Below are 230,686 nucleotides of genomic sequence, written 5' to 3' on the forward strand. Positions count from 1 at the left end.
GAGTAGGACGTTGCCAGGCACGAAAAGGGACAGCTAACGAACGAGCTGTTCTTTTTTGTTTTTAAGAGCGAATAAGGAATTACCAAAGAGCATCCCGTTTCGGAATGCTCTTATTTTAGTTAAGCGTTTTCCGAGTTTATTGAATAATTCTTAGATTATTTTCCACGGAGTTTTAATCACTAAAGGCCGAAAAGTAAATCCATTCGGCCTTTTACTATTTTTCTTCAGTGCTTGATAGCGGAATAAATTGATGGAAAACCCCAATGGATTTAACTTTTCCCATTCCTACGTCGGTAAAATCGGTTTCGTAGATCGAGAAGATAAAATAATCAGATTTTGTGGTACCTGCATCGAATATCGATTTCCCAGCAACTGAGAGAATCCCTTTTTGAAGGAGGTTCGAGGACTTGTCCATCGTTTTGTGATTGATCCAGTCAATATATTCTGCGCGGTCTGGATTGGTGGAATTCAGCACAAAAATCACCACAACTAAAAGAATGATTGAGACAAACCGGTTCATTTTTTAAAGACCCCTATTCGTAATAAAATGTTAAATATAGTGTAAAATGGTAGAAATGCTTTGAAAAATAAACTCTAACTGCTTGTACATTCATATGTTAGTTGGGGTGGAAAAATCACTAAGAAATATGGAATCCTATAGAGCAAAAACCGACATTTAAAATAGATACAATATTTTGGTGATTATTGCCTATCAGTATGATAAATTAAAACTATTATAATCTTGTGAAAATAAAGTTAGTAAATCCAAAACGGTTAGGGGTTCATGCCATGACAAGAAAATGGAAGTGGGTCATTGCCTGTTGTTTATTCCTGCTGTTTTTAAACGGATTTGGAATTTTGGCAGCGAATATTCTTGGGAAATGAGCGGGAAATTTTTTATCAAATAACAAGGAAAGGAGTAACGCTAATGACAACGAATTTAACGAAACCGATTTCAAAAAAGTTACTTTTCGCGATACTTATTGTAACTATTGGCGCCGAAGTCCTTCTTTATATATCTCGATACAGCTATTTTGCTAGTACCCTTTATGATGCGGTTATGGTGTCCTCCTTTTTTATTGGATGGAAGCTTTACCGGCGCCTTGGCCAAGAAGGAAGCATTACGAAGACAAGCCGGCAACGGATCCTGCAATTTACGGGTGCCTTTCTTATTTTCTATTTAGGCAGTACCGTCATCAATCTTTATGCTAGTATGGCCTTTACAGATTTCAACGATAACTATGATCAATATATTCAAAACTATACAGATTCGCAGGTCTTCGCCGCTGAGGAAGATGAGAAGATTGCAGCGGGTGGTCCGGTTTTGGCCTTTTTTGATAAAGTGGATACGATTGGCTCTGATTTATATACCGATGCTCTTGCCGGTTTGGAAGAGGTTTGGCGACTTGCCTACATCATTTTGCTGCTAATGATTTTTAAAAAAATGTTCCGGCGAAGGTGGGAAGGCGGATCAAGAGACCTATTCCTGATGATGGCCTTGTTCTTGACCTCCATTTTATTCGGTATTGACCATACGCTTGATACAGAGGAGCCTTGGTCTGTTAAACTGGGGGCAATCGTCACGTACAGTAATATGGGTTTATTGTTAGGTCTTATCCTCTTATGGACACGGAGTCTATGGCTAGTGGTCATCATCCACTCTATTTATGATATTACAGCCACCCTGTCGTGGTATTATATCGATTTTGCTCTTGAATATTTTGCGCTAGGAGTGCTGGTTGTACATGTGGTTCTTTTTGCAATAGAAAAAATTAATCAGAAACGATTTAAGCATCAGATGGAGACGCTTGTACTGGAAAAATAATCAAAGTAATGATATGGGACAGAGAATATGAAAGGAGATTGCTGCGGCAGTCTCCTTTTTAAATGCAAGTGCGTCTGGAAAATGGAGTCCAATTGCTACCACAGCTGTTGTACTACTCCCTAGCTCGTTTGCAATATTTCTTGAAACAGCGAATCGATTAATTCCATCAATTCTTCTTATATTTAAGCTAATATTTCTGATTTCATTCTCGACTGTTTCACTGACACTGCCTTGACCGCCTATAATAATCGCATCCTTTGCCCTTTAGCGATTAATCTCCTGTTTTCTAATCAGTAAGGTATTTTTCAAACCTAAAAAATGGAATATAGTAGTCTATTAATTCTTTCTATTATAGAGTATTATTAGTATTGGTTTAATAGATAAAAAAGGGGTGTCATCTCAATATGAAAAAGAGTGCTAAATTATATTCTTCATTATTTGCCGCAATTGTGTTAACAGCTGGGTCCTTTGTTCCATCTGCTAAAGCTGAAACTCTTGAAATGAAACAAATTATTTCACAGCTGCAGCAGCAATCAGAATCACAACCACTTACCAGCAAAGCATTCACTGCACAAACAGCTGTTACAGAAGTAACTTATAAGCGTCAAATTCAAGGTAATCAATTGCATAAATATGTTTTCAAAACAAATGGCGGAAGTTTCGAAGTTAATGCCCTTCACTCTGATAATGATGGGTTGGACTGCTTCGTTTACAACTTTGACACTGCTGAAACGATTGACCCTTCGTCGACGGGGGCCTTGGACCTTCCTCCTGGAACCTACGTCCTCGTGGTGATAAACAACACGAACGGCGCACTCGATTACGAATACAAGGTGAATGGGCCATTTTCAGAACAGCCTGATTTAACAATGCCTTCGCTGCAAGTAACCAGTCCAACTGCAAATGATGTCCGATTGGCTAAAGGCTCATCCAAGGTATTCCTTTTTTCTGGAAAATCTGATTCCAATAACCTTTCTATAGGAAGCATTACTGATGAAATCAATATTACTTCTCCAGGCGTATTTCAACAAAATGTCCCATTACGGAATGGATTTAATCAATTTACTTTAACAGCATCCGTAAATAGCGGGAATGCCGTGATGGCTTTTTACTCTATCAATTTGCCTGGTATTTCGCGTTTACAAGGAAAGGACCGATATGAGGTTTCAAGTAATATCAGCAAGGAATTGCGTTTAATTGGAGGAAACAACAGCGGTACGGTTATTATCGCCAAAGGGGATGTATTTTCTGATGCGTTATCTGGCGGCCCGCTTGCCTATTCTGAGGATGCTCCAATATTGTTAACTGCTTCTCAAGGACTTCCAGAGTCGGTTATTGAACAAATTAAACAATTAAAGCCAGAAAGAGCGATTATTCTTGGCGGTACAGGCTCAGTTTCCACGAATGTGGAAGCACAATTAAAATCATTGGGTGTTGCTGGGATTGAACGAATCGGCGGGAAAGACCGATTTGCTGTAGCTGCTAGTGTAGGTGAAAGGGTATCCGATACAATGGAGTCAGACACAGCGATTATTGCCAGTGGAGAAGTATTCCCAGACGCGCTATCCGCTTCCTCTATCGCCGGCCCTATAGGAATGCCTGTTTTGCTCGTGAATTCTGGTGTGGTGCCGGATGCCATTCAAACCTTTATCAAAAATCATCCGAATATCGAGAACTTTATTGTCGTAGGCGGCCCTGCAACCGTTAAGGACTCCGTCATCACCCAAATCAAAAGTCTGCATGCCGGAGCTTATGTGGGAAGAATTAGCGGAAAAGACCGATATGAGGTTTCTATCAATGTTGCCAAGTATGGAATTGAAAACTTTGGAATGGATTTAAGTACTGCAGCTTTTGCGAGAGGGGACTTATTCCCAGATGCGTTATCAGGAGCTGCGATTGCTAACTATTTCATGGCGCCGATTCTGCTTACTACCACCAACAGCCTTGAACCACAGGTAGGCTCTTTCCTTACAGAGCATAGTAGTGAAATTAATAACTTCTATATCTTTGGCGGCACTGGTTCTGTTTCGCAAAATACGGAGAATCAGTTAAACAATCTTATTAAATAATGAAAAATGGAAAATAGGCGTCCCGTAATTGTACACTGGGCGTCTATTTTATTTTGTTTTCATTACATTTGTGATGTAACATAAAGTTTAGAAAGTAATTACCGATTTTTGTCAATAATAGTAGTTACATTATATTGTTGAAACTAAATGTACGAATGTAGGAAGGTATTTATTAATGTTTCTTTTAACAGCTCAATTTTGGAAATTTGTCATTGTAGGCTTGATTAATACTTTTAACTATTATGTTTTATATTTGTTTTTCCACAATTTAGCGCATTTTAATTATATGCCAGCACATATTATTTCCTTTTTACTAAGCATGGTAGGCTCGTTTTATCTAAATTCTTATTTTACATACAAAACAAAGCCAACCTTAAAAAAATTTATTCAGTTTCCACTCACTTACGTCGTGAATATATCCGTTTCATCAGCTGCTATTTTTGTAATGGTTGATTTAATGAAGTTGGATGAAGATATTTCCCCACTGGTAGCATCGGTTATGACCATTCCTTTTACTTTTGTAATATCTAAAATAATTTTAACAAGAGAATCACACTGAGATTGAAATTTATAGCTGAATGAAATAGTCTTATTAATAGAACAAAAGTGCGCCCTTGTTTATTTTCATTGCTTTTAAAGACATTTATTTGATATCATTAATTTGGGATATATAGTCTTATTTCCCTATTTTTTGTTATCTTGTTAGGGAAGCATTGGAAATGCTATACATAGATTTGGTCTTTTCGCATTTTTAATTCCTTTTTTAAAAGATTTTTTATTATTTTGTATTAGATGAAATATAGGAGGTATTGTCCATGGCTATTCTCGTTACAGGGGGAGCAGGCTATATTGGCAGCCATACATCTGTAGAATTATTAAATGCTGGCTATGAAATTATTATTGTTGATAATTTAGCCAATAGTAAACCAGAATCGTTAAACAGGGTAAAAGAGTTAACGAATAAGAACTTTATGTTTTATCAATTGGATTTGCTAGATAAGCAAGAACTAGAGGATGTCTTTTCCAATCATCAAATCGAAGCAGTCATTCATTTTGCGGGCTTAAAAGCGGTTGGTGAGTCCGTATCGATTCCATTGCACTATTATCATAATAACATTACGGGTACACTCATTCTTTGTGAAGTCATGAATAAATATGGCGTGAAAAATTTGGTATTTAGTTCATCCGCTACTGTTTACGGAATGCCTGAGGAAGTACCAATTTCTGAGGATTTTGCGCTGGCTGCTACCAATCCATATGGCCGGACAAAATTAATGATTGAAGAAATTTTACGGGATTTGGTTGTGGCAGATGATAACTGGAGCATCGCATTACTGCGATACTTTAATCCAATTGGCGCCCATGAAAGCGGCCGAATCGGAGAGGATCCAAATGGAATCCCCAATAATTTAATGCCTTTTATTACGCAAGTCGCTATCGGCAAATTGAAGGAGCTGCAGGTATTCGGGAATGACTATGATACCATTGATGGAACGGGTGTCCGGGACTACATTCATGTCGTTGATCTTGCCCATGGTCATTTAAAAGCACTTGAAAAGGTCATGAAATCTAATGGTGTTGAGGCCTATAACTTAGGGACTGGAAAAGGTTACAGTGTATTGGAGATTGTAACAGCCTTTGAAGAGGCATCTGGCAAGAGAATTCCATATAAAATTGTGGATAGAAGGCCAGGGGATGTTGCGGAATGCTATGCTAATCCACAAAAAGCAAAATCTGAACTAGGTTGGGTTGCAGAAAAGGGTATTAAGGAAATGTGTCAGGATTCTTGGAGATGGCAAAGTACAAATCCAGTTGGTTATAACTGATCATTGTATGAATGCTTAGGCATCCCTTAAATGATCGGGGTGCTTATTTTAATGATATTTCGTAAATTAAAATATTAGAAAAGAGCAACACTATGGATAATATAATCAAGCTAATCGTTATGATTGTTAATTTGCTTCATGATTTTATCATGAGTTTAACGGATTCCTTAGGATACAACCTAACTGATAAGGATCTTCACTTTTGGGTGATTGGGTTTATAGGTATTTTTATTTTTATGATCACACAAATTGCTTTTAAAGTCATTTCCAACTGGAGTATTACCGCGATTTCATTTATTTATACTTTTACAGTATTAGTCGTCATTGTATTTGCTATTGAAATAGAGCAAAAAATAACAGGAAGCGGACATATGGAATTTGCAGATATTGCAGTCGGCTTGTATGGATTTTTTATGCTATTTTTTGTCTATTTATTGATTAAGTTAATCATCAATTTTATTAAAAAATCTATCTTTAAAAAAAATAATAGTAAATAATTGGAAGGGTGAATCTTATGCAAAGAGTAAGAAAAGCTATAATTCCGGCTGCTGGACTTGGAACCCGTTTTTTACCTGCGACTAAAGCAATGCCAAAAGAAATGCTGCCGATTGTTGATAAGCCAACCATTCAGTATATTGTCGAAGAGGCGATTGAGTCGGGTATAGAGGATATAATAATTGTAACAGGAAAAGGAAAAAGGGCAATAGAAGATCATTTTGACAACGCCTATGAACTGGAGCAAACCTTATTCAACAAAGAAAAGTTTGAGTTATTACATAAGGTTCAAGAGCCTTCTAAAATGGCTGATATTCATTATATTAGGCAAAAAGAGCCAAAGGGCCTTGGGCATGCAGTATGGTGCGCACGTAATTTTATCGGGAATGAGCCATTTGCTGTTTTATTAGGGGATGACATTGTTAAAGCGGAAACTCCTTGCTTAAAACAATTAATAAATGAGCACAATCGAACACATTCATCAGTTATTGGAGTAAAGAGAGTGCCTGATAACGAAACAAATAGGTATGGAATCGTAGATCCAATTGATCAGAAAGGGCGGTCTTATCAAGTTAATAATTTCGTTGAGAAGCCAGAGCTAGGAACTGCTCCTTCAAATTTGGCGATTATCGGAAGATATATTTTTACCCCTGAGATTTTTATGTTTTTAGATAAACAAGAAATAGGCGCTGGCGGTGAAATCCAGCTCACAGATGCAATTCAAAAATTAAATCAGATTCAACGGGTATTTGCCTATGAGTTTGAAGGAAAAAGATATGATGTCGGTGAAAAATTAGGATTTATTGAAACCACCATTGAATTCGCTTTAGAGAATAAAGAATTAAGAGACGATTTAATGAAATTTATGGCATCCAAATTAGAGATAAACCATTAAAAAACTGGACGTGAGTATGTCCAGTTTTTATCTGTGGACCTAATCTAATGATGTTATGATTTAATAAAAGGCATTTATTTTTAAATTCACTATAATGATTCATTTTTTCATTAATATATTAAGAGGTTATGTTAAGATTAATATTGATTTAGCTATAAAAAAGATATTTTAGAAGTTTAAATTTTTTTGATGTTATATGTAAAATTTTTTCCAAAAGAGAATTTCTGTTTCTTTTTTGTAATCTATTTGTTATATTATTTCTTGTGGTAAAAAAACCTCAGAAAAATGGAAATTACTACAAATATCGACACTGTATGCTATAATAGATAAATATAATATTTATTACTTTATTCATATATGATTATATTAATCTTTTTTTCGATTAATATTGTTTGAGTGAAATTTTCTACAATTCTTGCAGAGAATTTAATTTAGATTAATTGGTAAGTAGACAATAATTAATTTGGGGAGTGGACATTAAAGTGGAAACAAAACAAACTTTTGAGTTTATTCAACAACAGATTCATACTCCGAAAAATGTTGATAGATATAGCTTCGATGAGAAAAAGAAGATATATTTTGCCTTTAAAAGGCTCTTTGATTTATTGTTTTCGATTTTTGGTCTTATTATTACAATGCCAGTAATATTGGTATTTGGTCTTTTTATTAAACTAGAAACCCCCGGACCGGTATTCTTTATACAAGAAAGAGTTGGTCAAAATGGGAGAAATTTCAATGTATTAAAACTTAGGTCTATGGGTGTAGATGCAGAAAAAAATGGCGCGCAATGGGCAGAAAAAAATGACCCGCGTGTAACAAAAATTGGGGCATTTATTCGAAAGACGAGAATAGATGAAATTCCTCAATTTATTAATGTTATTAAAGGTGATATGAGTTTAGTAGGTCCAAGACCGGAAAGGCCACTTTTTACTGAACAATTTAATAAAGAAATACCAGGTTTCATTGATAGGTTAGCTGTTAAACCAGGAATTACAGGATGGGCTCAGGTAAATGGTGGTTACGACATTTCACCCCAAGAAAAATTAATTCATGATCGTTATTATATAAATAATCTTAACTTTGTACTTGATATTAATATTATTATTAAGACGATAAAGGTATGTTTTACTGGAAGTGGAGCAAGATAGAAATAAGTTGATATTATTCTACAACGAAGGTGAGACATATTGGTGTTAAAAAGAATTATTATTACTGAAAACAAAAATGAGTTTAGTCAAGTACTAAATCTTAATAAAAACTGTTCCGAAAATATAGCAATAATAGTACCAAACTTATCCATTACGAATGATTTCATAATAGACAACAATAAAATTCAAGTTATTGAATTGAGCATTAATAGAAAAATAAAAGAGCATTTAGAATTCCTTTCATTTAAATATATGAAGGAATTAGCAATCAAGGATAATACAATTGATAATTTTATTTCTGACTATAAATTTTTTTATCCCTACTTTAAAAATGAGTACATTATAAAGACTTTAAAAGAAGAACATAATGTTTTGAGTTTCCAAGTTCAGGATAATTTCATTAATCGTCTATTAAAGGAGAGCCTTCTAGAAGAAGGAATTAATATAGAAGTACTTTCTATAAAGACCCCATTTGGACAAAAATTTGATCCCTCTAATATTCCTTTTAAAAAAATTATTGATTTGAATTTGCGGAAAATGCAACATAAGACCAATATTTATCCTTCAATTATCTTAAACAAAGATTTTTATAAGAAAAAAAGCTATTCCTTTGTTAATAACAAAGAAAAAAATGTTTTAATAAATGCAAGTTTTCATATTAATTTTGCAAGGGCATTACTTCCATTCGAAAAAACGTTACTTGAAAAAGGATTTAAAATATATTACCTTGCCAAGACAAGAAGAGTTGCAAATTTCTTAATAAATAACAGCAATCAAGAAATAATAAGCATTCAAGAATTGATGAATTGGAATGATATTGGAAATAAAAGTTTTAATATATTGAATGTTTTAAGTGAAAATAAATCAGTACAGCTTTATTTTAAAAAAAATAAATTTAAACTGTATGAATTTGAAATATATTACAATGTAATAAAAAAGATATTTGAAAATAATAAATTTGATTTGGTTATGCTGGCAGATGATGTTGAGCCTTTTGGGCGATATCTTGTGAAGCAAGCAAAAATAAACCTTGTAAAAACAATTAATGTTCAACATGGATATATTGCAGACAAATTTAATTATAGTTCGACTATCTCTGATATAATGTTGACCTGGGATGAGAAATCTTCTGACATAATCAAATCTTATAAAACATCTGATACCCAAATAATTACTGTAGGCCCTCCTCATTTAAACAACATTAATCAAATCAGTGTCAAAGACCCCGGTAAGATAATAATCTCATGGTTCCCAAGTCCTGACACGCATATAGGTGATCCAGAAAAACTAAAAAAATTATTTAGTGACATCATTCAAACTTTACAAAATAGTTGGGAGAGCGAAAGAGTTTCCTTAATTATTAAGTTGCATCCATTTGATTCATTAAAAAGATATATGAGTATAAATAAGCAGCTATTAGATAATAAAAATGTAGAGATTGAAATTTATCAAAATGAAATAAATCCGATTGAAGTAATAATGAAAAGTGATTTTGTAATTGCAATGAACACATCTGTTGTTTACGAAGCGCATCTGATTGGTAAACCTATTTTTGCTTATAATCCTCATAGCGAAGAGTTAAATCCAACGCTAGAGCCATATTATGAGGAAATCTTCACAAATAAAGAAGATTTTGCTAATTTTATATGTGGGAATATTAAACCGATACTTAAAATGCCCCCATTGAAAACTGAAGCGAAGGATTTGGATAATAAATTGATTGAGGAATTATTAGAGCTGTAATCATTACAAATTTCTCAATTGATTATTATTTTTTTATGGCGATGAGTATTGCAAAATCATATTTAAAGGAAGATGTTTGTGAAAAAGGAAGTAATATTTTGGATTCATTTTTTTTTGTTTTTCTTGACAAATCTTAATATTCACTATGTGGACTATATCAGATTAACGATATTATTGGTTTATATTTCCTCATTAGTTTATGTATACATTAATAGATCGAAATTTCATTTTTCTTTTAATCGTGTATATCTCTTGTTTATTTTGTATATAATAATATATTTGGCTTTCAACCATAAAATAAATATCCACATTATTTATTGGATTGTAACCTTTATTATAATAAAACAAATGAATTTTGATAAGATTCAAATAATATCCATTTTTAACAAAACAGCAATTCTCTATTTGATTTTATCGATTATTTTTATTTATACACCGTTAAATATATATTCTGCGTATGAAATACGACATCTGGAAAATAAGTTTTTTCCTTCTATAGATAGATTTATCGGATTTGAAGGAAGTCCAGCAGGGCCCGATTTGCTATTCAGTATTTTGTTGATAAGCCATATATTTTTGAATAAAAATAAAAGTAAATATGTTTTTATTATTATTAGTGCAATTATGTTGATATGGACTTCAAGTTTTGCTCCTTTAGTATCCATTTTAGGGGCTTTGGTGATAATCCCATTTAGAGATAATAGGATGATTAAAACTTGTTATATAGCTTTAATCTTAACATACCAATTTGTGGTGATTTTCCTATACACATTTAGTGGAGCATCAATCAGATACATTTTAGATGTATTTAGTACTTGGAGAGCACGTGTGTGGTTTAGAGTGTTTACACAATTAAAGGAACAATCATCATTAACGGATTGGCTGATTGGAAGAAAAGATTTAGTTGAATTTCCTCATATAAGAGATGTTATTGCTAACAATCCACATAATTTTAATATTTTTATCCTGGAGTTTTGTGGAATATTTGTCTATTTGATTTTGGTTCTTTATATTATTTATTTGTTTAGAGATGTTAAAGACATGTTCCAATTGTTTATCATCTCTATGTTAATAATGTATAGCTCAACAAATACATTTATTTTTACCATAAGAGGTAATCCTGTTTTTTTATTTATAATCATCGCTTTCTTAATGGCAGGAAACCAAATTCCTGGGAACAAAATTAATTGGAAAAAACCATTTATATTATTTAAAGAAACTCTGTTAAAGAAGGGATAATTTGAAAATAGCATATATGATTCAAGCCCATACAGGGGAAAAACAATTAATAAAATTAGTTAATGTTTTATTAAGTGATGAAAATGATATATTTATCCACGTAGATAAAAGTAATGATGGTCTTTTTTCAAAAATGAAGAATGCATTTAAAAACACGACAAATGTATTTATTTTGGATGAAAGAATAAATGTAAACTGGTCTGGATTAAGTCAAGTAAATGCAGCTTTAAGTTTAATGAGATCAATTAGAGACACCAGTAAAAAATATAATTATATCCATTATATTAGTGGGCAAGATTTTCCTATTAAATCTCAGTCTGAAATGAATACTTTTTTAACTGATCATTATGGGAAAGAATTTATTGAATATCAAGACATTTCTGACCTGTATTGGAGGATTGAATGCTTTAATTTCTTTAGAGAAAATAAAAACAACCGTAAACTTTATTTGAGAATGATTGATAATATGATTAGATATCCTCAAAAATTTGTTGTAAGAAGAAATAATTTTAAAGGTATGAAGTTATATTATGGGTCACAGTGGTTTACTATTACCTATGATTGTATGTTATATATTCTAAATTATTTGGACGAAGACCCAGATTATTTAAAAAAGTTTCATTATACTGCATGCCCAGATGAGCATTTTTTTCAAATAATAATTTTGAATTCTCCTTTTAAAGAGAATGTAATTAATAACAATTTAAGATTTATTGATTGGTCACTGGGGAAAAATAGCCCTGCAATTTTAACGATTAAAGATTATTCTCGATTAAAATCATCCCAGAAACTTTTTGCAAGAAAGTTTAATTTGGCCGTAGATGATAAGATAATTGAGGGGCTTGAGAATGATATGTTATCTAATGATAAAACCTTACAGAAATAAGTAATAATTTTACTTTATTTAGAAAGGAACTAATGATTATGAGTTTTTCGGTTTTACTTTCAGTTTACAATAAGGAAAATCCAATATATTTTGAGGAATCTCTGAAAAGTATAATCAATCAGTCACTTGTTCCTTCTGAAATTGTACTTGTAAAAGATGGCCCTTTAAATGCAGCTTTAGATAAAATAGTAAATCAATTTCAAGTTTTATATCCTAATCTGTTTCAAGTTATAAGTTTGAAAAATAATGTTGGACTTGGTGAAGCGCTTAGAATTGGTGTTGAACATTGTTCTAATGAAATTGTTGCCAGGATGGACACAGATGATATTTCTTTGCCATTCAGATTTGAAAGGCAAATAAATATAATGGAAAGTGATCCGACGATATCTGTATTAGGTTCCTGGATAGCTGAATTCGATGACGAACCTAGTGAAATAAAAACAATTAGAAAAGTTCCTTTAAATTACGAAGAAATTAAGAAAAAAGCAAGGTATAGAAATCCATTAAATCATATGTCTGTTGTTTTTAGAAAAAGTGCAGTTATTGAAGCCGGAAATTATAAGCCATTTCTTTGGAATGAAGATTATTATTTATGGGTCAGAATGTTAATAAAAGGCTTTAAAATTGTTAATCTTGGTGAAATTTTACTTTATGTGAGAGCCGGTGAAGCTATGTTCAACCGCCGTGGTGGCCTCAAATATCTTCTAAATGAAGTAAAGCTTCAAAAGGAATTTTTAGATTTAAAATTTACTTCTACAAATGACTATGTAAGAAACATCGTTATAAGGGGCAGCGTCAGGGTACTTCCTAATAAAATAAGAGGAATTATATACAAAAGTTTGTTAAGAAGCTCACATTAAAAATTATGTAGTCATTGAGCGTCATAAAAAATATGTCATTGGAATGTTTAGCCATGATTAATAACTTAAAAAACAATACTATGCTTAATAACATTTTTTCTTTGGGGTCAGCGACACTGATTAACGCAATCCTAACATTTTTAGTTGGAATTTTAACAAGGAATGTATTAGGACCTGAATTATATGGTTATTGGCTCACAATATCACTTATTTTTACTTTTACTCCAATCTTACAATTGGGCACACTGAATGCAATGAATAGAGAAGTACCGTTTTATTTAGCTAGGAATGACATAAAAATAGTATATGATATTAGATCTTCTGTATTTTCATTTATGTTTACAATTCCTCTTTTTTCAGTTTTGCTATTATTAGTACTAAGTGGGATTCTTTTTTTTACGGATATTAGATTTGAGTATAAAATCGGTCTAATGATAGCCTCATTAATTGCAGGTTTTACTTATATTTCTAGCTATGTGGAAATGTACTATAAATCAGAACAAAACTTTAGAAAAGCTTCCAAAATTATTTCTATTAAAAGTATTTCACAATCCATTTTAACTGTATTATTTGTGTATATTTTTGGTTATACAGGTCTATATTTTGGAATGCTTTTTTCTTTAATTATCGAAGTTGCCCTTGCAAAAGAGACATTTCCAAAATTGGGGGCAAAGCATACCTATAAGGAATATATGGACCTTATTCGTGTAGGTTTCCCAATATTACTTGTAGGGATAATTTGGAGTATAATGATTGCAACTGACAGAATCATTATCTCAATATATATGACTCCGGAAGACTTAGGTAACTATGGAGTTGGTATGCTTGTTTTTAGTACAATGATGCTTATTCCTCAGGTTATTAGCCAAGTTTTCTATCCTAAAATTGTGGAATTAGTAAGTAAACGTAATTTTATTGAAATTAAACGTTTTTATTGGAAAATTAACAAAATTTTGGCCCTTATAATGTTTTTTATTGTGATAATTGGATATTTATTGCTTCCGTATTTTATCACTTGGTTTATGCCTGAGTACATTAACGGTATAAAAGCAGCCCAAATATTATTAATAGGGATTTACCCCTTGACTTTAGTAGGAGTGTCAGCAAATTATTTCAATGCCACTAATAACCAAAAAGTATATATTTTTATTCAGATAATTGGAATTCTTCTAAATGTTATTATAGGGGTTTTATTGCTTAAAATAAATAATTTTATAACATCTATTTCATATGCTACTTCCATTTCTTTTGCTATTTACTGCATACTAATGAATACTTTCTTTATTATAAAAATTAAGGAAACCATAAAAAAAGAGCCTGCGGCAAGTAATTAAAAGGATATAGGGAAATAATAAAGTGTATATATGACTACCCTACATAGTTTTTTTGAAATAATTCCCTGAAAATTTTCTTTGTTTTTTTAATTCATATGTAAAAAACAAGTTAAAAAGAAAATAAAATGAATAGAAGGATGAAAACATGGATAATTCTAGTTTAAGAACTGTTGCGGTTATTCCTGCTAGAGGCGGCTCAAAAGGAATTCCAAGAAAAAATATTCGACATTTAAATGGAAAGCCCTTAATTTCATATACAATAGAGGCAGCATTACATTCAAAATATATAGACAAGGTAATTGTATCCACTGAAGATGAGGAAATTGCTTCAATATCAAAAAAATATGGAGCGGAAGTTATGTTTCGACCAGATAATTTAGCTTCAGACGAAGTTCCGCTTGATCCTGTTATATATGACGTTGTTCAAAAGATTGAAAGCGTAGGGGACTCGTATAATATAGTCATAACCATTCAACCAACTTCCCCTTTACTAACATCAAATACCTTGGATAAGGTTATTGAAGAATTAATTTCTGGTAATAACGATACTGTGCTGACAGCAGTTGATGATCGCCATTTGTCTTGGACAAAGGATGGTGGAAAATTTTATCCAAAATATAAAGAAAGAAAGAATAGGCAATATTTGCCGCTAGAATACCGTGAAACGGGAGCTGTATTAGCGGCTAGACGCAGTGCCATAACTCCAAATAGTCGTATAGGGGAAATTGTCAGCCTTTTTGAAGTAAATAAATACGAAAGTATTGATATTGATTCGCAAATGGATTGGTGGATTTGTGAAAAATTATTAAAAAGAAAAAAAGTTGTTTTGAGAGTGGATGGATATAAAGAAATAGGATTGGGTCATATTTTCCGTGCCCTTACACTAGCCAATAGTATTATGGATCATGAGCTGGTTTTTTTAATGGATAGTCAATACAACTTAGGTATAGATGTGGTAAAATCTCAGAATTTTAAGATTGAATTATTTCAGGGAAATCCGATCACAAAGATAGCCTCATTAAAACCTGATATTGTTATAAATGATATATTAGATACTTCTGAGGAGTATATTTTGTCTTTAAAAGAAATGGGTATTAAAGTATTTAATTTTGAAGACCTCGGAAGTGGTGCAGAGTATGCAGATGGTGTATTTAATGCGCTTTATCCTGGTTCAGTACCAAGTGGGAACTTTTATACTGGAGAAAAGTATTATTGTGCAAGAAATGAATTTCTTAATATTACACCTAAAATTATAGAGAATGAAGTAAAGAATGTTTTAATTACTTATGGGGGGACCGACCCCAATAATTTAACATTAAAAACTCTTAATGCTATTACCAAATCACTGCATGACTTTAATATTAGTATTATTATGGGTCCAGGCTATACTCAAGAAGAATTATTATACAAATCAATATCTGGCTTAGATAGAGAAGTAAAGGTATTCAGTTCCGTGAAAAATATGGCGGATTATATGCAACATGCAGATATTATTTTTTCTTCTGCAGGAAGAACAATGTATGAAATTGCCATGGTAGGTACACCAGCAATAATCATCTCGCAGAATTACAGAGAATTGACACATTTATTTGGACATAATTATAATGGTTTTTTAAATCTGGGAATACATCTGGAAAATGATGAAAAAAAGATTTTAAATACTCTAGATCGTCTTATCAGTGATGTGGAATTAAGGAAAAGAATGAATAAAAGAATGATGGACCATGATTTATCCAGGGGTATTAACCGCGTATTGGATATTATTTTTGATTCGGAATAATGAAGGGAGCTTATTAAATGATAAGTACAATTATGGAAAGGTCTATAAACGGGAAGTTTGTTTTAATAGCTGAAATTGGAGTTAATTATTATGATATTGCTAAAAAACACCAAATACCTGTAATGGAAGCGGCTAAACTTATGGTGAGAGAAGCCAAAGATGCAGGCATTCATGCGGTGAAATTTCAAACATATAAAGCCGAAACATTAGCGGCCAAAGAGTCCCCATCATATTGGGATACAACTGAGGAAGCAACTACTTCACAATTTGAACTTTTTAAAAAGTTTGATAGTTTTGGTTACGAAGAATATAAGGAACTCGCCCAATATTGCGACAATTTAGGTATTGAGTTCTTATCGACTGCATTTGATATAGAATCAGCTGATTATTTATATGAGCTCATGAATGTTTATAAAATTTCATCTTCCGATTTAAACAATTTACCTTTTGTTGAATATCAAGCTAAAAAAGGGAAACCAATTATATTATCTATTGGGGCATCTAATTCAGAAGAAATTAATAAAACGGTTCAAACGATTAGAAGACATAATAACCAACCAATTATTTTAATGCATTGTGTACTCGAGTATCCGACACCTTATAATCATGCTAATTTGAATAAAATCGTAACTCTTAAGGAATTGTATCAAGATTTAATCATTGGCTATTCTGATCATACAAAACCTGATGCAGATGCGGATGTTATTAAAACTGCATATAACTTAGGGGCCATAGCAGTAGAAAAGCATTTTACATTAGATAAAAATTTACCTGGTAATGATCATTATCACGCAATGGACCCAGAGGATGCTAAAAAAATTATTAAAGGTATAGATTTTATTAATGAAATAAGAGGCTCATATGAGTTAAAATGCCTCGATACAGAAATGGCTGCTAGACAGAATGCGAGACGCTCCTTGGTTGCTGCTTGTGATATTAAAGAGGGTGAGGTCATTACAGAAGCAATGCTTACTTTTAAAAGACCGGGAACAGGTATTTCACCTTCTGAAATGAATACTATAATTGGTAAAATAGCTTCGGTAGATATTTCTGAAGACACAATTCTTCAGAAGAGCATGATTAAATAATTTTATCAAAAGTACAAATTATTTATTCTGTTAAATCCCAAGAAATGAATGTTTCTTGGGATTTTTTGTCCTTAGAATGTTTTAAATCCTGATACATTGGAAAATGTATTCTTACATTGTGAAACACGAAAAGTAGATAAATGAGGTTATATCAGTTCTTTGGATCAAAATATGAAGTTGTCTTGTGCTTTTGGCCGACAAGTAGACGTTGTGTATGATCCTTCGGATCTGGAAGAATTGGCCATTGAATATTAGGGCTATTCCACATAGAAAGCTCGAAGGCTTTTAATTGGAGAACGAGCAGGTAAACGACCGGAATTGCCTTCACGTCTTCAAACAAAAGAGACCACTTGTTCTAGACTACTAAAACTGGCCGGACAAAAATACCAGGGGTGCCAGATCCAGATGATGCAAAGAAAAAGGGAACAGCTAAGTCGGCAAATGATATATACCAATCCTAGGTAGTAAAACTTTGCATGCTAGACCCTACGATGTAAATAGCACTATGCATTGATACAATTGATATAGCGAATGCAATTTTTAGATAATCTAATTAATAAATTCTTTTGTCCATATCGGTCATTCCCTCCATTAATATACCGAGGTTCATTATAGCAGAATGTTGTTCTGCCTTAAATGTAAAAATCAGTACTCATCTTTTTGAAAATGTTTGCCGATATTTATAATATTAGACATGATGATGTAAATAAGATAGTAGTTATTCAGATATAGTGTATTTGGCAAGCAAAAAATGTATAAAACGGCAATCAAAAATGTTACTTGCCAACATTTGTAAGTGCTAGACTAAATTGAACAGTTTACGACAATTAAATTTGAACACTTATTTACTAAGATTGTTCTCCACCTTATGATAGATTTTTATACTTCTATGATTAGGCGGAGGAATTGAAAAGGTGGATAAGTTTGAAATGTATGTTGAAATTAGAGGAATGCTCAATCAGAAATACAGTATTTCTACTATCGCTAGGAAACTAAATATATCAAGAAATACGGTTTACAAGTATATTCGTAAATCACCAGAGGAAATGGCAGAGTGGACGGCATCGACAATGACTAGAAGTAAGAAGTTAGACATTCATAAGGAATTAATCCTTCATTGGTTAAGAGAATTTCCAGATTTAACTGCAGCTCAAGTGCAAGACTGGCTTAAAGAGAAATATCCTGAATTCAAAGTTGGGGAAAGTACGGTAAGAAGCTATGTAAGGTGTCTTCGAGAGGATTTTCAAATTCCAAAAGAATCAAGTACTAGGGATTATCAAGCAGTTCCTGATCCTCCAATGGGTGAACAAATCCAAGCAGACTTTGGATTTAAAACGGTAAAGAACCGATTTGGTAAACCAGTTAAGTTAGTTTTTATTGTATTTGTCTTAGCACATTCCAGATACAAATACGTCGAATATCAAAATCGCCCTTTCACGACAAAGGATGTAATTTCAGCTCATAGGAATGCATTTAAGGAATTTGGGGGTGTTTCAAAAGAGATCTTGTATGACCAGGATCGACTAATTGTTGTATCTGAGAACGAGGGGGATATTTTACTCACCGAAGAGTTTCAACAATTTGTAAATGAAATTAAATTTGAAGTTAAACTCTGTAGAAAAGCTGATCCAGAAAGTAAAGGGAAAGTAGAAAATGCGGTTAAGTTTATCAAGAATAACTTCATTAATAATAGAATTTTTCATAACATTGATTCCTGGAACGAGCAGTCTCAGAAATGGTTAAAAAGAACAGGTAATGGCAAAATTCATAACGGCACAAAAAGAAGACCCGCCGATGTGTTTCTCCTCGAAAAGCAACACATGCGACAGGTCAACTCGCTAAATCATATTCACAAAACTAGTATAACAAGAAGTGTTCGAAAGGACAATACAATCCTATATCTCTCGAACAGATACTCTGTTCCGTTAGGAACATTTCAAAAGTATCCAGAAGTCCTTTATTATGTGACCGATGATAATAAGCTAGTAATCTATGTCCAGGAGTCAGGGGAAATATTGGCAACACATTGCATTAGCCCTGATAAAGGAAAACTCATTCAAAATAGATCCCATCAACGGGATAGATCGAAGGGAATAAAAGAGCTTATTGAAGTTGTTAGTGAACATTTTACAAATAAATCACAAGCTACTAAGTACCTGAATGAGTTACGAAATAGGTATCCTCGTTATATACGAGACCAGTTAAGCTTAATAAAAAAATGCATCGAATTAGGCTCATTAGAAGTAATAGATGAGGCACTAGCCCTCTGTATGGAGAGGCAACTCTTTAGTGCGAATGACTTTCAAGATGTTGTATCCCTCTTTAAACGACAACGCCAAGTGAACAGTACAAACGCCAGCGATCAACAGATTGATACAGATTATAACGACATCGCTGAGTTAACACTAACAGATACTGAGGCAAACCAGCGTCCATTGGAAGATTATTACACTATCATGGAGAGTACAAAATGAAGCAGATAAAATATCTTCAAGATTCCCTCATTTCACTTCGACTGGTGGAAACATCAAAAAAGCTCCCATCTCTTCTCGAAGAAGCTGAAAAGGAGCAGCTTAGTTATATTGCTTTCCTGAACAATGTAGTGGAGTACGAGCGAAAAATGAGAGACGAGAAAAACATGGAAAAACGATTGAAACTCGCAGCATTCCCATGTATTACTCCGTTGGAGCAATTTAATTTAGATGAACAAGAATCCCTAAGCTTAAAACAGTTTAATCAATTAAAAGAATTAGCTTGGATTGAGCAGTTATTTAATCTTATTCTATTGGGACCGCCAGGTGTGGGGAAAACGCATATGGCGGTTGGCTTAGGATTAGAAGCGATTAAACGAGGTTACAGGGTCTCCTTTATAGCAATGGGAGACTTGGTTCATACCTTGAAAACTATGGACATTACGAGAAAATCCCAAACAAGGATTAAGAGAATTAAAGAATCACAATTAGTCATTATTGATGATTTGATGTACGCAGCAATGGATCCAAGGGAAGCTAATTTGTTTTTCCAATTGGTTAATGACCTGTATAACAATTCATCGATAATCCTTACTTCCAATCGCTCTCCAAAAGAGTGGACCGAACTACTGGGGGATGTAGGAGTAGCGACAGCTATATTGGATCGGCTCATCCATCGGGCAGAAATCGTTCATTTTAACGATTCAAGTTATAGGATGAAACATCGCGAGACAATTTTTAAAGAAGAAAGTGTTCAAAATTAATAAGCAAAATTGTTCAAATGTACTTGACGCTTACAACATTCCATTAATTCCTTAATTTTGTAATAAAGATTCCTTCATTCGATTACTTTGTCCCTTAAATACTACTAAATGTGAATGATGGATTAAGCGGTCTATAACAGCTTCTGTCAAGATAGGATCTCCAAATACATGGTTCCACTGACCAAACTGAAGATTTGTTGTTATAATGATGCTTTTCCTTTCATAACACATTGAAATAACTTGAAAAAGTAATTCTGCCCCTTGTTTATGCAAAGGAATGTAGCCTAATTCGTCAAGAATTAAAAGATCAAGCTTTTCAATCTTTTTAAATAGCTTATTCAGATTGCCTTTTTCATTGGCTTCTAATAACTGATTGACTAATGATGCCACGGTATAAAATTTAATAGGCTTGCCATACTTATGTATGGCATTTAGCCCAATGAGCGTTGCTAAAAATGTCTTTCCGGTACCAACTCCACCATAAAAAATTAGATTCTCTTTCTGTTCCAGAAAGGTGGCGTTTAGTAAGTATTCTTTATTTAATCCTTTAGTGAGAACGATATCTTTCCAATTAAAAGGGTTATCACTGACTTTAGGTAAACATGCTTGAGTAAGCATTGAATTTATCTTTCTTTCCTCACGTTGCTGGATTTCCCTTTCGAAAAGCTGAAGTAGATAATCCTCATGTGATTCTGCTTTTATCTCACCATAATGTTCTCTTACCCAACTTAACTTCAAGCGTTTGGCATACTCTTGGATTTGCATACTCAATTTAACTCAGCTCCTTTCAGAAGCTGGTCATATTGCTCTAATCCTCTTGCTGCTTCCGGCATTCTCGGCAATGATTGTTTAGGGAGTATGTCAGGACGTATCCCTCGGCCATTAATAAGCTGGTAAAATACCTGATTAATTGATTCGACTGAAGGATGACCATGCTCTGATGCGATGGTTAAAGCTTCTGTGATTCTATTAAAATCATGGTCCTTCAATACCTTTGCTAGGAATCTCAATGCCTCTGATTTTTCAGAAGCCGTACATGCATTCAAATATGACTGCCATTCATCTGGGAGCTGTTCATAAAAACTCGTATATTTGAGTGCCGTAGGCGTTTGGCCATCAAATTTAAGTATGGCTGCCATTTTATTGACTTCCTATATTGTCCATATAATCTTGGATGGCTTACTACTAATTCGTGTTCCTCCGTTAAGATTTCTATGGTATTGAATGAGATTCTTATTAAGACCTTATTTAATGCATACCTTGGTGAAGTTGAGTAAAAGTTCTTCTCCACCTTTATGTATCCATACTTATCTGCCTTCACCGTTTCGTATCTTACACATTGGTATTCCTTACTTGGCAATACCAAACATGCATTCAGATCCTCTTTATATAAGTCTGAGATTAATTCTTCCTTTTCATAGTGTTTTCGTTCTCGATCTTTCTCAGCTTTCACCCATAAAGTCTGATTTAGTTCATCTAAATCCAAGACGTGTAGACCTGGAAGTAAGTAGTTATTTCTGACGTATTTCACCATTGCTTCTACGTGGCCCTTTTCATTACCGCTATTTGGATTACAGAATTCACACTCAAATCCGTAATGAAGAACGAAGTTCTGGAACTCCTCCGTTAATTGACGTTCCCCATTCGGCAATACTTTCTTTACGGCAGCTGAAAGGTTATCAAATCTAATCCTTTTTGGAACTCCTCCCATATGATGAAAAATACGCTTCATACCTTCTAGAAAGCACTCTTTGTTTTGAGAAGGGAATACTTGAAAATAAAAGGCGTTGCTATTGGGGTAAGACATAACTAAATAAGGTAAAATAATTTGTTCCCCTTGATATTTAAATGGCGCTTCACCGAAATCTACTTGTGCTGATCCTGATTTGGTTTCTAATGGTAAAGCCGCTTTATCCGATTCATTTAACAATTCATTTTTACGTTGTGATACATAGTTTCGTACCGTCCGATCAGAACCTGTAAAACTGAACTCTTCCTTTAATTGTTCCCATATTCTTTTTGCTGTTCTACGAAACTTCTTTTTCTGTTTAAAATCCTCTAATAACCATTCATCCACAATGTGTTTTACTGAATCCATTACTGGAGATGGTCTACATTGTTTTGGTTTACCTTCTGGACTAAAATCCTCCTGTTCGGCATACTTTTTAACTGTTCTATAATCTCTATTTAATCTTTTTCCGATCTCTGAATAACTATCACCTTTGCTGTTTGCTTCATGTCTGATATAATTAATTTCGGCCACTGCCAACATCTCCTTAATACCTCCTGCACTGCTTTGTCCCAACAGGAAGTGTATGTGTATTTTGGAATGTTGACAAGTGGTTTTTTTAATTTGTGCAGTGCCTACGGCACTGCACAAATTAAATGCCATAACCTACATTTTTATGATGCCATAAACAAGATATAGCAAAAAGAATTATAGAATGGTACAAATCTATTGTGGCCCATTAGATAATTATTTCAACTTATCAACAATATTATTTAATCGAGCAATGTAATAAAACAATACCATCAAGCGCTACGGGAACGTAGCATTACACTAAGTATGTTCTGCGTAGGGAAAAGTTACATCAACGCTGTAATGGAAATTTTCTTTGCTATTATGAAATGAGAATTACTTTTTCTAAAAGAATTTGGGTGTGGAACACTTTTTGGAAAAACAAGAAAAATATATAAAAGACTAATTATCATAGACGAATTACGGCAAAATTAAAAGGCATGAGCCCGGTACAATACCAAGCTCATGCCCAAAAAAAGAACAGTCTAAATTTAAGGGTCACTTAAGTTCAAGCTGATTTTTCAATATATTTTGCACTCTCGCTTTTTCTTCATCCGAAACCAATTGATAAGATATTCCACTAACCATTGTACCTTGTGCTTTCAATTGAATCTGTTCGATTGAGTTGCGGGCATCTTTATATTTACTCTGAATGGTGACCATTTCATCGAAGGTTAAATTCGTTTTTACGTTATTTCCTAACGCTGCAAAAATATCGCCAAAATTCGTAAGGGAGCTTACGCTTGCCCCTTTGTTAATAACAGCTTGAATAATTTGGCGCTGACGCATCTGCCTTCCGAAGTCACCGCGTGGATCTTCATGGCGCATACGGGCATATTTTAAAGCTCTATCACCATTTAACTTTAGTGTTCCCTTAGAGAAATGGGCGCCATCAGAGGTAAAGTCTAGATCGTTTTCCACTGTGACTCCTCCAACTGAATCCACGATATCTTTAAAGCCTTCCATATTAATCTCTACATAATAGTCAATTGGAATATCTAAAAAGTTTTCTATCGTGTCAAGTGACATTTTAACACCGCCAAAGGCATAGGCATGATTAATTTTATCTACAGTTCCTTTCCCGATAATTTTAGTTCTTGTATCACGAGGGATACTTACCATCTTAACTGAATTTGTATTCGGATTAACTGCCATTACAATAATGGAGTCTGAACGGCCACGGTCACCAGGTCTTTGGTCAACACCCAGTAAAGCAACCGAAAATGCCTCTGCTTTTTTCAGCGAAACCTCTTCTGTTCGCTTTTCTGATTTCGCACGATCAAGTGGGGTGTGCATTGTTTCAACGGCCGATGTTAGTGAATGATAAACAGAGTACGCATATGCACCAACACCAATAATTAAAATTCCGATGATTGACCAAAGCACTCGCACCCATTTGCGTTTTTTCTTTTTATTTTCTTGTCTAGTACCCATAATAATTGATTCCTCCTCAGTTGAACAAAAATTATATATAAAAGAATTTGTTGTTGATCTCCAAATTGTTTAGACGAAGATTCGACAAAAAATATTTCCACGAAAAACTTCTCTTTTACTACTATGCAACTCGTCCATAATAACATGATTAAAGAAATTACTTAAGAAGTATTTTATTCCACAATATAATAACCAAAGGATATCATAGCAGAAAATTCCTATTTTTTATACATATATTTCAAAAAACTATGATATTTCGATTTGTTTTTGTCGAAAGTTAGGCAAATTGGTGCGTTAAGGTTGGAGAATTCGATAAAAGGAAGGGCAATCATATTTATTTTTGTATATTATTAACCATTTTACTACTTGTAAATGTTTTGGTAAATTATAATAGAATCATAGACTAGTATTTTGTCGAAGAATGACTACCTATGAAAAAACAAAAGGGAGAGAGAGATGAAAAAGTATTTAGTTGCAGTAAGTTTAGTTTTTACCTTATTATTTATGTCCCAGCCAGCTTTAGTCGGACATGCTGAAGTGACTTCCAAACGATTGGATGGGGCAGACCGTTTTGCCGTAGCTGTAAACGTGTCAAAGGAAGGCTGGCCGAATGGAAGTAACACCGTTATCCTGGCCAATTATTTGGCTTTTGCGGATGCATTAGCAGCCTCGCCGCTTGCGTTTAAGGAAAATGCACCTATTTTGTTGACGGGGGCAACTAGCCTTAACCAAAATACAATGGATGAAATTACGAGATTGCACGCTATCCGTGTCATTCTTGTTGGGGGTCCCGGAAGTATTTCTGATAGTATTATAGAAAAGTTAAAACAAATGGGGATCCAAACAATTGAAAGAATTGGGGGAGCGGACCGTTTTGAGGTTTCCTTCCATATCGCTGAACAGTTGGATCGGAAAGACACTGCTATCATGGCCAACGGGTTAAAATTCCCTGATGCCTTGGCCATTGCACCGTATGCTGCGATGAATGGATATCCTATTCTTCTTTCACAAGATAATTCTCTTCCAGCAAAAACACAGGAAGCTATCCAAAAGCTTGGTTTTTCTAAAACGATCATTGTCGGCGGCGAGGGAAGCGTCTCTGCCAATGTTGCATCCAAGCTTCCAAATCCATTAAGAATTGGTGGAGCAGATCGTTTTGAAGTTTCGAGTAACATCGTCAAGCAATTAAACATGAATACGAGTAAGGCCTTTTTAGCAACTGGGATGACTTTTGCCGATGCTTTGACAGGTTCGGTGCTTGCAGCAAAGCAAAATGCTCCATTGTTGCTCATGCATCCGACAACTGTTCCTCCTTCCATCCAGGAACTTGTCAAATCAAAAAATATCCAAGACTTTGTCATTCTCGGTGGTCAAGCTTCCGTACCGGATAAGGTATTTTTAATCATGACTGGTCAAGCACCGGCACTTCCGCTTGAAGGAAAGATAATTGTCGTTGACCCAGGTCATGGTGGATCTGATCCTGGAGCCGCACAAAATGGATATGTAGAGAAAAACTTGAACAGTCAGTTTGCTGCCAAATTCGCAACGAAACTCCAGCAACTTGGGGCTAAAGTGGTTTTCACGAGACAGCCAAGTTCAGATACCTATGTTTCTTTGCCAGATCGAGCAACCATTGCGAACAACACGCACCCTGATTTATTTATAAGCATCCATCATGATTCCAATGCCTCATCAACTCCAAAAGGATTTAGCATACATTACAGCTCTTACCGTCCGGCTATTGAAGTAAACGATGTCTATGTTTTAGCCAGCAATGGTGTGAAATATCCTTTTATTAGAGAAGAAACAGAACTAAAACGATTCATTGTTAGAAATGGATCAAGTGAATTGGCTCTGAGTTATAATGATAATAATGTTGCATATGACCCAACGCCGTCTCCGGCAGTTGTAACAAGCAGGGCTTTAGCCAATGTGTTTGCAAAGTCACTTGTATACCCAGGTATAAATCCGACAACGACCTATTCTTCAAATGGAATTCGCGATGGCAATCTCTACGTAACAAGATGGACAAACATGCCGTCTATTCTTATTGAATTAGGTTTCATCTCCAATCCAAATGAAGTGAAATTATTGGCGAATGCTTCTGTTCAAGATAGCAGAGCTCAAGCCTTAGCCAACAGTATTAAAGATTATTTCAATCAATAATATAGGAAGGATTATTTCGATCAATAAATCGGAATAGTCCTTTTTTCTTTCACTAATTGGATGAATTAAACAAACTAAAATGACAGATAGTTGTAAACCATAATAAGACAAACATGTATCAAATGTTACACTTTCTTCATCTTAGGTACATTAAAATGATTTATGCTATAATAACATCTGTATTAAATGAGAAAGTATGTATTTAAAATTTTGTTTTTATTTTTAAAGGCAACAAGGAGGTATTTCTATGCAATACAGGGCAAGGATGATTACACTTGTCTGTATCGATTCGGCAGTTGTTTTACTCTCAATATATATGTCCTATTTTTTAATAAACCCATTTTCGGGATATATCTTAACACTGCCAATTTTAAAAACCATGATCTTAACAACCTCCATCACCCTGTTATTAACCCATCATATATTTTCGTATATTTTTGGGTTGTATAGACGTGTATGGCGATACGCAAGTATGGAAGAACTGGTTGGGTTGTTCTATGTGGTAACTTCTTCAATCATCATTACAGCGCTTGTACAAAAAATTCTTTTTCAAAATATTTATTTGCAAGGCCTTTCTGTTACCTTTATGCTACATATTCTCCTGTTGGGGGGAGTTCGTTTTTGGTGGCGGTTTGCCAAGACAGTTTCCTTTGAAATCCGTACAAAAAGCATTCGTCCTGTAAAAGCAAAACGTACCTTGATTATCGGTGCTGGCTCAACCGGCCGCATGCTTCATCAGCAGCTAAAGGATCACCCGACGACAGAATTACTGCCAGTTGCATTTTTGGATGATAATAAAAATGTGCAGCAGCTTAATGTGGCGGGTCTGCCTGTTGCAGGAACCATTAGTGATTTAACGAAAGTGGTAAAAAGGTTTAATATCGAGCATGTGGTTATTGCGATTCCGTCCCTAACTAAACAACGACTAGATGAAATCGTAACAGAGGCAAAAAAGGTTTGCAAGGACGTCCAAATACTTCCTATGATTGGTGATTTAGCTTCTGGTAAAGTTTCTATCAGTGAAATTAGGGATGTCTCGATTGAAGACCTTTTAGGCAGGGATCCTGTCGAATTAGACATAAAGGGAATTGCGGAAAATATTGAAAATAGAACGGTTCTCATTACTGGAGCAGGCGGATCTATTGGTTCGGAGCTTTGCCGCCAATTAAGTCTCTTTAATCCGGAACGAATGATTTTGTTAGGCCATGGTGAAAACAGTATTTATTCCATTGAAATGGAATTGAAAAAGAAATATGGTCATAAAATTGAAATTTTAACGGAAATTGCCGATGTCCAAGACAGGGATAAAATATTTGAAGTCTTTTTCAAATATAAGCCGTATTTTGTATTCCATGCGGCTGCCCATAAACATGTTCCACTTATGGAACGAAACCCCGAAGCTGCGGTTAAAAACAATGTATTTGGCACGAAAAATTGTGCTGAAGCAGCTGATTCAGCCGGGGTAAATACGTTTGTATTAATTTCCACAGACAAAGCTGTTAATCCAACCAGTGTTATGGGATCAACGAAGCGTGTCGCTGAAATTGTCATTCAAAATTTGGCTCGTATCAGTCAAACTAGGTTTGTTGCCGTGCGATTTGGAAATGTATTAGGAAGCAGGGGCAGCGTTGTGCCTTTATTTAAAAAGCAAATTGCTGAAGGAGGTCCTGTTACGGTCACGCATCCAGAAATGACTCGATACTTTATGACCATTCCGGAAGCAGCCCGATTAGTAATTCAGGCTGGCACGCTTGCGCGCGGGGGCGAAATTTTTGTACTCGATATGGGTGAACCAGTTAGAATTGTTGATTTAGCTAAAAATCTTATTAAATTATCCGGTTTTTCAGAAGATGAAATTAAGATTGAATATACCGGTATGCGCCCTGGGGAAAAACTATATGAAGAAATTTTAAACAAAGATGAAATTCACCCTGAAAAAGTGTATCCTAAAATTTACATCGGTAAAGCCACTGAGGAAAATGCAGTAGAAATACTTGAAGAGATTACAAATCAATTAGATGATAAAGCGAAGCTTAGGGATACATTATTAGAAATTGCCAATCGTAAACGGGTAAAGAAAAAAAAAATCTTGTCTGTCACTTGAGAAAACGTAAGGGTTTAATGCCCTTACGTTTTAAAAAGACTTAATCAATACATAAAAGGAAGCGAAATAAATGAATAATTATAGTAAAGGCTTAAATGTTATCATTGGCGAAAATGTTACCATTGGTGATAATGTCAGTATTGGAAATAATGTCATTATTTATGATGGAGTGCAAATTGGTAACAATACGATGGTACAAGACAATGTAGTGATTGGAAAACAGCCGGCAAGGGCAAAGAACTCCATCCTGCCTGAAGTGAAAAAATTGCCGCCAACTGTTATTGGAAATGGCGTAACAATTGGAACTTCTTCAATTATTTATGCGAATGCCCAGATTGCAGATGACGTTTTTGTTGCTGACCTGGCAACCGTTCGTGAGCGAGTAACCATCGGTGAGAAAACCATTGTTGGCAGAGGGGTTGCGGTTGAAAACGACTGTACTGTCGGAAGCTATTGTAAGCTAGAGACGAATTGTTACATTACTGCCTATTCTACCATTGAAGACTATGTGTTTATTGCTCCCTGTGTCGTAACAACAAATGATAATTTTATGGCAAGATCAAAAGAGAGATATGAGCATTTTAAAGGTGTGACCATTAAAACAGGCGGCCGAGTAGGTGCCAATGCCACCATTTTGCCAGGAAAAACAATTCATGAAGATGGTGCCGTCGCAGCAGGCAGTGTTGTAACGAAGAATGTAGAGAAAGAAGCAATTGTCGTTGGTGTACCTGCCAGAGAATTACGAAAGGTACCGGAAACACAGTTGTTAAAAAATCAATAATTTGCGAGTGACTTCAATGAAAATATTACTGATAAATCATTATGCGGGTTCGAATATCCATGGGATGGAGTATCGTCCTTATTACTTAGCGAAAGAATGGGTGAAAAATGGTCATGAGGTGACGATTATTGGAGCGTCATACTCCCATATCCGCACGGTCCAGCCTGAAATGGCGGAGAGCTGGAAAGAAGAGTTTTTAGATGGCATCCGTTATATTTGGATTCAAACGCCTCCGTATGAAGGCAATGGAGTTAAAAGAATCATCAATATGATGGTATTCCTTAAGGTTTTACAAGCTAAGTCCAGTTATATAGCCAAAACCTATCAGCCTGATGTAGTGATTGCTTCTTCCACATATCCTTTAGATATATATCCAGCTCGAAAAATAGCCAAAAAATCAGGTGCTAGATTAATTTTTGAGGTTCATGATTTATGGCCGTTGTCACCTATGGAGCTAGGCAATATGTCCCCGAGGCATCCCTTTATTATGGTCATGCAAAAAGGGGAAAACGACGCCTATCGTTATTCGGATACAGTTGTATCCCTATTGCCTAAGGCTGATCAACATATGATTGAACATGGTTTAGCACCAGGCAAGTTCCGCTATCTTCCAAATGGCATTGATGTGGAGCAGTGGAACCAGTCAACAGAGAAGATTCCCAATGAGCATACTGAGCTTATTCAACAATTAAAAGCGGAAGGAAAGTTTTTGGTTGGATATGCCGGGACTCACGGGATTGCCAACGCCCTGGAATATTTAATCGACGCAGCTGAACTCATTATAGATGAGCCCATTGCTTTTGTACTTGTTGGTAAGGGTCCTGAACGTGATCAATTGATCAAGATGGCACAAGAAAAAAATCTAACCAATATTCATTTTTTACCAGTCATTAATAAAAAGGCAATCCCTGATTTTTTATCTCATATGGATGCTTTATATATTGGCTGGAGAAGAAGCCCGCTTTATCGATTTGGGGTTAGTCCAAATAAGCTTTTAGATTATTTGATGGCTGGAAGACCTATTATTCATGGAATCGAAGCTGGGAATGATTTAGTGGCAGAAGCAGGTGCTGGAGTTTCTATTGAGCCTGAAAATCCTCGGAAAATTGCCGATGCCGTTATAGCAATGAAACTTTATCCTTCAGAGGAATTGAATCAAATGGGTAGGAATGGAAAAGAATTTGTGATTCAAACCCATGATTATCGGGTACTTTCCCAAAAATTTATTGACATTATGAAAGAAAACTAATTATTAAAAGGTGTGAAATAAAATGGAATTTATTCCTTATGCCCTACCATTAATTGAGGACGAAGAAATCAAAGCGGTAATTGATACCCTCCATTCTAATTGGTTAAGTAAAGGTCCTAAAACCGTGGAGTTTGAAAAACAATTTAAAGAATATGTGCAGTCGGAACATGCACTTGGACTTAATTCATGTACTGCAGGACTTCATATCGCTCAATTAGCAGCAGGAATCGGTCAGGGAGATGAGGTCATTACCACCCCGTATACGTTTGTAGCATCTGCTAATACGATTATCCATACTGGTGCAACTCCTGTATTTGTAGATATTGACCCTGTCACCATGAATATTGACCCGAAAAAAATCGAAGAGAAAATAACTGAAAAAACAAAAGCGATTATTCCTGTCCACTTTGCAGGGTATCCTTGTGATATGGATCCTATCATGGAATTGGCTAAAAAGCACAATTTGATTGTCATCGAGGATGCTGCCCATGCTGTTTATACAAAATATAAAGGGAAGATGATCGGCAGTATCGGTGACTTTACTTGTTTTAGTTTTTATGCGACGAAAAACCTTGTAACTGGAGAAGGCGGAATGGTTACAACCCATAATGAAGAGTGGGCCGACAAGATGCGTGTGATGAGCTTGCATGGAATGAGTAAAGCCGCTTGGAATCGTTATAGTGACAAAGGAACCTGGTATTATGAAGTTGAATATCCTGGTTTCAAATACAATATGACCGATATGCAGGCTGCTTTAGGTCTAGTTCAGTTGAGCAAACTGGAATCGATGCAAAAAAGACGAGAAGAAATCGCCCAGAAATACAATGAAGCATTTTCCCAAATTGATGGATTGACGATTCCTTTTAGCAATGAGGAAAATGTACACGCATGGCATTTATATGTGCTTCGACTTAAAGAAAATGGATTCACGATTGATAGAGCACAATTTATTGAAGAACTGAAAGAGAAGAAGGTCGGAACAAGCGTTCATTTTATTCCGGTACCAATGCAGCCTTACTATAAGCAACTTGGTTATAAAGTGGAAGATTATCCTAATGCATTAGCTGCTTTTAATGGAGCAATCTCACTTCCTTTATATCCTAAAATGACAGACGAACAAGTGAACCATGTCATCGCAGCTGTTTCAGAGCTAGCCCAAACCTTTAAAAAATAGGTGATGAAAATGGAAGGTAAAGCAGTCTCTCAATACAAAACCCAAGGTGTCAACCTGAGTGATATCGTAAAAAGAGCGTTCGATTTGATGATGTCCTTCTTTGGTTTGATTATTCTTTCGCCATTCTTTATAATCATCAGCTTGTTAATAAAGCTGGATTCGCTGGGGCCGGTTTTATTTAAGCAGGTTCGTGTCGGCAGATATGAAAAAAGCTTTAAAATTTTAAAGTTTAGAACGATGGTAACAGACGCTGAGAAAAGAGGGGCGCAAATAACCGTTGGTAGAGACAGCCGGATTACAAGAGTCGGACACTTTTTACGGAAATCTAAGCTGGACGAATTGCCGCAATTAATCAATGTTTTTAAAGGCGATATGAGTTTTGTTGGTCCTCGTCCGGAAGTTCCTAAATATACTCAATATTATACGAAAAATCAGAAGAGGATTTTTGAAATACGCCCTGGCATTACTGATTATGCATCCATTAAGTACAGGGATGAAAATGAAATTCTTGCGTTAAGTTCTAATCCAGAAAAAACGTATATCGATGAGATTATGGTGGATAAGTTAAAACTAAACTTGGAGTACTTAGAAAAGAAATCGCTCTTCACGGATGTAAAAATAATTTTGAACACCTTATATAGAATCGTTAAATGAAAAAGGGAGATTATACATAATCTTTCTTTTTTTTTTTACTGTAAATATCTGTATGGAAGGAGTATAATGATTTTTGTAGTTTTCAAAAGGGGAATGGATAAAATGAATAATCGAATCAAAGTTTTGTTATTTGTTGTAATGTTTTTTGTGGTATGCCATCCGAATCATTCCTACGCAGGAAGCATAGCGGATTTGCCTGACCGAATTGATGGATCTGACCGCTTTATGGTTGCGACCAATATCTCCAACAAATGGGGGAAGGCAGATACCGTTGTAATTGCAAATTACTTAGCTTTTGCGGACGCTTTAACGGCAACTCCGCTCGCCTACAAATTAAATGCTCCTATATTACTTACTCATGCCGACCACTTAACAGATGAAACGAAAAAACAAATGCAGTCACTGGAAGTCAAAAATGTGGTAATTGTTGGGGGAGAAGGAAGTATTTCCGAAAAGGTAGTTTCCGATATTAGCAGTCTTGGAATTTCAAATATTACAAGGATTTCAGGAAAAGACCGTTTTGAAGTTTCTAAGAATATCGCTGCGCAAATTGGGATTAATGAAACAGCCGTATTTGCGAATGGCCTTGTTTTCGCCGATGCCCTTGCGATTGCGCCATACGCCTCAACTAATTCCTATCCTATTTTATTAACAAAAAATAATGAACTTCCGGTGGAAATTACGGATTTATTAAACACTTCAACGATTAAAAAGTCTCTTGTTATTGGTGGAGAAGGAAGTGTGAGTCCGAGTGTTTTCAGTCAATTACCTGAACCAACGCGAATTGGCGGCAGGGATCGTTATGAAGTTGCAGCAAATGTAGCCAATGCTTTTGGCCAAAATAGAAGCAAAAATTATTTGGCCACAGGCTTAACTTTTGCGGATGCACTAACTGGCTCCGTACTAGCTGCGAAAGAGAATGCTGTGATTCTATTAACAAATAGCGATCGGCTTCCTGACTCTACTTTATCAGTGATTAAGTCAAAGGATGTTCCAGTGACGATTCTTGGAGGAGTCGGCTCAGTAAAAGACAACATTGTTCAAACGCTTACGACAATTAAACCATCCAGCAGACCAATCCTCTATATTGTACCCCATCAGGATGATGAGATTCTTACGTTTGGAGTGGATATTCGCAATGAATTGTCCCGGGGCAGACAAGTACATCTTATTTTGCTGACTCGTGGAGAAGATTCTGGTGCTAGAAACATCTTAAACGGGGAAGTTTATTGTTGGATTCACGACAAGTTCCATGACCCTGTTAAAGAAGGCTATAAAGCAGGAACCCTGACTCCAGATGAATTTGCCGATGCGCGCACGGATGAGTATTTAAGGGCATCAAAGGCATTAGGTGTTCCTGAGAGTAATATTCATATGCAATTTATACCGAACGGTCAATTTTACAGCTCGGCAATTAGAAAAGTCATTGATCAATATTTGGCTGCCTATCCAAATGCAGATGTTCGCACGATGTCTTGGTTTGATGAGCATAGTGCCCATGCCTTAATTGGAAGAACAGTTCAAGATATGCAGGCGGAGGGTGTACTGCAGCGCTATCAGGCCAAGTATTTAGTTTCCATCAATACCGATCGATTTTATAAGACGCCAAAGCCGATGGTGACCATCATGAACCGGCTTGGAAATTCAAATGATGTCCAGTATTTACGAAATGCGATAAATGAATATAAACGATTCGATCCTAAAAATGGATACTATGCTGTAGGATATCATTCTGTCCAAGTACAATTTGATTCGTTATGGAATGATCCATATGTTAATAGTCATTATTAATAAGATTAGTAAAGTAAATATGTAATAGTTTGGAAGGTTGAGCATTCTTTTTTCGATTACTCAACTTTTTTCCATGTAAGGGAGATGTAAACATTGCCACGCATCATTGCTTTTAGTTTTTTCATTGGGTTTATCCTTACTTTCTTACAAACAGCTCCAGCACATGCTGCGGGGATAGAAGGAATACCTGAAAGAATCGATGGGAAGGATCGTTTTGAAGTTGCGGTGAACATTTCAAAAAAATGGGACCATGCTGATTATGCAGTAGTAACCAATTATATTGCCTTTGCCGATGCTTTAACAGCTGCACCATTTGCTGCTAAATATAATGCACCGATTCTATTATCACGCCCTACGGCCTTAACAGCCGTAACTCAGGAAGAAATTAAGCGGCTTGGGGTGAAAAAGGTATTCGTGATTGGCGGTGCAGGAAGTATTTCAGATCAAGTTGTAGAAGCTTTAAAAGCAAATGGAACAAGAGAGGTCGAGAGAATTGGCGGGCGGGACCGCTTTGAAGTAGCAGTTAATATTGCCAAAAAGCTTGATGTAAAGGATAAAGTCATGCTGGCAAATGGGTTTGTGTTTCCCGATGCGTTAGCTATTGCCCCTTATGCTTCTGCTAATGGTATACCTATTTTACTGACTCATAACACGACACTTCCTGAAAACATCCATCAATTTATCCATCAATATTCGATTGCCAAAACATGGGTGATTGGGGGGGAAGGCAGTGTCAGTCAAGAGATTTTGGCCCAAATGCCGTCACCATCAAGGATTGGAGGAAAGGACCGATATGAAGTTGCGGCTAATGTAGTGAAGACCTTTGGTCAAAATAGCAGCAAATTCTTTCTTTCAACCGGAATGTCCTTTGCTGATGCCTTAACAGGGTCCATTCTTGCGGCAAAGGAAAATGGCTATATCCTTTTGACAAATAAGCAAGAACTGCCTGAACCGACGCAGCAATTATTAAAGCTATATAATCGTCAAGTGACGATTCTGGGTGGAACAGGTTCAGTCGGAGAGAAAATTGTAAGCACCATTATGGATATGCATCCATCTGAGCGGCCAATCATTTATTTTGTACCACACCAGGATGATGAAATCCTAAGTATGGGGATTGATATCCGAAATGAATTATCGCACGGCCGAAATGTCCAAGTGGTATTAATGACAGATGGTGAAAATTCTGGAGCGAGAGATATCTTAAATGGGGGATATGACTTGGAATCTTCATTTCCATCGTTAACAGGGGAAAAAATTTGGTGCAACTGGCATCAAACTTACCATGACCCGGCTTCAGAGCATTACAGGCATGATCATCTTTCCTTTGATGAATTTGCTAATTTACGGACCGATGAGTTTTATCGGGCGTTACATTCTCTTGGGGTGACAAATGATCATATTCACATCGAATCACTACATGAAGGAAGTATCAATATTGATCATGTGGAACAGCTCGTTCAAAAATATTTAACTATGTATCCTAACGCTGATGTGCGAAGCCTGTCTTGGTTTGATGGCCATCCCACTCATTCGTTGATTGGACAAACTATTGAATCCATGCAGGAGGAAGGACTGCTTCAGCGTTATCAAGCGAAATTTTTAGTTTCCGTGTATACAGACCGCTTTTATAATGAGGAAACACCAATTGAAACACAAGTTGAAGTATTGAATAAAGAAACGGATTTACCAATTTTATTGGCTGCCGCAAACGAATATATCCGGTTTGAACCAGAAAAAGGCTTCTATGGAATCGGATATCATTCTGTTAGTGATCAATTTGATGCCATGATGAGTGAAACTTATTCGAAATTTCATTACTAATTCGATTTAACGGGAATTTTTTTGGGGGTATTTACACTGGTAATCTTTGAAAATATACCTTATTTACCATTTACTCCTCTATTATTCTTTGCTAAAGTAGAAATAAAGGGAAATTTGTAAAATAAAGGAGGAACTTGTAAGTTGGATTTAAAGCGATTGTCAACTAAGGTTATTACAGGACTTTTATTGTCTACTTCATTATTGATGCCTATTGGAGTAGCTAAAGCTTCAACTATATCTATTAAACTTGTAAACTATGTCGGAAATCAAAACTCAATCGATTTTGATACCCAAGGCTACTATCAAATTGGCACACGTTTTAGCGGACTGGATCGGTTCGAAGTGGCGGGAAACATCGCGTCAAGTGGATGGACTTCTGCTGATACTGTTTTTATCGTCAATTATTTAGCCTTTGCTGATGCATTATCATCGGCACCATTGGCGAAAAAATTTGATGCACCCATTCTTTTAACAAAACCTGATGCCCTTCCAGACACTACTAAAGCAAAAATTGCCTCACTAAAACCAAAGAATATCGTGATAATCGGCGGCGCAGGCAGTGTCTCAACTAATGTGGAAAACCAATTGCGCGGACTTGCTGGGAATGTCGAAAGAATCGGTGGTACGGACCGCTTTGAGGTAGCGAAGTTAGTTGCTGAAAAAATGGGCTCCACTTCACAGGCGATTGTGACAAATGGATTAGTCTTTTCGGATGCCCTTGCGATTGCGCCCTATGCTGCGGATAAGCAAATTCCAATTCTATTAACGTATAATAATAATCTTCCAGAAAGTACTAAGGCAGCATTACAAGGGAAAACGTCGACATTAATTATCGGTGGTACAGGCAGTGTTAATAGTGCTGTGGAGAGCCAGTTAACAGCGCCAAGTCGAATTGGCGGGGCAGACCGTTACGAAGTTTCAGCTAATATTGTTCGACAATTGGGATTAAACGCGGAAACTGTGTTCCTATCAAATGGTATGACGTTTGCCGATGCTTTAACTGGCTCTGTATTAGCAGCAAAGCAAGGCGCCCCATTATTATTGGTAAAACCACAGGAATTACCGGCACCAATCGTCAGCATTATGCGTGAAAAACAATCAACGTTTATCAATATTCTTGGTGGTCCTGCTTCTGTCTCTGAATCTGTGGCTGGTAATCTTCCTAATGAATCTTCGATACTATCAGGTGTAAGATATAGTGTTAAATCTGAAAATGGAAGATTAGCCCTATATAAAGGAACGCAGAAAGTAAAGGATTTCGGTACGAATTCCTTTACAGTAGGAACTACTTATTCAAATCAAAATAGAATTAATATTTATGGCTCACCATCGCGTACTTATACAGGAAACATGGAGTTTGTGCTTGAAAATGGAAATGTTCGTCCAATCAATAGAAATCTTCCGGTTGAAGATTATTTAAAGGGTGTTGTCCCGATTGAAATGTCGCCAAAATGGAATACTGAGGCATTAAAAGCACAGGCTGTTGCAGCGAGAACATTCGTGAAGCGCTATGATGGCGGTACGATTAATGATACTCAAAGCTACCAGGTGTATGGCGGTTATTATGGCGGGTATACATCGTATGCTTCAACGCTTGATAGTGTTGTAGATGGAACAAAAGATATGGTGTTACGATACAATGGTAATTTAATTACCGCTTTGTTCTCATCTAGCAATGGCGGGAAAATTCTTTCAAATAGAAATGCCTATGGGGATAAAGTAGATGTGGTACCGTATTTTCAATTAAAAGATGATCCATATGATCTTAATTCAGCAAGTCCATATAAGGAATGGTCAGTTACCCTATTTAAAAATCAAATTGATTTAACGGGTATAGATATGTTTCACCCGTATCAATGGTGGAGCTCATTGTCTGAAAAAGCTGATAACTCAACCATTATGACTAATTTGAAAAATGGTTTGGTTAACTTTGGCTATATAGATCCAAAGTATGATATTAAAATTGTAGGTATACCTGAGCTTTCATTTACCACTTCATTTACAAATGGAGATGCAATTAATGGTCATTTGAAACTGCAATACCTATTGAGAGATTCAACTAATAATAGCTATGTTACTGACGATTCTGGAGCCGTAAAAGTAAATGAGCTAAATGTAGATCGCAGAGCCTATGACATTCGTACAATGCTTGGTTCAACGATTATGAGGAGTCCATATATTAAAGCAGTGCAAAACAACAGCGATAATTGGACATTCATCGGCGGCGGCTGGGGCCACGGCATTGGCATGAGCCAATTCGGGGCAAATGAAATGGCAAGACAGGGAAAGAGCTATAATGAAATCCTGCAATTCTACTACCCAAGCACTACATTAGGAAATTAGAGATTCAATGAATTGTAGAATCGATATTGGTTCTACAATTTTTTTTATAATTTTATTTTCATCGGAGGTATTCAACTTGAAAAGGAGCTTAGCATCCTTCTTAGTCGTTTTCATTTTCTTGATTTCAAGTGCAGTCCAAGCACTGGCGGCAGAAGGAACAAATGAACGGATCCAAGGTGCAGACCGGTTTGAGGTAGCAGTAAATATTTCAAATAAAGGCTGGCCAAATGGTTCTGATACTGTATTATTAGTGAATTATAATGCTTATGCCGATGCATTATCTGCTACTCCCCTGGCATATAATCTTAAGGCTCCGATTTTATTGACTCATTCGGCTAACCTGACAGATGCTACGAAAGCAGAGCTGCAAAGATTGCACCCACAAAATGTAATAATTGTGGGCGGCGAAGGCAGTGTAACATCCAATGTTTTAAATGCTGTAACAGCATTAGGAATTCCAAATGTAAAAAGAATTAGCGGTTCAGACAGATATGAAGTTGCCTATCAAGTGGCAAAAGAAATGCCTCCATCCGATAAGGTTGTCGTTGCCTACGGGCTGAACTTTCCAGATGCCCTTTCCATAGCTCCTTATGCTGCCAGAAATGGATATCCAATTTTATTAACGAATAGCAGCAATATGCCAGCTAAAACCCAGGAGGCTTTGGCAATAAGAAATGCGAAAGAGAGTATCGTTGTTGGCGGTGAGGCGAGTGTTAGTCCTGCTGTGTTCAACCAATTACCTTCTCCAATGCGTATTGGAGGTGCTGATCGTTACGAGGTAGCAGCCAACATTATCAAAACACTTAATCTCAACACATCAACAGCATTTATTGCAACAGGTTTAACCTTTGCCGATGCCTTAACTGGCTCAGTATTAGCGGCCGGCATGGATGCACCGGTATTATTAACGGCTCCGAAATCTCTGCCTAATGCGACCAAGTCAATCATTGCGGAAAAGGGTATTACCAATTTTATGTTTTTAGGTGGTTTAGGCTCTGTATCACAGAATATCGTCAGTCAAATCGTTGGTTCTCTTGCAGGGCTAAAAATTGTTGTTGATGCCGGCCATGGTGGGGATGATCCAGGTGCCAGCGGATATGGGCTTGATGAAAAAGAGGTAGTTCTGGATGTTGCAAAACGAGTCCAGCTTAAACTTGAAGCTGCGGGGGCTACTATTGTTATGACGCGGGAATCGGACACATATCCCACACTAGAAGATCGTGTAAATTTGGCGAATGACCAAAAGGCTGATAGTTTTGTCAGCATTCATGCCAATTCTTCGCTTTCTCCAGCTGCATCCGGTTCAGAAACATATTGGAACAGTAAGTATTTTGGGAATGAAAGTAAAGCTCTTGCCCAAAGTATCCAAACCGAGCTCTACAAACAAATGGATACGAAAGATCGTGGTGTAAAAGAGGCTGATTTCTATGTAATCAAAAATACAAACATGCCGAGCGTCTTGGTGGAGCTTGCGTTTATCTCTAATGCTAGCGATGCCGCGAAGCTGGGCGACCCAAATTACCGAGAACAGGCAGCGGAAGCAATTTACCAAGGTTTTGTGAATTACTACAGCAAACGATAAACCAGTTTTTAAAACTGGTTTTTTACTAATTTAAGTAAAACAGTGGGGGACAATAATGAAAAAATTTAGCCTTATTCTCTCCTTTACATTTATCCTTTTCATCCTTCCAGCCATAACAGCACATGCAGAGGAAAACAGAATCGCTGGAAAAGATCGTTTTGAGGTAGCGGTAAATATCTCGAAACAAAACTGGCCGCAAGGCGCTAGTACCGTTTTTATCTCAAACTATTTAGCGTTTGCAGATGCTCTATCTGCGACGCCCTTGGCCTATCAAAGCAATGCTCCAATCTTACTTTCCCATCCGGGCTCGTTAACCGAATTAACAAAACAGGAACTGATTAGACTTAAACCGCAGCAAGTGGTTTTAGTCGGCGGTCCGGGAAGCTTATCTAATCAAATTGTTGAAGATCTTAAAGGGTTAAATATTCCAACGATTTCTCGGATTGATGGAAGGGACCGTTATGAAGTCTCAGCCAATGTAGCTGCTAAAATGGCTAATTCGTCGACGATCGTTGTGGCAAATGGGATGGTATTTGCAGATGCTCTTTCGATAGCCCCATATGCTGCTGCAAACGGCTTTCCAATCTTACTTACCGATAAAAATCAGCTGCCTTCTTCAATTGTTCAATATCTAAATGCAGAAAATATCAATCAATCTATCATCGTTGGCGGAGAAGGCAGTGTCAGTGATAGCATAAAAGTAAACTTAAAAAACCCGATTAGAATTGGCGGTGCCGATCGCTATGAGGTATCCGCTAATATTGCCAAAACGTATTTTCCTGCGCCTGCAAAGGGTTATTTAGCAACAGGTCTTACATTTGCCGATGCTTTGACAGGCTCAGTTGCTGCTGCCAAGCAAAAAGCCCCGATGTTGTTGACTAGGGCAGACCAAATTCCAGAGAATATCCAATCTTTTTTAATTACAAAGCACTTAACCGATGTGATTATCCTTGGAGGAACTGGATCTGTAAAAGACGGGATTTACTATCTTCCTGGTTCCTGGGCCATTAAAAAACCAGGCGGTGTACAATTGCAGGGCTATGCAGATAAGACCTCCTATGCTCCAGGTGAAATGGTCCAATTTTTCATTAATAGTCAGAAAAACTATAATGTAGAAATTTATCGTATGGGCTATTACGATGGGAACGGGGCACAATTTAAAATTGCTTATGGAAAATTTACCGGAATAAGTCAAACTTCCTCCATAAATCCAGAGACCCTTTCAGCCAATTGGACGAAATCCTTTCATTTTGGTATTCCTAGAGACTGGGAAAGTGGAATGTATATGGCCAAAATCATTGATTCCGATATACATGAAAGCTATATTCCATTTCTTATTAAAAATCCTAATCCGAACCCAAATGGCATGGGTGTGATTATAGCTATGGATACCTATCAGGCCTATAATAATTGGGGTGGAAAAAGTCTTTACGGTTATAACAGCAGCGGTGGGGCGGCATCCATAAAAGTATCCTTTAACCGGCCATACCTTGATGGGAATGGTGCTGGGCAATTTTTTCAATATGAATACAACATGATTCGCTGGCTGGAGAAAAAAGGCTATCAACTGTCTTACTTTACCAATCAAGATGTTGACCAAGGCTTGTTAAGTACCAGCCAGGTAAAAACCCTCTTAATACCAGGACACGATGAGTATTGGACAATGAAAACAAGAAACGAGATTGAAACGTTAAGTAAATCAAAAATGAATCTTGGCGTATTTAATGCGAATGTAGGATATTGGCAGGTCCGTTATGAAGATAACAATCGGACAATCGTAGCTTATAAAGAAAAAGCGGACCAGGATCCGTACCATAGCATCGACCCAGCACTGGTCACCACTCTATTCCGATTAAACCCTGTGAACAATCCAGAGGATCGAATGTATGGCATTATGTACAATGGAATTCCTGAAAAAACGGTACCGTTGGAGGTAACCAATGCATCCCATTGGTTATTTGAAGGAACAGGCTTACAAAATGGAGATAGAATTCCAGGGGTAATTGGCGGTGAAATAGACCGTTATTACGGATTGCTTCAGGGAGTTGAAATAATTGCCCATTCACCGGCTATATTATATGGAAAAGAAAGTTATGGTGATACTGTTTGGTATCAAAAGCCCGAGGGAGGTAAAGCCTTTGCAGCTGGAACCTTTTATTGGAACTGGTTTTTAGATCCATATGGTCATGAATCACAGGCCTCCTATAATCCTGCAATTGAACGTATCACAATCAATGCATTGAATAAATTAATGGAATAGATTGCAATCAAAAGGGGACATCGCCGTTAAGGTTTAAGTCCCCTTTTTATTTTAATTTTTTCTTCTAATCATATATAGTATATGGGTAAACCATTAATATTGAGGAGCTAGCAAATGAAGTCGCTCGTAATCTTAACTAACAGATTTCCTTATCCACCTGGTGAGGAATTTTTGAAAAATGAAATAGATGAATTATCCAAGTATTTTTCTTCTATTAAAATTCTGCCAACAAACAGTGAAATTTCTTCTAATAAGACAGAAAAAAAACAGGTTCCAAATAATGTCGAAGTTCTTCCACCTATTAAAGGAGCAAAGGGGAAGGTTTGGAGAACATTAAAATTACTCTTTGACTTTCAATCCTTCAACTGGATGTTAAAAGAGCTTCCTGCAGCTTCTAAATTTGGAATTAGGGGCATTTTAAAATTAATTAATTGGACAGCCATAACAAGCGAAATGAAACTTTACCTCAAAAAAAGTCGACAAATGTCCTTGGAAGGTGAAGTGATTTATTATTCTTATTGGCTAACTCCCTCAGCTGCCGCTCTCGCAATGCTCAAGGAAGAGAATCCTGACCTTTATGTTGTTTCGAGAGTGCATGGTGGAGATCTATATCTAGAAAGAAGTACACCGCCATATCTCCCATTCCAGGGGAAGGTCATACAAACCATAAATCAAACCTTCTCCATTTCGGAGAACGGGAGAGAGTATTTGAATAGGCACTATCCCGATGCAAAAGGGAAAATTAGTGTAAGCCGATTAGGAACAAAAAATGAATTTAACGCTCCGATGATGGAGGGTAAATCCAATTCATTAAAGCTAATAAGCTGTTCTTACCTAAAGTCTGTAAAACGAATTCACTTATTGGCAAAAGCTTTAAAGTATGTAAAGGTACCGATAGAGTGGACCCATATCGGTGATGGACCGGAAAGACCAACGATTGAAGCGATTATAAAAGAATTACCTGATCAAATTGACGTAAAGCTGGTTGGGAATTTAAGTAATGATGATGTCATTCGCCATTATCGTACCCATCATTATGATTGTTTTCTTAATGTAAGTGAAAGTGAAGGAATCCCTGTTACTATCATGGAAGCTTTTAGCTTTGGAATCCCTGTCATTGCCACTGATGTCGGAGGAACCTCTGAGCTTGTGAATAGTACGAATGGTTATTTACTGCCAAAGGATTTCGAACCTAAAAATTTGGCAGCGTTGCTGGATGAAATGTTTCATCTAACTGAGAAAGAATACCAAAAGAAGTCTGTTCATGCCTATGATACTTGGAACAACCACTATAATGCCACTAACAACTATAAAAAATTTGCTGAAACGTTAAAAGGGAGCTTCCAATCATGAAGACTCAAGAGAATTCTTTTCTTTCAAACAGTATTATTACATTGACCCGCCAAGTAGTTAGTATTGTTATTGGCCTATTAATCCTGTTTATTATGGCTAAAGGTCTTGGCCCAAGCGGACAAGGAAAATATACCTTGATTACTTATTTACCGCTGATGTTGATGACGTTTTTAAATTTCGGGTTTAATTCATCTACTGTGTTTTTTGTAAGTAGAAAAAAAGTCAGCCTCAATTCTGCATTCTCAACCAACATCATTATCGGTTTAGGCTTAGCCATTGTAAGTATGCTGATCGGTGTCTTCGTGATCTATCTTTTGTCTGAAACGAAATTTCATGAAATTGATACTAGCATCCTTTTTATAAGCCTGTTGGCACTGCCGGGAATGTTTTTAATGATTTTTTTGCAGACGATTTTCCAAGGGATTCAGGATTTCAAAGCGTTTAACTCGGCCCTAGTTGTTCAGCAGTTCACAACGCTATTCTTTTTAGTCCTATTCTTGTTTTTGGTTGATATTCATCTGTTAGGGGCAATCCTTTCATTTATTTTGGGGTATGTTTGTGCCGTATTATATATGATTTATTACCTAATCAAATATTCTCGGGCTTCCTTCTCATTTAAGAATTTTTCGAGTGAGCATATGAAAGAGATGCTAATCTACGGAATAAAAGCACATGTCAGCAACATCATGACCTTTTTAAACTACCGACTTGATGTACTGCTATTGGGTTATTTTTTGACGAATTCGGCCGTTGGGGTTTATACTGTTGCGGTGAACCTGGGCGAGAGATTATCAATTTTTTCGCAGTCCTTCTCACAGGTATTGCTCCCACGGATTGCATCCTCTGATATAGAGGAGGACAGGAATAAAATCACCTCGATGCTTAGCCGGTTTATACTAGTCTTGGTCATTGCGGTTAGTATTTTGATTATCCTATTCTCAGATTTTGTGATTCATCTCTTCTTGGATCAAGAGTATATGAAAAGCTCGTTATTGTTAAAATTATTACTTCCAGGTTTGACGGTATTAACTGTAGAAAAGATTCTATCGAATGATCTGGCAGGTCGGGGAATGCCAGAGTTGAACATGTACGTTTCCTTTGTTAATGTTGTCCTGAACGTTGTATTAAACCTAATTTTCATACCAGCAATAGGTGTTACCGGTGCGGCTATTTCTTCCTCAATCACCTATTTCGTCAGCTTTATTATCAAATCGTTTATTTACAAGTCCGTAACAAAGCAAAAATTTTCAGACTTCCTCTTGATCAAAAAAGAGGATATTGCCCTTTTACTGAAAATCTATCGCCGTTTCCGATACCGCTCGGTAGTAAATAAATAGGAAATTGGGCAATGTAAGAATAAAACGATAAAAACAATATTTACAGTTGAAGAATGTAATAAAATTGCAATGTTTTTATTATGTTTTTTCAACTCCTTTCGTGTATTATTATATAGGGTTAATTCTACAAAAACTGACAAAGCACTCAATCAGATAGAATTATGGAAGTTAGGAAAGGAAATGAAAAAAATGAATGAATATAATGCAACTGCACGTGAACTATTTAATAAAATTGAATCAAGAAATGCAACCATCGGCGTTGTGGGCCTTGGCTATGTAGGTCTTCCACTTGCGGTTGAAAAAGCAAAAGCAGGATTTAAAGTAATTGGCTTTGATGTTCAACAATCACGTGTTGATTTAGTTAACAGTGGTGTGAACTATATTGGCGATGTTGTCGATGAGGAGCTATCAGAAATCACGAAAAGTAAGCAGTTTGTTGCCACTACTGATTACTCTCTAATTAAAGAGGTTGATGCAGTGGCCATTTGTGTACCGACACCACTTGATCAGTACCAACAACCTGATACTTCGTATGTAGAAAGCTCTGGAGCTGAAATCGCTAAATATATGCATGAAGGTATGTTGATTGTGTTAGAAAGTACAACTTATCCAGGAACAACAGAAGAGGTATTAAAACCTATTCTTGATCAATCAGGTCTTGAAGTGGGACAAAGTTACTTCCTAGCTTACTCTCCTGAACGTGTTGACCCAGGTAACAAGCATTACAATACAAAAAATACACCAAAAGTAGTTGGTGGAATCACACCAGCGTGTACAGAAATTGCTTCCCTTCTTTATACAAGCGTACTTGAAGGCGATGTTCATAAAGTTTCCAGCCCAGCCGTTGCTGAAATGGAGAAAATCCTTGAAAATACGTTCCGTCATATCAATATTGCGTTAGCGAACGAAATGGCGGTTTTATGTAACCGTATGGGCATTGATGTATGGGAAGTAATTGATGCGGCAGCGACCAAGCCATACGGCTTTATGCCATTCTATCCAGGTCCTGGTTTAGGTGGACATTGTATTCCGATTGACCCATTCTATCTAACTTGGAAGGCAAGAGAATATAACTACCATACGAAGTTAATTGAATTAGCGGGTGAAATCAATAACGCTATGCCTGAATTTGTTATTGAGCGTTCGATGAAAATTTTGAACTCGGATAAGAAGGCTTTGAACGGTTCAAAGGTTGTCGTACTTGGTGTTGCCTATAAGAGAGATATCGATGATGTCCGCGAATCTCCAGCTCTTGAAATTATGGAGCTCCTTACAATTAATGGTGCTGATTGGGTTGCCGTTGATCCATATGTGAAGAATTTCAAGCTAGACGGCAAGATTTACGAAACGGTAGAAATCAATCAGCAATTAATTGAGGATGCTGACCTTGTTATCGTAACAACCGACCATAGTGATTTTGACTATGAAATGATCGCGAGAAATGCAAAATCTATTTTTGATACAAGAAATGCAATGAAAAAGCACAAAGACTTAGCTAAGAAATACCATCGCTTGTAATTATGGAAAACCAGACCTAAACTAGGTCTGGTTCCTTTTAGAGCGTACCAAAGTGAGTGAACTCAATGAAAATTTGTCATCTTACCTCAGTCCATCCTGCTGAGGATATCCGGATTTTTGTAAAAGAATGTCGCTTCCTTCAACAAGGCGGATTTGACACGTCCCTAATCGTGGCCAATAGTGAAACATACATAAAAGATGGTGTCAAAATTGTTGGAGTTAAGGTAAATGCCGGCAGCAGATATACGAGGATATTAAAAGGGCCAATCCAGGTTTACAAAAAAGCACTTGAAATTGATGCAGATGTTTATCATTTTCATGATCCGGAATTGCTTCCTGTGGGCTTATTGTTAAAAAGAAAAGGAAAAAAAGTCATTTATGATGTCCATGAGGATGTTCCGGAGCAAGTCCTATCCAAAGAGTGGATTCCGGCTTTTTTACGCAGGTCGATTTCATCTATCGTTAAAAGGATTGAACGATTTGCGTCAAAACGATTCGATGCCGTCGTGACAGCGACACCAACGATTAATAACCGGTTTATAACGTATAATAACAACAGCGTAACCATTCATAATTTTCCTATAACTAATGAATTGATTACAGAAGATATCCCATCCGAAGGTGATGAAAAGAAATCGGCCATCTATATTGGAGGAATCACCCGACTTCGAGGCATTGTGGAAATGGTTGACGCGATGGAAGTGGTCAATCAGGATGCTCCTGTAACCTTGACATTGGCAGGTAAGTTTTCACCCGAAAGCTTGGAAGAACAAGTTAAAAAACAAAGTGGCTGGAAATATGTTGATAATGCCGGCTGGTTAACCCGGGAAGAAGTAAAGTCGTATTTAGGACAAGCCTTTGTTGGTTTAGTTTTATTACATCCGGAACCAAGGTATATCGTCTCATACCCAATTAAATTATTTGAATACATGTCTGCGGGTATTCCAGTCATTGCCTCAAATTTTCCGCTTTGGAAGGAAATTGTCGAAGAAAGTCAATGTGGACTTTGTGTCGACCCGCTAAACATTCAGGAAATGGCTGAAGCAATCCTTTGGATGCACAATCATCCTGAGGAAGCAAAACAACTTGGGAAAAATGGACGTGAAGCAATTTTAAAGAAATATAGCTGGGAAAACGAGGCTGCTCGTTTAGTTGAACTATATAAAACTTTATAATTTTTAAAGGAGAAAATGAACGATGAAAGTACCTATGCTGGATTTAACGGAACAGTATCAAGGATTGAAAGCAGAAATTATTCCTGCTTTAGATGAGGTAATGTCAAAAGCCCATTTCATACTTGGTGAGAATGTTAAAAAGCTAGAAAACGACGTAGCGGTGTATAGTAATTCAAAGCACGGAATTGGTGTTGCAAACGGCAGTGATGCCATAAACATTGCTTTGTTGGGCTGTGGGGTTCAACCTGGTGATGAAGTCATCGTCCCTTCGTTTACTTTCTTTGCAACGGCTGGAGCGGTAGCAAGAATGGGTGCAACGCCAGTGTTTGTTGACATTGACCCTAAAACCTTCAATATTGATCCAATTGCGATTGAAAAAGCGATTACACCTAAAACAAAAGCGATTATTCCTGTTCATTTATATGGTCAAATGGCTGATATGGATCGGATTAAAGAGATTGCCGATAAACATAGTTTATATATTATTGAAGACGCGGCCCAAGCAATAGGTGCTCAATATAAAGGGAAAAATGTTGGGGAGCTTGGAACAGCTGCCACTTATAGTTTCTTCCCAACGAAAAATCTTGGCGCTTACGGGGATGCAGGAATGATCATCTCAAACGATGATGAGATTGCTGAAAGAATGCGCGTTTTGCGTGTTCACGGAAGCAAGCCAAAATATTACCACCATGTGCTAGGCTATAACAGCCGACTTGACGAGCTCCAAGCAGCGATCTTAAATGTGAAGTTCCCTCATTTAAATGATTGGAGCGAACAACGTCGCGAAAGAGCGGAAACGTATACGCAGCTCCTTCAAGAAATGGTAGGAGAGCATGTAGTTCCTCCGTTTGCAGCAGAACATAACCATCATGTCTTCCATCAATATACGATTCGGGTTCAAAAGAGAGACGAGCTTCAAGCTTTCTTAAAGGAACAAGGTATCGCAACCATGATTTATTATCCAAAACCACTTCACTTGCAGCCTGTGTTTGCTGAACTGGGCTATAAAGAAGGAGATTTACCCGAAACAGAAAAAGCTGCTCAAGAAGCGATTTCATTACCAATGTTCCCTGAATTAAAAATTGAACAACAAAAATATGTAGTTGAAAAAATACGTGAATTTTATCAAAAGAATTAATCATTCTCCGATGATACAGGGGTAACCTGTTATCGGTCTTTAGATAAAAAGGCTGTTGGTTTCAACAGCCTTTCCTTTTTATAGGAGGATCTTCATGATTACTTTACAATCTAAGATGCCGCAAATTATTTTAGGTGTTATTGCCTCGATTTTTCTTGGATGGCTTTCTTTTCAGTATCTAACCGGGGTTTCATTACGTTTGTTTATTGTTGCCTGTATTTGTTTTGCTGCAGGCTTGCTTATGTTTGCCCGATTTCGCCAATTTTTTTGGGAGAAACTAACCCTCCAACATTTTCTGTTAACCATGATGATTGCTACATCATTTCTAGGGTCTGCCTTTTTTGCTGTAAGTGCAGGACCCATACAGTTATTTCCCTATAGAATTTTGCTCATGTTTCTTGTAATCGTGCTGTTCATCAAATGCATCAATAAAGACATCACGTTACAAGGTCATTTTCAACTTCCTTATTTATATTTCTTCTTATTGGCTTGGATCACTTATAGCTTTTTAGCGATCAGCTGGTCAGTGGAGCTAACTTCAGCGATAAAAGAAGTAATCACATTAATAACAGGTATTCTCATCACCTTTTTGGTTACTTTTCTTTATAAAAAAGAAGAGAATTACCTCGAGTTTTTTACCGTTTGGGTCGTGATGGGATTATTGTTAATTGGGATTGGGTTTATTAATCACTTCCTGCAAATCCATTTACCTATCTCAAGAATCAATCATGTTTATGCCTATCAAAAGGGAATTCCTACCTCCGTTTTTGTGAATGAAAATGATTTTGCAAGCTTTCTGGCAATCACAATCTTTTTCTTTCTTTCGCTAATCAAAAACGGGAGACGGATGATTTACCAGTTAATTGGTTTATTTGGATTTTTAAGTTGTGTATATTTAATCTTAATCACAGAGTCCCGGGCTAATTATATCGGCGTATTTTTAGGCTGTGTTTTTTGGTTTATTTTTATCTTAAGGAAAACCGATAAAATGAAAATTGTAGCGACCGGGTTGCTGATTGCACCGATTATCATTATTGACCAGCTTCATAGAGTGAAAGCATTGTGGGAATTCGTCAAAACTCAAGTTGACAGTCTCTTTATTCCGAGCCAAGAACTTTCTCCCACTACATCAATTGATATTCGGGAAAATTTATTAAGAAATGCCCAAATCTTTATAGAAAATACTTTCGGTTTTGGGGTAGGACCAGGCAATGTTGAATTTTATATGAAAAATACGCCTGTTTACCCTACCCATCAGGCTTATAATGTTCATAATTGGTGGGCAGAAATATTTGTTCAATATGGGTTTTTAATTTTTACAGGATATATTATCATGTACTTGTTCTTATTTTTTACGCTTTTCCGGATTTGGCGGCTGCAAATTCGAAACGGGAACTCCTTAATTAGTGAAGCCTTATTATGTGGAATGGTTGCTTTCCTATTTGCCAGCATTAGTCCTAATTCCTTTATGGCTTTGAACTATAATTGGCTTTTCACTGCCTTCCTAATCGCCTATACCAATTATCATTACAAAGACCTATCTCATCCAGGAGGATTACAATGATTAGTATTCTAAATAATGTTGCTAAAAGGGCAAAAAAATGGATGATTTTACTTATCATCCTTCCGCTGTTAACAGGGGTTGTGTCTTATGTTATGGAGAAGAGGACGCCGCAGACATATACTGCACAGACCACCATTGAACTTGGGAATTTTGAAAATACAAGGCTTACTGATCCAAAATTTGTAGCGAGTTATTTAAAGTCAACAAATAATCTTAAAAAAATGCAAAAAGACTCTGGTATAAAATTTAATACTTCAAATGTTAAAAATCGAATTAATGCAACTCCTAGTGAATCAAGATATCTTCCTATCGTTTACACAGGAACTTCAAAGGAAGAGGCAGAAAAAACTTTAACGGCAGTTGTAGATGCTTTTATAAAAGAAAGTGATATTGGATATGATAGAAAAAATCAAAAAGCTAATGAGTTGTTTGATAAAGTAGCAAAAACTTCAACACAGTATGAAGCTGTTAATCAAAAAAAGGTATTATATGAATTATGGATTGATATATCCAATCTAGTACCAACAATTCCCTCAGAGCCGGTAACTGTTACAGGAAGTGCAATTAATCCAGTAAAAAAAGGCATTTTTGGCTTGATTCTCGGATTGATGTTAGATGTTGCAATATTGGTTATCCCAGAGCTATTTAGGGAGTACAGATAAATGAGAAGGGGTCCAAACCAATTAGGTTTGGACCCCTTTCTTATTCCATTATTGTGAGGAACTATCATTAGAATCAGAAGTGGAATTATTAGATGATTCGTTTTCGTCAGTAGTTGTTTTCGTTGTATCATCTGTGATATCCAGATGATGTTTCAATGACGCCTTGATTTCTTCAAGCTTTACTTCGTCCGGCCTAAAATAATAAGTGCCTCTAATCGTATCGTCATACCCTTTGATTTGAAGCTGTTCGATTCTGGAAGAATCAAAAGCAGAGTATTTTTTTCTAAACGCCAAAGCCTCTGATACGGTCATATTCGTTTCGATATTGTCCCCAATTACATCTGATATTTTATCAATTTTTAGAAGGGTTTTTGGTGATGAAAGCTTTTCAACCAAGGCAGCAACAATTTGTCTTTGCCGATCATTTCTTCCAAAGTCACCTCTTGGATCTTTCATTCGCATTCTTGCATAGACCAGGGCTTCTTCCCCATTCAATTTTTGCTTGCCCTTATGGAAATAAAACCTTTCCCATTTCTGATTAATGTCATCAAAATCAAATGGAACATCGACGGTTACCCCGCCTACTTCGTCAACAATATTCTTAAAACCATTGAAGTTTACGGTAACATAGTAATCAATGGGGATATCTAAAAATTGTTCAACTGTCTTAATTGCTAATTCCTTGCCACCAAACGAATAGGCAGCATTAATCTTATTCTTTCTCGTCCTTCCAGGAATACTAACAAGTGAATCGCGGGGAATACTTAACAACTTCATCGTTTGTGATTTTGGATTAAAGGTGGCGACCATTATCGTATCTGATCTGCCTCTTGCACCTTTATCTGCATAATTTTCAATTCCTAATAACAGAACCGAAAACGGATCACTGGAAACATAAACAGGTGCCTCCCGCTTTTCCGATTTATCTTCCCGGCCTTTTATTTTTACATATGATTTATCAACTGCTTTATAGGCATGGTAAGCAACATATCCTGCATACCCTGCACCAGCAAGGAATATTATTAGAAAGAATAAAAGAAAGGCTTTCTTTCGACCTTTTTTTGCTCTTTTCTGCCTTAATCTAGTCGAAGATAGTCTATTGTTGTCAACCATATTTCATCCTCTTTCAAATTGGAATAGCATTGCAAATATTAATTATAATATATTTACAAGTATTTATTAAGAGCAAAATATGAGAAAGTTCGACAAAATGCGCATCTTATTACTTAACTTAGATTGAGCATTTTTTTATTCTTTTATCCAATCAAGGAAGTTTCAATATTCTTTTTTCAACCTACGATAAATTTCCCAATTGTATTCCCTCTCAAGACCTATTATAATCTTCCTCAAGATAGACAGTTTCTCCTTGCACGATGGAGCACTGGCCGTTTGTGAGATCGACCATCCAGTCTTGAAAGGTATCAACATGGCTTTTCTCAACATAAGTATCAATAATGACGTTATCTAAGTAATGGATTTCTTTCATTTGATAAGACGATGCGCGAATTTCCTTTTCTAGTTTGCCGAGCCAGGTGTAATCAATTTTCACATGGATAACTTGCATAAGTTTTCTTTCGACAATTCCGACAGCATCAAGACCTTCTGAGGTTGCTTTACCATATGCACGGATGAGGCCTCCGGCACCTAATTTGATTCCGCCAAAATACCGGGTCACAACCACGGCACTATCCTTTAGTTTCCTTTTTTTCAAAACTTCTAGGATAGGAACTCCGGCAGTCCCACTTGGTTCACCGTCATCATTGGCTTTTTGAATCTGATCCTGCTCGCCAATCAGATAGGCAGAACAATTGTGGGTGGCGTCCCAATGCTTTTTCTTAATGACTTGAATAAATTCCTGGGCCTCCTGTTCCGTTTCTACTCTCTTAATATGAGCAATAAACCGGGATTTTTGAATGACAATTTCGTGTTCTCCTGTTTCTTTTACTGTAAAATAACTAGGTAGCATGATGTACTCCTTTCTTAATAAAAAAATATTGTTGTAATATACCTTTAATATGGTAGTAAAGTTCGAATGATATAATAATCATAGTTCAGTGATAATAAATGTGTTAATAGTATAAAAGTAGTAGAATAATATTAACATTATACTACCTTTTACTGAACTTTGAGGGTGTAGTCTTAAAATAGTGCCTTCAAAATAGCAAATAGATACATCTAAAGATAAAATATGTTAGAAGGCCTAAAGGGAAAAAACAAGGTCCCTGGAGGAATCAAAAATGAAAATTAAGCAAATTGATACCAAATCTATTGATGAAATTCGCGAAGAAATGATTGAGACGGTTACATGCAGTAAAACTGATATTTTCCGCATTAGTGAAAAATGCCGTCAAGATTACGACAACATGACGACGGAGTTAGACAATATCAAACAAATGATGGTCAAGCTCAATGATGAAGGTGATCAGCTTGAAAAACAAGTCCACCAAGCGCGGGTCATGCTGTCTGAAGTGAGTATGAATATTAAAAAATATTCAGAGGAAGAGGTCCGAAATGCTTACGAAAAAGCCCATCAGCTGCAAATGGATCTATCCATTAATTGGCAATATAAAAAGCAGCTCTTGGATAAACGCGATGATCTCGAACGAAGACTAATTGGGTTGGTTGACACGATTGATCGCGCTGACCAGCTTATTTCGCAAATTTCCGTTGTGATGAATTATTTGCAAAGTGATCTAAAACAGGTTGGCGAGGTTCTAGAGAATGCCAAAGCCAAACAGGACTTTGGATTGAAAATTATTGAGGCCCAGGAAGAAGAGCGAAAACGCTTATCACGAGAGATTCATGATGGTCCGGCGCAAATGCTGGCCAACGTTATTGTTCGTTCCGATTTAATCGAACGCGTCTATCGGGATAAAGGTGTGGAAGAAGCATTTTCAGAAATTGATAGCTTTAAAAAAATGGTTCGATCGGCTCTATATGAGGTCCGCCGAATTATTTACGACTTACGTCCTATGGCATTGGATGATTTAGGTCTCGTTCCTACCCTCAGAAAATATTTACGTACCATCGAAGAATATCATAACCACTCGAAAATTAATTTTGAGAATATCGGCCTAGAGCGAAGGCTGCCGACTAAGTATGAAGTCGCATTGTTTCGGATGATTCAGGAATCAGTGCAAAATGCGCTTAAGCACGCGAATGCCTGTGAAATTAGAGTCAGACTAGAAATAACCAATTCATCAATTTCCGTTTTGATTAAGGACAATGGCGTGGGCTTTGACATTAACCATAAGAAGCCAGAGTCTTTTGGAATGATTGGGATGAGAGAACGGGTCGACCTGCTTGATGGCGAAATTACATTTGATTCAAAAATTGGCAAGGGAACAGATGTATTGATCAGTGTTCCATTAATCAACTAAATGAGGGGGCGTAGCAAATGACTACTAAAATTGTCATTATTGACGATCACCAACTATTCAGAGAAGGCGTTAAAAGAATATTAGAATTTGAAAAATCATTCCAAGTCGTGGCTGAAGGCGACGACGGCACTGAAGCGTTAAACCTTGTGCAAGAATATCGTCCTGATGTTGTCATCATGGATATCAATATGCCGGAAAAGAACGGTGTCGAAGCGACACGTGAATTATGTGAGAAATTCCCAGAAACAAAGGTAATCATTTTATCGATTCATGATGACGAAAACTATGTAACCCACGCATTGCAAACAGGTGCATGCGGCTATCTTTTAAAAGAGATGGACGCTGATGCCCTAATTGAAGCAGTACGCGTTGTGGCCGATGGGGGCTCTTACTTGCATCCTAAGGTGACTCATAATCTGGTCAATGAATATCGTAAACTAGCTGCTGGTGTTGTTCGAGCTGGTTCTTATGTACAAACAGTCGAAATTCGTCGTCCATTGCACTTGCTGACACGCCGCGAATGCGAAGTGCTGCAAATGCTGGCGGATGGAAAAAGCAACCGCGGAATCGGTGAAGCCTTATTTATCAGTGAAAAAACCGTTAAAAACCATGTATCTAACATTTTGCAAAAAATGAACGTCAACGACCGTACACAAGCAGTCGTTGTTGCGATCAAAAATGGCTGGGTGGAAGTACGTTAATGTTTGTTACGGGGCATGCTCGAGTAGGGCATGCTCTTTTTATAATGCTTTTTTTAGGATTTTCATATAAAATAGTCATACTGTAGTTAATGGACAAGGATGGTAGACATATATGAAAACGGCAGTTGTCACGGATAGCACCGCATACATCTCGAAAGAATTGCGAGAAAAATGCAATATACATATGATCCCGTTAAATGTCATTTTCGGGAATGAAGTTTATCAGGAAGAAATAGATATTACGTGGAGTGAGTTTTTTGAAGAGGTCAAGGTTAAGGCGTTGCCAACAACCTCTCAACCGCCGATAGGGCAGTTTGTTGAACTGTTTGAGCGGCTGGCTTCTGAAGGTTACGAAGCAGTTTTGAGTATTCATTTGTCGAGTGGTATCAGCGGCACCTACCAAGGCGCCGTAACGGCTGGTACGATGGTTGAGGGCATCAAAGTTTATCCATTTGATTCGGAAATCAGTTGTATGGTTCAGGGTTTTTATGCTTTGGAAGCTGCGGGACTTGCTTCTGATGGTGAGGATGCTGAGGCGATTATGTTTCGGCTGGAGGAATTGAAAAAGTCTGCCCGCGCTTACTTCATGGTCGATGATCTGGCGCATTTACACCGCGGCGGTCGCCTCTCAAGTGCCCAAGCCTTTATCGGCAGCCTGTTGCAGGTTAAACCACTATTACATTTTGTGGACAAGGTCATTGTCCCGTTTGAAAAAATTCGCACCCGACGAAAAGCCATGAAACGAATTGTCGATTTGCTTGAAGAAGATGCTTTAAGCGGTGGTGATTGGCGGGCTGTCATCATACACGCCAATCGCGAACAGGAAGCTGAGGAATGGCGAGAGGAGCTGGCCAAGTTATATCCTAACGTCGAATTCTCAATAAGTTATTTCGGCGCAGTCATCGGTACCCACCTCGGCGAAGGAGCCATGGGCTTGGGGTGGATGAAAAAACTATAAGTTAGCTGCCATTCCGGCTATTTGGGCTGGAATGGTTTTTTATTTGTAGTTGGTGCATGAAAGTTAGTGTGGTGGTTAAATTACATGATTATGGGAAGTCATGTGAGGGGAGCGGCTTGCGAAATAAATTGAAATTTAAGCGAAATAGGTTAGTAAATCGGCGAAATAAACTCGTATATCTGCGAAATAAAATCGATAGTCTGCGAAATAATAACCCAAATCGGCGAAATCCCTCCGGAGTTGAACCAATTCTGAAATTTAGTAGAAACTATGGCTGGATCAGTCATAAAAAAGGTAACTTAAATGAGGGTTTTGAGAGGGTTTGCGAAATTAATTGAAAAGTAAGCGAAATAAGTTAGTAAATCGGCGAAATAAGCTCGTGAATCCGCGAAATAAATTCGAAAGTCCGCGAAATAAACTCTGTTTTCCGCGAAATCAGTTTCAACAAACAAAAGGAAAAAACCATAGCTCCCATCTTTTGACACAAAATATTCAAAGTAACCCTGTTTTTTCGACAAAAACAGGCAGGAAATTATAATGTAAGTAGAGAAATTTTCCAAAAAAGAAAAAGGAGTGACGATTCTATTGATAATGAAAGACCTTACCGTTCCATTAAGACTCATATTAACCGAAGTATTGAAAAGAAGGCTCAGAATTGACCATTTTAAACATCTGGAAATCCAAAAGGACCTCGCTAAAAGATGGGCTGGATATTGGGGCGAAGTTGCGTTAGCCAACTATATAAAAGAACTTCCTCAAGAAAAATACTACATTTTCCACGATCTTCAACTAAAGCATAACGATATTCACTTTCAAATTGACACACTTCTCATATCTCAATACTTTATCCTCATCATTGAAGCAAAAAATATTAATGGTACCTTGATCTTTGATAATGTATTCAAACAGCTTCTACGTATAAATGATGATGGAACGGAAGAATCATTTGAGGATCCTCGAGTTCAATGTAAAAGGCTTCAATCTCTTTTAGGAAGATGGCTTGCCAAAAATGGTTTTAATTTACTACCAATGGAATACCTCATATTTTTTAAGAGTGTAAAAACAATTTTGAAAGCAAATCCTGGTGATAAAGTCAATTTTTAGCAAAATATGTAAAGGAAGAGACATTTTTAATAAAATAGAAAGCCTAGAACACAGATATAATCAAGTAAGAGTAGATAATCAGACCATTAATAGACTAGTAGAATTACTTCTAAGTCAACATAGCCCAAAACAAATAAATATTTTAAAAGAGCACAATATTTCGGTGGATGACCTTCGGAGTGGTGTTCATTGCCCTAGTTGCTTCTATATACCGATGATTTACAAGAAGGGAAAATGGTGGTGTCAATTCTGTAAAACCACCTCGAAAGATGCACTATCCGAAGCCCTCAATGACTATTTCTATTTAATCAAACCCTTCATTTCTAGTTCCGAATTTCGAAGTTTTTTCCATATCTCCACCAAGGATATTGCCCAAAAACATCTTTATAATTTGCACCTACCAACCACCGGCACAACCAAAAACCGTCTATACCACTTCACCCCAAAGGAGATTCCCCATGCGCTTTATCATAAAAAACCAACAATTAGTCCCAGTAAAATTCCCACATGAAGAATCGGTCCGGATCTCGCAAATCCCAACACTCCCACAACCTCATCTGAATCCTAACTTCCATTACAACCCAGCCCTGCAAACACTTCTAGCCGGTAAGCAGCTCCTTCCTGAAGATATCCCATTTACCCTCAAAGAAATTCACTCACATTACGAAAATGGATATATTACATACCGCCCGGGAATCAAATACCATGGAAAAAAGCCCAGCTGTGCCCGTTGCGGAAACAAGGACCCTCAATGGTTTTCCACCTACCCGTGCCAAAGGTGTGGCGAAAACTGCCTTTATTGTCGCCATTGCATCATGATGGGGCGAATCAGCGAATGCACGCCCCTGCTTGGCTGGAACGGAACTGTGCCAGAAACCACACTTCCAACCGAAATCATGGCGTGGAGAGGGACACTATCAGAGGGGCAACATGTCGCATCCGAACAGGTTGTCCGGGCAATCAACCAAAATAAAGAGCATTTAGTTTGGGCGGTTTGCGGAGCAGGCAAAACAGAAGTACTGTTCCCTGGGATAGAATCGGCCTTAACCGACCAAAAAAGAATCTGCATCGCGACACCAAGAACGGACGTGGTTCTCGAACTCACACCGCGACTAAAATCGGCATTTCCCACCATCAATATCGCATCCTTATACGGCGGCAGCGAGGACCGACACCTTTTTGCGCCTCTCACGATTGCAACGACCCACCAGCTGCTCCGATTTTATCATGCTTTCGATGCGATTATCTTAGATGAAGTCGATGCTTTTCCTTATACCGTAGAGGAATCGCTTCAATATGCTGCGATTCAGGCGCGGAAACCAATCTCAGCGATGATTTATCTGACCGCCACGCCCTCTGATAAATGGCAGCGAGAATGCCGCACCGGAAAAAGGCCCTATACGACCATACCGGCCCGTTTTCACCGCCATCCACTCCCAGTACCGGAATTTAAATGGTGCGGCAATTGGCAAAAGCAGCTTCACAAAAATAAACTGCCGCCAAATGTTCACCGCTGGGTTAAAGAAAGAATCCAAGCAAACAAGCAAGCCTTACTCTTTTTTCCGCACATCCCGTTAATGGAAAAAGCACTTCCCATCCTACGACAGGATGCCCCGAAATTGGAAGCTGTCCATGCAGAGGATCCAGACCGAAAAGAAAAGGTTCAAAAAATGCGAGCAAAGGAAATTCCGCTTCTCCTCACTACAACCATACTGGAACGCGGCGTAACCTTTCCAAATATCGACGTTGCGGTCATCGGTGCCGAGGAAAATATTTTTACAGAGAGTGCGCTCGTGCAAATTGCCGGCAGAGCAGGGCGGAGCAAAGACCATCCAGACGGGGTGGTAACCTTTTTTCATTACGGAAAAACCGAAGAGATGCTAAAAGCAAGGAAACAAATCGTAGCGATGAATCGAGAAGGCGTAAAAAGGGGACTAATCGATCATCAAAAAGGATGAGAAGAATGGATTTATTCCTACAAAACAGGTGTTTAATATGCCACGAACCAATCCGTCCAAGCATGGGCTGGAGGGCTTTGATTTCAGCCGAAAGAGAGCAGTCTACTTGCACAACATGTGAAAGCAAGTTGGAGAAAATAGAAGGAGAAACCTGCGGAATGTGTAACAGGCCCTTTAAAATGCTAGATGAAAAATTTCGTCATGGCGATTTGTGCTATGATTGTAAGCGCTGGGAGGAGGACCCTGAGTGGCAAGGATTTCTTGAGAAAAACAACGCTCTTTTTCTCTATAATGACTTTTTAAAGGAAGTACTCGCGAAGTTTAAATTCCGCGGAGACTACGCATTAGCGAAGGTATTCGTAGGACTATTTAAAGAAGAGCTTGCAAAAATGAAACCGGATCTGATTGTTCCGATTCCGTTAAGTGAAGAGCGCCTATTTGAGCGCGGGTTTAATCAAGCAAAGGCGCTAATTATGGAATCTGGCTTAACTCCAGTAGACATCCTAAGCCGAATCCATTCAGAAAAACAATCTAAAAAATCGAGGCTAGAACGAATCCATCTACCTCAAGTATTTAAGATAAATCCTGACATGAATTTACAAGGCAAAAGTATTATTCTGATTGATGATATCTATACAACGGGTTCTACCTTGAGGCATGCAGCCAAACTTTTAAAAAGTGCGGGCGCAACAAGCATCCAGTCGCTCACAGTTGCAAGGTAGATATAAATTAAATGAGCATTCATCCAAAAAAATTATTATCTAATACATTCCCTATTTCTTGAGTGTTTTAGTGGAAACTCTACCCATAAACAATTAGAATAAAGTTGAATAACAATTCATTTTAGTGAATTTTCCCTATTAAAGTCAATGGCTGAGTTAAACGTTGTCACTATTTACCTGTTGTTTTTGTCAATAATTCGACAAAATTATTGTTCTGATTTAGCAGGATTATCATAGGGTAGAATAGAAATGTTATTACATAGCCTTAACTAAAGGAGGAGTCCACATGAAATATAACGTTCGTGGCGAAAACATTGAGGTTACTCCAGCAATTAGAGAGTATGTTGAAAAGAAGATTTCTAAATTGGAGCGCTATTTTACAGAAGCACCTGACGCAAAAGTAAATGTGAATCTTAGATTCAATCAGGATAAAACTTCTAAGGTAGAGGTTACCATTCCGCTGCCGCATCTAGTTTTACGTGCTGAAGAAACAAATGTAGATATGTACGCTGGAATTGATTTAATTTTAGACAAGCTTGAGCGCCAAATCCGCAAGCACAAAACAAAAGTTAACCGTAAATTCCGTGAAAAAGGTGATTTTCCAATTACCTTTGCAACTTCAGAAAATACCGAAGTTGTTGATTTTGATGAAGATGATCTAGAATTAGTTCGTACAAAACGATTTGATCTTAAACCGATGGATAGTGAAGAAGCCATCCTGCAGATGAATATGTTAGGACATAGCTTCTACGTATTCACTAACTCAGATACTAACCGTACAAACGTAGTTTACAAGCGTAAAGACGGCCGTTACGGCTTGATTGAAGCACATTAAAAATAATGGAAGAACGCTGCTCTTAATATTGGGGGCGGCGTTTTTTTGCCTTATTAAATATTCAATATAAAGAGATTGCAATTTTTCGTAATCTACTAAAATGGAAAAAATATTTTAGATAGCCACCACCATAAAGAGATTCCATCGGACGTATGTTTTAATAGAAAACCAATAATGGGGGCAAAAACAGACATGAAAACTAAAAAAATGACACATTTACTTACAAGCGGTATGGTAGCTTCGTCACTAATTTTTTCAATAGGTGCAGGCAGTGCATTCGCAAATGGAGATGGCTCCGATTCATCAACCGAATCTGCGGTAACAACCGACCAAGCTCAAAATGGAGCAGATCAAACAGTGGAAACATCCGATCAAGTCGAAAATAGTGGAGAACAAACAGAAACAACTGCTGAAGATACTACTATACAGGATGAAGTTGCTGGTGACACAGAAGAAGTGGAGCAAGCAGACACTGATGAAGTAGAAAAAACTGAAACAGAACAAGCAGATACTGATGCTGCTGTACAAACAGATAAAGTAGAAGCCCCTTCTTTAGTTCCTGGAGACTTCTTCTATTTTGTAAAAACAATGACTGAAAAAATTCGTCTTGCCTTCACGGTAGATGATTATAAAGAAGCAAAACTTTTAGCGGAATTTGCAGCTGAACGGATTGCTGAGGCCAATGTCTTATTTAAAGACGGAAAAACTGAAGAGGCTGCGTCACTTTTAAAAGAAGCAATCGCAACACAGGAGCAATCTAGTGAAAATTTACCTGCCACAGAAGATGTTTCTTCTGATGACACTCAAAGTGATGAAGTAGCAGTACAAAGCAAGCTTGCGCATAACATCGATGCTTTATGTGCAGCATTAGCACACGTGAAAAACCCAACTGCCCAGCAAGCCATCATGAAAAATATTCAAAAGTCATTTGCTAAGTTAGAAAAGAAGGCAGCCAAGCTTGAAGAGAAAGATGCGAAATTTGCCGAAAAAATGAGCAAAATCGAAGAAAAAGTGGCTAGTGGAGATATATCCGAGGACAAAGCGACTCATGCAAAAAATAAACTTGAAAAAAAGCAAAAGCAGAAGCACGAAGAAGCTGCAGCGGAAGTAGAGAAAGTGGAGCAGGAAACAACAACGCAGGCTGCGCAGGAACTAGCTAATGAACAGCAAGCAGTAGTAGAAACTACCAAAGTGGCAAATAATGCGGTAGAAAAGCAGAAGGATGCAGCACAAAGAGTGCAACAGAAGGCAACTAAAGCTCAATCAAAGCCACAAGCAGCCGCTAAAAAGGTTGAAGAAAAAAAGCAGAATAATGAAGAAAAGCAACATGGAGAAGGTAACGGTAACAGTAAACATTAATGAATTAGACAGGGGTGCTGCCTACTTGGGCGCACTTTTTGTTTTTATTTGCGGCAGGAAATCCCAATGAACTTCAAAAAAAGGATCTAAAAAATAAGAGAATTCCTCTATAAAAAGTTATCCCCATGTGGATAACCGCAATTCTTTATTGAATATCCACAAAATTCAGTTAGTTGTCTACAAATTCACATCACTTATCTACAAATCCACAAAAAGAGAGCCGGCGCATTAATCGCTGGCTCTTCATGTAGAATCTTATTATTTCCCCGCACCGTGACAGTTCTTATATTTTATACCACTTCCGCAGAAACATGGATCGTTACGACCGATGGTCATTTCGTTTACTTTCGGCTTTTTCTTAACTGCTTCGCCGTCTTCCTTTGGATTCACGGCTTGGCCTTTGGCTACTTCTTGGCGCTCAAGGTTGTTGCGAATCTCCGCCTTCATTATATACATTGCTGCTTCTTCTTCGATCGATTGAATCATCGTTTCAAACATTGCGAAGCCTTCATGCTGGTATTCTCGAAGCGGATCAATTTGACCGTATGCACGTAAGTGAATTCCTTGACGGAGTTGGTCCATTGCATCAATGTGATCAATCCATTTGGAATCTACTGCACGCAGTGTGACTACTTTTTCAAACTCGCGCATTTGCTCAGGGAAAAGAATTTGTTCTTTTTCATCGTAGCGCTCTTTCACTTTAGCATAAATAGCATCGACCATTTCGTCTGGGTCTTTTTCTTTTAAATCCTCTAATGTGATATCGCCTTCATGCAGCAGGTTGGCATGGACATAATCAACAATGCCTTGAAGATTCCATTCTTCTTCATCCTCATGAATAGATGCATGAGCATCGACCGAACGCTGAATCGTGCTTTGAATCATCTTATGAACAATGTCACGAAGGTTTTCAGATTCTAACACTTCGTCACGCTGAGTGTAAATAATTTCACGTTGCTGACGAAGAACATCGTCATATTGTAATAGCTGCTTACGGGCATCGAAGTTGTTGCCTTCGACACGTTTCTGGGCAGATTCTACGGCACGTGATACCATTTTACTTTGAATTGGCTGGGTATCGTCCATACCGAGACGTTCCATCATCGCCTTCATATTGTCAGAACCAAAGCGGCGCATCAATTCGTCTTCCATTGATAAGTAGAACTGCGTAATACCTGGATCTCCTTGACGGCCAGAACGTCCACGCAGCTGATTATCGATACGACGGCTTTCGTGACGCTCGGTACCAATAACGGCAAGTCCGCCAAGAGCAATAACCCCTTCGCCAAGTTTAATGTCTGTACCACGACCAGCCATGTTAGTGGCAATCGTAACCGCTCCACTATGACCGGCTTCCGCGATAATTTCAGCTTCACGCTCATGGTTTTTCGCGTTCAAAACATTGTGGCGAATGCCTTTTTTCAATAATAGCCTTGAAATCAGTTCAGAAGTTTCAATCGCAACCGTACCGACAAGAACAGGCTGTCCTTGTTTGTGGCGCTCGGCGATATCCTCGACAACGGCACGGAACTTGCCTTCCATGGAAGAATAAATTAAATCCGGACGGTCATCACGGGCAATTGGTTTATTAGTTGGGATGACGATAACGTTCATGTTATAAATGTTACGGAATTCTTCTTCTTCCGTTTTGGCCGTACCAGTCATACCAGCCAGTTTTTCATACATACGGAAGTAGTTTTGGAACGTAATTGTCGCCATTGTCATACTTTCGTTTTGGACTTCGAGACCTTCTTTTGCCTCAATTGCTTGGTGTAAACCTTCACTGTAACGACGGCCCTTCATTAAACGACCAGTGAACTGGTCAACGATAACAATTTCTCCATCCTGCACGACATAGTCCACATCAAGGTGCATACTCACATTTGCTTTTAGGGCCTGATTAATATGATGGTTTAAGGTAACGTGCGACATATCAAAGAGGTTTTCAATGCCGAATGCTTTTTCGGCTTTGCTGATTCCTTCTTCTGTCAGCATAACGCCCTTCGTTTTTTCATCATACGTAAAGTCTGTATCTTTAGTCAGCATGCGAACAAAGGCATTGGCTTGAATATATAGGACAGCTGATTTTTGCGCTGAGCCTGAGATAATTAATGGTGTACGAGCTTCGTCGATTAAAATCGAGTCAACCTCGTCAATGACGGCATAGAAAAGCGGCTTTTGAACCTTTTGCTCTTTATAAAGGACCATGTTGTCACGCAGGTAGTCGAATCCGAATTCGTTATTTGTACCATATGTGATATCACAAGCATAGGCAGCCTGTTTTTCATCTTTATCCATGCTGTTCAGGTTGAGACCCACTGTTAAGCCTAAAAATTGATAGAGCTGACCCATTTCGGACGCGTCACGGCTTGCCAAGTATTCATTGACCGTAACAACATGAACACCTTTACCTGAAAGTGCATTTAAATAAACTGGCATAGTCGCTGTTAATGTTTTACCTTCCCCGGTCTTCATCTCCGAAATGTTCCCTTCATGAAGGGAAATACCACCCATTAGCTGAACGTGGTATGGATATAGGCCAAGCACGCGGCGAGCACCTTCACGAACAACTGCAAAGGCTTCGACAAGCAGATCATCAAGGGATTCGCCGTTTTGATAACGGGCTTTGAATTCCTCTGTTTTTTCCCGAAGTTGATCATCGGTCAGCTTTTCTGTTTCAGCTGCTAGTGCGTCAATTTGCGTTGCGAGTTTATCCAAACGCTTGAGTTCGCGCTTGTTTAAATCAAAAACTTTATTTAAAATCCCCATCATGTGATGAACGCTCCTTTTTATCGAGACTCAAAAAACCATTTTTAAAGTAAATCATATCAAACTTTTTCGATAATTTCCCTTTTCATCTTACCATTTCCTCTATACAGTGACAACAATGTAGGTATAGAAGCAAATATTGTCAATCTACTATTATATACCTCGAAATTCAAGACTCCAAATTAGCCATTATAATTTGTTCGATTTTTCGTCATATATGGCAAACTGATGGCATTTTATGAGTGATTAAACGTTAACAATGTCAAAACATAAGAAAATAATAAAAAACATGTATAAACTAGATTCATTGTGTATTTTTATACGCAATAACACTATTTATATAGTGCTAAATATCCCTTTCAAAACAACATATTAACAGTGTTTTTAGAGATAAAAAGCAATTCGAACAGTATGAAAAAATATTCACAAATTGTACATTGGATTATACTTTCGCAATGTTAGATACTACCTTTAGAGAGGTTAATATGGAAAATAAATAGACAAATAATCCTAGATGGGAAGGGTGAGTAAAGTGGCCTTTTGGGGGAAAAAAAATAAAGAGACAGATCCCGAAACTAGAGAAGACAAAAAAAAGATTGGCCCTATACGCAAACTCTGGCAAAAGTTCAGAAGTATAGATTGGAAGAATCCGGTGAACAGGTGGAAATTATTATTCGTTTCACTGATCGGATGTATTGTTATTTTTGGAGGAGGATACGGTGTCCTATCCTTCACAAATTCACCTTCATTCTGTTCCAGCTGTCATGAAATGGCACCAGAGTATTCAACATTCACAGCCAGCGCACACAACCAGATTTCCTGTGTACAGTGCCATATAAAACCAGGATTCACCAATATGATCACGCACAAAATGAAATCAATGAAGGAAGTGTACTACCACGTAACGGGTGTACCGAAACAGATTGTACAACATGAAGAAGAAGCAGTTTCAAATGAAAACTGCTTACAATGTCACTCCAAGAACCGTCTAGTAACGGCATCAGGGGATTTAAAGGTTAACCATAAAGGTCATATTGAAAAAGATATTCCTTGTGTTACCTGTCACGCTGGTGTAGTACATGCCAAGATGGCAACTCGTGGCATCAACACCGAAGAAGTTCGCGGCAAGTGGAACAAAGCGAGTGCCGAAAAATTAATGGAAGAAAAATACTTAAGACCAAACATGGGAACCTGTATAGACTGCCATGACAAAGTTAACAACGGTGAAAAGCCTTGGAAAGAAACAGCTTACATCGTTCCGCCAAATCCAGAAGAAGTTGAGAAAAAGCTGGAAGAGCAACAAAAAGAAGCAACAAAAGGTACTTCAACCGAAGCGACAACAGAAGCAACAACCGAAACTACAGCTGAAGGCGGAAATACAGAAGCGGTTGTAGCGGACCATGAGAAAAAAACACAGGATATCATTTTACAAGCAATCGGCAAGCAACAAAAAGACGTGAAGATTTCAATGGAATGTGGAACCTGCCATAAGAAAGTCAAAGTTCCAAAAACACATAAAACAGCTGAATGGAATCAAAAACACGGAAGTACCGCCATTAACCAGTTAGATAAATGTGTGAACTGTCACCAGGATTCCAAATGGATCAGAGAAATTCCTAAAGAAGACATTATCTCACTACTTAAGATGAAAGAATCAAAAACCCAATATAAACCTAACATTACTGTCGTAAAGGACCAATCACGAATCAATAAATTCTGTAGCGCTTGTCACGGTAACCGTCCACCAGGACACCTGAAGAGCGACCAATGGCTGACTGCCCACGCTTCGAAAGCCCAAACAGCGGATCAAAAAGCAGAATGCTTCGTCTGTCACGATCGCACAAAGCCAATACCAGGCTCAACTACAACTAAAGCACCAACAGATGTATATTGTGAATACTGTCACAGAACTGGCTTTAAATCTGATGTAAAAGATTAATAATTTTATAGGAGGGACGCAAGTATGGAAGAAGAGCGAAATGAGCTGCCGCCCCCTCCCAAATTTCGCTTTAAGGGAAACAATATTCGTTATAAATTAATCAAAATAGCAACTCTAACAGTGTTGATTCTAGCCCTTTTCATCATAGTTGGTGGATTAGGCCTAAAAGCAACCTCAAGCTCCAAGGTTTGTGCATCCTGTCATGAGATGAAACCTGAGGTATATACGTGGAAAGCATCCACGCACAGCGAGGTGGATTGCACAAGCTGTCATACTGATGCAGTATATAAGGATTTAGCAAAAGATAAAGCTAAAGAGCTAGTTGAACAACTAAAAAAACAATCATCAGGCACTTCTGCTGCACCGATTCGAATGCCTAATGACGTTCCAGATAGTGCTTGTGAAAAATGCCATAACATGTCCACCCGTCAAGTAACACCATCAGGGGACATCATCATTCCCCATGATAAGCATATGACCAAGGGGGTTGAATGTGTCCAGTGCCACAGCGGTATCGCCCACGGCAAAGTGGCTGATAGGAAAATGACCTACTCTACTGATCTGGATAAATGGGATAGCAAGGTTGGTACAGCGGCAATGGCAGACATAAAATTCATCCGACCTGATATGGATACCTGTATAGAGTGTCACAAGGCAAGAAAAGTATCCACTGAATGTAAAACTTGCCATACAACCGGTATGGTACCAAAAAGTCATAAAAAAGCCGACTTTTCTACAAAAGCTCATGGGAAATTAGCAGCGAAAGATTTACAGAAGTGTAACCAGTGCCATAAAGATATGTCAGCTGTTCCAATAGAGGGATATGAAGATGTTCCAACTTTAACAAAATATCTTAATAAAGACAGCGAAACAAACCAAAAGAAAAAGAATCATTACGATTATGCCAAAGATAACACCTTCTGTAAGGATTGCCATAGCAAACGGCCAGCAAGCCACAGTAAGCGTTGGATGATGGACCATGGTAATCAAGCTAAAAAGGATAAACAAGAATGTTTTGCCTGTCATAATTATCAACAAGCCGGGGGAGTTAAAACAACAATGGTTGCATGTGGCTCCTGTCATCCTGCCATGCATAAGGGATTTGACAAGGAAAGGCATCCGGTACCATTATCAGCAAATCAAAAGGTTACCGATTTTTGTTATACCTGTCACGTAAAAAGAACATGTTCAGCCTGTCATATACAATAAGCAGACTGCTAGATTAGGAGGGTTCGTATGGAAGCTCAAGAACAACCACTCAACCAGGAAAAAGAGACACGTTCGAAACAAGAACCTGATAAAAAGAAGAAAAAGAAAAATGAAAAATTTAAATGGTGGCAAACACTTCTCCTTTTAGTGATGACATTGGTCATATCAGTAGGGGCTGGATATTATGTAAGCAGCAAGTACTTGTGGTCCAATTACGATAAGGATCAACTCAAACAGCAATTAGATGCTGCTCAAGCTGCGGTAGATAACAAGCCAAATGATCCAAAGTCCCATGTAAGTCTTGGTTATGCCTATTTTTTAAATGATGATAACGATAATGCAATTAAAGAATACAAAATAGCTCTAGATATAGATAAAAATTATTTCGATGCCTATTTTAACTTAGGCCTTGTTTATAACAAGGAAAACAGACTCAATGACTCTGTGAAAATGGCTCAAAAGGCAACAGAAATTTCTCCTAAGGATTACAAGGGATTCCTTTTAAAAGGAATGTCTTATCGTAAGCTTAAAATGTATAAAGAATCTATTGAATCACTAAATGAAGCAAACAAGTTAATGCCTGCAAATACTGATATTATTTATGAGATTGGTCGAGTTGCAGAAGACCAAGGTGACAAAAAGAATGCAGAACAAATTTACAAAGATGCACTAAATTATGACCCTATGTACAAACCAGCGTTAGAAGGACTCAAAAGAGTCGCCAAGAATAGCTAATAAGGGGTGAAAACCAATGAAGAAGAAAACTGTTTACATGTGGATGAGCGGAATTGTTATTTTAACCATTGCAGTGTTTACCGCCGTCTATTTCTTAAATATGGAATCTGTAGTGAAAAAGGCACCAAATATGGTTGATCCCAATTCTCCCCCAACCTTCAGCCAATTAATCTATGGTGACTTTGATAATTCATTAGATAAACCAATGGATGTCGCTAAAATTGGAGAGTTCTTATATGTCTCAGATACTAACAACAAACGAGTTCAAGTATTTGATACTTCTGGAACAGCAGTTTTTAAGTTTGGTAAAGAAGGCGAAGGAAAAGGTGAATTTAAATTCCCTTATGGGATTGCCGGCGATAAAGAAGGAAATGTCTATGTCGCAGACTTATACAATGGAAAAATCTCTATCCATGATCAAAAAGGAAAGTTTATTAAATACTTTGATGACAAAGCAAAATTGATAAAATCACCTGCAGGAATTCGTATCTTTGATGAAAAATTGTATGTCACTGATGTGCAGCAAAACAAGGTTTTTATCTATAAACTTTCTGGCGAAAAGGTACTAGAAATTAGCACTGGTGCAAACAAGGACGATAAATTCAAGGCTCCAAATGCGATAGCTTTTGATAAAAAGACTGGTGAACTCTTTATTTCAGATTCTGGTAATCAACGAATTTTAGCCTATGACTTAAAAGGAAAGTATATCAGGACTATTAACGGTTCAAAAGATGGAAAAGGGGCATCTGTTTTTGTTAACCCACGTGGAATTGGTGTTGATTCACGCGGCATTCTATACGTCGTAAATAATCTATCTCACACGATTTATGGATTCAATGAAAAAGGTGAACAAGTCTTTACTTTCGGTTCTATGGGTGATCAAAATGAACAGTTCTATCTTCCAAATGGTTTATACGTTGATGATAATGACCGGGTTTATATTACTGACACTTTAAACCAACGTGTTGCACTATACTATTAAACTATCATTCACTTTAAGGAGGTGATGCCTCAAATTAGCGCTAACGGATAATTTCATAGCTTCAAATTTTCAAAAACAAAAAGAGAGAGAAAAAGAGAGAAAAAGAGAGAAATTTTGGGAGGTTTTTGGAATGAGTAAGATTAAAGTAAGCTTTTCATTCCTGCTAACGTTGATGTTAGTAGCAATGTTTAGCATTGTAGCTTCTGCAGCAGGAAGTAATCCTGTAGTCACACCACCTGGCGATCCTGCAGATGTTAAAGCAGGAGTAGTTACAACTGATACTGCAAATGACAACAATTACAACACAGTTGACAAAAGCAACGCCAACAAAACTGGTACTGGTATAGGTACTAATGATGGTTCAACCTTCAACCAAGTTATCAAATCTGATGACATGGTGAAAAACCCTGACGGAACTCATGGAACACAACGTACACACGGTTCTTACATGAACAACACGAACTCTTGTGCTAGCTGTCACCAAACGCACACAGGCGCATCAAAGAACTTATTGTTCAAAGATGGCGAGTATGCTACATGTACATCTTGTCATGATGGTACATTAGGCTTCTATAACGTATTTTCTAGTAGTTCTACTACTACTACGTCAGGAGCAGGTACTTTTGGTGGAACACATGATGGAAACATGTCTGTCCACTTAGCAAACGGAACTGTTGATGTAAAAGCAGCTCCAGGTGGAAATAGCACTGGTACAGGTAACTGGGAAGCAGAATTCACTTGCGCAAGCTGTCACGCACCACACGGTTCTTACTCTGACCGATTATTACATCCAGACCCAAATGGTATGGGTAACCTAACTGCGGACAAAGGTGGTAAGAGATTAGAAAATCTTCCAGTTGTAACTGATATCTCTGCTAAAGTTCCTTCGGGAGACTATACTTATACAGATGCTACTGGAACAAAAACAATTAACTATGTCCTTTATAGATTTACATTAGATGCAACATCTCCTGCAAATCCTGACTATGCTGCTAAAAGTTTAGTTAATGGTGACACCGTACTTCAATTAATGAAATGGGATGGCACTAAGTATGTAATTGATACAGATCCATGGTTACATGGTTATGATTTTGATGCTGCTCACGTTAAACACTACTGGACAGCATTCCAAGATAGTACTGGAGCAGATAAATTCGATACTGACCAACTTAAAAAAGGTGAAATCTTAGGTAAAGGGTTCGCCGCAGTTCCTGCTGCAAAAACAACATTAGTTGCTACTGTTAATTCACTTGTAAAAGGTAATGTTGCTCGTGGTTATGTAGTAAAATTAGACGTTTCAGTTCCTAATGCAAACAACGTAACAACTACAACTGCATCTTCACTATGGGCAAGCAAATTAGCTAATGGGTCTGCTAACCCAGGTTATGTAGCAAACCGCGGCGTTGCAATGTCTACATTCTGTTCTGCTTGTCACACTGATTACCTTGCTAGTTCTGGTAAAGAAACTGGTACATTTGACCATGCATACCGTCACACTACAACATCTGATAGCTATACTTGTGTACGCTGTCACTATGCACATGGTACTGACGTAACTGTTATGCGGGATGCTCGTGGTTTAACTTATGATCAAATCAAGGCTGATACTACTAACTACTTCCCAACTGTAACAGATCCAACAGCACGTGAAGCATTAGTTAAAGATTATTTATTAGATAAGAACCCATCTTCTGCATTAAAACGTTACACTAACATGGCTGTATGTTGGGCTTGTCATACTTCTTCACACTCTGAAGGAACAAGAAACACTGACACTTATCAATATAACCCAACTCCTGGTATCGATACAGACCGTAACGGTGTTGAGTTCGACTATTAAAAAAAGCCATCAAATAGCCCTACTATTTGATAGCTCTGAACGGAATATGTAAGTTTAAGGATGACAGCTCACTTCGGTGGGCTGTTTTCTATTTTATTAAAACATTTGTTCACAAAATTGTCAATTTTTAGATTCACGAAATTGTCAATTTTTCTTCACAGTTCTGTTACCCTATTAATTTAACAATAAAAGTATAATAATAATGTAGATTATCAAAAAAATACATTTTAATAGTTAATAACATGAATATGAGTTCTATTGTCACCTTAGAATATTAATCATCACAAATACGTCAAAGCAAAAAGGAATGACCCATTATGATTTCGCAAATCAGAAAGCAGCAATTATATATTATATTATTGCTACTTATATTTGTCTTCTCCATCACCCATCCCTCAATAGTAGTTGCGGAGGAAACTGTGCCAGCTGCAGATCCATTACCGGCAGAAAATCCGATATCTGATCCAACATCAACATCGACAGAAAATCAAGCACCACAACCAGCGCAAACGGACAACCCGGTACCAGAACCTGTACCGGATACTAGTGCCCCTTCTATAACGGTAACGAGCATTGGTTTAGGCAGTAACGGTGTGTTAGTAAAGGGATTTGTTTCAGATAATCAGGCAATAGATCAGCCAGTTACAATGAAAGTAATTTATCCTGACGGGCGAGAGGATGCCCTGAATCCTGTTTCAGGGGCATGGTCATTTACAACAAGTGTTACAGAAAAACTAAACAAAGTAAAAATCCGTGCCACCGATGCTTCAAATAATACAGCGGAAATTTTGGCTCAGCGTCCGTATATTAAATCGATTACGATGAATGTTTATAAGTACAAACAAAAAGTTTATACGACGGATGGGACATTTACTGAAGAAGATAATACTGCCAATATTGATATCATGAGACTTGATGACATCACCAGAGTCTCCTTAAATCAAACTATTGTTATTGAACTAAGTGATTCAATTTCACATAACATCGTTAACCCATTTGTTGTATATGATACACAACAGAATCCAGCACCAATCAGTAACTTTAAGTTTGATTCTCCCGATAATAAAATTGAATTTACATTAAATAACCTAAGACCTGGGGAGACCTACTACTTAAAGTTTAACTCAAGTTTGATTTCAACAGGACTGCCAAATGAATCAACGCTTTTAGATGATAATGGAAAGAATTTTTATCCTATTATTAAAAAATTTACAACTGTAACGGATGTTGTTAAAACCAATCCAATAAATGGCTATACGATGGTGGGAATGGGGAATTTGAGAAATCAGCCGCATGGTTACTATAATAATAACGTTAATAACTGCAATATTTGTCATAATACCCATGTAGGTACAAATAATAAACTTGAAGCTAAGGATGTGGCAGATAAATATTGTATGGCCTGTCATGATGGTACATCAGCTAAAATGGAATTGTCTGACAGTGATATGAAGTCATCCCATGAACCAGAGTCGAATGCAGAACATCAAACAAAATCCGGGTCATGTACATCTTGCCATAATCCGCATTTATCTTGGAGCGAGGATAATCCAAACCTATTAAAAGATCACTATATGTATCAGCATAATACCGATGATCAATGGGAAGGGAATCCTGTAGGGGAGATTGACAGTAGCATCCAGCTTTGTGAAGCCTGTCATGGAAGGTATACGTATTCCTATAAGGAGAGGGCGGAACAAGCGGGAGCATATAAGACCCTTCACTATAGAAAAGTAAATAATGCAGTGGGGGAGATATCCTCTACTGAGAAAGAAATAGACGGAGTTAAAACACAAATATCAAAGGTTGAAGACTACAATTTATGTTTTAACTGCCATAATAGTGAAAAACAGCAACAAACCAATAACGTTACAAAAGATATTTTAAGTTACTATATAAATCCTAATTCCAAGCATTTTATCAGTGCTCTTGATGGAAACCCGTTAAATGGACAGATGCCTTGCTCCGAGTGTCATGATACTCATGGTTCAAAAAACATTTTATTATTGAAAGATAAACTTGGTCATGAAAATCAGCAGTCATTTACATTAACAAAAATTGAAGATTGGACCGACCAAAAGAAGCGGGAGTTCTGCTTAGCCTGCCACAATGGGGGGACATCGATTTACGGATTAAAAGGAAAAGCAATTTTTGATGAAAACGGCGATCCACTTAACATGACTGATCCAAGGGCAAAATCTGGTCATGCCCGTGCTAGTTCTGAAGCTTGCTCGGCCTGCCACAGTACAAACAATTCCTTTATCGAGGCAGCGCATTCGCCCACCACAATTAAAACACCGTAAAAAGCGAGAGGGACTCCCTCTCGTTTTTTAGTGCAAAAAAAGTATCCCAAAATCCAACCTGTGGGATACCCTGTAATATCTTAAATTATCTTATGGATTTTGGTTATTTACATACCTTTTACAATTCTAATGGAACCCTTAGTAATAGCATCCCATTCACTGCCCGTATCCGATTTTCCCCGTTGATTATCATAAACGTTCTTTCCTGTTGAATTGTCCGAGATGACGATCTTGGTTTACTATATGGATCGATACAATATACCTCAACACCATCCTTCTGTTCTAGTTGTCATGAAATGGCACCAGAACATGTTACTTTTAAGGCGAGTGCTCATAATCAAATAAAATGTATACAATGTCATATTAAACCTGGTTCTAAAAATGTAGTCAAAAATAAAGTCGAGTTACTGAAAAATGTTTATTCTCATATTGTCAGGCAACCTGACCATATAGTTACTTCCGTTGCTGTGTCTAATGAGAACTGTGAGCAGTGTCACTCGAGAAATCGTTTAGTCACTGCAACTGGGGATTTAATTGTCAATCATAAAGGACATGTTGAAGAAGGAATTCCTTGTATCATCTGTCACAGAGGTGTGGCTCATGCGAAAATTGTTGAGCGGGGAATCAATGATTCATACACTTATGTTTACTGGAAGAAGGAAAATGCTAAAAAGTTGATGGGTGAAAAATATATTAAACCGAATATGGGCACCTGTATTGACTGTCACGACCAAGTCAACCAAGGCAAACAGCCGTGGAAGGAAATCGCTTATAGCCTGCCAATAAATAATCATGAGAATCAGGAAGAGAAAGAAGATGGCGTGAACTTAAAGGAAACTGCAGAAATGAAGGCAGGCACATGGGAAAGGGAATTACCCGAAATTAAGCAAAAGACTGTTCTCGAAGCGATTGGCAAACAGCAAACCGATGTAAAGATTTCAATGGAATGCTTTACTTGCCATCAAAAAATCAAAGCACCTAAAAATCATGATATTCAAACTTGGACTCAGCGCCATGGTGATTTCGCTGTAAAAGAATTAGATAAATGTCTCCATTGTCATCAGGATTCATTATGGATTAAAGAACTTGAAAAACAAGATATAAAATCATTATTAACGGAAACCAAAAAGAAAGTAATCTATAAACAAGACTTAATTACCGTTAGAAAAGAATCTCGCAGCAATTATTTCTGCAGCACCTGTCATGCTTATAGCCCGGCAAATCACCAGGATCGCCAAACGTGGTTATATTTTGCTCATCGGCAGAATTCCGGATCACCGGAAGAAAGAAGAAGCTGTTTTGTCTGCCATGATAATGAAAAGCCTGACGATAAGGGAGGAAATGCTCCTTCAGATGTATACTGTGAGTTCTGCCATAAAGGTGATTTCAAAGGTGAACCGAGTTTGTCCTATCCTCAAGGAACTTAATTTTTTGATAAGTAGGGTTATTAGTGGATAATCAAATAAAACATTATATAATTGAGAGTTTAACAGTTGCATACTAAGTAAAAGACCAAAATATAGTACAAAAAGCCCTCGAAAACTCCGAATGGAGTCTTCGAGGGCTTAAATTTTGCTGAAATTCTCTTTTTTCTTGGTTGCCCGAAATACCCAAGCTATTTCCCTTTCAACCACTCATTCAACCCTTCAATCTTCCGCCACAAATGAAGATGCATATCCGCATAAACAATCGCTTCATTTTCATCACCAAAGCCGTAGTATTCAGGAGCATAAGCAGGCAGCCGTTTCCGTCCAGTCAAATATGCAATCACATGCTTATTCTCTTTTTTGGCAGCCTTTAACAATTTAGCAGCCTGTTCCGTATAGCCATTCTCGTAGAGCTCAAGTAAGACCTTGTTGAAGCAATATTGGGCTGTATCCTCTTCGTATTGCTCAAGCAATGCCTGAGCCTTATCGATTTCGCTCAAATCCATGTAAGCCACAAACAAGGAGTATCGAACACCTTGGTTATCCATGGGATTCAATTCTAACAGTTCTTCATATTGCATGACTGCCTCAGTGATTTTCCCGAGAATAGTAAGGGCTTCGGCATAATGCATCTTTGCCCGCATGAACGGTCTAGTTTCGGCTAAACCCCAAAAATAGCCTTTATTCTCTTTGAAAAAAGCTTTGCCTAGCTCTTTCTCACCAGCCTGAATTCCTTTTTCATAAAGAAGAATCGCTTCTTCAAGACTCTTCGTTTTTTCAGCCAGAATGACGTAAGCATCCACACAATTCGGATTAAGCTTTAATGCCTCTTCGGCCAGTTTATAACGATGTTTTCCTTCCGTTTGCCAGGCATCATAAATTAAATTTCTAGCCCGTTCTTGGTCATGTCTGGAAACCTTTCGGGTAGGACTTTTTGTCTTTTTAACAGACTTGTCTACACTTGGCAATGTCTGGACATTCGTTTCAACCGCTGTTAGACTTCTGCTTTTAGGAAATTCAATGATTGTTGCCTCTTCAAATGGCGGTTCTTCCTCGACATTGTATACAATCCCCATTAGTTCTGCGATTTCCAATGATAATTCAGTTTCAAGCTCTGAATAAATCGAGGAGATGCTATTGGCTGAAACACTATATAGCTCAGCCAACTCCTTTTGCGTGAACACATTTTCCATCGGTGCAATCTGGCAAAGCAAATAATGCAGGGAAGCTACATAGAGAAGTGGGTTTTGGATGCGCTTTTGCTTTTTCTGGCAAAAATTCAGCCAAAGAATAATCCCAGTGTCTACAATCGGAGTCGGAACTCCAAGCGTTTCCAACCTAGATTTGAGAATATCGGCTACTTCCTTATAAATAGGTGCCGGCCAGTCCATTTCATTAATATCTAACATGCCGCCGATCATCGGAAGTTCCGTCAAGACTTCCATGAAAAAGTCCGTTAAATAGTCTTGCGGTGAGTCATAATCGGCATTTAAACTGCTATCCTCAATGTATTGGAAAGCATCTTCAGGCTGTAAATCCGGCAAATCAAAAGGGGACGGAAAAAAGACATAGTTTTGTTCATAGGGCACCAAAATACCGATGAAGAACGCCCCTTCTTCGATCGTAAGTGGAATGCCCGCGACAATAGCATCTAGTTGTTCGCCGCTAAACCCATCCTCAACCGTCATTTTGTTGCTTTCGACTTCAAGGACCTTGCCGGCAATCGTTCTTGCGTCCTTCCATGTTTGTAAAATTTGCTTGAGCTTCGGCCGCTTAATCTTTCCAGTTTCAGACGCTATAAATTTTTCGATAATCGTATGCCCGTCTTCCAATTCTTCAAAAAAGGAAAACCAAATGGTATGGATTAATTCATAAAACTGCAGTTCCTGTTCATCATCGATTTCAACGAACGCCTCAAAGGCTTCAAAATCCTCTTGGATGTCATGGCCAAAGTGATAGACAGCAAAGTGCAGCAGCTGCTTTTGCAAGTCATCAATTTCTCCTTCAATGAGTTGTGTGATTGAAATAGCTTCATTCGCTCCGCAGCACTTTTTATACTTTTTCCCGCTGCCGCATGGACAAAGGTCATTCCGGTTTATTTTCTCCATCGCGATCTGCTCCTTTATCTATCTATTTGTTTGATCATGTTATGTAAGAATTTCTGATAAAATTTATGTCCGGTTTGTTCTTATTTAATAGTAACATTTTTGACAGGTTGATAGATGAAATATACGAAGAATTTTGCTTATCAGCGGTCAAGTTTTGAATTTTATCCCGCATTAACGCTATAATGGATAAGGAACTGTCCCATGAAATTCAGAATAAACTATGTTACACGACGTAATTTTTATTGAGGTGACGAAAATGGAATTAGCAGAAATTCGTAATGAACTTGAAAAAACAGCTAAGAAATTAGCGGACTTTAGGGGGTCACTTTGACCTTGAAAATAAGGAGGCCAGAATCGCTGAACTAGAGGATGCCATGCTTCATCCTGATTTTTGGAATGATCAGCAGGCTGCGCAAACGGTAATCAGTGAGTCCAATGGCTTAAAAGAACAGGTAAATGATTTCAATGAATTGAATGATTCATTAGAAAATCTGGACCTGACTTATGAGCTTGTTAAAGAAGAAAATGATGCGGAGTTACGTGCTGAATTGGAAGAAGAGCTTCTGCAGTTAACGGAACGCTTAAATCAGTTTGAGCTTCAGCTTCTCTTAAGTGAAGAATATGATAAAAATAATGCGATTTTGGAGCTTCATCCAGGTGCCGGCGGAACAGAATCCCAGGACTGGGGCTCGATGCTGCTTAGAATGTATACGCGCTGGGCAGAGAAAAAGGGCTTTAAAGTAGAGACGCTAGATTATCTGCCAGGTGATGAAGCAGGAATTAAGAGTGTGACGCTAGCTATTAAAGGTCATAATGCTTATGGCTATCTTAAAGCAGAAAAAGGGGTTCACCGTCTTGTGCGGATTTCGCCGTTTGATGCCTCAGGTCGTCGTCATACTTCATTTGTCTCCTGTGAAATTATGCCTGAACTAAATGACGATATCCAAATAGAAGTTCGGACAGAAGATTTAAAAGTTGATACGTACCGGGCAACGGGTGCGGGCGGACAGCATATCAACACTACTGATTCAGCTGTTCGGATTACCCACATGCCAACAGGTGTTGTGGTTCAGTGCCAATCAGAGCGTTCACAAATCAAGAACCGTGATGCCGCTATGAAAATGTTAAAGGCGAAGTTGTATCAACGGGAAATTGAGCGTCAGGAACAAGAGTTGTTAGAAATTCGCGGAGAGCAAAAGGAAATCGGCTGGGGGAGTCAAATTCGTTCTTATGTTTTCCATCCTTATTCCATGGTGAAGGATCACCGTACAAGTACAGAAAGCGGAAACGTTCAGGCTGTCATGGACGGGGATTTGGATCAGTTTATTAACGCTTACTTACGTTCGAGAATTTCGTAATAATGATTGAAGCCTTTGTCGACTTGTTCGGCAAAGGCTTTGTTTTGGGATTTTTTTGCCGATTGGTAGAAGAAATAATGAGGGTAATACTTTAGTCTTTCTTAAATGGTAATTTTCCTTCAGGGATTTTTAATTCGTAGCCAGCTGTGATAATTTCAAACATTTTATCATGACGCTCCATTTTAATTTCCATGTACCGAAAATGGCTCCGCATTTCAGATGCATTGTTATGAACAGTTTCGGTTAGGGACTTCATGCTTGATTCCAACACATCGAGTCGTTGATCAATCCTATCGAGTCTTTGGTCAATGGCATCAAACCGTCTTTCAATTTTTTCAAATTGCTGATTCATTTGCTCCATCATTTGCTTTAATAGCTGTTCCATTCCTATCACCACCCTTTTTACAAATTATAGCATATGAAGAATAAGATACGACAAAAACTTCTCTAACCTCCCCTTTATGAAAATCATGATAATTGCAAATGCTAATAAAAAAATTTAATCCTTTACCGCTTCAGCCCAACACCATTTACACCACTATTTGCCCATGCTATACTCACTTTCGGTTAGTTGAAATTATATTAGAAACTGAATTTAGAGGGGAAGCAATCATGAATATTTTAAGCAGTATCACCGATACATATCCAAAAACGAGAGCCGCGATAGATTATGTATTTGTCATTATTGGCTCCGCGATTATTGCAATGGCATTTAACGTTTTCTTACTGCCCAACCAAATTGCTTCTGGTGGGGTAAGTGGAATAAGTACTATTCTTAAAACAGTAGTTGATTGGGAGCCCGCGTATGTACAATGGGCCTTTAACATTCCACTATTTATCGCCGGAGTTATATTATTAGGAAAACAATTTGGTGTAAAAACGCTTGTCGGGACTATCTTTCTGCCAATGGTCGTTTTTGCCACAAAAAATTTAGAACCATGGACACATGATGCCCTGCTTGGTGCCTTGTTTGGTGGAATTGGTGTCGGCCTTGGTCTCGGCATTGTCTTTAGAGGGAAGGCATCAACCGGTGGGACAGACTTAGCAGCCCAGATTATTAATAAATATACAGGTTTTACCCTGGGAAGATGTGTTGTTTTAATTGATGGGATTATCGTTCTTACCGCCGCAATCGTGTTTGATATCGAAAAGGGGCTGTATGCGTTAATTGCCCTCTATGTGACAAGTAAAACGATTGACCTGATCCAGGTTGGTTTTGGGCGTTCAAAAATGGCGATGATCATTACAAATAAGCAGGAGGATGTCCGTGCGGGAATTTTGAATAAAATTGACCGGGGTGTGACCAAACTATCTGCATATGGTGGATTTACGGACAATGAGCGGCCCGTGTTAATGTGTGTAGTCGATCAGTCTGAGTTCACAAAATTGAAACAATTAGTTAAAACCCTTGATCCAACTGCATTTGTCGTCGTTATGGATGCGGCAGAGGTACTCGGTGAGGGTTTCAAACGCGCCTAAACATGGTTTATACTATTGCTGTAATGGAATTTTTTTCTGTAGGGGGAAAAATAATGAAAAAAAAGCTACTAACATTGCTATTGGGGACTTCAATGGTAATGGGACTTGCTGCATGCGGCGGTGGCTCAGACGATGCTAAGGACACTGCTTCTGGCGGTGAGGCAGCCAAAATTTTCGATCAAAAATGCTCAAGTTGTCATGGCGGAGACTTAAAGGGTGGAATGGGTCCAAATCTAACCAAGGTTGGATCAAAATACTCTAAAGATGAGATTTTGGATATTCTTAAAAACGGCAAGTCAGGTGGAATGCCAGCTAACGTAGTTGAAGGCGATGACGCTGAAACCGTAGCAGCATGGCTTGCGGATAAAAAGTAAAAGGTAGTATAAAAAGCGTTCTGTGATATAATGGCAGAGCGTTTTTTATTTGTCCAAAAGCTTTTTCGCGAAATTAATTAGAATTCCGGCGAAATGGACACCAAAAAGCGCGAAATTAAATGGAAAGTAAGCGAAATACATTCCAATACCCGCGAAATAAACCCGAAAACCCGCGAAATCCTCAAATTCTCAATAACCATGGTTCTTTTATCCTGCCCCGAAAATATGCAATCAAAAAAATTCGACAAAACTGACAATTCATATTATCTTAAATGTTGTCACAAGTGGGGAAACTTGGTGAGATATGTATTCTTTGAAAAGAAACTGTAATATTATTACCACTTTTTTTGTCGATTTATGATGGTATAATAATAATTAGTGATTTATGCACATAGTCTTGTATTTTGGTTCTTTATGAATGGAAAGAAGAATTTTGTCGAATTTTTTAAAAAAACTCTAAAACTAGGTGATATAAATGATAGAACTACAAGAGGTATATAAAAAGTACCCGAACGGCGTAACGGCCGTAAATGGTATTGATGTCCGGATTAACCAAGGTGAATTTGTCTATGTCGTTGGTCCAAGTGGTGCTGGGAAATCGACCTTCATTAAAATGATGTATCGTGAGGAAATTCCAACCTCTGGGACCATCCTGTTGAATGGTGTAAACCTAGCAAAATTAAAAATGAAAAAGGTTCCGATTTTTAGAAGGAACCTTGGCGTCGTCTTCCAGGACTTTAAACTGCTTCCAACTCTTACAGTCTATGAAAATGTTGCTTTTGCTTTAGAAGTAATTGAAGCACAGCCGAAGTATATTAAAAAACGCGTCATGGAAGTGCTCGACCTTGTAAATCTAAAGCATAAAATTAAAATGCTCCCTTCAGAGCTATCCGGTGGTGAGCAGCAGCGCGTTTCCATCGCCCGTTCCATCGTTAACTCTCCAAAGGTTGTGATTGCGGACGAGCCTACTGGTAACCTGGATCCGGATACATCATGGGAAATTATGAAAATTTTTGAAGAGATTAATGCCAGAGGGACAACCGTTGTTATGGCGACGCATAACAGGGAAATCGTTAATACATTAAGGCATCGCGTTATCGCCATCGAAGGCGGAAAAATTGCTCGTGATGAGCAGAAAGGTGATTACGGTTATGAAAATTAGAACAATCGGCCGTCACGCCCGCGAAAGCTTAAAGAGCATTGGCAGAAATGGCTGGATGACATTTGCATCCGTTAGTGCCGTTACCGTTACATTAATTCTAGTCGGCGTCTTTTTGGTTATTATGATGAATCTTAATAGAGTGGCACAGACCATTGAAGAGGACGTGCAAATCCGCGTTCATATCGATGTTGCTGCAAACAAACAAGATCAGCAAGCATTGAAAAGTGAGATTGAAAAGATTCCTGAAGTAAAAAGTGTCAAATTCTCACCAAAAGAAGAGGAATTAAAAGAACTGGTGAAGAGTCTTGGTGAAGAAGGAAAGGCTTTTAAGCTATTTGAACAGGATAATCCGTTAAACGATGTATTTATCGTAAAAACGAAAAAACCGACCGATACCATGATGGTTGCGAAGAAAATTGAAAAAGCCAATTATGTAGCGAAAGTAAAATACGGGCAGGGCAAGGTTGAAAAATTATTTAAATTTATTAAGGCGAGCCGGAACGTCGGGATTGTTTTAGTTGTCGGTCTATTCTTTACGGCGATATTCTTAATCTCTAATACCATTAAAATTACGATTATTGCTAGACGTAGAGAAATTAAGATTATGAGATTAGTAGGAGCGACCAATAATTTTATCCGCTGGCCGTTCTTCCTTGAAGGATTATGGCTCGGAATTCTTGGTTCGATCTTACCAATCATCCTGATTGCGATTGCTTACTATCGTGCTTATGACTATATTGGTCCAAGGCTTAATGGGACTTTTATTAGAGTGCTGCCGTTTGATCCATTCGTTTATCAGGTTTCCGGCATTCTGATCTTAATGGGAGCTTTGATTGGAGTATGGGGCAGTGTCATGTCCGTAAGGAAATTCTTAAAGGTTTAAAAAATTATCAGGAAGGGCTCACTCCGTTGCCCTTCCTGATTTGTTCGTCTAAACACACAAACACTCACAGATAAAGAACGATTTACCTGTACATAGAGTTTAGGGAGGAAGAATCGAGATGAGGAAAACCGTCATAACCCTTGCTACTGTTGCTGTAGTGGGAATTGGGACTATTTTTGGAGGAGTGCCTGTAAAGACAAACGCAGAATCCATCTCCAAACTTAAGGGTAATCAAAGTAAAATCCAGGAGCAGCGTTCCGATGTTCATTCGGGAATAAATGCTGCAAACGATAAAATCAGCGATCTGCAAAATCAGCAGGCAGACGTAAAAAGCGAAATGAAGCGTCTGGACTATGCTATCACTGACGCGACTAATAAAATTAACGATAAAAATGCTAAAATTGAAAAAACTAAAGGTGAAGTGACTAAGCTTCAAGCTGAAGTCGAGGTTATTAAGGAGCGAATTAAAAAGCGTAATGTGCTTTTAAAGGACCGTGTACGCAGCTATCAGGAAAATGGTGGCATGGTTAACTATATCGATGTGTTAATGGGTTCAGATAGCTTTAGTGATTTCGTTGACCGCGCCAATGCTGTTGCAACCATCATGCAAGCAGACCAAGATATCCTAAAGCAGCATGAAGCAGATAAAAAAGAGCTTGAAGAAAAACAGGCTCAAGTACAAAACGACTTGGCCAGTCTGCAAACGATGCTGGCTGACTTACAAAAAATGAATCAGCAATTGACTGCTCAAAAGGCTGAAAAAGATAAATTACTTGCAACTCTCGTTGACAAAGAGCAAGATGAACAAGAGCATATGATGGATTTGAAGGAGCAGGAGGAAATCCTTTCGGCTCAAGAGGCTGCTATTCAAAAGGCAATAAAATTGGCCCAAGAAGAACAAGCTCGGGCAGCAGCAGCAGCCGCAGCAGCAGCCAAAAATAATTCATCAAGCAGCAGCAGCAGTAACAGCGGCGGCGTTGCAAGTTCTAGCGCAGTACCTGGAGTGTCAAGCGGCTATTGGACACAGCCTGCGGTTGGTAGATTCACTTCTGGTTTCGGTGGCCGAGGCTCTGAATTCCATTACGGTGTAGACGTTGCTAATCATACAAGTGTACCGATTGTGGCTGCGGCAGATGGTGTCGTCATTCGATCCTATTATTCTAGCAGCTATGGGAACTGTATCTTTATTTCGCATTCAATTAATGGACAAGTATACACCACTGTGTATGCCCATATGTCCTCACGTATAGTCGGAAATGGCGCCGTGGTGAAAAAAGGCCAGCAAATTGGAGTTATGGGTAACACCGGTGCATCCGAGGGACAACACTTACACTTTGAACTTCATAGAGGTCCATGGACCCAGGATAAGCGTAATGCCATCAATCCTGTCGGGATTGTTCCACTTCCATGATTCCATGACATTGATTGATTTGAGAAGAAGCTTTTAGCTTCTTCTTTTTTGTATTTATTTTACAAACCACTTTGGGGTCTCCGAACTTTCTAATCATAACTCGTCCATTCCTCACATATAAGTTAATAATCGAGCAGGAATTCCATGCCTGCTTATAAAAATAGAATAAACAGGCATTTTAATTGAGGAGGATTCGGATGAATCGAAAATGGATTGCCCTGTTAATGACAGGTTCGCTTCTCACAGGAGCGGGGGGCACATATGCTGGTATGCATTTTTTAGAGACCAAGCAAGAAAGCTCCGCCCTCGAGCAAGCGTTATCTCCAAAAAATAAAGCTGTAAATTCCGCAAATGAAACTGCTGACCTTGCAAAGGTTGAGCAGGCTTATGATTTGATTTCAAGCCGATACGTAGAAAAGGTAAACCAGGACAAGCTGGTTGAAGGCGCCATTCAAGGGATGCTCTCCGTTTTAAAGGACCCATATTCCGTTTATATGGACAAGGATACGGCTCAGCAATTCACTCAATCGTTATCATCCTCATTTGAAGGAATTGGCGCAGAGGTCGGCATGGTGGATGGCAAAATTGTCATTGTCTCGCCGTTTAAAAATTCCCCGGCTGAAAAGGCAGGCATTAAGCCGAATGATCAAATCCTAAAGGTAGACGGCAAGAGTGTGGAAGGACTCGACCTTAATAAGGCAACTTTAAAAATTCGCGGCAAAAAGGGAACCACCGTTAAGTTGGAAATTGCCCGTAGTGGTCTAAAAGAACCGCTCACTATTAATGTGAAGCGCGACGAAATCCCACTTGAAACGGTCCACGCTGCCGTTAAAAAGCAGGATGGCAAAAAGGTTGGCTATATCGAAGTGACTTCTTTTTCTGAAGATACAGCAGCGGATTTTAAAAAGGACTTAAAAGCGCTGGAAAATGATAATATAAAAGGCTTAATCATTGATGTGCGCGGAAACCCAGGTGGATTTTTAGATAGTGTTGGTGAGATATTAAAAGAATTTGTGCCGAAGGATAAGCCATATGTGCAAATCCAAGAGCGGAACGGTGAGAAAAAACGTTATTTCTCGACCATTTCTGCTAAAAAGGATTACCCGATTGTCGTCCTTGTTAACAAGGGGAGTGCATCGGCATCAGAAATTTTGGCTGGCTCACTGAAAGAGGCAGGTGGTTACCAACTAGTCGGAGAAACAACCTTTGGCAAGGGCACTGTCCAGCAAGCTGTTCCAATGGGAGATGGCAGTAATATTAAATTGACGCTATTTAAATGGCTGACCCCTGATGGAAATTGGATTCATAAGAAAGGCATTAAACCAGATGTGGCCATCAAGCAGCCTGAAATCTTTGCTACCCATCCGATTCAGGTTGACAAACCGCTTGTTCAGGACATGAATAGTGAGCAAGTAAAAAATGCTCAAGAAATCCTTGATGCCCTTGGATTTGCTCCGGGTAGGACAGATGGATATTTCAGCTCGCAAACAAAGATAGCCGTAAAAGGCTTCCAGCAGCAGTATGAAATCCCGCCAACTGGAAAAATTGATGCCAAAACGGCTGACAGACTTGAAGAGGCCGCGTTAAAAGAAATGAAAAAAGAGAAAAACGACCTCCAGTTGCAGACGGCGTTGAGGTTAATTACGAAATAGGAAAACAGGGGCGACTAGCCTCTGTTTTTTTTTCACCAAACTGGTTTCGCGGAATAGTGATTTATTTTGCGGAATGAACGGGAATTTCCGCGGAAATAGAGAGGGGGTTCGCAGAATTAATCCCAAATTCCGCGGAATTCCAGCAAAATTCTGCGAAAATTTGAGACCAACACTCTATAAACCTACAAGAAGGCCTGCCCAAACTAGTAAGAAAGACATTTTTTCATTTTTTCTAGAAACTAGCAATATGTTTTAAGCCAGTAATTTGGTAAAATAATCTTTAAGAGATTTTTTTTATACTATATTGCTAGAAATTTAAATAGAGGCAGGTGGCGGGAATTGGTGCAAATATGGCTTGTAGAGCTTCTAAAAGGGACAGGCAAGTTATTTCTTCATCCTGTTTTATACTATCTCGTTTTCCTTGCAGGGATTTTAGGCGTCATGAGGGTGAAACGTGAGCGGAAAAATTTCCATATTCGGGCGCATGATGCCTACTTTGAACTCCGGCAGCTGTTTCCGACGGGACTTCTCATCGGACTCATCCTATCGGTCATCGTGATTGCGGCCGGAATTGCCGTTCCTTTTGCTGCAATCTTGCTCATTGCTGGATTTACGTTTTTATGGTCGCTTACGACAAATGTTCGCTGGGTTTCACCAGCCTATACAGTGGGTGCAGCCTTTTTTGCGGTCATCTTGTTTGCGGAAAATAACTGGTCGATCATCCCTTATACGGATGCGTTCCATTCACTTGATGACAAGGTTTACCCCTCCATTGTTGTATTACTGGGGCTTTTGTTAATCGCGGAAGGACTAATGATTATTAAAAATGGCAGTATTGGGACTTCTCCTAAACTAGCAAAAAGTAAGCGTGGTCAAAGCATTGGTGTCCATGAACTGAAGCGCATTTGGATGCTTCCGTTGTTTTTGCTGGTACCAGGAAATGCCCTTCAGCTTCCATTCGATTGGTGGCCGGTTTTTCACATCGGCGCGAAGGAATTTTCGCTCATCCTCGTTCCATTTGCGATTGGTTTTCACCAGCAAGTTAAAGGGATGCTGCCGAAAGAAGCCATTCAACTTCATGGTCGACGAGTAGTAACCCTTGGAAGTATAATCACGCTCCTTTCTGTTGCAGGCTATTGGAATCCGCTTCTTGCGATTGCTATTGGCGCATTTGCAATCATTGGCCGCGAATCGTTGGCATTACTGGCTTATATGAAGGATGAAGGGTTGCCGTTTTATTTTTCAAAAAAAAATCAAGGTTTGATGATTATCGGCGTCATTCCAGAATCACCTGCAAGTAAAATGGGTCTGCAGGTGGGGGAAATTATCGCAAAAGTGAATGGGGTCGTCGTTCGTGATGAAAGGGTATTTTACGAAGCTTTACAAAAAAACCGCGCCCATTGCAAGCTGGACGTCCTTGATACAAACGGTGAGATACGCTTCGTCCAGCGCGCCCTGTTCGAAGGCGATCACCATGAATTGGGTATCCTTTTTGTGTATGACGAGCGTAAGTATGATGAGAAAATTGGATGAATTATGTGATTTTTCATAATTAATACCAATTCATTCAAAATTAATGAGAACTTTTTTCAAAATATCTTAGAAAACATATTAATAATCTAAGCATTCGAAATACCAGATGTTTATCAGTTTATTCTGATGAATTTCTGGTATTTTGCTTTTTAAATAGAAGGTTTCCCAAATCTAATTGAATTTTAATCTATTTTTATAACACCAGAAAAATAGAATATAACGATTAAATCAAAAGGGGGAGTCTAAAATTGAAAAAAGTAGTCCGAAATCTTTCATTAATGGTTACAGCTTCTCTTAGTTTTTTATCCTTAGCTGGTTTTTCAACGCAGAAGCCGCTTGGGGAGGCCCATCCGCCGATTCATATTAAGAATAATGGCGCGACTCCGACCTATCAAAATGGTTACACACCATCACAAATAAAAAAAGCATATGGATTGGATAAGGTAACCTCAACAGGAGCGGGGCAAACCATTGCCATTGTCGATGCGTATGGCAGCCCAACCATTCAAAGCGATCTTCAAGCATTCGATAAGCAGTTTGGTCTCAAAGATACTACCGTATCAATCGCTTATCCGAACGGAAAACCAGGCAGAACGGATGGGGGGTGGGCGCTCGAGACGTCACTCGATGTGGAGTGGGCGCATGCTATTGCACCTGATGCTAAAATTCTCCTCGTCGTGGCAAAATCAGCTTCCATTTCTAATTTGATCTCAGCAGTCGATTACGCAACCTCTCATGGAGCCCAAGTCGTTTCAAACAGTTGGGGCGGTTCTGAATTCTCAAGCGAAGCCAGTTATGATACCCATTTTCAACATTCTGGAACCGTATACGTTGCTTCATCCGGGGATAATGGCTCAGGTGTATCCTGGCCGGCATCATCTCCTTATGTGCTTTCCGTTGGTGGAACCCATTTACAACTAGATTCCTCAGGATCCTATCTCGGTGAAACCGGATGGTCCGGTTCAGGCGGAGGCATGAGCACCTATGAATCAAGACCCAGTTACGAGAATCTATGGCAAAGTGTTGTTGGAACACATCGTGGAAATCCAGATGTATCATGGGACGCCGATCCAAATACAGGCGTAGCCGTTTATGACAGCACGCTCTATAACGGGCAAAAAGGCTGGTACCAAGTCGGCGGCACAAGCTTCGGAGCACCTTGCTGGGCGGCATTGATCGCACTGGCAGATCAGGGACGAACATCTCCGTTAACAAGTGTAAATTCTATAACCAATTTGTATTCAATTGCAGGTTCTACCAATTCGACCGGATACACGACTAATTACCATGATATAACCGGAGGAAATAATGGTGGATATTCTTCTCAAGCCGGATATGATTTGGTGACAGGAATTGGATCTCCAAAAACAGATGTGTTGATACCGGCATTAATTCAATCAAACTAGGAATCTAATTCGATTTAAAAAGCTTGTAGAAGAAAGTCCATTGTGACAATTCTACAAGCTTTTTTAATGAAGGCTATTTTCGCATAGATTGTTGTTTTTCGTATAAGTTTATCAACCCGTAAAATAGAAGCCTCGTGGCATCTTTTCGTAAGAACATTTGCGGAAATTGCCTAGAAACATAGTAAATGCCCTTTATTAAGTTCTATAAGCAACAAAGTTTACAAGAAGAGCCTTAATGAAAGAAAGTTCAAATAATCACTTGGGTAAGGAAATGGGCATATTAAATGAGTTCCAGCCTTCAATGGAATAACCAGTCCTATGCATGCAAAATATCCCAACAGGTTACACTATCTTAGTACTGAAGATGAGTCCTTAGGAGAAGACAAATGGAAAAACAAACGATCAGCTTGCTGCAAATGTCTCTTATCCTAATCGGCAGCACCGGAATTATCAACCATGTAGTAGTCATTCCTTTGTTATTGGACGTTTCTGGCCGTGATTCCTGGATTGCCATTGTGTTCTCTTGCGTTGCCTATATATTTTTGATTCCAATTTTCTATTTCATCTATACACGTATGAAAGGAGAGCCATTACTTTTATGGCTTAGGGGAAACTTTGGGATTTTTGTTGCGTATCCATTGATCGCAATTATCCTTCTCTACCTATTTTCCTTGAGTGTAATTACTTTAAGGGAAACGTTAACCTTTTTATCGTTTTATCTTCCGATGACACCTAAACTTGTTCTAGGTGTTATATTTTCTCTTGTCTGTCTTTATAATGCAATGCAAGGGATTCGATCCGTTGCATTAACAGCTGGGCTCCTTTTGCCCATCGTTTTTGTTTTAGGTTTTTTTGTCATGACGGCAAATTTTCCTAATAAAGATTTTATTTTATTGAAGCCATATATGGAGCATGGTATCTCACCGATTATAAAAGGAATAATATACCCTGTATCAGGATATATCGAGCTAGGTTTTATCCTCTACTTTCATCAACACATAAAAACTATAATAAAGTTCACTACTTTGGTTTGGATTGGGATGATTTTTTTACTCCTTACTCTTGGACCTACGATTGGAGCAATCACAGAGTTTGGCCCGTTTGTTGCTGCCAAGCAACGATATCCAGCCTTTGAGGAGTGGAGGCTTGTTGCAATTGGCCGATATATTGAACATCTCGACTTTTTATCTGTTTATCAGTGGTTTGTGGGGGCTTTTATCCGGCTGTCGCTACTTACTTTTCTAATCCCTGATCTTCTTCATATTACAAATAAGAAGGTAAAGAATGGGTTACAGTTCTTCCTTCTTGGAATAATCACGTTACTATCAACTTGGTCTATTAACGATTACACTTTTTACTTGTTTTTATCCCATCAATTTATGCCCTATTCTATCGTATTCATTATCTCTCTATCGATATTTTTAGCGTTCCTCTCTATGATTGTGAATAAGAAGAAAGGAATAAAAACGAATGAAGCGCAATAAACGGATTGCCCAAAATACGACGGATTTCATGTTTAACGAGCCATTATTAAAGGAATGGTTTGATGGGTGCAAAGATGTCTTCATCGAAAAACAGCCAATAGCCGATGGTTTACATCCTTTTTCTGTTTTATCAGTATTTTGTATAAGTCTCATTGATATAAAGGAATTGAGAAAAACGATATTGCCTCAAATTCATGAGGTGTTAGAAACAGAATACTTTGGTGAACCAGGGGAATTGGAGTCAAAAATTGCCTTTCCAATCGATTCCTTGGAGGCTGATTTAGAACAGGAAGACATAGCCCAAAAAGTGTTTGAAGGCTATCTTCTATTTTTTCTTCCTGAATTTAAGCTGGCCTATTCGATCAAAATACCCAACTTGCCTGCAAGATCAGTGGAAGAGCCTAGTACGGAAGTTACGTTGAAAGGAGCAAGGGACGGTTTTGTTGAAGAGATAAAACCAAATATAGGCTTGATTCGGAAAAGATTAAAAACCTCCTCACTGCATTATGATGAATTTGTTATCGGAGCAAGAAGTAAAACGAGAGTGGCAGTTTTATATCTGAAAGATGTCATTAACCCGGATGTATTAGAACAGGTACAATCTCGTCTAAAAGAAATTAATGTTGACGCTGTCGTTTCTGCTACGCAAATTGAGGACCTTATTACCGACCGATCCTTCAGTATTTTTCCTTTATTGGAATACACCGGACGGCCTGATTATGCTGTAAATTGCTTGATCATGGGCCGCTTTGTTGTATTAGTTGAAGGCTCACCGACTGCTTCAGTCGGACCTGTCACCCTGCCATTTTTCGTGAATAACGCTGAGGACCAACATTCCATGTCCCCTTTTGCAAGCTTCGGCAGGGTTCTAAGAATCTTCAGCTTAATGGTATCTGTTTTTCTGCCGGGATTTTGGATTTCTTTAGTTGCTTTTCATCCAGATCAAATTCCATATACGCTGCTGGCAACAGTGACATTGTCTAGAGAGGGAGTTCCACTGCCTGCTGCACTAGAGGGCTTTATCATGATTTTTTTATTTGAGCTTCTTAGAGAAGCTGGTCTAAGGATCCCTTCTACATTTGGGCAAACATTATCAGTGGTAGGCGGATTAATAATTGGGCAAGCCGCCATTAGCGCTGGATTTGCGTCCCCTGGTATAGTCGTCATGATGGCAATTTCTGTCGTTTCAACCTTTACTTTAGTGAATCAGTCCCTTACTGGCACGTTAAGTATCCTCAGATATTTTGTTTATTGTTTATCATCGTTTTTCGGTGTAGTAGGGCTCATACTTGCTGTCTTTATCATCACGATTCATGTTGTGAATCTACGGTCTTTCGGGCTTCCGTTTATGGCACCCTATTCACCGCTTGTACCGTCTAGTGTTGTACCTGCCACATTCCGGGTTCGTTTTAAAAAGATGATAAGAAGACCGAAAGAGCTTGATACAATCGATAGTACGAAAATAAAGAATGAGGGAGAAGAATGATAAAATTCCTATTCAAGAAAAAGCTTCTTATTGTATTCCCATCCGTTTTCCTGTTAACCGGATGTTGGGATACGCGACCAGTGGAGGATGTATGGTACATTAATGCCATAGGAATTGACTTTCAGGACGATGCCTACGTGATCTACCCACAAATAATCAATTTTTCAACTTTGGCAAAACAAGAAGGAGCTGCAACTCGTACCCCCCAGCCGATTTTTATCGGAAAGGGAGGTGGGGAGATTTTAGACCATGCAGCGTTTGATTTCTATAAAACGTCCCAGCAGCGGGTCTCTTGGGAGCATATTAAAACGATTGTGCTCTCAGAAAATGTTTTGAAAAATGGAGATATTAAACAAATTGATGAATTTTTATCCCGATTCTTTCAGTTTAGAAATACGATGTGGGTGTTTGGAACAAAAGAAGCACTTCCGGATGTCTTGGCAACTGGGACCATCCTGAATATATCACCCCTTTATACCATTTTGGATATCCCAAAAGAAATGACAAAAAATTATTCCCTTTTTAGTCCGTTGAAGTTTTTCAAATTTAGTGCCGATTTATATGAACCCGGGATGACAGCACAAGTGCCTTTCTTATCGATTACGAAAAAAAAATGGAAGGCTGACAAAAAGGATTTCCCTCTGCTCAAGTATAGCGGGGCGGCTTTTGTAGCATCGAAGCGATACAAAGGCTACTTGTCAGAGAAGGACTTATCAGGGTTTAAATGGACGGAAAAGAAGTTACACAGAGCACCTTTGTCATTAAAAAAAGACGGGGAGCCAGTTGCGGAACTCGTTTTGAAAAAGCCGAAAGTCAAAACACAGACTTACATAAAGAATCACGAACCGCATTTTCGAATGAAGGTTAGCTTGCAAGGAGATATTTTTCAAATGGTAAAATTCTTGCCCGTAAAAACCTTAGAAACATTAGCTGAAGAGAATCTGAAAAAAGAAATTGAAAGAACGTATAAAAATGGATTGAAAAAAGGAATTGATGTTTTTCAATTATCACAAATCATGTATCGTAATAATGTGAAGGAATGGAAAAGATATCAAAACAATGGAATCATCACGCTTTCACCGTCGTCCGTAACTGTGGATGTAAGAGTAAAGATTATTACAAGCGGCCAATGGAAGCCAGTAAATTTGAAAAAGCCATACAATCAGGAGTGACGATAAAGGATCCCCATAACTGGCTGAGGAAGAACGTCGTTGTCAAAAGAAATAGAAGAATCCCGCTTGAATAAGACATTTGGTGTTTATTCAAGCGGGATTTTTTTAGCGCTTTATTCGATTTTTTTTTGATTCTTAAAAAATTAACAAAAAATTGATTTTATCAATATTTCCCATTTCTTTTGAACACTATAAAAAGAAATGAGTTGAAGGAGTTAAACATGTGGAAATGAAGCAGGTGTATGAGTTAATAAAAAAAGGTAACAAATCGTCAGCGATAGCCATGATAGGAAATACTCTTATTGCTTTAACAGAATTTATTGCTGGAGCAATAAGTGGAAGTGGAGCCATGTTTGCCGCAGCCATGCACTCATTAGTAGATGCAGTAAATCAGGGTTTCATTTTTATCGGCAGTATTTTATCTAAAAAAAAAACCGTCACACAGGTTTCCAAATGGTTTCGAACGCTTGAACCATATTTTCAGTCTAATAGCCGTATTGGTTGTATTGACGATGACATATGAAACCATTCCGCTCTGGTTCATACAAACCCTTCATTCAAAAAATCGAAGGGTTTTTGTTTTTTACAATAATAACATTATTAAAAATAGGATAATGTTTAAGGAGACATTTCATGCATCACTTTAACGAGATATTTATTCAAATCCTCATTTTATTAGCGATATCATTAACTGTTATCGCACTTGCAAAATTAATCAATCGGCCTTATTCTATCGCGCTTGTTTTGGTGGGTCTTCTATTAGGGTTGGCCGAAATCCCCTATTTAGAGGATGCAGAACATTTTATTGCGCAATCTGAGGTATTTCAAGTCATCATTATTTCCTTATTCTTACCGATCCTGTTAGGAGATGCTTCATTAAAACTCCACTATTCTCACTTAAAGGAAGAAAAGCTTCTTGTCATAGCCCTGGCAATTGGGGGGACTTTATTATCTTTCCTTTTTATCGGCTTAGGAGCCCATTACCTACTAAATCTTCCTATTGTTGGAGCATTTACATTTGCTTCATTGATGAGTGCAACTGATCCAATCAGTGTTATTGCCATTTTTAAAACTCTAGGTGTTCCAAAAAAGCTTGTAACCATTATTAAAGGAGAATCACTCTTCAATGATGGGATAGCGGTAGTATTATTCCAAATTTCAACCGTTTATCTATTATCCTATATGGAAATGGGCTTAGTTGGCTTGGGCCAAGGATTACTGTTATTTTTAAAATTTAGTGCTGGCGGGCTCTTGATTGGAGGGGCTGCCGGCATTATCTTCTCTCAAATTATTCGTGCCTATGATGATTACCCACTTGAAATTGCGTTTTCGATTGTCATGTTTTTTGGCTGCTACTTTATCGCTGAACATTTCCACGTTTCCGGAGTGATTTCTGTTGCTGTCGCTGGTTTAATTTTTGGGAATTATGGTGCGAAGGTGGGGATGTCTGAGACGACAAGGATCAATATCGATTCGTTTTTTGATACCGTCACTTTTTTTGCAAACAGTTTAATCTTTTTAATGATTGGATTAGAAATAAGAAACATTTCTCTTTCGCAAAGATGGGGATACATTGTGCTAGCGATTGTAATCGTCCTCTTATCAAGGACTCTTGCGTTATACATAAGCCTTTCGCCGATTAAAGGCTTTTCAGAAAAATATAAGGCCATACTAAATTGGGGAGGCTTAAAGGGTAGCTTATCGATTGCCCTTGCATTAAGCCTGCCCCATGAATTTGAAGGCAGAGAAGATATCTTAATCCTAACGTTTAGTGTCGTATTGTTTTCGCTGCTATTCCAAGGTCTAACCATTACACCATTGATTAATAAACTAAAAATATCTGATAAGATTTAAGTGAAAAAATGAGCATTCTGTAGAATAATTATGGAAAGTACCTGTTTATATAGATTTATCATCAAAAATGGCCGTTTTTAAGCAAATTTCGTCATTTACATTCAAATCATAAAGGACTATTATTGCTTCAAATCAATTTAATATTTCGGCCAAATCCTGAGAAAGTTCAGGAACGGAGGAACCAATTTTTGGGGGTTAATTCTGGAATCAGAAGGGATGAGAAACTCTTTCGCCATCCTACCCGTCAGCTAACTTCGTCGGCTAATGCGAAGGAGGTCAAAGACCGCCTAATTCAGGGTGCTTTTTTTTTGCCAAAAAGCAGCGTGATGAATAAAGAGGTCTTTTTATTATGCCTATTTTTGCAAAGCCTGGGCTGCAACGTTCGATTTCTTATTCTAATAAAAAGAAGGGATTTTAAAGTGACACATCCATCACAAATTTTGGAATTAATTTTTGCAGTCATTGCTTTAATCGCAATATGGTTTTCCATTACTAATTTTAACAGCGTTAAACGGATTTTAATTGGCAGACCAATGCGAACAGCAGAATTGCATGCCCAGCACAATAAATTACTTTGGTATATTGCGCTCCCTATACTAGCTGCTGACCTTTATTCTTCTGTTTCTTATGGCCCTGAATCAGGGATGACAGAACTAATGAACTTAGGAGCAGAAGCAAAGTGGTATATCATTCCGATTACGATTTCTACTATAATCCTTTTGGCTATCCTGATTCTTTCTTATATTATGGGAATCCTTGCTTATCCAAATGGCGGAGGGGCTTACGCAATTGCAAAAGATAACTTTAAACAACGCTGGATCTCTTTAGTGGCCTCCAGTTCACTGCTAGTGGATTATATCTTAACCGTAGCCGTTTCTGTTTCAGCAGCGCTTGAAGCTGTTTCTTCTGCATATCCAGTAGTTGCCCCCTATGAAACGGTTCTAGCTATTCTTTGTGTTTTTATCCTATTAATTGTAAACCTTCGGGGTGTGGCTGAATCGGCGAAAATTTTTGCATGGCCCACTATAGGATTCATGGCTTGTATGCTGATTTTAATCGCTTTTGGTTTATTTGATGAGGTTAATCATGGTTTTGTGCAACCAGCTACACCGCAGTTTGGTTCTGTTCCTGAGGGATTTACGATATTACTCTTATTAAAAGCATTTAGTTCCGCTTGTTCTGCTTTGACAGGGATTGAGACCATTTCAAATGCTGTTCCTATTTTCAGGGAGCCGCAACAAAAAAATGCGATAAAAACGTATGTTGCTTTAGGTACCATTACATCTATCACTCTATTAGGATTTGCCTATCATTTATATGTTAAAGGTATTTCACCTGACCCTCATAATACAATGTTATCGCAATTAACTCAGTATTATTTTGGCCATGGGATAGTCTATCAAACTATTATCTGGTTTACGTTTATCGTATTAATACTTGCAGCCAATTCGACTTTTACAGGCTTTTCGCAATTAGCTGCTATCGTAGCTGCAGATGGTTATTTACCTCGTGGACTTACAAATAGGGGTGATAGACTAGGATATTCAAATGGAATTATTGCCTTAGCAGGGACAGCCAGCTTACTTATTCTTGCCTTCCACGCCCATACAAATGCTTTAATTCCTTTATATGCAATAGGGGTTTTCTTATCCTTTACTGTAGCACAATATGGTTTAGTGAGAAGGTGGAGACGTATTAAAGGGCCTCATTGGAAAACCAAATTAGCCATTAATACAGTAGGGGCCATTATAACGACGATTGTTGCGGCCATATTTGCTGTTACAAAATTTACAAGCGGTGCTTGGGTTGTTTTAGTGGTTATTCCATTTTTTGTTCTTTGCTCTATTCTCGTTCAACGACATTATCAAGCAGTGGCTAATGAGTTAAGAATCGATGTTAAAACAGAACACCCTGAAGCTAACCGGGTTGTAACAATAGTGCTTGTTTCAGGGATCCATCGAGTGGTTCAAAACACCTTATCTTTTGCCAAAAGTTTATCTCAAGAGAATTTATTAGCCGTATATGTAGGTTTTGACGATGAGTCTATGAAAAAGATGGAAAGTAAATGGGAGGAGTGGGGGACACCTTGCCGCTTACTTACCCTGAAAAGTAAATACAGATCAATATTAGAACCATTAACAAGATTTATCCACATCATTGAAGAAAAAGAACAATTTAAGGCTCAAATCCATATTGTTATACCTCAATTTATCACAAAAAAATGGTGGCATAACTTACTGCATAATCAAACAGCACTGCTGCTTCGCTTATGGTTAATAAGACATAAAGATGTGGTTGTTACAACAGTTCCTTATCATTTAAAGGAATAACCCTAAAATAAAGGGCAGAAATCACCATCAGTGATTCTGCCCTTTATTTAGATTAAATCCCGAGTATTTTTATATGATAAAAAATGTTGACAAAAGTTAATAGATATAATATTATTATTTTGAATTAAAGATATTCAAATTAGAGATAAGTAATTTTAGAATATCTTAATTTGAAGTTTATTACCATTAGGTGGTGTGAGGAATGAGTTTTTTAAATAAATTATTTGGTAAAACAACTGAGGAGGAAAATATAGTGACAAAATTAAACATTGGTATTATCTTAGGAAGCACACGTCAAGGACGCGTAAGTCCACAAGTAGGAGAATGGGTAAAAGAGATTGCAGACAAACGTGGCGATGCCAATTATGAAATCGTTGATATTGCAGACTTCAATTTACCATTCTTAGGAACAACTGACGGTTCAGAACCAGGAATCGCAGCATGGAACCAAAAGCTTGCTACTCTAGAGGGCTTCGTATTCGTTGTTCAGGAATACAACCACAGCATCACTGGTGCATTAAAGAATGCCCTTGATTTTGCCCGCGAAGCTTGGAACGATAAAGCAGCAGGTATCGTAAGCTATGGTTCAACAGGCGGAGCACGTGCGGCTGAACACTTACGCGGCATCCTTGGTGAATTGAAAGTAGCTGACGTTCGCACACATCCAACATTGTCATTATTTACTGATTTTGAAAACGGCAGTGTTTTCAAACCAGCTGAATTACATCTTACTAATGTAAATGCTATGCTTAGTGAAGTAGTCGCTTGGAGCGGTGCTTTAAAAACGATTCGCTAATAAAAAGAGGGGATGATCACTCATCCCCTTTTCCTATTATAGCTTTCGATATTTTTTCATTGATAAGATATTTAAGAAAACAAAGATTAAGGCGAAAATCACTAAAGCCAATATATCCCCGCTAATGTCACTGAAGCCCAATCCTTTATACATGACGCCCCTTAATGCATCTCCGGCATAATACATCGGGAATTCCTTTGCAATCACCTGAAGCCAATCGGCCATCCCTTCGAGCGGAAAAATTCCCGCAAAAAAGATTTGCGGAATGACGGCGATCGGGATAAACTGCATCATTTGAAATTCTGAAGCGGCAAAGGTCGATAACAAAATTCCTAACGATAAGGCAACGAGAGCCAAGAGCAGATTTATCAAAAGTACATTCCAAATGGACCCAACTAACACAATATCTAAAACATTAATCGCATAAAATACGACAATAACCGTTTGAATCACAGCAAACATCCCATAGCCAGCCAGGTATGCCGTGACAATTTCTCCTCTGCGAATTGGAGTGGATAATAACCTTTCCAATGTACCAGTTGTCCGCTCGCGTAATAACCCAATACCTGAAATGATGAAGACAAAGAAGAAGACAAAAAAGCCAACTAAAATCGGGCTTAATACATCAAAAAAGACCGTATCTTTATCACCATAAACATAGTTTGTTTCCATTTTTGGAGGCATCATATTGGCCATAGCCGGATTTTGCTCCAACAATTTGCCTTGAGCTAAGGCAGAAACAGTTTGATTAACCTTCGCCTGCAGCCCTCTTGCTGAAGTTGGATCGTCATTTTGGAGTGTTAATCTCATCTGTCCGCCATCTTGAACCAGCAATCCATTCAGATCATTTTCAACCACCGTGTTTTTCGTAGCTTTCTTATATTCCTTTACATGTATGTCTGCTTTTTTAAAGGCTGACACCAGACTTTGGTCGACGCCGACGACACCTAATTTCGGTTCCACGGTATTCCCGTTAAATAAAAAGTACATAAGGGTTAGAATCATAAGCGGAGCAATAAACATCAGACCTAAAGTTCGTTTATCTCGGGCCATTTGCCGAATGATTCTTTTGATCAGCGCCATCGTTCTCATGACTGCCTCACCCCTGCTTTCCGGAACACCTCATCGAAATCGTCCGTTCCGTATAACGTTTTTAACTCGTTAGGTGTGCCGCTTGTTAAAATACGGCCATCACGAACCATGGCAATAAAATCACATTTAATCGCTTCATCCATGACGTGGGTTGTCACGATAATCGTTTTTTCTTCCTCATTTTTCAAGCGTAACAATTCATTCCAAATCGATAATTTTAATTCAGGATCAATTCCGACAGTTGGTTCATCTAATATCAAAATCTTCGGATCCTGAATGAGCGCTATCGCCAAGGATAAACGCCGTTTCATTCCCCCGGAATAGGCTGATACCCGTTTCTTAAGGTCATCAGTTAAGTTCACTAAACCCGAAGCATAAGCGATTCGCTTTTTCTGCTCCTGTTTATTAAGCTTGTAAAGCGAGGCAAAAAATTTAAGATTCTCTTCACCTGTTAACTCGACATACAAGGCGTCGGATTGCGCCATATATCCAATCTCCTGCAGCAGAGCAAGATTCGGCATCCGCTCATCTAGTACATGAATCGTTCCTGTATCAGCCTTTTCCATGCCGACAATCATTTTAACCAATGTTGTTTTTCCCGCTCCAGAAGGACCGATTAGCCCGAATAATTGCCCTTTCGGAATCGTTAAATTGACATCTTGTAAAACAGGCTTTTTTCCAAAGCTTTTACTTACCTTTTCCACTGTAATGGTTGGATTCATAAAACCCCTCCTATCAGCCAGCCCAGTAATGAACACCGTGTTGACCATCTCTATACCCTAATATTAAAATGCGGTGACAGGAATTACAATGAACAATAATGACGAATGTGTTCATCTTTATGGATAGGTAGGAAGTTGTTTTGTCAGCTCCATTCTTAACATTTAACCTTTCAAAAAAAAATCGAAAAGACATCCCAAATTAACAGGTAGATAATCAGTTTGTTTCCTTTTTTAAACAATGATCAGGCAGTGATATTCACTGCTTTGATCATTGTTTAAGCCTTGCCACATGTCCAGGTCCAAGTAAAGTCATCTTTGCTAAAATTAATGTCATTTCCCGTGGTGATTTTTCCATCCCGCTTTGCAGCCAATGCTGGATTACCCCAAGGTGGGCAGAGCTAACATAAGAAATAAAGAAATCTAATGGAACGAGCATCTCTTCAATTTTTATATCTTCCGCTAATTTCTTGATAAAGGTTTTTTTTATTAATTCCACCATTTTTACCTGAAAGGCCGCGTCTCCCTTTGGTCCTAATATGACCTTCATGAAACTCGCATTTTCTTGGAAGTATTCAAACAGCTTTAAAATAATCGGGAATGGTTCATCTTGGCTGGTATATCTCACCGCCTCTATTGGCTTGAATTCAGTTATAAGCATTTGTATCCCATTAATAATCTCCGCTTCACTTTGCTCTAATAAATCGTATTTATCCTGGTAATGCAAATAAAAGGTGCCGCGGTTAATCCCGGCTTTTTCCGTTAAATCCCGGACCGTCACCCCTTCAAAGCCTTTTTCCTCCATTAGCTCGGTAAGGGCATCCCGGATCACCCGTTTTGTTCGAAGAACCCGCCGATCTTCAGAACGTTCTGACATATTTTCTTCCCTCCTAGCAAATTAAATGCTTTACACGATAGACACATTATAATAAACATTCTGAAAGGTAACCAACACTATGTTTATTAAGATGGAGAATCTTATCTGAACTCAAAGAAAACAACCGTTGAGTTTCTATCTTTTATGTCAAAAAACTTCAAATCTTTTATGAAAGTTCAGAAAATAATCGAAATTTGGAATGTTGACTGTTGACTGTCGACAGAAAATAGATTATATTAAAATCACAACATGAAAACGCTTGCTAGATTCTGAATATTAAAGAAAGGAGTGGTTTTCAGTGTTATCAATCGTAAAAACCGAGCCATTGCATGCTCAAATGTATCAATTAATAAAAAAACGTTTAATAGATGGATACTATAATCCGGGTGAAAGATTAGTAGAAGTAAGGCTTGCCGAAGAATTTGGCGTTAGCCGGGCACCTGTGCGTGAAGCGCTAAGAATGCTTGTTCAAGATGAACTGCTTGTACAAAAGGGCAGTGCAATGCATGTGTTTGAGCCTACTTTACGTGACATGATCGATATTTATCAATGCAGGCAGCGCATGGAAGCGCTTGCGGCTAAGTTGGCCGCAGTCAATATTAACCTAGAACAATTGGAATTATTGGAAAAAATTATAGAAGAAACATATGAAGTTTGGATCAAAAAAGACATGAAACGAGTGGTGGAATTAAACATTCAATTTCACGAAATTATTCTCGATGCATCAGGAAATCGTCAGCTTATTTCGTTAACGAATATGATTCGGGATAAGGTTACCTATCTTCGGAATTGCAGTTTTAAAGGAAGCGTTCGTGATGGGAGTTATATAGGGGAGCATGAACGCATCTTTGCAGCAATTAAAGAACGGAATGGGGATAAAGCGGAAAAGGAAATGCACGGTCACATCGAGCAGGATTTACTCGCACTTGTATCACTTTATAAAACATAGGGGGTATAACAATATGGCAATGCCACAAAAGGTTCTGACAGCAAATCAACCAGCTGTATCACAAAAAGGTGCTTATCATACTCTTATTGGTTCTTGGCTTGGATGGCTTTTCGATGCTTTAGATGCGGGGATCTTCGGATTCGTTATCCTTGCGATTGCAGCTTCTTTTAAAGTAGAAATTAGTGCAGTTGTTTCAACCGTAGCTTGGTTCCTACTTGCTACCGGTATTGGCGGATATTTTTTAGGGAACATTTCCGATCGTATTGGCAGAAAAAAGACTCTCGTCATTTCGGTTCTAGCCTATGGTATTGGAACATTGTTGTGTGGGTTCGCTAATAGTGTAATAGAATTAAATATTTACCGCTTTATAGTAGGTGTTGCCGTAGGTGGACTATGGTCAGCGGCAGCTGCCTTGATTTCAGAGGTTTGGAAGCCGGAAAAACGGGCAAAAGCGATTGCCTTCATGCAAACCGGCTGGGCAGGCGGTAACCTTTTAGCAGCCATCTTTGCCTGGTCGATTTTAAATCCAACAGATCCGGAATCCTGGAGAAGTCTTTTTATGATTGCCAGTATTCCTGCATTTGCCACTGTTCTTTACATTGTTTTATTTGTAAAAGAGTCGCCAGTTTGGCTTGCTAACCGTGACTTCATTAAGAAGAATGCAAAAAAAGCCAGCATCAGCACGATTTTTAAACCAGAATTTTTAAAAGTTACAATTCTCGCGCTGCTTGTATCGGTCCTTGGAATGTTAGGATATTGGATTATCTTTACATTCGTACCAACCTATCTTCAAAAAGTACTTGGCATTCGAATTGACCAGGCACCAGTGTTCCTTATTTGGACAGGCATTGGTGCAATGGTCGGATACATCGTATACGGCTATCTTGCTGATAAAATCGGCCGCAGATTTTCATTTATGGTCTTTTTCCTAGGTATGACGGTTATTGTTCCTATTTTCACCTATGTTTCAAGCCATATGCCATTGACAGACGGCAAACTTTTACTAAATGGATCCAATGTTTTTATATTAGGTATTATTTCTTCCTTACTAGGCTTCTTTACAGGCTATTTCAGCGGTTTCGGTGCATGGTATTCGGAATTATTCCCGACAAGTATCCGTGCGACAGCTGCAGGATTTTGCTTTAACTTCGGACGTGTCGGTGCGATTGCCGGAATCCTGATTGTACCTGTACTTCTTGCATCAGGATTTACGTATCCGGTCGTCATTACCCTTGCAGCCGTTTCATATTTTATTGCAGCCTTCCTTGTTTTAGCGATACCAGAAACAAAAGGTGTAGAGCTGACAAGCGGAAATTAATTGAAAAAATCATGACAGAATTACTTCTCTTTTCCCGCAATTTATAGGAAAAGAGAAGTTTATTCTATTTAATCCCGTATACAAAAAATGAAAAAAATTAGGAGATGAACAGGATGGGGAAAAAAGCACTCGAAGGATTAAAGGTGTTGGAAATGGGCCAACTGATTGCAGGGCCATTTGCATCAAGATTATTGGCCGAATTTGGCGCTGAGGTCATTAAGGTGGAATCCCCTGCCACAGGCGATGCGATTCGCTCATGGCGTGTTGTCGAAAACGGGACAAGCCTTTGGTGGTATGTCCAATCAAGAAATAAAAAATCTATCACCATTGACCTTAGACAAACAGAAGGACAGGATTTGATAAGAAATCTTGTTAAAGAAATCGATATCTTAATAGAAAACTTTCGACCAGGAACTATGGAAAAATGGGGGCTAAGTTATGAAGAGTTAAAGGAAATTAACCCTCTCCTCATTATGATTCGAGTTTCTGGATATGGACAGGATGGACCTTATAAGGATAAACCTGGTTTTGGTTCAATTGGGGAAGCAATGGGAGGTCTTCGCTATATTACAGGATATCCAGACCGTCCGCCAACAAGAGTAGGAATTAGTATCGGAGACTCTTTATCTGCACTTTATTCGGTCATCGGTGCGTTGATGGCTGTCTATCATCGTGATGTAAATGGAACAGGGGAGGGACAGGTAATCGATGTTGCCCTTTATGAATCTGTATTTAGTTTGATGGAAAGCATGGTTCCAGAGTTTGATCGGGCCGGATTAGTTCGTGAAAGAACAGGCAGTACCCTTCCTGGAATTACACCATCCAACACTTATATGTGTGCCGACGGTAAATACGTGGTCATTGGTGCCAATGGGGATGCCATTTTTAAGCGATTAATGTACGCGATGGGACGAGAGGATGTAGCGGAAGATCTGCAATTTGAAAATAACGCAAAGCGTTCTGAGCACGCTGAATACTTAGATGGTCTTATTGAAGGATGGACAAAGAGTCTTCCATTCCTAGAGGTAATGGAATATTTGGATAAAGCAAAGGTGCCGGCAGGATCTATTTATTCGGTGGAAGATATTATGCATGACCCGCATTATCAAGCAAGAAAAATGATTCAAGAAGTAGCGGTGGAAGGGTTAGGCATGCTGAAGATGCCAGGAATCGTTCCAAAGATGAGTGCAACCCCTGGAGGGATTGAATGGGCAGGTCCAAAATTGGGCCAGCATACAGAAGATGTATTGGAAGAGAAACTCCGCCTAACCGATGAGAAAATTAGGGATTTGAAAGAAAAAGGAATTATTTAGGGGAGGAGTGTTGTTTGATGGGAATGACTATGTCAGAAAAGATTCTTGCAAAGGCCTCTAGGCAGTCCAGTGTGAAGGCAGGTGATATTGTTTGGGTAAAAGTGGATATTGCTCTTATGCATGATCTGCTGGGACCTTGGCTCGTAGATGGCGGCTTTAAACGCCTAGGCGGGAAACTGTTTAATAAAGAAAAAGTAGTGGTCGTTTCCGATCACTGTACACCGCCCGCAACGGTTCAGCAGGCAGATATCTTAAAATTCACACGCGACTGGGCCCGGGAGCAGAACCTTTCCTACTATTATGAGTTTGAAGGACCGTGTCATCAAGTGATTGCCGAGCATGGGCATGTTCGTCCGGGCAGGCTGATTTTAGGTACGGATTCTCACACTTGTATGGCAGGGGGACTTGGTGCATTTGCTACTGGGATTGGGTCTACCGAAATGATTGGTGTCCTTTTGACCGGTGAAACATGGTTAAAGGTTCCTGAAACGATTAAAGTTATTTGGGATGGCGAGCTGCCGGAGGGTGTGTTTGCTAAGGATATGGTTCTCAAAACGATTAAGGATCTAGGCCATGCCGGTGCTACTTATCAGGCGCTGGAGTTTTCCGGCAGTGCAATTCGAAATTTATCGATTGATGAACGCCTTGTGTTGTCCAATATGGCCGTTGAAGCTGGAGCAAAAACAGGGTTGATCGAACCGGATGAAAAAGTCGTAGAATATTTGCAGTCCAAGGGTGTAACCGAAGATATTGAGATGCTGGCAAGTGATGAGGATGCCAACTATACTCGAATTCTCCGCTATAATGCGTCAGAATTACAACCGCAGGTAGCCTGCCCGCATGAGGTGGATAATGTTCATCCTGTAGGCAGTGTGGAAGGGAAACCTGTTGATCAAGTTTATTTAGGATCCTGTACAAATGGCCGGATAAGTGATCTTAGAATTGCCGCCCAAATTTTAAAAGGAAAGAAAATTGCCAAAAACATTCGCTGTTTAGTGGTACCTGCTTCCCAGCATATTTGGATGCAGGCTAATAAAGAAGGTCTTTTGGAAATTCTGACCGAGGCAGGCTGTATCGTGAATATGCCATCCTGCGGGGCTTGTGGCGGATTTACCAGCGGCGTTATCGGTGCAGGTGAAGTGGTCATGTCGTCCTCGAACCGGAATTTTAGAGGGCGAATGGGAAGTCCAAAGGGTGAGGTTTATTTAGGCTCCCCTGCCACAGTAGCAGCCACAGCACTCGAAGGAAAAATAACAGACCCCCGAAAATACCTTTTGCAGGGAGTGATGTAAATGTCGTTCATTATCAGAGGACGGGTGTGGAAATACGGAAACAACATTAATACAGATATTATTTCTCCTGGCCAATATATGAGTCTGCCGATCGAAAAACAAGCAGAGCATGCGATGGAAGCGATTGATCCCACTTTCCATCAAAAGGTGCAGCCAGGTGATATTATCGTCGCCGGGGACAATTTTGGGTCGGGTTCCAGCCGGGAAACGGCGCAAATGGTTCTGAAGCATCATCAGATTGGAGCCATTGTGGCAAACTCTTTTGCCCGAATCTTTTACCGAAACTCCATTAATGTTGGCCTGCCCGTAGTAGAGATGGCGGATACTTCCTTGATTCAGGAAGGCGATGAAGTCGAGATCGATCTCTTGGCGGGAAAAATCATTAATCATACACAAGAAAAAGAGTACGCCGGAACGAAATTGCCGGAGCATTTAATTGAAATGGTGAAACTTGGGGGACTAGAACCCTATTTAGCTAAAAAACTAGGAATTTCCTAAACTCGAAAGGAGGTCATCCTATGAACCTTCCGGAAAAGGTAGAAATTATTGAAGTTGGGCCTAGGGACGGTATTCAGAATGAGTCCAATTTTATCCCGACTAAAAATAAAATTCAGCTCATAAATGCATTGAACAAAACAGGAATTAAAAGAATGGAAGCCACTTCTTTTGTCCATCCGAAATATGTACCTCAAATGAAGGACGCGAAGGAAGTGCTAGATGGAATCGAACGAAAGCCATCCATTCAATACATGGCGCTGATTCCTAATGAAAAGGGTTATGAACGGGCCGTCGAAAGCGGAATCAATGCCCTTTCGCTTGTCGTAGGTGCGAGTGACAGCTTTAATTTGAAAAATGTAAAAATGACCCGTGAGCAATCGATGGAAAGTTTCACGACGGTTATCGAAAAAGCAAGGGCCAACGATATTTTTATCCGCTATAATATTGCGACTTCTTTTTGGTGTCCGTTTGATGGAGAAGTAGATTCCAAACTGGTTCTTGAAATGGTGGAAAGAATCGATCTGCTTGGCGTAGATGAAATTGTCTTATGCGATACAATTGGAAGAGCGAATCCTAAGCAGGTATTTCAATTGTTTGAGGAAGCTAATTCTTTAAACACCAAAGCGATGATTACGGCTCATTTCCATGACACGTATGGAATGGCCATGTCCAATGTGATGGCAGCCTTGCAAGCTGGTGTGTGTCGCTTTGATGCTTCAATCGGCGGATTGGGTGGATGTCCGTTTGCTCCAGGTGCAGCTGGAAATGCAGCAACTGAGGATATTGTTTTCATGATGCATGAAATGGGGATTGAGACTGGAATTGATCTGCAGCAGCTTCTAGCTTGTGTAGAACTAGTCAAGCCGTTTACGAATCGGGATTTAACAGGCCATTTTCACAAAATAAAAGCATGCAATAGCTAATTCAACTAATGGAGGTACTACTACTATGACAAAAAATTATCGTGTAGGTTTAATTGTCCCAAGTTCAAATACAACTATGGAAACAGAAATTCCCGCCATGCTTCATGCAAGACAAAAGCTATTTAACGAGGAATCCTTTACTTTTCACTCCGCTAGAATGCGGATGATGCATGTTAATCCGGAAGAATTAAAAAAGATGGACGTAGAGAGTGACCGCTGTGCATTAGAATTATCTGATGCCCGGTGCGACGTATTAGCGTATGCTTGTTTAGTTGCTATAATGTGCCAGGGTCCTGGATACCACCAAATCTCAGAAGAGCGTTTAGGAAATGCAACTGCTGAAAATGGCGCACCTACTCCAATCGTTAGCAGTGCTGGTGCTTTAATCGAAGGAATTCAAACCATCGGTGCAAAAAAGGTATCGATAATTACTCCATATATGAAGCCATTAACCAATATGGTTATTGAATATTTAAACGCAGCAGGAATTGAAGTCATTGACTCTATCAGTCTTGAAGTTGCAGATAACCTAGAAGTTGGCAGACTTGATCCTATGAACTTAATCGGACATGCTGATCGCCTGAATATACAAGGCGCTGATGCAGTCGTATTATCTGCCTGTGTACAAATGCCTTCCCTGCCTGCCATTCAAACAGTTCAGGATCGTTTAGGAATTCCTGTTTTATCTGCTGCATCATCTACTGTCTATAAAATCCTAAAAGGGTTAGATTTAAAAGCAGAAGTTCCAAATGCTGGACACTTATTATCTGGTAAATTTTAATAAAAGTAGGGTATGTTAGAAAGGAGGATGGCAAAATGTGGGCCATCCTCTCTTTCATACATAAGTGAGAAAAAACTATTGCGGTTAGGAGAAAAGTGAATTGGAAAATAAATATAAAATTGCTGTCATTGCTGGAGATGGGATTGGACCGGAAGTATTAGAAGAAGGAATAAAAGTGCTAAAAAAGGTGGCAGAATTAGATGGATCCTTTGAGTTCGAGTTTACTCATTTTCCATGGGGCTGTGAATATTACGCGAAGCATGGAAAAATGATGGATGAGGATGGACTGGAACAGTTGAAAGCCTTTGATGCTATTTATCTTGGTGCTGTTGGTTATCCTGGGGTACCAGATCATATTTCTTTATGGGATCTTTTGTTGAAAATCCGCAAAGGTTTCGATCAATATGTAAATCTCCGTCCTATTAAATTATTAAAAGGAGCACCATGTCCGCTAAAGGACGTAACTAGAGAACAGGTTGATATGCTAGTTATTCGTGAAAATAGTGAAGGGGAATATGCTGGAGCAGGTGATTGGCTATTCAAAGGACAGCCGCATGAAGTGGTCTTGCAAACAGGCGTTTTTTCAAGGGTTGGTGTAGAAAGAATTATCCGCTATGCGTTTGAAGAGGCTAGAAAACAAGCAAAGTCACTTACTAGTATCAGCAAGGGAAATGCGTTAAATTATTCAATGGTTTTTTGGGATCAAGTATTTGAAGAAGTGGCAAAAGAATATCCTGATGTTCAAACATATTCTTACTTGGTTGACGCTGCAGCGATGTTTTTTGTGAAACAGCCATGGCGCTTTGAAATTGTGGTCACCTCCAATTTATTTGGTGATATTATTACCGATCTAGGGGCTGCTATTGCTGGTGGTCTGGGACTTGCTGCCGGTGCCAATATCAACCCTACACGTGAATATCCATCTATGTTTGAGCCCATACATGGATCGGCACCAGACATTGCTGGTCAAAATATTGCGAATCCCCTGGCGGCAATTTGGTCAGCAAGTCAAATATTAGATTTCTTTGGTCATGAAAACTGGGGGATAGAGGTCTTGAATTCTATCGAACAGATAATGGTTGAAGGGAAAGTTTTAACTCCTGATATGGGCGGCAGGAGTACAACAAAAGAAGTTGGCGAAGCTGTAGCAAGGAATATTCGTAGTTATCAAATTGAGAAAATAAACGGATAGGAGGCGAGCTGGATGCTTTCCATTGATCCAAACACCTTGCCTGCAAAGGAGAACTATAAATTTTTAATTGGCAGTATTATCCCGAGACCAATTGCCTTCGTTACTTCCATATCAGAAGAGGGAGTTTTAAACGGGGCGCCATTTAGTTACTTTAATATCGTTTCGGCAAACCCCCCGCTCCTTTCGATTTCCATCCAAAGAAACGGGGGAAATAGAAAGGATACAGCAAGAAACATCATTCAAAATGGGGAGTTTGTCGTTCATATTACGGATGAAAATAATGTGGAAAAAATAAATATTACAGCTGCAACCTTGCCAGCGAATGAAAGTGAAATCGAACTGGCAGGATTAACTCCATTATCTAGTAAAAAAATATCTGTTCCAGGAATTAAGGAAGCTAAAGTCCGTTTTGAATGTATTTTGGAACATTATTTAGAACTGGGCGGAAATGATAGTGAGCCTGTATGTGACTTCATCATTGGACGAATCGTTCAGTATTATATCGAGCCGGAATTGTATGAAAAAGGCAGAATTAATCGAGAAAAATTGGGTGCTGTCAGCAGGCTGGCGGGCGATGATTATGCAAAAATTGGAGAGGTATTTACTATTAAAAGGCCAAGATAGTACAAATGGAGCGGATGAAAGCATGGTACTAAGCAAATAGATTGTGTACCAGGCACATTGTTTTTTCTTAGAATATTTGGCAGGATAACGGTTAAACCTAAAGTGGGAATTTTCGTATCCATGAAAGGTGGTTTAGCCATGATTATTAGCTTGTTGAACGGTTTCGAATTTCAACATCCAAATATTCTTAATATGGAAGGAGCGGCAGCCGTATTATTTTATTTTACGGTATACTCATTTCTAGGCTGGCTGCTGGAAAACAGTTATAGCTTCTTCACCAAAAAAGAATTTTTTAAGCCGAATTTTTTATTCGGTCCATTTAAACCAATGTACGGCTTTGCCCCGGTACTCTTGGTTTATCTTACTTCGCCTGACACCCACTTGGTGATTGTGCTTTTACTATGCTTGTTCATTCCTACCATAGTTGAGTATGTGACCGGGGCGATGCTTCTGAAATTGTTCCAGTGGAAGTGGTGGGATTACTCAGAGACCTCGATGCAGCTGCATGGTCATATTTGTCTGCCCTTCTCAACATGCTGGATGGTGTTGTCGTTCCTTTGCTTAAAATGGGTTCATCCCATGATCGCTTCTATGTATGAGGGGATTGAACTTTACTGGGCATGGATTTGGGGCGCAGTCGGACTCTACTTCCTTGCTGATCTCGCATTAGCAATTAGAAAACATTCCTTACATGACTTGGATAGGGTGCCTGACACCCTCAAAACTCCTTCTGATTAAAAGAAGGAGTTTCTTTAATTTAGATTAAATTTCAATGAAAAAAAGAAATATAAGAAAAAAAGGTGCTAAATTGTAAGGGAGTTGTATGAAGAAAATCATCAAAAAGGATGGATTCTATGAAACAGCGTATTTTGGTTGTTGAGGATGAAAAGCAAATCGCCAAAATCTTAAAGATTGAACTCGAATATGAGGATTATGAAGTAGCCGTTGCCTACGATGGGAAGTCCGGATTGCAAGCTGCCCTGAACGATAAATTAGATCTAATTTTATTAGATGTTATGCTGCCAGAAATGAATGGCATTGAAGTGTTAAGAAGAATTCGCAAAGAAAATCCTTTACTTCCTGTCATTTTATTAACTGCCCGGAATATGACCATGGATAAAGTAGCAGGGCTCGATAAAGGAGCAAACGATTATATTACCAAGCCGTTTGAAATCGAGGAATTATTGGCACGAGTCCGGGCTTGTCTTCGCCAGAATTCCCTGGCTGCCCAATCTTCACAACCGGAAAATCCCTTGTTAGTTTTTAAAGATGTAACCGTCAATCTTGATACAAGAGAGGTCACTAGGGGTGACAAATTCATTACGTTAACTCCAAAGGAATTCGATTTACTCGTCTATTTACTCTCCAATAAAAATAAGGTCGTGACAAGGGAAAATATCTTATTCAACGTATGGGAGTATGAATATGAAGGAGAAACCAATGTCATTGATGTTTTTATCAGACATTTAAGAAAGAAAATAGAAGAAGGTTTTCCGGGTCCAACGATTATCCAGACAGTAAGGGGAATTGGTTACACCATAAGGGAGAATTGAGCCTATGAAAATTACCACGAAAATCAATCTGATGACAACCGCTTGGATTCTGTGTGTATTACTTGCAGTAAATGCGGTTGTCTTTTTTTCTTTTATGAAAATTACTGTCAACATGGAGAATGTTGAATTACTTCAAAAGGCAGATAATGTGATCAGGGAAATGAAAATGGCAGATTCCCCTTTAAAGATAAAAGAAATTTTCACTCCTTATTTAACGAATCATAATTTTATAAGGACTGTACAGTCAAACTCTAAAATTACTGACCAAGCAACGAATGATCAGTTTTTGGCTGCCAAAATAAAACCGAAATACGTCCATAAAAAAGAAACTGAAAGAAGAACGATTAGACGAAATGATAAAGAAGAACAAATATTAATTGTTAGAGTTCCGGACTCATCAGGTGCTATAACCCTTGAAGTTGCGGAAAAATTATCGGGACTAGAATTAGCGAAGGACGTTCTATTATCGATTTTGGCCTTTTGCACCATTTTTGGTGCGTTATTGGCGCTACTTGGAGGCAGATGGCTTTCGAATCTGATTATGAGACCCATCACCAATATGATTAACACCATGGAGGATATCGAACAAAGCGGCATCCCGAAAAAAATCATCATCCAACACGAAACAAAGGATGAACTACAAAAAATGGCTGTCACGTTTAATCGAATGATTGGCAGATTGGAGACTAATCTAGAGAAACAACGGCAATTTATTTCTGATGCTTCACATGAATTAAAAACTCCGCTCACCGTTATAAAAAGCTATGCAGATTTATTGTTAAGACGCGGATTGCAAAACGAAGAAGTCGCCCATGATGCGATTGAATCGATTCATTCGGAAGCAACGAGAATTCAAAAAATGACGGAAAGGTTCCTCGATTTAGCCGATACGGAATCAGGTGACCTTTTAGAAATAAAATTAATTCATTTAGTCTCTTTTTGCGAAAATATCTTTAAACAGCTGAAAAGTGCTTATAAGCGCGAAATTAGCCTTCATTATCAGGATGCGTCCATTTCTGCAGCAGCAGATGAGCTTAAGCTTAAACAAGCCATAATTATATTAATAGATAATGCGATTAAATACAGCACGGATAAAATCGATGTGTATTTAGAAGGAAACGAGCAATATACCATTATTACCGTTAAAGATTACGGAATCGGTATATCTGAGTTTGAAATCGACAATATTTTTGAACGTTTTTACCGAGTGGACAAGGCTCGAAGCCGCGAGACAGGCGGAACAGGACTGGGGCTCGCGATTGCCAAAAATATTATGAAACAGCATCAAGGGGAAATTAAAGTGAAAAGTACCGAGGGTGTGGGTACGGAAGTAGGGTTATTTTTACCTAAATGGAAAGTGGGAAAGGAACTGTTTTTGAATGATCAAAATATTAATGATTAGTGTGATTCTATTATTCCTTCTGTTCCTTATTTACTCCATTTTGCCTACAGTCATTATTCGTATCTGCGGCTTAGGAATAACGAAAAGGGTGAAAACGGAGGCAATCGCATTAACATTTGATGATGGGCCTAATCCAATATATACGCCTCAATTGCTGGATCTTTTAAAAAAATACGGGGTGAAGGCAACCTTTTTTGTGGTGGGGAGTAAAGTGAAGACCTATCCTGACATCATTAAACGGATGAGCCAGGAGGGGCATACGATTGGGATCCATCATTATGAACATATTTCAAGTTGGGTACTCACTCCTTTCCATTTAAAAAAACAACTGCTGATGACAGAAAAGGCCATCAAGGAATGTACCAATGAAGAGGTAACCTTTTACCGGCCACCCTGGGGAAGCTTTAATTTATTCAGCCTTCTTTTAGGTGCGAAATATAAAGTCATCATGTGGTCCCACATTTTTGGAGATTGGAAGGCGGAAAAAGGTAAAAATGGTTTGACAGAGCAATTGCTAAAAGCAACAGAACCAGGATCTATTTTATTGCTGCACGACTGTGGGGAAACATTGGGTGCAGACCAAGAAGCTCCCTACTATATGCTTAAGGGTTTGGACATCTATTTACATGAAAACATCAAAAAGGGTCTCAAATTTACCACATTAAAAGACCTTCAACTTTAAGAGGATCCTATGAGCGTACAAACACTTGTTCATTATATTGAATTATATGGTTATTTTGTTATTTTTCTATTTTTATTCTTTGGTATTGTTGGGATTCCCGCTCCGGAAGAATCGCTGCTATTTTTAATTGGAGTACTTAGTGTTCACCATCAGCTAACATTGGGGTTGGCGATGTTGTCTTCCATTCTTGGAGCATTTGTGGGAATGCTGACAGCTTATCTTATTGGAAAATACGCAGGGTCTCCATTTATTAGAAAATACGGGAAGTACGTCGGGATTTCCGATGAGCGTTGGGAGAAAGTGAGTTATAACTATACAAAAAATGCTCGAAAAACGATCTTGTTTGGATTTTACTTGCCAGGTATCAGACAAATAAGTCCATATTTTTCAGGGATTACCAGAATTCCGTTTCGAAGGTTTTTCCTTTATTCTCTGTTGGGCACACTAATCTGGACCATTCCTTTTATTATGGGAGGTTATTTTGCTGGAAAGGTATTTCATATTAATCCAGCCTATGTACCTTATGTAGGAGTCGCACTCTTAATTCTTTTTTTCCTCTATGTTTTAGTTAAGTTTATTAAAAAGAAAAAATTCAATTAAAACAAAACCCGGAAAGACTTTTATACAGGTCACTTCTGGGTTTTTTATTTGTTCACAATCCTGTCTAAAAAAGCACTGAATGTAAGATTAAAAATCCATTAAAAACCGAGGATTTAAAGAAATGAGTGATACATTGATAGAGGAAGTTTTCTGGTAGAAAAGGAGATGGAATAAATGAAGAAGATTTTGTTTTTACCACTCTTACAAATGCAGTCAGGACATCATCAAGTTGCTGAGGCATTAATGGATATGCTAAAAGAGCAAACCGAAGGTATTATTTTAAAAAAAATTGACTTGTTAAGTTATACAAATAAATCTCTAGAAAAAGTGATTACAAATGGGTACCTAAAGTGGATTCGCTATGCACCCGAATCCTATAATCTTGCCTATAAAAGCTTTTTTTACCTACCGCCTGCAAAGCAGCAAAACTTTAAATGGTATCAACCACTCTTCATGAAGAAGTTGGAGCAGCTATTAGCAGAAGAAAAACCTGATTTACTGGTTTGTACCCATGGATTCCCATCCTACCTTCTTAGCAAATTAAAAATGAAGGGAAAATGCAATATCCCGATTATTAACGTCTATACGGATTTCTTTATTAATAATTTTTGGGGAAGAGATGGAATTGATGTCCATTTTCTGCCTAGCCAAGACGTTAAAGAAAAATTGATTAAGAAGTATAATATTCCAAACCAGCAGATGATTGTCACTGGCATTCCCGTTCATAAAGAGATTACCAGAAACAACCACATTCAAAGACAATCCAATCGGCGGCCTAAAGTATTAGTTGCAGGTGGAAATAGCGGTCTCGGGGGAATATTGAAGTTAGCAGATGAATTAAAAACCTCTAACCAGGTGGATTACTTCGTACTTTGTGGCAAAAATAAAAAACTTTATGATGAAATTCTTTCATGGGAAGCAGCTCATATTAAGCCACTGCCCTATCTTTCTTCCAGGGCAGACATGAACTGCCTATATGATGAGGTGGATGCGATCATGACAAAACCAGGCGGTGTCACGATCAGTGAAGCATTGCATAAAAGCCTGCCTATCTTTGTACATGCTTCCCTTCCAGGTCAGGAAGAAATCAATCTCCATTACTTAAAAGAACGAGAACTTGTTTTTGAGCTTGACCAGAATGATTCATTGGAACGACAATTATTAGATGTTTTGCTAGATAAGCAAAAAATGAATGAACTTGATTGGACCATCCAATCTTATCAGAAGGAAATCGAACTAGTGCAAGATGGAATCGTGAATATTTTTGAAACCATCTTGGGACAAAAAACGAAAAGTATGAAGCCGATAGTAGTAAGTCCATCTAATGTATTTCATATGGCTGGTGCCTAATAAAGTTAATTGTATGGAGGTTAGTGATGTTTCATTTAGACTATGGAACTTTTCAATTAATAAATCATCTTGCGATAAGTGAGCGATTTTTAAATCCGCTTATGATGTTTTTAGCCGAAAAAGCAGAGTATTTGTTCTTTGCTGGCATTATCTTATATTGGTTTTTACCTAAAGCAGAAAATCGAAAAATGGTGGCCGAGGCAATCCTGGCCGCATGTGTTGCACTTAGTATTAATGTCCTAATTGGCCATTTCTTTTATCGAGATCGGCCCTTTGTTTCGCATCATGTAAACTGGCTAATTCCCCATGCGAAAAATGCCTCGTTTCCAAGTGACCATGCAACAGCGGCATTCGTCATCGCTGTAGCGATATGGATTTGGAGAAAACGAGATGGATGGATGTGGCTGCTATTAGCTGCTGGCATTGCTCTTTCACGAGTTTGGACGGGTGTCCATTATCCTTTAGATGTGGTAGGTGGAATGGTCATTGGGGCAGGTTCGGCTTTTGTCATCCATTCTCTGTTAATTCGTTCAGAAAAAATAAACAAAGCTGTGAATGTGCTCATCGAGCTCTATGAAAAAATTGAAAATAGTCTTAGGAAAAAGTTATTTTCCTAGTTGTGAAGAAGAGCCCACAAGCGGTTCTTCTTTTTTTGTTAATTCTATTAATGTTGGAAAAGATAAGCAAAGAGAAATAAAAGGGGGATTTGTTATTTTTAAAAATCAAGAAAAAAGACTTAGCTGGCTGGCCTTTATTGTGGCTTTTATATTAGGCATATCAATAATAGGAAGGATTTTTTCAGGATAAGAAAGGAAATCGTGAAATGGGAAATGAAGACTCAGTTTTATTAAGCCGGATTCTTACAGAATTAACGTTATCATTTCATATCATCTACGCAACGATAGGTGTCGGAATTCCGCTGATGATTATGATTGCCCAGTGGGTCGGGATTAAAAAACAGGATGAACATTACATATTGTTAGCACGGCGCTGGACACGCGGCTTTGTGATTTCTGTGGCAGTTGGGGTTGTGACGGGAACCGCGATAGGGCTACAGCTCTCGCTGTTATGGCCGCATTTTATGGAACTGGCCGGTAATGTCATTGCTCTCCCTTTATTTTTGGAAACCTTTGCGTTTTTCTTTGAAGCAATATTTTTAGGCATTTACATCTATACATGGGACCGGTTTGAGAATCAGAAAAAACATCTTTTGCTGTTGATTCCCGTTGCCATCGGGGCCTCTTTTTCCGCGGTATTCATCACGATTGTGAATGCCTTTATGAATGCGCCTCAGGGATTTGATCTTATAGGGGGGCAGCTCGTGAATGTCAGTCCGCTCGTCGCGATGTTTAATCCGGCCATGCCAACGAAGGTGGCACATGTGCTAGTAACGGCTTATATGACCTCGGCGTTTGTGCTCGCGTCTATCGGGGCATTTCGATTGCTAAAGGGATCTGATCATTTATACCATAAAAAGGCGTTATTTTTAACGATGAAACTTGGGTTTGTTTTTTCGGTAGCATCAGCATTAATCGGCGATTTTTCCGGTAAGTATTTAGCCGAGTATCAGCCGGAAAAATTAGCGGCTGCCGAATGGCACTTCGAAACGGAAGAAGGAGCTCCGCTTATCTTGTTTGGGGTCCTTGTGAATGGGGACGTAAAATATGCAATAAAAATCCCGAAAGCATTAAGTATTTTAGCTCGTGACCTCCCACAGGCAAAAGTTATCGGGTTAGATCAGTTTCCTAAAGACGAGGTGCCCCCGCTTTATATCCATTATTTATTCGACGCTATGGTGACGATTGGAATGGCGTTGACCGGTTTATCCTTGATATATTTGCTGGGAACTTGGCTAAGCTGGTCATTTATTTTTTCAAATTGGTTCCACTCGCTTCTTGTAATTGGCGGTCCGTTGTCGGTTCTGGCGATTGAAACAGGCTGGTGGCTCGATGAAGTGGGGCGGCAGCCGTGGATTCTACGGGGGATTTTGCGGACAAAAGATGCCGCGACCGCGAGTGGACAAGTGGACCTCATGCTAATATTGTTCGCTGGCTTATATCTCGTGCTCGGGATTGGCAGTGTGGTTGTTTTGATGAGAATGTTCCGCAAAAATACGGTGGAACAGGAATTGGCTGACCGGGCTTCTTTGAAAGCAGGTGATACGGTATGACACTTGAAATCCTTGGAATTACAGTATTGGGGATGTTTCTCTTTGGGTATATTATCGTGGCTTCAATTGATTTTGGTGCTGGATTTTTCAATGCGTTTAGTACGGTCACTGGCAAGCAGCATATTTTGACCAAGGTCATTCAGCGCTATTTATCACCTGTTTGGGAAGTCACCAATGTCTTTTTAGTGTTTTTCTTCGTCGGAATGGTTGGCTTTTTTCCAAAAACCGCTTTTTATTACGGTTCCACTCTGCTCGTTCCAGCCAGCATTGCCATCGTCCTGCTGGCGATTCGCGGGGCTTATTATGCCTTCACGACCTACGGAGGGCTCAATCATAAGCGGTACACGATTTTGTATGGGCTGACCGGATTATTTATTCCCGCATCTTTATCGATTGTATTGACCATTTCAGAGGGCGGTTTTGTAAAGATGAACAAGGCAGGGCCGCAGCTTGATTATTGGGCGTTGTTTACGAGCCCGTTATCGTGGAGTATTGTGGTGCTCAGCCTGACTGCTGTGCTGTATATTTCAGCGGTATTTTTGACTTGGTATGCTCATAAGGCCAAGGACGAGGAGGCCACGAATCTGCTGCGAAAATATGCATTGATTTGGGCTGCACCAGCGATTATTACCGCGGCTGGCATTATTGTAGAAATGCGGACACATAATCCTGGGCATTACAAGGGCTTGATTGATTTTTGGTGGCTGTTCGCATTGTCAGTCGTTCTTTTTGCCGGTTCGGTTTATCTCATTTGGAAGCGGAGGTCCTATGGAGCGGCATTCTGGTTATTAATCGGGCAGTTTACCACCGCATTTTTGGCCTATGGAATTTCTCATTATCCTTATTTAATGTATCCGTATTTGACCATTTATGACAGCTTCACAAATGAATCAATGGCGATTGCTTTAGTTGTAGCGTTTGTGGCAGGACTCGGCTTACTCCTGCCTTCGCTGTATCTGCTTCTGAAATTGTTTCTGTTTAACAAAGAGTATGTCCAAGGGAAACGAGATGATCATGCCTGAGGAGGGGTTGGATGTATGATTGACTTTTTCATCTTTTATGCTCCATTTATCGTTGTAATTGCTGCAATAGCCACAGGTTTTTGGCTTGCTGGGAAAGATGCTGCAGTGAAAAGATAGTTTTTTGAAAAAGAAGAGCCGCGGCGGTTCTTCTTTTTTTAAAAATTCTTAATTTCTTACTCAAATTCTAATATAATTGAAGTAAATCATTGCTACTAGCACTTTTAAAGTGTTTTATCGGCGAATATAAAAAGCAAAGAAAAAATTGGGGATATATAATAATGAACCACAACAAAAATATTAAGTCACTCGTTGAAATCCTTTTGGTATCGACTAAACTAGGCTTAACCTCTTTTGGGGGACCAATCGCACATTTAGGTTATTTTTATGAAGAGTATGTTAAACGAAAAAAATGGATTGATGAAAAAAGTTATGCGGATTTGGTGGCTCTATGTCAATTCCTACCCGGCCCTGCAAGCAGCCAAGTTGGGATTGGCATCGGGGTTATCCGCGGCGGCTTCTTAGGAGGAATATTAGCATTCATTGGATTTACAGCGCCTTCCATGCTGGTGTTAATTTTCTTTGCGTTGATCCTGCAAGGATTGGAGATAAATGATGCTGGCTGGATTCACGGATTAAAAATCGTGGCTGTAGCAGTCGTTTCTCAAGCAATTTTCGGAATGGCACCCAAATTAACCCCTGATATTCAGAGAAAAGCCATTGCCTTAGTTGCGCTCGCAAGTACGTTATTGTGGCAAACCTCTGTTATGCAGGTTGGTATTATCGTATTTGCTGCAGTCGCCGGATTCGTGATCTATAAGCAGCACCAGGAAGATGATGAACCAGCCAATATTCATTTTCCATTGTCACATCGTTTTGCTGTGATTTGTTTAGCTCTGTTTTTTGGTTTATTGATAGTTCTGCCCATATTACGCACTATTACTTCAGCTAATTGGATAGTGGTATTTGATAGTTTCTATCGATCTGGTTCATTAGTTTTTGGCGGCGGTCATGTCGTGCTGCCATTACTAGAAAAAGAATTTGTTCCGGCTCATTGGTTAACGAAAGAAGAATTTCTGGCTGGATACGGGGCGGCTCAAGCTGTTCCGGGACCTCTATTTACCTTTGCTGCTTACATAGGGGCGGTTATCAATGGATGGAGAGGGGGCATTTTCGCTACTGTTGCCATTTTCCTACCCGCATTTCTTCTCATTTTCGGAACGTTGCCTTTTTGGAACTCGCTAAGACGAAATCCAAAAATTAAAGGAGCGTTGATGGGGGTGAATGCCGCAGTTGTTGGCATTTTAATAGCAGCCTTGTATAACCCGATTTGGACAAGCTCCATTCAATCCTCAAAGGATTTTGCTTTTGCCGCCGTATTGTTCTCAATGCTGGTGTATTGGAAGCTCCCGCCTTGGGTTATCGTCATTACAGGGGCTGTTGGCGGGTCCCTTTTAGAGCTTTTTTAGTAAAAAAAGGCTATATCGTATAAAACATAATTCAATAACTGAAAATATCCCTAAATGACGACGGGGGTATCTATTTGAGTATTGGAATAGTGTCTTATTTGGCTCTTCTATTATTAGCTATTTTCGCAGCCGGTACAGCTTATTGGAAATGCAGAAATCCCCGATTATTTATCCTCTTTTTTGCCGTTTCGGGATTAACGATGTTTTTCGACTACCTGATTTATGTGTGGGGAAAAGCCTATACTTATCACCCAGATATTACTGATGGGAAATATGATACACATCTTGGGGCCATTGTTAATGGTTTAATCCTTCCGGCATTTGCCGTTTTGTATGTAGCCTTTAATGGCAAATGGTATGGGAGTGTCCTATTGGCTGGATTTTTTTCAGGAATTGAATTTTTATTTAAGGAGTGGGGAGTGTATAAAAGTAATTGGTGGAAGATTTGGTACACTTTCAGTTTACTTATTTTTTATTTTCCCATTATTAAAATTTGGTGGGGCAGGGTAACGAATTCGCCAGGAAAGTGGCTATCCTATTGGACCTTATTTTCGTTCTTTTTTGTCCTATATGTTCAATTAAATATACTCATCTATGGCTTGCTTGAACTGAAAACATTTCATGTTGAATGGATCGAGCATTTACATCGGGACAGTGCTGCTTTGAATAGTATTAATGCCCTTTTATTTAGTTCAATACTTGCTTTTTTATGTATTCTACATGCACGTCAGTTTTGGTACTACCTCATGCTGTGTGTGTATATTATTTATTATTTTATTTTAAAAAATTTAGGCATCATTCAGACTGATCATTTATTTTTGGATTTTATTTTTAGTTTTATCGCATTCTTAATACCGCTTGTAGCAGTTAAATATGCAGGACCAAAAATAGTCCAAAATTAAGAAAAAAGAGACCGCACGATTACTGCGGTCTTTTCATTGTTCAAGATAATTATTTTAAACTTCGATTTAAGAAAGCTTTCGTTCGCTCATTCTGAGGGCTTGTAAACAACTCAGCAGGAGAACCAGATTCAACAATTTCCCCATTATCCATAAAAATAACCCTGTTAGCTACTTCCTTAGCGAATCCCATTTCGTGAGTGACCACAATCATAGTCATATGTTCTTGTGCGAGCTCCTTCATCACTTGCAATACTTCACCTGTCAATTCTGGGTCCAATGCCGAAGTTGGTTCATCAAATAAAAGAATGTCCGGATTCATCATTAAAGCTCTCGCAATCGCAACTCGTTGTTTTTGTCCGCCTGAAAGCTTGGCGGGATAAGCTGATGCCCGGTCAGCGAGACCAATTTTTTTTAAGAGATCACTGGACCGTTGTTGAATTTCCGTCAGAGATTCTTTTTTTGCCATTTTGGGGGCAAGTTCTAAATTCTCTTTAACCGTGAGATGCGGAAAGAGGTTAAAATGCTGAAAGACCATACCCATCTTCGCGTTAATCTGTTTAATCTCTTGCGGTTTGGTATAGACTCCATCTCTTACTAAATAATTGCCGGAAACACAGATACTGCCACCATCTATCTTTTCAAGATGAACCAAACTTCGAAGCATCGTACTTTTTCCAGAACCAGAGGGACCAATGACAGCAACAACATCATTTTTATTGACATCAAACGAGATGTTTTTAAGAACATCCATCTTGCCGTACGATTTTTTAAGATTAGATATTTCAATGATAGCCATTTTTACCACTCCTTCCTATTCAAATCTGAACCTTCGTTCGAGTCCTTTAAAGACCATGGTTAAAATGAGCGTCATAATTAAATAAATGATCCCTGCCACAAAGAATGGCATAATGGTAAAATCTCGATTAACGGCCGTCTGTGCAAAATGAAGCAGTTCTGGTACGGCAACGGCATAGAGAAGAGCCGTATCCTTAACGAGTGTAACCGATTCATTCGCAACAGCCGGAAGGGCAATTCGAAACATTTGCGGCAGGATAATCCGTGTCATTGTCTGCCATTTACTCAATCCAAGAACTTGGGATGCCTCATATTGACCTTTATCTATCGCCAGAAGACCACCGCGAAAGATTTCAGCAAAATAGGCGGCATAATTCAATATAAAACCTAAACAGGCCGCGACAAAGCGATCTAATACCAAGTATTCACCTATAACCGGAAGCATTGGCAGGCCGAAGCAGATAAACAGGAGTTGTAGCAATAGCGGTGTACCGCGCATGATATAAATATAGCTTTCTGCTAGCCAGGATAGCGGTCTAAAAGAGCTTTTTACCGCAAGGGTTAATAGAAATCCAAATGGAATGGATACGACAATTGCAATCAAAAACAACAGAACTGTCATTTGTGCCCCTTCGAGCATCGGTTTGAGTATGGAAATCAGATAATCTAAAGACATAAAAGGATTCCTCCAAAAACAAAACAGGCTTCCTCAGATGCAAGGAAATCCTGTCTGCCTAATATTCGTTTTTACTTTAATACTTTCTCTACGCCAAACCATTTTTTCGAAATCTGAGCGGCAGTGCCATCCTCATTCAACTCATCAAGTGCTTTTTGAAGCTTTTTCAATAATTCCTCGTTACCTTTTTTTACGCCAATTCCATATTCTTCAGGTGCAAGAGATTCACCGAGAACTTTAAAGGACTGTTTCTCTTTTGTCATGTAATAGTTGATGACGACCTCGTCAATAACCACCGCATCCAAACGGCCGCTCTTTAAGTCGGATAAGGCTTGTACATTATCTGCAAACTCTGTCACCGTCTTAATCTTCGCTTTGATTGGCGAAGCATCCAAGGCATCTGCTGCAGAAGAAAGGGATTGAAGCCCGACAATTTTGCCTGCCAAATCATCCATTTTGGTAATATTTGAATCGGCCTTCGTAACAACAACCTGTGCATTTTTTAAATATGGTTTTGTAAAAAGAACTTTCTTTTTACGGTCATCTGTAATTGTGTAGCCGTTCCAAATGAGATCAATCCGACCGCTGCTTAGCTCCGCTTCTTTTGTACTCCAGTCGATGGGTTGGAACTTAACTTTGTATCCCATTTTTTCTGCCGCTGCGTTCGCGTAGTCAATGTCAAAACCAACGATTTTATTGTTTTCATCGCGGAAACCCATTGGGGCAAATTTATCGTCGATGCCAATGACAAGTGTGTTGTCCTCTTTCCCCGCTGACTTAGAGGAGCATCCTGTGACGATTGTGAATAATGCTGCTATTACTAGAATTATAGTTGCTAGACGCTTCATATCGTATTCAACCACCTTAATTGTATATTTTGCTTTAGTGCGTTACCATATTATCACTCTACCAAATTATAACGCCATAATATTGATTATTACAATAGTCCTATTAATAATAGTAAAATTGTGAAAATTGCATCGATTTTAAAAATAGCTTAATGCTTGGGATTGTTAAGTTAAATTGAGCTGTAGTGATTTTTACAAATCTATGAACATATGAAATCGAGAATGTTTTTTCATATAAAATGCATTAAAAATGCACGGATTCTGCAAATTTTCCCTCTACATTTAAGGTAATTACTAAAACCAACATTTTCTAATTACTTAACCTTGTGGAGGTGGAAAAATTGAAAAAGGCATTTTTATTTTTATTTGCAGTAGGTTTCATCCTCTCATTTGATGGAAGGGCATTAGCAGAGGAAGGTCATTCGCTTGACCAAAAAATGAATCATGAAAACATGGACCATGAAAGCATGAATAATGACGGCATGGATCATGAGAGCATGAATCATGAAACTGGAAATACAGCAACTTCTTCAGAACATGCCAATCATGGTGAAGGTCAGCAGAGTAATATGGAAGGCATGAACCATGACAACAATAACGACATGGAAGGCATGAACATGGATGGGAACGGTGGTCATGATCATCATGCGCCTGTAGTGGAATCACTGCCGAACTATAAAGTGTTAGGAACATTTGGAGCAGTAAATCTTTCATTTATCTTAATAGGGGTTTGGAATAAATGGTTTAGAAGGAAGGGACTAACCAATGGCAATGCCTGAGAATAAATTAAAACCAGAAAAGCAACCTTTTAATCTCCTATCCATCCCGGTGATGGAAAAATTCGTTAAAAGCAAATGGTATCCAGGAATCTTCCAGTGGATCGTTATCTCTGTATTTTCATTTATTGTTTATGAATTAGTCATGGGAACAGTGGACCCAAGTAAAAACTTTGGAACTACCATGACCTGGGTGTTATGGTGGCCGATTATTCCGATTCTATTTTTAGTTGCCGGCCGCTTCTGGTGCGCAATTTGTCCGTTTGGCAAATTAAGTGATATTGTTCGGAAATTTGTCGGTAGCAAACGTCCGATGCCAAAGTTTTTAAGAAAATATGGAATTTGGCTTATCGATTTATTCTTTATTGCTATCACTTACAGTGACCACGTGTGGGGAATTGTTGAGTCACCTCGAGGTTCAGGTTATCTGCTGCTCTTACTCGTCACGATGGTTGTTGCAACTTCTGTTTTCTATGAAAGAAGAACCTTCTGTAAGACACTTTGTTTTCTTGGCGGCCTTGCTGGAAACTATTCCCGCTCCGGTGCCCTTAAAGTACAAGCAACACCTGATATTTGTAAAACCTGTAAAGTTCAATCCTGCTACAAAGGAACTGAGGGTGTGGAAGGATGTCCAATGTTTCAGTTTCCACGGACAATGGAGTCAAGTGCAGATTGTAATATTTGCGGGAACTGTGTGAAAAACTGTCCAAATAATTCAGTGAAAATTACAACAAGAGTTCCTACAAAAGAGTTATGGGGCTTAAAAAATCCAAAGCTTGAGAATGCTTCTCTCGCTGCTGTTATTATGGGTATCGTCTTCGTACAAAACATTACAATGCTTGAACCTTGGCAGAAAATTTTAAATGCAATTGGAGCAGTTACTCATACATCTAATTATAATGTTAACTTTACGATCGCTTTTATCATTGCGATGGCATTACCGATTCTATTATTATTAGGAACAGCAAAACTAGCATCACTTTTTGGTATGGAAGGTACAGTAAAAAAGAACTTTACACTTTTTGGATATGCGATTATTCCTCTAGACTTAGCTGGCCACTTAGCTCATAACTTGTTCCATATCTTCACTGAGGGTAAGGCAGTGTGGTTTAACTCCAGCAGATTATTTGGAGTTGATTCTACTCCAGCAAGTTTAAGTCTTGCTTCAACTCCAACTGTTCAAATGATACAATATATCGTTATCGCAATCGGATTAGTCGGTACTTGCTACGTTGTGTACAGAATGGGTAAAAGCAAAAAGACATCTTTTACAGCAATGCTTCCATATTACGTACTCATGACTGTCCTAGCGATCACGAATATTTATTTATTCTCACTTCCGATGATGCATAGAGTTTAATAAAATTTGCTTTGAAAAAATGACACCGTCAAATCAACCTATTATTAATTGTTGATTTGGCCGGTGTCTTTTTATGGAATCCCTCTAAGCTGTCTATCATCTAATAAAGGATCTTACATTACTACTTTGGTTATATAAAAATCCATAATTTCTGCACATTTTTATCGTAAAATACTTTAGAAACTAAGTTATTAGGAGGATACCATGAAAAATAATAAATTTTTGTTAGGGATTATTTCTTTAGTGTTAATGTTTATGTTGTCTGCTTGTGCTAGTGATAGTACTGTGGAGAGTGATATTGAAAGTAAAAATATGGACCATAAAAGTATGAATATGGACAATATGGAACATTCTGGTTCAGGGGAAATTCCTGAAGGTTTAAAAGTAGAAGAGAATCCAACCTATAAAGTTGGAAGCCAAGCAAATATAAAAGGGTCACACATGGAAGGAATGGAAGGAGCGAAAGCAACAATCGTGGGTGCATATGCTACGACAGCTTATGTTGTTTCCTATACCCCGACAAATGGTGGAGAAAAGGTGACAAATCATAAATGGGTTATTCAAGAAGAAATTAAAAATGCTGGAAGTGAAACCCTAAAACCAGGAACAAAGATTACCATAGAAGCAGACCATATGGAAGGTATGAAGGGGGCAACGGGGACAATTGATTCAGCAGAACACACAACTGTATATATGATTGATTACACTCCTACTAAGGGCGGAGAAAAAGTCAAAAATCATAGATGGGTAACAGAAAGTGAACTTTCAGCTAAATAACTTTTTTGAAAAACTATCCATAATTTCTGCATCACTTTATGGTAAGCTTTTGTCAATCCAATATGATTTAAGGTGATGAAATGTACAGTATACTGAGTCAATTTAGCACATATGTAAGCAAGCCCTTTTTCAATATGGCATATAGTTTAGAGGCATTGCCCATTTTCTTTGCTTTAGTTTTAGGACTTGTAGGGGCGCTTGCACCTTGTCAGCTCACGGGGAATATCAGTGCAGTAACACTGTATGGCAATTGCTCTTTTCAAAAGAAGATAGCCTGGAAAGATGTTATCTTTTTCACTATGGGTAAAATAGCAGCTTTTTCTTTATTAGGTGTATTAGTGTGGCTGCTCGGAAGGGAAATTGAACAAAATCTAACTGTCTATTTTCCGTGGCTGCGTAAGATTATGGGACCCTTATTAATAATAGTTGGTTTGTTTATGATTGGATTGATTAAATTGAAAGGAACGATTAACTTATTTAAGGGAGCAAAAGAGTACAAGCACGAAAATCCATTCGGTTCCTTTATGCTTGGTTTTAGTTTTTCCTTGGCATTCTGCCCGACTATGTTTATTTTATTCTTTGTTACCTTAATGCCAGTGGTGTTGTCTAGTTCATATGGGTTCATTCTTCCTCCTATTTTTGCAATTGGAACGGCTATACCGCTTTTGATCGTTATTTTTATCATTTGGTACCTGGGCGGCAGTGGTGTCATAATGAAAAAAGGCAGAAAGTTTGGCACGGTCATTCAGCGGTTTGCAGGTTTTGTAATGTTAGTATTGGGGATATTTGATACTATAACCTATTGGTCTTTATAAATAAGCTTTGTGCTAAACAAAAAAACAACGACATATTGAACTGACCTACTGATTTGATCACAAGAAAAAACACTTATGCTACCTGTTCCCTATACTCAACTGGTGACAGGTATAATCATTCGGTTGCAGCCGATTTCAAAAAATAGTCCAGCGAAAGCACCCAAATCTTTTGAAAGACAGTCCCTGTACTGTTCGTTTGCTTGAATAATTTTTGCTCTCATTTCTAAGTAGGCTTCCCAAGAACCTAACTTGATTTTTTCATTAAATAAAAGATTAAAGCCGTTGACGATCGCCGTATTAAAGGGAGGAAAAAGGGTCGGATGTAAAAAATATAATATATTGGCAACCGCAGGTCCAAGTCCTTTAATTTTTAATTGGTCTAAAGTTTTGATTTCAGTAATAACTTTTTCTGGACTACTGGTCTCTAAACATGCTTTTAAAAAACGCCCAAACGCTTTTTTATTGTGATAGTTCTCATAAATGTCGGGGATTCTTAATTTTGGTTTCCAATAAAACGCGTGGGCAGCACCTTCGAATACTTGTTTTTGTTCGGAAATTGCCGTAACCACCATTTCAAGGCTTGACCCTTTAAAGTCATTACCAAACGTATCCCCTTCTATTTCTTTAATGACTTTCAGTAATCCTTTTCGAATGGTTCGAAAGGCTTTTAATCGATCATCACTATGTAAAAACCAAGTGTGGTAAACAGATTCCTGGTCACTTTTATATAAATCTATTAGTGATTTCATATTTTTTTCCCTTCTATTTTTTGAACCCTATTATAGAAGATTGTTTATTGGGAGGATATGACAAAAATCATTCTGATATGGCAAGCAAAAGGTCTGGTAAAATTACCAGACCTTTTGCTAAAGGCACCCACTTTTTTAAAAGGAGTTCATCATATCTTTGCTTTTCATTTCCTTTTGCTTGCTGTCATCCATCATGCCGCCTTTTCCATGACAGGCTTTGTACATGTCCTTTAATTCCTGTTTAGATGAATCTGGATGCATTTTTTGCATAAAGGGAAGCATTTTTTCAAAATTCAAACCATTATCAGAGTTGTTTGTACCTGCTGCAAATACTGCTGTCCCTGCCCCAAGAATTAAAGTGGCACTGAAAATTCCGGCTGCCAACCTTTTCATTTTTCTCCAACTCCTTTCTTTTATCGGCTTCATCATAACGCTAAAATAAGCAGAGAAAATGGATTTTTCGTGTTGAAATTGTGAAGATTACCAGTTATTACATAAAAACATCTCATTGAAAAATATTAAGAAGGTTGACTTATGGAGGTTTGAAAGGAGAAGGACGAACACATATGAAAAAACAAAAGATAAGTGAATTTGTTGAGTACAATAATGAAAAATTCACAAAACGCATTATGTTTAAAGAGGGAGACAGTACGGTTTTTGTTTTGAACTTTGAACCGGGGCAATCACTGCCTACACATAAACATCCAGGCTCTCACGTCTATCTGCTAGTTTTACAAGGACAAGGTGTGTTTACAATCAATAACGAAAAAGTTGAAGTCGAAAAAGATGACGTTGTCTTGTGCACTGGAGAGGAAGAGATGGCATTTACTAATACCGGAACAACGAATTGCAGCCTTTATGTAAATCTAAATAAAATACCAAATGAAAGATATGCAGAAAATATTTGATTTCTGAATGGTTTCGCCGATAAAACTGCGCTTTTCCGGGCTCTAAATTAGACTTGAACATAGCTATTTTATATTAAATCAGTTGTGTCAATAAAAAATTTATATTTTATCTGCGGAAAAAACAACTTTATCTGCGAAAAGTACCATTTTATCTGCGAAAAGTACCATTTTATCTGCGAAAAATCGAACTTTATCTGCGAAACCATCCCATTTATCTGCGAAACACACACCTAACAGATTTTAAATGGAAAAAAGTCGATTTTAAAAAAAATAGTGCAGAAACGCCAGACAATTGGAAAGGAGCAGTCGAGGGTGTCTGGTTCAATTGGCACATAAGGCAAAAAAGGCTCATAAACTACTGAAAATTCATCATGTTCAAACCTCTTTCCTAGTAAAAACAATCGTATTTTCCTTCAGCCTCAACCTCCCAATGCAAAATCAATAAATGTCCCCAAGTCTGCTTCATCATCCATGCGGGCTAATCAGCTTTACAAAATTCCTCCCTTCAAAAAAAACAAAATTCATTGACATTCAAACCACCATTTGAATAAGATATAATCAAACGAACATTTGAATGAAGAAGGTGACAGTAGATGAAGGATCGCGATGTTTGCGAGATTACCTGTGTGGATAGCGAAAAAACCGCCAGAGTGCAGCAACAGCTTGAAAAAAGCAGCGATGTCCTGGAAGTAACGAAGCTGTTTAAAGCATTGTCGGATGAAACGCGAATGAAAATCGCCTATGCTCTAACGCTTGAAGACGAGCTTTGCGTCTGTGATGTGGCCAATATTGTCGGGGCAACGACCGCGACAGCCTCCCATCATTTACGTCATCTTAAAAGTCTCGGTCTTGCTAAATACCGCAAAGAAGGCAAGCTAGTCTATTATTCCCTTGATGACGACCATGTAAAGCAATTAATCCATATCGCATTCGCACACCAAGAAGAGGTGGCTAGCCGTGAGTGAACCGATTGAAAAACAAGTCTATCGTGTCCAAGGCTTTTCCTGAACGAGCTGTGCCGCAAAGTTCGAAAAGAACGTACAGCACCTGGATGGTGTTGTTGACGCAGCCGTAAACTTTGGTGCTTCCAAACTTACAGTCTATGGAAACACCAGCCTTGAGGAATTACAAAAAGCAGGCGCTTTTGAAAAATTAACCATTTATCCAGAAAAAGAAAAACAGCCAATCACACCGAAAGAACCATTTTGTAAGCGATATTTACTGCTCGGGTTTTCGGTACTATTTCTGCTCGCAGGTTATCTTTTTTCTGAAAACATTCTCTTTGCCGCGGCCATCCTCCTAGGTGGATTCCCGTTATTTAAAAACGGCTTAAAAAATTTGCTTCAGCTCGAATTCGATATGAAGACTCTGATGACCATCGCCATCATCGGAGCAGCTATTATCGGTGAATGGCAAGAAGGGGCAGTTGTGGTCATTCTGTTTGCGATCAGTGAGGTACTAGAAAGCTATTCGATGGATAAAGCTCGCGCCTCGATTCGTTCGCTGATGGAAATGGCGCCGACAGAAGCGCTGGTTGTTCGGAACAACAAAGAAGTTTTACTGAAAGCTGATGATATTGAAATAGGCGATATCATGCTCGTTAAGCCGGGGCAAATGATTGCGATGGATGGCGTGATTATCGAGGGTAACTCATCGGTCAATCAAGCAACTATTACGGGTGAATCGGTGCCGGTGGAAAAAGCCGTTCAAGACGAAGTGTTCGCCGGAACATTAAATGAAGAAGGATTTTTGAAGGTAAAGGTCACTAAGTTATCAGAGGATACTACAATAGCTCAAATTATTCATTTAGTTGAGGAGGCTCAGGCGGAAAAAGCACCGTCACAGCGCTTTGTTGACAGATTTGCTAAGTACTATACCCCGGTGATCATAATAATTGCCGCCCTTGTCGCAGTGGTTCCTCCATTGTTTTTCGGAGCTATCTGGCAAGCGTGGATATACCAGGGCTTGGCCGTTCTAGTCGTCGGCTGCCCATGTGCGCTCGTCATTTCCACTCCTGTTTCGATCGTGACTGCGATCGGCAATGCCGCTCGGAATGGTGTACTCATCAAAGGCGGCAGCTTTTTAGAGGAGGCTGGTGCGCTAAAGGCAATTGCTTTCGATAAAACGGGAACCTTAACAAAAGGGGTTCCTGTTGTAACGGATTTCCTTAATTATAGTAACGATGAAATGCTTTTTGAAAAAATGGCTGCACTCGAAAGCCGGTCACAGCATCCGCTCGCTGCAGCGATTATTAAAAAAGCTTCATCATTTGACTACCAAGTGGAGAATTTCAGCTCGATAACAGGTAAAGGAATAATGGGATCCATTAATGGAACAGCATTCAGGGTTGGAAACGTAAAGTTGTTCGACGAAATTCCAAACGAAATTCAAAACCAAATCACCACGCTGCAAAATCAAGGCAAAACGGTCATGATTGCCGGGTACGACAAAGAAATCCTCGCTCTTATCGCGGTAGCCGATGAAGTAAGAGAAACCAGCCGTCAAGTGATCGAGCGACTCTGTCAGTTGGGAATACAAAATACCATACTGCTGACCGGAGACAACGAAGCAACCGCAAGGGCAATCGGGCGTCATGCCGGGGTGTCCACAATCGAAGCGGAGTTGCTTCCAGAGGAAAAATTAGATTTTATCAAAAAACTACAAGCACAATTTGGCCGAGTCGCCATGGTAGGGGATGGCGTCAATGATGCACCGGCATTAGCCGCAGCAACCGTTGGAATCGCGATGGGCGGCGCTGGAACCGATACAGCACTAGAAACCGCCGATATTGCCTTAATGAACGATGATTTGAAAAAGCTTCCGTTTACCATCAAGCTAAGCCGGAAAACTCTGCAAATTATTAAGCAAAATATCACCTTATCCATCGTTGTAAAATTCTTAGCCCTATTACTTGTTGTACCAGGCTGGCTGACTTTGTGGATTGCGATTTTTGCCGACATGGGCATGACCTTGCTTGTCACATTAAATGGGTTAAGACTTTTAAGAGTGAAAGATGAATCGAAAATTTAGAAACAGAAAACAATAACCTTAATCGTAACTTTTTCGTTTTAGAAATAGAAAGAGCTACTCTATACGGAGAGCTGGGGGGATAAACATGGGTCACCATCACCATCATCATGGCCATTCACACGGCCACTCACATGGCCATTCATATACTAGCAATAAAAAAGCTTTATTAAGTTCCTTCCTATTAATAGCAGCCTTTATGGTAGTTGAAGTCATCGGGGGCATCGTCACAAACAGCCTGGCGCTCTTGTCAGATGCCGGCCACATGCTCAGCGATGCAGCAGCTCTAGGATTAAGCTTTTATGCAATCAAGCTTGGGGAAAAACAGGGCTCGCAAGAAAAAACCTATGGGTATAAACGGTTTGAAATCATCGCGGCCGCCTTAAATGGCTTAACGTTAATCATTATATCGTTATACATTTTCTATGAAGCGATCGGCCGTTTCCTGGCACCACCGGATGTGCAAAGTAAAGGGATGCTGATGATTTCCATTACCGGTTTAGTGGTCAACATCCTCGCTGCTTGGATATTAATGAAGGGTGACAAGGAAGAAAACCTGAATGTCAGAAGTGCCTTCTTACATGTGCTTGGCGATATGCTCGGTTCAGTCGGAGCAATTGTCGCAGCCCTCTTGATCATGTTTTTCGGCTGGGGTATCGCAGACCCTATAGCGAGCGTGATTGTGGCTGGACTAATCCTCATCAGCGGTTACCGCGTCACCAAGGATTCTTTCCATATTTTAATGGAAGGAACACCGGAGCAAATTGATATGAAGCAGGTAAAAGAGGCACTACGGAGAATCCCGCTCGTAAAAGAAGTCCATGATTTGCATATTTGGACGATTACATCAGGATATCCGGTCTTAAGCTGCCATCTTACCATCTCTGATGAAGGGGTTCATGATGAAATATTGTCCCAATCGCAGCGCATTCTTCATGATGATTTTCATATTGAACATAGCACCATTCAAGTCGAAAAAGCAGCTAATGGCTGTCCCAGCCCGCATGGGACGTGTAATTAAATTCGCTCAAAGTTCTTCGCTACATTATAAGTAAACATCAAAAACCACGGTCAGATTTAATACTGTGGTTTTTTTATTGATTTTAATGTTTTTCCTCATTTCTACATATTGGTGCCTATAATCAGCGTACCATCGAGATGTTCCAATCGAGTATTTGAATGAAAATGGTGCCATGCGAACCGGAAGGGTCCTTGTCGGGAAAAGCTGCTACTACTTCCATAACACCGGTGCCATGGCCAATAACACAAAAATAGGCGGCTACAAACTTGGTCCAACCGGGGCCATGATTAAATAACATAATAAAAACCTTTTTAAGATGTTTTGTTTCATTAGATACATCTTAAAAAGGTTTTTTTGCGCTTTTTGCTTTACCGATTCAATATGTTTGGTAAAATGTTCAATATTAGTTAAAAATAACAGCACTTAATTTATGAGGAGGAATACCATTGGACAAACGTTTCAAGATTGCCCACAGGGAAGCTTTAATTGGAGTCATCCTTGTCATCATCAATTTTATCTGGTGGTATGGGTTTGGTTACGGGCTTGGTTCCGCCAAAGTGGAAAATTACTCGTACATATTCGGTTTACCTGCCTGGTTCTTTTACAGCTGTATTTTAGGCTCGATTGTTATAATCGTTCTTGTTATCCTCGCTGTGAAATTTCTTTTTAAGGATGTTCCCTTTGAAGAGGAAGAGGGGGATGTGAAATGAACTGGGCCGTCATAACCCCGTTACTTATTTTTCTGCTTATTATTTTTGCTGTCGGCTTTTGGTCAAATAAATTTGTTATCAAGTCGAATTCATTTTTGGAGGAATACTTTTTAGGTGAGCGGCAAATGGGGGGCTTCATCTTAGCGATGACGATGGTAGCCACCTACGGAAGTGCCAGCAGTTTTATCGGCGGTCCTGGTGTTGCTTATACGAAGGGGTTAGGCTGGGTATTGTTGGCCATGGCTCAGTTAGCAACAGGCTATTTTGTCCTCATGGTATTAGGAAAGAAATTCGCCATCGTCGCCCGTCAATACAAGGCGATCACCTTAATCGACTTTTTAAAAGAGCGCTATAAAAGTAAAGCTGTCGTGTTGATTTCTGCTGCTAGTATTATCATTTTTCTTTTTTCATCGATGACAGCGCAATGGATTGGCGGGGCACGTCTCGTTGAGTCCTTGACAGGCCTGCCTTATACATATGCCTTATTGATTTTTGTCGGGTCAGTTCTCCTATTTGTCATTGTCGGCGGCTTCAGAGCAGTTGCGTTAACGGATGCGGTTCAAGGTGTCGTTATGTTTATGGGGACTTTAATTCTTCTCATCGCAACTATCAAGGCAGGCGGAGGAATCCCTAAAATCATCTCCGATTTAGCGGCTGAAAATCCGAATTTAATCAGTCCGTTCGGTGCTGACCGCGAATTAACGCCTGCCTATGTTTCGTCTTTTTGGATCTTAGTTGGCGTCGGTGTTGTTGGGCTCCCGCAGATTACCGTCCGTGCGATGTCTTATAAAAATTCTAAGGCAATGCATAGTGCGATTATTATCGGAACGATTGTCGTGGGCTTTATCATGCTTGGCATGCACCTTATCGGCGTTTTTGCAAGACCCGTTCTTCCTGGTGTGAAAATTGGCGATACCGTGATGCCGTTATTATCGATGAAAGTGTTGCCTCCGTTTGTCGCAGGCATAGTTTTGGCCGCACCAATGGCGGCGATTATGTCGACTGTGGATGCCCTGCTTATTTTAGTTAGCTCCGCTATAGTTAAAGATATTTACTTGAATTACATCAAACCACAAGCCAGTGATGCTCATATCAAAAAAGTAAGCTTTAGTGTCACGGCCATAGTTGGGATTCTAGTTATTTTTCTTGCACTGCGTCCGCCTGATTTAATTGTTTGGCTGAATCTCTTTTCCTTTGGCGGCTTGGAATCGGTGTTTATTTGGCCAGTAGTATTGGGCCTTTATTGGAGCAAGGGGAATAAATATGGTGCCATCACATCGATGGTTTTGGGAATGGGTTCGTATATATTTTTAGATCGATTCCATCCCAATACTTTCGGCGTTCATACGGTTGTGGTGCCGATTGCACTCTCTTTGATTGGATTTGTGTTTGCAAGTTTTGTGACCCGTCAAAATGTTAAAAGCAATTTGCCCTTATAAGGAATCATATTTTTGTTGCAATTTTATGAATTAATTTTTAAAATTAATGAACAGAAATAAATGAGGTGGGGGTCCCCTGTGGTTACGTTTATGGAATACGTATCGGCGCTTATTTTGCCAGGGTTATTAGTTTTGCTTTTTACACGGGTCACATACAATCGTATTATTGGACTTGTCTTAACCGTCGCGCTAATTGCCGGCTCCGTTTATAAAGGTTATACCAGTACGTTTGTTTTAATAGTCATTGATGCCTTCTCGCTAACCGCCGGTTTTTGGCTGGCTGCCAAAATGAGGCCGCGTGCAGTGAAAAATAGCTAGGTTTTAAAATAGAATGTAAGTCTGCCTGAAAATGGCAGGCTTTTTTTCTTTGTCAACACCACATCGAATAATACGAACCCCAATTCCAAATTTTCCAGAAGAATCAATTACATTAATAAATAATGAGCTCCAAATTTCTTTCAGGAATCAATAAAAAACGTATATATGCTTTCACTTTTCAATGGGAAGTTCAGAAGGTTTTTTCTATAATAATGATAAAGCTAATCACATAAAAATCCCAGGAGTGATATTATGGACATTCAATTAATCAGACATTCAACAATTAAGATTAGGTTCAATCAATTAACTTTCTTGGTCGACCCGATGTTAAGCGCTAAAGAGGAGATGGACCCGGTGACTAATGCAGCCAATAGCTTCAGAAACCCGCTGGTCGATTTACCGCTTCCAATAGAAGAGATTCTACATGGGGTAGATGCAGTGATTTTAACTCATACCCATCGGGACCATTTTGACGATCCCGCAATCAGAACACTGTCAAAAGAATTACCCATCTTCTGCCAGCCAGAAGACGAACAAAAATTGGTGGATCTCGGATTTTCAAACGTCACCAAAATAAGTGATCAAGGATATTGGAACGGAGTTCAGCTTACGAGAACAGGTGGTCAGCATGGAACAGGCGAATTAGGCAAACAAATGGGTCCGGTATCAGGTTTTATCATGAAAGCGGAAGGTGAACCTTCCTTGTACATTGTCGGTGATTCGATTTGGTGTAAAGAGGTTGAGGATGCCTTAACGGAACATTCACCTGAAATCATCCTTGTAAATGGCGGTGAAGCGCAGTTCTTGGCAGGGGATCCAATCACAATGGGAATAAAAGACATTGAAAAAGTGAGTTTGGCGGCCCCATCAGCCAAAATCATGGTTGTTCATATGGAGAGTTGGAATCATTGCTTATTGAGCAGGGAAGTGCTGAGAGGCTATATCGGATACAATCGATTAAGAAATGTGATCGTTCCGGAAAACGGAGAAATAGTTAAATATTCATTGATTTAAGATAAGTGGTCCTATTTAATCTTCTCGATGGAGAGTTTAACTTTATAATTGCCAAAAGAAAGAATCCTATCGAGGAGTTCTACTAAGTCAGCTTGGGTTGGCACCATAATTTTCAGGGAATAACATCCTTCTCCGCTAATCCTAAAGGCTTCGATAATTTCTTTCTGGGAATGGATAAAGTTGTGGAAGGAAGCATGGTTGGTTGTTTTCATAAATACGGTGACTAAGGCAATAATGGGGCTCCCCAGCAACTTTCTATTTATTTTGACAGTGTAACCTTCAAGTATCCCTAACTCTTCCAACTTATCAATGCGCGCTGCAACAGCCTGCCCGGTCATATGCACGAGAGAGCCGATTTCTTTCCAGGTTATTCGTGAATTTTTTTCTAGAATTTCAAGGATTTTCAAATCCACTTCGTCAAATGCAGCCACTGTTACCCCTCAATTTTTAGTTTAATATCATGCTATATGAAAGAAAGTCACGTGTAAACATACTCGTGACTTTTTTCCTTTTATTCCTCTTCTTTTACTTTTTTTCCGTGATAAAACATTTTTTCTAGCTGAACAGGATTTTCTTTGGCTGTTAATTCAACGGCTTTAATTTTATAAACAGCGGTTTTGCTTCCTAAAGAAGAACGGTATTTTTCCACGTGTGAACTTGACAATGCTCTATCATAATAGCAGGGAACATACTTATCGAGCATTTTTTGCATGGCCAAAACCGCCTCATCAAGATTGTACACTTTCTCTGCTTCGCCAAAAATCATGACACTCATGTAGGCAGTATCCGTTTTAGCAGGCACTGGATCAGAAATGGTGCCAAGGTCAGCGCTGACCGTAAAGCAGACCTTCGGATTTTTTTCAATTATATCCACCTTACGTCCTTCACTAGCTCCATGAAAATAGATCGCACCGTCCAGCCATACAAAATTTAGTGGAATAGTGTATGGGGCATCATTATCTGCCAATCCTAAAAATCCCGTTTTCTCTGTTTCTAAAAAACGATTTATTTTTTGATGATCAGTGCATTCTAACGTCATTTGTCTCATATTACTGACTCCCTTTCTTAAATCATGTTACACTCATAATAAAAATTAATTGTACCTGTTAAAAGTGACAGTTTTTAAAAATTTTATAGGGTCAGAAGGGGAGTTACATGTGCAAATCACTCCATTTTTAAAAAAAGAAGATAAGGTTCCAATTTATATCCAACTCTATCAGTTTTTTCGAGAGGAGATTGAAAAGGGCTCAATTTTAACAGGAGAAAAACTCCCTTCAATCAGGGAACTCTCACAATCTTTAAATATAAGCCGGAACACTGTTGATACAGCCTATCAACAACTGATTGCAGAAGGATATGTGGAAAGCAGGGAAAAAAGCGGCTTATTTGTCTTGGAATTAGAGGATTTTCCGCTGCATCCAAACAAGGAGATTCAAAATGTAATTGAATCATGTCCCTTACTTGAAAAAGAAAGTTTAATAGATTTTCAATATGGGGATATTGAACTGGAGCGTTTTCCGTTAAAAGTCTGGAAAAAATGCTTAATCGATGCTATTGATGCCCCCACTCAGGAAGTGTTCTCTTATGGGGATAAACAAGGCCATTATGGATTACGAAGTGAAATTGCGGCTTATTTGTATCAAGCGCGCGGTGTTCGCTGTTCCGCGGATCAGATCATTCTCACCGCAGGAACCCAAGCGGCTATTAATGTGTTGATTCAGTTATTGTCGCTTCAAAACCACAATGTAGCGCTTGAAAATCCCGGATATGATGGTGTTCGCTATGTGTTTGAAAGTCAAAATTGCGAAGTCGTTCCTATTTCTTTAGAGGAGGATGGAATTAATATAGATGAGCTGTGGCTGAGTTCAGCGAAATGTGTGTATGTGACTCCTTCACACCAGTTTCCAATTGGCATGATTTTGCCTGTGCAAAAAAGGATGAAGTTGCTGCATTGGGCCGGAAAACAGCAAACCTATATCATTGAGGACGATTATGATGGGGAATTCCGTTATGCGGGCCAGCCAATTCCTTCCTTAAAATCATTGGATACCGATGATAAGGTGATATACTTAGGGACCTTTTCAAAGGCTTTTCTTCCAGCAGCTAGAGTTACTTACATTGTTTTACCAGAGCCGCTTGTTTACATCTATCGATCCAAGCTTTTCTTTTATAGTCAAACAGTGTCGCCGCTCATCCAAGAGGCACTATATCGTTTTATGAAAGAAGGGCATTTTGGGCGACATATTCGAAAAATGAGAAAAATTTATCAAGGAAAACAGGCAGCGCTGTTAAAAGCGATAGAATTTTATTTAGGTGACAAGGTTAATATAATTGGACAAAAAGCTGGTCTTCATTTATTGCTAAAGCTAAAAGGCATCGACTCCAAACAATTGGCTGCAAGGGCGGAGGAATTTGGGGTAAAGATTTATTTAACAGAAAAGTTCTGGTTGAAAAAAACATCAAAGTTCGACCAGACTATAATGCTCGGTTTTGGCGGTTTAAGTGTGGAGCAGATTCAAAGGGGAATTCGTCAGCTCGGGAAGGCTATTCAAACATTTAACTAATGTTGTAATAAAAAATCAAAAAAATCCATTGTTTTTTGAAATTTTAATTTATATAATAAAAATAGACATGATTTGGTAAGGGCATCAACCTCTAGAAAAACTTCCATCCTTATGAAATGCCTACTAGAAATATTCTACATAGTAAAACTGAACTGATGATAAACTCCAAAAAACAATAAAGTGTGTAAAATCCAAAATCTATCATAAATAGTAGGTTGGATTTTACGCACTTTTCATCTAATTGCGGCTAGGTTATCTTTATAGGGATTACGGACTACGAATCGTATAAGGGTAATAGCTTTGGCCTATTACATAGAAAAAATCGTAGGTCTTTAGTGGTATAGACAACTATACCTATTTGGTTATTTTTTTTATTAAATTGTAAGCGAATCCATTATTACGGCTTCTGAATGGAAACGCTTATGATTATATAAATTACATCAATTATAGGGGAGGAAGTATGAAGAGAAAAACGTTAATCATCTTATCTATTTGCACTGTTTTTTTAGGGACCACTACTGTTTTTGCGAATGGGGACTCAGCCACTGTTCCATCGATTGAAAAGCATGAAAAAGAAAGTTATTTCAAGTCTCAGAAACCGCACCCAGTGTTTACATGGAATTCTACTGTCATCCCGGTTTCGAGCGTATTACATTCTGGATCGCCGAGAGGAGCAGGTATGGAAGCAGCACCACTTGAGAAAATCGATCAGATAATGGACCAAGCGATTGCAGATAAGGTTATGCCTGGTGCCGTTGCCTTTGTAGCACGCGGCGGAAAGATTGTTAAACACTCTGCTTACGGTTATTCGGCTCAATATGTTGATGGGAAGTTGACGGAAATGGAGCATCCGATTCCGATGAAGGAGGATACCATTTTTGATTTAGCGTCGATTAGTAAAATTTTCACAGCTGTTTCGGTCATGAAGCTATATGAAAAAGGATTATTTCAGCTCGACGATCCGGTTGCCAAGTATATTCCGGAATTTGCACAAAATGGTAAAGAGCACGTTACGATACGTCAGTTATTAACGCACACTTCCGGTTTTACCGCTTGGATTCCCTTATATACACAGGGGAAATCACGGGCTGATCGCCTCCAGCTTGTATTTGAGCAGCCACTTAAGAACCCTCCTGGGACTGCTTATGAATATAGCGACTTAAACATGATTACCCTAGGAGCACTAGTAGAGCGATTGTCAGGTCAACGTGAGGATGTTTTCGTGAAGGAGAATATCACCGTTCCATTAGGGATGAAAGATACGATGTATAATCCCCCATCCTCGTTGAAAAACCGGATCGCGGCAACGGAATACCAATCCACTCCTAACAGAGGTCTTGTGTGGGGAGTGGTTCATGACGAAAATGCGTGGTCACTTGATGGGGTGGCGGGACATGCAGGAGTATTTTCGACGGCGGAAGATCTCGCAAAGCTGGCCCATATTTTCCTGAATGATGGAAAATATGGCGGAGCAAGAATTTTAGAGCCTGCAACGGTTAAGCTTTTATTAGAAAATCAAAACGAAGCCTTTCCTGGTAATGACCACGGACTTGGCTGGGAGCTAGGGCAAAGCTGGTACATGGATGCCTTATCAGAAGGGACCTATTCCTTTGGACATACAGGGTATACAGGGACCTCAATTGTCGTAAGCCCCAACAATAAAACGATTGCGATTTTGTTGACCAACCGCGTCCATCCATCAAGGAGGACCGTGTCAACAAATCAAACGAGAAGATTGTTTGCACGGCAGGTCGCTGACTCGATTCCGGTGTCCATTCCTGGTAACGGCTCAGCTTGGTTTGCAGGATATGGAGATAAACTCAGTAGAGAAATGGAGGCTGACCTTCAGCTAAAAGAGGACGCAAAACTGACCTTTGCAACCTGGCATAGGATCGAGGATGGCTGGGATTATGGATATGTAGAAGCCTTTATTGACGGTTCGTGGGAAAAACTGGACGGGTGCACCGGGGTCAGCAGCGGCTGGGAGAATGTTGAATTAACCATTCCAAAAGCTGCAACAAAATTACGTTTTGTTTATCAAACAGATTCCTCCGCAAACGGCCGCGGTTGGTATGTTCTTAATCCGAAACTAAACTCAGAAGCACTGAACCTTACGAAAAATGACTGGGAATTAAGAGACTATTAAATAGAGAAGGGGAGAGGCAGCATGCGTAATATGTTCAAGTCACTTATCGTTTCGTTTTTGATTTTTGCCTTAGTTTTTACTGGTATCCCGTTTTTAAGCCTAGACAAAGCGGAGGCGGTAACAGGCGTGAAAGATTTAATTATTGACCTAAATGTTCCTCAAGTTTCAAGAGAAGTAAAAGATAACAATATTAAATTGAATGCCCTACATCTGTATGATGATGGTCATTTCATGCTTGCTTCAAAGAATCTAAAGTGGAATTCTTCAAACAAAAATGTGGCAACTGTTAATGAAGAAGGCGAGGTAACTTTATCAGGACACAATGGGAAGACCTTTATCTCTGTCAGTGATGACCGGTATGGTGATCGAATTTCTATCCAATTCAAAGGAAATCAAGAGAAGGTATTTGTGGAAAAAGAGGAAGGAAATCGCTATGACCTTATTGGTAATGCCATTAAGCATATGTCAATGGAAGAAAAAGTTGGTCAGATGCTAATGCCGGACTTCCGCACTTGGAAGGGGCAAAACGTAACAGAAATGCAGCCAGAAATTGCCCAATTGGTAAAAGATTATCATCTTGGTGGTGTCATTTTATTCCGTGAAAATACGGTAAATGCTGAGCAGACTACGAAACTTGTCAGTGCCTATCAGGAAGCCTCCGAAAAATACGGAATGCTCGTCTCCATTGACCAGGAAGGCGGGATTGTGACACGCCTTCAGACAGGAACTGATTTTCCAGGGAACATGGCGCTTGGAGCAGCACGGTCTGAAGAGCTGGCTGAGAAAGTAGGCAAGGCCATTGGCGAGGAACTGAAGTCCGAGGGCATTAACATGAATTTTGGCCCTGTACTAGATGTAAACCTCAATCCTGATAACCCGGTTATTGGCGTTCGTTCGTTCGGGGAAAATCCGGAGCTCGTTGCTCAATTGGGCAAAGCGTATCTTAAAGGCCTACATGAGGCTGGAATAGCAGCTACAGCAAAGCATTTTCCGGGTCATGGTGATACAGCGGTTGATTCCCATTTAGGACTTCCATCAGTTCCACATGATATCGATCGTTTGAAAAAAGTAGAATTATATCCATTCCAACAGGCAATGGATGCTGGAATTGATGCGATTATGTCAGCGCATGTGACCTTTCCGAAAATCGACGATACGAAAGCCATATCGAAAAAAGACGGGACAGAAATTGCCGTACCGGGAACTCTATCTCACAAAATATTAACTGGTCTTATGCGTGAAGACATGGGCTATAAGGGCGTCATTGTGACCGACGCGATGAATATGGGGGCAATTGCCGACCATTTTGGCCCGGTAGACGCAGCCATTCGAGCTGTGAAAGCAGGTGCCGATATTCTCCTAATGCCAGTCGGCATCAAAGAGGTAGCAAGCGGTCTATATGATTCAGTAAATTCAGGTGATATTCCCGTAGACCGGATTGAACAATCGGTTGAACGCATTTTAACGCTGAAATTGAACCGAGGTATTGTAAAGGCTGAGACCGAAAAAAGCTTGGATGAGAAGGTGGCCAATGCTATAAAAGTTGTGGGTTCTGCTGAACATAAACAAGTCGAAAAAGAAGCAGCCGCTAAATCGATTACCCTTGTGAAAAACAATGGAGTTCTTCCTCTAAAGGTTTCGGAAGAAGATAAGATTGCTGTTGTAGGATATTCAGGGTTCTTTGTAGATTCGCTTGTAGCTGAGGTGAAGAAACACCATAAAAATATCATATATGTCAATACGCAAACAAAACTAACTGATGTACAACTAAATCAAGTTAAGGATGCAAAATACATCATTGTCGGAACGTATACCTCTTCAGTTGGGGGACGGGCTCCAAGTGCTGGTCAAATGCTGATGACCAACCAGTTGATCAATGAAACCGATGCACCCGTAATCGCATTAGGAATCCGAAATCCGTATGACGTCATGTCCTATCCAAATGTGGATGCCTATCTTGTTCAGTATGGATACAGACCAGCAAGCTTTGAAGCAGCCGCAGACACAATTTTTGGAGAAAATGAACCTTCTGGAAAGCTTCCAGTTACGATTTATAACCCTGATGGCACCGTATTATATGGATTTGACCATGGTTTAGGGTATTAATTTTTCAAAAAAGGGAGGGGTTTGGATGAAGAAAAAATGGTTCACCGGCATTCTTGCGCTGCTGTTGGTCCTTTCAACGGTAACGGCCGCCATTGCCAAAAACGATAAAGAAAAGAAAAATGATAAGTTTCGCTTAGGCGTAGAGGTGTTATTACAGGATAAAATTGATTTAATTAAGGGGAAACGTGTTGGATTGATTACCAATCCAACCGGAGTCGATCAAAAACTTAATAGTATCGTAGATTTGCTTTACAATAATCCGAATGTAAATCTGACTGCCTTATACGGCCCCGAGCATGGGGTCCGCGGCAGCGCTCAGGCCGGTCAGTATGTGGAGTCCTATATTGATGAAAAGACGGGCGTTCCGGTATACAGTCTGTATGGAAATACGAAAAAGCCTACATCGGAGATGCTGAGCAATGTCGATGTATTATTATTTGATATTCAAGATGTTGGGACGCGTTATTACACGTATATTTACACAATGGCCCTAGCGATGGAAGCGGCTAAAGAGAACCATATTCCGATTATCGTTTTGGATCGTCCGAATCCACTTAGCGGGACAAAAGTGGAAGGGCCAGTTCTGGAAGATAAATATTCTTCCTTTGTTGGGGAATATGCCATTCCCGTCCGCCATGGAATGACGGTTGGGGAATTAGCCCAGTTATTTAACAAGGAATTCGGTATCGGTGCGGATTTAACGGTCGTAAAAATGGATGGCTGGAAACGGAACATGTACTATGATGAAACACCATTAGACTTCGTGATGCCATCACCTAATATGCCAACTTTAGATACAGCATTAGTCTACCCTGGTGCCTGCCTGATTGAAGGAACCAATATTTCTGAAGGACGTGGAACGACAAGACCATTTGAATTAATTGGTGCACCGTTTATTAATAGCGATGCCTTGGCAGATAAGCTTAATTCTTACAACCTGCCAGGAGTTAAATTCCGTGCAGCTTCCTTCACACCGACAACATCGAAGTTTGTAAATCAATTAAGCAACGGAATTCAGATTCACGTGACCGACCGCAATTCCTATAAACCATTTGAAACGGGATTATATATTGTCAAAACCATCCATGATATGTATCCAAACGATTTTCAGTTTAGGACTCCGGGAAGTAACGGAATCTCCTTCTTCGATAATCTTATTGGAAATGGCTCCATTCGTGCAGACATAGAAGCGGGCAAATCCATCGAAGAAATGAAAGCAAAATGGCAGCCAGCCTTGGATAAATTTATGGATACTCGCGAGAAATATTTACTATATTAATTAAGATGAAAAAGCCAGCCCTTTGGGATTTGGCTTTTTTGCTTTTCGAGTGAAATAATTAGGAAATGGCGAAATAAACTGGGTATTCCGCGAAATAATTTAGAAAACCCGCGAAATAATATTTCAATCCCGCGAAATTCCCGGATAATTCCGCGAAATGATATCTCAATTCCGCCAATTCTCTATACAATTCCGCGAACCCCCCTAAAAACGATAAAAAACGAATATTAGTTCGCATATTGTTGGTTTGTTTTTGGGGGATTGTGGTAGAATGTTAATATGCAAATTAGTGAAAACATTTTCCAGCACCATCCCGGCCCAATAACATGGTTCTCATGCTGAAAAGTGCCAAATAAATAGATTCGGATTAAAAAAACGGGAGGAAAGAATTTGTGAAGGACCAATTTGAATTAATTTCAAAATACTCGCCGCAAGGGGATCAGCCTGAAGCGATTAAACAATTAGTCGAGGGCATCAATAACAACAAGCGCCATCAAACTCTACTCGGGGCAACAGGTACGGGGAAGACATTCACGGTTTCAAACGTAATTAAAGAGGTAAATAAACCAACACTGGTAATTGCCCATAATAAAACACTAGCTGGCCAGCTTTATAGTGAGTTCAAAGAATTTTTCCCGAACAATGCTGTTGAATATTTTGTCAGTTACTATGATTACTATCAACCGGAAGCGTACGTTCCACAGACCGATACCTTCATTGAAAAAGATGCCAGTATCAACGACGAAATTGATAAATTACGGCACTCGGCAACCTCATCGCTATTTGAACGCAAAGACGTCATTATTATCGCCAGCGTTTCCTGCATTTACGGTCTCGGTTCGCCGGAAGAGTACCGGGAGATGGTCCTATCGCTCCGTACCGGTATGGAAATCGAGCGCAATCAGCTCCTCCATCGTTTAGTCGATATTCAATATGAGCGGAACGATATCGATTTCAAGCGGGGGACATTCCGTGTTCGCGGCGATGTTGTTGAGATATTCCCAGTTTCACGAGATGAACATTGTATGCGCGTTGAATTTTTTGGCGATGAAATCGATCGGATTCGTGAAGTTGATGCCTTAACAGGTGAAATTATCGGCGAGCGCGACCACGTGGCGATTTTCCCGGCATCCCACTTCGTGACAAGGGAAGAAAAGATGCAGGTTGCCATCGGAAATATTGAAAAAGAATTAGAAGAACGTCTTGCTGAGTTAAGAGAGGACAATAAACTCCTCGAAGCACAAAGGATTGAACAGCGCACACGTTACGACTTAGAAATGATGCGGGAAATGGGCTTTTGCTCGGGAATCGAAAATTACGCCCGACATTTGACGTTAAGACCAGCAGGCTCAACACCATATACGTTACTAGACTATTTTCCAGATGATTTTCTCATGATCATCGACGAGTCGCATGTGACCTTGCCACAGGTTCGTGGAATGTTTAATGGTGATAAGGCACGGAAACAAGTGCTTGTCGACCATGGTTTCCGTCTGCCGTCAGCACTCGATAACAGGCCTTTAACCTTTGATGAATTTGAAAAACATGTCCACAACGCCATTTTTGTTTCAGCCACACCTGGTCCATATGAGCTAGAGCATACACCGGACATGATCCAGCAAATCATTCGTCCAACAGGACTGTTAGATCCAACCATTGAAGTCCGCCCAATTGAAGGTCAAATTGATGATTTGATTGGTGAAATACAGGATCGAGTTAAGAAAAATGAACGTGTCCTTATCACCACACTGACGAAAAAAATGTCTGAAGATCTGACCGATTACTTGAAAGAAATAGGAATTAAAGTTCAATATCTGCACTCAGAAGTAAAAACGCTCGAGCGGATTGAAATTATCCGAGAACTGCGTCTCGGAAAATATGATGTTCTCGTCGGGATCAACCTGCTCCGGGAAGGACTGGATATTCCCGAGGTTTCTCTTATCGCAATACTCGATGCTGATAAAGAAGGCTTTTTGCGATCTGAACGGTCGTTAATCCAAACGATTGGCCGAGCAGCAAGAAATGCCAATGGTCACGTTATCATGTATGCAGATAAAATAACCAATTCGATGGAACTAGCCATCAGCGAGACGAAGCGGCGCCGTGCGATTCAAGAGGAATATAATTTGAAGCATGGCATTACGCCACAGACGATCCAAAAAGCAATTCGTGATGTCATTCGCGCCACCCATGCCGCAGAGGAACAAGAAGAATATACACCAGCAGCATCATTCGGCAAGATGAACAAAAAGGAAAGAGAAAAGCTGATTGCTACAATGGAAAAAGAAATGAAGGCAGAAGCAAAAGCACTCAACTTCGAACGTGCTGCAGAGCTTCGTGACCTCCTATTAGAACTAAAAGCGGAAGGATAACATAAACATGGCAATGGAAAAATTGATTGTGAAAGGCGCCAGAGCCCACAATTTGAAAAATATTGATGTCACCATTCCGAGAGATAAGCTTGTTGTTTTAACTGGACTTTCCGGTTCTGGAAAGTCCTCACTCGCGTTTGATACGATTTATGCTGAAGGGCAGCGCCGCTATGTGGAATCCCTGTCGGCCTATGCCCGCCAATTCCTTGGCCAAATGGATAAGCCCGATGTCGATGCCATTGAGGGTCTGTCTCCAGCGATTTCGATTGATCAAAAAACAACAAGCCGAAACCCGCGTTCGACGGTCGGAACGGTAACAGAAATCTATGATTATTTAAGGTTATTATTTGCTAGGGTCGGGCATCCAACCTGCCCTAACCATAATATAGAGATCTCCTCACAAACGATTGAACAAATGGTCGACCGGATCCTCGAATATCCAGAGCGAACTAAAATGCAAATCCTTGCTCCTGTTGTTTCAGGGAGAAAAGGAACGCATGTAAAGGTCTTCGAAGATATTAAAAAGCAAGGCTTTGTTCGGGTCCGCGTGGATGGAGAAATGATGGATCTTGGTGACGAAATTGAATTAGAGAAAAATAAAAAGCACTCAATTGAAGTCGTCGTTGATCGGATTGTCGTTAAAGATGGCATTTCAGCACGAATTGCTGATTCCCTCGAGACCGCCCTGAAGTTAGGTGAAGGCAAAGTCATTGTGGATGTTATCGGTGAAGAAGAGCTATTATTCAGTGAAAACCATGCCTGTCCTCTCTGTGGTTTTTCGATCGGAGAACTTGAACCGCGGATGTTTTCTTTTAATAGCCCATTCGGGGCCTGCCCGGAATGTGACGGCCTAGGTTCTAAGCTTGAAGTTGATGTTGAACTCGTGATTCCGAATCGAGACCTGACTCTAAAGCAGCACGCGATTGCCCCTTGGGAGCCGACAAGTTCACAGTACTATCCGCAACTGCTCGAAGCGGTTTGTAATCATTACGGAGTTGACATGGATACTCCTGTTAAAGACATTCCGGAGCATCTTTTGGAAAAAGTCCTTTATGGTTCCGGCAAGGAAAAAATCTATTTCCGTTACGAAAACGATTTTGGACAAATCCGCGAGGGCCACATTGAATTCGAAGGGGTCATCCGAAATGTCGAGCGTCGATATAAAGAGACGAGCTCTGATTTCATTCGCGAACAAATGGAAAAATACATGGGTCAGAAGCCGTGTCCAACTTGTAAAGGCTACCGTCTAAAAAAGGAAACCTTGGCCGTTTTAATAAATGGCCGTCATATTGCTCAGGTGACTGATCTATCTATAGAAGAAGCAAAACAATTTTTTGCAGAGTTGAAGCTTTCGGAAAAAGAAATGCAGATTGCTAAATTGATATTCCAGGAAATTAGCGAGCGTCTTGGGTTCCTCGTCAATGTCGGACTCGATTATTTAACTCTGAGTCGAACTGCGGGGACACTTTCTGGAGGAGAAGCCCAGCGGATTCGTTTAGCAACTCAAATCGGCTCAAGATTAACAGGAGTGTTATACATTCTTGACGAACCATCTATTGGTCTTCATCAACGTGATAATGACCGTTTAATCGGAACGCTGCAGAGCATGCGTGATATCGGTAACACCCTGATTGTAGTCGAGCATGATGAAGACACAATGCTTGCTGCTGACTATTTAATTGATATTGGACCTGGAGCAGGGATTCATGGTGGAGAAGTTGTTTCGGCTGGAACACCAGCCGAAGTGATGGCTGACCCGAACTCGCTGACAGGGGAATACTTATCCGGTAAAAAGTTTATCCCTCTGCCACTTGAACGCCGCAAAGCGGATGGTCGCTATATCGAAATCAAGGGTGCATCGGAAAATAATTTAAAAAATGTCAATGTGAAGATCCCACTTGGCATGTTTATCGCCGTAACTGGTGTGTCTGGGTCTGGAAAAAGTACACTGATCAATGAGATTCTCCATAAATCGCTAGCACAAAAGTTAAACCGTGCTAAAACAAAGCCAGGTGAACATAAGAGCATAAAAGGAATCGATTACTTAGAAAAAGTAATCGATATTGACCAGTCGCCAATTGGCAGAACACCGCGCTCCAATCCGGCCACCTATACAGGTGTTTTCGATGACATTCGTGATGTGTTTGCTACCACAAACGAGGCGAAGGTCCGCGGTTATAAGAAAGGTCGCTTTAGTTTTAATGTGAAGGGCGGGCGCTGTGAAGCCTGCCGCGGTGATGGTATCATCAAAATTGAAATGCATTTTTTACCAGATGTGTATGTTCCTTGTGAAGTATGCCATGGCAAACGCTATAATCGTGAAACGCTTGAGGTGAAGTATAAAGGGAAAAACATTTCCGATATTCTCGATATGACTGTAGAAGCATCTGTTGAATTTTTTGAAAATATTCCAAAAATCAGCCGCAAACTGCAAACGATTTTAGATGTCGGCCTTGGATATATCACACTAGGCCAGCCAGCGACGACGTTGTCTGGTGGAGAAGCTCAACGTGTCAAGCTTGCATCCGAACTTCACAAACGTTCAAACGGCAAATCATTCTATATTTTAGATGAGCCAACAACCGGTCTTCATGTCGATGACATTTCTCGCCTGCTCGTAGTGCTTCAGCGGTTAGTAGAAAATGGCGACACGGTCCTTTGCATTGAGCATAACCTCGATGTGATTAAAGCCACCGATTATATTATTGACCTCGGTCCTGAAGGCGGCGACAAAGGTGGAACGATTATTGCAACAGGAACCCCGGAAAAGGTTGTGGAAGTCCCAGAATCGTATACCGGTAAATATTTAAAGCCCATCCTTGAGCGTGACCGCTTAAGAATGAAACAGCAAATTGAAGAAAAAGAAATGAGTGTAAAGAGCTAAAACCTTTGGTTTTTGCTCTTTTTTTTTGAAGTTTTACGGGTTTCGCGAAATAAATTGAAAAACAGGCGAAATAAATGAGCAAACTCGCGAAATTAATCAAGAATACCGCGAAAAACATCCAAAAACTCGCGAAATAAATTCAACTAACAGCGAAATAACAAACAGACGCCAATAATATCTGGTCAATATTTTTATAAATCTTGAATCTTTCAACCGCCCATTTCGTAAATAAAGGATAGAGGTGATAACGATGGAATCAAGAAAGGTTCTTTCATGTTTATGTTACTTTAGTATTTTTTTCGCTGGATTTCTATTTCCGCTTGTCGTGTTTTTTGCCAGCGGGGATGAGGAGACCAAAATGCACGCCAAAAAGTCACTCTTGTCCCATTTGATTCCCATTATTCCAGCGATTCTATTAGTTTCTTCAATCGTTTTTGATATCACAAGCAATCAAGATCAAATCTCCGTATTAACCATTATGAGTATTGTCGTATTAGTCATCATTTGGGTTGGAGTTATCATTTGGAATATTGTCAAAGGCGTAAAGGTCTTAAGGACTGAATAAGATTAATAGAGAATAATAAGAAGAGGTGGAAGAGAATGAAAGAGGAACGGAAACGAATTTTAAAAATGGTTGAAGAAGGCAAACTAACTGTGGATGAAGCGTTAACTTTGCTAGAAGAATTGGAAAAGGCTAAGCAAACGATGGAGCAAAAGCAGGAGCAACTCATAACCGAACTTTCCACTGCTGTTCAGTTTGAGGAAGCGAAAAAAGAAGAACCCGTCAATGCGAAATACCAATCTGCCAAAGAAAAGATTTTTGAATTTGTCGATTCTGCCCTAAAAAAGATTAAAGAAATTGACCTCGATTTAAATTTTGGTCAATCCCTTGATATTTCTCACATTTTTCATCATGGCAATGTAGAGTTGAAAGATGTGGATATTGACGTGGCAAATGGGTCAGTAAAAGTCGTTGCCTGGGATCAGTCGGATGTCAGAGTCGAATGTCAGGCTAAGGTTTACCGTGTCGACAATCAGGACCAGGCACGACAAAACTTTTTACGTGATGTGAGCTTTGCTGTTGAGGGCCAAAAGCTTCGCTTTGCCACCCAGCAAAAATGGATGAAGGTGGAATCGTTGGTGTACGTACCAAAAGCGCAATATGATCGTGTGCGGATACGACTTTTCAACGGATCGATTTCAGGGGGAGAATTGAAGGTAGATGATCTTCGAATGAAAACGGCCAATGGAAAAATAATTCTTGATCATGTAAGTGGAAAAAGGGCGGAAGTAGAAACTGCGAACGGAAAAATTAAGGTAAAGGACAGCCAGTTCGATGTGCTAGAGACCGAAACGATTACGGGTGCCATTAAACTAGATGGAGATTTCAAAAAGGTCGAAGCCCAGACCTTTAACGGAAACATTCATCTTAACCTGATCGGAGATCGTTGTGAATTTATTGGGACTAAAGCAACCACCGGTCCGATTGAGTTGTCCATTCCAGAGGGCACACCTGTAAGCGGCGAATTAAAGACCAACCTGGGCGGATTCCAAGTCAATCTTGTTGGTGTGCAAATTTTGGAGGATAAGAGTGAAATGATTCAAAAATCACTTCGCTTCCAATCGATCAACCATCCTGATAAAATGGTAAAAATATATGCTGATACGAAAACAGGCTCCATTACGATTAACAAATCATTAAACGAATAATAGGTGATCAAAAAAAATGAGATGGCTGATAGGCTGTTTGATAAATGCAGTTTTATTTATGGCACTGGCAGGATATTTTCAAGAAAGCTTTCAATTAACAGGATTTACAGCCGCCATTCAGGCGAGCATTTTATTATCCATCTTAAATGTACTAGTCCGTCCGCTGTTAATCCTATTTACCTTACCAGTGACAGTCATCACTATGGGGCTGTTTCTGTTCGTCATCAATGCTATTACACTTGAACTCACTGATTATTTGATGGGTGATTCCTTTGAGATTCAAGGTTTTGGTATGGCCATCTTTTTTGCTGTGCTTATGTCGCTCGTTAATATCATCATCCAGAAAACCATTTTTGAACCATCAAGGTCTTCTAAAAAGTAGGGTGCGTGCCATTTATTGGGTACGCACTTTTTTTAATGAACTAAAGTATGGATATTCTTCAAAAAATGCTAAAATAGAGGATAAGTGTTTAAAATTTGAAAAAAGTCTAGCGCTTTTCTATGAAGGAGGAAGCTTCTTGCCAAAAGTACGCACGAAAGATATATTGGAAAAATTTAATCTTGAATTGGTAAGCGGGGAAGAGGGAATTAACCGCCCAATTACCACGAGTGATATATCCCGTCCGGGAATTGAAATGGCCGGTTATTTTGAATACTATCCTGCAGAACGGATTCAGCTTCTAGGAAAAACAGAATTGTCCTTTTTTCAAGGACTTTCGCAAAAAGAACGAATCTCAAGAATGGATCAATTATGCACCGACATTACACCGGCCATCATTGTCACCAGAGATTTTGAGGTTCCAATCGAATTAATCGAAGCATCGGAACGCGAATCGGTCCCCGTGCTTCGGGCAAGTATGAAAACAACTCGTTTTTCCAGCCGACTAACCAATTTTTTAGAAAGCAAGCTTGCACCGACTACGGCTGTACACGGCGTCTTGGTTGACGTTTACGGAATCGGTGTTTTAATTACCGGAAAAAGCGGCGTCGGAAAAAGCGAAACAGCGTTAGAATTAGTCAAACGCGGCCATCGCCTCGTTGCGGACGATTGCGTAGAAATTCGCCAAGAGGACCAAGATACATTGGTCGGGACTTCTCCGGATTTAATTGAGCATTTACTTGAAATCCGCGGTTTAGGAATCATTAATGTCATGACGCTGTTCGGAGCGGGCGCCGTCCGCAGTAATAAACGAATCACGCTTATCATGAATCTAGAAATCTGGGACTCCAAAAAGCAGTATGACCGCCTCGGCTTAGACGAGGAGAAAATGAAGATTATTGACACCGAGGTCACAAAGATGACTGTACCGGTTCGTCCTGGACGAAATCTTGCCGTTATCATTGAGGTTGCCGCGATGAATTATCGTCTAAAAAGAATGGGAGTTAATGCAGCCCAGCAATTTACAGAGCGTCTTTCCGATGTGATTGAAGACGGCGAGCATGATTAATTAAAGGGGGAGATTAATACATGAACGAAAACATTCAGCCGCTTGATCCAATCGCCTTTACACTTGGTCCGATTCAAGTGCATTGGTATGGGATTATAATTGGATCAGGTTTGGCGTTAGCACTTTTTCTAGCGATTAGAGAAGCAAACCGACGTGGACTTCCGAAAGATACGTTTGCCGATTTGATGTTATGGGCGATTCCAATTGCGATTATTTCGGCCCGGATTTATTATGTCATTTTTGAATGGAAGTATTATGTCAATCATCCGGTAGATATTCCGAAAATCTGGAATGGAGGGATTGCCATTCATGGAGCGCTGATTGGGTCCGTTTTGACGGCTTATGTTTTTGCGCGAAAACGAGGAATTTCCTTCTGGAAAATTGCCGACATTGCCGCACCAAGTATCATTTTGGGCCAGGCCATCGGACGTTGGGGAAATTTCATGAATCAAGAGGCACATGGCGGTGAAGTGACCCCCTCCTTCCTAGAAAACCTGCATTTACCTGATTTTATAATTAATCAAATGTATATTAACGGTGCCTATTATCATCCGACCTTCTTATATGAATCGCTTTGGGATTTTGTCGGGTTCATTCTATTAATGCTGCTGCGCCGCGTGAATTTTCGCCGAGGAGAGCTGTTCCTTTCCTATGTCATTTGGTATTCCATCGGTCGATTTTTCGTCGAAGGCTTGCGGACGGATAGTTTAATGCTCGGAAGCCTGCGTATGGCACAAACAATTTCTATTGCCTTAATTGTTGTAGCAGTGGCGATTTTAATCTATCGCCGCACGAAGCATCAATCTGAAACGCGTTATTTAGATCAAGAAAATAGCTATTAAGGGGAGCTTAGGAGAAATGCTGTTAAACTCAATAAAAAAGGGGTTACTGGTTGGCTTAAAGACAACATGGACGTTAGGAAAAATCATTTTTCCCGTTACCCTGATTGTGGCAGTGCTCCAGTATACACCAGTCTTGCCTTGGGTAATGAACTTGATTTCTCCGCTAATGAAGTTGCTCGGTTTATCTGGGGATGCGGCTATCCCGCTTGTACTGGGAAATTTCCTGAACCTTTATGCAGCAATTGGCGCCATTCTAACCCTTGATTTTTCGGTGAAAGAAGTTTTTATTTTAGCCGTGATGCTCTCATTCTCACATAACTTATTCATTGAATCTAGTGTGGCTATGAAAGCAGGGGTTAAACTGTGGGTGGTTCTTGTCACGAGACCTGGACTTGCTCTTCTCTCCGCTGTTGTGATAAATCTAGTTTGGCACGGCGGCGGCGAGACGGCTAAGTATGGTTTGATTGATTCGAGTGCCGCTCACCCAACCGGTGTTGCTGGCATTTTACTAGAGGCCGTTCAAAAAGCAGGGCTTGGCATTTTGCAGCTAGCGATGATTGTCATCCCGCTCATGGTTGTCATTCAGATTTTAAAAGATATCCAATGGTTGAAGAAATTTTCAAAAGGAATGGCACCCGTGACCCGGACACTTGGCATGCAAGAAAACACTTCAACTACGATGGCTGCCGGCTTATTGTTCGGTTTGGCATATGGGGCCGGCGTGATGATTCAAGCGGTAAAAGAGGATGGGGTCAGTAAAAAAGATATTACGCTAGCGTTTATATTTTTAATAGCCTGCCATGCGGTTGTCGAGGATACGCTGATTTTCGTTCCGCTCGGCATCCCGGTGCTGCCACTGTTTATCATCCGCCTAGGAGTCGCCATTATGTTAACACTGATTGTAGGCACGATTTGGAAGCGGTCAGGCCTCGTAAAAAGAAAGGATGCAGCTTATGACGAACAAAATTACGACAATTCTATTTGACTTAGATGGTACATTAATTGATACGAATGAATTGATTATTGCCACATACTTGCATACGCTTGAAAAATATTACCCGAGCCGATTTCAACGTGAGGATGTGATCCCGTTTATCGGCCCTACTCTCCATGAATCGTTCGGAAGCATTGATCCCGACCTTGTCGAGGAAATGATTTTAGAATACCGCGCCTTCAATATTGCCAACCACGACGAGCTAGTGACGGAATTCGTTGGTGTGTCAGAAACGGTTCAGACCTTAAAGGAAAAAGGCTATAAACTGGGGGTCGTGACCACCAAACGTCATGATGTGACGATGAAGGGCTTACGTTTAATGGGGCTCGATAAGTATTTTGAAGTCATCGTCGCTTATGATCATGTAAGTAAGACCAAACCGGATCCGGAACCGATTTTCAAAGCGTTAGAGCAGTTGGACTCAACTCCTGAGGAAACCATCATGGTCGGCGATAATTATCATGATATTCTGGCTGGAAAAAATGCCGGAACAGTAACGGCAGGCTGTGCTTGGTCGATTAAAGGCAGAGAGTATATTGCTAAATATGAACCGGATTTCATCCTAGAGAACATGGCTGATTTATTATCAATCCTCGGAGTGTGAGAATATGAGGAATACGACCCGCCACCCTGTCGAAGGGGCGAACTCCTTGTGGCATGTTTATAAAACCGTGCCATTTTGGAAGGTTGTCAAAAATTTTATTATCATTCAGCTGGCCCGCTACACGCCATTCTTAGGAATGAAAAATTGGCTGTATCGCACGTTTTTGGGGCTTAAGGTTGGGGAACATACCTCCTTCGCCCTTATGGTTATGCTAGATGTTATGTTCCCGGAAAAAATAAGCGTCGGACGCAATACGGTCATCGGCTATAATACGACGATTCTGGCACATGAGTATTTGATTAAAGAATACCGGCTGGGTTTTGTCGAAATTGGGAGTGAAGTGATGATTGGTGCCAATTCGACCATCCTTCCTGGGATTACCATCGGGGATGGAGCGATAGTCTCAGCTGGCACGCTTGTTCATAAGGACGTTCCTCCCGGCAGTTTTGTCGGCGGCAACCCAATGAGAGTTATTTATACGAAAGAGGAATTAGAAATGCGTTGGGAAAATGACCCCGTTTATAAAAAAGATTAGTAATCTGGTCCTAAAGGGCCAGATTTTTTTTTGATTTTTTTAAAAACAAGTACAAAAATAGGTAATAAGGCACATTTTCGTTCTCAATTCGGAACGTTATAATGGTAAAGCATACATACTAAAAGATTCAGCTCTTTCAAAAGAGTAGTCCCGGCAATTTTTAATAGGTTTTGACTCTATTAAAAATTTGCCGTTTTTTGTCTGGATCTTAAGAAAAGGGGAGGATACTTTTACATAAATTCATAGCCTAGGTTCTGAGTAGAAAGAAAAATTCCAAGGGATAGGTGGAAAGGCATATGAAGAAAAAGAATTTTGGTAGATTTATTAAATTAACAACCGCTGCATTGATCCTAAGTACCATTGTATCACCGTCAATTCCGTATAATGTAAAAGCTGCGGAGGCTGGCAATACCGCTACCCTTCGTATCTTGGAAACGACAGACCTTCATGATGCGGTTATGGCATACGACTATTACCAAGATACAGCAACAGGAATCAATTATGGTTTATCAAAAACTGCTAGTTTAATTCAGCAGGCAAGGTCTGGGGTAGATCCAAGCAACTCGATGTTGTTTGATGCCGGTGACTTACTGCAAGGAAATCCGATGGCGGATTATGTCGCTAAAGTAAAGCCTTTAACTGCGGATGAAACACACCCAATGTTTAAGGCAATGAAGCTATTAAACTATGATGGCGGTATCGTAGGAAACCATGAGTTCAACTATGGTTTAGACTTCTTGAATACTGCAATGAAAAATGCTCCATATCCAATTATAAACGCTAACATTTATAAAGATGATCATAATACTGACCCAAATGATGATGAAAATTACTTCACTCCATATCAAATTATCCCTAAAAAGATTAAGGATAAGAATGGTGTTGAGCAAACTGTAAATGTTGGTATTGTTGGGTTTGCACCACCACAAATCCTCCAGTGGGATAAAGATAACCTTCAAGGAAAAGTCATTGTTAAAGATATTGTAAAAACAGCAGAAAAATATGTTGCGGAAATGAAATCCAAGGGTGCAGATGTTATTGTTGCAATCGCACATTCTGGCTGTGACGTAACAAACGATGGCCAAGAGGATGCGGAAAACGCCGTTTTCTCATTAAGTAAAGTGGCAGGCATCGATGCGCTTCTATTTGGACATGCTCACTATGCTTTCCCTGCGGGAAAAGAGTTCCACCAGGGTGCGAATCTAAACAACCCAGATTTACAAGGTCTTGATACAAAGCAAGGAACCATTAATGGTACCCCTGCAGTGGAAGCAGGATTCTGGGGAAATAACCTTGGAGTTCTTGATTTAGCGTTAGTTCAGCAAGCAGATGGAACTTGGAAAGCAGACAAAGCTGCATCAAAATCTGTCGACATGCCTGTAACGGCTGCAACACCTGTCGATTCTGCCATTGTTGATGCAGTCAAAACAGAACATGAAGCAACACTTGCTTATGTACGCGGGAAAATTGGCGAAACTAGCTCGCCAATGTATAGCTATTTCTCTCGTGTCATGGATGATCCAACAATTCAAATTGTGAATAATGCCCAAACTGACTATGTGAAAAAATGGATTGCGACGAACAAGCCAGAATTAAAGGATATTCCAGTTATCTCCGCAGGAGCTCCATTTAAAGCAGGACGTCAAGGGGCTGGAGATTATACAAATATCACTAAAGGTGATCTTTCCATTAAGAGCGCCAATGACCTCTATCTATTTAACAATACATTAAAGGCTGTTGAATTAACGGGTGCTGTAGTGAAAGAATGGTTAGAAATGTCGGCATCCCAATTCAATAAAATTGATCCTGCTAATCCAAATGCTCAGGAATTAATTGATTACGGATTCCAAACATTCAATTTTGATGTCATTGATGGCGTCAAGTATCAAATTGATGTCACTCAGCCAGCAAGATATAACTATACAACAGGTGTCGTTGAAAATGCAGATGCTCACCGAATCATTAATTTTACTGATATGAATGGAAATCCAATCGACCCTGCGCAAAAATTCATTGTTGCAACGAATAATTATCGTGCCAGCGGCGGAGGAAACTTCCCAGGAACGAAGGGTGGAACTGCCAAAATTGTTGTAGACTCCCCATTTGAAAACCGTCAAATTTTGATGGATTACATCTCAGCACAGGGAGTAGTTAATCCTTCTGCAGATAACAACTGGAAAATCGCTCCTGTTGGCGGAGTAGCAAAAACCTTAACATTTAAATCTTCACCTGCAGCAAAAAATGTTTTATCATCTGCACCAAATGTGAAAGATGTTTCTATATTAGCAGATGGCTTTGAGCAATATACGTTAGACCAAAACGTTCATGTTCAATTATTAGGTATCAATGATTTCCATGGACAGCTTGACACTTGGAGAGCGATTAAAAATGCTTCTGGTGCAATAGTTGATTACTCAGGCGGTATTGAATGGCTGGCAGCTTACTTGAAGGACAGAGAAGCAACAAACCCAGCTAATACCTTGATGGTTCAAGCCGGTGACCTTGTTGGAGCAAGCCCTCCGGTATCTGCTTTATTACAAGACGAACCAACGATCCGCATGATGAATGAAATCGGTATTGACGTTGGTACTATTGGTAACCATGAATTTGACGAAGGCGTAGCCGAAATGAAGCGTTTGATTTATGGCGGCAGCAATCCAAAAACAGAAAAATATGAAGCGAAGTACGGCAAGTTTACAGGTGCGAACTTCCCATATGTAGTTGCTAACGTTGTGGACGAAAAAACAAACGAAACGATTTTACCGCCTTATGTAGTAAAAGAAGTGAACGGCGTTAAAATTGGCTTTATCGGTGTGGTTACAACTGAAACACCAACTATTGTTACTCCTAGCGGTGTAGCAGGCGTTAAATTCACGGATGAAGTAGATGCGATTAACAAGTATGCAAACGAATTGACCGATAAGGGTGTTAAAACCATTGTTGTTCTAGCACACGACCCAGGTACATCAGCAACTAATGGCTCAAACCCAACTGGTAAAGTTGTCGACATGGCTAAAGCTATTGATCCATCTGTAGATATCATATATGGTGCACACGATCATAGATATCTAAATTCAACTGTAAACGGAAAGACACTTGTACAATCTTGGTCATATGGTACTGCCTTCTCAGATATTGACTTAACAATTGATGCTGTTACAGGTGATATTATTGACCGTAAGGCTGAAGTGGTAGACACACTTCACAGCAAAATTACACCAGATGCAAAAATCAAGGCAGAGCTGGATAGCTACCAAGAAGACATTGCACCAATCGTCAGTCGGGTAGTTGGAGAAACAAAAGTTGAATTAACAAATGTGGCAAACCGTCACGGTGAATCTGTACTTGGTAACGTCATTGCGGATGGCATGATAGCTGCAACCGGCACTCAATTTGCCTTTATGAACTCCGGAGGTATCCGTAATCCGCTTCCTAAAGGTACAATTACATGGGGAGATTTGTTCAAAGTTCAGCCATTCGGTAACGATTTAGTCACAATGACGCTTACTGGAGATCAAGTAAGAACATTGCTAAATCAACAATTCCAAGCTGACAGAAATCGTATCATGGCCATTTCCGGTCTTAAATATACTTGGACAGATACTAAACCAATTGGAAGCAAGGTCCTAGATATTTACCTTAAGGACGGTTCATTGATTAATCCAAACGCTGAATACACCATTACGGTTAACAACTTTATGGCAGACGGCGGCGACGGATTTACCATTCTTAAGTCTGGTAAAAATCGTGTAACAAATGTGGTTGATTTAGATGCATTTGTTAACTATTTCAGTACATTACCAAAACCATTTAGTGCTGAAATTGAAGGCAGAATTCTAATTGACGAAACTGCACCACCAGCGCCTGCTGTAAATGAAGTAACCGATCAATCCACAATGGTTACCGGTACAACAGAGGCTGGAGCAAAGGTTGAGGTATCTGCTAACGGTCAAGTAATCGGCACTGGTAATGCCAATGCAGATGGAACATTTGCCGTTACGATCGCTCTATTAAAAGCGGGAACAGAGGTTTCTGTAACAGCTACTGATGCTGCTGGTAATAGGAGTGTAGAAACAAAAGTAATTGTGAAGGATGTCACGGCTCCTTATGCTCCAAAAGTTGGCCAAATCACTGCACCTTCTAAGGTTGTGACAGGTAAAGCAGAGGCGGGCTCAATAGTTTATGTATACGGAGGAAAGACTGCTCTTGTTAGTGCGATTGCTGATAAAGACGGGGCCTTCACAATCACATTTAAAGCAGCCCAAACTCAAGGAACAGTCTTAACCTTCACCGCAACGGACGCAGCAGGTAATACTAGCAAAGCAACAGCAGTAACAATTGTAAAAAGCGATCAGAAGTTTCAGTAAGAAATAGTAATTGAGCTGCACCCCTGAAAGAAGTTTTCAGGGGTGTTTTTTTGGAAATACCCAAAAATGGCTTTTCACGAAATAAAGGGGGAATCGCGCAAAATTAATTAAAAAAGTCGGCGAAATAAACCGAATAGTTCGCGGAATAAATGCTCTAGTTTGCGAAAAAATTTCAAAAACAGGGGAAATGAATAGGTAGAATATTCACGTTCGCGGAATCCAAGCTGGATTTGGCGGAATAAGTGCCCTGCTCAAAGGACTAATTTGAGTTTTTTGCGGAATGATCCCAGTAATTCGCTGAATTAATTTGAAAACGTGCGGAATTATTTTCTGAACCTGTAGAAACTATCTAAAAAGACAGATTTTTTCATTGACGAAAGGAAACACAAGCGGTAAACTACAAATATCACTTTAACTTATTAGTACTTTATCAGAGTAAAGCAAAATCTCAAACAATCTAACGAAAAAGGATGGACATGATGAGTCGCTTGTTTATGTTTGAAAAGCCTTTGGGCATGCGGGACACGCTACCGGAGTTATATGAAAAAAAGCATCGTGTTCGTTCTTTAATGGCGGAAACGATCAAGCTTTGGGGCTATCAATTTATTGAAACACCTACACTTGAATATTATGAAACCGTTGGAGCGGCATCAGCTATACTCGATGCGCAGCTTTTTAAATTACTAGATAAAGAAGGCCACACACTAGTGTTAAGGCCGGATATGACCTCACCGATTGCTCGTGTTGCAGCATCTAAGCTATTAGAAGAGGATCTTCCCGTCCGCCTTGCTTACTCCGCGAATGTGTTCCGTGCGCAGCAGCGCGAGGGCGGTCGGCCAGCAGAGTTTGAACAAATCGGCATCGAATCCTTAAACGATGAAACGGTTACCTGTGACGGCGAAGTCATTTCTTTATTAGTGACTTCTTTAAAAAATGCGGGCTTACAAGAATTTCAAGTCTCCATCGGTCATATCAGCTTCGCGCAGGAATTATTTTTGCAAATTCTTGGAACCGAAGAGCGGGCCGATTCCTTAAGGAAATTTTTATATGAAAAAAATTACGTTGGCTACCGCGAACATGTTAATTCGCTGAATCTTTCGTCGATAGATAAGCAGAGGCTGCTCCAATTCCTTGAGTTAAGAGGCGGAGAAGAGGTCATTGGAAAAGCCCTCGACTTAATCGAAAATGGGCAAGGAAAGCTGGCAATCCTGCAATTGAAGGAATTATGGGATGTAGTCAGTGACTATGGTGTCCAAGAAAATGTGAAGTTTGATTTTACGATTGTCAGTCATATGAGCTATTATTCTGGAATCTTATTTGAGATTTATGCTGGGAAGGTCGGCTTTCCAATTGGTAATGGCGGACGCTATAGTTTGATTGAAAAGTTTGGCAAAAAAGCAAGTGCGACAGGATTCGCCATCAGGCTCGATATGCTTTTAGAAGCATTAGGAGAGACGAAAACGGAAATCACTACCCAATGCATTTTTTTCAGTCAGGAGCGTCGAAAAGAGGCCTTTGAATTAGCCAAAAACATGCATGCACAAGGGATGAAGGCCGTACTTCAAGACATCACCGGTGTTAAAAATATCGATGCATTCACGAAAAAGTTTGCCAATACGACCTTTTTTATAGGAGGACGCGGCGATGAATGATGTATTAACAATTGCAATGCCAAAAGGGCGTATTTTTGAAGAAGCAGTAGTATTGCTCCGAAAAGCCGGCTACCAGCTGCCCCCAGAATTTGATGATTCCCGGAAATTGATTATCGAGGTTGCCGATGAAGCACTTCGGTTTATTTTAGCAAAGCCAATGGATGTCGCGACTTACGTCGAGCATGGCGTCGCCGATGTCGGTATAGCTGGGAAAGATGTTTTGCTGGAGGAGGAGCGCGACGTATATGAGCTGCTAGACCTCAAAATCAGCTATTGTTATTTAGCGGTTGCCGGTCTGCCTGATACAAAAATGAACGATGTCGCCCCAAGAGTGGCGACGAAATATCCGAATGTGGCAGAAGCCTATTTTCGTGAGCAGGGTGAACAGGTCGAGATTATTAAATTAAACGGTTCGATCGAACTTGCCCCATTAATCGGCCTCTCTGACCGGATTGTCGATATTGTTTCGACCGGACGGACATTAAAGGAAAATGGCCTCATTGAATATGAGAGAATCGTGGATGTAACATCACGGTTAGTCGTGAACCCGGTCAGTTACCGTTTAAAGGATCAACAAATTAACGATTTAGTGAAACGACTTAGTGAAGTGGTGGGGGTTTTTTAACATGAAAATACTAAAAGTTGCTGAAGGAGTTTCGATTAAACGCTCCATTGAAGCAGGAACCTCCGAGCAGCAAGCCGTTGTCAAAGAAGTAATTTCCGACATTCGCACCCGTGGTGACGAGGCATTGAGAGAATATACCGAAAGATTCGACCGAGTCCTGCTGGATTCTTTTGAGGTAACCGAAAAAGAACTGAATGACGCCTACCAACTAGTTGACCAAAACTTCATTTCTATCGTCCAGGAAGCAGCTGAAAATATCCGTTCTTTTCATGAAAAGCAGTTGCGGCCATCATGGATGACAACAGAAGAAAATGGAACAATCCTTGGACAAAAAATAACGCCGCTTGATTCGGTTGGTGTCTACGTCCCAGGTGGAACCGCTGCCTATCCATCGTCGGTTCTCATGAATGTGATTCCGGCTAAGGTTGCCGGAGTCAAGCGAATTGTGATGGTATCACCTCCGGGCCGTGAGGGGAAAATTCCAGCAGCAGTTCTTGTTGCTGCCAAGGAAGCAGGCGTGGAAGAGATTTATAAAGTGGGCGGAGCCCAAGCGATTGCTGCACTTGCCTATGGAACGGAGTCAATCGGTTCGGTTGATAAAATTACCGGTCCGGGAAATATCTTTGTCGCGCTTGCCAAACGTGAGGTTTATGGCGATGTTGATATTGATATGATTGCCGGCCCTAGTGAGATTGCTATATTAGCAGATGAAACAGCACGGGCAGATGAGGTCGCGGCAGACCTATTATCACAGGCAGAACATGACCCGCGTGCTTGCAGTGTTCTTGTCACTCCGTCGCTAGCTTTAGCCGAAAAAGTTGCCCAGGAAGTTGAAAAGCAGTTAGCGTTACTGCCACGTAAAGAAATTGCCGCACAATCGATTTACGATTACGGCGCTATTTACATAACCAACTCCATTGATGAAGCGGTGGAGACGGTTAACCAGTTAGCGCCTGAGCACCTCGAAATCATTACGGAAAATGCGATGGAGTTGCTTGGGAAAATTCGTCATGCCGGAGCGATTTTTATCGGCCGTTATAGCTCTGAGCCTGTCGGGGACTATTTTGCTGGTCCGAATCACGTGCTTCCGACCAATGGAACCGCTCGTTTTTCAAGTCCGCTCAATGTCGATGATTTTCAAAAAAAATCAAGCGTCATTATTTACAGTGAAAAAGCTTTAAAGGAAAACGGGGCTAAGATTGCTGAATTTGCCCGGATGGAAGGGCTCGAAGCTCATGCCCGTGCGGTTGAAATAAGATTAGAAAACGATAATAAATAGTTTATTTGCAAATCTATAAAATCAAGGGGGATCCCCATCTCATGGAAAGAATAGCAAGTATTGAACGGAATACGAATGAAACAAAAATACAATTATCGTTAGCGATAGACGGCGAGGGCCGCTCCAACCTTGAAACAGGCGTGCCATTTATGGACCATATGCTCGATTTGTTTACAAAACACGGGCAATTCAATCTAACGGTCGATGCGAAAGGTGATATCGAAATCGATGACCACCATACAACAGAAGATATTGGGATTTGTTTAGGACAGACGCTTCGCGAAGCACTAGGTGATAAACGCGGCATTAAGCGCTATGGAAATGCCTTTGTTCCAATGGATGAAGCGCTGGCCCAGGTCGTCGTTGACCTCAGCAACCGTCCACACCTTGAAATGCGCGGAGAATTCCCGTCGCAAAAGGTGGGAACGTTTGACACAGAGCTTGTTCATGAATTTCTCTGGAAACTTGCCCTTGAGGCCCGCATGAATCTCCATGTGATTGTTCATTATGGGAAAAATACGCATCATATGATTGAGGCTGTTTTTAAAGCATTGGGACGGGCACTCGATGAAGCGACAACCATTGATCCACGCATCAAAGGTGTTCCATCAACAAAAGGGATGTTATAGAATTCGCATCATGAAAGGAATGTTTTAAATGATTGGCATTGTAGACTATGGCATGGGGAATCTATTCAGCGTAAGCAAGGCCCTCGAACGGTTGGGTGCCGATTATTTCATTTCCGCTGATCAAAATAAATTGCTGCAGGCAGATGCGTTACTTCTCCCAGGAGTAGGTGCGTTTCGCGACGCGATGGAACGGCTGCCGGCTGACATGATCAAGGAATTTGCCGCAACAGGGAAACCGCTTCTCGGGATTTGCCTTGGCATGCAGCTGCTGTTTGAACAAAGTGAGGAAAATGGCTTAACTGAAGGACTTGGATTACTTCCGGGCCGTGTTCGCCGCTTCCCTGGCCGAACGCCAGAAGGTGAAATATACAAGGTTCCGCATATGGGATGGAACCGCCTTGAATTCGTGAAAGAATCACCGCTTTTAAAAAATCTTGAAGAAGATTATGTGTATTTCGTTCATTCCTATTATGTAAATGCTCAAAACTCCTCCGATGTCCTCCTTGCAAGAGCCGATTATCATGAACAGGTTTCGGCGGTCGTGGGCAGGGGGAATGTATTCGGGATGCAATTTCATCCTGAAAAAAGCAGTAAATTGGGGATGTCCCTTCTGGGGAATTTTTTAAAAATGGTAGAGGAAAGGAAAGCGGTACGATGAGCATTACGATATATCCAGCAATTGATATGCGAGGCGGCAATTGTGTCCGACTTTTGCAAGGTGATTATGATAAGGAAACCATTTATGGTGATTCGCCGTTTGATATGGCCGGGCGTTTTGCGGCGGAGGGGGCTGAATGGATTCACATGGTCGACCTTGACGGCGCTAAGGACGGCAAGCGGGTCAATGACCGTTTTGTAATTGAAGCTGCTCAAAAGCTAACCAACGTAAAAATTCAAATCGGCGGGGGCATTCGTTCTGAGGAAGATATCCTTCACTATCTTGAAAATGGCGTTGATCGAGTTATCATCGGTAGTATTGCCGTTTCTAATCCTGAGTTTGCTATCGAAATGATTAAAAAGTATGGTGCCCGCATCGCTATTGGCATTGATGCGAAAAATGGTTATGTCGCTACACATGGCTGGATCGATACTTCAGAATTAAAAGCGGTTGACCTTGGGAAACGATTGGCTGACGCCGGAGCAGACACGTTTATTTTTACCGATATTGCTACAGATGGAACGTTAGCTGGCCCAAATATTGCCGCTGTTTGTGAAATGGCCGAAGTGACGGGGAAAAATGTCATTGCTTCAGGTGGCGTCAGTAGTTTGGCGGATTTGCAAACTTTGTCTGCCGAGAAAGGAATCGGCGGAGCCATTGTCGGTAAAGCCCTTTATGAGAATCGTTTTACTTTGAAGGAAGCGTTGAAAGAGGTGGGAGCGAAATGACATTAACGAAACGAATCATCCCCTGCCTTGATGTAAAGGATGGACGTGTAGTAAAAGGCATTCAGTTTGTCAAGCTCCGTGACGCTGGGGATCCGGTCGAATTGGCTCGTTTTTACGATGAACAAGGAGCAGACGAGCTTGTTTTTCTCGATATTTCTGCATCGGTTGAAGGCAGAAAAACAATGGTGGAAGTCGTAAAAGCCGTCGCTTCTGAACTGGCGATTCCGTTTACTGTCGGCGGAGGCATTAATGCATTAGAGGATATGAAAAGAATTCTCCGAGCAGGAGCAGATAAGGTTTCTTTGAATACGGCAGCTGTATTGAATCCTGAATTAATCAGGGAAGGGGCCGACTTCTTTGGCTCCCAATGTATCGTCGTGGCTATTGATGCCAAGTTTAACGAAGAACTTGGTGAATGGCGGGTGTTTACCCATGGAGGCCGAACACCAACTGATAAAAAGGTAATTGAGTGGGCTCGGGAAGCAGCAGAGCTTGGTGCTGGAGAAATTTTACTAACGAGCATGGATAGTGATGGCGAGAAAAATGGATTTGATCTTGCTTTAACTAAAGCGGTTAGTGAAGCGGTGACGATACCGGTTATTGCCTCAGGCGGTGCCGGAAATGCCGGACACTTTGAAGATGCTTTTTTGGATGGAAAGGCCGATGCTGCGCTTGCGGCCTCGATTTTTCACTATAAAGAAACCTCAGTGCATGAAGTCAAAAGCTATTTGCGGGAAAAGGGAGTGACCGTTCGATGAACGTTCGATTTGATGAAAAGGGCCTTGTGCCTGCGATTATACAGGATGCTGGAACGAAAGAAGTACTAACCCTCGCCTATATGAACGAGGAGTCGCTCGCCAAAACAATTGAAACCGGAGAAACGTGGTTTTATAGCCGCTCTCGCCAGGAATTGTGGCATAAAGGAGCGACTAGCGGCAATACACAAAAGGTTGTCAGCCTGAACTATGACTGTGATCAAGATGCCATACTCGTGCTTGTTTATCCAAAAGGCCCTGCCTGTCATACTGGTTCAGTCAGCTGTTTTTCTGAGGGAGTTATGGAGCGAAAAACAAGCCTTGCAGACTATCAGATCTTACAAACGCTTGAAAAAGTGATTTTAGAGCGTGAAAAAGAGCGTCCAGAAGGTGCATATACCACTTACCTTTTTGAAAAAGGCGTCGATAAAATTTTGAAAAAAGTTGGCGAAGAGGCGGCCGAGGTAATTATCGCTGCGAAAAACCGCGACCATGAAGAACTTCGCTGGGAAGCTGCCGATTTGCTTTATCACTTGCAGGTCTTGTTAGTGGAACAGGGACTATCATTCAGCGATGTTTTGCGAACATTAGAAGAAAGACATAAGGACCGGTCCTAATGGGGATCGGTTTTTTTGTTTTTTGGAGGTAGAAAGGCACTTATTACAAATTTCCCGGCATTTACGAAGTATTTCCCAAGATTTACTACATAAATTTCACCACTTACTACATATTTCTTAAAACTTACGACATTTGTTGGATATATTTGTAAAAAATAGATTTTTCAAGATTGTACCGACTTCCTGCTTTTGAAGAATCATCCTCTTCTCGTACAAGTCCCATGTGTGTTATACTACATAAGTTATTAAAGGATGATGGAGGACTTCATGGTTAAAGACGCAAAAGCAAGAATTCAAAATGGGAAAATCCTTACCTTTGTTCCTACGGGGGAATATTATTTCACGAAAGGTTTAAAGGCATACCATCGACGGGATTTTACTAAAGCAAAAAAATATCTTGGGCGGGCGATACAGCTTGAGCCGGGTGAACCGATGATTACATGCCAGTTGGCGATTGTGTCAACAGAACTGGGCGAATTTGAAAATTCCAACCGACTCTTGCACCTCATCCTTGAAGAGCTTGATCCAGAAATGGTGGAGTGCCACTATTTTTTAGCAAATAATTATGCCCATTTGGGATTTTTTAAAGATGCTTATCATCATGCCAAGCTATATACACAGCTAGATCCGGATGGTGATTTTTCGGATGACACAGAAGAGTTGCTTGAGATACTTACTCTTGAATCCGATGAGCTTGAGGAAGAGCTTTATGAAGAGGATGACCTGATTGTCAAACAGGAACAGGCCCGTGATTTGTTAGAATCGGGATATTTTCCAAAGGCGATCGAGCTATTAAAGGATGTCGTCAAAGAATATCCGGAATACTGGTCTGCTTACAACAATTTAGCGCTTGCCTATTTTTACTTAGGAAAAGCAGAAAAAGCAAAAGCTATACTAGAAGATGTTTTAAAAAGGAATCCAGGGAATCTTCATGCCTTATGTAACATGCTTGTCTTCGCCCATTATCAAGGTCAGGCACAAAATGTTACGATACTGCTGGATGCCTTGAAAAAAATTCAACCGCTACTAAGTGAGCATCAATTTAAGCTTGGGGCTAGCTTTGCTTTAGTTGGTGAATATGAGCATGCCTATTTATGGTTGAAGAAGCTTTATAAGCATGGTTTTGATGGTGATGGCCCGTTCTATTACTGGCTTGCTTGTTCCGCTTATTATACGGGGAATGAAAATTTTGCCTTCAATATTTGGAAAAAGGTGCTTGAAATCAATCCTGATAAGGAAGGCTCAGAGCCATGGAACATGGATAAGAAGCACTCCTCCGGTTTTGAAGACCATTCCGGATCGATTTTTCAAAAACTCGAATCCGACTATGTCGAGGAGCGCTTGTTTGCCCTTTTCCTAACAACTGTTTCCGATAAAAAAGAGGAGATTCTCACCTCGAAACGGTTGATTCAAAACCAAAAATTCACGGCTCTTGAAAAAGAATACATTTCACTTATCCGCTCAGGAAGGCCTTCCGTGACTGCGGATGCCCAAGAAATTGCCGAGATTTTTTATGAAAGCCATCAACCAATCGGCACTATTGAGGCAGGTCTTTATTTGATGTGGTTTTCCTTGTTTATCGAAGTTTCCAGAACGAACGTTAGCTTGAAAAACAAACGTGCCTGGGCTGCCGCTGTGGAATATATCTGGCATAAACTGCGAAGTGAAAAAGTTTCGCAGCAGGAGATTGCCGACCGTTATGGAGTATCGCCGACAACCATCGGAAAATATGTAAAAGTGGTGAACCAATATTTATAGTAAGCATATTCGTGGACTATAAAACATTTGTTTTATACGATTAAGTTGGAAATACTAAACTTAATCGTTTTTTTTATTTAAGGAGTGATACTCGATGTCTGAAGAAAAAATTTATGACGTTATCATTGCCGGTGCGGGCCCTGCGGGGATGACCGCGGCTGTATATACATCACGTGCAAATCTTTCTACACTTATGATTGAACGCGGTATGCCGGGCGGCCAGATGGCCAATACCGAGGACGTTGAAAACTATCCGGGTTTTGAAAGCATTTTAGGCCCCGATTTATCTACCAAAATGTTTGAGCATGCCAAAAAATTTGGAGCTGAATATGCCTATGGCGACATTAAAGAAATCGTGGACCATGGTGACTACAAGGTTGTGACCGCTGGTTCTAAGCAATATAAAGCCTACTCTGTGATCATTTCAACCGGTGCAGAGTATAAAAAAGTCGGCGTTCCAGGTGAAAAAGAACTTGGCGGCCGTGGTGTTTCTTATTGTGCTGTTTGTGATGGAGCGTTCTTTAAAGGAAAAGAACTGTATGTCATTGGCGGAGGGGACTCTGCGGTGGAAGAGGGTGTCTATTTAACCCGTTTTGCATCAAAAGTAACCATCGTGCATCGCCGTGACCAGCTTCGCGCGCAAAAAATTCTCCAAGATCGTGCATTTGCCAATGAAAAGGTTGATTTTATTTGGAATCATACCATTAAGTCAATCAATGACAAGAACGGCAAGGTCGGCAGTGTTACGCTTGTATCGACAGAAAATGGTGAGGAGAAAGAATTACCGGCAGATGGCGTGTTTATTTATATCGGTATGGTGCCTTTATCTAAGCCTTTTGAGAGCCTGGGAATCACTAATGAAAATGGATATATCGAAACGAATGAATTGATGGAAACGAAGGTACCGGGTATTTTTGCGGCCGGAGACATCCGTGAAAAAACACTTCGTCAAATAGTGACGGCTACAGGGGATGGCAGCATTGCTGCATCAAGTGCCGCCCATTTTGTGGAAGAATTAAAAGAAGAAATGAAGTTAAAACAATAATACGGATTCGCAAACGTTTTCAAAAAAGTAACTCTGTTTTAATTCTCCTGTAACAGTAGTGAAATATTGATAAGGTATGATTAGAGAAATTGACCCCCTTTAAAAATATATACCTTTTCCAGCGCAGGTCCAGCAGCCCTGCGCTATTTTTTTGCCCCAAGAATGAATTTCCAATTAAAAGCTAACCATGGTATTAAACAGAAAATTATTAACAGAAATATCGAATTTGTATTCATTGTGACTGCTTCCTAAAAATAGTATAATGAAATGAATTATACTAGGATATCTAGAGGGTGAAGAACAATGCAGCGCGTCACCAATTGCGTATTGATAAGAGACGATAAAATATTGTTGCTGCAGAAACCGAGGCGCGGCTGGTGGGTTGCTCCGGGCGGAAAAATGGAGCCAGGCGAATCGGTTCGGGACTCTTGCATCAGGGAATACCGTGAAGAAACGGGAATATATTTAAAAAACCCACAATTAAAAGGAATTTTCACCTTCATCATGAAGGAAGGCGACCAGCTTTTATCCGAATGGATGATGTTCACGTTTGTGGCCTCTGATTCAGACGGATTGGATTTAGATGAATCCGATGAAGGTAAGCTGGAATGGCAACCAATCAGCCAGATTAAAAACCTGCCAATGGCAGCTGGTGATTATCATATTATTGATTATATGGTTCATGGAAAAGGAATCATTTACGGTACTTTTACTTATACAAAAGATTTTAGTCTTATTAGTTATCGATTAGATCCAAGCTAAATAATAGGGGGAATAGGAAATGAGTACCGGTTCGACAAGCGACACTCAGATGGTCATTATTACCGGAATGTCCGGAGCTGGAAAGACAGTGGCAATTCAAAGCTTTGAAGATTTGGGATTCTTCTGTGTCGACAATTTGCCTCCTACGCTGCTTCCGAAATTCCTCGAACTTATGAAGGAATCAGGGAATAAAATGAATAAAGTTGCCCTCGTCATGGATTTAAGAGGCAGAGAATTTTTCGATCACCTGTTTAAAGCTCTAGATGATCTGGCAGAAACTTCCTGGGTGAATCCGCAGATTTTATTTTTAGATTCGGATGATGCAACATTAGTCCGGAGATATAAGGAGACAAGACGCTCACATCCGCTTGCGCCATCTGGTTCTCCACTTGAAGGCATTACCCTTGAACGTGAGCTCCTTGAAGAGTTAAAAGGACGTGCCCAATTAATTTACAACACTTCCCAGATGAAACCACGTGAATTACGTGAGAAGATATTAACGGAATTTACCGCGAATAAACAATTAATTTTTACTGTCAATGTCATGTCGTTTGGCTTTAAACATGGGATTCCAATTGACGCCGACCTTGTATTCGATGTACGCTTCCTGCCGAATCCTCATTATATCGAGCATATGCGTCCGAAAACTGGCCTGGATGAAGACGTCTCCAGCTATGTTTTAAAGTGGAATGAGACGCATAAATTTTTGGAAAAAGTAACGGACCTGCTGAGCTTCATGCTTCCTCATTATAAAAGAGAGGGGAAAGCTCAGCTCGTGATTGCGATTGGCTGTACAGGTGGGCAGCATCGTTCCGTGGCGTTAGCTGAATATATTGGCCGCTTTTTCCAAAATGATTATAAAACTTGTGTTTCACATCGTGACATTGAGAGGAGAAAGGATAAAACAACATGAGAGAGTTAAGACAGCCTCGCATTGTCGTCATTGGCGGGGGGACAGGATTGCCGGTATTATTGCGTGGTTTAAAGCAGTATCCTGTTGATATTACCGCCATTGTGACAGTTGCCGATGACGGGGGAAGCTCCGGACGGCTGCGCGAGGACCTGCATATCCCTCCTCCTGGTGACATTCGCAATGTTTTAGCATCACTTTCAGATGTTGAACCGCTTGTTGAAGAAATGTTTCAGCATCGTTTCAATACATCGAATGAACTTTCTGGCCATTCGCTTGGGAATTTAATCTTGGCTGCGATGACGTCCATCACGGGAAATTTTGTTCATGCCATCCAAGAAATGAGTAAAATCCTGAATGTGCGAGGAAAAGTGTTACCTGCCGCAAACCAAAGTGTTATTTTACATGCGGAAATGGAAGATGGCACAGTTGTTTCAGGGGAATCGAAAATTCCTTACTCTGGTAAAAAAATAAAGAAGGTCTTTATGACGCCACAAAATATCCGGCCATTACCAGAAACCATCCAAGCCATCAGGCAGGCTGATTTAATCATTATCGGTCCAGGAAGCTTATATACGAGTATATTGCCCAATTTGCTCGTTCCTCGTTTAGGGGATGAGGTGTGCAAGTCGCATGCCAAAAAGGTGTATATTTGTAATTTGATGACCCAGGCCGGGGAAACGCATGGATATTCCGCCAGCGAACATGTGAAGGCTCTATATAATCACATGAGCTGTACCTTTATTGATACCATCCTTGTCAATAATGAAGAAGTTCCACCCGATGTGCAGCTCCGCTACAAAGAAGAGCTGGCCCAGCCGGTGGCATACGATTTGCCGGAGCTTTTCGAGCTTGGAATTGAAGTCGTACATGCTGATATCGCCTATTTAGAAAATGGTGCACTAAGGCATGATCCAAAAAAAGTTGCAAAAATTTTATATAATTTGCTGATTACTGAAACCAAAAAGAGGTATAAAGCGTAAATAAGATATGTTTGTTTAAAATGTTTTTTTACAAAAGATTGTAATTGTTTAATTGGGGGTGAGGGGAATGTCTTTCGCTTCGGAAACGAAAAAAGAATTAACTAACTTGGAAGTGAAAACTTGCTGTATTCATGCAGAGCTGTCAGCTTTAATCCGCATGAACGGTTCCCTTTCCTTTTCAAATCGTAAGTTAGTTGTCGATATTCAAACCGAAAATGCGGCGATTGCCAGACGAATTTATACGCTATTGAAAAAAAGCTACCAAGTTCAGGTAGAATTGCTTGTTCGAAAGAAAATGCGCTTAAAAAAGAATAATGTCTACATTGTGCGTTTATCTGAGCAAGCAAAAGAAATTCTAGAAGACACGAAAATTCTTGGAGAAGGATTCACCTTCATTCATGATATTGCGTCAGAATTAATTAAAAAGAAGTGTTGTAAGCGTTCTTATTTACGCGGGGCTTTTCTCGCGGGAGGATCTGTCAATAATCCAGAAACATCTTCTTATCATTTAGAAATTGCTTCGCTTTATAAAGAACATAATGATTCTTTGTGCGAATTAATGAATACATTTGGGCTTAACAGTAAAACGCTCGAGCGGAAGAAAGGCTTTATTACTTATTTAAAGGAAGCCGAGAAAATTACCGAGTTTTTAAATATCATCGGTGCCCACAACGCGCTTCTTCGCTTTGAGGACGTAAGAATCGTCAGAGATATGAGGAACTCAGTTAATCGTCTTGTAAACTGTGAAACCGCCAACCTTAATAAAACCATTGGCGCTTCGATACGTCAGGTTGAAAATATCCGCTTTATCGATCACACGGTGGGCTTGCAAATTTTGCCTGATAAGCTAAGAGAAATTGCTGAACTACGTTTGAATTACACCGATGTTACCTTAAAAGAACTAGGTGAAATGGTTTCCGGCGGTACCATTAGTAAATCGGGAATTAACCATCGCTTAAGAAAAATTGATGAAATTGCTGAGAAGCTCCGTGTCGGGGAATTGGAAGTACGAAACTAGAATAGTTTGTGAAATTTTGAATAAGCTTCAAAGATATAAAGAGAAAAAACACGAGGAGGAATATGAAATGTTAGTGAAAGAAGTAGAAGTAAAATTGAAATCAGGTCTTCAAGCGCGTCCAGCGGCCCTTTTTGTACAAGAAGCCAACCGTTTTTCTGCTGATATTTTTCTAGAGAAGGACGGTAAAAAAGTAAATGCAAAAAGCATCATGGGCTTAATGAGTCTGGCTGTCGGTTCAGGAGTTGTCATCAATATTATTGCTGACGGCGATGACGAAGAAAACGCCATCCATGCGTTGGCTGATTTTATTCTGAAGGAACAATAATAATAAGGGGGAGGCTCTTTATCTAGTGCCGAACCCTTTTTTATTTTGGGTTTAGAGTGCAGTGCCCGTGAGATGTAAAAAAAGGATTCGGCGGTCACTGTGGAGAGCTGATAGTGCCCGTGAGAGGTCAAAAAGGAAGTTGTCGGTCACTGTAGAGAGCTGATAGTGCCCGTGAGATGTAAAAAAGGATTCGGCGGTCACTGTGGAGAGCTGACAGTGCCCGTGAGAGGACAAAAATGAGGTCGGCGGTCACTGTGGCAATGAAATCAAAAAAAGCAACCGGCCATAAAGCCGATTGCTCAAACAATTACTTCTTATTTTTCTCATCAAGTAAATTACGTGTAATGATGTGGTCAACTAGACCATATTCTTTCGCACGTTCAGCTGTCATGAAGTTATCGCGGTCAGTATCCTTACTGATTACTTCAAGCGACTGTCCAGTACGTTCCGCTAGAATACCATTTAATTTTTCGCGAAGGAAGAGGATGCGTTTAGCCGCAATCTCGATTTCCGTTGCCTGTCCTTGAGCGCCGCCAAGTGGTTGGTGAATCATGACTTCTGCGTTCGGAAGCGCATAACGCTTGCCTTTTTCCCCTGCAGCAAGTAAGAATGCTCCCATGGATGCTGCCATACCAATACAAATTGTTTGTACGTTTGGCTTAATAAACTGCATTGTATCATAAATCGCCATACCGGCTGTGATACTTCCGCCAGGGCTGTTGATATACAAGGATATATCTTTTTCTGGGTTATCGGCTTCAAGGAATAATAATTGCGCAACAATGCTGTTTGCTACATGATCATCGATGGCGCTGCCAAGCATGATAATCCGGTCTTTTAACAGACGGGAATAAATGTCATATGCTCTTTCGCCACGGTTCGTTTGTTCAATAACTGTAGGGATCAAATTCATGTTTCTTCCTCCTTTGATTAGAAAAGGTAAAAATACTATGTATAGTTATCATACACTGGATGGTCAATAAAGGTCAAACAGTTTGACTTTAAAAATGTTCGACAGCTTTCCCTAATTCATCTTATCCAGTTTAGTTCATTTTAAACCCATTCTTTACTTGCAAAGTTGAGAATTCTAGCATATAATATGTAAGTCGCTAATATATTTGCGCTCGTGGTGCAACGGATAGCACGTAAGATTCCGGTTCTTAAAATGGGGGTTCGATTCCCTCCGAGCGCGTCAATGAGCCTAAGAAAAAAACAGTGTTTCTGCGAATTAATAATCGTGGGATACTGTTTTTTTATGAAAAGTGTCGATTTTTTTTGTAAAATGGCATTTTTCTAATGTTTTTAAAGGGAATTATACAAAATTCTATTAATATTTTAATTAAAAGTCGAAATTTGTAATATAATTGTAATTTACCTGTCACGTCCTTGTTACTCACATTTTGTATATTGTAAGTAACAAGAATCGGCAGGGGGATTAACTAAATGTTAAAAAAAATATTCGGAGTACTTTCATTCACAATTTTACTTACTACATTTTTGTTTGCGTTTATATCCCCGAGTGATAAGGCGGCGGCAGCACCATATCATACAAAAGCAATCTCAGTGGCAAAATCCAATCTTGGCGTTCCATATAGATATGGCGGGATAACACCAAAAGGTTTTGACTGTTCAGGTCTTGTTAAATATTCGTTCGGACAAGCAGGTAAAGTATTACCACGAACTGCTTCTGACATGTATTACTCAAAAGGTACCCGTGTTAGTTCGTTACAGGTTGGAGACTTAATGTTTTTTGCACCTAATAAAGCTAGCAAGCCTACACATGTAGCCATTTACATCGGAAACGGACAAATGATCCAATCTGCATCGTCCAAGGGTGTATCCATAGCTAATATAAGCAACGTTTATTGGAAACCAAGATATATTGGTGCAAAACGAATCTAAATAGTATATACAAAATAAAATGCCCCCTGTTTACCCAAAACAGGGGGTTTAAATTTTTCCTAGAAAAACACTATTAACAATTTCCATACCCCAAAACCCCCACTTTCATGTAAAATAGAAAATAAGGGGGAGATGGACATGAATTTAAAGGCAGGATTATGGCAGCAGCAGACGTTAAAACTCGCGATGACACAGGAATTGACTCAGGCCATTGCATTATTACAATACTCAGCTCAGGAGCTGACTGCTTTTTTAGAAAATAAGGCGCTTGAAAATCCCCTTATCCAAGTTGACCATGCGAATGTGCAGCCGATGAATCCCCTAATCGACCGCAATCGCCGTAAACATCAAAAAGTGGAAAAAGACTGGATTGAACAAATTGCCGAAAAGAAATATTCTATTGAAGAGCAATTAATCTCTCAATTAAACATAAAAAAAATGCCGGCAGAGCAATTAAACGTCATCCGTTATCTTATACAGAATCTCGATGAAAACGGTTACTTCCTAGGAGACATAAGTGAAATTGCTAAAAACCTCAAAGTGTCCGAGGAGTTAGTTGAGGAAGGCTTAGCCGTACTGCAAACGCTCGAGCCAGCAGGAATCGGTGCAAGAAACCTTCAAGAATGCCTGCTGATGCAAATCTATTATGAAAATCCAAATAACGAACTAGCTCTAAATATCATAACAAACTACTTTGTTCCCTTTGCTGAAAAGAAATGGAAGCAAATAGCCAAGGAACTTCAAGTTACTTTAAAGGACATTCAGGATGTTTTCGATGAGATCCAGCTGCTAAACCCTAAGCCAGGGGCCACATTAATCGGGGGAACCGCAAACGCTGCCTATATTACTCCCGATGCAATTATTGAACAAACAGCTGAGGGGCTAACGGTCCGCATGTTTGATGATCCCATTCCAAGGATAAGCTTTAATGAATCGTATTACCAAAAATTCAAAAATCAGGACCAGCAGGTGAGTCGCTTTTTACAGGAAAAATTCCAGGACTATCAGTGGATATTAAAAAGCATTGAACAACGGAAAGAGACGCTTACCAACGTTGTAGCCAAGATTGTTGAAAAACAGCCTTCCTTTTTTCAAAAAGGAGCGCAATATTTGGTGCCGATGACCATGAAGGAAGTCGCTGCTGAACTAGACATTCATGAATCAACAGTCAGCCGTGCAGTTCGTGAAAAATACGTTCAAACGCCAATTGGGACTTATACCTTGAAATCATTTTTTACCAGTACCATTCAAACCGTGTCGGAGGATGAAGGCACTTCATCCACCCAAGTTAAGAATTCCATTAGCAAATTAATAGAAAAAGAGAATAAAGAAAAACCGCTTTCGGATCAGGAGATTGTCGTGCAATTAAAAACATTAGAAGGAATTGTGGTTTCACGGCGAACCATCGCCAAATACCGCGACCAGCTCGGAATTCCATCTTCATCTAAAAGAAAAAGATTTATGTAATGAAAGGAATTCAACAATGAAACAATCAACGATAACATTGTATACGCGAAATCGCTGCCCTTTGTGTGATAAAGCGAAATCCACACTTCTTGAGCTTAAAGAGGAGTGGAATTTTGTGCTCAATGAAATCGATATCGAACAAAGTGATGAATTAACGGAGCTCTACGGATTGATGATTCCAGTTGTTCACCTCGATGGAGAAGAGGTTGCGTATGGCATCGTTAACAAATTTGACATAGGTAACCGTTTACAAGAAAAAAAGGCTGATTTATAAGTTGAAATAGGTTTTCACTCCTGTTACAATGAAAAATGTAGCAAGGGTGAATTTTTTTTGGAATAGGTGGGACATAATATGTCTATGGTGGACATTTTTTGACCAGCAACATATTATAAAGGAGCATGTTATCATGCAGTCATTCATCGATATTACCAAAAGATTATTACCCGATTTTCTTCAAGTTCTGCAAAAACGGCATTCGATCCTACGGTACATAGGTTTTATGCAGCCAGTAGGAAGAAGGAGTTTAGCAGTAAGCCTTGGTTTTACTGAAAGAATTCTTCGTAGTGAAGTAGACTTCCTCAAAGAGCAAAATCTTATTTATATCAACAATGTGGGAATGAGTTTAACTGCTGAGGGGAAAAATTTACTGGAAGATTTAGAAGGCTTAATGCGCGAGTTAAAAGGTATAGATGTCATGGAGTTGGAATTAAAACACCGCCTTGGCATTAGAAAAGTTATTATTGTACCTGGCGACAGTGATGAGTCCTCCATGGTAAAAGGTGAATTAGGCAAGGCATGCGCAGCCTGTATGAAAAAGTTGCTTGAAGGTAAAAATATCATCGCAGTAACTGGCGGTTCAACAATGGCTGCTGTTGCAGAACGATTAACACCAGAATTTTCCGATAAAGAATTGTTGTTTGTTCCAGCCCGCGGCGGAGTGGGGGAAGATGTTCAAAATCAAGCGAACACAATCAGCTCGATTATGTCCAATAACACCCATTCAAAGCATCGTGTCTTTTATGTTCCCGATCAGGTTAGCATGGATATTTACGAATCCCTGATCAAAGAGCCTGACATTCACGACGTTTTAAATCTAATCAGGTCTGCAAGCATGGTTCTACACGGAATTGGGGATGCTATCACAATGGCCGAGCGCAGAAAAACAAGCCCCGAATTGTTAAATAAGCTTGAAAATGAGAAGGCTGCGTCGGAAGCATTTGGTTATTATTTTAATGAAGAAGGCGAGATTGTCCACAAGGTTATGACGATTGGACTTCAACTAGAAGATTTGGCAAACATACCAAATGTGATTGCGGTCGCAGGAGGAGCCTCTAAGGCAAAGGCAATCAAAGCTTATATGAAAAAAGCGCCAGCATCGACGATTTTAATCACCGATGAAGGTGTCGCAACGAGGTTATTGAAAGGGTAAATCCTTTTTAAAAAATATATCTTTACCCAAATAAAAGGAGGAAATTTATCATGACAGTTAAAGTTGGAATTAATGGATTTGGACGTATTGGTCGTAACGTATTTCGTGCGGCTTTAAAACATAGCGGTGTGGAAATCGTGGCAATTAACGATTTAACAGATGCAAACATGCTTGCTCACCTTTTAAAATATGACACTGTTCACGGAACTCTTGCTGAGGATGTTACAGTTGACGGTGAATACTTAGTCGTTGGCGGACACAAAGTAAAGGTTATCGCTGAGCGCGATCCTGCACAACTTGGCTGGGGCGAACTTGGAGTTGACATAGTAGTAGAATCAACTGGCCGTTTCACAAAGCGTGAAGACGCTGCGAAACACCTTGAAGCAGGCGCTAAGAAAGTTATCATTTCTGCTCCAGCTTCTAACGAAGATATCACAATCGTTATGGGTGTTAACGAAGACAAGTACGATGCTGCTAACCACCATGTACTTTCAAACGCTTCTTGTACAACAAACTGCTTAGCACCATTTGCAAAAGTGTTAAATGATCAATTTGGTATTGTACGCGGTATGATGACTACTATTCACTCATACACAAATGACCAACAAATCCTTGACTTGCCGCACAAAGACTACCGTCGTGCCCGTGCAGCAGCTGAAAACATGATTCCAACTTCAACTGGTGCAGCAAAAGCGGTTTCTCTTGTATTACCAGAACTTAAGGGTAAATTAAACGGTATGGCAGTTCGTGTTCCAACTCCGAACGTGTCACTTGTTGACTTAGTAGTAGAATTAGAAAAAGATGTAACGGCAGAAGACGTAAACGCAGCGTTAAAAGCAGCAGCTGAAGGTCCATTGAAAGGAATTCTTGTTTACAGTGAACTTCCACTAGTTTCTACTGACTACAACGGAAGCACACAATCTTCTACAGTTGATGGATTGTCAACAATGGTTCTTGAAGGCAACATGGTAAAAGTATTATCTTGGTACGACAACGAAGTTGGTTACTCAAACCGTGTTGTTGACCTAGTTGATTACATTGCTGCAAAAGGCCTATAAGATTGGATTGAATTTCCAATAATAAATCATTTATAATGGTTAATGGTATTCCAAGGGGAGTGGGGAGGATTCCCCCTCTCCTTTTTTAATGCAAGTCACTACCTACATAGCAGGAGGTCCTTTACTTGAACAAGAAAACCTTAAAAGATGTCGATGTAAAAGGCAAACGCGTATTTTGCCGAGTGGATTTCAACGTACCGATGCAAGATGGTAAAATTACAGACGAAACACGAATTCGTGCCGCATTACCAACAATCCAATATCTAGTGGAGAATGGTGCGAAAGTGATTTTAGCGAGCCATTTTGGTCGTCCAAAAGGTAAAGTGGTTGAAGAAATGCGCTTGACTCCAGTTGGCGTTAGACTTTCTGATCTTCTTGGAAAAGAAGTGAAAAAGGCAGACGAAGCCTATGGTGATTCTGTAAAAGCATTGATTGACACGATGAATGAAGGCGATGTTCTTCTTCTTGAAAATGTTCGTTTCTATCCTGGTGAAGAAAAGAATGACCCAGAGTTAGCAAAAGCGTTTGCTGAGCTTGCTGATGTATATGTGAACGATGCTTTTGGTGCCGCTCACCGTGCCCATGCTTCAACTGAAGGTGTTGCCCATTATCTCCCTGCCGTTTCAGGCTTTTTAATGGAAAAAGAACTTGAAGTTCTTGGCAAAGCTCTTTCCAATCCAGAGCGTCCATTTACAGCGATTATCGGCGGTGCGAAAGTGAAGGACAAGATTGGTGTTATTGAAAATCTTCTAGAACTAGTTGATAACCTGATTATCGGCGGTGGACTTGCTTATACGTTTGTCAAAGCTCAAGGTCATGAAATCGGTAAATCACTGTTAGAAGCCGACAAAATTGACCTAGCTAAATCGTTTATGGAAAAAGCAAAACAAAAAGGCGTTAATTTCTATATGCCAGTAGATGCTGTGATTGCTGATGATTTCTCAGCAGATGCCAATTCAAAGGTAGTTTCTATTGAAGAAATTCCTGCAGACTGGGAAGCTCTTGATATCGGTCCTAAGACAGCAGATATCTATCGTGATGTCATTCAAAAATCAAAGCTAGTGATTTGGAACGGACCAATGGGTGTGTTCGAAATTGATAAGTTTGCTGGTGGAACAAAAGCTGTTGCAGAAGCACTTGCAGAAGCTGAAGGCACTTATTCTGTAATCGGTGGCGGAGATTCCGCAGCAGCGGTTGAAAAGTTTAACTTAGCTGAAAAAATGAGCCATATTTCCACAGGCGGCGGTGCCTCACTTGAATTTATGGAAGGAAAAGCTCTGCCAGGCGTAGTGGCATTGAACGATAAATAATTTTTTCACAAGAAAGGATGTGCCTTGATGCGTAAACCTATCATTGCAGGAAACTGGAAAATGAACAAAACCGCTTCTGAAGCAAAAAGCTTTGCAGAAGAAGTAAAAGGACTTGTACCCGCTCCAGATAAGATGGATTCTGTTATTTGTGCACCTGCTTTATTTTTACAAAACCTTGTAGAAGTGACTGCAGGCAGCGATGTGAAAATTGGCGGACAAAACATGCACTTTGAAGAAAGCGGTGCGTTTACAGGGGAAATCAGCCCGAAAGCACTTGCTGACCTGGGTGTACAATATGTGATTATTGGTCACTCTGAACGCCGTGAAATGTTCAATGAAACAGATGAGTCTGTTAACAAAAAAACGCTTGCTGCATTTACACACAGCCTAACGCCAATCGTTTGCTGCGGCGAAACGTTAGAACAACGTGAAAACGGCGAAACAAACCAATTAGTTGGCGATCAGGTTGCAAAAGCTTTAGCAGGATTAACAGATGATCAAGTAAAACAAACAGTTATTGCATACGAACCAATTTGGGCGATCGGAACTGGAAAATCATCCACATCTAAAGATGCTAATGATGTCTGTGCCCATATCCGTCAAGTGATTGCACAGCAATTTTCACAAGATGTTGCCGATGCAGTAAGAATTCAATACGGCGGCAGCGTAAAACCAGAAAATATTAAAGAATACATGGCAGAGTCGGACATTGATGGTGCACTAGTAGGCGGAGCAAGCCTTGAAGCACAATCATTCTTGCAATTACTGGAGGCAGGAAAGTATGAGTAAATCTCCAGTTGCTCTCATCATCCTTGATGGATTCGGATGCAGGGGCGAAACGAAAGGGAATGCGGTCGCTCAGTCGAAAAAACCAAACTTTGACCGTTTTTGGAGCACGTTTCCACATTCTCACTTAACAGCTTCTGGTGAGGCAGTCGGTCTTCCTGAAGGCCAAATGGGTAACTCTGAGGTTGGTCACTTGAATATCGGAGCAGGACGTATTGTTTACCAAAGCTTAACACGCGTAAACATTGCCATCCGTGAAGGGGAATTTGAAAAAAACGAAACCTTTACCGGAGCAATGGAGCATGCAAAGAAGAACGGCACGGCTCTGCATTTGTTCGGTCTTCTTTCAGACGGAGGCGTTCACAGCCATATCAGTCATATGTTTGCCCTTTTGAAGCTTGCTAAAGAAGAAGGTGTCGAAAAGGTTTACGTTCACGCATTCTTAGATGGCCGTGATGTTGGGCCTAAAACGGCAGCAACATATATTCAACAGACATTGGACAAAATGAAAGAGTATGGTGTCGGTGAAATTGCCACCATTTCTGGAAGATACTATTCAATGGACAGGGATAAGCGCTGGGAACGCGTTGAAAAATCCTATCGTTCAATGGTTTATGGTGAAGGACCATCATATAGCAATCCGTTAGAGGTTGTTGAGGATTCCTACTCTCATGGGATTTTTGACGAATTCGTTCTTCCATCTGTGATTACCAAAGAAGATGGTCAGCCGGTTGCAACCATTCAGGATAATGATGCTGTTATTTTTTATAACTTCCGTCCAGATCGCGCAATTCAAATTTCTAACACATTCACAAACGATGATTTCCGTGACTTTGACCGCGGACCTATGCATCCGAAACATTTATACTTTGTCTGCTTAACTCACTTCAGTGAATCAGTAGATGGTTATGTGGCTTTTAAACCAACAAACCTAGATAACACATTAGGCGAAATACTGTCCCAAAATAATTTAAAACAGTTACGTATCGCGGAAACGGAAAAATATCCTCATGTTACTTTCTTTATGAGTGGCGGCCGTGAAGCGAAATTCCCTGGAGAAGAGCGGATTTTAATCAACTCTCCTAAGGTCGCTACCTATGACCTTCAGCCGGAAATGAGCGCGTACGAGGTAACAGATGCCTTAATGAACGAAATTCAAAATGATAAATTCGATGCCATTATCTTAAATTTCGCAAACCCTGATATGGTAGGACATTCAGGAATGCTAGAGCCAACTATTAAAGCGATAGAAACTGTGGATGAATGCTTAGGGAAAATTGTTGATTTAATCCTTGAAAAAGGCGGATCGGCCATTATCACAGCCGACCATGGCAACGCTGACGAAGTCGTAACACTTGAAGGCGAACCAATGACGGCGCACACAACAAATCCTGTACCTGTCATCATTACCAAACAGGGTGTAGAATTACGTGAAGGCGGAATCCTTGGGGATTTAGCACCAACCATGTTAGACTTACTAAATGTTGAAAAACCAGCAGAAATGACTGGGACTTCATTAATTAAATAATATTATTATTTTAAGGAGAGATACAAATGCCATTTATTGCTGATGTATATGCACGTGAAGTATTAGATTCCCGCGGTAACCCTACTGTTGAAGTTGAAGTTTTTACAGAATCAGGCGCTTTTGGCCGCGCATTAGTTCCTAGCGGTGCGTCAACTGGTGAATACGAAGCAGTTGAACTTCGTGACGGCGACAAAGAACGTTACCTTGGAAAAGGTGTTCTTAAAGCAGTTGATAACGTAAACGAAATTATTGCACCAATGCTTGTTGGCGAAGAATTCAGCGTCCTTGATCAAGTTGCTGTTGATAACGCTCTAATCGAGCTTGATGGCACAGACAACAAAGGAAAATTAGGTGCGAACGCTATCCTTGGCGTATCTATGGCGGTTGCCCATGCAGCAGCAAACTACCTAGACATTCCTTTATATCAATACCTTGGCGGCTTCAACTCTAAACAGCTTCCAGTTCCAATGATGAACATCGTTAACGGCGGTGAGCATGCAGATAACAACGTTGATATTCAAGAATTCATGATCATGCCTGTAGGTGCTCCAAGCTTTAAAGAAGCACTTCGCATGGGTGCTGAAATTTTCCATACTTTAAAATCAGTTCTTAAGGCAAAAGGTCTTAACACAGCTGTTGGGGACGAAGGCGGATTTGCTCCGAACCTTGGTTCAAACGAAGAAGCTCTTCAAACAATTGTGGAAGCTATCGAAAAAGCCGGCTACAAGCCAGGTGAAGAAGTTATGCTAGCAATGGATGCTGCATCATCAGAGTTTTACAACAAAGAAGATGGCAAATACCACTTATCTGGTGAAGGTGTCGTGAAGACATCTGCAGAAATGGTTGACTGGTATGAGGAGCTTGCTTCTAAATATCCAATCATCTCTATTGAAGACGGCTTAGACGAAAACGACTGGGAAGGCCATAAGCTTTTAACTGAGCGTATTGGTGGAAAAGTTCAATTAGTTGGTGACGACCTTTTCGTTACGAATACTAAAAAACTTGCTGAAGGTATCGAAAAAGGTATTGCTAACTCAATCTTGATTAAAGTTAACCAAATCGGTACTCTTACTGAAACTTTTGATGCAATTGAAATGGCAAAACGCGCTGGCTACACGGCTGTTATTTCCCACCGTTCTGGTGAAACAGAAGATAACACAATTGCTGATATCGCTGTTGCTACTAACGCTGGCCAAATCAAGACTGGTGCGCCATCTCGTACAGACCGTGTCGCAAAATACAACCAATTGCTTCGCATTGAAGATCAATTAGGTGAAACAAGCCAATACAATGGCCTTAAATCTTTCTACAACCTTAAGAAGTAATTTTTTATAAAATCGCCCTTGCTCACCATGAGCAAGGGCTTTTTGTTACAAAAAATGAAGGGAATTGCTGTATCCTTGTTTAATATAAAAAGTAACTAAAAAACTAAGGAGAGCAGGATGAAAAAATATCTACTCAATTTATCAAGGCCCCAACGAATAATTATTGTCTTTGCAATACTCTCTTTGGGTTTTTATTTTTATTTTTCTAAAGGATCTCTGCTGACTCAAAAGGATGCTGTGACCGTAAATGAACAGAAAACGAATGAGGGAGAAACGGTCATTCAACTCCAAGATAAGGACAATGAAGAAATTGCCAAAGCGTTTCCGTTAGAGATGACCGAAAAGGAAGTCATGGATAAGATACACAAAATGTCCCATCAAAAAATTGTCTCGGATAAAAAGTGGGGAGCTATTCCCTTAACTCAAGAGCGGGTAGACCGGTTGTTGAAGGTAGTAAATAATAATCACTATGTGAATGCAGAGGTATACCAAAGCATTTTAAAGCGCTGGGCCAAAAAAGATTTTTCTCGTGTTGACAAAGATCATAATGAGATATGGGACCTTCAGGGAGGAACGATTGGGATAGCGGTTGGCATTTCGACTCCTGATGAAGAAAAAAAATTTATCGAAGAAAATTTCGATGTTGGCAATGAGTGATATTCCCAAAAGCTGTCACATAACTACTATTGTTAAAAGGGCAAGTTTATGGTAAATTTAAAATACTGTGAAATGTACGTTTAACAGGAGGTGGCCTCATGCATGCATTAGTTGTTACATTATTAGTAATCGTAAGTATTGGACTTATTGTTGTTGTATTACTTCAATCAGGTAAAAGCGCTGGATTATCTGGTGCTATTTCAGGTGGTGCTGAATCCCTATTCGGCAAACAAAAAGCACGCGGAATTGATTTGATTTTACATCGCATTACAATTGTATTATCAGTTCTATTTTTCCTTCTTGCTCTAGCCGTTACTTACTTTAAAATCTAATATAAAACATTCAAAACCTGGCCTCATGCGCCGGGTTTTTTTGTTGTATCGGAATGAAAACACCCACTACAAGCCTTTTTTCTGGAATGTTCTCTACTGCTTTGCTTAAACTAAGATAAGCTAATTGAAATAGAAGGAGTTTTTTGCATGAGAGTTTCTACACCAAAGCCATTTACCTTTGAGGGAGGAAAAAGAGCCGTGCTTCTTTTACACGGATTCACTGGCAATTCAGCTGATGTCCGAATGCTGGGCCGCTTTCTCGAAAAAAAGGGCTACACCAGCCATGCGCCGCATTACAAAGGTCATGGCGTACCGCCTGAAGAACTGGTAAACACCGGGCCTGAAGATTGGTGGAATGACGTCATGAATGGCTATGAATTTTTGAAAAATAAAGGTCATAAGGAGATTGCAGTGGCGGGACTTTCCCTTGGCGGCGTATTTTCTTTGAAATTAGGATACACTGTACCTATAAAAGGAATTGTAACCATGTGTGCACCCATGTATATAAAAAGCGAAGACGTAATGTACGAGGGAGTTCTCGAGTATGCTCGTGAATTTAAAAAACGGGAAGGAAAAACCGACGAGCAAATCGAATTGGAAATAAACGAGTTTAAAAAGACACCCATGAACACATTAAAAGCGCTGCAGGCTTTAATCTCGGATGTTCGGGAAAATGTAGACATGATTTATGCTCCAACCTTCGTCGTTCAGGCACGGCATGACAATATGATTAATACGGAAAGTGCTAACATTATTTACAACGAAATTGAGTCAGAAACAAAGCAAATTAAATGGTATGAAGAATCGGGTCATGTGATTACGTTGGATAAAGAACGTGAACAACTTCATGAGGATGTTTATGCCTTTTTAGAAAAGCTTGACTGGCACGATTAAATCCTTTAGAGGAGGGATTATTTTTGGAAGAAAACATACAAAAGCACGTAGATAGGCTTTTGAAATATATGAAAGACGAAGCTTATAAACCATTAACAGTTCAAGAACTGGAAGCAGCATTTGGCATTGAAGACTCCAGTGCCTTTAAAGAGTTTGTCAAAGCACTTGTACAAATGGAGGAAAAAGGGCTAGTCGTGCGCACACGCAGCAACCGCTATGGTCTCCCGGAAAAAATGAATTTAATCCGCGGGAAACTGACGGGACATGCTAAAGGCTTTGCGTTTGTCATTCCCGATGAGCCAGGCATGGATGACATTTTTATTCCGCCCAATGAAACAAACACAGCGATGCATGGGGATACCGTTTTAGCCCGTGTTTCTTCGGAATCGTCCGGGCAGCGCCGGGAAGGAAGCATTATCCGCATCATTGAGCGGGGCGTTCAGCAGGTTGTCGGAACATATGTGGAAAGCAAAAGCTTTGGCTTTGTGATTCCTGATGATAAAAAATTTGCCAGTGATATTTTTATCCCTAAATCCGCATCGAAGGGAGCGGTTGAAGGTCATAAAGTAGTGGTAAAACTGGTGACGTATCCGGAGGGCCGCAAAAGTGCGGAAGGTGAAGTCATCACCATTCTTGGTCACAAAAACGACCCAGGTGTAGACATTCTTTCCGTTATACATAAGCATGGTCTGCCAATGGAATTTCCTGATGATGTATTAAAGCAGGCAACGGAAACACCTGATACCATTGATGAAAGTGAATTGGCCAATCGCCGCGATCTTCGGAATGAAACCATCGTGACAATTGACGGTGCAGACGCGAAAGACCTTGATGACGCAGTAACGGTGACGAAACTTGGTAATGGTAACTATAAGCTCGGCGTTCATATTGCTGATGTTAGTTATTATGTAAAAGAAGGAACACCAATTGACCGCGAAGCAGAGGACAGGGCGACGAGTGTTTATTTAGTTGACCGGGTTATTCCAATGATTCCCCATCGTTTATCGAATGGGATATGCTCATTAAACCCAAAGGTGGATCGATTGGTTCTATCGTGTGAAATGGAAATATCATCAGATGGTGCTGTTGTTTCGCATGAAATTTTTCAAAGTGTAATTAAAACAACCGAGCGGATGACCTATCATGATGTGAATCGAATCTTAATCGATAAAGATGAAGAAACGAGAGCGCGCTACGAGACATTAGTTCCGATGTTTGAATTAATGGAAGAGCTGGCTGCGATTCTTCGTGACAAACGGATGAAGCGCGGGGCTATCGATTTTGATTTCAAAGAATCCAAGGTATTGGTTGATGAAGATGGAAAGCCGGAAGATGTCATTCTCCGCGAGCGTTCCGTAGCAGAGCGATTAATTGAAGAGTTTATGTTAGCTGCCAATGAAACGGTTGCTGAGCATTTCCACTGGATGGAAGTTCCGTTTATTTACCGAATTCACGAGGACCCTAAGGAAGATAAACTGCGGAAGTTTTTCGAGTTTATCACGAACTTTGGCTATATTGTAAAAGGTACTGCAAATGATGTTCATCCTAGAGCGTTGCAGGAAATTATTGAAGAGGTTCAAGGAAAACCTGAAGAGATGGTTGTATCAACTGTCATGCTTCGCTCTATGCAGCAGGCAAAATATGATCCGGAAAGTCTTGGACACTTCGGTTTATCAACAGAGTTTTATACTCATTTCACTTCCCCTATTCGTCGTTATCCTGACACAATTGTGCACAGGTTAATCCGGACTTATTTAATCGAAGGTAAGCTTGATGAGACGACTAGGGAAAAATGGAATGCCCGATTGCCCGAAATTGCCCAGCATTCTTCGAAGATGGAGCGCCGTGCCGTTGACGCCGAGCGGGAAACAGATGAATTGAAGAAAGCTGAATATATGGAGGATAAGATTGGCGTTGAATATGACGGTATTATCAGCTCCGTAACCAACTTCGGTATGTTTGTCGAATTGCCAAATACGATTGAAGGTCTTGTCCATGTCAGTTATATGACTGATGATTACTACCGTTTTGACGAACGTCACTATGCTATGATTGGTGAGCGGACCGGTAATGTCTTCCGTATCGGGGATGAGATTACTGTACGGGTGGTAAAAGTCAATAAGGAAGAACGGGTAATTGATTTTGAAATCGTCGGAATGAAGGGAACACCAAGACGAGAACGTTCCGAAACTCCGAAGGTTTTTAAAACAGGCAGCGATACCAACAAGCCGCGCCGGAATAAGCAGCAGGGTGGAAAGAATCAAGACCGCAACAATCAAGGCCGTAACCAGGGACGAAATAATGATCGGAATCAAGGTGGCAATGCTGAAGCGGGCGGCGGTCAAGGTAAAAAGGCGAAAAAGAAACGTAAATTTTACGAAAATGTCCCGAAAAACAAGAGTACTAAACGGAAAAACAAGCGAAACTTTTAAAATGGGGGAGAGCCTGGTAAAAAGGCTCTCTTTTCATTGTACAGGCATGTTTATTCTGCTAAAATAAAATCCATAATGAGGTGAAAATTATGCCAAAAGGTGAAGGGAAAGTCGTTGCGAATAATAAGAAGGCTTACCATGATTATTTTATCGAAGAAACGTACGAAGCCGGCATCGTTCTTCAGGGGACAGAGATTAAGTCGATTCGCGCTGGAAAAGTAAATCTCAAGGATTCCTATGCGCGGATTCTGAATGGGGAAGCCGTATTAATTGGATTGCACATTAGCCCTTATGAGCAGGGTAATCGCTACAATCACGATCCATTACGAACACGGAAGCTTTTGCTTCATAAACGTGAAATTGATAAGCTCATCGGCGAAACAAAGGAAGCGGGTTATGCGCTAGTCCCATTGAAAATGTATTTGAAAAACGGTTTTTGCAAAGTTTTAATTGGTCTCGCAAAAGGTAAGAAAAATTATGATAAGCGTGAAGCATTAAAGCAAAAAGAAGCGAAGCGTGAGATTGAGCGGGCGTTCCGCGACCGTCAGAAGATGTAAATGGTTCGTCTTACAGATACTTACAATTGAAAAATCCGCTCAGTGTGTTATAATAAGTTTGTCGCTAAGTTGCGACACAATCTTTTGCTCAAACAACTTGTTGGGCATCCGATATCGTCTGCTAGAATCATTAAGTTGATTTAGCACATTTTATATGGGGACGCTACGGATTCGACAGGGGTAGTTCGAGCTTGGGTTGCGAGTCGAGGGGATCGGCCTCGTTAAAACGTCAACGCCTATAACTGGCAAAACTAACAACAACTTAGCTTTCGCAGCTTAATACTGCATAGCTGTTCGCCCCTCCATCGCCTATGTGGTAGGGTAGCGGACTCACTCTTAGTAGGCTACGCCGGAGTCCACCGTCTGAGGGCGAAGGAAGAGAACAACCAGACTAGCTGGCCGGACGCCTGTCGATAGGCAAAAGGATCAGCGAAACACGAATATGTCGACTACACTCGTAGAAGCTTAAGTGCCGATATCTTTGGACGCGGGTTCGATTAGTAATTAGTCGCCTTGTGTGGTAACACGCAAGTGAAAATCCGGCTTTATCGGTGAAACCTAAGTCGCTGAAACAAGCGATAAGGCAATGCCGAGCGGTATGTGGAGCAATCCAACAGCCGTGTATCGACTTATAGGCTGCCACTTTCAGTGGTAGTACTAGGATGCGAAATCACATGCCTTTAAAAGGTAAATTTATGTTTCGCATAAGACGCCGGAGGACCTGTTTGTTAAGCAGGTTCAAGATATAGTCAGTGCCATGACGAAAGCATGGAAACGCACGTCCCGCCGTCTCCACCATACATAAGGTGGATACAAGATCAGCTGAGAAGCTGGTCTTTTTTATATTAGGAAAAAAAGTTTTCTCAAATGCTCCTTTCTTTTCAAGTAATTCCTTATTATATTTTCCGTTCCGTGGTGTACATTTTTCATAATTATCAAGAATCCATAATGCACGATTTCTTTTTTTATCCACTCTGAGATAAGGAGAAACTTTTTTAAAGTTAGTAATACGGTTTCTTTTTTCTTAATAATTAATGTAAAGGAATCTTTATGCCTTTCAGGATTGTAGTTCTTTTTAGTATTGATTGATCCACCAATTATAGATGAATATATAGCAATAGCTCTTTATCTGTTGAGGCGATTGTAATACAAGGTCGCCTATGCTCATTTTCATGCATTCTAGTTAAGGAAATAGAGCCTTCTCCATCGATTATTCCTGCAATATAAGCTGCTTCCCAGCATTCCGTGAATTTTGCTCCCAACATTTTTAAATTAAGAACATATGTTCTTGTTGATGTTTTATTCTTTTTTCTATATTTTTTCAAATTACAATCTAAAGTTTCAATCAATATCTATGCTTTTCAACTTGCATTTTTCTACAAACTCTACAGAAATGCAAAAAAAGGAGCGAACAAGGGATGAAAACACTGTATATCGATTGTTTTTCAGGGATCAGTGGTATATGTTTATCGGAGCTCTCCTAGATGCAGGGGCAGATCCAACTATTTTAGAAAAAGAATTAAAGAAGCTTCATTTTGAAGATGAATATCAATTGACTTGGAAGAAAATCGTTAAAAACGGAATTACAAGTACTAAGTTTGATGTAGTGCTAGTACATACTGACCATCATCATGAACATGACCATCATCATGAACATGACCACCATCATGAACATGACCACCATCATGAACATGACCATCATCATGAACATGACCACAATCATAAGCATGATCACGATCATGAACATGACCACCATCACCATCACCGTTCATACAGTGATATTGTAAAAATGATTGAATCATCCGATTTGGCAGCTGAAGTGAAAGAGACTTCATTAAAAATCTTTCGAAAAATTGGTGAGGCGGAAGGGCATATTCATGGTATGCCATTAGAAAAAGTTCATTTTCATGAAGTGGGTGCAGTCGATTCGATTATTGATATTGTCGGGGCGGCCATCTTAATTCATCAGTTAGACATTAAGAAAATAAAATCCTCAGCCATTCCCGTAGGCACAGGAAAAATACATATCGATCATGGAGTTTATCCAGTCCCTGCACCAGCCGCACTCGAAGTCTTAAAAGGTGTACCGATTGAACAAAGCAATGTACGATTTGAACTTACAACCCCAACAGGTGCGGCCATCGTAGCCGTGCTGGCAGAAGAATTTTGCACAATTCCATCTATGAAAGTAAATTCAATTGGATATGGTGCTGGAACAAAAACGTTTAAAGACCGTCCAAATGTACTTCGTGTCATCATTGGAGAATAGGACATAGGAGGAGTTTAAAGAAATGGCAAAACTTCATAAGATCCCTTTGAAAGGAGTGTACGAGCAGGTTTAGAAGACGATTGATCAAGATTAATGAAATTGTTCAGAGATGCGGATAAAGGTGTTACCTTTATTCGCATTTTTTTTGAAAAATTAGTATCGTAATACCTCGCAACTTTTTAGGGGAAAATAGAGTTAGTAAACATTCTGTAAAACCTCGAATTAATCATGTCCAATAAGACCTGATCCACTCATGTGTTGCCAAAAAAGGTGTCGATCTGATATTCACAAAAGACCTCTGTTGAAAAAAAGAACACAAACATTTCATTTTGTCCTATTGACAAGATTATTTTAAGATTATAAAATGAGAACGTTCACATGTGATGCGATAAACGACAGTTCTTACGAATTCTATTTTCTGATAGATATAATGTGTTGCAATTTTATCTTTCAGCAAAGAAAATAGAGTTTCATAGAATGATTTCTAACCTAAATGAATAACCGCGAATAAAAGATCAGTGAGCCTAAACTCCTGATATTTTAATCCGATTTCATGAAAGCACTTGCAAGAGTGTGCTGAGTGATTTTGTGAAGGTACAGAAACGTTGTATGTAAGAATAATCAATATACTTCATATGTAAAAAGAAATAATAAAGTATTTTTATAAAAAAGGAAGATGGGGGAGAGCAGTTATGCCTTTAGTAATAATTGCATTAGGGGTACTATTATTACTCATTTTAATTATGCGCTTCAAATTAAACACATTTGTATCATTGATCATCGTTGCCTATCTTGTAGCTTTAGCATTGGGCATTCCAATGAAAGATGTTGTTAAATCAATTGAAACCGGTTTAGGTGGAACGCTTGGCCATATAGGAATTATTTTTGGACTTGGTGCTATGCTTGGCCGTTTAATCGCCGATGCAGGCGGTGCTCATCGAATTGCTACAACTTTAATTGACAAATTCGGTGAAAAAAGAATTCAATGGGCGGTTTTAGTCGCTTCATTTATTTGTGGGATCGCTTTATTCCTTGAAGTTACAATCGTATTATTAATCCCAATTATTTTCTCAATCGCAAAAGAATTAAAAGTCTCCATTGTAAAATTAGGTCTTCCGATGGTTACAGCTGCCTTGGCGGCACATGCTTTCTTGCCTCCGCATCCGGGCCCAATCGCTGTTGCAGCAGAATATCATGCCAATGTTGGTCTCATGTTACTTTACGGAATCATCATTGCCATCCCAACGGTCATTTTAGCTGGTATTTGGTATCCGAAAATTGCGCAAAAAATTGTGCCGTCTGCATTCACTAGAGAAGGCAGTTCGTCTTTCGGCGTACAAAAAACATTTAAACCAGAAGAAACACCAGGTTTTGGAATCTCTGTTTTCACTGCATTATTCCCTGTTATCTTAATGGCGATTGGTGCCATTGTGGATATCTCGCAGCAAACGTTAGGATTTAAAGATAATGCGGCAATTGGATTTATCCGCTTTATTACGAACTCTGACTCTGCTATGATCCTTTCCGTTTTATTCGCCGTCTACTCGATGGGATTACAAAGAAAGATTCCAGTGAAAAACTTAATGGATTCTTGTTCTTCAGCGGTAAACGCTTTAGGAATGCTGCTTTTAATTATCGGTGGCGGCGGTGCCTTAAAGCAAGTTCTTATTGATGGCCATGTTGGTGATTATGTCGCTAAATTATTCGAAGGTTCTCATATGTCACCAATACTATTTGCTTGGATTGTTGCAGCATTATTACGTGTTTGCTTAGGCTCTGGTACCGTTGCTACCTTAACAACTCCTGGGTTAGTGCTTCCAATGCTTGCTACAATGCCGGATGTTAACTTGGAACTTGTTGCCCTGGCAACTGGAGCTGGAAGTGCGATCGCATCACACGTTAATGACGCCGGATTCTGGATGGTTAAAGAATCTTTAGGCATGAACATTAAAGAAGCTTTTGGCACATATACCGTACTTTCCACTATCGTGGGTGTATCAGGATTAGTCTTTACTTTAATATTAGATATGTTTTTATAAAATAAAAAAAGGGGCCATTTTATAGATTCTATAAAATGGTTTCTTTTTTGTATGGCTCTGTTGAACTTGGTTGTTGATTTCCGCTCTAATCAATATAGTCATAAAGAAATCACTTTATTAAACACTTTTACTTTGCTAGAAATTTGCTTATACTTTAAAGTGTTGCAAAATGCATAAGTTTTTTTCTGTTCAGTAAGAAATCGGAGATTGTTTAAAAATATAGAGTTAGGTGGAATAAGCATGATTGAGAAGTATGAACGGTTGAAAGAAATTTTAAAAGAGATGGGAAATGTTGTTGTTGCTTATTCGGGTGGTGTCGATAGTACGTTTTTATTAAAAGTGGCTGTTGATGTTTTAGGAGTTGATAAAGTCTTGGCTGTCACGGCCGATTCTGAGACATACCCTTCAAGTGAATTAGAAGAAGCGAAGAAGCTGGCAAAAATGATAGGTGCAACACACCAAGTCATTGAAACCTCTGAACTAAATATTCCTGGCTACGTAGAAAATGACCAGAACCGTTGTTATTTCTGTAAGAATGGGTTGTTCGATCAAATCGTTCCCATCATGCATCAGAAGGGGTTTGAAAACGTGGTGTATGGTTTAATTGCTGATGATATGAGTGAACATCGTCCTGGAGTCCGTGCAGCCAAGGAACATGGAGTCCGCGGGCCTCTCCAAGAGGCGAATCTTTATAAAGAAGAAATTCGTGAACTTTCAAAACAATTAAACCTGTCTACCTGGGAAAAACCCTCGTTTGCCTGTTTATCTTCTCGCATTGCCTATGGCGAAAAAATTACGCAGGAAAAATTAACGAAGATTGAAAAATCGGAGGCTTATATCAAAGGATTGGGGATCAGACAAGTGCGAGTTCGAACTCATCAAGAGATTGCCAGGATTGAAGTAGAGCCTCAGGATATGCCCTTAGTATTAGCACATCACCAAGAAATCATGGAAAATCTTCAACGATTCGGTTATAAATATGTCACTCTCGATCTTTACGGATATATCAGCGGCAGCATGAACAAAGTGTTAACAACAAGCTTTACTAAGGAGAGTCTATAATGGAAAATAGAAGGATAGAGGATATCTTAGAAGGTGAAGGGTAATGATTAAAGCATTGGTGATTGTCCCTTATGAGGGATTGTATGAAATGATGAAAGAAATCCAACAACAAGTAGACGATATACAATTAGATATCGAATTGGGGAACTTACATGAAGGTGTGGCGATTGCAAAGGACGCTGAATATAATGGCTACCATTGTATAATCAGCCGTGGCGGTACAGCTTCCATGATTCAGGAGGCTGTTTCTTTACCTGTGATTGACATTCAGGTGACTGGCTATGATGTTTTACGCATTATCACACTGGTAAAAGGATTTTCACGTAAAGCGGCAATCGTCGGATTCTCGAATATTACACATGGGGCTGCTACAATCTGTAAGCTTCTTGATTTAGATATTGAAACATTCACGATTACAAAAGATATCGAGGTTCAAGAAAAATTAGCGAATGTAAAAAACCTTGGCTATGAAGTGGTAATCGGTGATGTGGTTACGGTACAGGCTGCCAAGCAATTGGGACTGACAGGAGTTCTTATTACATCTGGAAAGGAAGCTATTATTGATGCTTTGGAAGAAGCGAGAAGGACCTACCGCATATTCTCGCGGCTCCAGCAGGATGTTTCTTTATTTCAATCTATACTCGATTGCCAGGAACAGGCGGTAGGGGTTTTCAATAGAGATGAGAAAATAGTTTTTGGGAATGAACGTTTTAATAAAGAATTTCATGGGATGAAATTAGAGATTTCGCCAGAAATAAAACAGTTAATACAAGAAACGGTCGTATCACGTGAAAAGAGAAACAAAACCGTTCACATCAATCATTCGTTTTGGGAAATAACTGCAAGCTCAAAAGAGGATGCGACCGTATTATTTTTTGAAAAAAGCGTTCCTAATCAAGCAAATATAAAGGATCAGGATGTTGTGAACCAAAAGACAATAGAAATTCATACATCCGCATCATATACCCCTATTTCTGGAAAAAGTGAACCGATCCAGCGTGTGTTAAAGCAAATAGATCAATACAGCAGCAGTGAAGAACCTGTCTGGATTACCGGAGAAGAGGGAAATGGTAAAGAATTAGTTGCCCACACCATTTATTTAAAAAGGAAAACAAAGCATGAACCATTTATTGTTATGCATTGTGACTTATTAAATAACGAGCAGTTGAAAGAATTAGCGAATGAAGACTTTTTTAAAAAATTTGCAAATGGTGTTATCTACTTAAAAAACATCGATAAGTTGAACTCTTCTATGCAAAATGAGTTATATCAAATAGTCAAGAATGAAAATAATAAAAAGCTGCAATGGCTTGTGTCCTCTGAGGGTAATATTGAAGAAAAGGTCAAAAACGGCACGTTTAATGGAGAATTGTATCATTCATTAGGAAAAATAACCATTAGTATACCTCCACTCCGGGAACGTAGAGAAGATATTGAGGATTTAGTTCATGTCTTTATTTCTGAATTACATCCCAAATATGGCAGTTTAGTGGTTGGGATCCGACAGGATGCTTTGATGGAGATGACCAACTATGATTGGCCAGGAAATGTAGAACAACTTAAACAAGTAATCGAACAATTGTTTTTGCAAACAAATTCTTATTATATCGAGAATGAAGATGTTGAAACCGTTTTAGAAAGATTCGAGCAGCAAGAGAAGAAGAGTAATGCATTAGCACCTATCGATATTAGTGGCACCTTAGAGGAAATCGAAAAACAAGTGATCACGAAAGTCCTAGAAGAGGAAGGGTTAAATCAATCAAAGGCTGCTAAACGTCTTGGGATTAACCGTTCTACATTATGGCGTAAGCTGAAATAACAGCTTGCGTTTTTTTTGTGGCAAAATGAAACAGGATATGATGCAAAAAACAACGTATTAAAAATTCGATGAGAAATTATCAAAAAATCATTGCTAAATGCAACATTTTATTTTAATATTAATAGTGCTGAAAGCGTTTTAGGTTTGAACATAATAACCGCTTAAGAAAAACAATACATGAATAGGCCATTTAGGTCGGAAAATAATAAAACGCAAACTATACAAACTGAAATTGCGAAAAAGGGGGTAGGGATGTAGGTGAAACTAGCGGTGATAGCAGATGATTTAACAGGTGCAAATGACACTGGTGTCCAATTTGCCAAACAAGGTTTAAACACCACAGTGCTATTTTCAGATACAAAATTACAACCAACACATTTAAGTGAAGATGTCCTTGTTTTAAATTCAGATAGTCGTGCCTTGAAAACTAGAAAGGCTTACGATGTCGTTGTTAATCTATCTGCACAATTGAAAAAACTAGATGTACCAAAAGTTTTTAAGAAAATAGATTCCACCATGAGGGGAAATATCGGTCCGGAAATAGATGCAGTAATGGATGTATTCAACTTTAAAACTTCGTTTGTTGTACCTGCTTTTCCGAAAAGTAATAGAGTCACAATAAATGGAAATCATTATGTCCATGGTGTCCTTTTAGCAGAAACTGAAATTGCTAATGATCCAGTCAACCCAGTAAAAGAAAGTTACCTGCCAAAATTACTGAAGGAGCAAAGTAAGAGGGAAGTCGAATTCATTTCCATTTCTGATGTAAGAAAAGGAAAAAGTCATTTATCTGAAAAAATGAATGTGTTGTCCTCAGGTGAAATCTCCAAAATTATCATCGTTGATGCCACTACTGATGAAGAACTAAAGACGATTGTTGAAGCCGCTGAAATTTCACAAGAGAATTTTCTTTGGGTTGGTTCAGCTGGAATTGCTTATCATCTTTTCAACACAGGCCAGCGTGAGGAGCTATTATGTAAGCCGCAGGCTGGGGAACGACTTCCGGTGTTAGTTGTAGCAGGTAGTGTGAATCCTATCATTGATCGGCAAATTGAAGTTCTGAAAGAGAAAAATAGTGTTGAAGAAATTGTTATTTCTCCAGAGGAGTTCTTTTATAAAGATAGGAGAAAACGTGAAATTGAACGGATTGTTAGAGCGGGTCAAGCATTGTTGGAAAAAGGCGATTTAGTGGTAACGACCAATCGCAAGCGAGAGACGATTAATAGAGTCAAGGAGCTTCAACGTCAACTGGGTTTATCGAACTTTGATGTAGGTAATGCCATTTCCCAATCGATGGGGATTATTGCAGGACGTTTAATTGAAAGTAGGAAGATTTGCGGCGCGGTTTTAACAGGCGGGGAAATTGCAGGCGCCACATGTAAAGAATTAAATGGAGAAGGAATCCGGGTCATTGGTGAAGTTGAAGCTGGTATTCCATACGGAAAATTATTCGGTGGTTTGTTTGACGGGATGCCGCTTGTTACAAAAGCGGGTGCATTTGGAACTGAACAAGCACTTTCAAAAGCTCTTCAAACGATTATTGAAATTAATGCACATGTTCATAACGGCGATTGGCGATATACGAATATTTCATAATTAGATACCACCACTTAATATAAGGAAAAAAACGCCAAGCATAGGTTCCATTAGAGTTATTGGTTTTTCAACCTATGGTTGGCAAAAATAAGATGTGATAACGGGAGGAAATCAATATGGCAGCCAATAAACCAAGTATTGCGATTACAATGGGGGATCCATCAGGAGTCGGACCTGAAATTATCGTTAAATCTTTGAACGATCAAAACATCTATGAAAATTGCCGCCCTTTTGTGATTGGCGATCTTAAAATTCTAAAAAGAGCTTTAGAAGTAACAAATATCGATCTTCAATTTAATAGCATCTCAAATCCTGTAGAGGCAAAGTGCCAATACGGAACAATCGATATTATCGATTTAGATTTAGTTTCTGAAGATTTACCGTGGGGACAAGTTTCTCCTGAGGCTGGAAATGCTGCCTTCCGTTATTTAGAGCGGGCAATTGCATTGGCTAATGAAGGAAAAATTCATGGAATTTGTACAGCACCATTAAATAAAGAAGCACTTCATAAAGCAGGTCATATTTATCCGGGCCATACTGAAATATTAGCTGAATTAACGAATACAAAAGATTTTGCTATGATGCTATCTGCTCCTGGCTTAAGAGTTATTCATGTAACAACCCATATTGGCATTATTGATGCAGTGAATAAAATTAATGTTGACCGTCAATATACAGTGATTAAACTTGCGCACGATACGTTACAAAAAGCTGGGATTAAATCTCCTCGAATCGCCGTTTGCGGAATTAACCCTCATGCCGGCGAAAATGGACTTTTTGGAAATGGTGAAGAAGAAGAAAAAATTATTCCTGCCGTAGAAAAAGCACAAGCAGAAGGAATTAATGTACAGGGACCACTTCCAGCCGATACATTATTCTTTAGAGCAAGACGCGGTGATTTTGATATCGTTGTGGCACAATATCATGATCAAGGGCATGGGCCAATTAAAGTATTGGGTCTGGAAGCTGGAGTAAATATTACAGTCGGTCTTCCAATTATTCGTACCAGTGTTGACCATGGAACAGCTTTTGATATCGCCGGAAAAAATATTGCGGACGAGCTATCGTTAAAAGAAGCGATTCGGATGGCGATTGAATTAGCTCCTGAGAAATTGTCCTAATAAAATAATCATGATATCGAAGCAAGAGGCCATATGAAAGGTCTCTTGCTCACTTTGTATTTAACGGATATTGACTCTATACCAAAATTTTGAGTGTTTCATTTGAAAGGAGATAAGTACGAATGTCTTTTCCTAAAATGGCTAAAATAAGACAAAATTTTATAGTGGAAAGTCTAAAGGATATTCCTGCAACCATTTCGGAGCAATTTACCCATGTAAAAGCCGACGAAAAAATAAAGCCTGGCATGGAGATTGCCATTACTGTTGGAAGCAGGGGGATTGCCAACATTCCTTTAATCGTTAAAAGTGTTGCTGATGAAATAAAAAAAAGAGGGGCAACCCCGTTTATTATTCCTGCAATGGGAAGCCACGGCGGCGCAACAGCTGAAGGGCAAAAAGAGATGGTGGAAAGTTTAGGTTGTACGGAAGAATTCACTGGCTGTGAAATTCGTTCATCCATGGATGTGGTGGAAGTCGGAGTCACGTCTGCAGGTATTCCTGTTTATGTGGATAAGATTGCTTACAATGCGGATGGAATTATCGTAATGGGCCGTGTGAAGCCGCATACCGATTTTAAAAATAAAATTGAAAGCGGCGTCTTAAAAATGGCTTCTATCGGTATGGGAAAACATAAACAAGCATTGGCTTTACATACTTATGGTATTTATGGAATAAGTGAGATGATGCCGGAAGTGGGAAAAGTGGCGATTGCCAATTCCAATACACTATTTGGTGTAGCTATTGTGGAAAATGCTCATGAAGAAACGGCTATCATTGAAGCGATTGAACCAGAGCAAATTGAAGAACGTGAAAGTGAATTATTGAAAAAAGCCTTTGACTTGATGCCAAGTCTTCCAATCGATGAAATCGATATTTTGGTCGTTGATGAAATTGGCAAAAACTACAGCGGCACGGGTATGGATACGAATATTATCGGCCGAATCCGCGTTTTAGGAGTTGAAGAGCCGAAAAAGCCAATTATCAAATATGTGATTGCTTCCAATTTAAGCGAAGTAAGCCACGGAAATGCGCTGGGAATTGGATTGGCTGATTTAACAACCAAGCGTTTATTTGAAAAAATTGATTTGAAAACGATGAATGAAAATGTGGTCACAAGTACCTTTTTAGCGCGGGCTAGTATTCCAATTGTTCTCGATAATGACCAAGAAGCACTAAAAGCAGCTTTACGCGCTACCTGGGGAGTGGCTTCGGAAGAGGCAAGGATCGTCAGGATCCCAAATACGCTTCATATTGGGGAGTTATATGTATCAGAAGTCATTTTTCGTGAGTTAAAAGATAAAGAAAACATCGAAATATTAGAAGATCTGAAAGAAATGAATTTTGATGCAGAGGGTTATTTTTTGCCAATTTAGTTGTTACTCCTGTGAGTGCCTAAAATTTTCATGATAGCAAACATTAAAAACAGCTTTCCATATGGAAGCTGTTTTTTTGTATTTAATATAGGAACCTTTTGACACATCACGGTTAAGGACACTAATAAAGCTATCCTTTCCTTTATGGAAACGGATAGCTTTTGTTCTTTAATGATTCATATTATTCATATTCATATTATTTTGCATCTGCGGCATGCCTTGGGCAGGTGAGAAAGCGTTTAGTAATTGCTGCATATCCTGCTGGGCAAGCTGTGGTACTTGATAGTAATGGTGTTTATTTTGATAAATAGAAAGCTCATATGCCATTTCAATGCAATTTGGAACGGAGTCAGCCAACACGCGGCGGACCACCGGATTAGCTACCTCACAGGCTGCCACTGTCTTCATTGAGGCACCGGTTTTACAAGAGGCCAGCATACAGCTTGAAATGTATTCATCATTAATTTCCGAAGCCGATTGCCAAGGTTTTTTTGGCTGCGATGGTTTCATTCCATAGACCCAGTCATTGCCTTGTTTCATCATATATTTTCCGGTTGGTTTCGAAGGATCTTGTCCGGTTTTAAAGCACTCCAGGGTAATGTTGTATTCGTCCTGTATGAATTTATATTGGCGGTCAAGAATATCGAGCAGTTCTGGATCTTTTACGTGTTGACGCAGCATCAAATAAGAATTCATAGTCCCAATGGAACTAGATAAGACCTCATGTACATCAAACATTTCATGGCCACCGTGATTCATTTGTGGCGGTACTGCGCCTGTATGCATATTTTGGTGCATTTGTCCTTGTTGTTGGTTTTGCATCATATCCATATTGAATCTCCTCCTTAAGTCATTGGGCATAACCATAGTTAGTATGTTTCGGGGAACGAGAGTTATTCATCATTTTGATGAAAATTATGGAAAAATGGTTTTAAAGATGCCCTTCAAAGTCAATAATGACATGTAGTTAATTATTCGGGGGTATGGAGATTGAAAGAAGAACTAAAGATATTTTATCGAATTTTTACCGAAACAAAGGACGCGATTGAAAAATTTATGAATATGCTCGATCCAGTTATTCAAAATGCGACGGATGACCATGAACGTTTGTATTATCATCATATTTTTGAAGAGGAAGAGCAGCGGCTTTCCCGTTTAGTGGAGCTGATTCCGCTTATTAGCAAATTTGAGAAAGAAAAGGACGAGAAGGATTTTGCTCCGACCAATAATGAATTTAACCGGCTTTTACAAGAGCTCAACCTTGAAAAATTCGGCTTACATAACTTTGTCGAACACTTGGATTTAGCGCTGTTTCGCTTTACAGATGAAGAACGAAGCACGATGTTAAATCAATTACGCAAAGTATCATATCAGGACTATCAGCAGGTAAAAGCGATGTTAAATGAAATCAATAGCCGTTTTGATACGAACTATGTTGACCCGCATGCCCATCATGACGAGGAACATGATCATTTAGACCGCTCTGGTACTGCACCGGTTGCAACGCCTGCAGCTGTCAATTTGAAAAATAAAAAAGGATTTACGGTCGGAAGTTTAATTTAAAAATGGAGGTTTAGCGGAATAAATCGTTGTGTTCGCGGAATTAATCATTGAATAAGCGGAATTATCATCATACTTCGCGGAATTAATGAACAGTTTAGCGGATTTATTACAAATTTTAGCGAAATCCCATTTTATTCCTGAGCCGAGACAGCCGTTCGCGAAATAAATAGCAAAGTCCGCGAAATAAAATCACTTTTTCGCGAAAATAATTAAAAGGTCCGCGAAATAAAAACCAAAATCGGCGAAATAAATTCAAAAACGCGCGAAATAAAGTTTCGACGCGGCCGATATAAATCAAATCATCATTTAAATTTAAAAAGGAGAGGAAACCAAATGAACAAATCACAATTATTCCCAGATTCGCCCATAACAGATCCAGAATTTTCTCTATTAGATAAAACCGTTATCGATACAGCACGCAGGCAGCTCGTAGGACGGCGCTTTATTGAATTATACGGTCCGCTCGGACGAGGAGTTCAAAGCATCGCTAACGATATCTTTATCGAAAACCTTGAAGCAAAGATGGATATGCAGGGTTCCTTTGATACAAACTTCGAATCCAGTAAACGTGTCAATCATACAATTCCATTACTATATAAGGATTTCGTTTTATTTTGGCGTGACCTTGAGCAGGCAAAGGTATTAGACATTCCGATTGATTTTTCACCAGCTGCCAATGCCGCACGGGATGTGGCCAATCTAGAAGACCAAATGATTTTTCACGGGGCGAAAGAGTTCGACATCCCTGGCTTAATGAATGTTCAAGGACGAATCACTCATCTCATTGGGGAGTGGTATGAATCCGGCAGTGCCTTCCAGGATATTGTCGAGGCTAGAAGCAAGCTGCTCGAAATGAACCATCATGGGCCATTTGCGCTTGTCCTTTCACCGGAACTTTATTCACTCATTCACCGTGTACATAAGGATACCAATGTTTTAGAAATTGAACATATCCGTGAATTGGTGACAGACGGGGTATTCCAATCGCCAATGTTAAAAGGCAGAGCAGGAGTCATCCTCAATACAGGACGTAATAATCTCGATCTTGCCGTTTCGGAAGATTTTGATACTGCCTATATGGGGCAGGAAGGGATGAACCATCCCTTCCGGGTATATGAAACCGTGGTGTTAAGGATCAAACGGCCGTCTGCCATCTGCACGCTGGAATCGATAGGGGATTAACCAGTGAAGCAGCGAGCATATACTGTAGGCTCCCTTATACCAGGAAATACAGTTGAAGCACCAATAATACTGCAGCCGCCTCCGGTAAAATCTATTCAGGAAAAAATTATCATTCAACAGGGCAGCGATCAATTTGAAATAACACCCACAAAGGGAAAATTGCTTGATGCGGCCCTAAATCAAGGGAAGCCCATTCAATACAAGTGTCGAAAAGGAACATGTGGCCAATGTACGGTGAAGATTTTACAAGGTCCGAAATTATCCATGCCCAATGAATTAGAGCATAATAAGTTAAAAAATGAATTAAAAAATGGCTATCGCTTGGCCTGCCAGGCGGAAATCATCTAAAACAAACGAGGTCCCGCAATAAAGGGACCTCGTTTTACTATGCAAATAACTGAACTAATTTTTCTTCAACAGGGAATGGCAGCGTAATATTGTGGTTTTTTAATTCCTTTACACTAATATCACGCACAAGCTTAAGCGCTTCTTTTTTAAAAGAGCTTGTCACGAAACCATGGTTCACTTCACATAGCTTTTGTAAGTATTGCAAAGTATCGCGAAGCAATAATTGTTTAATATAAGTATTATTCAACTGGCAGATTAATTTGTGCTGCAATCCTTTAATGACCGCAATTTGATCGACATGGATAATTAAGTTAGTGCCGTTTTCATCGATAAAACAAACCGAAATATATTGCCCTTTAGAGATATCAACATTAGTAAACACAGGGTTTTGATAGGTTTCTCCGGTTGATAAGCGAATCGAATCAGCTTCTGCGGCACCACCAATTTTACGATGATTAGATATAACCGTATGAATATCCTTCAACCCATATAGCATGTTAAACATGTTGATAATCCCCCTTTTTGAAAAAAAATATCTCTGATATCTATATCGTCATTTTAAAGATAATGAGAATCATTGTCAATGGGAATTGAGTACTTAAATATGTCAGTTTTATGAAGGAAAATTAATCTACTCATCACAATAGTTTATTTGAATAATACCGATTCTTTGAAACATATGTGAAGAAAAAATAGTCTATATATACAACAGCATCTTCCATAAGAGGTGATGGCATTTGAAGGTTTGGATAAAAGTTTCTCTTTTGGCACTACTCCTTATCACTGTTTTAACTGCTTGTGATTCGAAAGAACAACAATCAAAGCCAATCAAAGATGTTCCCCAGAAACAAACTGAATTGCCGCCAAAAGAAGTAGCACCTATGACAATCAAATTAAAGGAAATCAAGGAAAAAGAAAATCTAGGATTGGTTAAAGATTGTGAATTTAGTGCGTTGGATAGTACTATGGTGCAAGTAAAGGAAAAGTGGGGAGAGCCAGACCGCGTTGATCGTGCAGGTTCTGGTTTTTATGCTACTTATGAACATCGAGGGATAGCCTTTGGCTTTAACGCGAATGGAGAAATCTTCGATGTACGCTCCTTCTCAAATGAGCTTCAACAAATATCTTTTACTGAAATTGAAAGGACATTGGGAAGTCCAGATCAAGTAACGGAATACAATAATGATCAAATAGAAACTTACGATATAAATGCCACTATCCAACTGAAATTCATCATTCCAGAAAAGACTAAAGTAATCGATCATATCTCGGTTTTTAATCAACAAAGAGCGGCTAAATATCTTCTTGATATTAAAGGGAACTCCAATCAACTATCTAGTTCTGCCTGGGAAAAAATGCTTCAATGGCGTAAACAAATGGTTAATTTTTCAAAAGGGCATGAAAATGTTTATATTAATGGTCCTAACCAGAAGAGGGTGGCTCTCACTTTTGATGATGGACCCGATGCAGCGATTACGCCGGCAATCATTGATATTTTAAACAAATATAGGGTAAAGGGAAACTTCTTTTTTATTGGAAGCAATGTGGTGAAATATCCTGAGGTTGTAAAAAAGGCGTTTGATAATGGGAACCTTGTCCTCAATCATAGCTATAATCATGTTGATTTAACTAACTTAACAAATCAAGAAATACAATCTCAAATCGAAAAAACTGAGCAAGCAATCGCTGAGATTATAGGAAAAAAGCCGGCAATTATCCGTCCACCATATGGAGAAACGAATCCTAAAGTAGCTTCAATAGCCCAAAATGAAGGAGATTCGATTGTCATTTGGTCGATTGACACGTTGGATTGGTCGCAAAAGGAAGCAAGTAATATCGTCAAAAATGTGGTGGCTAACGTCAGGAATGGTGATATTATTCTCATGCATTCAACGCCTGAGCAAACTGAAACCAAAAAGGCCTTGCCACAAATCATCGAGGAACTTAAAAAGAGGAATTTTGAAATCGTTGGTTTAGATCGATTATTAAATGTGAAAGCCTACCATTAAAAACAAACCATCTCTCACAGGTAGGAGAGATGGTTTTCTTTTTTAAGCGAGGACGACTGCGCCGTGTAAGCTAACGACTGTGCCCGCAGTTCCATAAATTGCGTTAAAAGCTTGGTCCAAAGAGGTAATAATCGTTTTCCGTTCAGGACTTGTCTTAGCAAAATTGATAGCAGCTTCCACTTTTGGGAGCATACTGCCGGCAGCAAAATGTCCGCTCACGATATATTCATTCAGTTCTTCTATACTGACATCCTCTAATTTTTTCTGGGTTGGTTTGTTAAAATCAATATAGACATTGTCAACGGCGGTTAAAATGATTAAGGCATCCGCTTCGACTAACTCAGCCAGCTTTTGTGAGGCAAAATCTTTATCAATAACCGCTTCAATCCCTTGAAGTCCGCTTGGTGTTTCCACGACAGGGATGCCGCCGCCGCCAACAGAAATGACGATATTTCCTTCCTCGACGAGGGAATTGATGATGGCGTGCTCCTTGATACTAACAGGCTTTGGTGAAGGAACAACCCGGCGCCAGCCGCGTCCAGCATCTTCTTTAAAAAATGTTGCGGATTCCTCCATGATTTTTCGAGCTTCTTCTTCTGAGTAGAAAGGTCCAATTGGCTTGGTTGGATTCAAGAAAGCCGGGTCATTCTGATCGACAACCACACGTGTGACGACGGTGACGACATTTTTCGAAATCCCACGTTCCTTCAATACTTTATCCATCGCGTTTTGCATCCAGTAACCAATCATACCCTGGCTCATTGCACCGCATGTTTCAAGTGGCATCGCTGGGTTCTTGGTTGAATCGGCTGCCGCCTGCTGTAGTAGAATGTTTCCTACCTGCGGTCCATTACCGTGAGAAATAATAATATCAATGCCTTTTTCGATAAAATCAACGAGCTGCCGCGCTGTTTTTTCAAGGGCTAATTGTTGTGCTTTTGCTGTTGCATCTCCAGATTGAATCGCATTGCCGCCTAAGGCAATCACCACTTTTTGTCTTTTCATCTATTATCGCCTCTTTTTTTAAAATATTAACTTATCATTGTTGCGACACTCATAATCACCATGACAATGAGAGAGAGTCCAACGACTAATTTCCAAACATGTTTTAAATACGTGCTATATGGAATGCGGGCAATGGCCAATGCACCCATAATAACGGCGCTTGTTGGCGTGAGTAGATTGACGATTCCGGAAGCACTTTGGTAAGCGGTTATTATCATATCCCTACCAACACCAGCAAAGTCAGCCAACGGCGCCATAATCGGCATTGATAGTGTTGCTAGACCTGAAGTGGATGGCACTAAGAAGGATAATGGCAGATAGAAGAGATAGGAGATGTTCGTGAACAGAACGGATCCCATGTTATCTAGTACGCCTTCACCCCAGTGAAGAACAGTAGCGGTCATTCCGCCGGCATCCATGACAACGGTGATGCCTCGAGAAATTCCGATGATAATGGCTACGCCTAATAAATCGCGTGCCCCGTCGATGAAAGTGCTTGTAAACTCTGATTCTTTCATTCTATAAATAAAAGCAATGATGATAGAGGAGGTTAAAAACAACATGGTTAATTCTCCAAACCACCAGTCACCAAGCGGAATCATCCCGCCTAGTAATTTTCCGATGAATGGAATTTTTCCTAGAGCCGCTACCAAATCTTCAAATATAGTAATATGGAATTTCGCTGCCCATGGAATTACCCCTAAAATCATCACGACAAAAGTAAGTCCAAAAACAGTCAAAACCGCTTTATGTCGTCCGGTAAATTCGATATCTTCATTTTTTTGTGATAAGAAATGTTTTTCATTGTCCTCTTTCATATTAGCAATCAGTGATTTGGATGGATCCGCCTTCACTTTTTTTGCATAACGCATAACGAAGATGATAGTTACAATTAAGGTAACCACTAGGATGATGAGGCGAAGCCCCATTCCATCACCAATCGAAACTCCGGCAAATCCGGATGCGATTCCAGTTGCAAACGGGTTAACAGTTGAACCTAAACAGCCGATGCCAGCACCAAGTGCGATAATCGATACGGCTGTTAGAGCGTCGTAGCCAGCAGCAATCAAAACAGGGATGAGGATCGGATAGAAAGCGATTGTTTCTTCTGCCATCCCGTAAGTGGTACCGCCAATCGCGAAAAGCGTCATTAGTATCGGAATGAGCCATTGCTCCCGACCCTTTAATTTTCGAATAACCCGGGTAACACCGGCATCGATGGCTCCCGTTTTCATGACAATTCCAAGGAAACCACCGATGACAATGACGAATAGGGCGATGTCCTTGGCATCAAAGAACCCATTTATCGGTGCATTTAACACTTCCCAAATTCCTTGGGGAGTTTGTTTATCGGTTGATAATTGATGATAGGTTCCTGAAACTGGAATTTCTTGCTGTGTGGCTTTGTCTACTTTTGTATCGTACTGCCCGCCTGGGATCACCCAGGTCAGGGCTGCAATGACGACTATAATCAAAAATAATAGCGTATAGGCAGTGGGCATTTTGAGTTTTTTCATAAGAATTCCCCCATATATTTAGTATTAGCGGGACAGGTGGTAGATTGCTTTCGCATAAATCAACATTGCTTTAAACATCTCTTTTAATTCAATGTGTTCATTTGGCTGATGCTCTGTTTTGGCTTGATGTGGAAAAATGGCGCCAAATGCGACGAAATTTTCAAAAGCTCTGGCATAAGTGGCCCCGCCGGATGAAATCGGCTTAGAATCCACATCCCCAGTTACCTCCTGATACACATTCATTAACGTCTTGATTAAAAAATGATCCTTTGGAACATAAATGGATTTCAGGTAATCGAATTCGTTGTAGTCTAAACCGTATTCGTTTGCTACTTGTGTGAGACTATTCACAATCATATTCTTATCAACAGTTACTGGAATGCGAATATCAATTGATAACTTTTCAACCTCTTCATTCAATTCTATTTTTCCAACATTGAATTTCAATTGGCCGGATGCTTCATCTTCAAGTTCACCAAAAATCTTGACAGCAAATGGGTCTTCGTTGATCAAATCATTGACGAACTCGATCGTTTTGGAAGTATATCCACTCTTTTTTAAACCCATTAATAATCGATTTATCGCATTGATTCCTTTTTCTGTTACTTGGGCATGGACCGCTTTTCCAAGAACGGTAAGTCCATTTTCAGTGGATTCAAAAGCAAAACCTAAATCCTCTAATGCCGCTTTCAATTCAGGCAGTTTGTCCCCTGAGTACTGTGCGATGTCAGGCACCGCATTAAAGGCATTCCCTGATTTCAAAAGTAAATTTGTTTCGTTTTTGCCCTCTAATACAAACTGCAGTAAGCCTTTTTCGGCATAGACGAGCGGGAAGACAGAGTCTGGAGCAAAGCCCATGCTTGGTTTTTCCTCGATTTCACTATACCGGTTCATGCAGCGCCACAGTGTTTCTTCATCGGTGCCGAAAATGAAACGAACTCTTTTACTAAAATCAATTCCTAGATTCATTAAGGCTTTTACTGCATAAAGGGCTGCAAGAGTGGGTCCCTTGTCATCCTGAGTGCCTCGGCCGTACATTTTCCCATCCTTGATGATGGCTTGAAAAGGAGGAGTAATCCAGTCATCGATACTGCCGGCGGGGACAACGTCAAGATGTCCAAGGATAGCGATCATTTCTTCACCATCACCAATCTCAGCGTAGCCGTAATAGCCTTTTGGGTCGTAGTAGGTCCTGAATCCTAAAGTTTCGCAAATTTCAAGATTCTTTTTAAGGGCCAAGTCGATGTTTTTCCCAAATGGTAAATGTCCTTCGCCTTCATTTATTACACTAGGGATTTCAATTAGCTGTTTTAAGGAATTATGAAATTCGTCTTCGATATTTTTAAGCTCTGGAATCAAAGTTTCGGAGATATTGTCCATGTTTTTCCTCCATTACTCATTAGTTCAGGTAGTTTTAGTTGTTTGGAGAGGCCGTTAAATTTTTTATCTGCGAAAAATCAGACTTTATCTGCGAAAACTTACAGTTTATCTGCGAAAATACCTAATTTATCCGCGAAAACTTCTGGTTTATCTGCGAAACGAAAACAAGGGAGGAGGACCAACAAATCTCCTCCCGAAAATCGATTATTCTAAATGTCCTAATGTAGCAGCCATGACAGCTTTAATGGTATGCATTCTATTTTCAGCCTGGTCAAATACCTTTGAATGCTCGCTGCGGAAAACTTCGTCGGTTACTTCCATTTCAGCAAGTCCGTGTTTGGCATAGATGTCCTTGCCATAACTTGTTTCTTGGTCATGGAAGGCAGGCAGGCAATGCAAGAAAATCATTCGCTCGTTGCCAGTCTTTTTCACCATATCCATTGATACTTGATATGGAGAAAGAAGAGCGATTCTTTCCGCAAACTTGTCTTCTTCACCCATAGAGACCCATACATCTGTATAAATAACATCTGCTCCAGAAACCCCAGCATCAACATCAGCAGTCACTGTTACGCGGCCGCCGGATTTTTCTGCAAAACCTTGAGCGAGTTCCACGATTTCCTGTGAAGGGAATAAGGATTCCGGTGCAACAATGCGAACATCCATCCCCACAAGGGCACCTCCGACGAGCAGGCTGTTTGCTACATTATTTCTACCATCGCCAACATAGACAAATTTAATTCCTTCTAAGCGGCCAAAGTTTTCTTTTACAGTTAAGAAGTCAGCTAATGTTTGGGTTGGATGCCATAAATCAGTTAAGCCATTCCAAACAGGAACCCCGGAATGCTCCGCTAACATTTCGACTTTTTTATGCTCAAAGCCGCGGAACTCAATCCCGTCAAACATGCGTCCTAACACTTTGGCCGTGTCTTCAATCGATTCTTTTTTACCTAATTGGATATCATCTTTTCCTAAATATTCAGGGTGTGCGCCTAGGTCTGTACAAGCAACCGTGAAGGCGCAGCGAGTGCGAGTGGATGGTTTTTCAAACAGTAATGCGATGTTTTTGCCTTCAAGATGGCGGTGCGGGATGCCATGTTTTTTCTCATCCTTTAATTTCATCGCTAAATCGATTAAATAAACAAACTCTTCTTTTGAAAAATCTTTTTCGCAAAGAAAGCTTTTTCCATAAAATGCAGGTACAGTCATTAACATAGTGATCATTCTCCTTATATTAAAATTATTTTTGTAAATCTTCTCTGACGATTGGCATGCTCATGCAACGCGGGCCGCCACGGCCGCGGGATAACTCCGAGCTGGCAATTTCGAGTACTTCAATGCCGTGCTGACGCAATAAATCATTAGATATGTAGTTACGGTCATAGGTGACCACAACTCCTGGAGCAATCGCTAATGTATTGGAGCCATCATTCCATTGCTCGCGGGAAGAGGCGATTTCGTCGCCGCCGCCGCAAGGAATTAAAACAAGCTCGTCAAGATGTAAAACTTCTTTCAAAGCTTCCTGCAGGTTAGTGCGGTGTGTAATCTTTAAAAGCTCTGGATCTGACCCTTGTTCAAGAATATAAACATTCATATTGCCTTGAGGTCCTTGAATAGCTGGATGGATCGTAAATTTATCATGATCGACCATCGTAAACACCGTATCAAGGTGCATAAAAGCTCGGCATTTTGGTATTTCAACTGCTACCACCTTTTTAAAGGAGCTTTGCCGTTTAAAGAGATTCAAAGCCAGTCGTTCAATCGCTTTGGCTGAAGTCCGTGCCGAAACACCAATCGCCACTACCTCATTGCTAAGGATAAGTTCATCCCCACCCTCAATCGGAGAACTGAAATCTCGATTTAACCAAACGGGAACATCCTGTCCGGCAAACCGAGGGTGATGCTTAATGATATATTCCATAAATAAAGATTCCCGCTGGCGGGCAGGCTCCCGCATTTTATTAATCGACAATCCGTCGCCGATGCTGGCTGCAGGATCTCTAGTAAAATATAAGTTTGGCATCGGATCGATATAGAATGGATAATGATCCTCCATGAATTCGTAAAGGTGAATTTTTTTACTTATTTCTATTTCTTTTTTGAGGACACCACTCATCACTTTTTCAACCATTTCAGCGGTAGGAAAGGATAGCAAATATTCTTTTAATACTTTTGCAGATCCATTGACATGGGACCCGCTTTCTCTTAAAATATCATCTAGGAATTGTCTTTTTATTTGTTGATTACTTAATGTTTCAACAATCAATTTTTCGAGGTATAGGACTTCTATGCCTCGATTTTTTAATGTCTCGGCAAAATAATCATGCTCTCTCTGGATAATTGGTAAATAGGGAATATCATCGAATAAAAGCCGTTGAAGATATTCAGGTACGAGATTCTCAACTTCTTTTCCAGGGCGTTTAAGCAAAACGGTTCTTAAAGTGCCGATTTCAGATGTAACATGGATCGGATGCTTTAGTTTTATTTGCATTTCCTGCTTTTCATGGATTTCCAGTATACTTCCCATCTGTCTTCCTCCTTTATTTGATTTCTCCTTGCTACACCTTCATTCTACGTGTTGAAAGCGTTTCATTTTGTAATGCCCTTTACAAACAAACTGTAATAATCCTTACGTTTTTTTGTTAAATGCATAAGTGCGAATGCATATTTATGTATAATTGCATCGAAATTGGACTTTTCAAAAGTGAAATCCTGAATAATCCTTGAATGTCAAAATAAGTTCACAACTAAAGTTCTAAAATTAAGAAAATTAAACGCGACAAAAAAAACTGACTCGTCATGAGCCAGTCTTTTCATATTTCCTTAAAGTAATCAGGTTGATGGATCCTAATTTTTTTCGAGCAAACGGAGATGACTTGCTCTCTTTTTAATTGGTTCATTAAGAGACTAACTGTTTCCCTAGTCGTGCCAGAGATTTTGGCAATATGAGCTGCCGTCAAGGGACAAGGAATGATGATTTCTGCACCGTCCTTCTCTCCAAGGTCATCCATTAAAAATTGAATGGAATGCAAAACGCGCTCTTGAGCATGGGGAATGAGAATTCGTTGGACCCGTTTTTGATGAAGGTTTAGAATTTCTGAGAGTTTAGAAATGACATATAATAATTGTTTTGGATTTGTTTTTAGCAATTCCTCCAGGATATGGGTTTGGATAAAGTATAAATGAACATCCGTGACGGCGATGGCCGTATCCTGGTAAACCTTATCCTGAAAAATTCCACCGTAGGGAAACATTTGATTGCTTTTAACAAAGTCTAAATAGAGCATGCTTCCTTCTTGACTGCTGCGCTCAAACATCACGTAGCCATCTAGTAAAAAGAAGATTTTGTCCCTTGGGTCACCTTGCATATACAAGCATTGGTTTTTCTTGTAGGTTCTGAAATAAAAATTAGGCAGGTACTTTTTCAATGTTTTCGCGGTCAGGCATGAAAAAACATCAAATTGCTGTAAATCAGAAAGGACATCCATATGTATTACTTGAGAGCTCTGCATGAGTATCTCTCCTTTTCGTGTGAATCCGTTACTTTTGATAGAATTCGATTTGCTGCTTGATTCTTTCGGACTCTTGAGGTGACCGGCAAATGATTAGACATGTATCATTTCCGCAAATGGTTCCTGCTTTTCCATTCAAGTCTAATGAATCGAGGAGTGCCCCAAACGAATGGGCATGCCCTGGCAATGTCTTAATGATCACAAAATAGTTAATGACCTCCATACTAACAAGGGCATCCTTTAATTTATGCCGCAGCTTTTCGGAAATGAAATGATCTTGGTCGATTTTAAAGCTATATTTTTGACTGCCGTCCTTGGAGGGAACTTTGATCAGCTTTAATTCGCGTACGTCTCTGGAAATGGTCGCTTGTGTCACATCTAAGCCATTGTTATGTAATAAATTCCCCAGCTCTTCCTGCGTTTTTACCTCTTGGGTTGAGATAAGATTAGTAATTATTTTTAATCTCATTTCTTTATGCATCGCCCTGCTCACATCCTATAGAATTCTCCATTTACATTTTATTGCAAATCTACGCTTTAGAATTGAGCGATTGGTGAACATATTTCAAACGTTTGGAAAAATAAAAAGAGCCAGCAGTGGACTGACTCATTTAGCCTTAGTAAAGTTTAAGTGTTTCACCCTGTTTTAAACCTAATTTTGTAATCGCCCCTGCTGGAAGTTCTATGACGGAGTAAGCATTTCGTACCGGTTTAACAAACTTCCAGGGCTTTAGCTTTTCCACCATTTTTACAATTTTCCCGTCTTTATTAAGAAAAACAGCATCGATATCAAAATGCATAAAGCACATATGGATGGAATTGCACGGGACAATCCACAATCCTTCCTCCACCAATTGATCTTTCCGAAACATAAGTCCTTTTAATCTTTTAAAAAATGAATCTGCCAGGTTAATAGAGTATGGAAGTGTTCTCATATTTATAGCCCCTTTTATATATTTTGTTCTATATATTGAATTTACATCAAAACCCCTTTGTTCTCAATAGTGAAAAATGTAGAATTGTGTCGTACAGTATTTAGAACGAATTTTTCAAAATCTATTTACTATTCAGTACGATTGTACTATTATTTACTTAAGGGTTGTTCATTATAAAGAACAAACGATGGAATGTTCTTCAAAAAATGAAGAACGAACTTCAACATAAATCGTTGTTCGATAAAGTGAACGAAACTAAAATTAATCCATTTTTAGGAGGAAAAAACATGTTGACAAAAATTAAAAATCTAGTAGTACAAGAAGAAGGACAAGCATTAACGGAGTATGGGTTGATTATTGGTCTTGTTGTTGTCGGCTGTGTCGCTGCACTAGTAATATTAGGGCCAAAAATTAAAGGTTATTTTGATGCGATTAACACTGCTTTAACAGGTCATTAATACTCTGAAACATGTTGCCCTGCTTTTCATGGGAGAGAAGCGGGGCTTACTTTATTATGAAGGAGGATTAATATGGAAAAAATTGTATTGCTGGCAGCACTCATTATTTGTCTTATTACTGATCTTAAATCAAGAAAAATATTAAATATTATTACTCTACCTACAATTGCATTTGGGCTAATCTTTAACATTCTTACATCTGGACTAGATGGATTTCTAATAAGCGGCAAAGGTTTTCTAGTCGGATTAGCCATTCTCATCATTCCCTATTTACTAGGCGGCATGGGAGCTGGGGACGTAAAACTAATGGCAGCGATCGGAGCGCTCATGGGAACAAGCTTCGTTTTTTATTCATTTATTTACACTGCCCTAATCGGTGGAGTCATCGCACTTCTGCTAATTATCAAAACAAACGGTCTAAGAAACTCTATTAAATCATTTTTCTTTAATGTTGTTCTTTTTAGAAGTAACCTCGGTTCAATAATTTTATCGAAAAACAAAGAAAGTAGCGTTTCATTCCCATATGGAGTTGCTATTGTCCTAGGAACACTTTGTACACTTGTCTGGGGTGGATTCTAATGAAGTCGGAAAAAGGCCAATCGCTTGTAGAATTTGCACTGGTCCTGCCGCTATTAATTTTATTATTATTTGGAATTATTGACTTTGCTCGAGTTTTTCATGTTTATCTGACAATGGATCATGCCGGAAGAGAAGCTGCACGAGCAGCAAGTATTGGGAATGATGATACAACCATAAGAAATACCGCAGTTAGCGATGCTGCAAGTATTGGATTAACAGCCGATAAAGTGGCCATCTCTCCGGGATCCAGGTCATCGGGATCCAAGGTTTCGATTACCATTACCTATCCTATAACATTTTTAACACCAGTAATCGGAGAAATCGTAGGCTCGTTGAACTTAACAGACACCACAACAATGAGGGTGGAATAAATGAAGAGAATTTTACTAAAACTATTAAATTTGCGAGAGGAAAGCGGTGCAGCATTAGTAATTGTAGCCATTTCAATGGTTGCACTATTAGGCTTTACTGCTTTAGTGATAGATGGTGGAAGGCTTTACGCCGAGAAAAGTAAGCTCCAAAAAGCAATGGATTCTACTGTGCTAGCTGGGGCACAGGGACTTCGAACCAGTGAAGCTCAAGCGATATCGATTGCAAAGGATATTTCAAAAAATAATGGTTTTGAAGTTAGTGAGAGTGACTTAACAATCACTAGTGAATCTATTAAAGCAACAAAACAAGTCAATGTCCCAATGACATTTGCTAAAGCAATTGGTATGAATAATGCAACCGTAAGTGCAACAGCGAAAGCAATCATTGCTCCCTTAAAAAAAGCTGGGGGGATTGCCCCGCTTGCCATTGAACAAGACGAAGTACCTAATGCCATCATCTTAAATTGTGGAAAAAGTAACCCCGGAACCCATCATGGAAACTGCGGCTATCTTGATTTTGGGAATGGTGGCGATGGTTTGGCTAATGCATTTATTAATGGCGCTACTTACGATGTTGGATCTAAAATCGTGGAGACAGAACCTGGGGGAAAACAAGGAAAAGTGGATGAAGCCATTAATACGCTAATTAATAATGATGCTGCGAAATCACAATGTCAAAGTGCGAGTACAGCCGATAATTCCTGTGACAGGGTCATCACCATTGTCGTTATTGATTCATGGGATGGTGCAAACGGTAAGAGTAATTTAAACGTAGTGGGTCTTGCAGCTTATTGGATTGAAAAATATGAAGACAAAAAGCTGTATGGGAAATTCATTAAAATGGTTTCCCCTGGTGAAATCGGAAGTAGTACCAGTATAGGTGATTATAATCTTTATGGCGTCAAGCTTGTAGAATAGCCCGATGTCCATGAATAGTAGGAGGGCATTATGAATACGAAAAAAATATGGATAATTTCAGTAATATTAGGAATGACAGTGGCGGGTTTTGCTTATTTAACTATTTTTTCAAAAGATAAGATTTCAAATGCATCCGAAGGACAAGTTACCCAAGAACAACAGAATAAAGTCAGTCCAACAGACAAGCAAGCAGAAGAAAAGAAAAAAGCGGATGAAGAAAAGAAAAAGCTTGAACGTGAATTCAAAAACTCAATAGTGGCTGTGAGTAAAGGAAAAAGAGCAATCTCTTTAAAAGTAAACCTTGAACAAGGAGTATCCGGATTTATTTCCCCAAATTCAATGGTCGATGTCATTGCCTATGAAACGACAAAAGACGCTGCCGGAAAAGAATTTAAATCAGCTGTGATTGCCCTAGAGAATGTAAAGGTTCTTACATCAGGGAAATCCTCGGACAGTAAAGAAGAAGCACTTCACTATGAAACTGTTACTCTAGAAGTCACGCCCGAGCAAGGGGTCATGTTAGGACTAGCATCAAAAGATAAAGATGGTTTCTATTTAATGCTTAGAAATTCAGAAGACACAGAGAATGGAAAAGTTGGGATCAAACAAACTAGAGAAGTGATTAAAGACGATAAATAGGAGGTAGATACGAAATGGATATTAATTGGTTTTATTTTTCTGATACAAACACTCCTCCTGGAGAAGTAAAAATTCTATTAGAAAAGCAGCGCTTTAAGTTGTCTGTGACCAATCAGATTGAAAAACTACATACTCTTTTAATTCAGAATAATCAGTCTGTACTATTTCTTAAAGCTCATACTTTATACAACGTATATGAGCTTTGTCAGGAAATTTCTGTGCTATATCCCCATGTATATATTATCTTAATTGTCCCTGATAATATGGAAAATCTAAAAAAAGCGATGCTTATGGGGGCATCGGATACACTAAGGTCTTCGTATGACCACGATGAGTTGAGTGAAGCAATTGATCATGCCAAGAAATATATGGAGCACCGAGCCAAAAAGGATCAATTGTATCTTTTAAAAGAAAAAAGTAGAGTCATCGCTATTTCTAACCCTAAAGGCGGCGTGGGCAGGACACTATTAACCGTAAATCTTGCCATCGCTTTTGCGAGAATGGGAAAAAGAGTGGCTGTGATCGATGGCAACCTCCAATTTGGGGAAGTGGCGATGTACTACAATATGAAGCCCAAGCGATCCATTTATGAATGGGTGAAAGAGGGCTACGGACGTGAAAATTATTCTATTGATCAATACATGACCAATGTTGAAGGAGATGTATCCATTCTTGCGGCCCCGCCTCGACCGGAGTTCTTTGAAGGAATTTCAGATGAACACATGCAAGCGGCCATTGAAGCAACAAAGAAATTATTTGATATTGTTATCATTGACATGCCTGTCTATTTATCAGAAATTCATTTACGCTGTTTAGATATGGCGGATGAGGTCCTGCTGCTGGCGGTCAATGAAATTTCTGTTTTAAGATTAAGCCAGCTATACCTAGAAACTTTAGATTCTATTAAACAACGAGATAAAGTAAAACTCATTTTAAACCGTAATACAAAGGGGCAAGGCATTGAGATAAAGAAAATCGAAGAAATTTTTGGATTGCCTCTCTTTTACTCTTTACCGGAACAAGTGAATGTGGCAACCGCTTCGATAAAAGCAGGACAGCCGTTTATGCTTTCGAATTCCCGAAGTCACTTAGGTAAGGGAGTTTGGAAACTGGCAGAGAAACTAATTGATCAAATGAATGAAGGGCCAACTGAAGGTAAGAAATCTAGACGCTGGTTTTTAGTTGGAAAGTAAGGGGGGATGTAAATGTCATTATTTGAAAGATTCAAAGAAGGATCCAGTAAAAGTCGTGGCGGTAACTTCCAAGAAACAGACGTACATGATCTTCCGGTTTTAAACAGATCAGCGGAATTTTGGAAGCTTGAGGCAGAGCTTCACGATTTTCTATTAGAAGAGTTAAAAAAATATCCCGGTCACGGCCAAAATAGGAAAGAGGAAATACAAAAGATTGAATATTTAGGGCAAGCCTTTTTTGAACAAGAAGGCGGAAGGCTTACGTTTGAAGAAAAGCAAGAAATTTTGAATTACGTTAAGGATGAACTAATCGCATACGGTCCGATTTCCCCTTTATTAGAAAATCCGATGATCAGTGAGGTCATGGTTAATAGCTATGATGAAATCTATTACGAGAAGAATGGTAGGATTATACGAAGCAATGTCCATTTTGTTGATAACCAACATGTCATGCGTGTTATTGAGAGAATCGTTTCTCCAATCGGTCGCCGCATTGATGAAAGTTCACCGATGGTGGATGCCCGCTTGCCGAATGGATCACGTGTAAATGCCATCATACCGCCGCTGGCTTTAAAAGGCCCAAGCTTAACAATCAGGAAATTTTCTGAAACGCCTTTTACAATAAAGGATCTCATTCATTTTGAAACCCTTGGTGATGAAATGGCCGAATTCCTTGATATCTGTGTAAAGTCCAGACTGAATATCTTTATTAGCGGCGGAACTGGATCTGGGAAAACCTCAACATTAAATGTGTTATCATCGTTTATTCCAAACAATGAACGGATTGTGACCATTGAGGATGCTGCAGAATTAAAGCTTAATCAGGAACATATTGTTTCCTTGGAATCACGGCCGCCGAATATAGAAGGAAAAGGGCAGATTACGATTAGGGATTTGGTTCGCAACTCCCTACGGATGCGTCCTGATAGAATAGTTGTCGGCGAGGTTCGCGGTGCGGAGGCGTTGGATATGCTCCAGGCGATGAATACAGGACATGATGGCAGCTTAAGTACGGGGCACGCCAACTCACCACGAGACATCCTTTCCCGTTTAGAAACGATGGTGTTGATGGCAGGTTTCGAGCTTCCCGTAAAAGCAATTCGCGAGCAGATTGCGAATGCCATCGACTTAATCGTTCACCAATCAAGATTAAAGGATGGTTCACGGAAAATCACCCATATTACCGAAGTGTTAGGGATGGAGGGCGACACGATTGTCCTTCAGGATATCTTTTTATTTAAAGAATCGGGATTTACCGATGATGGAAAAATTGAGGGCAGATTTGTTTCCACAGGCATACGGCCGAAATTTACGGAGCAACTAGAAATAAATGGCTACACATTGCCTGCCTCATTGTTTGTCGGGGAGTGGTAGAGATGAAACCCATGTTGGAGTTAATGTTAATTTTTTTGGCTACCAGCTTATTGATGTATCTCATCCTAAGTGGATACACCAAAAAGAAGCGAGTCTCAGATCGAATTAATGAGTTTTTACCTGCTCCTTCTGTAGAGGATTTTGAAGTAGTGAAAGAAAAACGGCAACCGCTTGTCAAACGATTTATCCTGTCCGTAAGCTTGCTGTTTAAAAACGTTCAATTTAGTGAAAAAACTGAAAAAATATTACGTGAGGCAGGAAGTCATTTAAAACCAGAGGAATTTTTTGCTTTTCGAGTTATGACATCAGCTGGATTTGGCTTCCTCTCAGTTTTATTAAAACTTCCAATCTACCTTTGTCCAGTTGTTATTCTCATTGGCTTTGCCCTTCCCATAACTTTAATGAAGAAAAAAAGAAAAAACCGACTAAAGCAAGCCTCTTATCAATTGATTGATGTACTGGGAATGATGGCGAATTCTATGAGGGCAGGATTTAGTTTTATGCAAGCGATGCAGCTTGTTGGCAAAGAGGTACCTGCTCCACTTGGACCTGAATTTGACCGAGTTGTTCGCCAAGCAGGATTGGGGATGCCATTGGAAGAGGTATTTGAAGAATTAGTGGAGCGAGTACCAAATAAAGAACTTGAAGTTGTTGTAAGGGCGATATTAGCCCAGCGGAAAAGCGGCGGAAATCTTGCCGAGCTCCTTGAAACAATGGAAGAAACGATCAGAGGCAGGGTAAGAATCCTCGAAGAATTAAATACGTTAACTGCACAAGGAAAAATGTCATCCTGGATTATAACCCTTCTTCCTGTTGGGTTAGGATTATATTTATCGTTAGTGAATCGGGAATATTTCGGTCCCATGCTTGAACATCCATTGGGATGGGCGATGCTCTTTGTTTGTGCTGTCTCCATTTTCATTGGCTGGTTGTTGATCCAGAAGATTATTCGGATAGAGGTGTAGGAAATGTTTGATATCCTATTCATTTTTTTAACAGGTGCGTTCCTAACTTTTCTGCTTGCTGGAATATTGTTGACTATTTTCAAAAAGGAAATAGCCTTTAATAAACGTGTGGATAAGTACTTTGATGAACCAATGAAAAAAGATAAAGTGGATCCGGTGGCGAAGAACCAAGAGGGAAGAATGAAAAAGGAATTTCAAAATTATTGGGATAAAGGAACCCAATTGTTAAATAAAAGGGTTCCAAAAACAGAAAGAAAAAGAATAGACATACTGCTTCGTGATGCGGGATATCCTTTTAAATCGGCGCTTGACTTTCGTTTGTTTCAATTGCTCCTAAGTGCGGCCTTGAGCCTGCCGTTTATTCTGTTTATTGTACCAGTCATCGATAATCAATCATCCACTTGGATATTAGCCATCACGATGGCCTTCCTAGGATTCCGTCTTCCTGTGTTTATTCTTGGGAAAAAGAAGACGACGAGAATTAAAGAAATAAATAAATCAATGCCGGACTTTTTTGACACTGTCAATCTTTTGCTTGAGGCAGGGATGGGGCTTGATTTGGCTATTTCAGAGGTTGCTCGTAAAAATAAAGGCCCTCTTTCCGAGGAATTTCTTCATACACTAGAGGATATGAAGCTTGGAAAATCGCGAAGGGAGGCATTCTATGAACTTCGAAAGCGTGTTCCCTCTGATTCATTTCAAAATATTATTACTTCCTTGATCCAAGCTGACCAGCTCGGAATAGGAATGGCAAAGGTGTTAGGAAATCTAACCGCTAGGGTACGGGAACAACGCCGCGAAGCTGCTCGTGAGCAGGCAATGAAAGCACCGGTGAAAATGTTATTTCCGATGGTATTTTTCATTTTTCCTTCTTTGTTTATTGTTATTTTAGGACCACTGGTCATTACGTTGGTCACAAAAGGGCTTGGTGGGTAAATTTTTAAAAAGGAAGAACCCAATTCATCAGATATGAATTGGGTTCTTCCTATTTTAGTCTTTTAGCACCATTTGGAAATTTCTGATTTATTTTCCACCAATTTTTGTTGAATTCGGTTATGATAGATATTGTAGGAGATTGTCTAAATTTCTATTATTTTCACTATATTTTTAATAGAATTGTCATATTTTTAATAGATTCGTAACAATTTAGGGGAATTTTCGTCTATAATGGGGAAGGAAAAAATAAACATCAAAGAGGGATTGAATAATGGGGAATCGAAAGCGCGGTTGGACGAGAGGGTCTGTAGTGTTCACTATTGCGATTGGGTTCTTGTTTGCAGGGGTATTTGTAAGTAATTATTTTCAGGCAAAAGCGTCAGGTGAACCTAGTAATCATCAAAAAAATGAAAATATGAATCGGTTTGCACCTCATCCCAATCCTGAAACGATTGTTCGCACCACGGAAGATGAAAGGCTTGAACAGGAAGGGATTCGAAAGCAACAGCATGAAATGATGTTTTGGAGACAAAAGCAAGAAAAAGTGCCAGAGAAAACTACTACTTCGACAGCCGTAGTGCTGCCACCCGCAAAGGAAACCAGCACTCCACCAACACCGACACCAGAATCCAATGCAGTGCAATCTGAGCCAAAAAGTACACCACCTACAACTCCAAGCCCTAGCACAAAGAAGACAGTTTATTTAACATTTGATGATGGTCCTGCCGCTTTTTCAGGTGATATCATTGCACTTCTAGAAAAATATCATTTCAAAGCAACCTTTTTTATGATTGATGGAAATATTCGCCGCTATCCGAATTCGGTGAAATTAATGGTACAGAACGGAGAAACAGTCGGCCTACATAGCGTATCACACAACGTGAAATTATTTTATGCTTCCGTCAATTCGGTTTTAAGTGAATTAAACCAAAATCGGAATACTTTGAGATCTGTATCTGGGATTGATTCACATATCATGAGAACCCCTTACGGCAGTGCTCCCAATATGACGGACGCTTATAAACAGGCGGTTAAGGACCAAGGGTATATCATGTGGGATTGGAATATTGATAGTAAGGACTGGTATTATAAAGATGGACGCTACGTTAACAATGTCATTGAACAGATAAATAGAAAAGCGAAGCAAAATGGTCCACTTGTGATTCTTTTACATGAAAGAAAAGAAACACTCGCTCATTTACCAGAACTGCTTGACTATTTAAGCAAACAAGGCTTTGAATCCAAAGCCATCGATACAAACACAACACCAGTCCAATTTTAAAACAACAAAAAACTCCTTAAAAAGACAAAATATCTAGTAATTTGATATAATAAAATTGAGATAACATACATGTATTTATAGTAAAAATAATGGGGTTCGATAATTGCCTATGATTAATAAACTTTTGCAGAGCAGCAGTTTCAAACGAATATCAATATTTGTCATCATTGCTATCATCATTTATGCGATGAAGAGTATGATTAATTTAATTTTACTTACGTTTATTTTTGCTTTTTTAATGGACCGACTTGTTCAATTCATTGAACAGAAAATTCCTCTAAATCGAAGGTTAATTGTTGTCATTTCATATGCGTGCATTGTCGGCTTGCTTTCCTACGGCCTAGTCATGTATCTGCCGATGATTGCCGGTGAGATTAGAGACTTAATCAAGCAATTGACCGCCTTTTACACAAAGAAGCATGATAATATTGTGCTGAATTATGTGGTAAGACGAATCGAAGAAATCCAAGTTTCAAGTTACCTTGAACAGGGCTTTACCTTTGTAATAAAATACTTTACCGATATTAGTAAAATTGGCTTGCAAATCCTGCTTGCTCTATTACTGAGTTTATTTTTCCTATTGGAAAAGCCACGCTTAATTGAGTTTACAAAGAAATTTAAGAAGAGCAAAATCGCATCAATTTATGAGGAAATTGAATTTTTTGCCCGTAAATTTGTGGCCACATTCGGGAAAGTGATCGAAGCGCAATTAATTATTGCGTTAGTGAACTGTATTCTAACAACGATTTCCTTATGGATCTTGGATTTCCCGCAATTAGGCGGGTTATCAATCATGATTTTCCTATTGGGGCTCATTCCTGTTGCCGGAGTTATCATTTCCCTTATTCCACTCGTAATTATCGCCTATAGTATTGGTGGAATGATGACGGTGCTGTATGTGGCAATTGCAATTGCAATCATACATGGTATCGAGGCCTATATTTTGAATCCCAACTTGATGAGCTCTAAGACCAACCTGCCTGTGTTTTATACGTTCATTGTGTTGATTTTTTCAGAACACTTCTTTGGTGTTTGGGGACTGATTGTCGGTATTCCTGTTTTTGTCTTCCTATTAGACGTTTTAGAAGTGACCGAAAGTAATAAGCCCAGTTGATGGGCTTTTTTAATTGAGATAGACTAAGACTATCAATTCCAAGGAGTGTTTTTAATGAGCGAATGTAAACTTGACCATTCACAGGATGATGTAAAAAGTAAGTACGAATCACAAGCAGCATTTTTACCAGAGGAAATGAAACCATTATTTGAAAAGTTTTTTGCAAGTGAGCATACTCAGGCAATATTGAATGAAGTCTTCCACTTACTTAAAAAATATGATTTAGCTTCAGATGAAGAAAAAAGTGAACGGACCAACCGCTTAAATATGGTGTTGCAGAATGTATAATAAAGAAGACCCCCATCATCGTTGGGGGTCTTTTCACTCTAACAAATACAAGTCTTCTTTTTAACGCCAATTTTATTGCGCTGTTCAATCTTCTTAATATACTCTGTTGCCAAAGGTACTTTACACGCCGTATTGCCGACATCCACATGGACTTTGCCGATTTCTTCAGCAACGTGGATTGCTTCCTCGTGCAGTTCAGGAACATAGGCTCCAACGCTGATAACAAAGCCGTTCATCACATAGCGGACACGGTTCTTTTCTTGATGAATCGATGATTCCACTTGTTGTAATAGGGAGCGAATCTCTTCTATATCAAGCTTTTCATCTGGTGTAATCGAGATATAGTTCGAATATGTACTCCATCCAGCGACTGCGGTCATTTCCTCATCCGAATCCATCCATTCACGGGCAAGTTCAAGTGCGAAATTGCTTTCCGCCGCCACCCCTGCGATTGTATATTCAGCGAGCATATACCAGGTGGCAGTCTTTACCCACTTTTGAAGAGTTTCCTTTTTCATCAATTTCGGATTTACGGATAGTCCTGCTAAATACATGGCATCACTATTACCTGTTTCATATAAGGCTAATGCTAATGGTTGATCCTTTTTCACGTGTTTTACAAGTTTTTTTAAATCGCCAACCTTGACACCAAATAGGTCGCCCTTTGCCCCGTGATTCCTAAATGTTTTTTTCGTTTGTTCCGTGCCAAGCTCTGCCAGCTCCCACATGATTTCATCTAATGTCATCACTACGCCTCCTCATCCACCATTTTTCTTTAGTTTATCATCATTTTATCCTTTTGGAAAAATTTCCATAACGAGTTCCTTTTCATGAAAGAGGCGATTTTAGAAAATATTATAGGTAGTACTTTCATAAAAGAAAAGGGGATTCGATGGGAGAATTACTTCAATTATTAAAACGCGGAAATAAATCGGCAATGCTTGCCGCCATTATTAATACGATTATTTCTATTATTAAGGGTGTTGCCTATATGTACACTGGCAATGTGGCGATGTTTGCTGAAACAATGCACAGTCTAGGGGATGCCGCCAACCAATTCTTTGTGTTTATCGGTTCGGCTCTAAGTAAAAAAGCACCTACAGAGAAATATCCAAATGGATTTGGCCGTTTGGTAAATTTGGTTCTTCTAGGAGCCGTTTTAATCGTCGGAATTATGGCGTTTGAAACGATAGTAGAGGGTTATCATCACGTTGTCCATCCAACTGAATCAGGCGGATTCATCATTAATTTATTGGTGCTGGGGGTAGCAACGCTGCTTGAAACATTTGTGCTGTTTAAGGCGATGAAAGAAATTTTGCATGAAATTGAAGTAGAAGCGAGTGGCTTAAGTGTGTTTGGTAAAGCCTTTGCCAATTTAGGGCGTGCGAAACCGGCAACAAAGCTTGTTTTTATGGAAGACTTGGTTGCCACAATGGGAGGGTTGTTAGCTATTATTGCGGTGCTTATTGCACATTTTACGTCCTTTCACAGGGCTGAAGGGCTGGCCTCGATGATTATTGGAGTGATGATGTTCTTCGTTGTCGGGAAAGTGTTTTTAGATAATGCAGCTGGGGTGATTGGCCAGGCCGATGAAGAAATGGAAAACAAAATCGGTGCGCTTGTCATGGAAGACCCAGACGTAAAGGATATCCAAGGAATTACAGTTATTAAAGAGGGAGAGGATTTGCATGTGGAATTGGAAATCGAGGTTGATCCTAAATTAACGGTTGCGGCAGCGGATGATATTAAAGACCGCTTAGAGGAAAAAATTATGGCAGAAAAGGGCGTTGTTGATGTCACCATTGAAATAGATGAAGAAGATGGAGTGATGACATGGAAAAATCCAGTGAACCAACAGTAGGGGGAATTTATATTCATTTTTTGAATATGAATAAATCCAAACTTGGATTGGGAATCTAGACATAAAGTGTGGTTTGGAGGTGAGAGTTCTTGGCTTCACATACTGCGAGATTATCTAGTGCTGAGATTGGCGGCTTATGGGCCACATATTTACAAGAGAGTATGGGTGTTTGTTTATTAAAATACCTTCTATATCATAATCAGGATGAAGATATTAAGACTGTGTTAAAGCAATCATTAGAGATCTCCGAAAGTCATGTCCAACAAATTACAAACATCTTTACTGAGGAAGGAATTCCTCTTCCAGATGGGTTTACGGAAAATGATATTGATTTATCAGCACCTCCATTATTTTATGATATGTTTGGTCTTAGCTTTGTCTATTCGATGAGCCGCTTAGGAATGATTAACACTAGCTTTATAACCTCGAACGTGGCCAGAGAAGATGTGATGGAGCTTTTTGTAACAATGGTAAAGCAGGCTGCGAATCTTTATCAAACGTCTACAAATTTAATGCTCTCGAAAGGAATCTATGACAGGCCGCCAATGATTCCCTATCCCAAGCATGTCCAATACATAAAAAAGAAATCTTATATTAAGGGTTTTGGAGAAAAGAGACCTTTAAATTCAATCGAACTCACCGAGATTTATTTTAATATCGAACGAAATTATTTTTCGATATTACTTTGCATGGGATTATTGCAGGTGGTAAATGACAAAGAAATTCATTCTTATATTAAAGAAGGGAAGGCTATTTCTGAAAAACAAATCCGGATATTTAATGATAAATTAATGAAGGAGGAACTGCTTGGGTTAGTTCCAACAACTATGGAGGTAACAGATGCAGTGGTTTCTCCATTTTCGGATAAACTTGTCATTATGCTGTTTCATTCGTTGAATGCTATCGATATCACACTTCTTGGTCATGCCTTATCTTTATCTATGAGAACTGATTTAGCTGCACATTATCAAAAATTTATGTTCGAGATTATGCTTTATGCTGAAAAAGGTTTTAATATTTTGGTTGATCGTGGCTGGGCGCAGAAAGTTCCTCAGGCAGCAAATCGAAAAGACTTACAAAAACTCTAAAAAAGGTTCGCGAAATCGCGAACCTTTGCTTATTCCCAGGGTTTACTCGTCGTAAAATAACTCGCAAGCTCTTTACTGTTTTTGCGATGTCTTTTTCGTTCTTCGGCTCGTTCTTTGCCTGTTTCGAAAAGTTTCTTTTCTTCTTCTGTTTCAGGGATAATTCCCGGAACCGCCGTTGGTTTACCATTGTCATCTAAGGCCACAAACGTTAAAAATGCGGTAGCTGCTATTTTTCTATCTCCTGTGATGAGATTTTCAGCGATAATTTTCACAAAAACCTCCATTGATGATGTGCCCGTCCATGTAACAAAGGATTCAAAACAAACTGAATCCTGCGGTGTAACCGGACTTAGAAAATCAACAGAGTCAGTTGACGCAGTCACGCACTCCTTCCGGGAGTGACGTGTGGCCGTAATGGAGGCGATCATATCGACATCACTCATCATCTTTCCGCCAAACAATGTATGATGGTTATTCACATCATTCGGAAACACTCTGCTTGTTCTTACCACCTTAGACTCAATACACGTTTTTGCTTCCATCAATATCCCTCCAATAAATTTAATTTACCCATCATGGATTCGTTTTAGTGAAATTGGTGCAAATGTGGTACATTACATATATCAATTTGATTAGTTAGGGGGACCCAGGATGAGTATGCAGGCACAAATTATGAAGGAGCTAAATGTTAATCCTGACATTCAAGCGAAAGAAGAAATTCGAAAGCGAATCGATTTTTTAAAAAGCTATTTACGGAAAACGATGGCGAAGGGGTATGTGCTTGGGATTAGCGGCGGTCAGGATTCAACCCTTGCCGGGCGATTAGCCCAGCTCGCGGTTGAAGAATTGCGAAACGAAGGAACTGATGCCTTATTCGTCGCTGTCCGACTTCCATATGGCGTTCAGCAGGATGAGGAAGACGCTAAACGCTCTTTAGCCTTCATAAAAGCAGATCGTGAGACTGTGTTTAATATTAAAGCGCCAGTTGATGAAGTACAGAACGAATATAACGCCGGTTACGATGGACAGCCATTAAGTGATTATCAAAAAGGAAATGTAAAAGCGAGAATGAGAATGATTGCGCAATATGCAACCGGCGGAATGGAAGGACTTCTTGTTATCGGTACGGACCATGCAGCAGAGGCAGTTACAGGATTCTTTACAAAGTATGGGGATGGCGGCGCGGATATTCTTCCGTTAACGGGCTTAACAAAGCGGCAGGGAAAAGCGTTACTTAAGGAGCTTGGGGCAGAAGAACGGCTTTATTTAAAAGTGCCAACGGCTGACCTGCTCGATCAAAAACCTGGTCAAGCCGATGAAACTGAACTAGGTATTACCTATGATGAACTTGATGATTACCTTGAAGGGAAGCAGGTATCCCATGAAGTTGCCGATAAGATTGAAAAACGCTACCTTATAACTGAACATAAGCGGAGACCACCAGTTAGTATGTTCGATGAATGGTGGAAATAATTTTTGTGGAGATTGCCAAGGATGGCAGTCTCTTTTTTTGGATAATACTCTCCCTTTTTCCATCAAATCGCTAATGGATGTTTCGAAGAATAAAGTTATACTAGGAAATGTCATTGGTAGTGATTTATTTCTCTAATACTTTATTGTAATAAAAATTTTACGTTGACAACGAGCTGGGACGCCTTTATTCTAAATGTCGTGAGTTTAAAAATATTATTGTATAAAAATAAATAAATGCCTTTGAGGGGAGTTTACATCATGGGGAAATCAAATAAACTTGGTTTTTGGGTATTAACAGCACTTGTGGTTGGAAATATGGTTGGTTCCGGAATTTTCATGCTGCCAAGATCTCTATCTGAAGCAGCAAGTCCTGCTGGTGTTATTTCAGCATGGTTGCTAACAGGGTTCGGTGTACTAATGACGGCTCTTGTATTTGGAAACTTAGCGATTCGCAAGCCTAACTTAAATGGCGGCCCGCAAATTTATGCTAAAGAGCTCTTTAAATCAGGATCTCAAGCATCAACTTTATCGGGGTTCATGTCTACCTGGGGCTACTGGATAGGAAACCTTGCCGGTAACGTGGCCATGATTACAACCTTTGCTGGTTATTTATCAACGTTCTTCCCAATTTTGACTAGCGATGCTAAGTGGTTCACGATTGGAAGTTTCACACTTAAGGTCGGAAACGGATTAACTTTTATAGTGTGTTCAATTCTTCTTTGGGGAACTCACACCATTATTATGCGCGGAATGGAAAGTGCCGGAAAGCTTAATTTTCTAGCAACTGCTGCCAAAGTGGCTGGATTTATCCTTTTTATTGTCGTGGGATTATTCGCTTTTCAAAAAAGTAATATTCTTCCGTTTATGGCAACAAGAATGGATGACGCAGGTAATGCCATTGGAATTATGTCACAAGTAAACAGTGCGGCAGTCAATACGTTATGGGCATTTATTGGTGTAGAATCTGCCGTTGTTTTTGCTTCCCGTGCTAGAAAACAAGCCGATGTAAAACGAGCAACCATTCTTGGCCTATTTATTGCCCTTGGAATTTATATTGGAATCAGTACCTTGGTGATGGGAATGTTAGACCAAAACACACTTATTCACTCTGAGAAACCATTAATTGATGCGATTGATTCTGTTTTAGGCCCAATTGCAGGGAAAGTCTTAGCTGGCATTGGCTTAATCAGTTTATTCGGTTCAACTATTGGCTGGTTAATGTTAAGTGCAGAGGTTCCATATCAGGCAGCAAAACAAGGATTATTCCTGCCAGCTTTCAGAAAAGAAAACAAAAAAGGCTTGCCTTCGTTTTCTATGATCGTCTCAAATGGATTAGGACAATTGTTTATTTTTTCAACTGTGTCAAAATCTATATCAGGTGCCTTTGATTTCGTCATTGTGATTGCTACTTTATCTTATTTAGTTCCTTACTTTATTTCTTCTGTTTATCAGCTTAAGTTGGTGATAACAGGTGAGACATACAGGGGTGACAAATCAAGAATCACAGATGGGATCATTGCCCTTTTGTCAACAATTTACTCTATTTGGGTTATTATTGCAGGTACTGCGGACATAAAAACCTTTACGTTCGGAATGCTTCTACTTGCTAGTGGAATCCTGTTCTATGGTCCGTTATTGAAAAAGAAAGAGTCTGCAAAACCTATTTCAAATGCTGCATAGAAACGTATTAGCCTACCGGAGGACTCCGGTAGGTTTTTTTGTACATGAATTTTCTCCTAGCAGGGTAAAATAAATTCGACAAATTTCACAAGTTTTTCTTTGACAGAAATTTAAGTATGTAATATGATTATTAAATCCAAGCAAAACTATCAGAATTAGGGGGGTTTAACGTTGAAAAAATTATCAGTAATTTTCGCACTATTATTAAGTTTTATGTTTATTCTATCTGCTTGTGGCACAAGTAATAAAAACAATGCCACTGATAAAAACAAGACAACAGAAACAAAAGAGACTGCAGGCGAAGATTTATTAAAAAAGGTTAAAGATGAAGGTAAGATTCTAATTGGTACGGAAGGTACATATTCACCGTTCACATACCATGATGAAAAAGGAAAATTAACTGGCTTTGATGTGGAACTAGCTGAAGAAGTGGCGAAGCGTTTAGGTGTGAAAGCTGAATTTAAAGAAACTCAATGGGATGCTATGTTTGCTGGTCTTGATGCCAAGCGTTTTGATATGATTGCCAACCAGGTTGGAATTCGTCCAGACCGCCAGGAAAAGTACGATTTCTCTAAAGGGTATATCACTTCAAAAGCTGTTTTAATTACATCGAAAGATAACGATAAAGTAAAAGCATTTGAGGATATTAAAGGTTTAAAAGCCGCTCAATCATTAACAAGCAATTACGCTGATATGGCGAAAAAGAATGGAGCAACCCTTGTCGGTGTTGAGGGCTTCCAGCAGGCTGTCGAACTTTTAGGGCAAAAACGTGTCGATGTAACGATTAATGATAATATTGCCTATTTAGACTATTCAAAGCATAAACCGGATGCCCCAATAAAGGTTGCCGCAACAGCTGAGGATGCTTCACAAAGCGGCTTTATGTTTAGAAAAAATAGCAATACTCTTGTGGATGCAGTAAACAAGGCGTTACAAGAAATGATCGATGACGGCACATACAAAAAA

Annotated in this window: 204 protein-coding genes, 1 tRNA gene, 1 other RNA gene, 2 pseudogenes and 1 riboswitch (1 of these 209 cut by a window edge); of the genes and pseudogenes, 174 read left to right on the top strand and 34 right to left on the bottom strand. The window is 39.4% G+C overall.

All coding sequences use genetic code 11. From position 1 onward, the window contains the following. Window positions 1-214 precede the first annotated feature (214 nt). A complete protein-coding gene (locus ABES02_RS10190; protein WP_430133800.1) occupies window positions 215-520 on the bottom strand; it encodes a DUF4359 domain-containing protein in 306 nt (101 codons plus the stop codon). A 408-nt stretch (window positions 521-928) separates the two neighbouring features. Here ABES02_RS10190 and ABES02_RS10195 point away from each other — a divergent pair, with 408 nt between their 5' ends. From ABES02_RS10195 to ABES02_RS10260, 14 genes are all read left to right on the top strand, one after another. After that, entirely contained in the window at window positions 929-1,825 is an 897-nt protein-coding gene (locus ABES02_RS10195) for a CPBP family glutamic-type intramembrane protease (protein ID WP_430133803.1), read from the top strand. Between the two features lie 404 nt (window positions 1,826-2,229). After that, a complete protein-coding gene (locus ABES02_RS10200; RefSeq protein ID WP_430133806.1) occupies window positions 2,230-3,894 on the top strand; it encodes a cell wall-binding repeat-containing protein in 1,665 nt (554 codons plus the stop codon). Between the two features lie 175 nt (window positions 3,895-4,069). After that, window positions 4,070-4,453: a GtrA family protein gene (locus tag ABES02_RS10205; protein WP_430133809.1), complete on the top strand. Its 384-nt coding sequence runs from the start codon at window positions 4,070-4,072 to the stop codon at window positions 4,451-4,453. Between the two features lie 256 nt (window positions 4,454-4,709). Continuing rightward, window positions 4,710-5,720: a UDP-glucose 4-epimerase GalE gene (galE, locus tag ABES02_RS10210; RefSeq protein ID WP_430133812.1), complete on the top strand. Its 1,011-nt coding sequence runs from the start codon at window positions 4,710-4,712 to the stop codon at window positions 5,718-5,720. Window positions 5,721-5,812: 92 nt separating this feature from the next. Further along, window positions 5,813-6,217: a hypothetical protein gene (locus ABES02_RS10215; RefSeq protein WP_430133815.1), complete on the top strand. Its 405-nt coding sequence runs from the start codon at window positions 5,813-5,815 to the stop codon at window positions 6,215-6,217. A 17-nt stretch (window positions 6,218-6,234) separates the two neighbouring features. Continuing rightward, window positions 6,235-7,110 carry a UTP--glucose-1-phosphate uridylyltransferase GalU gene (galU, locus tag ABES02_RS10220; RefSeq protein ID WP_430133817.1) on the top strand — a complete coding sequence of 292 codons (876 nt, stop codon included), beginning with the start codon at window positions 6,235-6,237 and terminating at the stop codon, window positions 7,108-7,110. Window positions 7,111-7,631: 521 nt separating this feature from the next. Next, window positions 7,632-8,258, top strand: a complete 627-nt coding sequence (locus ABES02_RS10225; RefSeq protein ID WP_430134903.1) for a sugar transferase — start codon at window positions 7,632-7,634, stop codon at window positions 8,256-8,258. Window positions 8,259-8,300: 42 nt separating this feature from the next. Next, on the top strand, window positions 8,301-10,001 hold the full coding sequence (locus ABES02_RS10230; RefSeq protein ID WP_430133820.1) for a hypothetical protein: 1,701 nt from the start codon (window positions 8,301-8,303) through the stop codon (window positions 9,999-10,001). 78 nt (window positions 10,002-10,079) lie between these two features. After that, the gene (locus tag ABES02_RS10235; RefSeq protein WP_430133823.1) at window positions 10,080-11,240 is read left to right on the top strand and encodes a hypothetical protein; all 1,161 of its coding nucleotides are present in this window, start codon (window positions 10,080-10,082) and stop codon (window positions 11,238-11,240) included. 1 nt (window position 11,241) lies between these two features. Next, window positions 11,242-12,126 (top strand): beta-1,6-N-acetylglucosaminyltransferase, encoded by an 885-nt coding sequence (locus ABES02_RS10240; RefSeq protein ID WP_430133826.1) that lies wholly within the window; start codon window positions 11,242-11,244, stop codon window positions 12,124-12,126. 38 nt (window positions 12,127-12,164) lie between these two features. Next, window positions 12,165-12,986: a glycosyltransferase gene (locus tag ABES02_RS10245; protein WP_430133829.1), complete on the top strand. Its 822-nt coding sequence runs from the start codon at window positions 12,165-12,167 to the stop codon at window positions 12,984-12,986. 53 nt (window positions 12,987-13,039) lie between these two features. Further along, window positions 13,040-14,320, top strand: coding sequence for an oligosaccharide flippase family protein (locus ABES02_RS10250; protein ID WP_430133832.1), 1,281 nt, complete (start codon window positions 13,040-13,042; stop codon window positions 14,318-14,320). Between the two features lie 145 nt (window positions 14,321-14,465). Beyond that, the gene (locus tag ABES02_RS10255) at window positions 14,466-16,100 is read left to right on the top strand and encodes a cytidylyltransferase domain-containing protein (protein ID WP_430133835.1); all 1,635 of its coding nucleotides are present in this window, start codon (window positions 14,466-14,468) and stop codon (window positions 16,098-16,100) included. Window positions 16,101-16,117: 17 nt separating this feature from the next. Next, window positions 16,118-17,188: an N-acetylneuraminate synthase family protein gene (locus ABES02_RS10260; RefSeq protein WP_430133837.1), complete on the top strand. Its 1,071-nt coding sequence runs from the start codon at window positions 16,118-16,120 to the stop codon at window positions 17,186-17,188. Between the two features lie 151 nt (window positions 17,189-17,339). Here ABES02_RS10260 and ABES02_RS10265 read toward each other — a convergent pair whose 3' ends face one another. After that, the gene (locus tag ABES02_RS10265; protein ID WP_430133840.1) at window positions 17,340-17,528 is read right to left on the bottom strand and encodes a hypothetical protein; all 189 of its coding nucleotides are present in this window, start codon (window positions 17,526-17,528) and stop codon (window positions 17,340-17,342) included. A 574-nt stretch (window positions 17,529-18,102) separates the two neighbouring features. Between ABES02_RS10265 and istA (ABES02_RS10270) the strand changes: the two genes are divergently transcribed. Both istA (ABES02_RS10270) and istB (ABES02_RS10275) read left to right on the top strand, forming a co-directional pair. Then, window positions 18,103-19,662, top strand: a complete 1,560-nt coding sequence (istA, locus tag ABES02_RS10270; protein ID WP_335405878.1) for an IS21 family transposase — start codon at window positions 18,103-18,105, stop codon at window positions 19,660-19,662. Further along, the gene (gene istB, locus ABES02_RS10275) at window positions 19,659-20,423 is read left to right on the top strand and encodes an IS21-like element helper ATPase IstB (protein WP_335405879.1); all 765 of its coding nucleotides are present in this window, start codon (window positions 19,659-19,661) and stop codon (window positions 20,421-20,423) included. The genes istA (ABES02_RS10270) and istB (ABES02_RS10275) overlap by 4 nt, the downstream gene beginning before the upstream one ends. A gap of 51 nt (window positions 20,424-20,474) precedes the next feature. On the opposite strand, the gene istB (ABES02_RS10280) is transcribed toward istB (ABES02_RS10275), so the two are convergent. From istB (ABES02_RS10280) to ABES02_RS10290, 3 genes and pseudogenes are all read right to left on the bottom strand, one after another. Continuing rightward, window positions 20,475-21,194: an IS21-like element helper ATPase IstB gene (gene istB, locus ABES02_RS10280; protein ID WP_430133843.1), complete on the bottom strand. Its 720-nt coding sequence runs from the start codon at window positions 21,192-21,194 to the stop codon at window positions 20,475-20,477. Next, a pseudogene (gene istA, locus ABES02_RS10285) lies at window positions 21,191-22,695 on the bottom strand (IS21 family transposase). Before istA (ABES02_RS10285) ends, istB (ABES02_RS10280) begins: the two are co-directional and overlap by 4 nt. A gap of 525 nt (window positions 22,696-23,220) precedes the next feature. Then, window positions 23,221-24,156 carry a LytR family transcriptional regulator gene (locus ABES02_RS10290; protein ID WP_430133846.1) on the bottom strand — a complete coding sequence of 312 codons (936 nt, stop codon included), beginning with the start codon at window positions 24,154-24,156 and terminating at the stop codon, window positions 23,221-23,223. Between the two features lie 456 nt (window positions 24,157-24,612). Between ABES02_RS10290 and ABES02_RS10295 the strand changes: the two genes are divergently transcribed. The 18 genes from ABES02_RS10295 (at window position 24,613) to ABES02_RS10380 (ending at window position 50,831) form a co-directional block, all read left to right on the top strand. Then, entirely contained in the window at window positions 24,613-26,322 is a 1,710-nt protein-coding gene (locus ABES02_RS10295) for a cell wall-binding repeat-containing protein (protein WP_430133848.1), read from the top strand. 247 nt (window positions 26,323-26,569) lie between these two features. Then, window positions 26,570-28,426 carry a polysaccharide biosynthesis protein gene (locus ABES02_RS10300; RefSeq protein ID WP_430133851.1) on the top strand — a complete coding sequence of 619 codons (1,857 nt, stop codon included), beginning with the start codon at window positions 26,570-26,572 and terminating at the stop codon, window positions 28,424-28,426. A 70-nt stretch (window positions 28,427-28,496) separates the two neighbouring features. Continuing rightward, a complete protein-coding gene (locus ABES02_RS10305) occupies window positions 28,497-29,207 on the top strand; it encodes a DapH/DapD/GlmU-related protein (RefSeq protein ID WP_430133852.1) in 711 nt (236 codons plus the stop codon). 16 nt (window positions 29,208-29,223) lie between these two features. Beyond that, window positions 29,224-30,456, top strand: coding sequence for a glycosyltransferase family 4 protein (locus ABES02_RS10310; protein ID WP_430133854.1), 1,233 nt, complete (start codon window positions 29,224-29,226; stop codon window positions 30,454-30,456). Window positions 30,457-30,478: 22 nt separating this feature from the next. Continuing rightward, window positions 30,479-31,630 (top strand): DegT/DnrJ/EryC1/StrS family aminotransferase, encoded by a 1,152-nt coding sequence (locus ABES02_RS10315; RefSeq protein WP_430133856.1) that lies wholly within the window; start codon window positions 30,479-30,481, stop codon window positions 31,628-31,630. Window positions 31,631-31,639: 9 nt separating this feature from the next. Beyond that, window positions 31,640-32,284 carry a sugar transferase gene (locus ABES02_RS10320; protein ID WP_430133859.1) on the top strand — a complete coding sequence of 215 codons (645 nt, stop codon included), beginning with the start codon at window positions 31,640-31,642 and terminating at the stop codon, window positions 32,282-32,284. A gap of 102 nt (window positions 32,285-32,386) precedes the next feature. Beyond that, on the top strand, window positions 32,387-34,075 hold the full coding sequence (locus tag ABES02_RS10325) for a cell wall-binding repeat-containing protein (RefSeq protein WP_430133861.1): 1,689 nt from the start codon (window positions 32,387-32,389) through the stop codon (window positions 34,073-34,075). Window positions 34,076-34,168: 93 nt separating this feature from the next. Beyond that, window positions 34,169-35,899 (top strand): cell wall-binding repeat-containing protein, encoded by a 1,731-nt coding sequence (locus ABES02_RS10330; RefSeq protein ID WP_430133863.1) that lies wholly within the window; start codon window positions 34,169-34,171, stop codon window positions 35,897-35,899. 141 nt (window positions 35,900-36,040) lie between these two features. Beyond that, complete coding sequence (locus ABES02_RS10335; protein ID WP_430133865.1) at window positions 36,041-38,242, top strand: cell wall-binding repeat-containing protein; 2,202 nt, start codon at window positions 36,041-36,043, stop codon at window positions 38,240-38,242. Window positions 38,243-38,318: 76 nt separating this feature from the next. Beyond that, entirely contained in the window at window positions 38,319-39,824 is a 1,506-nt protein-coding gene (locus ABES02_RS10340; RefSeq protein WP_430133867.1) for a cell wall-binding repeat-containing protein, read from the top strand. A 55-nt stretch (window positions 39,825-39,879) separates the two neighbouring features. Continuing rightward, entirely contained in the window at window positions 39,880-42,084 is a 2,205-nt protein-coding gene (locus ABES02_RS10345; RefSeq protein ID WP_430133870.1) for a N,N-dimethylformamidase beta subunit family domain-containing protein, read from the top strand. Between the two features lie 114 nt (window positions 42,085-42,198). Then, window positions 42,199-43,437 (top strand): glycosyltransferase, encoded by a 1,239-nt coding sequence (locus tag ABES02_RS10350; RefSeq protein ID WP_430133872.1) that lies wholly within the window; start codon window positions 42,199-42,201, stop codon window positions 43,435-43,437. Continuing rightward, window positions 43,434-44,774 carry a flippase gene (locus tag ABES02_RS10355; RefSeq protein WP_430133875.1) on the top strand — a complete coding sequence of 447 codons (1,341 nt, stop codon included), beginning with the start codon at window positions 43,434-43,436 and terminating at the stop codon, window positions 44,772-44,774. The genes ABES02_RS10350 and ABES02_RS10355 overlap by 4 nt, the downstream gene beginning before the upstream one ends. Before the next feature lie 189 nt (window positions 44,775-44,963). Then, window positions 44,964-46,292: a nucleotide sugar dehydrogenase gene (locus tag ABES02_RS10360; protein WP_430133878.1), complete on the top strand. Its 1,329-nt coding sequence runs from the start codon at window positions 44,964-44,966 to the stop codon at window positions 46,290-46,292. Window positions 46,293-46,357: 65 nt separating this feature from the next. Further along, window positions 46,358-47,467 (top strand): glycosyltransferase family 4 protein, encoded by a 1,110-nt coding sequence (locus ABES02_RS10365; protein WP_430133881.1) that lies wholly within the window; start codon window positions 46,358-46,360, stop codon window positions 47,465-47,467. Between the two features lie 22 nt (window positions 47,468-47,489). Beyond that, window positions 47,490-48,605, top strand: a complete 1,116-nt coding sequence (locus ABES02_RS10370) for a DegT/DnrJ/EryC1/StrS family aminotransferase (RefSeq protein WP_430133883.1) — start codon at window positions 47,490-47,492, stop codon at window positions 48,603-48,605. A 94-nt stretch (window positions 48,606-48,699) separates the two neighbouring features. Next, on the top strand, window positions 48,700-50,169 hold the full coding sequence (locus ABES02_RS10375) for an O-antigen ligase family protein (protein ID WP_430133885.1): 1,470 nt from the start codon (window positions 48,700-48,702) through the stop codon (window positions 50,167-50,169). After that, on the top strand, window positions 50,166-50,831 hold the full coding sequence (locus ABES02_RS10380) for a hypothetical protein (RefSeq protein WP_430133888.1): 666 nt from the start codon (window positions 50,166-50,168) through the stop codon (window positions 50,829-50,831). Before ABES02_RS10375 ends, ABES02_RS10380 begins: the two co-directional genes overlap by 4 nt. Window positions 50,832-50,879: 48 nt before the next feature. Here ABES02_RS10380 and ABES02_RS10385 read toward each other — a convergent pair whose 3' ends face one another. Both ABES02_RS10385 and ABES02_RS10390 read right to left on the bottom strand, forming a co-directional pair. Then, window positions 50,880-51,944, bottom strand: coding sequence for an LCP family protein (locus ABES02_RS10385; protein WP_430133890.1), 1,065 nt, complete (start codon window positions 51,942-51,944; stop codon window positions 50,880-50,882). 211 nt (window positions 51,945-52,155) lie between these two features. Then, window positions 52,156-52,797 carry a YigZ family protein gene (locus ABES02_RS10390; protein ID WP_430133893.1) on the bottom strand — a complete coding sequence of 214 codons (642 nt, stop codon included), beginning with the start codon at window positions 52,795-52,797 and terminating at the stop codon, window positions 52,156-52,158. A gap of 271 nt (window positions 52,798-53,068) precedes the next feature. On the opposite strand from ABES02_RS10390, the gene ABES02_RS10395 reads away from it, so the two are divergent. The 8 genes from ABES02_RS10395 (at window position 53,069) to ABES02_RS10430 (ending at window position 61,848) form a co-directional block, all read left to right on the top strand. Beyond that, window positions 53,069-54,211, top strand: a complete 1,143-nt coding sequence (locus ABES02_RS10395) for a sensor histidine kinase (protein ID WP_430133895.1) — start codon at window positions 53,069-53,071, stop codon at window positions 54,209-54,211. Between the two features lie 17 nt (window positions 54,212-54,228). Next, window positions 54,229-54,912, top strand: a complete 684-nt coding sequence (locus tag ABES02_RS10400) for a response regulator (RefSeq protein ID WP_430133897.1) — start codon at window positions 54,229-54,231, stop codon at window positions 54,910-54,912. 112 nt (window positions 54,913-55,024) lie between these two features. After that, complete coding sequence (locus ABES02_RS10405) at window positions 55,025-55,870, top strand: DegV family protein (RefSeq protein WP_430133900.1); 846 nt, start codon at window positions 55,025-55,027, stop codon at window positions 55,868-55,870. Between the two features lie 591 nt (window positions 55,871-56,461). Then, a complete protein-coding gene (locus ABES02_RS10410; protein ID WP_430134906.1) occupies window positions 56,462-56,974 on the top strand; it encodes a nuclease-related domain-containing protein in 513 nt (170 codons plus the stop codon). A gap of 458 nt (window positions 56,975-57,432) precedes the next feature. After that, window positions 57,433-58,932 (top strand): DEAD/DEAH box helicase, encoded by a 1,500-nt coding sequence (locus ABES02_RS10415; protein WP_430133903.1) that lies wholly within the window; start codon window positions 57,433-57,435, stop codon window positions 58,930-58,932. Between the two features lie 5 nt (window positions 58,933-58,937). Beyond that, complete coding sequence (locus ABES02_RS10420) at window positions 58,938-59,654, top strand: ComF family protein (RefSeq protein ID WP_430133906.1); 717 nt, start codon at window positions 58,938-58,940, stop codon at window positions 59,652-59,654. A 286-nt stretch (window positions 59,655-59,940) separates the two neighbouring features. Further along, window positions 59,941-60,489 (top strand): ribosome hibernation-promoting factor, HPF/YfiA family, encoded by a 549-nt coding sequence (hpf, locus tag ABES02_RS10425; RefSeq protein WP_430133909.1) that lies wholly within the window; start codon window positions 59,941-59,943, stop codon window positions 60,487-60,489. Between the two features lie 192 nt (window positions 60,490-60,681). Further along, complete coding sequence (locus ABES02_RS10430; RefSeq protein ID WP_430133912.1) at window positions 60,682-61,848, top strand: DUF5667 domain-containing protein; 1,167 nt, start codon at window positions 60,682-60,684, stop codon at window positions 61,846-61,848. Between the two features lie 258 nt (window positions 61,849-62,106). Here the strand turns inward: ABES02_RS10430 and secA are convergent, their stop codons facing one another. After that, window positions 62,107-64,620, bottom strand: coding sequence for a preprotein translocase subunit SecA (gene secA, locus ABES02_RS10435; RefSeq protein WP_430133914.1), 2,514 nt, complete (start codon window positions 64,618-64,620; stop codon window positions 62,107-62,109). Between the two features lie 649 nt (window positions 64,621-65,269). Between secA and ABES02_RS10440 the strand changes: the two genes are divergently transcribed. The 7 genes from ABES02_RS10440 (at window position 65,270) to ABES02_RS10470 (ending at window position 75,052) form a co-directional block, all read left to right on the top strand. Further along, window positions 65,270-66,556 (top strand): cytochrome c3 family protein, encoded by a 1,287-nt coding sequence (locus ABES02_RS10440; protein WP_430133917.1) that lies wholly within the window; start codon window positions 65,270-65,272, stop codon window positions 66,554-66,556. A gap of 24 nt (window positions 66,557-66,580) precedes the next feature. Then, complete coding sequence (locus ABES02_RS10445) at window positions 66,581-67,765, top strand: NapC/NirT family cytochrome c (RefSeq protein ID WP_430133920.1); 1,185 nt, start codon at window positions 66,581-66,583, stop codon at window positions 67,763-67,765. A gap of 27 nt (window positions 67,766-67,792) precedes the next feature. Next, window positions 67,793-68,500, top strand: coding sequence for a tetratricopeptide repeat protein (locus ABES02_RS10450; RefSeq protein WP_430133923.1), 708 nt, complete (start codon window positions 67,793-67,795; stop codon window positions 68,498-68,500). 16 nt (window positions 68,501-68,516) lie between these two features. Next, complete coding sequence (locus tag ABES02_RS10455) at window positions 68,517-69,482, top strand: 6-bladed beta-propeller (RefSeq protein ID WP_430133926.1); 966 nt, start codon at window positions 68,517-68,519, stop codon at window positions 69,480-69,482. A 130-nt stretch (window positions 69,483-69,612) separates the two neighbouring features. Further along, window positions 69,613-71,322: a cytochrome c3 family protein gene (locus ABES02_RS10460; protein ID WP_430133928.1), complete on the top strand. Its 1,710-nt coding sequence runs from the start codon at window positions 69,613-69,615 to the stop codon at window positions 71,320-71,322. Window positions 71,323-71,639: 317 nt separating this feature from the next. Next, complete coding sequence (locus ABES02_RS10465; protein ID WP_430133931.1) at window positions 71,640-73,625, top strand: cytochrome c3 family protein; 1,986 nt, start codon at window positions 71,640-71,642, stop codon at window positions 73,623-73,625. 251 nt (window positions 73,626-73,876) lie between these two features. After that, window positions 73,877-75,052 carry a NapC/NirT family cytochrome c gene (locus ABES02_RS10470; RefSeq protein ID WP_430134909.1) on the top strand — a complete coding sequence of 392 codons (1,176 nt, stop codon included), beginning with the start codon at window positions 73,877-73,879 and terminating at the stop codon, window positions 75,050-75,052. 188 nt (window positions 75,053-75,240) lie between these two features. Here the strand turns inward: ABES02_RS10470 and ABES02_RS10475 are convergent, their stop codons facing one another. Further along, the gene (locus tag ABES02_RS10475; RefSeq protein WP_430133934.1) at window positions 75,241-77,160 is read right to left on the bottom strand and encodes an SEC-C metal-binding domain-containing protein; all 1,920 of its coding nucleotides are present in this window, start codon (window positions 77,158-77,160) and stop codon (window positions 75,241-75,243) included. A gap of 256 nt (window positions 77,161-77,416) precedes the next feature. Between ABES02_RS10475 and prfB the strand changes: the two genes are divergently transcribed. Beyond that, a protein-coding gene (gene prfB, locus ABES02_RS10480; protein ID WP_430133936.1) for a peptide chain release factor 2 occupies window positions 77,417-78,518 on the top strand; the annotation gives its coding sequence in 2 pieces (ribosomal slippage) (window positions 77,417-77,488 and window positions 77,490-78,518; 1,101 coding nt in all). Window positions 78,519-78,609: 91 nt separating this feature from the next. Here the strand turns inward: prfB and ABES02_RS10485 are convergent. Next, window positions 78,610-78,903, bottom strand: a complete 294-nt coding sequence (locus ABES02_RS10485) for a hypothetical protein (protein ID WP_430133938.1) — start codon at window positions 78,901-78,903, stop codon at window positions 78,610-78,612. Between the two features lie 227 nt (window positions 78,904-79,130). Between ABES02_RS10485 and ABES02_RS10490 the strand changes: the two genes are divergently transcribed. From ABES02_RS10490 to ABES02_RS10560, 15 genes are all read left to right on the top strand, one after another. Next, window positions 79,131-79,997 carry a YitT family protein gene (locus ABES02_RS10490; protein WP_430133941.1) on the top strand — a complete coding sequence of 289 codons (867 nt, stop codon included), beginning with the start codon at window positions 79,131-79,133 and terminating at the stop codon, window positions 79,995-79,997. A 53-nt stretch (window positions 79,998-80,050) separates the two neighbouring features. Then, entirely contained in the window at window positions 80,051-80,371 is a 321-nt protein-coding gene (cccB, locus tag ABES02_RS10495) for a cytochrome c551 (RefSeq protein ID WP_430133944.1), read from the top strand. A gap of 475 nt (window positions 80,372-80,846) precedes the next feature. After that, window positions 80,847-81,533, top strand: a complete 687-nt coding sequence (gene ftsE, locus ABES02_RS10500; protein ID WP_430133947.1) for a cell division ATP-binding protein FtsE — start codon at window positions 80,847-80,849, stop codon at window positions 81,531-81,533. Continuing rightward, window positions 81,523-82,416, top strand: a complete 894-nt coding sequence (gene ftsX, locus ABES02_RS10505) for a permease-like cell division protein FtsX (RefSeq protein WP_430133949.1) — start codon at window positions 81,523-81,525, stop codon at window positions 82,414-82,416. The genes ftsE and ftsX overlap by 11 nt, the downstream gene beginning before the upstream one ends. Window positions 82,417-82,534: 118 nt before the next feature. Continuing rightward, complete coding sequence (locus ABES02_RS10510; RefSeq protein WP_430133952.1) at window positions 82,535-83,827, top strand: murein hydrolase activator EnvC family protein; 1,293 nt, start codon at window positions 82,535-82,537, stop codon at window positions 83,825-83,827. Window positions 83,828-84,024: 197 nt separating this feature from the next. Continuing rightward, the gene (locus ABES02_RS10515) at window positions 84,025-85,479 is read left to right on the top strand and encodes a S41 family peptidase (protein WP_430133955.1); all 1,455 of its coding nucleotides are present in this window, start codon (window positions 84,025-84,027) and stop codon (window positions 85,477-85,479) included. 339 nt (window positions 85,480-85,818) lie between these two features. Continuing rightward, the gene (locus ABES02_RS10520) at window positions 85,819-87,012 is read left to right on the top strand and encodes a PDZ domain-containing protein (RefSeq protein ID WP_430133958.1); all 1,194 of its coding nucleotides are present in this window, start codon (window positions 85,819-85,821) and stop codon (window positions 87,010-87,012) included. 248 nt (window positions 87,013-87,260) lie between these two features. After that, window positions 87,261-88,418, top strand: a complete 1,158-nt coding sequence (locus ABES02_RS10525; protein ID WP_430133961.1) for a S53 family peptidase — start codon at window positions 87,261-87,263, stop codon at window positions 88,416-88,418. A gap of 386 nt (window positions 88,419-88,804) precedes the next feature. Then, window positions 88,805-89,902, top strand: a complete 1,098-nt coding sequence (locus tag ABES02_RS10530) for a GerAB/ArcD/ProY family transporter (protein WP_430133964.1) — start codon at window positions 88,805-88,807, stop codon at window positions 89,900-89,902. Beyond that, the gene (locus tag ABES02_RS10535) at window positions 89,889-91,388 is read left to right on the top strand and encodes a spore germination protein (protein WP_430133967.1); all 1,500 of its coding nucleotides are present in this window, start codon (window positions 89,889-89,891) and stop codon (window positions 91,386-91,388) included. Before ABES02_RS10530 ends, ABES02_RS10535 begins: the two co-directional genes overlap by 14 nt. After that, the gene (locus tag ABES02_RS10540; RefSeq protein WP_430133970.1) at window positions 91,385-92,560 is read left to right on the top strand and encodes a Ger(x)C family spore germination protein; all 1,176 of its coding nucleotides are present in this window, start codon (window positions 91,385-91,387) and stop codon (window positions 92,558-92,560) included. The genes ABES02_RS10535 and ABES02_RS10540 overlap by 4 nt, the downstream gene beginning before the upstream one ends. 229 nt (window positions 92,561-92,789) lie before the next feature. Next, entirely contained in the window at window positions 92,790-93,083 is a 294-nt protein-coding gene (locus ABES02_RS10545) for a cation transporter (protein ID WP_430134911.1), read from the top strand. A gap of 110 nt (window positions 93,084-93,193) precedes the next feature. Beyond that, entirely contained in the window at window positions 93,194-94,414 is a 1,221-nt protein-coding gene (locus tag ABES02_RS10550) for a cation:proton antiporter (RefSeq protein ID WP_430133973.1), read from the top strand. A 137-nt stretch (window positions 94,415-94,551) separates the two neighbouring features. Then, window positions 94,552-94,692: riboswitch (cyclic di-AMP (ydaO/yuaA leader) on the top strand. A 141-nt stretch (window positions 94,693-94,833) separates the two neighbouring features. Beyond that, window positions 94,834-96,744: an APC family permease gene (locus ABES02_RS10555; RefSeq protein ID WP_430133975.1), complete on the top strand. Its 1,911-nt coding sequence runs from the start codon at window positions 94,834-94,836 to the stop codon at window positions 96,742-96,744. Between the two features lie 202 nt (window positions 96,745-96,946). Further along, complete coding sequence (locus ABES02_RS10560; RefSeq protein WP_430133978.1) at window positions 96,947-97,540, top strand: NADPH-dependent FMN reductase; 594 nt, start codon at window positions 96,947-96,949, stop codon at window positions 97,538-97,540. Between the two features lie 36 nt (window positions 97,541-97,576). Here ABES02_RS10560 and ABES02_RS10565 read toward each other — a convergent pair whose 3' ends face one another. From ABES02_RS10565 to ABES02_RS10575, 3 genes are all read right to left on the bottom strand, one after another. Next, a complete protein-coding gene (locus ABES02_RS10565; protein WP_430133981.1) occupies window positions 97,577-98,632 on the bottom strand; it encodes an ABC transporter permease in 1,056 nt (351 codons plus the stop codon). Continuing rightward, window positions 98,629-99,354, bottom strand: a complete 726-nt coding sequence (locus ABES02_RS10570; protein ID WP_430133984.1) for an ABC transporter ATP-binding protein — start codon at window positions 99,352-99,354, stop codon at window positions 98,629-98,631. The genes ABES02_RS10565 and ABES02_RS10570 overlap by 4 nt, the downstream gene beginning before the upstream one ends. Window positions 99,355-99,622: 268 nt before the next feature. Then, entirely contained in the window at window positions 99,623-100,228 is a 606-nt protein-coding gene (locus tag ABES02_RS10575; RefSeq protein ID WP_430133986.1) for a TetR/AcrR family transcriptional regulator, read from the bottom strand. A gap of 298 nt (window positions 100,229-100,526) precedes the next feature. Between ABES02_RS10575 and ABES02_RS10580 the strand changes: the two genes are divergently transcribed. The 22 genes from ABES02_RS10580 to ABES02_RS10685 all read left to right on the top strand — a co-directional run bounded on the left by ABES02_RS10580 (window position 100,527) and on the right by ABES02_RS10685 (window position 120,265). Next, window positions 100,527-101,177 carry a GntR family transcriptional regulator gene (locus tag ABES02_RS10580; RefSeq protein ID WP_430133989.1) on the top strand — a complete coding sequence of 217 codons (651 nt, stop codon included), beginning with the start codon at window positions 100,527-100,529 and terminating at the stop codon, window positions 101,175-101,177. 13 nt (window positions 101,178-101,190) lie between these two features. Continuing rightward, complete coding sequence (locus ABES02_RS10585) at window positions 101,191-102,495, top strand: MFS transporter (protein WP_430133991.1); 1,305 nt, start codon at window positions 101,191-101,193, stop codon at window positions 102,493-102,495. 113 nt (window positions 102,496-102,608) lie between these two features. Beyond that, window positions 102,609-103,808, top strand: coding sequence for a CaiB/BaiF CoA transferase family protein (locus ABES02_RS10590; RefSeq protein WP_430133993.1), 1,200 nt, complete (start codon window positions 102,609-102,611; stop codon window positions 103,806-103,808). A gap of 17 nt (window positions 103,809-103,825) precedes the next feature. After that, window positions 103,826-105,100, top strand: coding sequence for a 3-isopropylmalate dehydratase large subunit (locus ABES02_RS10595; protein WP_430133996.1), 1,275 nt, complete (start codon window positions 103,826-103,828; stop codon window positions 105,098-105,100). After that, entirely contained in the window at window positions 105,101-105,598 is a 498-nt protein-coding gene (locus tag ABES02_RS10600; RefSeq protein WP_430133998.1) for a 3-isopropylmalate dehydratase, read from the top strand. A gap of 20 nt (window positions 105,599-105,618) precedes the next feature. Continuing rightward, on the top strand, window positions 105,619-106,521 hold the full coding sequence (locus tag ABES02_RS10605) for a hydroxymethylglutaryl-CoA lyase (protein WP_430134001.1): 903 nt from the start codon (window positions 105,619-105,621) through the stop codon (window positions 106,519-106,521). A 25-nt stretch (window positions 106,522-106,546) separates the two neighbouring features. After that, window positions 106,547-107,302: a maleate cis-trans isomerase family protein gene (locus ABES02_RS10610; protein ID WP_430134003.1), complete on the top strand. Its 756-nt coding sequence runs from the start codon at window positions 106,547-106,549 to the stop codon at window positions 107,300-107,302. Window positions 107,303-107,402: 100 nt separating this feature from the next. Further along, entirely contained in the window at window positions 107,403-108,494 is a 1,092-nt protein-coding gene (locus tag ABES02_RS10615; protein ID WP_430134006.1) for a tartrate dehydrogenase, read from the top strand. A gap of 12 nt (window positions 108,495-108,506) precedes the next feature. Then, window positions 108,507-109,118 (top strand): flavin reductase family protein, encoded by a 612-nt coding sequence (locus ABES02_RS10620; protein ID WP_430134009.1) that lies wholly within the window; start codon window positions 108,507-108,509, stop codon window positions 109,116-109,118. A gap of 138 nt (window positions 109,119-109,256) precedes the next feature. Further along, entirely contained in the window at window positions 109,257-109,856 is a 600-nt protein-coding gene (locus ABES02_RS10625) for a putative ABC transporter permease (RefSeq protein WP_430134012.1), read from the top strand. Between the two features lie 116 nt (window positions 109,857-109,972). Next, window positions 109,973-110,671, top strand: coding sequence for a response regulator transcription factor (locus ABES02_RS10630; RefSeq protein ID WP_430134015.1), 699 nt, complete (start codon window positions 109,973-109,975; stop codon window positions 110,669-110,671). Window positions 110,672-110,675: 4 nt separating this feature from the next. Further along, window positions 110,676-112,073 carry a sensor histidine kinase gene (locus tag ABES02_RS10635; RefSeq protein WP_430134018.1) on the top strand — a complete coding sequence of 466 codons (1,398 nt, stop codon included), beginning with the start codon at window positions 110,676-110,678 and terminating at the stop codon, window positions 112,071-112,073. Beyond that, window positions 112,051-112,755 carry a polysaccharide deacetylase family protein gene (locus ABES02_RS10640; protein WP_430134021.1) on the top strand — a complete coding sequence of 235 codons (705 nt, stop codon included), beginning with the start codon at window positions 112,051-112,053 and terminating at the stop codon, window positions 112,753-112,755. The genes ABES02_RS10635 and ABES02_RS10640 overlap by 23 nt, the downstream gene beginning before the upstream one ends. A 9-nt stretch (window positions 112,756-112,764) precedes the next feature. After that, the gene (locus ABES02_RS10645) at window positions 112,765-113,355 is read left to right on the top strand and encodes a DedA family protein (RefSeq protein WP_430134024.1); all 591 of its coding nucleotides are present in this window, start codon (window positions 112,765-112,767) and stop codon (window positions 113,353-113,355) included. 174 nt (window positions 113,356-113,529) lie between these two features. Further along, a complete protein-coding gene (locus tag ABES02_RS10650) occupies window positions 113,530-114,705 on the top strand; it encodes an MGDG synthase family glycosyltransferase (protein ID WP_430134027.1) in 1,176 nt (391 codons plus the stop codon). 26 nt (window positions 114,706-114,731) lie between these two features. Next, complete coding sequence (locus tag ABES02_RS10655; RefSeq protein ID WP_430134030.1) at window positions 114,732-115,322, top strand: undecaprenyl-diphosphatase; 591 nt, start codon at window positions 114,732-114,734, stop codon at window positions 115,320-115,322. Then, a complete protein-coding gene (locus tag ABES02_RS10660; RefSeq protein ID WP_430134033.1) occupies window positions 115,279-115,512 on the top strand; it encodes a hypothetical protein in 234 nt (77 codons plus the stop codon). Before ABES02_RS10655 ends, ABES02_RS10660 begins: the two co-directional genes overlap by 44 nt. 16 nt (window positions 115,513-115,528) lie before the next feature. Further along, window positions 115,529-116,875 carry a cytochrome ubiquinol oxidase subunit I gene (locus tag ABES02_RS10665; RefSeq protein ID WP_430134036.1) on the top strand — a complete coding sequence of 449 codons (1,347 nt, stop codon included), beginning with the start codon at window positions 115,529-115,531 and terminating at the stop codon, window positions 116,873-116,875. Then, window positions 116,872-117,897, top strand: coding sequence for a cytochrome d ubiquinol oxidase subunit II (locus ABES02_RS10670; protein WP_430134039.1), 1,026 nt, complete (start codon window positions 116,872-116,874; stop codon window positions 117,895-117,897). The genes ABES02_RS10665 and ABES02_RS10670 overlap by 4 nt, the downstream gene beginning before the upstream one ends. 15 nt (window positions 117,898-117,912) lie before the next feature. Further along, window positions 117,913-118,014, top strand: a complete 102-nt coding sequence (cydS, locus tag ABES02_RS10675) for a cytochrome bd oxidase small subunit CydS (protein WP_430134042.1) — start codon at window positions 117,913-117,915, stop codon at window positions 118,012-118,014. A gap of 161 nt (window positions 118,015-118,175) precedes the next feature. Then, entirely contained in the window at window positions 118,176-119,363 is a 1,188-nt protein-coding gene (locus ABES02_RS10680; RefSeq protein ID WP_430134044.1) for a chromate transporter, read from the top strand. Between the two features lie 74 nt (window positions 119,364-119,437). Further along, a complete protein-coding gene (locus tag ABES02_RS10685) occupies window positions 119,438-120,265 on the top strand; it encodes a hypothetical protein (protein WP_430134047.1) in 828 nt (275 codons plus the stop codon). 49 nt (window positions 120,266-120,314) lie between these two features. Here ABES02_RS10685 and ABES02_RS10690 read toward each other — a convergent pair whose 3' ends face one another. From ABES02_RS10690 to ABES02_RS10700, 3 genes are all read right to left on the bottom strand, one after another. Further along, the gene (locus ABES02_RS10690; protein WP_430134050.1) at window positions 120,315-121,061 is read right to left on the bottom strand and encodes an amino acid ABC transporter ATP-binding protein; all 747 of its coding nucleotides are present in this window, start codon (window positions 121,059-121,061) and stop codon (window positions 120,315-120,317) included. A gap of 15 nt (window positions 121,062-121,076) precedes the next feature. Beyond that, window positions 121,077-121,736 carry an amino acid ABC transporter permease gene (locus ABES02_RS10695; RefSeq protein ID WP_430134053.1) on the bottom strand — a complete coding sequence of 220 codons (660 nt, stop codon included), beginning with the start codon at window positions 121,734-121,736 and terminating at the stop codon, window positions 121,077-121,079. Between the two features lie 71 nt (window positions 121,737-121,807). After that, window positions 121,808-122,584, bottom strand: coding sequence for a transporter substrate-binding domain-containing protein (locus ABES02_RS10700; RefSeq protein WP_430134056.1), 777 nt, complete (start codon window positions 122,582-122,584; stop codon window positions 121,808-121,810). Between the two features lie 341 nt (window positions 122,585-122,925). Between ABES02_RS10700 and ABES02_RS10705 the strand changes: the two genes are divergently transcribed. From ABES02_RS10705 to ABES02_RS10720, 4 genes are all read left to right on the top strand, one after another. Further along, entirely contained in the window at window positions 122,926-123,363 is a 438-nt protein-coding gene (locus ABES02_RS10705) for a hypothetical protein (protein ID WP_430134059.1), read from the top strand. Further along, a complete protein-coding gene (locus ABES02_RS10710; protein ID WP_430134062.1) occupies window positions 123,350-124,720 on the top strand; it encodes a 4Fe-4S binding protein in 1,371 nt (456 codons plus the stop codon). The genes ABES02_RS10705 and ABES02_RS10710 overlap by 14 nt, the downstream gene beginning before the upstream one ends. A gap of 204 nt (window positions 124,721-124,924) precedes the next feature. Further along, window positions 124,925-125,497, top strand: coding sequence for a YdhK family protein (locus ABES02_RS10715; RefSeq protein ID WP_430134064.1), 573 nt, complete (start codon window positions 124,925-124,927; stop codon window positions 125,495-125,497). Between the two features lie 80 nt (window positions 125,498-125,577). Beyond that, window positions 125,578-126,312 carry a sulfite exporter TauE/SafE family protein gene (locus tag ABES02_RS10720; RefSeq protein WP_430134067.1) on the top strand — a complete coding sequence of 245 codons (735 nt, stop codon included), beginning with the start codon at window positions 125,578-125,580 and terminating at the stop codon, window positions 126,310-126,312. A 95-nt stretch (window positions 126,313-126,407) separates the two neighbouring features. On the opposite strand, the gene ABES02_RS10725 is transcribed toward ABES02_RS10720, so the two are convergent. Beyond that, window positions 126,408-127,061: a hypothetical protein gene (locus tag ABES02_RS10725; protein WP_430134070.1), complete on the bottom strand. Its 654-nt coding sequence runs from the start codon at window positions 127,059-127,061 to the stop codon at window positions 126,408-126,410. 135 nt (window positions 127,062-127,196) lie between these two features. Next, window positions 127,197-127,454 carry a hypothetical protein gene (locus ABES02_RS10730; protein ID WP_430134072.1) on the bottom strand — a complete coding sequence of 86 codons (258 nt, stop codon included), beginning with the start codon at window positions 127,452-127,454 and terminating at the stop codon, window positions 127,197-127,199. Between the two features lie 173 nt (window positions 127,455-127,627). Between ABES02_RS10730 and ABES02_RS10735 the strand changes: the two genes are divergently transcribed. From ABES02_RS10735 to ABES02_RS10775, 9 genes are all read left to right on the top strand, one after another. Then, a complete protein-coding gene (locus tag ABES02_RS10735) occupies window positions 127,628-127,969 on the top strand; it encodes a cupin domain-containing protein (RefSeq protein WP_430134075.1) in 342 nt (113 codons plus the stop codon). Window positions 127,970-128,562: 593 nt separating this feature from the next. After that, window positions 128,563-128,934: an ArsR/SmtB family transcription factor gene (locus ABES02_RS10740; RefSeq protein WP_430134077.1), complete on the top strand. Its 372-nt coding sequence runs from the start codon at window positions 128,563-128,565 to the stop codon at window positions 128,932-128,934. After that, the gene (locus tag ABES02_RS10745) at window positions 128,927-130,999 is read left to right on the top strand and encodes a heavy metal translocating P-type ATPase (protein WP_430134079.1); all 2,073 of its coding nucleotides are present in this window, start codon (window positions 128,927-128,929) and stop codon (window positions 130,997-130,999) included. The genes ABES02_RS10740 and ABES02_RS10745 overlap by 8 nt, the downstream gene beginning before the upstream one ends. An 85-nt stretch (window positions 131,000-131,084) precedes the next feature. After that, window positions 131,085-132,017 carry a cation diffusion facilitator family transporter gene (locus tag ABES02_RS10750; RefSeq protein WP_430134082.1) on the top strand — a complete coding sequence of 311 codons (933 nt, stop codon included), beginning with the start codon at window positions 131,085-131,087 and terminating at the stop codon, window positions 132,015-132,017. Between the two features lie 154 nt (window positions 132,018-132,171). Further along, window positions 132,172-132,312 (top strand): hypothetical protein, encoded by a 141-nt coding sequence (locus tag ABES02_RS10755; protein WP_430134085.1) that lies wholly within the window; start codon window positions 132,172-132,174, stop codon window positions 132,310-132,312. A 151-nt stretch (window positions 132,313-132,463) separates the two neighbouring features. Further along, window positions 132,464-132,727 carry a YhdT family protein gene (locus ABES02_RS10760; protein WP_430134088.1) on the top strand — a complete coding sequence of 88 codons (264 nt, stop codon included), beginning with the start codon at window positions 132,464-132,466 and terminating at the stop codon, window positions 132,725-132,727. Continuing rightward, on the top strand, window positions 132,724-134,166 hold the full coding sequence (panF, locus tag ABES02_RS10765; RefSeq protein ID WP_430134091.1) for a sodium/pantothenate symporter: 1,443 nt from the start codon (window positions 132,724-132,726) through the stop codon (window positions 134,164-134,166). The genes ABES02_RS10760 and panF overlap by 4 nt, the downstream gene beginning before the upstream one ends. A gap of 90 nt (window positions 134,167-134,256) precedes the next feature. Further along, window positions 134,257-134,484, top strand: a complete 228-nt coding sequence (locus tag ABES02_RS10770) for a DUF2198 family protein (RefSeq protein ID WP_430134914.1) — start codon at window positions 134,257-134,259, stop codon at window positions 134,482-134,484. Window positions 134,485-134,736: 252 nt separating this feature from the next. Continuing rightward, entirely contained in the window at window positions 134,737-135,498 is a 762-nt protein-coding gene (locus ABES02_RS10775; RefSeq protein WP_430134094.1) for an MBL fold metallo-hydrolase, read from the top strand. Between the two features lie 11 nt (window positions 135,499-135,509). On the opposite strand, the gene ABES02_RS10780 is transcribed toward ABES02_RS10775, so the two are convergent. Both ABES02_RS10780 and ABES02_RS10785 read right to left on the bottom strand, forming a co-directional pair. Continuing rightward, window positions 135,510-135,929, bottom strand: a complete 420-nt coding sequence (locus ABES02_RS10780; protein WP_430134097.1) for an Lrp/AsnC family transcriptional regulator — start codon at window positions 135,927-135,929, stop codon at window positions 135,510-135,512. Between the two features lie 80 nt (window positions 135,930-136,009). Beyond that, entirely contained in the window at window positions 136,010-136,546 is a 537-nt protein-coding gene (locus ABES02_RS10785) for a pyridoxamine 5'-phosphate oxidase family protein (protein WP_430134100.1), read from the bottom strand. 109 nt (window positions 136,547-136,655) lie between these two features. Here ABES02_RS10785 and ABES02_RS10790 point away from each other — a divergent pair, with 109 nt between their 5' ends. The 30 genes from ABES02_RS10790 to ABES02_RS10935 all read left to right on the top strand — a co-directional run bounded on the left by ABES02_RS10790 (window position 136,656) and on the right by ABES02_RS10935 (window position 173,093). Next, complete coding sequence (locus tag ABES02_RS10790) at window positions 136,656-138,062, top strand: PLP-dependent aminotransferase family protein (RefSeq protein ID WP_430134103.1); 1,407 nt, start codon at window positions 136,656-136,658, stop codon at window positions 138,060-138,062. Window positions 138,063-138,522: 460 nt separating this feature from the next. Continuing rightward, entirely contained in the window at window positions 138,523-140,208 is a 1,686-nt protein-coding gene (locus tag ABES02_RS10795; RefSeq protein WP_430134105.1) for a serine hydrolase, read from the top strand. Window positions 140,209-140,229: 21 nt separating this feature from the next. Continuing rightward, window positions 140,230-142,314: a glycoside hydrolase family 3 N-terminal domain-containing protein gene (locus tag ABES02_RS10800; protein WP_430134107.1), complete on the top strand. Its 2,085-nt coding sequence runs from the start codon at window positions 140,230-140,232 to the stop codon at window positions 142,312-142,314. Between the two features lie 25 nt (window positions 142,315-142,339). Beyond that, entirely contained in the window at window positions 142,340-143,593 is a 1,254-nt protein-coding gene (locus ABES02_RS10805) for an exo-beta-N-acetylmuramidase NamZ family protein (protein WP_430134110.1), read from the top strand. A gap of 392 nt (window positions 143,594-143,985) precedes the next feature. Further along, window positions 143,986-145,965, top strand: coding sequence for an excinuclease ABC subunit UvrB (uvrB, locus tag ABES02_RS10810; protein ID WP_430134113.1), 1,980 nt, complete (start codon window positions 143,986-143,988; stop codon window positions 145,963-145,965). 7 nt (window positions 145,966-145,972) lie between these two features. Then, window positions 145,973-148,849, top strand: coding sequence for an excinuclease ABC subunit UvrA (gene uvrA / locus ABES02_RS10815; protein ID WP_430134116.1), 2,877 nt, complete (start codon window positions 145,973-145,975; stop codon window positions 148,847-148,849). Between the two features lie 250 nt (window positions 148,850-149,099). After that, the gene (locus ABES02_RS10820; RefSeq protein WP_430134119.1) at window positions 149,100-149,414 is read left to right on the top strand and encodes a DUF4870 domain-containing protein; all 315 of its coding nucleotides are present in this window, start codon (window positions 149,100-149,102) and stop codon (window positions 149,412-149,414) included. Between the two features lie 35 nt (window positions 149,415-149,449). Beyond that, the gene (locus tag ABES02_RS10825; protein ID WP_430134121.1) at window positions 149,450-150,559 is read left to right on the top strand and encodes a DUF4097 family beta strand repeat-containing protein; all 1,110 of its coding nucleotides are present in this window, start codon (window positions 149,450-149,452) and stop codon (window positions 150,557-150,559) included. 16 nt (window positions 150,560-150,575) lie between these two features. Then, window positions 150,576-150,941 (top strand): phage holin family protein, encoded by a 366-nt coding sequence (locus ABES02_RS10830; protein ID WP_430134123.1) that lies wholly within the window; start codon window positions 150,576-150,578, stop codon window positions 150,939-150,941. Window positions 150,942-151,077: 136 nt separating this feature from the next. Further along, window positions 151,078-152,007: an HPr(Ser) kinase/phosphatase gene (gene hprK, locus ABES02_RS10835; RefSeq protein WP_430134125.1), complete on the top strand. Its 930-nt coding sequence runs from the start codon at window positions 151,078-151,080 to the stop codon at window positions 152,005-152,007. 20 nt (window positions 152,008-152,027) lie between these two features. Beyond that, window positions 152,028-152,849 carry a prolipoprotein diacylglyceryl transferase gene (gene lgt / locus ABES02_RS10840; RefSeq protein WP_430134128.1) on the top strand — a complete coding sequence of 274 codons (822 nt, stop codon included), beginning with the start codon at window positions 152,028-152,030 and terminating at the stop codon, window positions 152,847-152,849. A 16-nt stretch (window positions 152,850-152,865) separates the two neighbouring features. Next, entirely contained in the window at window positions 152,866-153,834 is a 969-nt protein-coding gene (locus ABES02_RS10845; protein WP_430134131.1) for a nucleoside recognition domain-containing protein, read from the top strand. Continuing rightward, complete coding sequence (gene ppaX / locus ABES02_RS10850; protein WP_430134134.1) at window positions 153,803-154,447, top strand: pyrophosphatase PpaX; 645 nt, start codon at window positions 153,803-153,805, stop codon at window positions 154,445-154,447. Before ABES02_RS10845 ends, ppaX begins: the two co-directional genes overlap by 32 nt. Window positions 154,448-154,451: 4 nt before the next feature. After that, entirely contained in the window at window positions 154,452-154,982 is a 531-nt protein-coding gene (locus ABES02_RS10855) for an acyltransferase (RefSeq protein WP_430134137.1), read from the top strand. Window positions 154,983-155,278: 296 nt separating this feature from the next. Then, on the top strand, window positions 155,279-159,349 hold the full coding sequence (locus tag ABES02_RS10860) for a bifunctional 2',3'-cyclic-nucleotide 2'-phosphodiesterase/3'-nucleotidase (RefSeq protein WP_430134140.1): 4,071 nt from the start codon (window positions 155,279-155,281) through the stop codon (window positions 159,347-159,349). A gap of 479 nt (window positions 159,350-159,828) precedes the next feature. Further along, a complete protein-coding gene (locus tag ABES02_RS10865) occupies window positions 159,829-161,001 on the top strand; it encodes an ATP phosphoribosyltransferase regulatory subunit (RefSeq protein WP_430134143.1) in 1,173 nt (390 codons plus the stop codon). Beyond that, window positions 160,994-161,626 (top strand): ATP phosphoribosyltransferase, encoded by a 633-nt coding sequence (hisG, locus tag ABES02_RS10870; protein ID WP_430134146.1) that lies wholly within the window; start codon window positions 160,994-160,996, stop codon window positions 161,624-161,626. Before ABES02_RS10865 ends, hisG begins: the two co-directional genes overlap by 8 nt. Before the next feature lies 1 nt (window position 161,627). Continuing rightward, entirely contained in the window at window positions 161,628-162,905 is a 1,278-nt protein-coding gene (hisD, locus tag ABES02_RS10875; RefSeq protein ID WP_430134149.1) for a histidinol dehydrogenase, read from the top strand. 41 nt (window positions 162,906-162,946) lie between these two features. Continuing rightward, a complete protein-coding gene (hisB, locus tag ABES02_RS10880; protein ID WP_430134152.1) occupies window positions 162,947-163,534 on the top strand; it encodes an imidazoleglycerol-phosphate dehydratase HisB in 588 nt (195 codons plus the stop codon). Between the two features lie 28 nt (window positions 163,535-163,562). After that, the gene (hisH, locus tag ABES02_RS10885) at window positions 163,563-164,192 is read left to right on the top strand and encodes an imidazole glycerol phosphate synthase subunit HisH (RefSeq protein ID WP_430134155.1); all 630 of its coding nucleotides are present in this window, start codon (window positions 163,563-163,565) and stop codon (window positions 164,190-164,192) included. Beyond that, window positions 164,189-164,920: a 1-(5-phosphoribosyl)-5-[(5-phosphoribosylamino)methylideneamino]imidazole-4-carboxamide isomerase gene (gene hisA, locus ABES02_RS10890; RefSeq protein WP_430134157.1), complete on the top strand. Its 732-nt coding sequence runs from the start codon at window positions 164,189-164,191 to the stop codon at window positions 164,918-164,920. The genes hisH and hisA overlap by 4 nt, the downstream gene beginning before the upstream one ends. Further along, window positions 164,917-165,678 carry an imidazole glycerol phosphate synthase subunit HisF gene (gene hisF, locus ABES02_RS10895; protein ID WP_430134160.1) on the top strand — a complete coding sequence of 254 codons (762 nt, stop codon included), beginning with the start codon at window positions 164,917-164,919 and terminating at the stop codon, window positions 165,676-165,678. Before hisA ends, hisF begins: the two co-directional genes overlap by 4 nt. Further along, complete coding sequence (hisIE, locus tag ABES02_RS10900; RefSeq protein ID WP_430134162.1) at window positions 165,675-166,292, top strand: bifunctional phosphoribosyl-AMP cyclohydrolase/phosphoribosyl-ATP diphosphatase HisIE; 618 nt, start codon at window positions 165,675-165,677, stop codon at window positions 166,290-166,292. The genes hisF and hisIE overlap by 4 nt, the downstream gene beginning before the upstream one ends. Before the next feature lie 267 nt (window positions 166,293-166,559). Then, the gene (locus ABES02_RS10905; RefSeq protein WP_430134165.1) at window positions 166,560-168,050 is read left to right on the top strand and encodes a tetratricopeptide repeat protein; all 1,491 of its coding nucleotides are present in this window, start codon (window positions 166,560-166,562) and stop codon (window positions 168,048-168,050) included. A 94-nt stretch (window positions 168,051-168,144) separates the two neighbouring features. Continuing rightward, window positions 168,145-169,095, top strand: a complete 951-nt coding sequence (gene trxB, locus ABES02_RS10910; protein WP_430134168.1) for a thioredoxin-disulfide reductase — start codon at window positions 168,145-168,147, stop codon at window positions 169,093-169,095. A gap of 303 nt (window positions 169,096-169,398) precedes the next feature. Beyond that, complete coding sequence (locus ABES02_RS10915) at window positions 169,399-169,857, top strand: 8-oxo-dGTP diphosphatase (protein ID WP_430134170.1); 459 nt, start codon at window positions 169,399-169,401, stop codon at window positions 169,855-169,857. Window positions 169,858-169,876: 19 nt separating this feature from the next. Next, on the top strand, window positions 169,877-170,770 hold the full coding sequence (rapZ, locus tag ABES02_RS10920; RefSeq protein WP_430134172.1) for an RNase adapter RapZ: 894 nt from the start codon (window positions 169,877-169,879) through the stop codon (window positions 170,768-170,770). Next, window positions 170,767-171,750, top strand: a complete 984-nt coding sequence (locus tag ABES02_RS10925; protein ID WP_430134174.1) for a gluconeogenesis factor YvcK family protein — start codon at window positions 170,767-170,769, stop codon at window positions 171,748-171,750. The genes rapZ and ABES02_RS10925 overlap by 4 nt, the downstream gene beginning before the upstream one ends. Window positions 171,751-171,817: 67 nt before the next feature. Beyond that, on the top strand, window positions 171,818-172,768 hold the full coding sequence (gene whiA / locus ABES02_RS10930; protein ID WP_430134177.1) for a DNA-binding protein WhiA: 951 nt from the start codon (window positions 171,818-171,820) through the stop codon (window positions 172,766-172,768). Window positions 172,769-172,835: 67 nt separating this feature from the next. Beyond that, entirely contained in the window at window positions 172,836-173,093 is a 258-nt protein-coding gene (locus tag ABES02_RS10935; RefSeq protein WP_430134179.1) for an HPr family phosphocarrier protein, read from the top strand. Window positions 173,094-173,400: 307 nt separating this feature from the next. On the opposite strand, the gene clpP is transcribed toward ABES02_RS10935, so the two are convergent. Continuing rightward, on the bottom strand, window positions 173,401-174,006 hold the full coding sequence (clpP, locus tag ABES02_RS10940; protein ID WP_430134182.1) for an ATP-dependent Clp endopeptidase proteolytic subunit ClpP: 606 nt from the start codon (window positions 174,004-174,006) through the stop codon (window positions 173,401-173,403). A gap of 207 nt (window positions 174,007-174,213) precedes the next feature. Here clpP and ABES02_RS10945 point away from each other — a divergent pair. From ABES02_RS10945 to ssrA, 16 genes are all read left to right on the top strand, one after another. Then, window positions 174,214-174,285 (top strand) — tRNA-Arg (locus tag ABES02_RS10945). A 251-nt stretch (window positions 174,286-174,536) separates the two neighbouring features. Continuing rightward, complete coding sequence (locus ABES02_RS10950; RefSeq protein ID WP_430134185.1) at window positions 174,537-174,995, top strand: C40 family peptidase; 459 nt, start codon at window positions 174,537-174,539, stop codon at window positions 174,993-174,995. 138 nt (window positions 174,996-175,133) lie between these two features. Next, window positions 175,134-176,462, top strand: a complete 1,329-nt coding sequence (gene rpoN, locus ABES02_RS10955; RefSeq protein ID WP_430134187.1) for an RNA polymerase factor sigma-54 — start codon at window positions 175,134-175,136, stop codon at window positions 176,460-176,462. A 16-nt stretch (window positions 176,463-176,478) separates the two neighbouring features. Beyond that, window positions 176,479-176,736, top strand: a complete 258-nt coding sequence (locus tag ABES02_RS10960) for a glutaredoxin family protein (RefSeq protein WP_430134189.1) — start codon at window positions 176,479-176,481, stop codon at window positions 176,734-176,736. 133 nt (window positions 176,737-176,869) lie between these two features. Then, window positions 176,870-177,892 carry a sugar-binding transcriptional regulator gene (locus ABES02_RS10965; RefSeq protein WP_430134192.1) on the top strand — a complete coding sequence of 341 codons (1,023 nt, stop codon included), beginning with the start codon at window positions 176,870-176,872 and terminating at the stop codon, window positions 177,890-177,892. Between the two features lie 50 nt (window positions 177,893-177,942). After that, window positions 177,943-178,950 carry a type I glyceraldehyde-3-phosphate dehydrogenase gene (gene gap, locus ABES02_RS10970; protein WP_430134195.1) on the top strand — a complete coding sequence of 336 codons (1,008 nt, stop codon included), beginning with the start codon at window positions 177,943-177,945 and terminating at the stop codon, window positions 178,948-178,950. 125 nt (window positions 178,951-179,075) lie between these two features. Then, complete coding sequence (locus ABES02_RS10975) at window positions 179,076-180,260, top strand: phosphoglycerate kinase (RefSeq protein ID WP_430134199.1); 1,185 nt, start codon at window positions 179,076-179,078, stop codon at window positions 180,258-180,260. 27 nt (window positions 180,261-180,287) lie between these two features. Then, window positions 180,288-181,049 (top strand): triose-phosphate isomerase, encoded by a 762-nt coding sequence (tpiA, locus tag ABES02_RS10980; protein ID WP_430134201.1) that lies wholly within the window; start codon window positions 180,288-180,290, stop codon window positions 181,047-181,049. Further along, window positions 181,042-182,574, top strand: a complete 1,533-nt coding sequence (gene gpmI, locus ABES02_RS10985; protein WP_430134204.1) for a 2,3-bisphosphoglycerate-independent phosphoglycerate mutase — start codon at window positions 181,042-181,044, stop codon at window positions 182,572-182,574. Before tpiA ends, gpmI begins: the two co-directional genes overlap by 8 nt. Before the next feature lie 26 nt (window positions 182,575-182,600). Then, the gene (eno, locus tag ABES02_RS10990) at window positions 182,601-183,899 is read left to right on the top strand and encodes a phosphopyruvate hydratase (RefSeq protein WP_430134207.1); all 1,299 of its coding nucleotides are present in this window, start codon (window positions 182,601-182,603) and stop codon (window positions 183,897-183,899) included. Between the two features lie 117 nt (window positions 183,900-184,016). Then, complete coding sequence (locus ABES02_RS10995) at window positions 184,017-184,556, top strand: DUF6241 domain-containing protein (protein WP_430134210.1); 540 nt, start codon at window positions 184,017-184,019, stop codon at window positions 184,554-184,556. Window positions 184,557-184,654: 98 nt separating this feature from the next. Then, window positions 184,655-184,888, top strand: a complete 234-nt coding sequence (gene secG / locus ABES02_RS11000; protein ID WP_430134213.1) for a preprotein translocase subunit SecG — start codon at window positions 184,655-184,657, stop codon at window positions 184,886-184,888. 147 nt (window positions 184,889-185,035) lie between these two features. Beyond that, a complete protein-coding gene (locus ABES02_RS11005; RefSeq protein ID WP_430134216.1) occupies window positions 185,036-185,782 on the top strand; it encodes an alpha/beta hydrolase in 747 nt (248 codons plus the stop codon). Between the two features lie 23 nt (window positions 185,783-185,805). Continuing rightward, window positions 185,806-188,214: a ribonuclease R gene (rnr, locus tag ABES02_RS11010; protein WP_430134218.1), complete on the top strand. Its 2,409-nt coding sequence runs from the start codon at window positions 185,806-185,808 to the stop codon at window positions 188,212-188,214. A gap of 89 nt (window positions 188,215-188,303) precedes the next feature. Beyond that, complete coding sequence (smpB, locus tag ABES02_RS11015; RefSeq protein WP_430134221.1) at window positions 188,304-188,771, top strand: SsrA-binding protein SmpB; 468 nt, start codon at window positions 188,304-188,306, stop codon at window positions 188,769-188,771. A 164-nt stretch (window positions 188,772-188,935) separates the two neighbouring features. Further along, window positions 188,936-189,271: a transfer-messenger RNA gene (ssrA, locus tag ABES02_RS11020) on the top strand. A gap of 597 nt (window positions 189,272-189,868) precedes the next feature. On the opposite strand, the gene ABES02_RS11025 is transcribed toward ssrA, so the two are convergent. Beyond that, on the bottom strand, window positions 189,869-190,036 hold the full coding sequence (locus ABES02_RS11025) for an LAGLIDADG family homing endonuclease (protein ID WP_430134916.1): 168 nt from the start codon (window positions 190,034-190,036) through the stop codon (window positions 189,869-189,871). A gap of 153 nt (window positions 190,037-190,189) precedes the next feature. Here ABES02_RS11025 and ABES02_RS11030 point away from each other — a divergent pair. The 7 genes and pseudogenes from ABES02_RS11030 to ABES02_RS11060 all read left to right on the top strand — a co-directional run bounded on the left by ABES02_RS11030 (window position 190,190) and on the right by ABES02_RS11060 (window position 200,050). Continuing rightward, window positions 190,190-191,040: pseudogene (locus ABES02_RS11030) on the top strand (LarC family nickel insertion protein). A 692-nt stretch (window positions 191,041-191,732) separates the two neighbouring features. Further along, entirely contained in the window at window positions 191,733-193,079 is a 1,347-nt protein-coding gene (locus tag ABES02_RS11035) for a gluconate:H+ symporter (RefSeq protein WP_430134224.1), read from the top strand. Between the two features lie 240 nt (window positions 193,080-193,319). Then, window positions 193,320-194,141: an ATP-dependent sacrificial sulfur transferase LarE gene (larE, locus tag ABES02_RS11040; RefSeq protein ID WP_430134227.1), complete on the top strand. Its 822-nt coding sequence runs from the start codon at window positions 193,320-193,322 to the stop codon at window positions 194,139-194,141. Window positions 194,142-194,184: 43 nt separating this feature from the next. Further along, window positions 194,185-195,960: a PrpR N-terminal domain-containing protein gene (locus ABES02_RS11045; protein WP_430134230.1), complete on the top strand. Its 1,776-nt coding sequence runs from the start codon at window positions 194,185-194,187 to the stop codon at window positions 195,958-195,960. 258 nt (window positions 195,961-196,218) lie between these two features. Next, on the top strand, window positions 196,219-197,556 hold the full coding sequence (locus tag ABES02_RS11050) for a four-carbon acid sugar kinase family protein (RefSeq protein ID WP_430134233.1): 1,338 nt from the start codon (window positions 196,219-196,221) through the stop codon (window positions 197,554-197,556). A 116-nt stretch (window positions 197,557-197,672) separates the two neighbouring features. Continuing rightward, window positions 197,673-198,677, top strand: a complete 1,005-nt coding sequence (gene pdxA, locus ABES02_RS11055; protein WP_430134235.1) for a 4-hydroxythreonine-4-phosphate dehydrogenase PdxA — start codon at window positions 197,673-197,675, stop codon at window positions 198,675-198,677. A gap of 122 nt (window positions 198,678-198,799) precedes the next feature. Further along, window positions 198,800-200,050: a lactate racemase domain-containing protein gene (locus ABES02_RS11060; protein ID WP_430134238.1), complete on the top strand. Its 1,251-nt coding sequence runs from the start codon at window positions 198,800-198,802 to the stop codon at window positions 200,048-200,050. 168 nt (window positions 200,051-200,218) lie between these two features. Here ABES02_RS11060 and ABES02_RS11065 read toward each other — a convergent pair whose 3' ends face one another. Then, the gene (locus ABES02_RS11065; RefSeq protein ID WP_430134918.1) at window positions 200,219-200,872 is read right to left on the bottom strand and encodes a spore coat protein; all 654 of its coding nucleotides are present in this window, start codon (window positions 200,870-200,872) and stop codon (window positions 200,219-200,221) included. 168 nt (window positions 200,873-201,040) lie between these two features. Here ABES02_RS11065 and ABES02_RS11070 point away from each other — a divergent pair, with 168 nt between their 5' ends. From ABES02_RS11070 to ABES02_RS11080, 3 genes are all read left to right on the top strand, one after another. Next, window positions 201,041-201,613, top strand: a complete 573-nt coding sequence (locus tag ABES02_RS11070) for an IMEF encapsulin system ferritin-like cargo protein (RefSeq protein WP_430134241.1) — start codon at window positions 201,041-201,043, stop codon at window positions 201,611-201,613. 333 nt (window positions 201,614-201,946) lie between these two features. After that, on the top strand, window positions 201,947-202,795 hold the full coding sequence (locus tag ABES02_RS11075; protein WP_430134244.1) for a family 1 encapsulin nanocompartment shell protein: 849 nt from the start codon (window positions 201,947-201,949) through the stop codon (window positions 202,793-202,795). A gap of 3 nt (window positions 202,796-202,798) precedes the next feature. Continuing rightward, window positions 202,799-203,143 carry a 2Fe-2S iron-sulfur cluster-binding protein gene (locus tag ABES02_RS11080; RefSeq protein ID WP_430134247.1) on the top strand — a complete coding sequence of 115 codons (345 nt, stop codon included), beginning with the start codon at window positions 202,799-202,801 and terminating at the stop codon, window positions 203,141-203,143. A gap of 37 nt (window positions 203,144-203,180) precedes the next feature. Here ABES02_RS11080 and ABES02_RS11085 read toward each other — a convergent pair whose 3' ends face one another. Continuing rightward, complete coding sequence (locus ABES02_RS11085; RefSeq protein ID WP_430134250.1) at window positions 203,181-203,648, bottom strand: hypothetical protein; 468 nt, start codon at window positions 203,646-203,648, stop codon at window positions 203,181-203,183. A 232-nt stretch (window positions 203,649-203,880) separates the two neighbouring features. Here ABES02_RS11085 and ABES02_RS11090 point away from each other — a divergent pair, with 232 nt between their 5' ends. After that, window positions 203,881-205,152, top strand: coding sequence for a polysaccharide deacetylase family protein (locus tag ABES02_RS11090; RefSeq protein WP_430134253.1), 1,272 nt, complete (start codon window positions 203,881-203,883; stop codon window positions 205,150-205,152). Between the two features lie 42 nt (window positions 205,153-205,194). On the opposite strand, the gene arcC is transcribed toward ABES02_RS11090, so the two are convergent. The 8 genes from arcC to ABES02_RS11130 all read right to left on the bottom strand — a co-directional run bounded on the left by arcC (window position 205,195) and on the right by ABES02_RS11130 (window position 213,501). Beyond that, window positions 205,195-206,157 (bottom strand): carbamate kinase, encoded by a 963-nt coding sequence (gene arcC, locus ABES02_RS11095; protein ID WP_430134256.1) that lies wholly within the window; start codon window positions 206,155-206,157, stop codon window positions 205,195-205,197. Between the two features lie 26 nt (window positions 206,158-206,183). Next, on the bottom strand, window positions 206,184-207,674 hold the full coding sequence (locus tag ABES02_RS11100) for a YfcC family protein (RefSeq protein WP_430134259.1): 1,491 nt from the start codon (window positions 207,672-207,674) through the stop codon (window positions 206,184-206,186). 24 nt (window positions 207,675-207,698) lie between these two features. Next, window positions 207,699-209,054: a M20 family metallopeptidase gene (locus tag ABES02_RS11105; RefSeq protein ID WP_430134261.1), complete on the bottom strand. Its 1,356-nt coding sequence runs from the start codon at window positions 209,052-209,054 to the stop codon at window positions 207,699-207,701. A gap of 204 nt (window positions 209,055-209,258) precedes the next feature. Then, a complete protein-coding gene (gene argF, locus ABES02_RS11110) occupies window positions 209,259-210,269 on the bottom strand; it encodes an ornithine carbamoyltransferase (RefSeq protein WP_430134264.1) in 1,011 nt (336 codons plus the stop codon). A gap of 25 nt (window positions 210,270-210,294) precedes the next feature. Next, complete coding sequence (gene arcA / locus ABES02_RS11115) at window positions 210,295-211,545, bottom strand: arginine deiminase (protein ID WP_430134921.1); 1,251 nt, start codon at window positions 211,543-211,545, stop codon at window positions 210,295-210,297. A gap of 322 nt (window positions 211,546-211,867) precedes the next feature. Further along, window positions 211,868-212,566, bottom strand: a complete 699-nt coding sequence (locus ABES02_RS11120) for a Crp/Fnr family transcriptional regulator (protein WP_430134266.1) — start codon at window positions 212,564-212,566, stop codon at window positions 211,868-211,870. 28 nt (window positions 212,567-212,594) lie between these two features. Further along, window positions 212,595-213,047, bottom strand: a complete 453-nt coding sequence (gene argR / locus ABES02_RS11125) for an arginine repressor (RefSeq protein ID WP_430134269.1) — start codon at window positions 213,045-213,047, stop codon at window positions 212,595-212,597. Window positions 213,048-213,183: 136 nt separating this feature from the next. After that, window positions 213,184-213,501 carry a DUF192 domain-containing protein gene (locus ABES02_RS11130; protein WP_430134272.1) on the bottom strand — a complete coding sequence of 106 codons (318 nt, stop codon included), beginning with the start codon at window positions 213,499-213,501 and terminating at the stop codon, window positions 213,184-213,186. A 287-nt stretch (window positions 213,502-213,788) separates the two neighbouring features. Between ABES02_RS11130 and ABES02_RS11135 the strand changes: the two genes are divergently transcribed. The 12 genes from ABES02_RS11135 to ABES02_RS11190 all read left to right on the top strand — a co-directional run bounded on the left by ABES02_RS11135 (window position 213,789) and on the right by ABES02_RS11190 (window position 223,618). Next, window positions 213,789-213,959, top strand: a complete 171-nt coding sequence (locus tag ABES02_RS11135) for a Flp family type IVb pilin (RefSeq protein ID WP_430134275.1) — start codon at window positions 213,789-213,791, stop codon at window positions 213,957-213,959. A gap of 72 nt (window positions 213,960-214,031) precedes the next feature. Next, the gene (locus ABES02_RS11140) at window positions 214,032-214,538 is read left to right on the top strand and encodes an A24 family peptidase (RefSeq protein ID WP_430134277.1); all 507 of its coding nucleotides are present in this window, start codon (window positions 214,032-214,034) and stop codon (window positions 214,536-214,538) included. Then, a complete protein-coding gene (locus ABES02_RS11145) occupies window positions 214,538-214,909 on the top strand; it encodes a TadE/TadG family type IV pilus assembly protein (protein ID WP_430134279.1) in 372 nt (123 codons plus the stop codon). The genes ABES02_RS11140 and ABES02_RS11145 overlap by 1 nt, the downstream gene beginning before the upstream one ends. After that, window positions 214,910-215,827: a TadE/TadG family type IV pilus assembly protein gene (locus ABES02_RS11150; RefSeq protein ID WP_430134282.1), complete on the top strand. Its 918-nt coding sequence runs from the start codon at window positions 214,910-214,912 to the stop codon at window positions 215,825-215,827. A gap of 30 nt (window positions 215,828-215,857) precedes the next feature. Continuing rightward, a complete protein-coding gene (cpaB, locus tag ABES02_RS11155; RefSeq protein WP_430134285.1) occupies window positions 215,858-216,466 on the top strand; it encodes a Flp pilus assembly protein CpaB in 609 nt (202 codons plus the stop codon). Window positions 216,467-216,480: 14 nt separating this feature from the next. Continuing rightward, a complete protein-coding gene (locus ABES02_RS11160; RefSeq protein ID WP_430134288.1) occupies window positions 216,481-217,659 on the top strand; it encodes an AAA family ATPase in 1,179 nt (392 codons plus the stop codon). A gap of 12 nt (window positions 217,660-217,671) precedes the next feature. Continuing rightward, on the top strand, window positions 217,672-219,033 hold the full coding sequence (locus ABES02_RS11165) for a CpaF family protein (protein WP_430134291.1): 1,362 nt from the start codon (window positions 217,672-217,674) through the stop codon (window positions 219,031-219,033). Between the two features lie 2 nt (window positions 219,034-219,035). Next, window positions 219,036-219,998, top strand: a complete 963-nt coding sequence (locus ABES02_RS11170; RefSeq protein WP_430134294.1) for a type II secretion system F family protein — start codon at window positions 219,036-219,038, stop codon at window positions 219,996-219,998. 3 nt (window positions 219,999-220,001) lie between these two features. After that, on the top strand, window positions 220,002-220,934 hold the full coding sequence (locus tag ABES02_RS11175; protein ID WP_430134296.1) for a type II secretion system F family protein: 933 nt from the start codon (window positions 220,002-220,004) through the stop codon (window positions 220,932-220,934). 271 nt (window positions 220,935-221,205) lie between these two features. Beyond that, window positions 221,206-222,216: a polysaccharide deacetylase family protein gene (locus tag ABES02_RS11180; protein ID WP_430134299.1), complete on the top strand. Its 1,011-nt coding sequence runs from the start codon at window positions 221,206-221,208 to the stop codon at window positions 222,214-222,216. Between the two features lie 109 nt (window positions 222,217-222,325). Continuing rightward, the gene (locus ABES02_RS11185; RefSeq protein ID WP_430134924.1) at window positions 222,326-223,330 is read left to right on the top strand and encodes an AI-2E family transporter; all 1,005 of its coding nucleotides are present in this window, start codon (window positions 222,326-222,328) and stop codon (window positions 223,328-223,330) included. A 54-nt stretch (window positions 223,331-223,384) separates the two neighbouring features. After that, a complete protein-coding gene (locus tag ABES02_RS11190) occupies window positions 223,385-223,618 on the top strand; it encodes a hypothetical protein (RefSeq protein ID WP_430134302.1) in 234 nt (77 codons plus the stop codon). A 38-nt stretch (window positions 223,619-223,656) separates the two neighbouring features. On the opposite strand, the gene ABES02_RS11195 is transcribed toward ABES02_RS11190, so the two are convergent. Next, the gene (locus tag ABES02_RS11195; protein WP_430134305.1) at window positions 223,657-224,364 is read right to left on the bottom strand and encodes a DNA alkylation repair protein; all 708 of its coding nucleotides are present in this window, start codon (window positions 224,362-224,364) and stop codon (window positions 223,657-223,659) included. 146 nt (window positions 224,365-224,510) lie between these two features. On the opposite strand from ABES02_RS11195, the gene ABES02_RS11200 reads away from it, so the two are divergent. Together ABES02_RS11200 and ABES02_RS11205 are read left to right on the top strand one after the other, a co-directional pair. Then, the gene (locus tag ABES02_RS11200) at window positions 224,511-225,479 is read left to right on the top strand and encodes a cation diffusion facilitator family transporter (RefSeq protein ID WP_430134308.1); all 969 of its coding nucleotides are present in this window, start codon (window positions 224,511-224,513) and stop codon (window positions 225,477-225,479) included. An 89-nt stretch (window positions 225,480-225,568) separates the two neighbouring features. Then, window positions 225,569-226,567 carry a DUF3231 family protein gene (locus ABES02_RS11205; RefSeq protein WP_430134311.1) on the top strand — a complete coding sequence of 333 codons (999 nt, stop codon included), beginning with the start codon at window positions 225,569-225,571 and terminating at the stop codon, window positions 226,565-226,567. A 29-nt stretch (window positions 226,568-226,596) separates the two neighbouring features. Here the strand turns inward: ABES02_RS11205 and ABES02_RS11210 are convergent, their stop codons facing one another. Further along, entirely contained in the window at window positions 226,597-227,109 is a 513-nt protein-coding gene (locus ABES02_RS11210; protein ID WP_430134312.1) for an acyl-CoA thioesterase, read from the bottom strand. A 109-nt stretch (window positions 227,110-227,218) separates the two neighbouring features. Here ABES02_RS11210 and nadE point away from each other — a divergent pair, with 109 nt between their 5' ends. The 3 genes from nadE to ABES02_RS11225 all read left to right on the top strand — a co-directional run. Beyond that, window positions 227,219-228,040, top strand: coding sequence for an ammonia-dependent NAD(+) synthetase (gene nadE / locus ABES02_RS11215; RefSeq protein WP_430134314.1), 822 nt, complete (start codon window positions 227,219-227,221; stop codon window positions 228,038-228,040). A 258-nt stretch (window positions 228,041-228,298) separates the two neighbouring features. Then, a complete protein-coding gene (locus ABES02_RS11220; protein ID WP_430134317.1) occupies window positions 228,299-229,720 on the top strand; it encodes an amino acid permease in 1,422 nt (473 codons plus the stop codon). A gap of 171 nt (window positions 229,721-229,891) precedes the next feature. Then, a protein-coding gene (locus tag ABES02_RS11225) for an amino acid ABC transporter substrate-binding protein (protein WP_430134319.1) crosses the window boundary here: on the top strand, window positions 229,892-230,686 show its 5' portion. 39 nt of this gene lie beyond the right edge of the window; the window shows 795 of its 834 coding nt (coding positions 1-795); the start codon lies at window positions 229,892-229,894; the stop codon falls past the right edge of the window.

It is taken from the genome of Neobacillus pocheonensis (assembly GCF_050477905.1).
Lineage (GTDB): Bacteria > Bacillota > Bacilli > Bacillales > Cytobacillaceae > Neobacillus > Neobacillus pocheonensis_A.

Coding starts and splice junctions, on each gene's coding strand:
- ABES02_RS10915 (WP_430134170.1), top strand. CDS start 169,399: ATGCAGCGCGTCACCAATTGCGTATTGATAAGAGACGATAAAATATTG.
- ABES02_RS10310 (WP_430133854.1), top strand. CDS start 29,224: ATGAAAATATTACTGATAAATCATTATGCGGGTTCGAATATCCATGGG.
- hisF (WP_430134160.1), top strand. CDS start 164,917: ATGACATTAACGAAACGAATCATCCCCTGCCTTGATGTAAAGGATGGA.
- istB (WP_335405879.1), top strand. CDS start 19,659: ATGAAGCAGATAAAATATCTTCAAGATTCCCTCATTTCACTTCGACTG.
- ABES02_RS10860 (WP_430134140.1), top strand. CDS start 155,279: ATGAAGAAAAAGAATTTTGGTAGATTTATTAAATTAACAACCGCTGCA.
- ABES02_RS10290 (WP_430133846.1), bottom strand. CDS start 24,156: ATGGGTACTAGACAAGAAAATAAAAAGAAAAAACGCAAATGGGTGCGA.
- ABES02_RS10405 (WP_430133900.1), top strand. CDS start 55,025: ATGAAAACGGCAGTTGTCACGGATAGCACCGCATACATCTCGAAAGAA.
- ABES02_RS11145 (WP_430134279.1), top strand. CDS start 214,538: ATGAAGTCGGAAAAAGGCCAATCGCTTGTAGAATTTGCACTGGTCCTG.
- rpoN (WP_430134187.1), top strand. CDS start 175,134: ATGAATTTAAAGGCAGGATTATGGCAGCAGCAGACGTTAAAACTCGCG.
- ABES02_RS10430 (WP_430133912.1), top strand. CDS start 60,682: ATGAAAACTAAAAAAATGACACATTTACTTACAAGCGGTATGGTAGCT.
- ABES02_RS10420 (WP_430133906.1), top strand. CDS start 58,938: ATGGATTTATTCCTACAAAACAGGTGTTTAATATGCCACGAACCAATC.
- ppaX (WP_430134134.1), top strand. CDS start 153,803: ATGACGAACAAAATTACGACAATTCTATTTGACTTAGATGGTACATTA.
- ABES02_RS10695 (WP_430134053.1), bottom strand. CDS start 121,736: ATGTCTTTAGATTATCTGATTTCCATACTCAAACCGATGCTCGAAGGG.
- ABES02_RS10365 (WP_430133881.1), top strand. CDS start 46,358: ATGAAAATTTGTCATCTTACCTCAGTCCATCCTGCTGAGGATATCCGG.
- ABES02_RS10540 (WP_430133970.1), top strand. CDS start 91,385: ATGATAAAATTCCTATTCAAGAAAAAGCTTCTTATTGTATTCCCATCC.
- ABES02_RS11195 (WP_430134305.1), bottom strand. CDS start 224,364: ATGACATTAGATGAAATCATGTGGGAGCTGGCAGAGCTTGGCACGGAA.
- ABES02_RS10450 (WP_430133923.1), top strand. CDS start 67,793: ATGGAAGCTCAAGAACAACCACTCAACCAGGAAAAAGAGACACGTTCG.
- larE (WP_430134227.1), top strand. CDS start 193,320: ATGATTGAGAAGTATGAACGGTTGAAAGAAATTTTAAAAGAGATGGGA.
- ABES02_RS10605 (WP_430134001.1), top strand. CDS start 105,619: ATGAACCTTCCGGAAAAGGTAGAAATTATTGAAGTTGGGCCTAGGGAC.
- pdxA (WP_430134235.1), top strand. CDS start 197,673: ATGGCAGCCAATAAACCAAGTATTGCGATTACAATGGGGGATCCATCA.
- ABES02_RS10665 (WP_430134036.1), top strand. CDS start 115,529: ATGGGAAATGAAGACTCAGTTTTATTAAGCCGGATTCTTACAGAATTA.
- ABES02_RS11045 (WP_430134230.1), top strand. CDS start 194,185: ATGATTAAAGCATTGGTGATTGTCCCTTATGAGGGATTGTATGAAATG.
- ABES02_RS10565 (WP_430133981.1), bottom strand. CDS start 98,632: ATGAGAACGATGGCGCTGATCAAAAGAATCATTCGGCAAATGGCCCGA.
- ABES02_RS10570 (WP_430133984.1), bottom strand. CDS start 99,354: ATGAATCCAACCATTACAGTGGAAAAGGTAAGTAAAAGCTTTGGAAAA.
- ABES02_RS10320 (WP_430133859.1), top strand. CDS start 31,640: ATGGAAGGTAAAGCAGTCTCTCAATACAAAACCCAAGGTGTCAACCTG.
- ABES02_RS10535 (WP_430133967.1), top strand. CDS start 89,889: ATGAAGCGCAATAAACGGATTGCCCAAAATACGACGGATTTCATGTTT.
- ABES02_RS10735 (WP_430134075.1), top strand. CDS start 127,628: ATGAAAAAACAAAAGATAAGTGAATTTGTTGAGTACAATAATGAAAAA.
- ABES02_RS10395 (WP_430133895.1), top strand. CDS start 53,069: ATGAAAATTAAGCAAATTGATACCAAATCTATTGATGAAATTCGCGAA.
- ABES02_RS11200 (WP_430134308.1), top strand. CDS start 224,511: ATGGGAGAATTACTTCAATTATTAAAACGCGGAAATAAATCGGCAATG.
- ABES02_RS10255 (WP_430133835.1), top strand. CDS start 14,466: ATGGATAATTCTAGTTTAAGAACTGTTGCGGTTATTCCTGCTAGAGGC.
- ABES02_RS10670 (WP_430134039.1), top strand. CDS start 116,872: ATGACACTTGAAATCCTTGGAATTACAGTATTGGGGATGTTTCTCTTT.
- ABES02_RS10380 (WP_430133888.1), top strand. CDS start 50,166: ATGATTAGTATTCTAAATAATGTTGCTAAAAGGGCAAAAAAATGGATG.
- clpP (WP_430134182.1), bottom strand. CDS start 174,006: ATGAATTTGATCCCTACAGTTATTGAACAAACGAACCGTGGCGAAAGA.
- secG (WP_430134213.1), top strand. CDS start 184,655: ATGCATGCATTAGTTGTTACATTATTAGTAATCGTAAGTATTGGACTT.
- trxB (WP_430134168.1), top strand. CDS start 168,145: ATGTCTGAAGAAAAAATTTATGACGTTATCATTGCCGGTGCGGGCCCT.
- gpmI (WP_430134204.1), top strand. CDS start 181,042: ATGAGTAAATCTCCAGTTGCTCTCATCATCCTTGATGGATTCGGATGC.
- hisD (WP_430134149.1), top strand. CDS start 161,628: ATGAAAATACTAAAAGTTGCTGAAGGAGTTTCGATTAAACGCTCCATT.
- hisH (WP_430134155.1), top strand. CDS start 163,563: ATGATTGGCATTGTAGACTATGGCATGGGGAATCTATTCAGCGTAAGC.
- ABES02_RS11085 (WP_430134250.1), bottom strand. CDS start 203,648: ATGTTTAACATGCTATATGGGTTGAAGGATATTCATACGGTTATATCT.
- ABES02_RS11035 (WP_430134224.1), top strand. CDS start 191,733: ATGCCTTTAGTAATAATTGCATTAGGGGTACTATTATTACTCATTTTA.
- ABES02_RS11160 (WP_430134288.1), top strand. CDS start 216,481: ATGGATATTAATTGGTTTTATTTTTCTGATACAAACACTCCTCCTGGA.
- ftsX (WP_430133949.1), top strand. CDS start 81,523: ATGAAAATTAGAACAATCGGCCGTCACGCCCGCGAAAGCTTAAAGAGC.
- ABES02_RS10345 (WP_430133870.1), top strand. CDS start 39,880: ATGAAAAAATTTAGCCTTATTCTCTCCTTTACATTTATCCTTTTCATC.
- ABES02_RS10300 (WP_430133851.1), top strand. CDS start 26,570: ATGCAATACAGGGCAAGGATGATTACACTTGTCTGTATCGATTCGGCA.
- ABES02_RS11025 (WP_430134916.1), bottom strand. CDS start 190,036: ATGTTGGGAGCAAAATTCACGGAATGCTGGGAAGCAGCTTATATTGCA.
- ABES02_RS10660 (WP_430134033.1), top strand. CDS start 115,279: ATGAAAAAATTGAAAATAGTCTTAGGAAAAAGTTATTTTCCTAGTTGT.
- ABES02_RS10845 (WP_430134131.1), top strand. CDS start 152,866: ATGCTGTTAAACTCAATAAAAAAGGGGTTACTGGTTGGCTTAAAGACA.
- ABES02_RS10925 (WP_430134174.1), top strand. CDS start 170,767: ATGAGAGAGTTAAGACAGCCTCGCATTGTCGTCATTGGCGGGGGGACA.
- ABES02_RS10350 (WP_430133872.1), top strand. CDS start 42,199: ATGAAGTCGCTCGTAATCTTAACTAACAGATTTCCTTATCCACCTGGT.
- ABES02_RS11100 (WP_430134259.1), bottom strand. CDS start 207,674: ATGAAAAAACTCAAAATGCCCACTGCCTATACGCTATTATTTTTGATT.
- cpaB (WP_430134285.1), top strand. CDS start 215,858: ATGAATACGAAAAAAATATGGATAATTTCAGTAATATTAGGAATGACA.
- ABES02_RS10260 (WP_430133837.1), top strand. CDS start 16,118: ATGATAAGTACAATTATGGAAAGGTCTATAAACGGGAAGTTTGTTTTA.
- ABES02_RS10995 (WP_430134210.1), top strand. CDS start 184,017: ATGAAAAAATATCTACTCAATTTATCAAGGCCCCAACGAATAATTATT.
- ABES02_RS10460 (WP_430133928.1), top strand. CDS start 69,613: ATGAGTAAGATTAAAGTAAGCTTTTCATTCCTGCTAACGTTGATGTTA.
- arcA (WP_430134921.1), bottom strand. CDS start 211,545: ATGCAAATAAAACTAAAGCATCCGATCCATGTTACATCTGAAATCGGC.
- ABES02_RS10610 (WP_430134003.1), top strand. CDS start 106,547: ATGACAAAAAATTATCGTGTAGGTTTAATTGTCCCAAGTTCAAATACA.
- ABES02_RS10190 (WP_430133800.1), bottom strand. CDS start 520: ATGAACCGGTTTGTCTCAATCATTCTTTTAGTTGTGGTGATTTTTGTG.
- ABES02_RS10935 (WP_430134179.1), top strand. CDS start 172,836: ATGTTAGTGAAAGAAGTAGAAGTAAAATTGAAATCAGGTCTTCAAGCG.
- ABES02_RS10825 (WP_430134121.1), top strand. CDS start 149,450: ATGAAAGAGGAACGGAAACGAATTTTAAAAATGGTTGAAGAAGGCAAA.
- ABES02_RS10950 (WP_430134185.1), top strand. CDS start 174,537: ATGTTAAAAAAAATATTCGGAGTACTTTCATTCACAATTTTACTTACT.
- ABES02_RS11075 (WP_430134244.1), top strand. CDS start 201,947: ATGAACAAATCACAATTATTCCCAGATTCGCCCATAACAGATCCAGAA.
- ABES02_RS10690 (WP_430134050.1), bottom strand. CDS start 121,061: ATGGCTATCATTGAAATATCTAATCTTAAAAAATCGTACGGCAAGATG.
- eno (WP_430134207.1), top strand. CDS start 182,601: ATGCCATTTATTGCTGATGTATATGCACGTGAAGTATTAGATTCCCGC.
- ABES02_RS11105 (WP_430134261.1), bottom strand. CDS start 209,054: ATGGACAATATCTCCGAAACTTTGATTCCAGAGCTTAAAAATATCGAA.
- ABES02_RS10515 (WP_430133955.1), top strand. CDS start 84,025: ATGAATCGAAAATGGATTGCCCTGTTAATGACAGGTTCGCTTCTCACA.
- ABES02_RS10530 (WP_430133964.1), top strand. CDS start 88,805: ATGGAAAAACAAACGATCAGCTTGCTGCAAATGTCTCTTATCCTAATC.
- ABES02_RS10490 (WP_430133941.1), top strand. CDS start 79,131: ATGAATATTTTAAGCAGTATCACCGATACATATCCAAAAACGAGAGCC.
- secA (WP_430133914.1), bottom strand. CDS start 64,620: ATGATGGGGATTTTAAATAAAGTTTTTGATTTAAACAAGCGCGAACTC.
- ABES02_RS10575 (WP_430133986.1), bottom strand. CDS start 100,228: ATGTCAGAACGTTCTGAAGATCGGCGGGTTCTTCGAACAAAACGGGTG.
- ABES02_RS10720 (WP_430134067.1), top strand. CDS start 125,578: ATGTACAGTATACTGAGTCAATTTAGCACATATGTAAGCAAGCCCTTT.
- ABES02_RS10375 (WP_430133885.1), top strand. CDS start 48,700: ATGATTACTTTACAATCTAAGATGCCGCAAATTATTTTAGGTGTTATT.
- ABES02_RS11060 (WP_430134238.1), top strand. CDS start 198,800: ATGTCTTTTCCTAAAATGGCTAAAATAAGACAAAATTTTATAGTGGAA.
- ABES02_RS10415 (WP_430133903.1), top strand. CDS start 57,433: ATGCGCTTTATCATAAAAAACCAACAATTAGTCCCAGTAAAATTCCCA.
- ABES02_RS11135 (WP_430134275.1), top strand. CDS start 213,789: ATGTTGACAAAAATTAAAAATCTAGTAGTACAAGAAGAAGGACAAGCA.
- ABES02_RS11190 (WP_430134302.1), top strand. CDS start 223,385: ATGAGCGAATGTAAACTTGACCATTCACAGGATGATGTAAAAAGTAAG.
- galE (WP_430133812.1), top strand. CDS start 4,710: ATGGCTATTCTCGTTACAGGGGGAGCAGGCTATATTGGCAGCCATACA.
- ABES02_RS11180 (WP_430134299.1), top strand. CDS start 221,206: ATGGGGAATCGAAAGCGCGGTTGGACGAGAGGGTCTGTAGTGTTCACT.
- ABES02_RS10625 (WP_430134012.1), top strand. CDS start 109,257: ATGATTATTAGCTTGTTGAACGGTTTCGAATTTCAACATCCAAATATT.
- ABES02_RS11210 (WP_430134312.1), bottom strand. CDS start 227,109: ATGGAAGCAAAAACGTGTATTGAGTCTAAGGTGGTAAGAACAAGCAGA.
- ABES02_RS10635 (WP_430134018.1), top strand. CDS start 110,676: ATGAAAATTACCACGAAAATCAATCTGATGACAACCGCTTGGATTCTG.
- cydS (WP_430134042.1), top strand. CDS start 117,913: ATGATTGACTTTTTCATCTTTTATGCTCCATTTATCGTTGTAATTGCT.
- ABES02_RS10960 (WP_430134189.1), top strand. CDS start 176,479: ATGAAACAATCAACGATAACATTGTATACGCGAAATCGCTGCCCTTTG.
- cccB (WP_430133944.1), top strand. CDS start 80,051: ATGAAAAAAAAGCTACTAACATTGCTATTGGGGACTTCAATGGTAATG.
- ABES02_RS10770 (WP_430134914.1), top strand. CDS start 134,257: ATGGAATACGTATCGGCGCTTATTTTGCCAGGGTTATTAGTTTTGCTT.
- ABES02_RS10200 (WP_430133806.1), top strand. CDS start 2,230: ATGAAAAAGAGTGCTAAATTATATTCTTCATTATTTGCCGCAATTGTG.
- argF (WP_430134264.1), bottom strand. CDS start 210,269: ATGTTAATGACTGTACCTGCATTTTATGGAAAAAGCTTTCTTTGCGAA.
- ABES02_RS11165 (WP_430134291.1), top strand. CDS start 217,672: ATGTCATTATTTGAAAGATTCAAAGAAGGATCCAGTAAAAGTCGTGGC.
- ABES02_RS10965 (WP_430134192.1), top strand. CDS start 176,870: ATGCAGTCATTCATCGATATTACCAAAAGATTATTACCCGATTTTCTT.
- ABES02_RS10905 (WP_430134165.1), top strand. CDS start 166,560: ATGGTTAAAGACGCAAAAGCAAGAATTCAAAATGGGAAAATCCTTACC.
- ABES02_RS10655 (WP_430134030.1), top strand. CDS start 114,732: ATGTTTCATTTAGACTATGGAACTTTTCAATTAATAAATCATCTTGCG.
- ABES02_RS10595 (WP_430133996.1), top strand. CDS start 103,826: ATGGGAATGACTATGTCAGAAAAGATTCTTGCAAAGGCCTCTAGGCAG.
- hisA (WP_430134157.1), top strand. CDS start 164,189: ATGAGCATTACGATATATCCAGCAATTGATATGCGAGGCGGCAATTGT.
- ABES02_RS10245 (WP_430133829.1), top strand. CDS start 12,165: ATGAGTTTTTCGGTTTTACTTTCAGTTTACAATAAGGAAAATCCAATA.
- uvrA (WP_430134116.1), top strand. CDS start 145,973: ATGGCAATGGAAAAATTGATTGTGAAAGGCGCCAGAGCCCACAATTTG.
- ABES02_RS11120 (WP_430134266.1), bottom strand. CDS start 212,566: ATGCAGAGCTCTCAAGTAATACATATGGATGTCCTTTCTGATTTACAG.
- ABES02_RS11220 (WP_430134317.1), top strand. CDS start 228,299: ATGGGGAAATCAAATAAACTTGGTTTTTGGGTATTAACAGCACTTGTG.
- nadE (WP_430134314.1), top strand. CDS start 227,219: ATGAGTATGCAGGCACAAATTATGAAGGAGCTAAATGTTAATCCTGAC.
- ABES02_RS10600 (WP_430133998.1), top strand. CDS start 105,101: ATGTCGTTCATTATCAGAGGACGGGTGTGGAAATACGGAAACAACATT.
- ABES02_RS10295 (WP_430133848.1), top strand. CDS start 24,613: ATGAAAAAGTATTTAGTTGCAGTAAGTTTAGTTTTTACCTTATTATTT.
- ABES02_RS10785 (WP_430134100.1), bottom strand. CDS start 136,546: ATGAGACAAATGACGTTAGAATGCACTGATCATCAAAAAATAAATCGT.
- ABES02_RS10370 (WP_430133883.1), top strand. CDS start 47,490: ATGAAAGTACCTATGCTGGATTTAACGGAACAGTATCAAGGATTGAAA.
- ABES02_RS10830 (WP_430134123.1), top strand. CDS start 150,576: ATGAGATGGCTGATAGGCTGTTTGATAAATGCAGTTTTATTTATGGCA.
- ABES02_RS10325 (WP_430133861.1), top strand. CDS start 32,387: ATGAATAATCGAATCAAAGTTTTGTTATTTGTTGTAATGTTTTTTGTG.
- ABES02_RS10640 (WP_430134021.1), top strand. CDS start 112,051: ATGATCAAAATATTAATGATTAGTGTGATTCTATTATTCCTTCTGTTC.
- rapZ (WP_430134172.1), top strand. CDS start 169,877: ATGAGTACCGGTTCGACAAGCGACACTCAGATGGTCATTATTACCGGA.
- ABES02_RS10805 (WP_430134110.1), top strand. CDS start 142,340: ATGAAGAAAAAATGGTTCACCGGCATTCTTGCGCTGCTGTTGGTCCTT.
- ABES02_RS10315 (WP_430133856.1), top strand. CDS start 30,479: ATGGAATTTATTCCTTATGCCCTACCATTAATTGAGGACGAAGAAATC.
- ABES02_RS10725 (WP_430134070.1), bottom strand. CDS start 127,061: ATGAAATCACTAATAGATTTATATAAAAGTGACCAGGAATCTGTTTAC.
- ABES02_RS10305 (WP_430133852.1), top strand. CDS start 28,497: ATGAATAATTATAGTAAAGGCTTAAATGTTATCATTGGCGAAAATGTT.
- lgt (WP_430134128.1), top strand. CDS start 152,028: ATGAACGAAAACATTCAGCCGCTTGATCCAATCGCCTTTACACTTGGT.
- ABES02_RS11150 (WP_430134282.1), top strand. CDS start 214,910: ATGAAGAGAATTTTACTAAAACTATTAAATTTGCGAGAGGAAAGCGGT.
- ABES02_RS10455 (WP_430133926.1), top strand. CDS start 68,517: ATGAAGAAGAAAACTGTTTACATGTGGATGAGCGGAATTGTTATTTTA.
- ABES02_RS10195 (WP_430133803.1), top strand. CDS start 929: ATGACAACGAATTTAACGAAACCGATTTCAAAAAAGTTACTTTTCGCG.
- argR (WP_430134269.1), bottom strand. CDS start 213,047: ATGCATAAAGAAATGAGATTAAAAATAATTACTAATCTTATCTCAACC.
- ABES02_RS10390 (WP_430133893.1), bottom strand. CDS start 52,797: ATGCTACCTAGTTATTTTACAGTAAAAGAAACAGGAGAACACGAAATT.
- galU (WP_430133817.1), top strand. CDS start 6,235: ATGCAAAGAGTAAGAAAAGCTATAATTCCGGCTGCTGGACTTGGAACC.
- ABES02_RS10250 (WP_430133832.1), top strand. CDS start 13,040: ATGATTAATAACTTAAAAAACAATACTATGCTTAATAACATTTTTTCT.
- arcC (WP_430134256.1), bottom strand. CDS start 206,157: ATGAAAAGACAAAAAGTGGTGATTGCCTTAGGCGGCAATGCGATTCAA.
- smpB (WP_430134221.1), top strand. CDS start 188,304: ATGCCAAAAGGTGAAGGGAAAGTCGTTGCGAATAATAAGAAGGCTTAC.
- gap (WP_430134195.1), top strand. CDS start 177,943: ATGACAGTTAAAGTTGGAATTAATGGATTTGGACGTATTGGTCGTAAC.
- ABES02_RS10400 (WP_430133897.1), top strand. CDS start 54,229: ATGACTACTAAAATTGTCATTATTGACGATCACCAACTATTCAGAGAA.
- hisG (WP_430134146.1), top strand. CDS start 160,994: ATGAATGATGTATTAACAATTGCAATGCCAAAAGGGCGTATTTTTGAA.
- ABES02_RS10715 (WP_430134064.1), top strand. CDS start 124,925: ATGAAAAATAATAAATTTTTGTTAGGGATTATTTCTTTAGTGTTAATG.
- ABES02_RS10475 (WP_430133934.1), bottom strand. CDS start 77,160: ATGGAGAAAATAAACCGGAATGACCTTTGTCCATGCGGCAGCGGGAAA.
- ABES02_RS10865 (WP_430134143.1), top strand. CDS start 159,829: ATGAGTCGCTTGTTTATGTTTGAAAAGCCTTTGGGCATGCGGGACACG.
- ABES02_RS10385 (WP_430133890.1), bottom strand. CDS start 51,944: ATGGTTGACAACAATAGACTATCTTCGACTAGATTAAGGCAGAAAAGA.
- ABES02_RS10800 (WP_430134107.1), top strand. CDS start 140,230: ATGCGTAATATGTTCAAGTCACTTATCGTTTCGTTTTTGATTTTTGCC.
- ABES02_RS10485 (WP_430133938.1), bottom strand. CDS start 78,903: ATGGAACAGCTATTAAAGCAAATGATGGAGCAAATGAATCAGCAATTT.
- hpf (WP_430133909.1), top strand. CDS start 59,941: ATGAAATATAACGTTCGTGGCGAAAACATTGAGGTTACTCCAGCAATT.
- ABES02_RS10710 (WP_430134062.1), top strand. CDS start 123,350: ATGGCAATGCCTGAGAATAAATTAAAACCAGAAAAGCAACCTTTTAAT.
- ABES02_RS10645 (WP_430134024.1), top strand. CDS start 112,765: ATGAGCGTACAAACACTTGTTCATTATATTGAATTATATGGTTATTTT.
- ABES02_RS11140 (WP_430134277.1), top strand. CDS start 214,032: ATGGAAAAAATTGTATTGCTGGCAGCACTCATTATTTGTCTTATTACT.
- ABES02_RS10355 (WP_430133875.1), top strand. CDS start 43,434: ATGAAGACTCAAGAGAATTCTTTTCTTTCAAACAGTATTATTACATTG.
- ABES02_RS10740 (WP_430134077.1), top strand. CDS start 128,563: ATGAAGGATCGCGATGTTTGCGAGATTACCTGTGTGGATAGCGAAAAA.
- ABES02_RS10700 (WP_430134056.1), bottom strand. CDS start 122,584: ATGAAGCGTCTAGCAACTATAATTCTAGTAATAGCAGCATTATTCACA.
- ABES02_RS10795 (WP_430134105.1), top strand. CDS start 138,523: ATGAAGAGAAAAACGTTAATCATCTTATCTATTTGCACTGTTTTTTTA.
- ABES02_RS11170 (WP_430134294.1), top strand. CDS start 219,036: ATGAAACCCATGTTGGAGTTAATGTTAATTTTTTTGGCTACCAGCTTA.
- ABES02_RS10730 (WP_430134072.1), bottom strand. CDS start 127,454: ATGAAAAGGTTGGCAGCCGGAATTTTCAGTGCCACTTTAATTCTTGGG.
- ABES02_RS10590 (WP_430133993.1), top strand. CDS start 102,609: ATGGGGAAAAAAGCACTCGAAGGATTAAAGGTGTTGGAAATGGGCCAA.
- ABES02_RS10820 (WP_430134119.1), top strand. CDS start 149,100: ATGGAATCAAGAAAGGTTCTTTCATGTTTATGTTACTTTAGTATTTTT.
- ABES02_RS10550 (WP_430133973.1), top strand. CDS start 93,194: ATGCATCACTTTAACGAGATATTTATTCAAATCCTCATTTTATTAGCG.
- tpiA (WP_430134201.1), top strand. CDS start 180,288: ATGCGTAAACCTATCATTGCAGGAAACTGGAAAATGAACAAAACCGCT.
- ABES02_RS10410 (WP_430134906.1), top strand. CDS start 56,462: ATGAAAGACCTTACCGTTCCATTAAGACTCATATTAACCGAAGTATTG.
- ABES02_RS11065 (WP_430134918.1), bottom strand. CDS start 200,872: ATGCAAAACCAACAACAAGGACAAATGCACCAAAATATGCATACAGGC.
- ABES02_RS11005 (WP_430134216.1), top strand. CDS start 185,036: ATGAGAGTTTCTACACCAAAGCCATTTACCTTTGAGGGAGGAAAAAGA.
- ABES02_RS10650 (WP_430134027.1), top strand. CDS start 113,530: ATGAAGAAGATTTTGTTTTTACCACTCTTACAAATGCAGTCAGGACAT.
- ABES02_RS10465 (WP_430133931.1), top strand. CDS start 71,640: ATGATTTCGCAAATCAGAAAGCAGCAATTATATATTATATTATTGCTA.
- ABES02_RS10750 (WP_430134082.1), top strand. CDS start 131,085: ATGGGTCACCATCACCATCATCATGGCCATTCACACGGCCACTCACAT.
- ABES02_RS10545 (WP_430134911.1), top strand. CDS start 92,790: ATGAAGCAGGTGTATGAGTTAATAAAAAAAGGTAACAAATCGTCAGCG.
- ABES02_RS10445 (WP_430133920.1), top strand. CDS start 66,581: ATGGAAGAAGAGCGAAATGAGCTGCCGCCCCCTCCCAAATTTCGCTTT.
- ABES02_RS10585 (WP_430133991.1), top strand. CDS start 101,191: ATGGCAATGCCACAAAAGGTTCTGACAGCAAATCAACCAGCTGTATCA.
- ABES02_RS10620 (WP_430134009.1), top strand. CDS start 108,507: ATGCTTTCCATTGATCCAAACACCTTGCCTGCAAAGGAGAACTATAAA.
- hisIE (WP_430134162.1), top strand. CDS start 165,675: ATGAACGTTCGATTTGATGAAAAGGGCCTTGTGCCTGCGATTATACAG.
- ABES02_RS10510 (WP_430133952.1), top strand. CDS start 82,535: ATGAGGAAAACCGTCATAACCCTTGCTACTGTTGCTGTAGTGGGAATT.
- ABES02_RS11185 (WP_430134924.1), top strand. CDS start 222,326: ATGATTAATAAACTTTTGCAGAGCAGCAGTTTCAAACGAATATCAATA.
- panF (WP_430134091.1), top strand. CDS start 132,724: ATGAACTGGGCCGTCATAACCCCGTTACTTATTTTTCTGCTTATTATT.
- ABES02_RS10630 (WP_430134015.1), top strand. CDS start 109,973: ATGAAACAGCGTATTTTGGTTGTTGAGGATGAAAAGCAAATCGCCAAA.
- hisB (WP_430134152.1), top strand. CDS start 162,947: ATGGAAAGAATAGCAAGTATTGAACGGAATACGAATGAAACAAAAATA.
- ABES02_RS10560 (WP_430133978.1), top strand. CDS start 96,947: ATGAGTTTTTTAAATAAATTATTTGGTAAAACAACTGAGGAGGAAAAT.
- ABES02_RS10360 (WP_430133878.1), top strand. CDS start 44,964: ATGAATGAATATAATGCAACTGCACGTGAACTATTTAATAAAATTGAA.
- ABES02_RS11130 (WP_430134272.1), bottom strand. CDS start 213,501: ATGAGAACACTTCCATACTCTATTAACCTGGCAGATTCATTTTTTAAA.
- ABES02_RS10205 (WP_430133809.1), top strand. CDS start 4,070: ATGTTTCTTTTAACAGCTCAATTTTGGAAATTTGTCATTGTAGGCTTG.
- ABES02_RS10775 (WP_430134094.1), top strand. CDS start 134,737: ATGGACATTCAATTAATCAGACATTCAACAATTAAGATTAGGTTCAAT.
- ABES02_RS10855 (WP_430134137.1), top strand. CDS start 154,452: ATGAGGAATACGACCCGCCACCCTGTCGAAGGGGCGAACTCCTTGTGG.
- ABES02_RS11175 (WP_430134296.1), top strand. CDS start 220,002: ATGTTTGATATCCTATTCATTTTTTTAACAGGTGCGTTCCTAACTTTT.
- ABES02_RS10680 (WP_430134044.1), top strand. CDS start 118,176: ATGAACCACAACAAAAATATTAAGTCACTCGTTGAAATCCTTTTGGTA.
- ABES02_RS10215 (WP_430133815.1), top strand. CDS start 5,813: ATGGATAATATAATCAAGCTAATCGTTATGATTGTTAATTTGCTTCAT.
- ftsE (WP_430133947.1), top strand. CDS start 80,847: ATGATAGAACTACAAGAGGTATATAAAAAGTACCCGAACGGCGTAACG.
- whiA (WP_430134177.1), top strand. CDS start 171,818: ATGTCTTTCGCTTCGGAAACGAAAAAAGAATTAACTAACTTGGAAGTG.